210 protein-coding genes, 1 tRNA gene and 2 pseudogenes (2 of these 213 running past the window's edge) are annotated in these 230,686 nt (G+C 57.3%); 87 read left to right on the top strand and 126 right to left on the bottom strand.

Translation table 11 applies throughout. The annotated features are described in order from the left end of the window. A protein-coding gene (locus tag ACN0TA_RS06400) for a sugar ABC transporter ATP-binding protein (protein ID WP_417580948.1) crosses the window boundary here: on the bottom strand, nt 1-14 show its 5' portion. It extends 1,498 nt beyond the left edge of the window; 14 of the gene's 1,512 nt are visible here — the first part of the coding sequence; its start codon is at nt 12-14; the stop codon falls past the left edge of the window. After that, nucleotides 11-862 (bottom strand): sugar phosphate isomerase/epimerase family protein, encoded by an 852-nt coding sequence (locus ACN0TA_RS06395; protein WP_417580946.1) that lies wholly within the window; start codon nt 860-862, stop codon nt 11-13. The genes ACN0TA_RS06400 and ACN0TA_RS06395 overlap by 4 nt, the downstream gene beginning before the upstream one ends. Nucleotides 863-1,150: 288 nt before the next feature. Between ACN0TA_RS06395 and ACN0TA_RS06390 the strand changes: the two genes are divergently transcribed. Together ACN0TA_RS06390 and ACN0TA_RS06385 are read left to right on the top strand one after the other, a co-directional pair. After that, nucleotides 1,151-1,285 (top strand): hypothetical protein, encoded by a 135-nt coding sequence (locus ACN0TA_RS06390; protein ID WP_417580944.1) that lies wholly within the window; start codon nt 1,151-1,153, stop codon nt 1,283-1,285. Next, a complete protein-coding gene (locus tag ACN0TA_RS06385; protein ID WP_417582078.1) occupies nt 1,252-2,184 on the top strand; it encodes an AraC family transcriptional regulator in 933 nt (310 codons plus the stop codon). The genes ACN0TA_RS06390 and ACN0TA_RS06385 overlap by 34 nt, the downstream gene beginning before the upstream one ends. A gap of 13 nt (nt 2,185-2,197) precedes the next feature. On the opposite strand, the gene ACN0TA_RS06380 is transcribed toward ACN0TA_RS06385, so the two are convergent. From ACN0TA_RS06380 to add, 3 genes are read right to left on the bottom strand one after another with little or no spacing between them, the layout of a single operon-like run. Beyond that, entirely contained in the window at nt 2,198-3,259 is a 1,062-nt protein-coding gene (locus ACN0TA_RS06380) for an ABC transporter ATP-binding protein (RefSeq protein ID WP_417580942.1), read from the bottom strand. Nucleotides 3,260-3,262: 3 nt separating this feature from the next. After that, nucleotides 3,263-5,365 carry an ADP-ribosylglycohydrolase family protein gene (locus tag ACN0TA_RS06375; RefSeq protein WP_417580940.1) on the bottom strand — a complete coding sequence of 701 codons (2,103 nt, stop codon included), beginning with the start codon at nt 5,363-5,365 and terminating at the stop codon, nt 3,263-3,265. Further along, nucleotides 5,362-6,375 (bottom strand): adenosine deaminase, encoded by a 1,014-nt coding sequence (gene add / locus ACN0TA_RS06370; protein ID WP_417580938.1) that lies wholly within the window; start codon nt 6,373-6,375, stop codon nt 5,362-5,364. The genes ACN0TA_RS06375 and add overlap by 4 nt, the downstream gene beginning before the upstream one ends. Nucleotides 6,376-6,430: 55 nt before the next feature. Here add and ACN0TA_RS06365 point away from each other — a divergent pair, with 55 nt between their 5' ends. The 4 genes from ACN0TA_RS06365 (at nt 6,431) to ACN0TA_RS06350 (ending at nt 10,591) form a co-directional block, all read left to right on the top strand. Then, nucleotides 6,431-7,546: a LacI family DNA-binding transcriptional regulator gene (locus tag ACN0TA_RS06365; protein WP_417580936.1), complete on the top strand. Its 1,116-nt coding sequence runs from the start codon at nt 6,431-6,433 to the stop codon at nt 7,544-7,546. Next, nucleotides 7,546-8,856, top strand: a complete 1,311-nt coding sequence (locus ACN0TA_RS06360; RefSeq protein ID WP_417580934.1) for an ABC transporter substrate-binding protein — start codon at nt 7,546-7,548, stop codon at nt 8,854-8,856. The genes ACN0TA_RS06365 and ACN0TA_RS06360 overlap by 1 nt, the downstream gene beginning before the upstream one ends. A gap of 63 nt (nt 8,857-8,919) precedes the next feature. Continuing rightward, nucleotides 8,920-9,762 carry a carbohydrate ABC transporter permease gene (locus ACN0TA_RS06355; protein WP_417580932.1) on the top strand — a complete coding sequence of 281 codons (843 nt, stop codon included), beginning with the start codon at nt 8,920-8,922 and terminating at the stop codon, nt 9,760-9,762. 1 nt (nt 9,763) lies between these two features. Further along, complete coding sequence (locus ACN0TA_RS06350) at nt 9,764-10,591, top strand: carbohydrate ABC transporter permease (protein ID WP_417580930.1); 828 nt, start codon at nt 9,764-9,766, stop codon at nt 10,589-10,591. Nucleotides 10,592-10,684: 93 nt separating this feature from the next. Here the strand turns inward: ACN0TA_RS06350 and ACN0TA_RS06345 are convergent, their stop codons facing one another. Continuing rightward, on the bottom strand, nt 10,685-12,205 hold the full coding sequence (locus tag ACN0TA_RS06345; RefSeq protein ID WP_417580928.1) for a leucyl aminopeptidase: 1,521 nt from the start codon (nt 12,203-12,205) through the stop codon (nt 10,685-10,687). Between the two features lie 167 nt (nt 12,206-12,372). Between ACN0TA_RS06345 and ACN0TA_RS06340 the strand changes: the two genes are divergently transcribed. From ACN0TA_RS06340 to rsmA, 6 genes are all read left to right on the top strand, one after another. Beyond that, nucleotides 12,373-13,452 (top strand): LptF/LptG family permease, encoded by a 1,080-nt coding sequence (locus ACN0TA_RS06340; protein ID WP_417580926.1) that lies wholly within the window; start codon nt 12,373-12,375, stop codon nt 13,450-13,452. Then, the gene (locus ACN0TA_RS06335; RefSeq protein ID WP_417580924.1) at nt 13,449-14,528 is read left to right on the top strand and encodes an LptF/LptG family permease; all 1,080 of its coding nucleotides are present in this window, start codon (nt 13,449-13,451) and stop codon (nt 14,526-14,528) included. The genes ACN0TA_RS06340 and ACN0TA_RS06335 overlap by 4 nt, the downstream gene beginning before the upstream one ends. Next, nucleotides 14,528-16,807 (top strand): LPS-assembly protein LptD, encoded by a 2,280-nt coding sequence (locus ACN0TA_RS06330; protein WP_417580921.1) that lies wholly within the window; start codon nt 14,528-14,530, stop codon nt 16,805-16,807. Before ACN0TA_RS06335 ends, ACN0TA_RS06330 begins: the two co-directional genes overlap by 1 nt. A gap of 134 nt (nt 16,808-16,941) precedes the next feature. Then, nucleotides 16,942-17,862: a peptidylprolyl isomerase gene (locus ACN0TA_RS06325; RefSeq protein ID WP_417580919.1), complete on the top strand. Its 921-nt coding sequence runs from the start codon at nt 16,942-16,944 to the stop codon at nt 17,860-17,862. 13 nt (nt 17,863-17,875) lie between these two features. Continuing rightward, the gene (gene pdxA / locus ACN0TA_RS06320) at nt 17,876-18,862 is read left to right on the top strand and encodes a 4-hydroxythreonine-4-phosphate dehydrogenase PdxA (protein WP_417580918.1); all 987 of its coding nucleotides are present in this window, start codon (nt 17,876-17,878) and stop codon (nt 18,860-18,862) included. Further along, nucleotides 18,859-19,704, top strand: coding sequence for a 16S rRNA (adenine(1518)-N(6)/adenine(1519)-N(6))-dimethyltransferase RsmA (rsmA, locus tag ACN0TA_RS06315; RefSeq protein WP_417580917.1), 846 nt, complete (start codon nt 18,859-18,861; stop codon nt 19,702-19,704). The genes pdxA and rsmA overlap by 4 nt, the downstream gene beginning before the upstream one ends. A 22-nt stretch (nt 19,705-19,726) precedes the next feature. Here rsmA and gmk read toward each other — a convergent pair whose 3' ends face one another. The 7 genes from gmk to fabD all read right to left on the bottom strand — a co-directional run bounded on the left by gmk (nt 19,727) and on the right by fabD (nt 26,243). Continuing rightward, nucleotides 19,727-20,371, bottom strand: coding sequence for a guanylate kinase (gmk, locus tag ACN0TA_RS06310; protein ID WP_417580915.1), 645 nt, complete (start codon nt 20,369-20,371; stop codon nt 19,727-19,729). 42 nt (nt 20,372-20,413) lie between these two features. Continuing rightward, entirely contained in the window at nt 20,414-21,286 is an 873-nt protein-coding gene (locus ACN0TA_RS06305) for a YicC/YloC family endoribonuclease (protein WP_417580913.1), read from the bottom strand. A 25-nt stretch (nt 21,287-21,311) separates the two neighbouring features. Continuing rightward, nucleotides 21,312-22,457: an endolytic transglycosylase MltG gene (gene mltG / locus ACN0TA_RS06300; protein ID WP_417580911.1), complete on the bottom strand. Its 1,146-nt coding sequence runs from the start codon at nt 22,455-22,457 to the stop codon at nt 21,312-21,314. Between the two features lie 240 nt (nt 22,458-22,697). After that, nucleotides 22,698-23,960 carry a beta-ketoacyl-ACP synthase II gene (gene fabF / locus ACN0TA_RS06295; protein ID WP_417582076.1) on the bottom strand — a complete coding sequence of 421 codons (1,263 nt, stop codon included), beginning with the start codon at nt 23,958-23,960 and terminating at the stop codon, nt 22,698-22,700. A gap of 32 nt (nt 23,961-23,992) precedes the next feature. Next, nucleotides 23,993-24,229, bottom strand: a complete 237-nt coding sequence (locus tag ACN0TA_RS06290) for an acyl carrier protein (protein ID WP_090595791.1) — start codon at nt 24,227-24,229, stop codon at nt 23,993-23,995. 207 nt (nt 24,230-24,436) lie between these two features. Further along, nucleotides 24,437-25,174: a 3-oxoacyl-[acyl-carrier-protein] reductase gene (fabG, locus tag ACN0TA_RS06285; RefSeq protein WP_417580908.1), complete on the bottom strand. Its 738-nt coding sequence runs from the start codon at nt 25,172-25,174 to the stop codon at nt 24,437-24,439. A 121-nt stretch (nt 25,175-25,295) separates the two neighbouring features. Then, nucleotides 25,296-26,243 (bottom strand): ACP S-malonyltransferase, encoded by a 948-nt coding sequence (gene fabD, locus ACN0TA_RS06280; protein ID WP_417580906.1) that lies wholly within the window; start codon nt 26,241-26,243, stop codon nt 25,296-25,298. A gap of 556 nt (nt 26,244-26,799) precedes the next feature. On the opposite strand from fabD, the gene rpsF reads away from it, so the two are divergent. The 10 genes from rpsF to ACN0TA_RS06230 all read left to right on the top strand — a co-directional run bounded on the left by rpsF (nt 26,800) and on the right by ACN0TA_RS06230 (nt 36,373). Continuing rightward, nucleotides 26,800-27,174, top strand: a complete 375-nt coding sequence (gene rpsF / locus ACN0TA_RS06275; protein WP_417580904.1) for a 30S ribosomal protein S6 — start codon at nt 26,800-26,802, stop codon at nt 27,172-27,174. Nucleotides 27,175-27,188: 14 nt separating this feature from the next. Then, complete coding sequence (rpsR, locus tag ACN0TA_RS06270; protein WP_408636241.1) at nt 27,189-27,443, top strand: 30S ribosomal protein S18; 255 nt, start codon at nt 27,189-27,191, stop codon at nt 27,441-27,443. Between the two features lie 86 nt (nt 27,444-27,529). Continuing rightward, on the top strand, nt 27,530-28,141 hold the full coding sequence (rplI, locus tag ACN0TA_RS06265) for a 50S ribosomal protein L9 (protein ID WP_417580902.1): 612 nt from the start codon (nt 27,530-27,532) through the stop codon (nt 28,139-28,141). 185 nt (nt 28,142-28,326) lie between these two features. Beyond that, nucleotides 28,327-29,817 (top strand): replicative DNA helicase, encoded by a 1,491-nt coding sequence (locus ACN0TA_RS06260; protein ID WP_417580900.1) that lies wholly within the window; start codon nt 28,327-28,329, stop codon nt 29,815-29,817. Nucleotides 29,818-29,886: 69 nt separating this feature from the next. Next, nucleotides 29,887-31,020 (top strand): alanine racemase, encoded by a 1,134-nt coding sequence (gene alr, locus ACN0TA_RS06255; protein WP_417580898.1) that lies wholly within the window; start codon nt 29,887-29,889, stop codon nt 31,018-31,020. Between the two features lie 77 nt (nt 31,021-31,097). After that, nucleotides 31,098-32,492: a DNA repair protein RadA gene (radA, locus tag ACN0TA_RS06250; protein ID WP_417580896.1), complete on the top strand. Its 1,395-nt coding sequence runs from the start codon at nt 31,098-31,100 to the stop codon at nt 32,490-32,492. Then, a complete protein-coding gene (locus ACN0TA_RS06245; RefSeq protein WP_417580894.1) occupies nt 32,485-33,288 on the top strand; it encodes a DUF429 domain-containing protein in 804 nt (267 codons plus the stop codon). The genes radA and ACN0TA_RS06245 overlap by 8 nt, the downstream gene beginning before the upstream one ends. Before the next feature lie 89 nt (nt 33,289-33,377). Continuing rightward, nucleotides 33,378-33,986, top strand: coding sequence for a CvpA family protein (locus ACN0TA_RS06240; RefSeq protein WP_417580892.1), 609 nt, complete (start codon nt 33,378-33,380; stop codon nt 33,984-33,986). 193 nt (nt 33,987-34,179) lie between these two features. After that, nucleotides 34,180-35,640, top strand: a complete 1,461-nt coding sequence (purF, locus tag ACN0TA_RS06235) for an amidophosphoribosyltransferase (RefSeq protein ID WP_417582074.1) — start codon at nt 34,180-34,182, stop codon at nt 35,638-35,640. A 1-nt stretch (nt 35,641) separates the two neighbouring features. Next, on the top strand, nt 35,642-36,373 hold the full coding sequence (locus ACN0TA_RS06230) for an SDR family NAD(P)-dependent oxidoreductase (protein ID WP_417580890.1): 732 nt from the start codon (nt 35,642-35,644) through the stop codon (nt 36,371-36,373). 61 nt (nt 36,374-36,434) lie between these two features. Here ACN0TA_RS06230 and der read toward each other — a convergent pair whose 3' ends face one another. Together der and ACN0TA_RS06220 are read right to left on the bottom strand one after the other, a co-directional pair. Next, entirely contained in the window at nt 36,435-37,889 is a 1,455-nt protein-coding gene (gene der, locus ACN0TA_RS06225; RefSeq protein ID WP_417580888.1) for a ribosome biogenesis GTPase Der, read from the bottom strand. A 109-nt stretch (nt 37,890-37,998) separates the two neighbouring features. Next, nucleotides 37,999-38,784: a tetratricopeptide repeat protein gene (locus tag ACN0TA_RS06220; RefSeq protein WP_417580886.1), complete on the bottom strand. Its 786-nt coding sequence runs from the start codon at nt 38,782-38,784 to the stop codon at nt 37,999-38,001. A gap of 98 nt (nt 38,785-38,882) precedes the next feature. On the opposite strand from ACN0TA_RS06220, the gene ACN0TA_RS06215 reads away from it, so the two are divergent. The 7 genes from ACN0TA_RS06215 to ACN0TA_RS06185 all read left to right on the top strand — a co-directional run bounded on the left by ACN0TA_RS06215 (nt 38,883) and on the right by ACN0TA_RS06185 (nt 48,839). Then, nucleotides 38,883-39,578, top strand: a complete 696-nt coding sequence (locus ACN0TA_RS06215; RefSeq protein WP_417580884.1) for a helix-turn-helix transcriptional regulator — start codon at nt 38,883-38,885, stop codon at nt 39,576-39,578. A gap of 184 nt (nt 39,579-39,762) precedes the next feature. Beyond that, nucleotides 39,763-39,975, top strand: coding sequence for a hypothetical protein (locus ACN0TA_RS06210; protein ID WP_417580882.1), 213 nt, complete (start codon nt 39,763-39,765; stop codon nt 39,973-39,975). A gap of 242 nt (nt 39,976-40,217) precedes the next feature. Continuing rightward, entirely contained in the window at nt 40,218-41,177 is a 960-nt protein-coding gene (gene bcsN / locus ACN0TA_RS06205) for a cellulose biosynthesis protein BcsN (protein ID WP_417580880.1), read from the top strand. Between the two features lie 9 nt (nt 41,178-41,186). After that, complete coding sequence (gene bcsA, locus ACN0TA_RS06200) at nt 41,187-43,370, top strand: UDP-forming cellulose synthase catalytic subunit (RefSeq protein WP_417580878.1); 2,184 nt, start codon at nt 41,187-41,189, stop codon at nt 43,368-43,370. After that, nucleotides 43,367-45,643 (top strand): cellulose biosynthesis cyclic di-GMP-binding regulatory protein BcsB, encoded by a 2,277-nt coding sequence (locus ACN0TA_RS06195; RefSeq protein ID WP_417580876.1) that lies wholly within the window; start codon nt 43,367-43,369, stop codon nt 45,641-45,643. Before bcsA ends, ACN0TA_RS06195 begins: the two co-directional genes overlap by 4 nt. Further along, on the top strand, nt 45,640-46,722 hold the full coding sequence (locus ACN0TA_RS06190; RefSeq protein ID WP_417580874.1) for a glycosyl hydrolase family 8: 1,083 nt from the start codon (nt 45,640-45,642) through the stop codon (nt 46,720-46,722). The genes ACN0TA_RS06195 and ACN0TA_RS06190 overlap by 4 nt, the downstream gene beginning before the upstream one ends. A 5-nt stretch (nt 46,723-46,727) precedes the next feature. Then, nucleotides 46,728-48,839, top strand: coding sequence for a tetratricopeptide repeat protein (locus tag ACN0TA_RS06185; RefSeq protein WP_417582072.1), 2,112 nt, complete (start codon nt 46,728-46,730; stop codon nt 48,837-48,839). A 243-nt stretch (nt 48,840-49,082) separates the two neighbouring features. Here the strand turns inward: ACN0TA_RS06185 and glpD are convergent, their stop codons facing one another. The 6 genes from glpD to ACN0TA_RS06155 all read right to left on the bottom strand — a co-directional run bounded on the left by glpD (nt 49,083) and on the right by ACN0TA_RS06155 (nt 56,918). After that, a complete protein-coding gene (glpD, locus tag ACN0TA_RS06180; RefSeq protein WP_417580872.1) occupies nt 49,083-50,591 on the bottom strand; it encodes a glycerol-3-phosphate dehydrogenase in 1,509 nt (502 codons plus the stop codon). Nucleotides 50,592-50,689: 98 nt separating this feature from the next. After that, nucleotides 50,690-52,699 (bottom strand): aldo/keto reductase, encoded by a 2,010-nt coding sequence (locus tag ACN0TA_RS06175; RefSeq protein ID WP_417580870.1) that lies wholly within the window; start codon nt 52,697-52,699, stop codon nt 50,690-50,692. Nucleotides 52,700-52,730: 31 nt separating this feature from the next. Next, entirely contained in the window at nt 52,731-53,816 is a 1,086-nt protein-coding gene (locus tag ACN0TA_RS06170) for an ABC transporter ATP-binding protein (protein ID WP_417580868.1), read from the bottom strand. Nucleotides 53,817-53,860: 44 nt separating this feature from the next. Continuing rightward, nucleotides 53,861-54,697, bottom strand: a complete 837-nt coding sequence (locus ACN0TA_RS06165) for a carbohydrate ABC transporter permease (protein WP_417580866.1) — start codon at nt 54,695-54,697, stop codon at nt 53,861-53,863. Continuing rightward, on the bottom strand, nt 54,694-55,554 hold the full coding sequence (locus ACN0TA_RS06160) for a carbohydrate ABC transporter permease (protein WP_417580864.1): 861 nt from the start codon (nt 55,552-55,554) through the stop codon (nt 54,694-54,696). The genes ACN0TA_RS06165 and ACN0TA_RS06160 overlap by 4 nt, the downstream gene beginning before the upstream one ends. Nucleotides 55,555-55,640: 86 nt before the next feature. Then, nucleotides 55,641-56,918 carry an ABC transporter substrate-binding protein gene (locus tag ACN0TA_RS06155; protein ID WP_417580862.1) on the bottom strand — a complete coding sequence of 426 codons (1,278 nt, stop codon included), beginning with the start codon at nt 56,916-56,918 and terminating at the stop codon, nt 55,641-55,643. A 94-nt stretch (nt 56,919-57,012) separates the two neighbouring features. Between ACN0TA_RS06155 and ACN0TA_RS06150 the strand changes: the two genes are divergently transcribed. Further along, nucleotides 57,013-57,918 (top strand): helix-turn-helix domain-containing protein, encoded by a 906-nt coding sequence (locus tag ACN0TA_RS06150; protein WP_417580860.1) that lies wholly within the window; start codon nt 57,013-57,015, stop codon nt 57,916-57,918. A 22-nt stretch (nt 57,919-57,940) separates the two neighbouring features. On the opposite strand, the gene ACN0TA_RS06145 is transcribed toward ACN0TA_RS06150, so the two are convergent. Next, nucleotides 57,941-58,822: a LysR family transcriptional regulator gene (locus tag ACN0TA_RS06145; RefSeq protein WP_417580858.1), complete on the bottom strand. Its 882-nt coding sequence runs from the start codon at nt 58,820-58,822 to the stop codon at nt 57,941-57,943. A gap of 89 nt (nt 58,823-58,911) precedes the next feature. Between ACN0TA_RS06145 and ACN0TA_RS06140 the strand changes: the two genes are divergently transcribed. The 5 genes and pseudogenes from ACN0TA_RS06140 to ACN0TA_RS06120 all read left to right on the top strand — a co-directional run. Beyond that, a complete protein-coding gene (locus ACN0TA_RS06140) occupies nt 58,912-59,292 on the top strand; it encodes a VOC family protein (protein ID WP_417580856.1) in 381 nt (126 codons plus the stop codon). Nucleotides 59,293-59,311: 19 nt separating this feature from the next. Further along, nucleotides 59,312-60,415, top strand: a complete 1,104-nt coding sequence (locus tag ACN0TA_RS06135) for an alkene reductase (protein WP_417580854.1) — start codon at nt 59,312-59,314, stop codon at nt 60,413-60,415. Then, nucleotides 60,412-60,756 (top strand): hypothetical protein, encoded by a 345-nt coding sequence (locus ACN0TA_RS06130; RefSeq protein WP_417580852.1) that lies wholly within the window; start codon nt 60,412-60,414, stop codon nt 60,754-60,756. Before ACN0TA_RS06135 ends, ACN0TA_RS06130 begins: the two co-directional genes overlap by 4 nt. 36 nt (nt 60,757-60,792) lie before the next feature. Then, nucleotides 60,793-61,806, top strand: a complete 1,014-nt coding sequence (locus tag ACN0TA_RS06125; RefSeq protein WP_417580850.1) for a zinc-binding alcohol dehydrogenase family protein — start codon at nt 60,793-60,795, stop codon at nt 61,804-61,806. Between the two features lie 158 nt (nt 61,807-61,964). Further along, nucleotides 61,965-62,513 (top strand): annotated as a pseudogene (locus tag ACN0TA_RS06120) (TetR/AcrR family transcriptional regulator); the annotation flags it as partial. Between the two features lie 139 nt (nt 62,514-62,652). Here ACN0TA_RS06120 and ACN0TA_RS06115 read toward each other — a convergent pair. After that, nucleotides 62,653-64,113: an MFS transporter gene (locus ACN0TA_RS06115; RefSeq protein ID WP_417580848.1), complete on the bottom strand. Its 1,461-nt coding sequence runs from the start codon at nt 64,111-64,113 to the stop codon at nt 62,653-62,655. A 120-nt stretch (nt 64,114-64,233) separates the two neighbouring features. Between ACN0TA_RS06115 and ACN0TA_RS06110 the strand changes: the two genes are divergently transcribed. Together ACN0TA_RS06110 and ACN0TA_RS06105 are read left to right on the top strand one after the other, a co-directional pair. Continuing rightward, nucleotides 64,234-65,085, top strand: a complete 852-nt coding sequence (locus tag ACN0TA_RS06110) for a helix-turn-helix transcriptional regulator (protein WP_417580846.1) — start codon at nt 64,234-64,236, stop codon at nt 65,083-65,085. Nucleotides 65,086-65,218: 133 nt separating this feature from the next. Beyond that, a complete protein-coding gene (locus tag ACN0TA_RS06105) occupies nt 65,219-65,515 on the top strand; it encodes a helix-turn-helix transcriptional regulator (RefSeq protein ID WP_417580844.1) in 297 nt (98 codons plus the stop codon). Here the strand turns inward: ACN0TA_RS06105 and ACN0TA_RS06100 are convergent. The 9 genes and pseudogenes from ACN0TA_RS06100 to guaB all read right to left on the bottom strand — a co-directional run bounded on the left by ACN0TA_RS06100 (nt 65,469) and on the right by guaB (nt 75,275). Next, nucleotides 65,469-66,726 (bottom strand): annotated as a pseudogene (locus ACN0TA_RS06100) (tyrosine-type recombinase/integrase). The gene ACN0TA_RS06105 and the pseudogene ACN0TA_RS06100 overlap by 47 nt on opposite strands. Nucleotides 66,727-67,018: 292 nt before the next feature. Next, complete coding sequence (gene guaA / locus ACN0TA_RS06095) at nt 67,019-68,581, bottom strand: glutamine-hydrolyzing GMP synthase (protein WP_417580842.1); 1,563 nt, start codon at nt 68,579-68,581, stop codon at nt 67,019-67,021. A 417-nt stretch (nt 68,582-68,998) separates the two neighbouring features. After that, nucleotides 68,999-69,808, bottom strand: coding sequence for a hypothetical protein (locus tag ACN0TA_RS06090; RefSeq protein WP_417580840.1), 810 nt, complete (start codon nt 69,806-69,808; stop codon nt 68,999-69,001). Between the two features lie 346 nt (nt 69,809-70,154). Then, the gene (locus tag ACN0TA_RS06085; RefSeq protein ID WP_417580838.1) at nt 70,155-70,994 is read right to left on the bottom strand and encodes a helix-turn-helix domain-containing protein; all 840 of its coding nucleotides are present in this window, start codon (nt 70,992-70,994) and stop codon (nt 70,155-70,157) included. 112 nt (nt 70,995-71,106) lie between these two features. Beyond that, on the bottom strand, nt 71,107-71,580 hold the full coding sequence (locus tag ACN0TA_RS06080) for a TspO/MBR family protein (RefSeq protein WP_417580836.1): 474 nt from the start codon (nt 71,578-71,580) through the stop codon (nt 71,107-71,109). Between the two features lie 72 nt (nt 71,581-71,652). Next, nucleotides 71,653-72,042, bottom strand: a complete 390-nt coding sequence (locus ACN0TA_RS06075) for a hypothetical protein (protein ID WP_417580834.1) — start codon at nt 72,040-72,042, stop codon at nt 71,653-71,655. Nucleotides 72,043-72,047: 5 nt separating this feature from the next. Further along, on the bottom strand, nt 72,048-73,337 hold the full coding sequence (locus ACN0TA_RS06070; RefSeq protein WP_417580832.1) for an RsmB/NOP family class I SAM-dependent RNA methyltransferase: 1,290 nt from the start codon (nt 73,335-73,337) through the stop codon (nt 72,048-72,050). Then, nucleotides 73,337-73,771, bottom strand: a complete 435-nt coding sequence (locus ACN0TA_RS06065) for an MAPEG family protein (RefSeq protein ID WP_417580830.1) — start codon at nt 73,769-73,771, stop codon at nt 73,337-73,339. The genes ACN0TA_RS06070 and ACN0TA_RS06065 overlap by 1 nt, the downstream gene beginning before the upstream one ends. Nucleotides 73,772-73,775: 4 nt before the next feature. Further along, complete coding sequence (gene guaB, locus ACN0TA_RS06060) at nt 73,776-75,275, bottom strand: IMP dehydrogenase (protein WP_417580828.1); 1,500 nt, start codon at nt 75,273-75,275, stop codon at nt 73,776-73,778. Between the two features lie 256 nt (nt 75,276-75,531). Between guaB and ACN0TA_RS06055 the strand changes: the two genes are divergently transcribed. Together ACN0TA_RS06055 and ACN0TA_RS06050 are read left to right on the top strand one after the other, a co-directional pair. Continuing rightward, nucleotides 75,532-75,996: a DUF4126 family protein gene (locus tag ACN0TA_RS06055; protein ID WP_417580826.1), complete on the top strand. Its 465-nt coding sequence runs from the start codon at nt 75,532-75,534 to the stop codon at nt 75,994-75,996. Next, complete coding sequence (locus ACN0TA_RS06050; RefSeq protein WP_417580824.1) at nt 75,993-77,369, top strand: FAD-containing oxidoreductase; 1,377 nt, start codon at nt 75,993-75,995, stop codon at nt 77,367-77,369. The genes ACN0TA_RS06055 and ACN0TA_RS06050 overlap by 4 nt, the downstream gene beginning before the upstream one ends. A 34-nt stretch (nt 77,370-77,403) precedes the next feature. On the opposite strand, the gene ACN0TA_RS06045 is transcribed toward ACN0TA_RS06050, so the two are convergent. The 6 genes from ACN0TA_RS06045 to ACN0TA_RS06020 form a co-directional block, all read right to left on the bottom strand. Next, nucleotides 77,404-77,958, bottom strand: a complete 555-nt coding sequence (locus tag ACN0TA_RS06045; protein ID WP_417580822.1) for a GFA family protein — start codon at nt 77,956-77,958, stop codon at nt 77,404-77,406. A gap of 13 nt (nt 77,959-77,971) precedes the next feature. Beyond that, nucleotides 77,972-78,385, bottom strand: a complete 414-nt coding sequence (locus ACN0TA_RS06040; protein ID WP_417580820.1) for a VOC family protein — start codon at nt 78,383-78,385, stop codon at nt 77,972-77,974. A 116-nt stretch (nt 78,386-78,501) separates the two neighbouring features. Then, nucleotides 78,502-79,242, bottom strand: a complete 741-nt coding sequence (locus ACN0TA_RS06035; protein WP_417580818.1) for a glycosyltransferase family 2 protein — start codon at nt 79,240-79,242, stop codon at nt 78,502-78,504. Between the two features lie 143 nt (nt 79,243-79,385). Then, a complete protein-coding gene (locus ACN0TA_RS06030) occupies nt 79,386-80,594 on the bottom strand; it encodes an NAD(P)/FAD-dependent oxidoreductase (protein ID WP_417580816.1) in 1,209 nt (402 codons plus the stop codon). Next, nucleotides 80,591-81,421: a metallophosphoesterase family protein gene (locus ACN0TA_RS06025; RefSeq protein ID WP_417580814.1), complete on the bottom strand. Its 831-nt coding sequence runs from the start codon at nt 81,419-81,421 to the stop codon at nt 80,591-80,593. Before ACN0TA_RS06025 ends, ACN0TA_RS06030 begins: the two co-directional genes overlap by 4 nt. Continuing rightward, a complete protein-coding gene (locus ACN0TA_RS06020; protein WP_417580812.1) occupies nt 81,421-82,392 on the bottom strand; it encodes a diacylglycerol/lipid kinase family protein in 972 nt (323 codons plus the stop codon). Before ACN0TA_RS06020 ends, ACN0TA_RS06025 begins: the two co-directional genes overlap by 1 nt. Nucleotides 82,393-82,546: 154 nt before the next feature. On the opposite strand from ACN0TA_RS06020, the gene ACN0TA_RS06015 reads away from it, so the two are divergent. Next, nucleotides 82,547-83,992, top strand: coding sequence for an MFS transporter (locus ACN0TA_RS06015; protein ID WP_417580810.1), 1,446 nt, complete (start codon nt 82,547-82,549; stop codon nt 83,990-83,992). A 23-nt stretch (nt 83,993-84,015) separates the two neighbouring features. Here the strand turns inward: ACN0TA_RS06015 and ACN0TA_RS06010 are convergent, their stop codons facing one another. Together ACN0TA_RS06010 and ACN0TA_RS06005 are read right to left on the bottom strand one after the other, a co-directional pair. Further along, nucleotides 84,016-84,732 carry an RlmE family RNA methyltransferase gene (locus ACN0TA_RS06010; RefSeq protein WP_417580808.1) on the bottom strand — a complete coding sequence of 239 codons (717 nt, stop codon included), beginning with the start codon at nt 84,730-84,732 and terminating at the stop codon, nt 84,016-84,018. Further along, nucleotides 84,722-85,921 (bottom strand): Ppx/GppA phosphatase family protein, encoded by a 1,200-nt coding sequence (locus ACN0TA_RS06005; protein WP_417580806.1) that lies wholly within the window; start codon nt 85,919-85,921, stop codon nt 84,722-84,724. Before ACN0TA_RS06005 ends, ACN0TA_RS06010 begins: the two co-directional genes overlap by 11 nt. Before the next feature lie 410 nt (nt 85,922-86,331). On the opposite strand from ACN0TA_RS06005, the gene ACN0TA_RS06000 reads away from it, so the two are divergent. Both ACN0TA_RS06000 and ACN0TA_RS05995 read left to right on the top strand, forming a co-directional pair. Beyond that, complete coding sequence (locus ACN0TA_RS06000; protein WP_417580804.1) at nt 86,332-86,748, top strand: hypothetical protein; 417 nt, start codon at nt 86,332-86,334, stop codon at nt 86,746-86,748. A gap of 146 nt (nt 86,749-86,894) precedes the next feature. Further along, nucleotides 86,895-86,968, top strand: a tRNA-Gln gene (locus ACN0TA_RS05995). Nucleotides 86,969-87,089: 121 nt separating this feature from the next. Here the strand turns inward: ACN0TA_RS05995 and ACN0TA_RS05990 are convergent. The 3 genes from ACN0TA_RS05990 to ACN0TA_RS05980 form a co-directional block, all read right to left on the bottom strand. Then, complete coding sequence (locus ACN0TA_RS05990) at nt 87,090-87,428, bottom strand: hypothetical protein (protein ID WP_417580802.1); 339 nt, start codon at nt 87,426-87,428, stop codon at nt 87,090-87,092. 83 nt (nt 87,429-87,511) lie between these two features. Further along, entirely contained in the window at nt 87,512-88,339 is an 828-nt protein-coding gene (locus tag ACN0TA_RS05985; RefSeq protein ID WP_417580800.1) for a hypothetical protein, read from the bottom strand. Nucleotides 88,340-89,373: 1,034 nt separating this feature from the next. Continuing rightward, nucleotides 89,374-90,465, bottom strand: a complete 1,092-nt coding sequence (locus tag ACN0TA_RS05980) for a response regulator (protein WP_417580798.1) — start codon at nt 90,463-90,465, stop codon at nt 89,374-89,376. A gap of 161 nt (nt 90,466-90,626) precedes the next feature. Here ACN0TA_RS05980 and ACN0TA_RS05975 point away from each other — a divergent pair, with 161 nt between their 5' ends. The 3 genes from ACN0TA_RS05975 to ACN0TA_RS05965 all read left to right on the top strand — a co-directional run bounded on the left by ACN0TA_RS05975 (nt 90,627) and on the right by ACN0TA_RS05965 (nt 93,669). Continuing rightward, nucleotides 90,627-91,607, top strand: a complete 981-nt coding sequence (locus tag ACN0TA_RS05975; RefSeq protein WP_417580796.1) for a hypothetical protein — start codon at nt 90,627-90,629, stop codon at nt 91,605-91,607. Nucleotides 91,608-91,717: 110 nt separating this feature from the next. Next, the gene (locus tag ACN0TA_RS05970; protein ID WP_417580794.1) at nt 91,718-92,305 is read left to right on the top strand and encodes a molybdopterin-dependent oxidoreductase; all 588 of its coding nucleotides are present in this window, start codon (nt 91,718-91,720) and stop codon (nt 92,303-92,305) included. Further along, complete coding sequence (locus tag ACN0TA_RS05965; protein ID WP_417580792.1) at nt 92,302-93,669, top strand: sensor histidine kinase; 1,368 nt, start codon at nt 92,302-92,304, stop codon at nt 93,667-93,669. The genes ACN0TA_RS05970 and ACN0TA_RS05965 overlap by 4 nt, the downstream gene beginning before the upstream one ends. A 17-nt stretch (nt 93,670-93,686) precedes the next feature. Here ACN0TA_RS05965 and ACN0TA_RS05960 read toward each other — a convergent pair whose 3' ends face one another. Further along, nucleotides 93,687-94,259, bottom strand: a complete 573-nt coding sequence (locus tag ACN0TA_RS05960) for a hypothetical protein (protein WP_417580790.1) — start codon at nt 94,257-94,259, stop codon at nt 93,687-93,689. A 314-nt stretch (nt 94,260-94,573) separates the two neighbouring features. Between ACN0TA_RS05960 and ACN0TA_RS05955 the strand changes: the two genes are divergently transcribed. Further along, nucleotides 94,574-94,900 carry a hypothetical protein gene (locus ACN0TA_RS05955; protein WP_417580788.1) on the top strand — a complete coding sequence of 109 codons (327 nt, stop codon included), beginning with the start codon at nt 94,574-94,576 and terminating at the stop codon, nt 94,898-94,900. 587 nt (nt 94,901-95,487) lie between these two features. Here ACN0TA_RS05955 and ACN0TA_RS05950 read toward each other — a convergent pair. The 15 genes from ACN0TA_RS05950 to ACN0TA_RS05880 all read right to left on the bottom strand — a co-directional run bounded on the left by ACN0TA_RS05950 (nt 95,488) and on the right by ACN0TA_RS05880 (nt 112,115). Beyond that, entirely contained in the window at nt 95,488-96,018 is a 531-nt protein-coding gene (locus ACN0TA_RS05950; RefSeq protein ID WP_417580786.1) for a peptidylprolyl isomerase, read from the bottom strand. A 56-nt stretch (nt 96,019-96,074) separates the two neighbouring features. Then, entirely contained in the window at nt 96,075-97,655 is a 1,581-nt protein-coding gene (locus ACN0TA_RS05945) for a peptide ABC transporter substrate-binding protein (protein ID WP_417580784.1), read from the bottom strand. A 5-nt stretch (nt 97,656-97,660) separates the two neighbouring features. Beyond that, nucleotides 97,661-98,671 (bottom strand): ABC transporter ATP-binding protein, encoded by a 1,011-nt coding sequence (locus ACN0TA_RS05940; protein ID WP_417580782.1) that lies wholly within the window; start codon nt 98,669-98,671, stop codon nt 97,661-97,663. Beyond that, the gene (locus ACN0TA_RS05935; RefSeq protein ID WP_417580780.1) at nt 98,668-99,672 is read right to left on the bottom strand and encodes an ABC transporter ATP-binding protein; all 1,005 of its coding nucleotides are present in this window, start codon (nt 99,670-99,672) and stop codon (nt 98,668-98,670) included. Before ACN0TA_RS05935 ends, ACN0TA_RS05940 begins: the two co-directional genes overlap by 4 nt. Beyond that, on the bottom strand, nt 99,669-100,841 hold the full coding sequence (locus ACN0TA_RS05930; protein WP_417580778.1) for an ABC transporter permease: 1,173 nt from the start codon (nt 100,839-100,841) through the stop codon (nt 99,669-99,671). Before ACN0TA_RS05930 ends, ACN0TA_RS05935 begins: the two co-directional genes overlap by 4 nt. Continuing rightward, nucleotides 100,838-101,767 carry an ABC transporter permease gene (locus tag ACN0TA_RS05925; protein WP_417580776.1) on the bottom strand — a complete coding sequence of 310 codons (930 nt, stop codon included), beginning with the start codon at nt 101,765-101,767 and terminating at the stop codon, nt 100,838-100,840. The genes ACN0TA_RS05930 and ACN0TA_RS05925 overlap by 4 nt, the downstream gene beginning before the upstream one ends. A 247-nt stretch (nt 101,768-102,014) precedes the next feature. Next, nucleotides 102,015-103,580, bottom strand: coding sequence for an ABC transporter substrate-binding protein (locus ACN0TA_RS05920; RefSeq protein WP_417580774.1), 1,566 nt, complete (start codon nt 103,578-103,580; stop codon nt 102,015-102,017). Between the two features lie 188 nt (nt 103,581-103,768). Beyond that, on the bottom strand, nt 103,769-105,310 hold the full coding sequence (locus ACN0TA_RS05915) for a UxaA family hydrolase (RefSeq protein WP_417580772.1): 1,542 nt from the start codon (nt 105,308-105,310) through the stop codon (nt 103,769-103,771). Next, on the bottom strand, nt 105,307-106,320 hold the full coding sequence (locus ACN0TA_RS05910; protein ID WP_417580769.1) for an aldo/keto reductase: 1,014 nt from the start codon (nt 106,318-106,320) through the stop codon (nt 105,307-105,309). Before ACN0TA_RS05910 ends, ACN0TA_RS05915 begins: the two co-directional genes overlap by 4 nt. After that, nucleotides 106,317-107,159 carry an amidohydrolase family protein gene (locus ACN0TA_RS05905; protein ID WP_417580767.1) on the bottom strand — a complete coding sequence of 281 codons (843 nt, stop codon included), beginning with the start codon at nt 107,157-107,159 and terminating at the stop codon, nt 106,317-106,319. The genes ACN0TA_RS05910 and ACN0TA_RS05905 overlap by 4 nt, the downstream gene beginning before the upstream one ends. An 18-nt stretch (nt 107,160-107,177) precedes the next feature. Beyond that, entirely contained in the window at nt 107,178-108,278 is a 1,101-nt protein-coding gene (locus tag ACN0TA_RS05900; RefSeq protein WP_417580765.1) for a mannitol dehydrogenase family protein, read from the bottom strand. Continuing rightward, a complete protein-coding gene (locus ACN0TA_RS05895; protein ID WP_417580763.1) occupies nt 108,275-109,282 on the bottom strand; it encodes a zinc-binding alcohol dehydrogenase family protein in 1,008 nt (335 codons plus the stop codon). Before ACN0TA_RS05895 ends, ACN0TA_RS05900 begins: the two co-directional genes overlap by 4 nt. 24 nt (nt 109,283-109,306) lie before the next feature. Further along, on the bottom strand, nt 109,307-110,092 hold the full coding sequence (locus tag ACN0TA_RS05890) for an ATP-binding cassette domain-containing protein (protein ID WP_417580761.1): 786 nt from the start codon (nt 110,090-110,092) through the stop codon (nt 109,307-109,309). Nucleotides 110,093-110,162: 70 nt separating this feature from the next. Next, entirely contained in the window at nt 110,163-111,110 is a 948-nt protein-coding gene (locus ACN0TA_RS05885; protein WP_417580759.1) for an ABC transporter substrate-binding protein, read from the bottom strand. A gap of 42 nt (nt 111,111-111,152) precedes the next feature. Continuing rightward, nucleotides 111,153-112,115 (bottom strand): ABC transporter permease, encoded by a 963-nt coding sequence (locus ACN0TA_RS05880; RefSeq protein WP_417582070.1) that lies wholly within the window; start codon nt 112,113-112,115, stop codon nt 111,153-111,155. A 285-nt stretch (nt 112,116-112,400) separates the two neighbouring features. Here ACN0TA_RS05880 and ACN0TA_RS05875 point away from each other — a divergent pair, with 285 nt between their 5' ends. After that, the gene (locus ACN0TA_RS05875; protein WP_417580757.1) at nt 112,401-113,312 is read left to right on the top strand and encodes a GntR family transcriptional regulator; all 912 of its coding nucleotides are present in this window, start codon (nt 112,401-112,403) and stop codon (nt 113,310-113,312) included. A 27-nt stretch (nt 113,313-113,339) separates the two neighbouring features. Here ACN0TA_RS05875 and ACN0TA_RS05870 read toward each other — a convergent pair whose 3' ends face one another. From ACN0TA_RS05870 to ACN0TA_RS05815, 12 genes are all read right to left on the bottom strand, one after another. Further along, entirely contained in the window at nt 113,340-113,891 is a 552-nt protein-coding gene (locus ACN0TA_RS05870; RefSeq protein WP_417580755.1) for a gamma carbonic anhydrase family protein, read from the bottom strand. A 36-nt stretch (nt 113,892-113,927) separates the two neighbouring features. Beyond that, nucleotides 113,928-115,613, bottom strand: a complete 1,686-nt coding sequence (dld, locus tag ACN0TA_RS05865; RefSeq protein ID WP_417580753.1) for a D-lactate dehydrogenase — start codon at nt 115,611-115,613, stop codon at nt 113,928-113,930. A 51-nt stretch (nt 115,614-115,664) separates the two neighbouring features. Then, nucleotides 115,665-116,390 (bottom strand): RraA family protein, encoded by a 726-nt coding sequence (locus ACN0TA_RS05860; RefSeq protein ID WP_417580751.1) that lies wholly within the window; start codon nt 116,388-116,390, stop codon nt 115,665-115,667. Between the two features lie 56 nt (nt 116,391-116,446). Next, nucleotides 116,447-117,622, bottom strand: coding sequence for an ABC transporter ATP-binding protein (locus tag ACN0TA_RS05855; RefSeq protein WP_417580749.1), 1,176 nt, complete (start codon nt 117,620-117,622; stop codon nt 116,447-116,449). Between the two features lie 16 nt (nt 117,623-117,638). Beyond that, on the bottom strand, nt 117,639-118,535 hold the full coding sequence (locus ACN0TA_RS05850) for a carbohydrate ABC transporter permease (RefSeq protein ID WP_417580747.1): 897 nt from the start codon (nt 118,533-118,535) through the stop codon (nt 117,639-117,641). Beyond that, nucleotides 118,522-119,493, bottom strand: a complete 972-nt coding sequence (locus ACN0TA_RS05845) for a carbohydrate ABC transporter permease (RefSeq protein WP_417582068.1) — start codon at nt 119,491-119,493, stop codon at nt 118,522-118,524. The genes ACN0TA_RS05850 and ACN0TA_RS05845 overlap by 14 nt, the downstream gene beginning before the upstream one ends. 120 nt (nt 119,494-119,613) lie before the next feature. Further along, nucleotides 119,614-120,957 (bottom strand): ABC transporter substrate-binding protein, encoded by a 1,344-nt coding sequence (locus ACN0TA_RS05840; RefSeq protein ID WP_417580745.1) that lies wholly within the window; start codon nt 120,955-120,957, stop codon nt 119,614-119,616. A gap of 339 nt (nt 120,958-121,296) precedes the next feature. Next, the gene (locus ACN0TA_RS05835; protein ID WP_417580743.1) at nt 121,297-121,593 is read right to left on the bottom strand and encodes a YciI family protein; all 297 of its coding nucleotides are present in this window, start codon (nt 121,591-121,593) and stop codon (nt 121,297-121,299) included. A gap of 10 nt (nt 121,594-121,603) precedes the next feature. Further along, the gene (locus ACN0TA_RS05830; protein WP_417580741.1) at nt 121,604-122,509 is read right to left on the bottom strand and encodes an NAD(P)-dependent oxidoreductase; all 906 of its coding nucleotides are present in this window, start codon (nt 122,507-122,509) and stop codon (nt 121,604-121,606) included. Between the two features lie 2 nt (nt 122,510-122,511). Beyond that, complete coding sequence (locus ACN0TA_RS05825; RefSeq protein ID WP_417580739.1) at nt 122,512-123,417, bottom strand: amidohydrolase family protein; 906 nt, start codon at nt 123,415-123,417, stop codon at nt 122,512-122,514. A 53-nt stretch (nt 123,418-123,470) separates the two neighbouring features. After that, nucleotides 123,471-124,247: an RraA family protein gene (locus ACN0TA_RS05820; protein WP_417580737.1), complete on the bottom strand. Its 777-nt coding sequence runs from the start codon at nt 124,245-124,247 to the stop codon at nt 123,471-123,473. 208 nt (nt 124,248-124,455) lie between these two features. Beyond that, nucleotides 124,456-125,151, bottom strand: coding sequence for a GntR family transcriptional regulator (locus ACN0TA_RS05815; protein WP_417580735.1), 696 nt, complete (start codon nt 125,149-125,151; stop codon nt 124,456-124,458). 147 nt (nt 125,152-125,298) lie between these two features. Between ACN0TA_RS05815 and ACN0TA_RS05810 the strand changes: the two genes are divergently transcribed. The 3 genes from ACN0TA_RS05810 to ACN0TA_RS05800 are packed head-to-tail and all read left to right on the top strand — an operon-like array spanning nt 125,299 to nt 129,082. Beyond that, the gene (locus tag ACN0TA_RS05810) at nt 125,299-126,519 is read left to right on the top strand and encodes a CaiB/BaiF CoA transferase family protein (RefSeq protein WP_417580733.1); all 1,221 of its coding nucleotides are present in this window, start codon (nt 125,299-125,301) and stop codon (nt 126,517-126,519) included. Continuing rightward, nucleotides 126,519-127,307 (top strand): enoyl-CoA hydratase, encoded by a 789-nt coding sequence (locus ACN0TA_RS05805; protein WP_417580731.1) that lies wholly within the window; start codon nt 126,519-126,521, stop codon nt 127,305-127,307. Before ACN0TA_RS05810 ends, ACN0TA_RS05805 begins: the two co-directional genes overlap by 1 nt. A gap of 17 nt (nt 127,308-127,324) precedes the next feature. Next, nucleotides 127,325-129,082 carry a DUF4038 domain-containing protein gene (locus ACN0TA_RS05800; RefSeq protein ID WP_417580729.1) on the top strand — a complete coding sequence of 586 codons (1,758 nt, stop codon included), beginning with the start codon at nt 127,325-127,327 and terminating at the stop codon, nt 129,080-129,082. 122 nt (nt 129,083-129,204) lie between these two features. On the opposite strand, the gene ACN0TA_RS05795 is transcribed toward ACN0TA_RS05800, so the two are convergent. Together ACN0TA_RS05795 and ACN0TA_RS05790 are read right to left on the bottom strand one after the other, a co-directional pair. Then, entirely contained in the window at nt 129,205-129,981 is a 777-nt protein-coding gene (locus ACN0TA_RS05795; RefSeq protein WP_417580727.1) for an RraA family protein, read from the bottom strand. Nucleotides 129,982-130,002: 21 nt separating this feature from the next. Next, a complete protein-coding gene (locus ACN0TA_RS05790) occupies nt 130,003-130,506 on the bottom strand; it encodes an RpiB/LacA/LacB family sugar-phosphate isomerase (protein WP_417580725.1) in 504 nt (167 codons plus the stop codon). Nucleotides 130,507-130,642: 136 nt separating this feature from the next. Here ACN0TA_RS05790 and ACN0TA_RS05785 point away from each other — a divergent pair, with 136 nt between their 5' ends. Next, nucleotides 130,643-131,377: a FadR/GntR family transcriptional regulator gene (locus tag ACN0TA_RS05785; protein WP_417580723.1), complete on the top strand. Its 735-nt coding sequence runs from the start codon at nt 130,643-130,645 to the stop codon at nt 131,375-131,377. A 7-nt stretch (nt 131,378-131,384) separates the two neighbouring features. Here the strand turns inward: ACN0TA_RS05785 and ACN0TA_RS05780 are convergent, their stop codons facing one another. The 3 genes from ACN0TA_RS05780 to ACN0TA_RS05770 are packed head-to-tail and all read right to left on the bottom strand — an operon-like array spanning nt 131,385 to nt 135,133. Then, a complete protein-coding gene (locus tag ACN0TA_RS05780) occupies nt 131,385-132,863 on the bottom strand; it encodes an NAD-dependent succinate-semialdehyde dehydrogenase (protein ID WP_417580721.1) in 1,479 nt (492 codons plus the stop codon). Nucleotides 132,864-132,865: 2 nt separating this feature from the next. Continuing rightward, on the bottom strand, nt 132,866-134,119 hold the full coding sequence (locus tag ACN0TA_RS05775) for an iron-containing alcohol dehydrogenase (protein WP_417580719.1): 1,254 nt from the start codon (nt 134,117-134,119) through the stop codon (nt 132,866-132,868). Between the two features lie 3 nt (nt 134,120-134,122). Next, nucleotides 134,123-135,133, bottom strand: a complete 1,011-nt coding sequence (locus ACN0TA_RS05770) for an Ldh family oxidoreductase (RefSeq protein WP_417580717.1) — start codon at nt 135,131-135,133, stop codon at nt 134,123-134,125. Between the two features lie 79 nt (nt 135,134-135,212). Between ACN0TA_RS05770 and ACN0TA_RS05765 the strand changes: the two genes are divergently transcribed. The 3 genes from ACN0TA_RS05765 to ACN0TA_RS05755 all read left to right on the top strand — a co-directional run bounded on the left by ACN0TA_RS05765 (nt 135,213) and on the right by ACN0TA_RS05755 (nt 138,335). Then, entirely contained in the window at nt 135,213-135,914 is a 702-nt protein-coding gene (locus tag ACN0TA_RS05765; protein ID WP_417580715.1) for a GntR family transcriptional regulator, read from the top strand. A 524-nt stretch (nt 135,915-136,438) separates the two neighbouring features. Beyond that, nucleotides 136,439-137,416: a helix-turn-helix domain-containing protein gene (locus tag ACN0TA_RS05760; protein ID WP_417580713.1), complete on the top strand. Its 978-nt coding sequence runs from the start codon at nt 136,439-136,441 to the stop codon at nt 137,414-137,416. Nucleotides 137,417-137,624: 208 nt separating this feature from the next. Continuing rightward, nucleotides 137,625-138,335 carry a carbonic anhydrase gene (locus tag ACN0TA_RS05755; RefSeq protein ID WP_417580711.1) on the top strand — a complete coding sequence of 237 codons (711 nt, stop codon included), beginning with the start codon at nt 137,625-137,627 and terminating at the stop codon, nt 138,333-138,335. Between the two features lie 54 nt (nt 138,336-138,389). On the opposite strand, the gene ACN0TA_RS05750 is transcribed toward ACN0TA_RS05755, so the two are convergent. From ACN0TA_RS05750 to rnk, 4 genes are all read right to left on the bottom strand, one after another. Beyond that, a complete protein-coding gene (locus ACN0TA_RS05750) occupies nt 138,390-139,661 on the bottom strand; it encodes an O-acetylhomoserine aminocarboxypropyltransferase/cysteine synthase family protein (protein ID WP_417580709.1) in 1,272 nt (423 codons plus the stop codon). A gap of 70 nt (nt 139,662-139,731) precedes the next feature. After that, the gene (gdhA, locus tag ACN0TA_RS05745) at nt 139,732-141,081 is read right to left on the bottom strand and encodes an NADP-specific glutamate dehydrogenase (protein WP_417580707.1); all 1,350 of its coding nucleotides are present in this window, start codon (nt 141,079-141,081) and stop codon (nt 139,732-139,734) included. Between the two features lie 114 nt (nt 141,082-141,195). Then, entirely contained in the window at nt 141,196-141,711 is a 516-nt protein-coding gene (locus ACN0TA_RS05740) for a hypothetical protein (protein WP_417580705.1), read from the bottom strand. Between the two features lie 119 nt (nt 141,712-141,830). Further along, a complete protein-coding gene (gene rnk / locus ACN0TA_RS05735) occupies nt 141,831-142,238 on the bottom strand; it encodes a nucleoside diphosphate kinase regulator (RefSeq protein WP_417580703.1) in 408 nt (135 codons plus the stop codon). An 874-nt stretch (nt 142,239-143,112) separates the two neighbouring features. Here rnk and ACN0TA_RS05730 point away from each other — a divergent pair. Continuing rightward, nucleotides 143,113-143,601 carry a PTS sugar transporter subunit IIA gene (locus ACN0TA_RS05730; protein ID WP_417580701.1) on the top strand — a complete coding sequence of 163 codons (489 nt, stop codon included), beginning with the start codon at nt 143,113-143,115 and terminating at the stop codon, nt 143,599-143,601. 362 nt (nt 143,602-143,963) lie between these two features. Further along, nucleotides 143,964-145,229: an MFS transporter gene (locus ACN0TA_RS05725; RefSeq protein ID WP_417580699.1), complete on the top strand. Its 1,266-nt coding sequence runs from the start codon at nt 143,964-143,966 to the stop codon at nt 145,227-145,229. A 40-nt stretch (nt 145,230-145,269) separates the two neighbouring features. Here ACN0TA_RS05725 and ACN0TA_RS05720 read toward each other — a convergent pair whose 3' ends face one another. After that, nucleotides 145,270-146,502 carry an ATP-binding protein gene (locus ACN0TA_RS05720; protein ID WP_417580697.1) on the bottom strand — a complete coding sequence of 411 codons (1,233 nt, stop codon included), beginning with the start codon at nt 146,500-146,502 and terminating at the stop codon, nt 145,270-145,272. A gap of 385 nt (nt 146,503-146,887) precedes the next feature. Here ACN0TA_RS05720 and ACN0TA_RS05715 point away from each other — a divergent pair, with 385 nt between their 5' ends. Beyond that, nucleotides 146,888-147,412: a L,D-transpeptidase gene (locus tag ACN0TA_RS05715; RefSeq protein WP_417580695.1), complete on the top strand. Its 525-nt coding sequence runs from the start codon at nt 146,888-146,890 to the stop codon at nt 147,410-147,412. A gap of 34 nt (nt 147,413-147,446) precedes the next feature. On the opposite strand, the gene ACN0TA_RS05710 is transcribed toward ACN0TA_RS05715, so the two are convergent. Genes ACN0TA_RS05710 through ACN0TA_RS05695 form a run of 4 tightly spaced genes read right to left on the bottom strand, consistent with a single transcriptional unit; the run spans nt 147,447 to nt 152,063 of the window. Further along, nucleotides 147,447-148,214, bottom strand: a complete 768-nt coding sequence (locus ACN0TA_RS05710) for a prolipoprotein diacylglyceryl transferase family protein (protein ID WP_417580693.1) — start codon at nt 148,212-148,214, stop codon at nt 147,447-147,449. A gap of 26 nt (nt 148,215-148,240) precedes the next feature. Continuing rightward, nucleotides 148,241-149,998 (bottom strand): protein-disulfide reductase DsbD, encoded by a 1,758-nt coding sequence (gene dsbD, locus ACN0TA_RS05705; protein ID WP_417580691.1) that lies wholly within the window; start codon nt 149,996-149,998, stop codon nt 148,241-148,243. A gap of 59 nt (nt 149,999-150,057) precedes the next feature. Continuing rightward, complete coding sequence (locus ACN0TA_RS05700) at nt 150,058-151,404, bottom strand: ATP-binding protein (RefSeq protein ID WP_417580689.1); 1,347 nt, start codon at nt 151,402-151,404, stop codon at nt 150,058-150,060. Next, nucleotides 151,401-152,063, bottom strand: coding sequence for a response regulator (locus tag ACN0TA_RS05695; protein ID WP_417580687.1), 663 nt, complete (start codon nt 152,061-152,063; stop codon nt 151,401-151,403). Before ACN0TA_RS05695 ends, ACN0TA_RS05700 begins: the two co-directional genes overlap by 4 nt. Nucleotides 152,064-152,168: 105 nt before the next feature. Here ACN0TA_RS05695 and ACN0TA_RS05690 point away from each other — a divergent pair, with 105 nt between their 5' ends. Continuing rightward, nucleotides 152,169-152,816 carry a DsbA family protein gene (locus ACN0TA_RS05690; protein ID WP_417580685.1) on the top strand — a complete coding sequence of 216 codons (648 nt, stop codon included), beginning with the start codon at nt 152,169-152,171 and terminating at the stop codon, nt 152,814-152,816. Nucleotides 152,817-152,897: 81 nt separating this feature from the next. Here ACN0TA_RS05690 and ACN0TA_RS05685 read toward each other — a convergent pair whose 3' ends face one another. The 9 genes from ACN0TA_RS05685 to ACN0TA_RS05645 all read right to left on the bottom strand — a co-directional run bounded on the left by ACN0TA_RS05685 (nt 152,898) and on the right by ACN0TA_RS05645 (nt 162,928). Continuing rightward, nucleotides 152,898-153,248: a c-type cytochrome gene (locus tag ACN0TA_RS05685; protein WP_417580683.1), complete on the bottom strand. Its 351-nt coding sequence runs from the start codon at nt 153,246-153,248 to the stop codon at nt 152,898-152,900. Between the two features lie 19 nt (nt 153,249-153,267). Beyond that, nucleotides 153,268-154,452 carry a sulfite oxidase gene (locus ACN0TA_RS05680; RefSeq protein ID WP_417580681.1) on the bottom strand — a complete coding sequence of 395 codons (1,185 nt, stop codon included), beginning with the start codon at nt 154,450-154,452 and terminating at the stop codon, nt 153,268-153,270. Between the two features lie 104 nt (nt 154,453-154,556). Beyond that, the gene (locus ACN0TA_RS05675) at nt 154,557-155,291 is read right to left on the bottom strand and encodes an anti-sigma factor family protein (RefSeq protein ID WP_417580679.1); all 735 of its coding nucleotides are present in this window, start codon (nt 155,289-155,291) and stop codon (nt 154,557-154,559) included. A gap of 8 nt (nt 155,292-155,299) precedes the next feature. Continuing rightward, complete coding sequence (locus ACN0TA_RS05670) at nt 155,300-155,818, bottom strand: RNA polymerase sigma factor (protein ID WP_417580677.1); 519 nt, start codon at nt 155,816-155,818, stop codon at nt 155,300-155,302. A 406-nt stretch (nt 155,819-156,224) separates the two neighbouring features. Next, nucleotides 156,225-156,398: a hypothetical protein gene (locus tag ACN0TA_RS05665; RefSeq protein WP_417580675.1), complete on the bottom strand. Its 174-nt coding sequence runs from the start codon at nt 156,396-156,398 to the stop codon at nt 156,225-156,227. 73 nt (nt 156,399-156,471) lie between these two features. Next, nucleotides 156,472-158,307, bottom strand: coding sequence for a glycosyltransferase (locus ACN0TA_RS05660; RefSeq protein WP_417580673.1), 1,836 nt, complete (start codon nt 158,305-158,307; stop codon nt 156,472-156,474). A gap of 1 nt (nt 158,308) precedes the next feature. Next, on the bottom strand, nt 158,309-159,964 hold the full coding sequence (locus tag ACN0TA_RS05655) for a hypothetical protein (RefSeq protein WP_417580671.1): 1,656 nt from the start codon (nt 159,962-159,964) through the stop codon (nt 158,309-158,311). Beyond that, the gene (locus ACN0TA_RS05650; RefSeq protein WP_417580669.1) at nt 159,961-161,181 is read right to left on the bottom strand and encodes an NAD-dependent epimerase/dehydratase family protein; all 1,221 of its coding nucleotides are present in this window, start codon (nt 161,179-161,181) and stop codon (nt 159,961-159,963) included. The genes ACN0TA_RS05655 and ACN0TA_RS05650 overlap by 4 nt, the downstream gene beginning before the upstream one ends. A gap of 250 nt (nt 161,182-161,431) precedes the next feature. Next, nucleotides 161,432-162,928: an MDR family MFS transporter gene (locus tag ACN0TA_RS05645; protein ID WP_417580667.1), complete on the bottom strand. Its 1,497-nt coding sequence runs from the start codon at nt 162,926-162,928 to the stop codon at nt 161,432-161,434. A 269-nt stretch (nt 162,929-163,197) separates the two neighbouring features. On the opposite strand from ACN0TA_RS05645, the gene ggt reads away from it, so the two are divergent. Continuing rightward, nucleotides 163,198-164,928 carry a gamma-glutamyltransferase gene (gene ggt / locus ACN0TA_RS05640; RefSeq protein WP_417580665.1) on the top strand — a complete coding sequence of 577 codons (1,731 nt, stop codon included), beginning with the start codon at nt 163,198-163,200 and terminating at the stop codon, nt 164,926-164,928. Between the two features lie 34 nt (nt 164,929-164,962). On the opposite strand, the gene ACN0TA_RS05635 is transcribed toward ggt, so the two are convergent. Both ACN0TA_RS05635 and ACN0TA_RS05630 read right to left on the bottom strand, forming a co-directional pair. Continuing rightward, nucleotides 164,963-165,475: an IclR family transcriptional regulator gene (locus ACN0TA_RS05635; RefSeq protein ID WP_417580663.1), complete on the bottom strand. Its 513-nt coding sequence runs from the start codon at nt 165,473-165,475 to the stop codon at nt 164,963-164,965. Continuing rightward, the gene (locus ACN0TA_RS05630) at nt 165,430-165,693 is read right to left on the bottom strand and encodes a helix-turn-helix domain-containing protein (RefSeq protein ID WP_417580661.1); all 264 of its coding nucleotides are present in this window, start codon (nt 165,691-165,693) and stop codon (nt 165,430-165,432) included. The genes ACN0TA_RS05635 and ACN0TA_RS05630 overlap by 46 nt, the downstream gene beginning before the upstream one ends. Before the next feature lie 171 nt (nt 165,694-165,864). Here ACN0TA_RS05630 and ACN0TA_RS05625 point away from each other — a divergent pair, with 171 nt between their 5' ends. After that, a complete protein-coding gene (locus ACN0TA_RS05625) occupies nt 165,865-166,071 on the top strand; it encodes a hypothetical protein (protein WP_417580659.1) in 207 nt (68 codons plus the stop codon). 120 nt (nt 166,072-166,191) lie between these two features. Here ACN0TA_RS05625 and ACN0TA_RS05620 read toward each other — a convergent pair whose 3' ends face one another. Next, nucleotides 166,192-167,484: a saccharopine dehydrogenase NADP-binding domain-containing protein gene (locus tag ACN0TA_RS05620; RefSeq protein ID WP_417580657.1), complete on the bottom strand. Its 1,293-nt coding sequence runs from the start codon at nt 167,482-167,484 to the stop codon at nt 166,192-166,194. Nucleotides 167,485-167,556: 72 nt separating this feature from the next. Then, nucleotides 167,557-168,663: a carboxynorspermidine decarboxylase gene (locus tag ACN0TA_RS05615; RefSeq protein ID WP_417580655.1), complete on the bottom strand. Its 1,107-nt coding sequence runs from the start codon at nt 168,661-168,663 to the stop codon at nt 167,557-167,559. A 187-nt stretch (nt 168,664-168,850) separates the two neighbouring features. Here ACN0TA_RS05615 and cobF point away from each other — a divergent pair, with 187 nt between their 5' ends. The 7 genes from cobF to cobM all read left to right on the top strand — a co-directional run bounded on the left by cobF (nt 168,851) and on the right by cobM (nt 175,070). Then, nucleotides 168,851-169,600 carry a precorrin-6A synthase (deacetylating) gene (gene cobF / locus ACN0TA_RS05610; RefSeq protein ID WP_417580653.1) on the top strand — a complete coding sequence of 250 codons (750 nt, stop codon included), beginning with the start codon at nt 168,851-168,853 and terminating at the stop codon, nt 169,598-169,600. Nucleotides 169,601-169,730: 130 nt separating this feature from the next. Continuing rightward, nucleotides 169,731-170,993, top strand: coding sequence for a hypothetical protein (locus ACN0TA_RS05605; protein ID WP_417580651.1), 1,263 nt, complete (start codon nt 169,731-169,733; stop codon nt 170,991-170,993). Further along, nucleotides 170,990-171,622: a precorrin-8X methylmutase gene (locus ACN0TA_RS05600; protein WP_417580649.1), complete on the top strand. Its 633-nt coding sequence runs from the start codon at nt 170,990-170,992 to the stop codon at nt 171,620-171,622. The genes ACN0TA_RS05605 and ACN0TA_RS05600 overlap by 4 nt, the downstream gene beginning before the upstream one ends. Beyond that, nucleotides 171,619-172,353: a precorrin-2 C(20)-methyltransferase gene (locus tag ACN0TA_RS05595; protein WP_417580647.1), complete on the top strand. Its 735-nt coding sequence runs from the start codon at nt 171,619-171,621 to the stop codon at nt 172,351-172,353. Before ACN0TA_RS05600 ends, ACN0TA_RS05595 begins: the two co-directional genes overlap by 4 nt. Then, the gene (gene cobJ / locus ACN0TA_RS05590; RefSeq protein WP_417580645.1) at nt 172,350-173,111 is read left to right on the top strand and encodes a precorrin-3B C(17)-methyltransferase; all 762 of its coding nucleotides are present in this window, start codon (nt 172,350-172,352) and stop codon (nt 173,109-173,111) included. The genes ACN0TA_RS05595 and cobJ overlap by 4 nt, the downstream gene beginning before the upstream one ends. Further along, entirely contained in the window at nt 173,104-174,315 is a 1,212-nt protein-coding gene (gene cbiE, locus ACN0TA_RS05585; RefSeq protein WP_417580643.1) for a precorrin-6y C5,15-methyltransferase (decarboxylating) subunit CbiE, read from the top strand. Before cobJ ends, cbiE begins: the two co-directional genes overlap by 8 nt. Then, nucleotides 174,312-175,070 carry a precorrin-4 C(11)-methyltransferase gene (gene cobM, locus ACN0TA_RS05580; RefSeq protein WP_417580641.1) on the top strand — a complete coding sequence of 253 codons (759 nt, stop codon included), beginning with the start codon at nt 174,312-174,314 and terminating at the stop codon, nt 175,068-175,070. The genes cbiE and cobM overlap by 4 nt, the downstream gene beginning before the upstream one ends. Here the strand turns inward: cobM and ACN0TA_RS05575 are convergent. The 7 genes from ACN0TA_RS05575 to ACN0TA_RS05545 form a co-directional block, all read right to left on the bottom strand. Continuing rightward, nucleotides 175,054-176,766: a SulP family inorganic anion transporter gene (locus ACN0TA_RS05575; protein WP_417580639.1), complete on the bottom strand. Its 1,713-nt coding sequence runs from the start codon at nt 176,764-176,766 to the stop codon at nt 175,054-175,056. The two genes, cobM and ACN0TA_RS05575, sit on opposite strands and share 17 nt — an antisense overlap. Before the next feature lie 11 nt (nt 176,767-176,777). Further along, nucleotides 176,778-177,104, bottom strand: a complete 327-nt coding sequence (locus tag ACN0TA_RS05570) for a TIGR01244 family sulfur transferase (RefSeq protein ID WP_417580637.1) — start codon at nt 177,102-177,104, stop codon at nt 176,778-176,780. A gap of 5 nt (nt 177,105-177,109) precedes the next feature. After that, nucleotides 177,110-177,553: a DUF6691 family protein gene (locus ACN0TA_RS05565; protein ID WP_417580635.1), complete on the bottom strand. Its 444-nt coding sequence runs from the start codon at nt 177,551-177,553 to the stop codon at nt 177,110-177,112. Then, the gene (locus tag ACN0TA_RS05560) at nt 177,553-177,981 is read right to left on the bottom strand and encodes a YeeE/YedE family protein (protein ID WP_417580633.1); all 429 of its coding nucleotides are present in this window, start codon (nt 177,979-177,981) and stop codon (nt 177,553-177,555) included. Before ACN0TA_RS05560 ends, ACN0TA_RS05565 begins: the two co-directional genes overlap by 1 nt. Before the next feature lie 39 nt (nt 177,982-178,020). Then, a complete protein-coding gene (locus ACN0TA_RS05555) occupies nt 178,021-178,359 on the bottom strand; it encodes an ArsR/SmtB family transcription factor (protein ID WP_417580631.1) in 339 nt (112 codons plus the stop codon). Then, complete coding sequence (locus tag ACN0TA_RS05550; RefSeq protein ID WP_417580629.1) at nt 178,353-179,231, bottom strand: MBL fold metallo-hydrolase; 879 nt, start codon at nt 179,229-179,231, stop codon at nt 178,353-178,355. The genes ACN0TA_RS05555 and ACN0TA_RS05550 overlap by 7 nt, the downstream gene beginning before the upstream one ends. 119 nt (nt 179,232-179,350) lie before the next feature. Beyond that, nucleotides 179,351-181,216, bottom strand: a complete 1,866-nt coding sequence (locus ACN0TA_RS05545; protein ID WP_417580627.1) for a diguanylate cyclase — start codon at nt 181,214-181,216, stop codon at nt 179,351-179,353. Between the two features lie 193 nt (nt 181,217-181,409). On the opposite strand from ACN0TA_RS05545, the gene ACN0TA_RS05540 reads away from it, so the two are divergent. From ACN0TA_RS05540 to ACN0TA_RS05530, 3 genes are all read left to right on the top strand, one after another. After that, nucleotides 181,410-182,132 (top strand): phosphatase PAP2 family protein, encoded by a 723-nt coding sequence (locus ACN0TA_RS05540; protein WP_417580625.1) that lies wholly within the window; start codon nt 181,410-181,412, stop codon nt 182,130-182,132. A 155-nt stretch (nt 182,133-182,287) separates the two neighbouring features. Further along, nucleotides 182,288-182,857, top strand: a complete 570-nt coding sequence (locus ACN0TA_RS05535; RefSeq protein ID WP_417580623.1) for a TRAP transporter small permease subunit — start codon at nt 182,288-182,290, stop codon at nt 182,855-182,857. Next, complete coding sequence (locus ACN0TA_RS05530) at nt 182,850-184,238, top strand: TRAP transporter large permease (protein WP_417580621.1); 1,389 nt, start codon at nt 182,850-182,852, stop codon at nt 184,236-184,238. The genes ACN0TA_RS05535 and ACN0TA_RS05530 overlap by 8 nt, the downstream gene beginning before the upstream one ends. 157 nt (nt 184,239-184,395) lie before the next feature. On the opposite strand, the gene ACN0TA_RS05525 is transcribed toward ACN0TA_RS05530, so the two are convergent. Next, nucleotides 184,396-185,499, bottom strand: coding sequence for a TRAP transporter substrate-binding protein (locus ACN0TA_RS05525; protein WP_417580619.1), 1,104 nt, complete (start codon nt 185,497-185,499; stop codon nt 184,396-184,398). Nucleotides 185,500-185,768: 269 nt separating this feature from the next. Here ACN0TA_RS05525 and ACN0TA_RS05520 point away from each other — a divergent pair, with 269 nt between their 5' ends. The 7 genes from ACN0TA_RS05520 (at nt 185,769) to ACN0TA_RS05490 (ending at nt 195,024) form a co-directional block, all read left to right on the top strand. Next, nucleotides 185,769-187,145 carry a cache domain-containing protein gene (locus ACN0TA_RS05520; protein WP_417582066.1) on the top strand — a complete coding sequence of 459 codons (1,377 nt, stop codon included), beginning with the start codon at nt 185,769-185,771 and terminating at the stop codon, nt 187,143-187,145. Continuing rightward, nucleotides 187,142-187,783 (top strand): response regulator transcription factor, encoded by a 642-nt coding sequence (locus tag ACN0TA_RS05515; RefSeq protein ID WP_417580617.1) that lies wholly within the window; start codon nt 187,142-187,144, stop codon nt 187,781-187,783. Before ACN0TA_RS05520 ends, ACN0TA_RS05515 begins: the two co-directional genes overlap by 4 nt. A 96-nt stretch (nt 187,784-187,879) precedes the next feature. Next, a complete protein-coding gene (locus ACN0TA_RS05510) occupies nt 187,880-189,004 on the top strand; it encodes a microcin C ABC transporter permease YejB (RefSeq protein WP_417580615.1) in 1,125 nt (374 codons plus the stop codon). A gap of 2 nt (nt 189,005-189,006) precedes the next feature. Then, nucleotides 189,007-190,101 carry an ABC transporter permease gene (locus tag ACN0TA_RS05505; RefSeq protein ID WP_417580613.1) on the top strand — a complete coding sequence of 365 codons (1,095 nt, stop codon included), beginning with the start codon at nt 189,007-189,009 and terminating at the stop codon, nt 190,099-190,101. 4 nt (nt 190,102-190,105) lie between these two features. Continuing rightward, a complete protein-coding gene (locus ACN0TA_RS05500) occupies nt 190,106-191,713 on the top strand; it encodes an ABC transporter ATP-binding protein (RefSeq protein WP_417580611.1) in 1,608 nt (535 codons plus the stop codon). A 140-nt stretch (nt 191,714-191,853) separates the two neighbouring features. Next, on the top strand, nt 191,854-193,707 hold the full coding sequence (locus tag ACN0TA_RS05495) for an extracellular solute-binding protein (RefSeq protein WP_417580609.1): 1,854 nt from the start codon (nt 191,854-191,856) through the stop codon (nt 193,705-193,707). Nucleotides 193,708-193,764: 57 nt separating this feature from the next. Further along, on the top strand, nt 193,765-195,024 hold the full coding sequence (locus ACN0TA_RS05490) for an NAD(P)/FAD-dependent oxidoreductase (protein WP_417580607.1): 1,260 nt from the start codon (nt 193,765-193,767) through the stop codon (nt 195,022-195,024). Nucleotide 195,025: 1 nt separating this feature from the next. On the opposite strand, the gene ACN0TA_RS05485 is transcribed toward ACN0TA_RS05490, so the two are convergent. Then, on the bottom strand, nt 195,026-197,152 hold the full coding sequence (locus tag ACN0TA_RS05485; RefSeq protein ID WP_417580605.1) for a putative bifunctional diguanylate cyclase/phosphodiesterase: 2,127 nt from the start codon (nt 197,150-197,152) through the stop codon (nt 195,026-195,028). A gap of 211 nt (nt 197,153-197,363) precedes the next feature. Here ACN0TA_RS05485 and ACN0TA_RS05480 point away from each other — a divergent pair, with 211 nt between their 5' ends. From ACN0TA_RS05480 to ACN0TA_RS05455, 6 genes are all read left to right on the top strand, one after another. Continuing rightward, a complete protein-coding gene (locus tag ACN0TA_RS05480; RefSeq protein ID WP_417580603.1) occupies nt 197,364-197,510 on the top strand; it encodes a hypothetical protein in 147 nt (48 codons plus the stop codon). 95 nt (nt 197,511-197,605) lie between these two features. Beyond that, nucleotides 197,606-198,766 (top strand): alpha-hydroxy acid oxidase, encoded by a 1,161-nt coding sequence (locus tag ACN0TA_RS05475; protein ID WP_417580601.1) that lies wholly within the window; start codon nt 197,606-197,608, stop codon nt 198,764-198,766. After that, complete coding sequence (nadC, locus tag ACN0TA_RS05470) at nt 198,763-199,626, top strand: carboxylating nicotinate-nucleotide diphosphorylase (RefSeq protein ID WP_417580599.1); 864 nt, start codon at nt 198,763-198,765, stop codon at nt 199,624-199,626. The genes ACN0TA_RS05475 and nadC overlap by 4 nt, the downstream gene beginning before the upstream one ends. Before the next feature lie 141 nt (nt 199,627-199,767). Further along, complete coding sequence (locus ACN0TA_RS05465; protein ID WP_417580597.1) at nt 199,768-200,340, top strand: helix-turn-helix transcriptional regulator; 573 nt, start codon at nt 199,768-199,770, stop codon at nt 200,338-200,340. 13 nt (nt 200,341-200,353) lie between these two features. Then, nucleotides 200,354-201,643 carry an efflux RND transporter periplasmic adaptor subunit gene (locus tag ACN0TA_RS05460; protein WP_417580595.1) on the top strand — a complete coding sequence of 430 codons (1,290 nt, stop codon included), beginning with the start codon at nt 200,354-200,356 and terminating at the stop codon, nt 201,641-201,643. Next, entirely contained in the window at nt 201,640-204,951 is a 3,312-nt protein-coding gene (locus tag ACN0TA_RS05455) for an efflux RND transporter permease subunit (RefSeq protein WP_417580593.1), read from the top strand. The genes ACN0TA_RS05460 and ACN0TA_RS05455 overlap by 4 nt, the downstream gene beginning before the upstream one ends. A gap of 33 nt (nt 204,952-204,984) precedes the next feature. On the opposite strand, the gene ACN0TA_RS05450 is transcribed toward ACN0TA_RS05455, so the two are convergent. The 9 genes from ACN0TA_RS05450 to ACN0TA_RS05410 all read right to left on the bottom strand — a co-directional run bounded on the left by ACN0TA_RS05450 (nt 204,985) and on the right by ACN0TA_RS05410 (nt 215,501). Beyond that, nucleotides 204,985-206,877, bottom strand: a complete 1,893-nt coding sequence (locus ACN0TA_RS05450) for an ABCB family ABC transporter ATP-binding protein/permease (protein WP_417580591.1) — start codon at nt 206,875-206,877, stop codon at nt 204,985-204,987. Between the two features lie 53 nt (nt 206,878-206,930). Further along, nucleotides 206,931-207,257, bottom strand: a complete 327-nt coding sequence (locus ACN0TA_RS05445; RefSeq protein WP_417580589.1) for an ArsR/SmtB family transcription factor — start codon at nt 207,255-207,257, stop codon at nt 206,931-206,933. A 92-nt stretch (nt 207,258-207,349) separates the two neighbouring features. Then, the gene (locus ACN0TA_RS05440; RefSeq protein WP_417580587.1) at nt 207,350-209,431 is read right to left on the bottom strand and encodes a LysM peptidoglycan-binding domain-containing protein; all 2,082 of its coding nucleotides are present in this window, start codon (nt 209,429-209,431) and stop codon (nt 207,350-207,352) included. Between the two features lie 215 nt (nt 209,432-209,646). Continuing rightward, nucleotides 209,647-211,233 carry a citramalate synthase gene (gene cimA, locus ACN0TA_RS05435; protein WP_417580582.1) on the bottom strand — a complete coding sequence of 529 codons (1,587 nt, stop codon included), beginning with the start codon at nt 211,231-211,233 and terminating at the stop codon, nt 209,647-209,649. Between the two features lie 30 nt (nt 211,234-211,263). Next, nucleotides 211,264-211,638 (bottom strand): VOC family protein, encoded by a 375-nt coding sequence (locus ACN0TA_RS05430; protein WP_417582064.1) that lies wholly within the window; start codon nt 211,636-211,638, stop codon nt 211,264-211,266. 84 nt (nt 211,639-211,722) lie between these two features. After that, on the bottom strand, nt 211,723-212,223 hold the full coding sequence (locus ACN0TA_RS05425) for a GFA family protein (RefSeq protein WP_417580580.1): 501 nt from the start codon (nt 212,221-212,223) through the stop codon (nt 211,723-211,725). Continuing rightward, nucleotides 212,220-212,702, bottom strand: coding sequence for a GFA family protein (locus ACN0TA_RS05420; RefSeq protein ID WP_417580578.1), 483 nt, complete (start codon nt 212,700-212,702; stop codon nt 212,220-212,222). The genes ACN0TA_RS05425 and ACN0TA_RS05420 overlap by 4 nt, the downstream gene beginning before the upstream one ends. Beyond that, nucleotides 212,699-214,105 carry a cysteine--tRNA ligase gene (cysS, locus tag ACN0TA_RS05415; RefSeq protein ID WP_417580576.1) on the bottom strand — a complete coding sequence of 469 codons (1,407 nt, stop codon included), beginning with the start codon at nt 214,103-214,105 and terminating at the stop codon, nt 212,699-212,701. The genes ACN0TA_RS05420 and cysS overlap by 4 nt, the downstream gene beginning before the upstream one ends. Nucleotides 214,106-214,487: 382 nt before the next feature. Beyond that, complete coding sequence (locus ACN0TA_RS05410) at nt 214,488-215,501, bottom strand: fumarylacetoacetate hydrolase family protein (RefSeq protein ID WP_417580574.1); 1,014 nt, start codon at nt 215,499-215,501, stop codon at nt 214,488-214,490. 228 nt (nt 215,502-215,729) lie between these two features. Here ACN0TA_RS05410 and ACN0TA_RS05405 point away from each other — a divergent pair, with 228 nt between their 5' ends. After that, the gene (locus ACN0TA_RS05405; RefSeq protein WP_417580572.1) at nt 215,730-216,752 is read left to right on the top strand and encodes a DUF2865 domain-containing protein; all 1,023 of its coding nucleotides are present in this window, start codon (nt 215,730-215,732) and stop codon (nt 216,750-216,752) included. Here the strand turns inward: ACN0TA_RS05405 and gltX are convergent. The 7 genes from gltX to rpiA all read right to left on the bottom strand — a co-directional run bounded on the left by gltX (nt 216,697) and on the right by rpiA (nt 225,146). Continuing rightward, a complete protein-coding gene (gene gltX / locus ACN0TA_RS05400) occupies nt 216,697-218,025 on the bottom strand; it encodes a glutamate--tRNA ligase (RefSeq protein ID WP_417580570.1) in 1,329 nt (442 codons plus the stop codon). The two genes, ACN0TA_RS05405 and gltX, sit on opposite strands and share 56 nt — an antisense overlap. After that, nucleotides 218,022-219,692: an NAD+ synthase gene (locus ACN0TA_RS05395; protein ID WP_417580568.1), complete on the bottom strand. Its 1,671-nt coding sequence runs from the start codon at nt 219,690-219,692 to the stop codon at nt 218,022-218,024. The genes gltX and ACN0TA_RS05395 overlap by 4 nt, the downstream gene beginning before the upstream one ends. A gap of 128 nt (nt 219,693-219,820) precedes the next feature. Beyond that, nucleotides 219,821-220,759 carry a hypothetical protein gene (locus tag ACN0TA_RS05390; RefSeq protein ID WP_417580566.1) on the bottom strand — a complete coding sequence of 313 codons (939 nt, stop codon included), beginning with the start codon at nt 220,757-220,759 and terminating at the stop codon, nt 219,821-219,823. A 135-nt stretch (nt 220,760-220,894) separates the two neighbouring features. Beyond that, complete coding sequence (locus ACN0TA_RS05385; protein ID WP_417580564.1) at nt 220,895-222,271, bottom strand: class II 3-deoxy-7-phosphoheptulonate synthase; 1,377 nt, start codon at nt 222,269-222,271, stop codon at nt 220,895-220,897. A gap of 127 nt (nt 222,272-222,398) precedes the next feature. Next, the gene (gene gor, locus ACN0TA_RS05380; RefSeq protein ID WP_417580562.1) at nt 222,399-223,778 is read right to left on the bottom strand and encodes a glutathione-disulfide reductase; all 1,380 of its coding nucleotides are present in this window, start codon (nt 223,776-223,778) and stop codon (nt 222,399-222,401) included. A 107-nt stretch (nt 223,779-223,885) separates the two neighbouring features. Beyond that, complete coding sequence (locus tag ACN0TA_RS05375; protein WP_417580560.1) at nt 223,886-224,449, bottom strand: DUF2059 domain-containing protein; 564 nt, start codon at nt 224,447-224,449, stop codon at nt 223,886-223,888. 31 nt (nt 224,450-224,480) lie between these two features. Then, a complete protein-coding gene (rpiA, locus tag ACN0TA_RS05370; protein WP_417582062.1) occupies nt 224,481-225,146 on the bottom strand; it encodes a ribose-5-phosphate isomerase RpiA in 666 nt (221 codons plus the stop codon). Between the two features lie 172 nt (nt 225,147-225,318). Here rpiA and moaA point away from each other — a divergent pair, with 172 nt between their 5' ends. Then, nucleotides 225,319-226,332 (top strand): GTP 3',8-cyclase MoaA, encoded by a 1,014-nt coding sequence (moaA, locus tag ACN0TA_RS05365; RefSeq protein WP_417580558.1) that lies wholly within the window; start codon nt 225,319-225,321, stop codon nt 226,330-226,332. A gap of 88 nt (nt 226,333-226,420) precedes the next feature. Here moaA and ACN0TA_RS05360 read toward each other — a convergent pair whose 3' ends face one another. Further along, nucleotides 226,421-226,897 carry an Lrp/AsnC family transcriptional regulator gene (locus tag ACN0TA_RS05360; RefSeq protein WP_417580556.1) on the bottom strand — a complete coding sequence of 159 codons (477 nt, stop codon included), beginning with the start codon at nt 226,895-226,897 and terminating at the stop codon, nt 226,421-226,423. A gap of 325 nt (nt 226,898-227,222) precedes the next feature. On the opposite strand from ACN0TA_RS05360, the gene ACN0TA_RS05355 reads away from it, so the two are divergent. After that, the gene (locus ACN0TA_RS05355; RefSeq protein ID WP_417580554.1) at nt 227,223-228,746 is read left to right on the top strand and encodes a sensor histidine kinase; all 1,524 of its coding nucleotides are present in this window, start codon (nt 227,223-227,225) and stop codon (nt 228,744-228,746) included. 39 nt (nt 228,747-228,785) lie between these two features. Here the strand turns inward: ACN0TA_RS05355 and ACN0TA_RS05350 are convergent, their stop codons facing one another. Further along, nucleotides 228,786-229,469: a glutathione S-transferase family protein gene (locus tag ACN0TA_RS05350; RefSeq protein ID WP_417580552.1), complete on the bottom strand. Its 684-nt coding sequence runs from the start codon at nt 229,467-229,469 to the stop codon at nt 228,786-228,788. Nucleotides 229,470-229,555: 86 nt separating this feature from the next. After that, nucleotides 229,556-230,572 (bottom strand): nicotinate-nucleotide--dimethylbenzimidazole phosphoribosyltransferase, encoded by a 1,017-nt coding sequence (gene cobT / locus ACN0TA_RS05345; RefSeq protein ID WP_417580550.1) that lies wholly within the window; start codon nt 230,570-230,572, stop codon nt 229,556-229,558. 64 nt (nt 230,573-230,636) lie between these two features. Here cobT and ACN0TA_RS05340 point away from each other — a divergent pair, with 64 nt between their 5' ends. Beyond that, nucleotides 230,637-230,686, top strand: the beginning of a protein-coding gene (locus ACN0TA_RS05340) for an adenosylcobinamide-GDP ribazoletransferase (protein WP_417580548.1). It continues 781 nt past the right edge of the window; only the first 50 of its 831 coding nucleotides appear in the window; the start codon lies at nt 230,637-230,639; the stop codon falls past the right edge of the window.

Genomic DNA, 230,686 nt, shown 5'->3' with positions numbered 1-230,686 from the left:
GGGACAGCGCTCATGCGGCGGCCTCCCATTGACCGCGGATAAAGGCGAGAGATTCAGAAAACAGCGTATCGTAATCGGGAAACAGCGGCCGCCAGACGCGGGTTGCAGCTGCGATCTCTGGAAGCCCGCCTCCAAACGCCTCGAGCGTGACCCAACCATCATAGCCGGTAGCGCGCGTTGCCTTGAAGATTTCGGGAAAATCGATATGGCCGCGCCCCGGAATGCCGCGATCGTTTTCCGATATGTGCAGCACGCCCATGTGACCGGCAATCAACTCGATGGCGCGGGGCTGTTTCTGCTCTTCGATGTTGGCGTGGAAGGTATCATACATGATGGAAAAGGCCGAGTGATCGACAGCCGCCACATAAGCCCTGGCCTGTTCCATTGTGTTGAGAAAGTGCGTTTCGAACCGGTTCAGGTGCTCAAGACTGAGCGTGATCCCATTCGCCTTTGCCGTTTCCGCCATCGCGTGATGCGCTTCGGCGCCATAACGGATCTCATCTGGGCTGGGACCGGAGCCGGTGAAGTGCCCGATGGGTGCATGGAACGGACCGCCGATGCTTTCTGAACCCAGTGCCAGCGCGCAATCCATGATCCAGTCGAGATGGGCAACACCGCGCGCACGTATTGCGATATCGGCGCTCAGAGGGTTGGCATCGGGCGAGGGAATAACCGAAGTCGATGTCCGACGGAGCCCGATGGCATCGAGTTCACCCGCCAACCATTCGTAGTGTGCAGGATCGCCGCTCAGTATCGGCACTTCAACGCCGTCATATCCAAGCGCCTTGAGCTGCCGTATCTGCGGCAGATGCGCTTCGGTAATGTACCCCGCAAGGCACAAGAGATTGATGCCGACTTGCATAGTCCTCCCCAAAGACGGCTGCGCCGCCTTCCCCAACCCCAATGTTCAAAATGAACATCGGAAGGCCAGACTTGAATTTTCAACGCACGAGAATGCGCGTTCTCCACCACGAAGCCGGCCGTCTCCAAAGCCTAGCATCGCCCGCATTTATTTGTTTTTATTGACAAAAATACTCAGAACATACTAGATGACCGCGTATTTGTCGTTAGTTCGAGCATCGTTGAAGTTGCACGGCGCTGCGTTCAATTTTGACAAGTGGTAAAAAATGAACATCGATTGGGGCGAGGCATGAGCAGAGATGACAAAGCGAAAGCTGTTGCGCAGCCGACGGTTTTCCGGGAACCGGGCGCTCTGCTGTACGCGGGAAATTGCATTGATCTTCTTGACGCATCGCTGGCCGGCAAGGTCACCCTGAACGCCTGAACGCCTGGACGCGACGGGGCTACCCCGGACGCGATCTGGGCGACGCACTGCCTCAGGTCTGCTCAGTCGGTGGCTGGGATGCCACGCGTCCACAGGATTGGGGGCTAAAGGAACACTGCAACGAAGGCGTCAAGATCGCGTACCTCGCGCGCGGAACCTTGCGCCTCACTCTCGACGGCGACCGCTATGACATCCAGGAAGGACAAATGTTCGTCGTCCGCCCCTGGCAATTGCACGCTTTTGGCGCACCCCATGTCGACCCCAGCCAGATCGTTTGGGTGCTTTTCGACATTGGCGTACGACGCCCGCATGACGAATGGTTGTGGCCCGACTGGCTTGCCTGGCCCGAACGCGATCAGGCGCGGTTGACCGAGCTGCTCTCCAAGAACGAGCAGCCCTGGTATACCGCTTCGCGGGACGTCGCACGCAGCTTCATGGACATCGCCGATGTGGTGGCAACCGACGATATCGAGCGTGGGGAGACCAAGCTGCGTCTGCTGATCTCGATGATGTTGCTGCAATTCAAGAACCAGCTTGAGGACCAGAAGCCGGCGCTCGACCAATCTCTTGCCGCATCGCGGCGCACTGTCGACATTTTTTTGCAACGCCTTCTGCATGCGCTCGACGATAATTGGACGCTCGAGAACATGGCCGCCGAGTGCAACCTTTCGCGCACCCAGTTTTCCAAGCACTGCATTTCGCTGACCAACATGACGCCGTCACGCTACCTGCAATCGGTTAGATTGCAGGCCGCCCGCGCCATGCTGACCACGAGCGACGCCCGCTCGGTAACCGAAGTGGCTTTCGATTGCGGGTTTTCTTCGAGCCAGTACTTTGCGACGTGCTTTAGAAGGCAGTTCGGAGCCTCGCCTTCCAGCATCAGAGAAGCGCAGATCTGAGCCGGTAATACCGTCAGGGGAGTTGTATACGCTCGCCGGCCTTGGCGTCGAAAAAATGCGTCGCGTTGGCTGCCAGCGAAACCCGGCGCGTGTCGCCGATCTGCATCGCTGTGCGTTCCCGAGTGAACATTTCGAGCGTTTGTGTGCCCAATTGCACGCTCACCTGGGTTTCCGAGCCCATCTGCGCCATTGCCTCGATCGTGACGGGAATACCCGATTCGTCAAAGACGATATCTTCGGGGCGCTTACCCAACAGGAGCTGGGTATCTGCGGAGAAGGCTGTCGGCACCGAAATTCCAAGGTCTTGACCGCTATCGAGCTTGAAGCGTCCTTCAACCGCCCGCCCCTTGAGCAAGTTCATCGAGGGTGAGCCAATGAACTGAGCGACAAAGGTGTTGGCGGGACTATCGTAAAGATCGAGCGGTGTGCCGATCTGCTCAACATTACCGGCGCGCATGACGATAATCCGATCGGCCATTGTCATGGCTTCAACCTGATCGTGGGTCACGTAGATCATTGTCGTGCCCAACCGCCTGTGAAGCGACTTGATCTCCGAGCGCATCTGCACGCGCAGCTTGGCATCCAGATTGGATAACGGTTCATCGAACAGGAACACCGATGGATTGCGCACGATGGCACGGCCCATAGCCACGCGCTGGCGTTGGCCGCCGGACAGCGCCTTGGGCTTGCGCTCCAGATAGGGAACAAGGTCGAGAATTTCGGCAGCTTCGCGCACGCGCCTGTCGCGCTCGGCGGTCGGGACGCGGGCCAGCGTCAACGCAAAACCCATATTGTCGGCGACATTCATGTGCGGATAGAGCGCGTAGTTCTGGAACACCATTGCAATGTCGCGCGCCTTTGCCGGCGTCTCGTTGACCCGACGACCGGCGATGGCAATTTCCCCGCCCGAGATTTCTTCCAGCCCGGCAATCATGCGCAACAAGGTGGACTTGCCGCAGCCAGACGGCCCGACCAGCACGACGAATTCGCCATCGGCGATATGGGCACTGACACCGTGAAGTGCCGTTTGCTTGCCGTAATCCTTGCGAACCTGGGAAATGTCAACGCTTGCCATGTCTCACACGCCTTCCGATGGGGTGATGTGAAGTTTGTCGGTCGAAAGGGCGCCCTCAAAGACCGCGAGGCCGACCATGCCGCTGGGATAGGTTGCGTCATCCGCTTCGATACTGACGTCGCCAATTTGTGCGCAAATACGGCTGCCCTGCAGGGAAACGCGCACATTGACAGCGGTTTCAAACTCAATCGGCATTTCTGCCTCGGCCAATACCGTCTCATGCTCATCACGGCGACAAACGATGCGGACCCGACCACTGCGCATCAGCCGGACGGCGTAATAATGGCGCAATCCGTGGGCGCGCACCACCAACGCTCCGTAATCACCGAGGTGAAGATTGAGGCTGGTTTCGACTGTATAGTCGGCCCAGTCGCGCGTACCCGTCAGGATGATGCCTTCGCCACGATTTCCAGCAAGGCGGAAGGATTCGTTGAAGTTCTTTGAGAAGACGCTGGCGCCGTTTATCCAGGCGCTGCGCCACATGCTGCCCTCGGTATGCGGGCGGCGCAGCGTCAGCTCGGGTTCGCCCGACCACCCGAGCCAATCAACGAGCACGCGCCCGACAGTTGCGCTGTCGCGAACCGACATGACCAGACCGACTTCAGCCACCGGGTTGCCGTCGAACTGTGGAATACGCCATGAAAGCTCGGCGCTTTGTCCCGGCGCCAGAGCGACGCTTTCCGGAGCGACGACGCTGACCAGTGCATCGTCCTGTCCGTAGCGGCGCAATGCAAGCGCCACTTCGACGGTTCCGGTCAAGCTTGCATCACCGATAATGCGCGCCTTGAGCGTTTGGCCCGGGGACACGCGCGGGGTGGCGAGCACCTCGTACCAGGAATGGCCGATCATGGAAGGCGGGATAAAAACCGGCGTGCCGACATAGGCAGAACGGCCCGGTGACATGGTGACGAGATCGACTGCGAGCGCCGACCCGGTACCCGAGACGGCAACATCGCCGCAATTGCGCAATGTACCGCCAGCCATGAAACCTTGCACGGATGCCGGCAGCGAAAAATGGAACTGGGCGCCATTCTTGGGCGCCGGCTTTTGAGGCGCGCCGGCCAAACGCAGAGCAAGGCTCTCAAGCCATAGAGTCATCTGGGCAGCATCGCCAAGGCCGCGACCGCCATCGGCAGTCGACAGGTACAGCCTGTCGGCGACGGGCCCGCGCCAATCGGGCCCGGCATCGATGCCCTCAAGCCCGAGCATGATGCCCTGCAGGCAGCCCAGATTGCCCGCATTGCAATCGGTATCCCAGCCGGAGGTGTTAATGATCATCTGGCCATGGCTGAAATCATGGGGCGCGTGAAGAAACGCCATGATCATCAAGGCGAAGTTGGGCACCACATGACAGACGCCGGGATATTTGTCGTAACCGTAATTGTCTTCGATCAACTGTCGCGTAGCCTGCCAATCATCACCATTGGTCGCGACCCAGGTGCGGATATCGGCAATGACGCGCGCGACAAGGCTGTCACCGGGAATGTGGCGCAGACCCGTCTCAATGAGATGGTCGGCATCCTTGCTGACAAAAGCCTCTGCTTCCATGGCCGCCCAAAGCACCGCAGCATTGACGCTTTCGCCATCATGGCTGACGCTTGCCGCCTGACGCGCGAGCTTTGCTGCTTGGGCAGGATTGCCGGGAGAAACCAGTGCCCAGCCGTCGATGAAAATCTGTGCGCCGATCTGCTCGGCGACGGTCTTGCCGTTGGTTTCCATCGCGCCCGACTTCGGAGCGGGAATGCCCTTGGCCAAATTGAGCCAGGCCGTATGCTCTGTCGAGTTTCCAGCACCACCCCACCAGAAGATGGCACGGTTTTCGACGACATAGTTCAGCCACGTGCGGCCGATGTCTTCTGCTCCGAGATCAGGCGTGCAGCCGTAATCTTCAAGCGCGCGCAGAAAGCTGAAAGTGCCCGACACGTCGTCGTCTGTAACGACAAGCTCAGCGCCGAGCTTTTCGTTGACGTAATAGGTGATCGGCCCAAGCTCGCGCATGATGCGTTGATAGGTCCAGTTTTCAAACGGGCGACCGAGATAGACGCCGATGAGCTTGCCCAATACGCCCGCATAAATCCTGTCGCGCATGTCAGCTTGTGGTGTCATTTTTGGCCTGCCTGGAAGTGAGAAATCGAAAATTGGGACATCAGCTTGCTGCGCAACTCATCCCCGATGAACGCATACGCCAATGCGTCGCGATTGCGCGCCGCAAAGTCAGACGCTGTCCAGCCAAAGGTTTGGTTGAGACGCAAGTATTGTTCTGAAAGGGTGAGCGCCGTGACGCCACGCGCATCGGTATTGATGCCAACCGACAGCCCTGCCCTGACGAGTTTTTCGACAGGATGGCTGGCAAGTTCGGGATAGACATCGATCTGAACATTGCACGAAGGACAGACTTCGAGATGGACCTTGCTCTCGGCAAGACGAGCCATCAATGCACTGTCCTCTATAGCGCGGACGCCGTGGCCGACCCGAGAAACGCCAAGGCGGGAAACCACCTCGGATACTTTATCGGCGCCTCCGGCCTCACCCGCATGTGCGGTGAGGCCAAGCCCGACATCGCGCGCACCAGCAAAAGTCGTTACATGGGCATCGAGAGGATAGCCAACCTCATCGCCGGCCAGATCAATACCGGTCACCAGATCGTTGCCGCGCGCAAGGGCGACCAACTGACGGCCCATTTCGGCATCATCGAACCGCAGAACACACAGGATCAACCGGGCGACGACACTATACTTTGCCCTGCCCTCGGATATGGCATCCGAGACCACGGCCACGACATCGGCAACGCTCAGGCCCTGGTTTGTGTGGATCTGCGGCGCAAAACGGATTTCGGCGTAGAGGACGTTATCGGCATCGAACTGTGCCAGCAGGTCGAGGGTCGCGATCCTGAGCGCCTGACGGGATTGCAGCAATGCGATGGCGGGTTCGATGTGACGAAAATAGTCGAGAAGGTCGACGCATTTTTGCGGCGCAAGAAAGCGCTCGTTATAATTTTCAGCGCTGGTGCCGGGCGCTATCGCCTGCACGGCAGCAAGGCTAAGGCTGCAGTCGAGATGTACATGCAGTTCGACTTTCGGCATCGCTGTCACATCTGCAAGCGCCAATTCACGCATCGCCATCGCCCTTATCAGTGCAGCCCCCACGCACACCATTGGTGCTTGACGGGCCTTGCTTGTCTTCTTACTGATACGTATCAGGAGGCGTTTCAAGATAAAACTGACCAAAAAGAAACCGACGCAAAAAGATGTAGCAACGCATGCCGGCGTTTCGCAGGCGGCGGTGTCTTCGGTTTTGCATGGCCAGGGCACTGGCATCAGCGCGGCCGCACAGGCGCGAATCCGCGAAAGCGCCCGCGCCCTGAACTACGTGCCCAATCGCATGGCACAGGCTCTCAAAAACAACCGATCGATGATGATCGCTTGCATCGTTCCCGACATCTCCAATCCGTTCTATCCACCGATGATCCGAGCGGTTCAAAAGATCGTGGAACCTGCACGCTACGACGTCATGGCGCTGAGCACCGACGGCACGAGGGCCGCCGAGCTGCGCATGATCGAATTGTGCGTCGACCGACGCGTGGCGGGAATTGTCGGTGTGTTCTTTCAGGCGACGATCCGCGACCTGGTCAGCGCAGTCGAAGCTGAAATACCCGTAATCCGATACGAATCCGCCCCTAAGCGCGGCGGCCATTTGCCCGTCGACGACTATTTTGTGGACAACCAAACTGCCGCTTCCGACATTGCCGCGCACCTGATCGCGCTCGGCCACACCAATATCGTTTTTCTGGCTTCCCCCGGCGGTCCTGAACGTGCGCGTATCGCGGGCTATAGCGATGCACTTCAGGCGTGCGGCCTCACCCCGCGCATCGTGAGCGCTGAGGCCTATTCCATTGATGGTGGCGCAACAATCACCCAGCGCCTGCTGAACGAAGGCAGCCGGCGCCCCACGGCGATCATGTGCGCCGACGACCTTCTGGCATGTGGCACCATCCGCGCCTGCCAGGCAGCAGGTTTGTCACTGCCCAACGACATGTCGGTGACAGGGTTTAACAACCTGTCGATGACCGACGTCCTCAATCCGTCGCTCACGACGGTGTCCCTGGGACAGGAAACGTTTGGCCAGTTGGCCGGAGAACGGCTCCTGGACAGGATCCGCGGCAAAGCAGAGGGCCCTGGGTCGGCCACCGCTCTGCCCTTCTCGATCATTGCCCGAACCTCAACGGCGCCCGCACTTCACAACGATAACGAAGCGCTGGACGCCGACTTCACAGCAAGGAACGCCTAATGGAACATCTAACCCGCAAAATCTCGGGTGCTGCCTGCGCGGCCATTGCCCTTTTGGCGCCCGGCCAAGCCGCAGCACAGTCCATCGCCTGGTGGTATGAAGCCCTGACGCCGGAACAGCAGCGCCTGCTCGACGACACGCTGGTCGGCGGCTTCAACGCCAGCCATGAAGGCGTTACCCTTGAGCTGGACTATCGCGGCAACGCCATTGAAAACCAGCAGCGCCTGGCGCTGATGTCGGGCGGTGGCCCTGACATCATCAACTCAAATGGTCCTGCGACCGCCATGGCCATGGCACGGGCCGGCCAGTTGCTGCCGCTCGACAGCTATGCAGCAGAATTGGGCTGGAACGACCGTCTCATCGAGATGTTCCTGAGCCTGGGCAAAGTGGACGGCGTTCTCTACTCGATCCCCAAGAACTACGAGGCGATGGGGCTGTTCTACAACGCCGATATCTTTGCCGAAAAGGGCTGGGAAGCGCCCAAGACCATCGTCGAGATGGAAGCGCTGGCCGATGCCATGCTTGAAGACGGCATGACCCCGTTCGTTGCGGGCAATGCCGGCTTCCGGGCTGCCAATGAACAGTTCTTCACAGTTGCGCTGAACCAGCTTGCTGGCCCCGAAGCCGTCCGCGAAGCGCTGGCCGGTGAACGCGACTGGACCGACCCGGTGTTTGTCGATGCCATGACGACCTTCAAAGCCTGGTATGACAAGGGCTATTATGGTCAGAACTACTTCTCGACGTCGACCATCGATGCCTTTGCCGGCATGGTGACCGGCGAGACCGGCATGGCGCCACAGGGCACCTGGGCTTTTTCCTGGGTCGCAGATTACTTCGATCCAGCCGGTGCCAATGCGGCATTCACGTCGATCCCGGTTGCCGAGGGCGTGCCCTACCCGCTGTTCCCGATCGGTGTCGGTTCGGCCCTTTCGATCAACACCAATTCGGCAAACCCCGAAGCCGCCAGCCAGGTGATCGACTATATCTTCAGCGGCGACTTCTACGGTGCGATCGTGCCGCAGTGGCAGGGCGAATGGAACGTGCCGCTGGCCGACCTGTCGGCCGTCGAGCTGCAAGGCGAAGTCACGCCGCTCTATGAAGAAGCGACCACGTTGATCGCCGACGCTATCGATGACGGTAATTACGGCTATACGACATGGACCTTCTGGCCGCCCAAGTCGGAGCAGTACATCATCAACGGTGTTGAAGAGCTCTGGCTCGACCGCGCAACGCCCGAGCAGTTCCTGAGTGGGCTGCAGAACGAGTTCGCTGCCGAATTCACTGCCGGCGCAGTGCCCCCGCTCCCGTAATACTGACAAGAATGCGTGGTGCCGTTTTTGCGACGGCGCCACGCAACCCACGGAAACAAGACAATGTGGTTGTTCGCCCTACCTGCCCTGGCCATTAACGTCGTGATCATCCTGATCCCCGCGCTTTTGACTGTCGCGCTCGCGTTTTGCCGTTGGGACGGCTTTTCGATGCCGGTCTTCGTCGGCCTCGCCAATTTTCAAGCGCTCTATGACGACAGGGTCTTCTGGATCGCGCTGGGCAACAACATCAAATGGACACTGATCTTTCTCACTGTGCCAATTGCGATTGGACTGCTCGCGGCAACGCTGATGCTGATGGTGCGCAGGGGACGGATGCTGTTTCAAATCGCCTATTTTATGCCTGTGGTCGTTGCGACAGCCATCACCGCTCGGGTGTGGCAAGGCATGATCTACAACCCATCGACAGGTGTTTTCGGCCTTGTGTCGCGGTTCGGCATCGAGCTTAGCGACCCGCTCGCCCACACCCAATCAGCGCTGTACGGCATTGCCGTTGTCGATCTGTGGCATTGGTGGGGCTTTATCGCCGTGATCTTTCTGGCAGCGTTGCGCCAGGTGCCGCAGGAAAATGTCGAAGCGGCGCGGCTCGATGGGGCCGGTTTTTTCGATCTCATGCGCTACATCCTGATCCCCGCGATTGCCCCGACGATCAAACTGATGATGGTGATGACGGTGATCTGGTCGTTCCTGGTCTTCGACTTCGTCTATATCCTTACGCAAGGCGGACCGGCCTATTCGAGCGAAGTGCTGTCTACACTGGCCTATCGCAATGCGTTCTTCGAGTTCGAGATCGGACGTGCCGCCGCCGTGTCGCTCGTCATCGCACTGTTCGGGCTGACCGCAACGTTTGCCTATGTGCGCCTGCAGAGCAAAGAAGAGGCGAACTGAGATGATCGAAAGTCGCCTCTCCACCACCATATCCTACATCGTGTTGTCGCTAGCGTTGGTATTTGCACTCGGGCCATTGGCCCTGATGGTGCTCAACGCTTTCAAGACAACGCCGGAAATCATCACAAGCCCGCTCAGCCTGCCTGCCGAGTTGCAATGGTCCAATTTCACGCGCGGGTGGGAAGACGCCCGGCTGGGCGAGACCATGTGGAACAGCGCCAAAGTGACGGGCATGACCATCTTTCTGGTCCTCACCACTGGATCGGGTGCAGCCTATGTACTTGCGCGCCGCAAGATCGGGGCATGGAAGCAGGTGAGCGCCTATATCCTGGCGACCACGACGGCCCCCATACAGCTTTTCCTGTTTCCGCTCTATTTCGGATTTGCCAAGGCTGGCTGGATCAACAATCCCATCGCTGTGTCGTTTGTGTATTGCGCAATGTTCAGCCCCTTTGCCATCATGCTGTTGCGTACTTATTTCATCGCCATTCCCAAAGAGCTCGAAGAGGCGGCCGAACTCGATGGTGCTAATGCCTGGCAGGTGTTCTGGCGCGTCATGCTGCCCATCGTATCGCCGGGACTGCTGACCGTAGCGCTGATCATCGGGCTGTATTGCTGGAATGAGTTCCTCATCGCTTCGACCTTCCTGCAAAGCCGGGACGAAATGACCGCAGTGGTCGCGTTCTCGCTGCTCAGCGGTCAGTACACAAGCGACTGGGGACAGATCATGGCGACGGCAATGATCATTGTTTTGCCAATCCTGATGCTGTTCCTATTGCTGCAGCGCTACTTCATCGACGGGATGGCAGGCGGATCGACAAAGGGGTAACCCGGTCAGGTTTTGCCACTCCTGTCTGCGACGAAGGACTTTTATGAGGACTTCGGCACTTTGGCGGCGCACAATCAGCGCGCCGCCGGATGACTATTTGCCGTTTTCGTAATTGTCCCGGATCAGCCGATCAAACAGCGCAACGCCGAAACCGGTGGCCCAGGACGTGATCGTCTCGCTCGATGCCTTGCCGAAGCCAGTGCCAGCGATATCGACATGGGCCCATGGAACGTCATTGACGAAATGGGCGAGGAACTGACCGGCGATCGAAGCGCCGCCCAGCCGGCCACCCTGGTTCTTGATGTCGGCAAAACGGCTCTCGATCAACTTGTCATAGGCCGGCCCAATGGGCAAATGCCAGACCTTCTCACCCGATGCCCGTCCCGCCTGTTGCAGCGTTGCGGCGAGGGAATCGGTATTGGTGAATACGCCAGCATAATCATCGCCCAATGCTATGCGAATGGCACCGGTCAGCGTGGCAATATCAAACATCGCCCTGGGCTTGAACCGATCCTGACAATACCACAGGGCATCTGCCAGAACGAGGCGGCCTTCGGCATCGGTCGAGATGATTTCTATGGTTTCACCGGACATAGCGGTGACGACGTCGCCAGGCCGATAGGCATTGGCGTCAGGCATGTTTTCGGCCAGAGCAAGAATGCCGACTGCATTGACTTTGGCCTTACGGGTGGCAAGGGCCTGCATGAGTCCCAGCACTGCGGCTGCGCCGCCCATATCGCCTTTCATGTTCTCCATCGACGCAGCAGGCTTTATCGAAATGCCGCCAGTGTCGAAGACAATCCCTTTGCCAACGAATGCCGTTGGTGTTTGGCCCTTTTCGCCGCCGTTCCACTGCATGACGACCATGCGCGGGGGCCGCACCGACCCCTGCCCTACGGCGAGCATGGCACCCATACCGAGCGCGCCCATCTGCTCTTCGTCGAGCACTTCTACCGTCACACCAAGATCGGCCAGAGTGTTGGCAACGTCTGCCATATCGGAAGGGCCAAGCAAGTTGGCTGGCTCGCTGACCAGATCGCGCGCAAGGTTTGTGCCGCCGGCAACGGCGAGCGCATGATCAACAGCGCTTTTCATGGCATCTGGTTTGGCAAGAACGAAGGTCAGCGCCGAGGGGTGGACGGTCTTGGACTTGCGACGCGTGTTGTATTTCTCAAAGCGATAGGCGCGCAATTGGGCGCCGGCGCCCAGCGCACCGACCAGCGCTGGCGTCAATCCCGGCTCATCGAGGACAATTGCCGCGCTGGACACCGCGGCCGCGTCGAGCTTGGCAAAAAGCGAACCGCCACGGTCGGCCCAGGCAGCATCGTTTTCGCCTTCGCCATCCGCTCCACGTCCAAGCAGCAACAAGCGATCGCAGGACATGCCGGACGGCGCGGGAATATCGATCATATGGCCTGGACGGCCAGCGAACCCGGTTGCCTTGGCGATGCGCGCAAAATCAAGACCGGTGCGCTTCCAGATGTCTGCTGCGACGGGGCCCATTGCGCCATCGCCGTTGGCATAGAGCACAATGGCGGCAACCGGGTCGGGGAGATTTGCGGCCAGGGAGATCGAGAGCGTTTGCGGCATGGGTGCGGCAACCTTGAATGGCATAGGGAGGAACCAGCGAAGATTCGCAGGCAAGAGAGCGCTGAGCATTACCGCCGGGGGCCGGTGCGTCAATGCGCAGCTCAATTTTGAAGCCCTGTGTTGCCGCACTGCGCTTTTTGCCGCCACACGAACAGGGTAAAAGCCGGACTGACTCGCCGGCACAGGACCCCATGGACAGACTTTCGCGATATTTGCAGAGCCAGTTCTTTGCGCAGGCGCTCACCATCTTTGTGGCTGGCGGCGCGTTGATCTGGCTCATGCAGCTGTTGCGGCTATTCGATCTGGTATCGGCAAAGGGCCAGAATTTCATTACACTGATGGGCCAGAGCGCATTGACCACGCCCACTTTCGCGCGCTCAATCCTCTATGTCTGCTTTGCGATCGGACTGGTGCGCGGCTTGCGGGCATTGCAGTCCTCACGCGAGTTGCACACGATCCATGCAGGGCAACGCACAGACGCACTTTGGCGCGCCATCATTGCCTTCACGCTGGCCGGTGCCGCCGCGGTGACATTAGTCGCCAACTGGATCGAGCCCCATTCGCGGCGCGTATCGGCAGACTGGTCTGCCGAAATTGCAGCAGACATCGTTGGACGGGCGCTGGTGCCTGGGCAGTTTACAGAGATCGAAGAGGGTCTTGTGTTCTCGATTTCAGCGCGGCAACGCGATGGAACGCTTGTCGATTTCTTCTTCGACGATACCACGAATGAAACCCGGCGAACCTATTTTGCCAATACGGCATCGGTCTTCCAGGACGAAACCGGTTATCAGTTGATATTGAACGACGGCGCCATTCAGTATGAAAGTGTGGCGCGCCAGGGTTTGAGCCAGATACGATTTGCCCAATATCACATAAGCCTGGCCAGCCTGATCGATGCGGCATCGCGTACCACCGATGCTGCCCAGACGGACAGTTTTGGGCTTTTCGCCAAGGTTCTTGATGAAACTGCGACATCGGGCGAGATCAAGATGCTCAATGAGCGCCTTGCAGATACGCTGCGGGCGCTGGCCATCTGCGCCTTGGCGGCGGCGTTCTGCGCATATCCCGACGGCGGACGGGGGCGGCGACGCATTCCGATGGAACTGGTGATTCTTCTTGTCGCTTTCGCAGAACAGGCAATAAGCGCATTTTCCGGCGGCGGCGGACGACACTTCATTGCCCCGACGGTGATCCTTGCCATAGCGCTTGCGGTATTGTGGCTGCGTAGCCGCCGCGCTTTCATCTTCCCACGTTGGAGGCTAGCGCGATGAACCGTATCGGGCGCCTCGTCTGCATTCGCATTGCCAGCCGTATCGGACTGGTGGTTGGCATATTTTTCGGGATCATCCTTCTTGTGGAGTTTCTCGACACCGGACGGTTCAACCAGACAGCGGCGCTGGCGGGGCCGTGGACATCAACGGGCCTGGCTTTCCTTAGCGCATTGCGCTGGAGCCTGCTGGGTCTGCCTGTAACCGTGCTGATCGGAGCTATCGTTGGGCTCATCGACCTGCATTCGCACCGCGAGATGGTGATCATCAGCGCGTCAGGCCGTTCGATCTGGTCGACAATGCGCTGGCCGATTCTGATGATCATTGTCTCGGGCGTCATCGTGACAACTGTCGTCGACAGTTTTGCAATCCGCGTTTACCAGCAGTTCGATGCCGCCCAGATCGGTTGGGGCCGCGCCTATGGGGTTCAGAATCGGGAAACCTGGTTCAGCCAGACCGGCTCGGATGGGGATTATATGCTCTATGCACGCTCGGTGAGCCAGGGCGGCACGAATCTGCGCGACGTTTCAATACTGCGTCTTCAACCACAGGGCGGCACCGGAACACGCATACACGCCCGTCAGGCTCAGCTTGAGCCAGGCCAGTGGCGTATTTCCGACGGGATGATTCTCGATATCGACAGGGCGCCGCGCGCCTTTGCGGAAATGACCATCGCCACGACAGCCGCCGGCTCTGAACTGGGCCTGCAATTGGGCACTGCAGAGGACATGTCGTGGTTCGACCTGCGCCAAGCGCTGCGCAATGGAATCGCCGATCCTTACGCCCGTGCCGCCGCAGAAACACGTTTTCAAAAACTCAATGCCGTACCGTTCGTTCTTGTGGGTGCTTTGCTAATTGCGTTTGCCTTTACCGGCGGTTATCGAAGAACAGGGCATTATGGGTGGACCATCGTCTATGGAATCGTCCTGGGCCTGGTCGTTTTTGTAATCACGGAGATGGCTGACCGGGCTGGTTCGGCTGGCGTTCTCGACCCGATTGCGGCTGCTTGGGGCCCTGCCCTCGTTGCAATTGTGATCGGATTGACCGTGATCCTGCGTAGAGAAGACGGGCGCGTTTGATGAGCAAACCACCCTTGGGGGAAAAATATGTGCGGCGTGGCGCACTCCTGGCCAGCGTCATGGTCATGGCGCTGGCGTTTGCACCAATTGCAAATGCCCAGCAGATCATTCCGGCAGACTTCTTTTCGCGCATTCCGACTGGCAACAGCGGCGACATGGCGGTTTCGGCCGACACACAGATCTTCAATTCGCGCGACAATACAGTTGTGGCACAGGGCCGCGTAGGGATCAGCTTTGAAGGTTTCCGAGCCTCGGCCGACCGCGCAATCTACTACCAGCGCACAGGGCGGGTCGAACTTGTCGGGAACGTCGCCGTTGTCGACCCTGACGGTGTTGAGTACATTGCCGATAGAGTTGAACTCGAAGACGGGTTTCGAGAAGGATTTCTGCGCGCCCTGACAGTGGCGTTTCCTGACGGCAGCCGGTTTACAGCTGCCGAGACCAATTTCGATGATGGCGTAGAACGGATCTATGTCGATGGTAGCTACGCGCCGTGCGGATCGTGTATCGATGCCAACGGCAACCGGATCGGGTGGTCGGTCAAGGCGGCACGTATCGTCACCGATGAGGCCGAACAAGTCATTTATTTTGAGCAACCCTCGCTGCAATTGCTCGGCTTTTCAGTAATCTCGTTGCCATGGCTGTCACTTCCGCAAGGCGATAGCGTCGAGTTCCCTGTCATCCGCTACAGTGAAGATTACGGCGTAGCCGTCTCACTTCCGTTTTTCCGCTACCGGGTGGCCGACGGATCGCTCGCGATTACGCCGACAGCATATTTGAACCAGGGCCCCGGTGTCGACCTGGACTGGAACCAGACAATTGGCAATCTGAGCTATTCCATCAGCGCTTCGGGGGTGTATCAATTCAACCCTGGCGCCTTCAGCGGGTTGGCCAATCGCAATATGCGCGGCGCGGTTCAGACCAGCGGCACGTTCACACCGACAGACGAATGGACGCTGGGCTGGTCCTATACGGCTTTCACCGATCCGGGCTACCTGCCCGACTACGACATCGCCAGCGACACTGCGCGCAATCAGGTCTATGCGCAGTATCTGGATTCCGACACCTACGCAGACATCAGGGTGCAGCAGTTCGTACCGCTCGACAATCAAAGCAGCCTGGCCGTATTTAACCAACGTCTGGACGAACAGGCCATCACGCATCCGAACGTTCTGGCCGATCACATTATCGATCTTGAGAACGGGGCTGGTCGTGTTGAATTGAGCGGCAGGCTTCTAGGACTATCCCGGGGCCGTGACGACGTGAGCCATGGCTTCACACATGGGTATCAGGGGCATTCGGCCCATGCCATGTTGCAGGCAAGCTGGACCAACCAGTATGCGATGTCCGGCGGGTTGCTGGTTTCGCCCTATCTGGGACTACGCGGCGATGCTGCATTCTATGACGGCGCGAGCGCACGGGCCGACGCGCCAATGGAACAAGGCTTGCTCTCGGCCACTCCGATCGCCGCTCTCGACATCCGGTATCCCCTGTTGGCGCGTTCGGTCGGCGCAGCACATGTGATCGAGCCGATCGCCCAACTTGTTTATCGCGATGGCGAACCCATTCCCGGGATCACCAACGATGATTCCCAAGGGTTTGTTTTCAGCGATTCCAATCTGTTCAGCTTCAACCGTTTTTCAGGTGCAGACCGTCAGGAGACCGGTTTGCGTGCCAATGTCGGCGGCCAGTTCCAGACCAGCTTCGAGAATGGCGGTTGGCTGAGCGGGCTTATGGGGCAGTCCTTCCATCTGGCAGGCACGAACGGTTTCAATGCGAATGATGGCAGCTCTGCCGGGGTCACGTCTGGACTCGACGGCGACGCTTCATATGTGGTGGCCGGTGTGCAGGGCGGTTATGGCGGTCTGGCGGGCGGAGCCAAGGCACAATTTGATCCTGCAACGGGCGAGATACCGCGTTTTCAGCTTTCCGCATCGGGCGAAGTCGAAGGCTACAGGGTGACCGGAGACTATGTGTTCATTGGCGAACGGGCAGCGCTTGGAGAGTTCCGCGACCGGCACGAAGTTGCTTTGGGCGCCGCTGTACCGATTGCGGACTACTGGACAGCCAATGCAGGCGTTGCCTGGGATCTTGAAGCGAACCAATGGCTGCAGGCCACCGCCGGGCTGACTTACGATGATGAGTTTCTCGCTTACGGCGTTCAGACACGCTGGACGGGTCCGACGCATCGGACGGCCAATGACTTCCGTGTCGGCGTTACGTTCAGTCTTAGCGGGCCGGAAAACTCTGAAGTCGTCGATCTCGGTGGCGGCTTCTGACCTTCTGGCGCAAAAGCCAATTCCATTCCGAGCCGGAACGCTTTAAACAGAACCCCAATTGCAACTGCCGAATTTGGCCGCATTTGTGCTAGAGGACGGCCTTGGCTAAAAGACGCTTTTAGGGAGCGGAACATATGAGACAATGGCTCGCATTCAGAACCGCTGGCATCTGTCTGGCATTGGGACTGGCTTTGATGGCCGTCGCCGCACAGGCACAAGGCGTTCGGGTGACCGTCAACGGCCAGCCGATTACCGACCAGCAGATCAATGATCGCGCTAATTTGCTGCGCCTCGAAGGACAGGGTTCTTCCAATTCCGCCCGCGTTCAGCTGGCGACGCAGTCGCTGATCGACGATACGATCAAACTGGCCGAGGCATCGCGGCTGGGCATCACCGTGTCGGACGGTCAGGTCGATTCCGCCTTTGCCAATATCGCGAGCAACATGCGGGCGAGCGTGACCAACCTCAACGGCATTCTGACCCAGAACGGGGTCAATCCCGAGAGCCTGCGTGACCGCCTCGAGGCTGCAATAGCCTGGCAGCAGGTGGTCTCTCAGGTTCTGCGTTCGCGCATTCAGCTTTCAGAACTCGATTTGGAACTTCAGGCTGCCGAACAGGTGACGCCGGCTTTGGGCTTCGACTATATTCTCAAGGAAGTGCTGTTCGTCATTCCGCAGGGCTCGGGCATTTCCGCCTCGCGCCGCACCGCTGAGGCCAACCAGTACCGCAGCCGCTATACTGGATGCGATACCGCAGTCGATGTAGCCATTCAGTTCACCGACGCAGCAGTCCGCGATCTTGGTCGCCGCCACGCGACACAGCTTCCTTCAGCCATCGCAAACGAATTGGCCGGCCTGACCGTCGGACAAATTTCCAGCCCGCGCGTTGTTGAAAACGGCGTGTCGATGCTGGCAATTTGCGAAAAGGCCGAAGCTGAAGACCTGACCTTCCTGACTGAGGAACTGCGCCAGGAAGCTGGAACCGACGCCTTGCAGGCAGAAGCAGAAGCCTATCTGGAACGCCTGCGTTCAACCGCTTCGATCGCTCGCCGCTAGGAGGCTACTGGCCGTGACCCCGCTTGCACTGACCATGGGCGAGCCGGCCGGCATCGGTCCTGACCTCATTTTGCAACTTTATGCTGACCGGCAGGCCCTTGGGCTGCCGGTCTTTGCCGTTTATGGGCATGCCGGTTTTCTGGCTGCGCGCGCTGAGCGGTTGGGACTTGCTGTCGAGATAAAGGCAATTGCTCCTGACGAGACAGCCGCTGCATTTGGAACCGGCTTGCCGGTCATCGATATTGAAGGGGATGTCGGCGACACGCCCGGTGAGCCCGACCCCAACACGGCCCCGGTGACTGTCGGGGCCATCGCCCAGGCCGTCGAGGCTGTGCAAGCTGGCCTGTTCGGTGGCGTTGTGACAGCGCCCATCCATAAGGCCTCGCTTTATGGCGCAGGGTTCGAATATCCGGGGCATACCGAGTTTCTCGCCGCACTATGCGCTGAGGGGGACACGCACCCCCTGCCCGTAATGATGCTGGCCCATGACGACCTGCGCACTGTGCCGCTGACCATCCACATCCCGTTGGCCGAGGTTCCAGGTCAGATCACCCACGGGTTGATCCTCGAAACGATCAGAATAATCGCTCGCGATCTTTCTGCGCGGTTTGGCATATCAAACCCGAAAATCGGCGTGGCGGGGCTCAACCCCCATGCTGGTGAAGATGGGATGATCGGACACGAAGAGATCGAGACGATCATTCCGGCGCTGGCGACTTTGCGGCAGCAAGGGATCGACGTGTTCGGCCCGCTTTCGGCCGATACTCTGTTCTATCCGCCCCATTGGCGGAGCTATGATTGTGTCGTGGCGATGTATCACGATCAGGCCCTCATCCCCATCAAAACATTGGCATTCGATGCCGGGGTGAACGTTACCCTGGGGCTGCCGATAGTGCGCACCTCGCCTGATCACGGCACCGCGTTTTCGCTGGCTGGAACCGGCAAAGCCTCTCCAAACTCCATGCTTGCGGCTATACGTCTGGCGGACAGAATTTCATGAGTCAAATCGATAACTTGCCGCCGCTTCGTGAAGTGATTGCGGAGCACGATCTGCGTGCGAAAAAGGAACTGGGGCAGAACTTTCTGCTCGACCTGAACCTGACGTCGCGCATCGCCCGCAGTGCTGGGAATCTCACAGATGTGACGGTGATCGAAGTCGGCCCGGGGCCCGGTGGACTGACCCGTGCGCTACTTGCCGGGGGCGCCAAGCGAGTGATTGCCATCGAACGCGACGAACGTACCCTGCCCGCTCTTGCACAAATTTCAGAAGCCTATCCGGGACGGCTCGATGTCATCTCTGCCGATGCGCTGGAAACCGATTACCGCAAGCTGGCGGATGGGCGGACCAAGATTGTTGCCAATCTCCCCTATAATATTGCCACGCCATTGCTGACCGGCTGGCTGTCGCAGGACCCATGGCCGGCCTGGTTCGAAAGCCTGACACTGATGTTTCAGCGCGAAGTTGCCGAGCGGATCGTCGCGACACCACAGGACAAGGCTTATGGACGGCTGGGTGTTCTGTCGGGATGGCGGACCGAAGCGCGTATCGCCATGAATCTCGACCGCAACGCGTTTACGCCGCCGCCAAAAGTGACTTCGTCGGTGGTCCATATGGTGCCAAAGCCTGTCGAAGTGGACGTTCCGGTACGGGCGCTGGAAGAAATCACACGGCATGCCTTTGGGCAGCGCCGCAAGATGATCCGTCAAAGCCTAAAAGGACTCGGCGTGCCACTGGACGCGTTGTTCGGCGCCGTGGGACTGAAGGGCGAAGAGCGCGCCGAAACTCTGCCGGTTGCGACATACATCGCGATGGCGCGCGAAGTTGCACGCTTGCGGCGCTAGCGTTAAGCGCCAGCCTGGCGCTCTATCCTAAAGTGTCGATCTGGGTCTTGAGTTCGCCAACAAAACTTTCGAGCATTGTTTGGCGGGGGCGTTGCAGACGGGCGCTGGCGAGGATGGAGCGAACCATCTGGACAGATTGTTCAAGATCCTCGTTGACCAGCACATAGTCATATTCCGAAAAGTGCTCCATCTCCTTGCGCGCATTGCGCAAACGCTTTTCGATTGTGCCCTCGCTGTCCTGGGCGCGGCGTTCCAGACGTGCACGCAGTTCGGCTATCGAAGGTGGCAGGATAAAAACAGTGACCATGTCGTCACGGCAGTTCTCATAGAGCTGCAGCGTACCCTGGTAGTCGATATCGAACAGGATATCCTTGCCGGTGGACAGGCGTTCTTCGACCTTTGCACGCGGCGTGGCGTAGAAATTGCCGTGAACTTCGGCCCACTCGAGAAGCTCTCCACCGTCGCGCATCTTCTCAAATGTAGGCACGTCGATGAAGTGATAATGCGTGCCATCGATCTCATCGGTACGGCGGGTTCGCGTGGTGATGGAGACCGACAGCCGGATGTTGGGATCCTGAGCAAACAATTGCCGTGAAATCGAGGACTTGCCGGCCCCCGACGGTGAAGCGATCACCAGCATGACGCCGCGGCGCGCAAAATCCATCATTGTCTTCAAGTCCCTGACGTGGCCCGTCCGTTGCGTTCTGGCTTACTCAAGATTCTGGACCTGTTCACGTAACTGATCGATAGCCGCCTTGAGGTCAAGCCCGATCGCCGTCAGGCTAACATCATTGCTCTTTGAACACAGGGTGTTGGCTTCGCGATTGAATTCCTGGCTCAGAAAATCGAGCTTGCGCCCAACCGGGCCGCCTTTGCCCAATAGATCGCGGGCGGCATTGACGTGGGCGGTAAACCGGTCGAGTTCTTCGGCAATGTCGGCTTTGGTGGCGAGCACAGCCGCTTCCTGATGCAGTCGGTCCTCGGACAGGCCCTTGTCGGCGTCCAAAAGGGTCGCAACCTGATCGCGCAACCGATCGAGGATGGCGTCACGCGAGCGGGACGGATGGGCACGGGCCGCCTCCGAGAGAACAGCGATTTCCTCAATCCGCTGGGCAATAATGGCCCCCATACGCTCGCCCTCGCCGCGACGCGTCTCGACCAGCGCATTGACAGCAACGCCGAGGCAATCGAGCACGGATGCGTGAAGCCGCTCTTCGACATCGGGTGTCAATTGAGGGTCTTCGGCTTCCATGACGCCCTTGAGGGCCAGGATAGCCTCGATTGAAGGCTTCCGGGCGCCCAGACGCTTACCCAGGCTCTCGACAAGGGTCAGGACACGATCAAGCGCACGTTCATTGACCACAAGTTCGGCATCTGCGGCGTGACGCTGGAGATTGACGAAAATCGAAACCGAACCGCGCGCCAGCTTCTCACCGACAATGCGCCTGATATCGCCGTCGAGGACGTCGAGACCGGGCGACAGCCGCGAGCGTATATCGAGCCCGCGTCCGTTGACCGACTTGATTTCCACAAGGATGGAGTAGCCATCGCTCTGGGCAGAGGCGCGCCCAAATCCGGTCATTGATGCAAGGGGCTGTCCCATAGGGTTACTGGCTTTCGGCTGCTGGCTCTTCCGGGGACGCCGCTTCGCCCGCCTCTGCGGCTTCCTCGGCTTCTATGGCATCCATTTCCGCCTGCGCTTCGGCATCGGCGGCATCCTCGGCGGCCTGGCGCTCGATTTCCCGATAGGCGGCAACGTTTTGCTGATGCTCTGCATAGGATTCGGCAAAAACGTGACCATCGGACGGCACTGCACCCTTTGCAACAAAGTAGAGATACTCATGTTCGTCGGGATGGGCGACAGCGCGCAGCGAGTCGATGCCGGGATTGGCGATCGGTCCGGCGGGCAGACCGTCGATCTGGTAGGTATTGTAAGGGGTAACCTGATCAATTTCAGAGCGGCGCAGACCACGCCCGAGCGCACCCTGCCCCAGTGTGATGCCGTAAATGATTGTGGGATCGGATTGCAGGCGCATGCCGATCCGCAAGCGGTTGACGAACACGGCGGCAACCTGAGGCCGCTCACTGGCCAAGCCGGTTTCACGCTCGACAATGGACGCCAGAATAACAAGGTCGGCTGGCGTATCGATCGGCAGGTCTGCCTCGCGTCCCTCCCAGATTTCGGCCAAAGCCTCGTCCATCGCCGCAGTCATCGCGTCGATCACCGACTGGCGGGTATCGCCACGACGATACGAATATGCGCCAGGCAGCAGGCTGCCTTCGGGGGGCAGGACTTCGATATTGCCGGTCAGGTCCGAATCCGCGTTGACCCGCTCGACGACCTGCCACGAGGTAAAGCCCTCAGGCACGACCACCTGATGCTGGACGGGGGTACCCTCGGTCAGTTCCTGGATGATTTCGAGCATCGACGCATTGGCAGCGATGTTGAATTCGCCGGCACGCAGATCGTCGCCACGGCGCAGCAGTCGCGAACCATAATTGAAAACATCGGCGTTGGAGATGAACCCCTGCTCTTCGAGCCGAGTCGCAACCGTGCCAAGGACATTGCCGGACTCGACAACAAAGCTGCGCTCTTCCTCAAACGGTCCATCGGCATTGAAGACCGTCACGCCATAGATGAACACACCGGCGATCCCCAGCAGGGCGAGCAAAATGAGTGTCAGCAGGCCATTGAGGGCTTCAAAAAAGCCATTGGATGAGCGGCGGCGGTTCTTTTTCTTGCGGTCGGCCATGCGGTCGAATTCCGTCCCTTGGGTCTGGCACGGGCCTTTAGCCCGTCATTCTCAGGAAAGTCTGTGCGCGAATCCCCTAACGCTGTCCGTCATATGGGGCAAAAAATCGGGCGAAAACAAGAGTCAAATGCCCCTGCGGACTCCACGTTCGCACTGCGATCTTGCAAGCTTTGCGTCAGCACTTCCGGTCTGCCGCATCAGGACGCCAGACCGATGTCAGGATCAGTGGAAAGGCGCCGGTCAATCGGCGGTGCGGAAAATCAGCGAAGCGTTCGTGCCGCCAAACCCGAAGGAATTGGACAGAGCGACGTTGATTTCCTTTTTCACCGGCTTGTGCGGGGCCAAATTGATGACCGTTTCGACCGACGGTGCATCGAGATTGATTGTCGGCGGCGCGATGTTGTCGCGCATGGCCAGCAACGAGAATATCGCTTCGATCGCCCCGGCTGCACCAAGCAGATGACCGACTGCCGATTTCGTCGAACTCATCACTGCGTTGGCGGCTGCGTCACCAAGCAGGCGCGTTACAGCGCCAAGCTCAATCTCGTCGCCGAGAGGGGTCGAGGTGCCGTGCGCATTGATATAATCGATATCGGCAGCCGAAATCCCCGCGCGCTTGAGCGCTGCAGACATGGAGCGGAAGCCGCCATTGCCGTCCTCGGCAGGGGCTGTGATATGATGGGCATCGCCCGACAGGCCATAGCCGATCACTTCGCCATAGATATGGGCGCCGCGGGCCTTTGCATGTTCATACTCTTCCAGCACAACAATACCGGCGCCCTCGCCCATCACGAACCCATCGCGGTCCTTGTCATAGGGACGAGAGGCTTTCTCGGGGGTATCATTGAACCCCGTCGAAAGGGCACGGCAGGCGGCAAAGCCAGCCAGCGAGAGACGGTTAATCGGTGATTCCGCGCCACCGGCCACCATAACATCAGCGTCGTCGAGAGCGATCAGGCGCGCGGCATCGCCGATGGCATGCGCGCCAGTGGAACATGCGGTCACGACCGAATGATTGGGGCCCTTGAGACCATGCTCAATGGAAACATAGCCCGATGCCAAATTGATCAAACGGCCGGGAATGAAAAAGGGGCTGATGCGGCGCGGGCCTTTTTCGGCGAGCGTGATGGACGCATCGTAGATGCCGCCGACGCCGCCGATCCCGGACCCGATAAGAACGCCTGCACGCTCCTGCTGATCAAGGGTCTTTGCCTCATAGCCGGAGTCGCGGAGCGCCTGGGTGGATGCAGCCATGGCAAAGACGATGAAAGGATCGACCTTGCGCTGCTCCTTTAGCTCCATCCAATCATCGGGATTGAACTTGCCTTCGGCGGTGTCCCCCATGGGGATGCGGCAGGCGATCTGGCATGCCAGATCGCCAACCTCAAAGTCGGTAACACGCTGCGCGCCAGATTTGGACGCTAGTATATTTGACCAGACAGTCTCGTGTCCAACGCCCAGTGGGCTGACGATACCAAGACCGGTGACGACGACGCGGCGCATTTTCATGGGCTCAAGCTAACCGGCAAAGCCGATTATGCAGTTGCCTTGGTGAGGAAGGCAACGGCGTCACCGAAAGTCTGGATGGACTCGGCGGCGTCATCGGGGATTTCCACGCCGAATTCTTCTTCAAAGGCCATCACGAGTTCGACCTGATCGAGCGAATCCGCCCCCAGATCATCCATGAAGCTGGCCTTTTCAGTGACCTTGTCGGCCTCGACGTTGAGATGCTCCACGACGATCTTACGGACGCGATCTTCGATGTCGCTCATAGTGTCTTCCTTTTTTGCAGACTAAAGAGTTCGTTGTTTAACGCTCTACCTCTGGGCAGGGAATGTACCCCTAATGCGCAGCGGCGGATTTTCTAGGCTTTTCGCCTTAATTTTCGACCTTCCGGCCACTGTGTGCCGGCGCAACTATCACACTTTGTTGTGCATGACCATATCGTCAAAGCAAGAGGACGCAAGTCCCTTTACCTATCAGATCATCACCATTCCACCATTGACGTTGAGCGTGTGGCCCGTGATGTAGGCTGCACCTTCGCTGGAGAGGAACACGGCAGCGGCAGCAACCTCCTGGGCGCTCCCCAGCCGACCGGCGGGGACCTTCTGCAGAATGGTATCCTGCTGCTTGTCGTTAAGCTCGTCAGTCATGGCTGAAGCGATAAAGCCCGGCGCTATTGTGTTGACTGTAATGCCGCGGCTAGCCACTTCGTAGGCCAGCGACTTGCTCATTCCAGCAAGACCGGCCTTGGAGGCAGCGTAATTGCCCTGTCCCGGATTACCGACGACCCCCACAACCGAGGTAATCGAGACGATGCGGCCAAAACGGCGCTTCATCATACCCTTGATCGCGGCGCGGGTCAGATGGAAGGGTGCGGTAAGGTTGATCTTGAGCACGTCATCCCACTCTTCATCTTTCATGCGCATGAACAGGTTGTCGCGAGTCATACCCGCATTGTTGATGAGAATATCGATGCCACCCATTGCCTCTTCGGCCTGGGGGACGAGTCGTTCAACCGAATCGAGATCCGACAGATTACATGGCAGGATGTGGGTCGTCCCCGAGATGTCCTTTGCGACATCCTCGAGCGCACCAACACGGGTGCCCGAAAGGGCGACTTCAGCACCCTGGGCAGCAAGCGCCCTGGCGATTGCCGAACCGATACCGCCGCTCGCGCCGGTGACCAGTGCGCGTTTTCCCGAGAGATCGAACATTTGGTGCTCTCCTTATTCTTCCAGAGCTTATTCGCTTCTCTTCGAATCGCGAAAAGGCTCTCAGTTTTTGATTTGTCGCGCAGTCAGCCCGTGAAAGTCTGCAACTTTTTATTGCAGCGCTTTAACTGCGTGCGGCGATGAAGGATTCGATATCGGCCTGAGTTCCAACGGCCTGCGTGGTGACATCCTTATTGATGCGCTTGGCGAGGCCGCTAAGAACCTTACCGGTGCCCAATTCGTACAGTTCGGTAACGCCGCCCTGCGTGGCGAGCCAATCGACCGATTCCGTCCAGCGGACCATTCCGGTGACCTGCTCGACCAGATGGCGGCGAATTTCGGCGGGATCGGTGATTGGCAAGGCCAGAACGTTGGCAACGAGCGGCACAACCGGAGCGCTCATTTCGACCATGGCGAGGGCAGATTCCATAGCTTCCGCAGCAGGCTCCATGAGAGCGCAATGAAACGGAGCGCTGACGGGAAGCGGCAGGGCGCGCTTGGCACCACGCGCCTTGGCCAATTCCATGGCCCGCTCGATTGCGCTCGCGTCGCCTGAAATTACCACCTGCCCTGGCGAGTTGTCGTTGGCGACATCGCAGACCGAACCCTCGGCTGCAGTGGCAGCAATCTCGCGAACAGCGTCCATTTCGAGGCCAAGAATGGCGGCCATGGCGCCCTTACCGACCGGCACTGCCTGCTGCATGGCGCGTCCGCGCGTCTGAAGAAGGCGCGCCGTATCAGAGAGCGAAAATGTACCGGCAGCGCAAAGGGCCGAGTATTCGCCCAGAGAATGCCCGGCGACATAGCTGGCGGCATCGGCGACGGTTACGCCGTTGGCCTCGAGCACGCGAACAACCGCAATGGATGCCGCCATGAGCGCGGGCTGAGCGTTTTCGGTCAGGCGGAGGGTGTCCTCGGGGCCTTCGAACATGATGTTGGAGAGCGCAACGCCGAGCGCATCATCGACTTCTTCGAATACCGCACGGGCCTCGGGATAGACCCGGGCCAGATCGTGCCCCATGCCGACAGCCTGGCTGCCCTGTCCGGGAAAGGTGAAGGCCGGTTTGGTCATGACGTCCTCTCGCACTATTCTTGTTCTCGCGGCAATTTGGAGCTGCTGGCGAACTATAGCAAGCACCCTGCCCGCGGATTGGCGGGCGAGGTGCCCGCAAAACCGGGCCAAGTCAAGGCGAAGTGGGCCTTCCGAGCTCTATTTCTGTGTGAAATCGAGGCCCACTGCCTTGATTGCAGCCTCAATCGGCGGAAGCGAGGTAGGGCCAACGCCGTGCAGAACCCGGCCAATAGAACCATCCTCTCTCTGCACTGTTTAGATAGCGCATAGCACGGTGGCGATCACAGGCCGCACCGAGACAACATGATTGGAGGTCAAGGATAAACCTTGCAATCGCACCCCGTTCGCTATAGATCACGCCAGCATTCGTTTGGCCGGGGGCTGAACGGAGGGTTGTTTATTGTGTCACAAACGCAAGAAACAATGGACCGATAGTTTGCTGGTCCGGCCTCCCGTGTTCCCGCTCTTTAGTAGAACCTTTGTCGCCTTTCCATGGCTACAAGGAGGCTCCGCGCCGACGATGTGAGTTGAACCTAGTTCTCAGGAAAGGCTGTTTATGCCCCTTTACGAACATATCTTTCTGTCGCGGCAGGACGTCTCCGCACAGCAGGTCGAAGACCTGACCAAGACCTATACCGACCTGCTTGCTGAAAACGGCGGCAAGGTTGCCAAGTCGGAATACTGGGGGGTCAAGTCGCTCTCCTACCGCATCAACAAGAACCGCAAGGCGCATTACACGCTGCTCAACATCGAAGCCCCGGCCAATGCCGTTGCCGAGATGGAGCGCCAGATGCGCATCAACGAAGACGTGCTGCGCTTCATGACTATCCGCGTGGATGAGCATGAAGAAGGCCCTTCGGTGATGATGCAGAAGCGTGACCGTGACGACCGCCCCGGTGGCGACCGTCCCCGCGGCCCGCGCCGCTTCTAAGGAGTAGATGAGCTATGGCTATTCGTGATCTTACCCAGTCGCAGACCCGTCGCCCCTTTCAGCGCCGCCGCAAGACCTGCCCGTTCTCGGGCGCTAACGCACCGACCATCGACTACAAGGATGTTCGTCTGCTCCAGCGCTATGTTTCCGAACGCGGCAAGATCGTGCCTTCGCGCATCACTGCCGTTTCGGCGAAGAAGCAGCGTGAACTCGCCCGCGCCATCAAGCGCTCGCGTTTTCTGGGCCTTCTGCCCTACGCGGTAAAATAAGCAGCGTTTGCTGCACACGTTGGGGGCTGGAAATCAGTCCGGCCCTCTAACCGTCCTTTGAGACGGGACAGCATTGGAGAATTAGAATGAAAGTTATCCTTCTCGAGCGCATCGGCCGCATGGGCACCATCGGTGACGAAGTGACCGTCAAGGACGGTTTTGCCCGTAACTTCCTTCTGCCCCAGGGCAAGGCGCTCCGCGCGTCGGAAGCCAACCGCGCCAAGTTCGAAGCCGATCGTCAGACAATCGAAGCCCGCAACGCCGAACGGCGTTCGGAAGCCGAAAAGAACGCTGAATCGCTCGACGGCAAGACCATCGTGATGGTCCGCCAGGCTGGCGAAACCGGTCAGCTCTACGGTTCGGTAACGGCCCGCGATATCGCTGACGCCCTTGTCGCCGATGGCGAAAAGGTCGAACGCAGCCAGGTTGACCTGGAGGGTCCGATCAAAACTGTCGGTCTGCACGAAGTTGCGCTGAACCTGCACGCCGAAGTGGCTGTGAAGGTGACTATCAACGTTGCGCGCTCTTCGGACGAAGCCGAGCGTCAGGCCGCCGGTGAAAACCTGGCCCGCAAGGATTACAACGACGAGGAAGAAGAGTTCGTCTCCCTCGCCGACATGGAAGACGAAGACTACGAAGCTGGCGAAGGCGAAACCGCTGCCGCAGCCGAAGAAGTCGAGCGTCAGCAGGACGCGTAAGCGTCAAAAACAATCGAATCGGAAAGGCCGGGCCCAGCGCCCGGCCTTTTTGTTTGTCGAGGCGCAGCAAAAGTTATCCCCATCCTTAACAGGGAAACGAATCAGGTAAGCTTGGTTCGGCATCTTCCCTTGCCTGCCGACGCAGCCGGGTTAAGAGAAGATAAACACCAATCCAAGAGACCAAGATGGAAGCTGTGAGACGGCTCGCGCCCGTCACGACCGAATCCGAGCCCAAGTACAAGACCGCCCCTCACAACATCGAGGCGGAGCAGGCCCTGCTGGGTGCGCTGCTGGTCAACAACGAAGCCTTCTATCGCGTCTCTGACTTTCTCGAACCTGACCATTTCTACGAGCCCATCCACCGGGAGATTTTCGGTGTGTGCGGCAAGATCATTCGCGCAGGCAAGACGGCAACTCCGGTTACCGCCAAAACCTACCTGCCGGACGATCTGCTCGAAGGCGTCACCATGGCGCAGTATCTGGCGCGACTTGCGGCAGAAGCGACAACGGTTTTGAACGCTGCGGATTATGGGCAGGCCATCTACGATCTGGCCATCCGGCGCAACCTGATCCTGATCGGCGAGGAGGTGATGGATACCGCCTACAATGCCGACGTGGAAAGCTCTGCCCAGATTCAGATCGAAGATGCCGAAAAACGCCTGTTCGATCTTGCTGAAAAAGGGCGGTATGACGGCGGCTTTCAGGGTTTCAACCAGGCACTTATCGAAGCGATCAACATGGCCGGCGAGGCCTATTCGCGCGACGGGTCTCTTTCGGGCACAGCAACAGGGCTGACCGATCTCGATAGGCTGATGGGTGGCCTGCAGCGCTCGGATCTGATCATCCTTGCCGCCCGCCCAGCCATGGGCAAGACTTCGTTGGCCACCAATATCGCCTTTTCCGTCGCCAAGGCATTCAAAGCCGAGCCGACGCCTGACGGGCATATGAAAACCATCAATGGCGGCGTTGTCGGATTCTTTTCGCTCGAAATGAGCGCCGAACAGCTCGCGACACGTGTGTTGGCCGAGCAGTCGGAAATTTCCTCATCCGATATCCGCCGCGGCAATATCCACGAGAGCCAATACACAAAGCTCGTGGACACCTCCAATATCATGGCGCAAGTGCCGCTCTATATCGACGACACCGGCGGCATCTCAATCGCTCAACTCTCGGCGCGTGCGCGTCGTCTGAAGCGCCAGAAGGGCCTCGATCTTCTGATCGTCGACTATTTGCAACTGCTGTCCGGCTCAAAAAAAGCGGGCGAGAACCGCGTGCAGGAGCTGACGGAAATCACGACGGGCCTCAAGGCGCTGGCCAAGGAACTCGAGGTTCCCATCATAGCGCTGTCCCAGCTTTCGCGTCAGGTAGAAAATCGCGAAGACAAGCATCCCCAACTCGCCGATCTTCGCGAATCAGGTTCGATCGAGCAGGACGCCGACGTCGTCCTGTTCGTCTATCGAGAAGAATATTATCTGGGCAACAAGGAGCCCAAGGAAGGCACACAGGAACATCTCGAATGGCAGGCCGAGATGGAAAAGGTGCATGGGCGCGCCGAAGTTATCATCGCCAAGCAGCGTCACGGCCCAACGGGCACCGTGCAGCTGCACTTCCAGGCAAACCTAACGCGCTTTTCCAATCTCGCCCGCGAGGATTATCTGCCAACGCGCGGTGAGTAGTCCCCTCCCCGGCTTGCCGCGCGGCTTGGTTTCGCGCTACGCCAGTTCGGAAGCGAATCGGCGGGAATTATGACCAGCTCAAAGACCATCCTTGGTGGCGGCATCACCATCGACCTGGACGCAATAGTGCGCAACTGGAAGGCGCTCGATACTGTATCGGGCAAATCGCTGACCGGCGCCGTGCTCAAGGCAGATGCGTATGGCACCGGAGCCAAAGCTGTTGGCCGGGCACTCTTTAAAGCCGGGGCGCGGTTTTTCTTCGTTGCCACCCCCGACGAGGGGGTTTTGGTACGCCAGGCAATTCCAAACGCGTTCATCTTCGTGCTGGACGGCCTGATACCCCGGACAGCGGCAGATTACGCTGCGCACGGGCTGATGCCCGTGTTGGCTTCGATGAGCCAACTGACCGAATGGCTTGATTTTTGTCTCAATCGGGGCAATGCGGCGCCTGCGGCACTACATTTCGACACCGGGTTCAATCGGGTCGGCTTTCGCATCAAAGAGGCTGAACTGGTGCGACGTGAACTCGACCAGTCCGGGTTCGAGCCACAGATGATCATGAGCCATTTTGCCTGTGCCGATCAGCCAAGTCACGAAATGACCCGCAAACAGAACGGACTGTTTCAGGGCCTGCTCAACCATTTCCCTGATGTGCCGGCATCGATTGCCAATTCAGCAGCGGTGATGAGCTCCAAGGAATATCACTATCATCTCGTGCGCCCTGGCATTGCCATGTATGGCGGACGGGCCATCAACGGCCGGCCGAACCCCATGGCACCGGTCATCGAGATGAATGTGCCCATTCTGCAGATCAAGGATGCGCGGATTGGGGAAACTGTGGGCTATGGCGCTGCCTACCGGCTGCGCCGGGACACGCGCATCGCCATAATGGCACTCGGCTATGCTGACGGGTATTTCCGCGGCCTATCGGGCATTGGCGGGCAGATGGGCGGGCGAGTTGCGGTAAACGGAACGATCGTACCGGTTCTGGGCCGCGTATCCATGGACATGACGGCCATCGATATCACGGACGTACCGGGCCTGGTGCAGCCAGGCGATCCGGTGGAAATCCTCGGGCCCACGATCACGATCGATGATGTGGCCGATACGGCCCGAACCATCGGCTATGAAGTGCTGACAACTTTGAATGGCCGGTTCCCACGCACATACGTCAATGTTCCCGACGGTGTGTCAGTCGACTGACACACTTTTGTTCCTCTTTTGTTCTTGTTGCTCGCGACAATGCGTTGTAGGATCGCTTCGAGTCCGGAGGATAATATTTGGCCAGATTGAAATCGAGCTTTGTCTGCCAGTCTTGCGGCAACGTCACGCCTCGCTGGGCAGGGCGGTGCGAGGCATGCGGCGAGTGGAACTCAATAGTCGAGGAGGTGGCGACCTCTGGCGTCGGCGCCGGCCCGAAAACGGCGGTTGCATCAGGACGCCCCGTGGAGCTTGTTCCCCTCTCGGGCGACAGCGAAGATGCTATTCGCATCGAAAGCAAGAACGGCGAACTCGACCGCGTGCTTGGCGGCGGCTTTGTCATGGGATCGGCCATTCTCGTGGGTGGCGATCCAGGAATCGGCAAATCGACATTGCTTTTGCAAGCTGCAGCGTCGTTGGCGCGGCAGGGCAAACGGGTGATCTATATTTCGGGTGAAGAAGCGATCGCCCAGGTCCGGTTGCGTGCGGCGCGGCTTGGCGTTGCTGACGCACCAGTCGAACTGGCGAGTGAGACGCATGTCGAGACGATTCTCGCCACCATCGAAAAGGGCAAGGCGCCCGACCTCGTAATCATCGATTCCATCCAGACCTGCTGGACTGAACGCGTGGAAAGCGCGCCGGGGACAGTGACCCAGGTCCGTACCAGCGCACAGGCTTTGACGCGGTTTGCCAAGAAGTCCGGTTCGGCCGTCGTGTTGGTCGGCCATGTCACCAAGGACGGGCAGATCGCCGGGCCTCGCGTCGTCGAGCATATGGTCGATGCCGTGCTTTATTTCGAAGGCGATACGTCGCTGACCTATCGCATTCTGCGGGGGGTGAAGAACCGCTACGGCGCGACCGACGAGATCGGCGTTTTTGAAATGGTTGGCTCGGGTTTGCGCGAAGTGCCCAATCCTTCGGCGCTGTTTCTCGATCAGCGCGATTCAGGGGCGGCGGGATCCGCTGTGTTTGCCGGCGTCGAGGGCACGCGCCCTGTGCTTGTGGAAATCCAGGCGCTTGTCGCGCCCTCTCCACTGGGCACACCGCGACGGGCAGTTGTCGGGTGGGATTCTGCTCGGCTATCGATGGTGCTCGCCGTGCTCGAGACACGATGCGGCGTCCGGATCGGGGCCAATGACATCTATCTCAACGTCGCTGGTGGGCTGAAGGTCAACGAGCCAGCCGCCGATCTGGCGGTCGCTGCCGCGTTGATTTCGTCGGTAACCAATTCTCCCCTGCCCGCCGACGCCGTTTATTTCGGCGAGGTCAGTCTTTCGGGCGGCATTCGCCCTGTGGTCCACGCCAATCTAAGAGTTCGTGAAGCCGCCAAGCTGGGGTTCGGATCGGTCCATACAGCAAAGCTCAATGCCAAGGAGCGCACAGACGGTGTGGCGCTCAACGAGTTTACTGCGCTCGCCGAACTTGTGGGGCGGATCGCGGCGGAAGGCGAAAAGCCCGCGGCGACAGATGACTAGGAGCGTTCTGGGGATCGATGCTGCATGGACGGCAAAGAACCCCAGCGGCGTCGCGGCGATTGCCGATCAAGGCACCGGTTGGCGGCTCATCGCTGCAGCCGCAAGCTATCAGGCCTTTAACATCGCGTGCGGACGATCAGATCATGACCCCGATACGGCGGATGCCCTGCTGGAATCGAGCACGCAGATCGTGGGTGCCCGCCCTGACTTAGTCGCTGTCGATATGCCATTGGCTCGCGGACCGATCACCGGCCGCAGAGTCTCTGACAATCTTATCTCCTCGGCATTTGGCGGACACGGCGCCAGTACGCATTCTCCCAACATGGAGCGACCAGGGGCCGTTGGCGCTGCATTCTCTCGCGGGTTTTCAGAGGCGGGTTATGACTTGGCCGTGGCGCAGCCAGACGGGCCAGCCATGATTGAAGTCTATCCCCACCCCGCTCTTATCGCACTGACCGGCGCCGCCAGACGCCTTCCCTACAAGATGGCGCGCATCCGAAAATACTGGCCGGAGCTAAACCCTGCCGAGCGTCGTGTCCGGCTCGTGGCCGAGTGGGCGGACATTATCAAACATCTGGAGACAGAAATTGGCGGCCTGGCCCTGCTGAACCCTCCTCCACCCGACGCACGGGGCGTTACACTCAAGGCGTTCGAGGACACACTTGACGCGGTGATCTGTTGCTGGATCGGCGCTTGTGTCCTCGATAAGCGGGCGCATGCCTATGGTGACGGCTTTTCCGCTGTGTGGGTGCCGATGCCCATTCGCAACGATAAAGTCGCCAAGAGCTGTGGGTGAAACGGGCTAAATCCCATGCAATCGCTTGGCTTTGCCACATTTAACCGCTAAACGACAGACAAACAGGGCTTGCTGGAGAACCGTCCCCCATGCTGACCGCTTTCGACATCGCCGTCGGAATTCTCGTTCTGATTTCCGCTCTGCTGGCGACGGCGCGCGGGTTGACCCGTGAAGTGCTATCGCTCGTCACATGGGCCGGCGCCGCAGCGTTTGCTGCCTACATGTTCTTTTACCAGCCCCAGATCGCGCAGGAATTCGTTGCCGATCCTCTGTGGGCAAACATTGCCACTGTGGTGGTCAGCTTCATTCTGGCACTGATCGTACTGCATCTGCTGACAATGAAGATCGGGGATTTCATCACCGATTCCAAGCTTGGGCCGCTCGATCGGACACTCGGCTTCGTGTTTGGCGCGCTGCGTGGCATTCTTATTGCCGTGGTTGTTGTTATCTTCGCCGACTGGCTGATCGGCGAAAACCCGCCCAATTTGCCGTGGTACGGAGAAGCACAATCGCTGCCTACACTGCGTTCGCTTGGTGACGGCCTGATCTCGCTTCTCCCTGAAAACCTCGAAGAACAGGTCAATGATCTGCTTCAGGGTGGCGGGCCGATCGAAGATCCGATCATCTCTGACGAAGGCGCAAACGATCCACAGCTTGAGACGACGCCGGAACCACCGGCAACGATCAACGGAGTGTGATATCGCCGCAGGCGTTATCGCGCCGTGTTGACTTGAATGGGTCGGGAGCGTAAGCCCCCGACTGACGGAGCGATTTTTGCGAAGCGCGCAAGGGTTTCCGAACCGCTCCTTTTATGTCCTCGCATCAATGGTGGATAATTTGAGCACGCTCCACGCGACGACAGGCGATCACCTGACAGGTCTTGCCCTTGAGATGGACGGCGACACTCTGCGCGAAGAGTGTGGCGTGTTCGGCATTTTGGGGCATAACGATGCCGCGGCACTGACCGCATTGGGGCTTCATGCGCTTCAGCATCGCGGACAGGAAGCGGCTGGCATCGTCTCTTTTGACGGCAAACGTTTCAGTTCAGAGCGCCATCTTGGCCTGGTAGGCGATCATTTCACCGACGCCGCCACACTTGGCCGACTGCCCGGCAACATCGCCATGGGCCACGTGCGTTACTCGACGACCGGAGAAACCGTGCTGCGCAATGTGCAGCCGCTGTTTGCCGAACTTGAGGTCGGCGGTATTGCCATCGCCCATAACGGCAATCTCACCAACGGGCTCTCGCTGCGCAAGCGGTTGATCGCGCAGGGCGCTATTTGCCAGTCCACCTCAGATACCGAAGTGGTTCTCCATCTGATCGCCCGTTCGCAACGCACCGGGTCTGCCGACCGGTTTATCGACGCGCTTGGCGCGATCGAGGGTGCCTATGCGATGGTTGCTATGACGCGAACCAAGCTGATCGGCGCGCGCGACACCAATGGTATCAGGCCCCTGGTGCTTGGCGATCTTGACGGGAAACCGATTTTTGCATCGGAAAGCTGCGCCCTCGACATCATCGGTGCAAAGTTTGTGCGCGATGTCGAGAATGGCGAAGTGATCGTCTGCGAGATACAAAAAGACGGTTCGATCTCGATCGACAGTTTCAAGCCCTTCAAGGCCCGCCCCGAGCGCGTATGTCTATTCGAGTACGTTTATTTCGCACGGCCTGACTCGGTCGTTTCCGGTCGTTCTGTCTATGCGGCCCGCAAGGCGATGGGCGTCAACCTCGCCAAGGAGAGCCCCATAGAAGCCGACGTTGTCGTGCCGGTTCCCGATGGCGGCACCCCTGCGGCGCTCGGCTATGCCCAGCAGTCCGGAATTCCGTTCGAATACGGCATCATCCGCAATCATTATGTGGGCCGGACCTTTATTGAGCCAACCCAGTCCATTCGGGCGCTCGGGGTCAAGCTCAAGCATTCAGCCAATCGTGCGGTGATTGAAGGCAAGCGCGTCGTGCTCGTCGACGATTCCATAGTACGCGGCACGACGTCGCTTAAAATCGTGCAGATGATCCGCGATGCTGGCGCCAGTGAAGTGCATATTCGCGTGGCCAGCCCAATGATCTATCATTCAGATTATTACGGCATCGACACGCCCGACCCAGACAAGCTGCTGGCCAACCAGTATGCAACGCTGGAGGATATGTGCCGCTATATCGGCGCGGATTCGCTGGCGTTCCTGTCGATTGACGGGCTCTATCTCGCTGTTGGCGGGGAAAAGCGCAATGCCAAGGCTCCGCAGTTCACCGACCACTATTTTACCGGCGATTATCCAACGCCGCTCACCGATCTGGAGGGGCGCGACAAGAATGACCCCAAGCAGATTTCGATGCTGAGAGAAGCCGTATAGCATGACCGATACTCAAGACCTTGCCGGCCGCGTTGTGCTGGTAACCGGTGCCTCGCGTGGGCTGGGCTATGCCGCTGCAAAGAACGCAGCTTCGCGCGGTGCGCATGTAATCGCCGTTGCCCGAACAGTGGGTGGGCTAGAAGATCTCGACGACGACATCCAGGCACTGGGGTCCTCGACCACGCTTGTTCCCATGGATTTGACCGACGGTGAAGCGATCGACCGTCTTGGCGCTGCGATTTTCGAGCGTTGGGGACAACTCGACGGGCTGATCGGCAATGCCGGCGCTCTGGGCGTTCTCAGCCCCCTGCCCCACGTCGCGCCCAAGGACTTCGCCAATGTCTTTGCTGTAAACGTAGAGGCAAATTTCCGGCTGATCAGGTCGCTCGATCTTCTGCTGCGTCAGTCCGATGCCGGACGCGCAGTGTTCATCTCATCAGGCGCGGCGCTTTCCGCGAAACCCTATTGGGGCCTTTATGCAGCATCCAAGGCTGCGCTCGATGCCATGGTCAAAGCCTATGCTGGAGAAATGGCAATCACCGAGGTGAAAGCCAACATCTTCTATCCCGGCCAGGTCCGCACGGCGATGCGCGCCAAGGCTATGCCGGGCGAAGATCCTCAGACGCTGCCTTCGCCTGACGAGGTCGCACCCAGGATCGTCGATCTTGTTTCGCCAGCCTATGACAAGAGCGGCATGCGTGTTGATATCCTGACAGGCGAGGAGCCGCTCTAGGCTAAGCCCAGACATTTCACCGAAAAAAAGGCCGGGCAAATGCCCGGCCTTTTTTTACTTGTCATTTCCCGTCGTCATCGACGTAAGGGTTCTTACCGCCACGGACCCAGAGGCGGATCGGCGTGCCCGGCAGATTAAAGTCCTGCCTAATGCCGTTGACGATGTAGCGCTGATAAGCCTTGGGCAAGGCGTCAGGACGCGAAGCAAAGACAATGAAGCTGGGCGGGCGCGTCTTTGCCTGAGTCATGTAGCGCAGCTTTAGGCGGCGGCCTGAAACAGCCGGGGGCGGATGATGTTCGATCATCGCCGCCAACCAGCGGTTCAGCTTGGCCGTACGAATTTTAATGTTCCAGGTGCGCTCTATCTCGAAGACAGCTTTCATCAGCTTATCGATGTTGCGACCCTGCAGGCCCGACATAGTGACGAGCGGCACGCCGCGTAATTGCGGCAGCAGGCGCTCGCACTGCTCACGCAGTTCAAGGATCTTGGCGTTCTTGTCCTCGATCAGATCCCATTTGTTGACGGCAATGACCAAGGCCCTGCCCTCACGTTCGACAAGATCGGCAAGCGCCAGATCCTGTTTTTCGAATGGGACCGTTGCATCGAGAAGCAGGACCACGACTTCAGCATATTGTATCGAACGCAAACTGTCGGACACGGAGAGCTTTTCGAGCTTTTGCTGCACGCGCGACTTGCGACGAATTCCTGCGGTGTCGACAAGATTGATCACCCGCCCCTCCCACTCCCAGGGGACCATGATCGAGTCGCGGGTTATTCCCGCTTCGGGCCCGGTCAGCAGGCGCTCTTCGCCAACCATGCGATTGATGAGCGTCGACTTGCCTGCGTTGGGACGGCCGACAATGGCGACGTTGAGATAACGGTTGGGGTTCCAACGCATCGGCGCCGTATCGCCGGCCTGATCCTCGCCTTCGTCTTCGTTTACGTCGACGTCAACGGCCGGCTTTTCCACCATGTCATAGTCTCGTTCCGCCTCGGCAGCAGCGGCCTTGACCTCTTCGGCCTTGTCGACGGCCTGAGACACGATCGAGTACAGGTCGGCGAGGCCCAAGCCATGTTCAGCCGACAGCGGGATCGCCTCACCGAAGCCAAGTGCATAGGCTTCAACGAGGCCGGCTTCTGCAGCACGGCCCTCGGCCTTATTGCCGATGACATGGATTTCCTTGTTGGCCTTACGCAACAGACGGGCAAAATGCTCATCGGTCGGGGTCAAACCTGCACGGGCGTCGATCATGAACAGGATAACGTCAGCTTCGACGACGGCCATTTCAGTCTGGCGGCGCATACGCGCTTCGAGGCTGTCGTCATTGGCGTCTTCATACCCGGCGGTATCGACCAGAGTGAAGGTCAGATCACCGATACGGCCCAGCCCCTCCCGGCGGTCGCGCGTGACGCCGGGTGTGTCATCCACAATAGCGATTTTCCTGCCAACCAGACGGTTGAACAAGGTCGACTTTCCCACATTGGGGCGGCCGACGATGGCGACGGTTACGCTCATATCAGTTCACGCTCTTGCTCGTGGTCACCGCCCCAAAATACGCACGATGCCCGGCGGCAGGAGTGAAAACCACTCTTGCCGGCAACGCTAGCGACGGTGAAATCGCACATTATTCGGCTTCGGCTTCAGCTTCCAGCGGCTGACCGACGGTATCCAGGCTCGGCGACTCGGCGGGCACTGTGAGCTGGTTGGGCACCGGCCCGCCCGGCGCAGCCGTACCAAGCAGATCTTCGCTCACGTCCACACCAGTCGACGCAAGCTGTTCGAGATAGATAAAGGCACGCAGCTGAATGTCCTGCCCACCATTGGGGTCTGCCGCCATGGCTTCGAAATTTGCCCGCGCTTCATCAATATTTCCGGCCCGGTAGTGAGCCAGTCCAAGCGCTTCGCGTGCGCTGTTGCGCATGGCGTTGTCATCGCCGGTCAAGCCACCGACGCGTTGCTCCACGGCGCCGACATCAAGATGGTCAACAGCGAGATAGCCGCCAAGAATGTAGGCGAGCTCGCGCAGACGGCGCTGATCGAGACTGGCTGCAAGGGCGTCATACTCGCCAAGCGCCGCATCGATTTCGCCCTGGTCTGCCAAAAGGGCAGCTTCCTGGAAACGCGCCAGGATCGCGTAACCTTCGGGCCCACTGGCTTCAAGCTCGGCAAAGGCGACCTCGGCACTTGAAACATCGCCGCTTTCGACAAGATCAAGCGCGGCATAGTATTGATCGGAGGCATTGGCGGCGGTGCTCGTACGGTACCACTTCCAGACTTCATTAGCAGCAACCAGCAGCACGATCAGCACCGCTCCACCGATGATGAACGGCGCAAAACGCCGCCAGAAGGCTTTCAGCTTGTCGCTGCGCAGTTCTTCTTCAACTTCGCGCAGGAAGGAATCGTCGCTCATCAGGGGTATCCGGGCTATCTAAAATTTGGCCGGACAATAGTGGTCCCTTCCCTATAATGCAATGTCGCAAACGACCGGATTCGCAGGCTAATTCGAGCATGGACAAGACCGAACGCCTATTTGCCATCATGGACGCCCTGCGGCGGCACCGATTGCCGGTGACCGCGGCGCAACTGGCACATGACCAGGGGGTGTCGGTGCGTACGCTCTATAGGGACATCCAAACACTTATCGGTCTGGGGGCGCCGATTGAGGGTGAAGCAGGCGTTGGCTATATGTTGCGTCCCGGCTTTTTTCTGCCGCCGCTCATGTTTTCGTCCGACGAACTCGAGGCGCTGGTCCTGGGCGCGCGTTGGGTTGAGGCGCAACCCGACGTTGAGTTGTCCGCGGCTGCGCGCAACGCCCTAGCCAAAATCGCCACCGCCAGCCCCGAGGATTTGCGCGACCGGATTTCCGATACAGGCCTTTGGCCCGTCAGGGTGACCGCCGTCCGAGCCCCTCTGCCCCTGCTAGCGCTTGTTCGCAAATCCATGCGGGCCGAGCGGGCACTTCTGATCGAGTATGAAGACGAAAAGGGAAACGCATCGGCGCGCGAAATCTGGCCGGTGCAGATCGCCTTTTACGAAAACAAGCAGATCATCGCCGCATGGTGCACGCTTCGCAATGCGTTTCGCCACTTTCGCACAGAGCGGATCGTCGACGCGCAATTGGCCGAGACGCGTTATGGCCGCAGGCGGGTGGCACTCGCCGATGCGTGGCACGCAGCTTGGGACGGCGAGCACTGGGGCCGATAGCCTTTTGCCTGCACTTCACCGGACCTTTCTGGAGCCTTAACGCGGCGACTAAAATCGATGAATACAATTTTAGCTGCAATAGAGCGTGTTTCCAGCCTTCGCTTTACCACTTGTCCCATAGCAAGCATTTTCCAGGCTGCGCACAGAATGGTGCGTTTGACTTCGAACTAGAAAGGTTTGTGTTATGGACGAAGTTGCGCGTTATGAATGGTTTGCCCCCGGCCCTCACGGCCAGCGGGAGGTCGCGGCGTTCTGGATTGCCGGATCATTGAGCAAAATCGAACAGAGAGCCAAACGCGAGCACGGCCCTGACGGCAACAAACCTTCAGGCTTTGAGCTTATTGTGGCGGCTTGCATTGCCATTGCAGCAATCGGCACAACGCTTTTGCTGCTCTAGGCCGACCGTCCGGTTTGGGCCGGCGGAGATATAGCCAATATCTGCTGGGAACAAAGGCGTCGGGAGCATCTGGTCAGGTCGCTCTTTGCGCTATAGTGTCGCAAGAATCGAGATATCGTGGGGCCATGTCAGGCTCGGGGGCGCGGTGATGTCGGAGTGCGTCGGGTAAGGCAGCCGCGGGCAGCGGATTTGCATCCCGATGTGGAAGTAGCGCATTTCAGTAGTATGGCGGATCCCCGACCATGGTGCATTATTTTGCACACGCCCAAGGCCAGGGCATCAAGCTCCCGACGATCAAGGCGCATCCGGCGCAAGCCAAAAGATTTGCGAGCTTTGGCGCCATGATCGCGACTGCAGTGCTCCTTGCAGCCTGTTCGACCACCCAAGTCCAGACACCGCGTACGGCAACGACGGTGCCGCTTCACGAAGCGATGGTCTTTCCACCGCCGGGTGGCCCGGCAATGATATCGGTCGTGGAAACCAATTACGCCAATGCAGTTCGCCAGGAAATTGCCCTGGCGTCGAACGCGCGAACACCAGGTGAAAACCACCTCACAATCACGCGCTTTCTAACGCGCGGCGGTGACGGGAATTTCGGCGAGCTTGGTGATCCCATTGCCGATAATCAGGATCTCTATACGGAAGCATCGGCTGCATTTCCCGAAGTTTCGATGCTGGTCTCGCCGTTTTACGTCCAGAATTATTATGGCCCGTTCGGGTACGCAGTGGGAGGCGCCCCCACCGGGGACAAATGCGTTTATGCACGCCAGCGAATCGAGCCGGCGACCGCCACGACAGGGCGCGTAACCCGCGGCTCTGTGGTCATCCGTATGCAACTCTGCGACCGCACCAGCAGCGAGCGTGCGCTGCTCGACATGATGTTTGCCATGCGGTTACGCGATCCTGTTTTCCAACCATGGCGCGCATCCCCAATCATCGGCACGCCGGGCGCCATCATCCTGCCCCAGACAAGCAGCGGCTTTCAGAATGTGCTGGACCTGCCTGAAGCGCAGCCTCCACGTAGCACGACGCGACCGGCACCTGTGGCGCAAGCTGCGACACCCTCCTCCACTGCAACGACGCCCCCACCACTGCCACAACCGAGCGGACCGATCGTGCCCCTACCGGGCGGCGGGACTGCGGGCAGCGGCGCCAACAGCAACAGCACAGTCGTCGTCCCTGCCCCTCCTGGAAGCAGCTAAAGGCCAGCCATGCGCGCAATCACCTTCCTTTTCTGGGCCGTTGTCACCGTTGGAACGGTGATCGTCATCACAATGCCAATCAGCCTTCAGGTCCACCTGATCACCGCTGTGTTGTTTCTTGGCGTCATGACGATCATCAAGACGCTTCGACTAGGAGGGGTTTGGCGGTTGCTGCTTTTGGCGCTGGGGACCGCCATCGTCCTGCGCTATGCCTACTGGCGGACGACGAGTACATTGCCGCCGATTGAGCAATGGGCCGACTTTATTCCCGGCTTGCTGCTCTATCTTGGTGAGATGTACTGCATCCTGATGCTGGCGCTGAGCCTGTTCGTCATCTCGAATCCAATACCCTCGCGACCGGCACGCAGTCTCAAACCTGGCGATGCCGCACCGAGCGTCGATGTGTTCGTGCCGACTTACAACGAGGATTACGAGCTTCTGGCGGGCACGCTGGCCGCAGCCAAGGCGCTCGATTATCCCGAGGACAAGCTGACCGTATGGCTGCTTGACGACGGCGGTACAGAGCAAAAGCGCAATGACACCGATCCGGCAAAGGCCGAGGAAGCGCTGGAGAGGTACAACGCGCTCCGTGGCCTTTGCGCCGATCTGGGCGTCAACTATCTCACTCGCGCGCGTAACGAGCACGCCAAGGCGGGCAACCTCAACAACGGATTGTCCCATTCGACCGGGGATCTTGTGGCGGTATTCGATGCCGATCACGCCCCAGCGCGCGACTTCCTGCAGGAGACCGTTCCCTATTTCGGCGACGACGACAAACTGTTCCTCGTTCAAACGCCGCATTTCTTTCTCAATCCCGACCCGCTGGAACGCAATTTGCGCACGTTCGAGCGCATGCCGAGCGAGAACGAAATGTTCTATTCAATTCTCCAACGTGGCTTGGATAGCTGGAACGCTTCGTTTTTCTGCGGCTCGGCTGCCCTTTTGCGGCGCGAGGCCCTCGATATCGCAAACGGATTTTCGGGGCGCTCGATCACCGAAGACTGCGAAACGGCTCTCGACCTGCATTCAAAGAAATGGAATTCGATCTATCTAGACAGGCCGCTGATCGCAGGGTTGCAGCCTGCAACGTTTGCCAGTTTTATCGGCCAGCGGACTCGCTGGGCGCAGGGCATGACGCAGATCATGCTGTTCAACTTCCCGCTGTTCAAACGCGGATTGAGCATAGCGCAGCGGCTTTGCTACATGTCCTCGATGATGTTCTGGTTGTTCCCCTTCACACGCATCATCTTCCTGATTGCCCCCTTCTTCTACCTGTTCTTCAACCTTCAGATTTTCACAGCGTCGGGCGGGGAGTTCGTCGCCTATACGATGACGTATCTTGTCGTTAACCTCGTGATGCAGAACTCGCTCTATGGGCGCTGGCGCTGGCCATGGATCTCAGAACTTTACGAGTACATCCAGTCGGTACATCTGTTGCCTGCCATCCTCTCGGTAATCCGCAACCCGACCAAGCCGACCTTCAAGGTGACGGCCAAGGATGAATCCATCGATGAATCGCGGCTGTCGGAATTGGCGCGGCCGTTCTATTTCATATTTCTTCTGCTGTTGATCGGCGTTGCATTTACCGGCTACCGGCTATGGACCGAACCCTATCGTGCCGAGATTACGCTGGTGGTGGGCGGCTGGAACCTGTTCAACCTGATCCTTGCAGGCTGCGCGCTGGGCGTGGTGTCCGAACGCCGCGAGGTTCGCGCCAGTCGACGCGTGCCCATCGAACGCCGCTGCGAAGTGCGTTCGGTCGATGGCTCCTGGGTGCGTGGCACAATCTTGAACGTCTCCTCGGGCGGACTTGCCATTCAGGTGGCGGACGGCAAGACGCGACTGGCCAAGGATCAAGCCACCGCCGTTCGGTTTCAAACGCTTTCTCCAGTACCAGATAATGAACTGGGGATTTTTGTCAGAAATATCTCCAGCGCTGGAAAATCGTCGATGGTCGGGTGCCGGTTCATGGCCGAAAAGCCTAGCGATTACAGGTTGATTGCCGACCTCTTGTACGCCAATTCCAAGCTCTGGCGGGAACGGCAGCAATCACGTCAGGTCAATGTGGGGATCATACTCGGCACGCTGCAGTTTCTCTCTATTGCGCTCTATCAAACTATGCGCGGACTGGGCTATTTGGCGCGGTTCTCGCGTCCCGGTCGTTCCGAAAAGCAACAGGAGGCGCGTTCATGATGCGCCCACTGCTCGCATCCTGCCTTGCCGCATTTGTAGCAACGCCTGCGTTTTCCCAAGTGCCCTTCGACATGTCGCCAGAACTCAATCTGCAAGTTATGCCGAGCGAGCCTGAAGTCGCGCCCCCGACGTCCATAGGCCCTGTTGCGCCCACACCGGATATTCCGACAGGGCTAAATCGTAGAATTCTTCTCCAAACCGGCATTCGTTTTGAGGGTGAAATCGGCACACGCGCATTCGATTTTTACCTAACGGCAGCCCAGGCCGCAGCGCCGGCCAACCTCGACATGTCGGTACTCAACTCGATCGTTGTCGCTCCTGAATATTCAGAATTTACGGTGACCTTGAACGGCACCGATCTGGGCACGATGCCGATCGCGTATGCGATCGGGCCAGCTGATATTAGATTGAGCGTGCCAGAAGGCGTTCTGGCCAGTGGCCGCAACCGCATTGCGTTCACAGCAGACCAGAGACACAGGACCGATTGTTCGGTGGAATCGACCTATGAACTGTGGACTGAAGTGTATTCGGCCGAGACTGTTCTCGAACTGGATGGAGTCGGGTTAGGGCGGCTTGAGAGCCTTGGCGAGTTGCCCGCCATCGGCCTCGGCGAAAATGGCGCGACCCAGATACAATTTTTTATCCCTCAGATCGATACCAAGGAGGCAAGTACTGCAGCCCTGCGCCTCGCCCAATATCTGGCTTTGGCGCTCAAGACGCCGGCTGTCGACATAACACTGACGGATACTCTGGCAGACATTCCGCGCTCGGGTATGCTGACGGTAATGGTCGGCACTGCAGACGCTCTTCCCGCCCAACTGTCTGACATGGCCGAACAGGCGGCCGGAGAGCCAGTAGCCGAGCTCTCCGCGCGGGCCGAACTGCCCAACACGCTTGTCGTGTCCGGACCGGATTGGGCGGCAATCGAAACCGCGACCCGGATGCTGGTACCCGCAGCGCAGGACGGGCGCGCCGATCTCGGTGGCATGCGCAGCGATTTGCCCGATTCAGTTCCGGTTATTAGTGGCCGCACGTCAGTCGCACTCTCCGAGCTTGGCGTCGAAACGCTGGCGTTTAACGGGCGCCGGTATCACACGGCACTACGGTTTGCGCTGCCATCGGACTTTTATGCAAACATGTATAGCGAGGCCGAGCTGGTTCTCGATGCGGCCTATAGCTCATCGGTCCTGCCGGGCAGCCAGCTCGAAATTTACGTGAATGGCCAGATTGCATCGGTGGTGCCGATCTTACGCACCGATGGCGGCGCGTTCCGCATGTCGCGGCTGCGCATTCCGATGACCAATTTCCGTCCTGGCATCAATGAAATGTATATCGAAACCGTTCTGCTTACCGATGAGGATACAATTTGCCCTCCCGGCCTTTCGGGCCGCGCGCCCGCACGGTTTCTGTTTTCCGCAGACAGCCAACTCGCCGTTCCAGATTTCGGGCGGATTGCCAAATACCCTAGTTTGAGCGCCCTCGCAGGCACCGGCGCACCATATGTCGGAGCAAACGGTGTGCCGGTTCTTGTTGCAGAGGGCCCCTCTTCGCTCCAGGCAGCCATGATGCTGATGAGCCGACTGGCGCTTTCCTCTGGCATGGTCATAGAAGCCGATGTGGTATCGGAGGCCGCCCTCGATCCCGGCGCCGCAGCGATCCTCGTTGGTCCAATGGGCAATTTATCGCCCGAGATTCTCAATCGTGGCCGGGTTGTCGAACTCGACGCCTCCGGCAGCCTTCCAGTGATCGGGACGGGTGAGAACGCGCTGGAGCGTTGGCAGGAAGCCACCGGCGTTTCATCTGGCAACATGTTCGAGAATGCCCAGAACTGGATTGCCGAACAACTCAACCTCGCGCCGGAAAATTTCTGGCTGTTCCGCCGCGACGATGGCGCCTATCTGCCCCAGTCGCGCGACGCAGCAGTGCTCTCGCAGGTGGCGCAACCCGAGGGCGGCATCTGGACAATGCTGACAATTCCAAACGACGAAGCTTTTGTTGCGGCAACACGCCGGATGATCTCACCTGCCAATTGGCAACAGGTTGCAGGCCGGGTCAGCGCAATCGGTGTGGAGGATGAAACCATGCTGGTGTTGCAGCCGCGCTCAACCATTCTTGTGCCGACTCAACCGCTTTCGTTCTCCAACCTGCGCCTGGTTGCGGCCAACTGGATGTCCACAAACGTTCTTGGCTATGCACTACTGCTGGCGGGAGCGGTTATTTTTCTAACCATCGCAACCTCGCTGCTCTTGCGCGCGGCAAGGCGGACCAAATGAAACTGACGACTTTTGTTGCTGGCTTTGCCAGCGTCATTTTGAGCTGGTCACCGCTTGCCGCCCAGGACACGCCAATGCCGCTGAGCTTTATCCATGATGACGAGTGGCAAGCCTATCAGGATGCTTATGTCGGCGATGATGGGCGCGTTGTCGACGTGTTCAACGACAATATCAGCCACAGCGAGAGTCAGGGTTATGGCATGTTGTTGGCAGCGCTTGTGCAGGACCGACCCGCATTCGAGCGGATATGGAGCTTTACCCGCACCGAGTTGATGATCCGAGACGACGGGTTGGCAGCCTGGCGCTGGGATCCGGTTGCTGATCCACACATAACCGACGTCAACAATGCAACCGACGGCGATATTCTCATAGCCTATGCGCTGGCTCTGGCCGGCAATGGCTGGGGCGTGCCCGAGTATGTGCAGCGGGCAACCGAAATCACGAGAACGGTGGGCGAGACGCTGCTGGCAGAAGTCGACGGACTCCAGGTGATCCTGCCTGGTACAGAAGGATTTTCTGCGGCTGACCGGTCGGATGGCCCCGTGGTCAATCCTTCATATTGGGTGTTCGAGGCTTTTCCAGTGTTGGCCGAACTGACACCCGAGATCGATTGGATGGACATTCAACAAGACGGACTGGCGCTTCTCGAACGGCTCACCAACGACGGCATGCCTCCGGCGGACTGGGTTTCGCTATCGGACGATACGCCGACGCCTGCTTCGGACTTTCCGCCGGAATTCGGGTATAACAATGTACGCGTGCCACTCTATCTCATCCGCGCGGGATTGGGGAAAACCGAGCTACTGGATCGGCTGGGCGTTATATTCGACGAAACTTATGAAGCTGCGATCATAGACGTTACCACCGGGGAGCGGCTCGAACCGATGGGCGAAGCCGGCTATCGTGCCATTGGCGCTGCACGGGCGTGCATTTTGCACGACACTCCCGTTCCGCCCGAGCTTCAGGTGTATTCTCCACAAAGCTATTATGGCGATACCATGCATCTGCTCACGCTGGCCCATTTACGGCAGCGGCACAACGGATGCCTGGTGCCGGGAAATGCGGAGGGCCAATCGTGATTGAGATGCGAACGCCGCTTGCGGCAATCCTCGTAATGATGCTGGGTAGCACTGCGTTTGGCCAGGACGCATCGGGTACGCCCCCTGAAATGCCCGTGCCCCAGACTCAGGGCATACCATCTACGACAGCGCCAACGGCTCCAGCCTCCCCCACTTCGCCCCAGAGCGTCGATGAAACTGCGTTGCGTTATTTTGCACGGCAAGGCGACCAGCGGCGGGTTGATGCCGAGATCGCGCGGCTGCGCACGCTCTATCCCGATTGGGATCCGCCTGAAAACCTTTTGACCGACGACTATGTCCCCGACGCATCAATCGAGCGGATTTGGGAATTGTACGGCGACGGTGATTTTGCCGGGGCGCGGGCCGCCATCGCCGAGAAACAAAGCAACGATCCCGAATGGCAGCCCACCGAGGATATGCTGCGCAGCCTGCAATTGGGCGAGGCCGCCCAGCGGATGCGCAACGCGTCGGATGCCGACCAGTATGAAACTGTCGTCTCCATCGCAGTTAACATGCCCGAACTCCTCATATGCTCCAATGTGGACCTTTTATGGAGACTGGCAGAAGCATTCGTGAAGACCGACAACGATCAACGTGCAATCGACGCTTACACTTATGTGCTCAATAATTGCGACGATGGCCAGGAGCGGTTGGCGACAGTGCAACAGGCCAGCGAACTGCTAAACTCCGATCAACTCGACGGGTTGCTGGCGCTCGAAAGAATGGCGGGCGACGGCGCTGGCGAATTCGAACCGATCCGCCTCGATCTGGCACGCAATGCGCTCGTGGCCGTGTTGTCGGGGCAATCACCAAGGGCGAGAAACGAGGATGTGCGACGCCTTGAAGCCTCTGTGGCGTCTACCAACAATGCCGAAGATCTTCGTCTCTTGGGGTGGTACGCATTGAACCAGCGTCGGCCGACACAGGCACTATCCTGGTTCGAAACGGCGATGGACGAAGACCCTTCGGTCCTCTCGGCGAACGGGCTTGGGGTTGCATTGCTTGACCTTGATCGACCCGCCGAGGCTGAGGAAATCCTTCTCGATTATGAGGGCGAAAACGAGGAAATGACGCTGTTGTATCTTTCGGCAACGGCGGCGACTCTGGCGAGGACGCCGCGCGTCGAGCTAGATCCCGAAGTTCTCGAACGTATCGTCGCGATTGGATATGACAACCGCCACGTTCAGACCGCCCAAGAGCTCGGATGGTACGCGCTGGATTTTGGCCAGCCCCAGACAGCGATTGCCTGGTTCGAGACGGCTCTTGGCTGGGATACCAGCGATGAAGGCTCGGCGTTTGGGCTGGTGGTGGCCAGCGACCAGCTGGGTGACGACGCGCGGGTTGCCGAGATCAAAGCCGAATGGAGCGGGCGTTCCCAGCGGATCGCCGATTTTGGGACGTCGGCAGCACAAGACGAGTCGCGTTCGACACAATCTCAATCGCAGGCCCCAACCAGCATTATTCCTACGGCTCAGGCACCGGTTGCGGCCGCCCCACAGACCCGCAACATCCCCCCACGCCAGCCCCAACCGGCCGTTGCAGTGACCGCAACCCGTGAGACGGCAAGTGTCGTGACCCCCGCTCCAACATCTATCACGGTCAATGCGCAAGGCTGCTCAAGCTATGTGCCGCCGGGCAATTATTCGCCTGGCCAGGCTCTCAACCGCGCCTGGTGCTTGATGGAGCTGTTGCGCCCTTCCGAAGCCGTGGAGGCATTCCAGCGGGCTCTGCAATCGTCTTCGACCGATACGCGCTCTGATGCTGCCTATGGTCAAGCATTAGCTTATGTTCGCATGGGTTTGCCCGAGCATGCTTCAGTGGCGGCGGCGGCGGCGCCACAATCGCAAGCTCGCAGCGTAGAGTTGCAAACAGCAATCCTGACGCTGACCGCGCTGTCTGCCTACAACACTGGCGATTATCGCCGGGCGCTTGTGGCGCTTGACGAACGCTCGCTTTACGCAGTGGAGCGCAACGACCTGCTGACGTTGCGTGCCTGGTCCTATTTTCATCTGGGCCGTTACGTCGAGGCAGAGCAAATATTCGGCGCCGTCGCCGCCACAGGCTATGGACAGGCGCTTGAGGGTTTTTACGCTGCCCAGGGCCGCATCAGACGCTGAGGAGAAAGCGTCACTTACGCTTTTCAGCTTTTCAGCTTTTCAGCTTTTCAGCTTTTCAGCTTTTCAGCTTTTCAGCTTTTCAGCTTCCCTGACTGCTCAGATCCTCGGCCCTCGCGAGCAACCGGTCTCTAAAAGCACTGATCTGGAACGCAGCCAAGCGGCGCACAAGTCATCGAGTTCAAATCGTGGGCAGTGCCGAAATGGCGAGCGGTATTCGAGAAGCTCAACTTCGTGCCGCCAGGCTCAGCTCAGGGCGCCGACGGCTTGCTGGACGTAGGCATCGAGGGCGACCACATTGATTTCATCACCATGTAGCCCCAGCTTTGAGCGGCGCCAAAGGATGTCTTCCGCGCAGCGCGCCCATTCATGCTCGACCAGATAATGCACTTCTGCGCCGGTCAGACCAAAGCCGAAATCCGGCCCCATATCCTCGACGCTGCTCGCCGCACCCAGAATCGTATGGGCCAGTTTGCCGTACGCCCTGACCAATCGGTGAGCGGTTTGGGGCGTAAGAAAGCTGTACTGCGTCTGCAAACTTGCGACTTCGGCCTCAAAGCCGTCAACGGGAAACGCGCCACCTGGCAGTGTGGAGTTGGCCGTCCATTCCGGCTGGCGACGTCCCAGTGCAGATTCGACGTGCTTAAGCGCGGACTCCGCGAGCCGGCGATAGGTGGTTAGTTTGCCACCGAACACATTGAGAAGTGCTGGGCTATCCTTGCCGCCCGTATGCTTGAGGACATAGTCGCGCGTTGCCTCCTGCGCCTTGGTGGCTCCATCGTCATAGAGTGGACGGACACCCGAATAGGTCCAGACGATGTCGTCCCTCCTTATGGTGTCCTTGAAGTACTGGTTTGAAGCGTCGAGGAGATAGGCGATTTCATCCTCTGATATCGAAACTGACGCAGGATCCCCGTCAAAGTCCTGGTCGGTTGTGCCGATGAGGGTAAATTCGCCCTGGTACGGGATTGAAAAGAAGATACGGCCATCGGCATTCTGGAAGAAGAAACACCGCGGATCGTCATAGAGCTTGCGCACGACAATGTGGCTGCCTTTGACAAGCCGGACATCGTGGTTTTCGTTGCCGCCGATCTGTCCCGAAAGTACGTCCGACACCCAGGGCCCCGCGGCATTGACCAGCATGCGTGCCCTAACCGTTTGAGTTATGCCTGCCTGATCCTCGGTTGTGATGTCCCAATGATTTCCGTTGCGATGGGCCGATCTCAGACGCGTGCGTGTGTGAATTTCGGCGCCTCTGTCCGCAGCGTCCCGAGCGGTGAGTACGACCAGGCGGGCATCGTCAACCCAGCAATCTGAATATTCAAATGCTTTGGCGTTTCCAGGTTTTAGAACGGTGCCGATGGGATCCTCGCGCAGATCGCGCACTGTGGTGGCGGGAAGGCGTTTGCGGCCGCCGATATGATCGTAGAGGAACAGCCCGAGCCGAAGGAGCCATGCGGGACGCAAGCCATTGTGATGAGGGAGAATGAAGCGGAGCGGCCAGATGATGTGCGGCGCCATGGCCCAAAGCACTTCCCGTTCCTGAAGCGCTTCGCGCACAAGCCGAAACTCGTAATGTTCGAGGTAGCGCAGACCGCCGTGGATGAGCTTGGTGGACGCTGACGACGTACCCGAGGCAAGGTCGTTCATTTCGGCAAGGCAGACAGAATAGCCCCGTCCTGCGGCATCGCGTGCGATACCGCAGCCATTGATACCGCCGCCGACAATGAAGATGTCGAATACCTGTTCGCTCACCCATACCTCCAGGATTGGGAATCAGAGTTCGGGGCCGTCATACACCCTTAGATGTGCAAGTTTTGTAACACTACGCGCGGCTGACGTAACCCCGAAGCCTAGCCGTCCCGCAACCACAGAACGTCGGCGTCGCTCAGTGCGAGATCGAGCGCTTCAAGGCTATCGTCGAGCTCCCACAATGTGCGCGGCCCGATGAGCGGAATCATCGGGAACGACTGGTGCAGGCAATAGGCAAGTGCGACATGAATCGGCTGCTTTCCCATCTTGGCGGCGAGTTCGACGGCCCGGTCGCGGCGAGCAAAGTTCGCGTCGGTGTACCACGTCTCGACGAGTTCGGAGTTTCCTGTCTTGTCCCTGCCTGCGCGGTCGGTGAAGAAGCCCCTGCCCTGGCTGGACCATGCAAAGTTCGTGACCTGGCGATCGGAGAGCCAGTCGCGCCATTCATCATCGGATGAAGCGACGCAACCCGGCCAAAGCGGCTTTTGCATTTCGGCCAGGGAAAAATTGTTGGACAATGCGCCCGGCGCGGTTTTGCCCGCGCGCTTTGCGTAAGCTACCGCCTCATCGAAACGCTGGCGCGTCCAGTTGGAGCCGCCGAACGGCCCACGAATGCGTCCACGCTGCACTTCAGCATCCATTGCGTCCACAAATTCATCCACGGGCACTTCGGTATTGTCCCGGTGCATGAAATACACGTCGACATAGTCGGTCTGGAGCTTGTCGAGGCTGACGTCGAGCTGCCTCGCAATAACATCGGGATAGGTCAGGGGCGAGTGCGCACCCTTGCCAATCACGACGCTTTCATCGCGCACGCCGCGCGAGGCCTGCCATTCGCCAAACAGCTTTTCCGTGATGCCATTGCCGTAGATGAAGGCTGTATCAAAAGCGTTGCCGCCCTTTTCATAAAAAGCATCGAGCAGAATAGAAGCACTGGAAAACGTACGGAAATCCTCAAAGCCAAGTGCAACTCGAGAGATGGGCTTTGCGAGACCGGGAATTGCTCCGCGTCCGATCCGATCACTGCGATTGGCCAGCGCCTCACCCTTTAGCGTTCTGGTGCGAAGCGCAGGCTTTTCGATTTCATATTCGAGGCCGACGCTCTTACGCCATTTGTCGAGCACGCGGAGATTGCCCAGGGTGTCCTCCCAGCTCATCCCTGGAGCTTCAAACTCGGTCCTTTCCTCTTGAATTGCCAAGCTCGCCGCTTCTGCTTCAAACGCATAGAGCCAGCCGGATTCCGAAATTTCAACCGGATCGTGCTTGCCGTCGGGACGGATGATGTCGATGATCGCGGTACCGCCCTTATGCCCCGTGGCGAACCAGAAATCGCGCACTTCGATACGACCTTCTGTACCCAGAATGCGCAATACATTGTCCTGCACCAGCGAGACCGAGCAGGACACTTCGGCGATTATGCCGCCGGGGAATTTGAGTACCGCAGCGGCCCATTCGTCGACGCCCGACTCGCCCAGATGAGCTGCACCGCTAACAGTTTCCGGATCGAGGAAGGGCTTGCCGTTCGCTGCGCCAGCAATAAGGCGCGCCATCGAAACCGGATAGCAGCCGACATCAAGGATACCCCCACCGGCAAGATCGTTTGCATAAAGACGATGTTCGGGATCAAAGCGCGGCATCGCAAAGCCGAAGCTTGATTTGATGGCGCGAACCTCGCCAATTTCGCCGCCAGCGATCATATCAATGATCTTTTTGGTCATGGGGTGGACGCGATACATGAACGCTTCGCCCATAAACGTATTGGCCTTGCGCGCAGCGTGAAACATGGCATCGGCTTCGAACGCCGTCAGGCCCATAGGCTTTTCGCATAGGACATGCTTGCCGGCTTCTGCCGCCTTGATCGCCCACTCGGCGTGCTGAGGGTGCGGCGTGGCTATGTAGACAGCGTCTATTTCCGGATCCGCCAGCAGGGCCTGGTAGCCATCGAGCACGCGGGCGCCAGGAAAGTGCTCGGCATAATCTGGCTTGTCAGGATTGCGTGCGCCAAGCGCCACCAATTGGCCAGACTGTGCATGAACAAGGCCGCCGGCAAAGGCGCGTGCGATTGACCCCGGTCCAAGAATTCCCCAGCGAACTTTTTGTTTTTGTGACATGAAAAGCGCCTCTTTTGTAGATTGTGCGACGTTAGCGGATGCGGTGGCCCTGGCTATCGAACAGATAGGCGCGGGCTGGTGGGATGGTGACGGTCAACGTGGTTCGGCCCATCTCGGAACGCGATTGTTCGCGCTCAATGATGAGCTGCTCTCCGGTTTTCATATTGGCATATACAAAACTTGTCGCACCAAGGTGTTCGGCGACATCGACGTCGACGGTTAAGCGCGCGCCCTCAGACTGCTCAGCTCCGAAATGCTCCGGACGGATGCCAAGGGTAACGGCACTGCCGATTTCAGGAGCGTTGCCGACGGGAACTGTCAAACGGATGCCGCCATGCTTTTCGGTCTCGACAGTAACGCCGTCGGACCCGACCGCGATGACCTTGGCTTCCAAAAAATTCATGCGTGGTGAGCCAACGAACCCGGCGACGAACCGGTTAGCCGGATCATCATAGAGATCGAGCGGGGGTCCAACCTGTTCGACGCGGCCATCGCGCAGCACTACGATCTTATCGGCCAAGGTCATGGCTTCTGTCTGGTCGTGCGTGACGTAGATCATCGTGGTGCCCAACTCCTTGTGCAGCCGGGCAATTTCCACACGCATCTGAACACGCAATTCTGCATCGAGATTGGAGAGCGGTTCGTCAAACAGAAACACCTCAGGCTCTCGAACAATGGCGCGCCCGATTGCTACGCGCTGGCGCTGACCGCCTGAAAGCTGTTTGGGGCGACGCGCTAACAAGGGTTCGATCTGTAGAATCGCGGCGGCGCTGGATACACGACGGGTAATATCGTCCTTGGCCCGGCCGTTCATGCGTAGGCCGAAAGACAGGTTTTGCTCCACTGTCATATGAGGATAGAGGGCATAGGACTGAAACACCATGGCGATGCCGCGATCGGCGGGTTCGACATCGTTGACAGTGGCGCCGCCGATGGCAATCTCGCCATCTGAAATGTCTTCGAGACCGGCAATCATGCGCAGTAGCGTGGACTTGCCGCAGCCCGACGGCCCGACGAAAACCACGAACTCGCCATCATCGACCGTGAGGTCGACCCCATGGATCACCTCAACGGCGCCAAAGCGCTTCTTGACAGAATTGAGTGTGACACCAGCCATGAGAGCCTCCCTGTGCGTTGTTGACCGCGCTTCCAAAGAAGCGCTCATTTGATGGCGCCGGCGGCAATGCCGGCGACGAAATGACGTTGAAGCACGACGAAGACGACAAGCATGGGAACGGTGAGCACTACCGCGCCCGTCATGATCCCGCCCCACGAAACACGTGTCAGCCCGATCAGCGAGCCCAGCGCAACGGGCGCCGTCATCATGTCGGGACGGTTATTAATGAGCAGCGGCCAGAGGTAATTGTTCCAACTGGCCAAGAACAAGATGATGCACAGTGCTGCCATGGTCGGACGGGCCATGGGCAATGCAACGCGCAAGAAAATTTGCCACTCCTTGACCCCCTCGACCCGCGCAGCATCGAACAGCTCGGCAGGCATCATGGAAAAGGCCTGACGCATGAACAAAACGCCCAACGAATTGAACAGCGGCGGAACGATCAGTGCGAACCAGGTATTGCCGAGCCCAAAGTCTCTGGCGACCATGATGAACTGGGGGATAACAACAACGAAATACGGCAGGGTCAGCGTGCCCAGAATGATGGCCAGGACAACGCCCTTCCCTACGAAGCTGTAACGGGCAAGAGCCCAACCGGCCATCGACGTCAACATTACCGACAGCACAGTGTAAACGAGCGCAACGACCACCGAGACGAACACTGTGCGCAAAAAACCTGTATCGGCTTCAAGGCGCGAGAAGTTTTCGACGAACTGATCCGACGGCAACAGCGTGAGATTGGCCGAAAATATGGCATTTTCCGGTTGGGTCGAGAACACGACCATCATCCAGATGGGAAACAGCCAGATTAGCGCAAGCGGCACGAGAACTGCATGAAGCCCGACTGTGCGAAGCAGCGTGGTTTGTGATTTTGACCTCATTTGGGGTCCCTCCCCAGCCAGAAATTGAGCGCCGAAATGATCACGGCAATAGCCGCGATCGTGTAGGCCACCGCCGAAGCGTAGCCGAAATTGAGTACAGTGAAGCCTTGGCGATAGAGAAACAGGCCGAGGGTTTCAGTGGCGCCGCCCGGGCCGCCGCGATTGGTGATGAGGAAGGGTTCGGCAAAGAGCTGCATTGTGCCGATGACCGAAAGAACTACGCAGACCAAAATGATCGGGCGCAGCAACGGCAAGGTTATGAAAAAGAACTGCCGCGTCTTGGAAACCCTGTCGAGCGTTGCAGCTTCATAGACATCCTCAGGGATTGATTGCAGACCCGAAAGGATGATGATCGCGTTGTACCCCACCCAACGCCAAGTCACTGCCATGATAATCAAAGCCATGGCTGCTGTCGGGTTCGAACTCCATGAGATCGGGGCAATGCCCACAAGCCCGATCAGCTTGTTGATGACGCCGAAATCGGCCTGAAACATAAGCCTGAACACCGCGGCATAGGCCACCTCCCCGACCACGACCGGGGCAAAAAAAGCAAAGCGCATGATACCGCGCGCCTTGAGCAATTGAGAATTGAGCAACACCGCAAGTAGCGTTGCCAGTGCGACCATCACCGGCACCTGTATGACCAGGATGATGAGCGTGTTTTTGAGCGCATTGGTAAAGGCCGGATCGATGATCAGCCGGCCCCAGTTGAATGTGGGGTTGAAGGTCCAGGGCTGAATGCGCGTGGCCATGAACGAGAGGTAGAAGGAATAAATGATCGGCCAGACCCAAAAGGCGGCGAAGATCAACAAATAGGGCGCTAGAAAGCCATACGCTGTCCGCGTGGTGGCACGCATCGCACATCCTCCTCACTCAAGATCAATCCAGATCAGGCACGGCAAGCGGGCCGAACGCGGTCCGCCTGCCATCGCATTGCACAGTGTTACTGGGAAACCGGCATTCCGGTAACGAGGGCTATCTGGTTGGCGGCATCAGCGAGCGCTGTTTGGGCATCGTCGTAGCCACCGTTTAGGTATTGAGTCTGAACCGCCTGGACGATGGCATCGGCATCGCCAAAGAATGGCGTCCCAAGCGAGGGTTCGACGCTTTCGAGTGTATCGAGGATATCCACCCAAACTGCCTGATCACCCCAGAAAGCAAGGGGTTCGCTGACATAGGGGTCTTCGAGCGCCGACAGGAGCGACGGCACGAGCCCGTATTCTCGCAGCATGGTCACCTGGCCCTCATTGGTGCCCAAGGTGTAATTGACATAGGCCCAGGCAGCGTCCTTGTTCTGCGATGCCGAGGTGATGGCCAAAGCCGAACCGCCAAGATTTGCCGCATGAGCACCGTCGTCGGTCAGGCTCGGCATCAGATAGACACCCCATTTGCCAACCTGATCCTCCGGTGCTGTGGAGCGGATTGTGCCCTCATACCAGCCGCCATAGAGCTGCGATGCGACAGTACCGGCATTGTTGGACTGGATTTTTTCGTCCCAGTTCGCTGCGGTGACCACACCAGCATCGACAAGTTCTTTGACCTTTTCCAGTGCCATTACACATGCGGGCTGAGCGACGGTGATCTCCATTCCGTCCTCGGAGAAATAGCCACATCCTTGCTCATTGGCGAGCATGCGGAACCATTCGGTATCGCCATTAAGATCGGCCTGGGCCATGACAACACCATCATTGGCTTCGGCAACCGCCTGACCTGCGGCGATAAAGTCGTCCCAACTCTCGATAGTTTGGGGGTCGACGCCGGCGTTTTCATAGAAGTCACGGCGGTAGAATACGACCACAGGCCCTGAATCCCAGGGCATTGCATAGGCGACGTCGCCCATTTCGAGCTCAATGCGCTTGAAGTCCGGGAACGTCGATGCGATTTCGTCTGTGTAGCCGAGCTCCTTGAGGTTGGCGAAGCAATCGGGGAACTGGGCCCAGAAGATGCCTGCCTCATGGTTTTCGACGGAAACGATGTCGGGCAGTCCGGCGCCGCCAGCAGCACAACCGGCCAAAGTCCGATCGAAGACCTGCTGATTGCCCAGATCGGAAACTGTCACAGTCACGTCGGGGTATTCGGCATTAAAGCCTTCGATTGTCGCTTCGAGCGAGGAAGCCGCGACGTTCCAGCTCCAGATTGAAATCTCGCCTGACTGGGCAAAGGCGCCACCGGTCATGCCGAGCACGAGCGCAACCGATGCGCATCCTGTCGTTCGACGCATTGATAATCCTCCCATTTGTGTTGCCCGAAATACGGGCTGGATTTAGACTATATGGTTCGCAGCCGGCGTCTCACGAAAAGGGAAGAGGGAGTCGTTGGAAAGTAAGATCGGCCAAAAGCGCTACTGGAACCCGCTCAAGAGCAAAGTCGAGGGCGTGCCCAATCAGCTTGTCATAAGCCACGAGCAGCCAGGCATCATGGCGACTGCGCATTGGCATGCCCAAGTCGAGATCAACTATGTGTTCGCCGGATCTGTCGACTATCAGATGCAGGGCCATTGCGCTCATCTGGATGCTGGCGACCTCTGCCTTTTCTGGGGCGGATTGCCCCATCGGGTCATCGACACAAGCGAGAACGCCATGTTCATCGCCATTCATCTGCCTCTGGTCCATTTTTTCAAGCTCAGGCTACCAGCCGACATCCAGCAACGCCTGATGCGCGGTGCGACCCTGCTGGCCGCCGAACGCGACCAAGGGGATGACAGGTCTTTTGCGCGATGGTCGGATTATCTGCGATCGGACAACGCAGTGAAGGTCAATCATGCCATCGATGAGTTGCTCCTGCGGATTGAGCGCATTCAGTTCGACAGCTACAATCTGCTCGATGCTGCAACGACGGACACAGCGCCTTCGGAGGCACCCGATCGGCAAAGTTTTCAGAACATCGGCGAGATCTGTTTTTACATCGCCGAAAATTTCCGACACGACATCGACTCGAGTGCGATAGCCTCATCGGTCGATATCCATCCCAAATACGCCATGAGCGTCTTCAAGAAATCGACCGGGATGACGCTGAACGAATATGTTAGCCTGCTTCGTCTTTCATATGCACAAGCCCTCTTGTTGCGTGGCGACGTCAACGTCCTTCAGGTCGCAATGGATTCCGGCTTTGGCTCTCTGTCGGCTTTCAATACGAGCTTTCGGAAGCTGGCAGGCATGAGCCCATCGGACTATCGGCGTTCGCTGAGGGATCGAAACGGCGGCTCGGAGACACGAAACTGAGGCGCAAAACGGCCTGCGCTGCCTATTGGAATGCCGCCGCAATCCGGTCGATCAACAAGCGCACGCGTCTCGGTTGCACGGCGCTGGGCGGGTAGACGATCTGCAATCCAGTGGTTCCCGCCGAAAAATCACCGAGCACTTCGACCAGAGTGCCATCAAGGATGTCATCCTCGACATCGCGTACAGATTTCAGCGCCAGCCCGAACCCGTCGCGGCACCACTGGCGAACCATGCCGCCGTCATTTGCGATGCGACGCCCGCGCACCATGACGCTGCGTTGCTCACCATCCACCAGGAATGACCATTCCCGATCGAGATTTTGACCAAACCGCATGACGATGCAATCGTGGGTCGAAAGATCATTGGGATGGCTGGGCGTGCCATGGGCCGCCAGGTAAGATGGCGCCGCACAAACGATCCGCCGATTGGTACCGAGTGAGCGCGCCTTGAGCGAGCTGTCCGCCAACGAGCCATGCCGCACAGCAAGATCGATCCCCTGCCCCACGAGATCTATGTATCCGTCGGTCAGGTTGAGATCGATGACCACTTCTGGATTTTCGGTCAGAAAAGCGTCAACGATCGGGACAATTTTTTGGCGCCCCAGATCTTCGGGCGCGCTGATACGGATCGGCCCGGAAATCTTCTCAGCGCCCAGTCGTACCCGCGACTCGAGTTCGTCGGCCTCGGCCAGGAGCCGGCGGGCACCGGCGACGAGCGCTTTACCCTCCTCCGTCAGGCTGATCGCCCGTGTCGTTCTGTTGAGCAGCGTCGCGCCATAATGATGTTCAAGCGCCGACAGTCGTTCGGACACCGAAGCGGGAGACAGACCAACCTCTCGCCCGGCGGCTGCCAGACCGCCCTTTTCAACTATCCGCAGAAACAGTCTGAGATTGCTCAAGTTCATTTTTCGGCAAATCCGAATTATCTTTTTGAATCCTACTCAATTATCAGGCATTTCCGCAAGGTCTATGTAGGCGGCGGAAGGAAAACACAATGCACCTCGATCATGTGACCATTCGCACCCGCAACATCGCAGCAACACGCGATTTCTTTCGCGATGTATTCAATCTTACGGAAGGCAAGCGGCCCCAGGCAATTCGCCACCTCCCCGGCACCTGGCTGTATAGCGAGGGCCAACCGCTGGTTCATATCATTGGCTCACACGGCGGTGGAGTCGATCGGGCGGCCGAAGCAATCGACCATATCGGGCTTCGGCTCGAAGGCTATGCGGCGTTCCGTGCCAAGCTCGAGCGCTTGGGCATCGCTTACGGGCCGATGGACCTTGCCGACATCGCGGAGCGGCGCCTGTTTCTGCGCGCACCCGGCGGACCGCTGATCGAAGCGGTGTTTTCCGAACCTGTTCCCACGCACTGACCTTGTTATGGAGCCGATAATGAACACTTCGATCTTTTCGCCACTCAATATGGGACCGCTGGACTTGCCGCATCGGATCGCTATGGCACCGATGACTCGATCTCGCTCCACCCAGCCGGGCAATGTGCCCAACGCCATGATGGCGACCTATTATGCCCAGCGCGCGTCCGCAGCGATGATTGTCACCGAAGCCACGCAAGTCTCGCCGCAGGGTCAAGGCTACTCGTTTACGCCCGGAATTCATTCGGACGCCCAAGTTGCCGGCTGGAGACTCGTCACCAATGCCGTTCATGAATCTGGTGGCCGAATCTTTGCCCAGCTCTGGCATGTTGGCCGCATGAGCCACCAGAGCTTTCATGCCGATGGCCAGACAGTTGCACCTTCGGCACTAGCGCCGGATGCCTCAGTATGGGTGGTCGACGCGGTAACCGGCCAGGGTGCGATGACGCCCTGCCCCATACCGCGCGCTTTGGAAACGGACGAAATTGCAGACGTCATAGACCAATTCCGCAAGGCTGCCGCAAATGCGAAAGCCGCAGGATTCGATGGGGTCGAGATCCATGGCGCCAATGGCTATTTGATTGATGAGTTTCTGCGGCGTACGTCCAATCAGCGCACTGACCGCTATGGCGGAAGTCAAGAAAACCGGATCCGGTTTGCCCTGGAGGTTGCACAGGCGGTGGCCGAAGAGATTGGTGCCGACCGCACCGGCATCCGGTTCTCGCCGTTCATCACCCAACGCAACATGAATGACGATGAGGCTCCGGAAACGATCCTGCGGCTTGCCGGCGAGCTTGACCGGATTGGTCTGGCCTATATCCATCTGGCCGAAGCGGACTGGGACGATGCTCCACAAACGCCCCAAACTTTCCGCCAGGCTTTGCGCAAGGCGTTTTCGGGCAAGATCATCGTTGCCGGAAAATACAACAAGGCGCGTGCCGAAAAGATTGTTGCCGACGGATATGCGGACATCGTGGCCTTTGGCCGGCCGTTTATTGCCAACCCCGATCTGCCCCACCGGTATCGTGAAGATCTGGCCCTTGCCGAATTTGATGGGACAAAACTGTTTGGAGGCAGCGAGGATGGCTATTCAAGCTATCCGGCGCTGACAGAATTCGCATGAGTACGGAGCCGACCACCCCGGATGGTGCGCCCGGACGCGAGAACGCGCGGATCGGCACAACGCTCACATTCGCCGGAAACGGCATGCGTATCTGGCATCTGCGATTGCAAGCAGGTGAAACGCTGCCAGCCCACCGCCATGATCGCCCCTATTTCTGGACGGTGCTGACGGATGGGCAAGGTAGATCACGATATTCCGACGGTGACGTCATCGATCACCAGTACACCGCCGGCGAAACCAAGCATTTCAAGGATTTGACCACTGAGAATGGCTTTGTCCACGACCTAACCAACACTGGTTCGACGGAACTGGTCTTCGTCACTGTTGAGTTTGATCGTTAAGCCCAACCACATAGCATTTCAATTCGGAGTAATATTATGAAAGCCATCGGCTATCAGACCCCTCAAGAAATCGAGGCGGAAACAGCGCTTGTCGACATCGAGTTGCCCAAACCTCAGCCGTTGGGCCGCGATATACTGGTCGAGGTCAAGGCGATCTCGGTCAACCCGGTCGATACCAAGGTGCGCGCCTCGCGCCAGCCAAAGGACGGAGCTTGGGAAGTGCTGGGGTATGATGCAGCCGGAGTGGTTGCAGAAGTCGGCCCGGATACGAAGTTCTTCAAACCCGGCGATGCTGTGTTTTACGCTGGCGCAATCAATCGGTCGGGCACCAACGCCCAATTTCACCTCGTTGACGAGCGCATCGTCGGCACAAAGCCGGACACGCTGGATTTCGCGTCCGCTGCCGCGCTGCCACTGACCTCGATCACAGCCTATGAGGCCTTGCTTGAACGACTTGACGTCAAACGGCCAGTTCCAGGCGCAGCCAATGCCATCGTCATCATCGGTGGCGCTGGCGGTGTTGGCTCGATTGCAATCCAGATCGCCCGGGCGCTGACCGACCTTACCGTTATTGCGACAGCCTCAAGGCCGGAAACACAGGCTTGGGTGCAGGATCTTGGCGCGCATCACGTCATCGATCACCGCCAACCGATTGCTCCACAAATCAAAGCCCTGGGCATTGGGCAGCCGGGTTTTGTCTTTTCAACCACCAACACAGACGATCATATTCCCGACATCGTCGAACTTCTGGCACCGCAAGGGCGCTTTGGACTTATCGATGATCCAAAGGAACTGAATGCCGCACCACTGAAGTCCAAATCGATATCCCTGCACTGGGAGCTGATGTTTACACGCTCGCTATTTGGGACTGCCGATATCGAACGCCAGCACGAACTTCTCGACGAGGTCTCCAAACTTGTCGATGCCGGCAAGATCAAGACAACACTGGCGGAGAATTTCGGCGCTATCAACGCCGAAAACCTCAAGCGCGCCCATGCGCTGGTCGAATCCGGCAAATCCAAGGGCAAAGTTGTTCTGAGCGGCTTTTAAGCCCTCTAAAAGCAAAGCCGGCGGCAAACACCTATGCTGTTTGCCGCCGGCTTTATCGATTCTGCCCGTTGAAGGCGTTATGCGTTATTCCCACTCGATTGTCTAAAACCCGGCTAGATTATTGATCTAGATAGGATTTTTCTTGCGCGAGGCACCGGATGCCGACCGTCGGGCCGCCAAAATCATACGCTGTTGATTTTAAAGGGAAATCAGCCAGAAAATTTATTTGTGCGGTTTCGATAATGGCGCCACGTGGCCGTCCCCGCAGCTTTGATCGCGAGAAGGCGCTTGAGCGCTTGATGGAGGTGTTTTGGTCGCAGGGCTACGAGGGCACGCAGCTCAACGACCTCATGGCGGCGATCAAGGTTGGTCCTCCAAGCTTTTACGCGGCCTTCGGATCGAAGGAGGCGGCGTTCCTCGATGCGGTGGAGCTTTACATCGCAACCGTCGGTTTGCTCCCGATGCGCGCCCTCGAAAACGGTCCAACGGCAAAAGACGGGATTCGCGATATGCTTGGGGGCAGCGTCGACGTCGCCCTTTCTACAAAGCCCGGTGGCTGCATGCTGATCCTCGGTGTGGTGAACTGTCTTCCCGAAAGCCAGCGCGCACGCGAATGCCTCGTCAATGCTCGCCGCAAGACCGAGGATTACATCAGGACACGCCTGCGGCGTGGTATAAAGGACGGCGACCTTCCGGAAGACATTGAGGTTGACCGTCTCGTTGCCTTCTATCATGGCATCATGCAGGCCATTTCGTTCCAGGCGCGCGATGGTGCCACCCGCCCAGAACTGGAGGCGCTGATCAGCCGGCCATGGCGGCGCTCAACTGATAGATCCCATTCCGCAATCATTGCGCCAGTCTCTTCCGCGCGATCCAGGCAATCAGCAGGGCGGCAACGGCAGCAGCCGCAAGATTGTAGAACATGGCCCCGGCGAAGGCGGCCACGTAGCGGCTGGCTTCCGGTTCAGTACCGCTCGAATGCCCGGCTAGAATGGACACGAAGAAGATGCCGGCGATGGAAACGCCAAACGCACCGCCGACCTGTTGCATGGTCGAGATGATGCCTGCCGCCATACCGGCATGACGCTCTTCGACGAAACCGATAACGAGGTTGAGCAGCGGCGTCATCGACAGCCCCTGTCCTAAGCCGAACAGGATCAATGCCGGAAGCATCACAAGCACGTCTTCTCGGCCCGCGAGTTCGGACGCCGTGAGGATCAGCCAGCCTATCCCCAAAGCATAGATCAGTGCGCCACCAGCGATCGCTCCATTGCCCCAACGCGCTACCAGCTTTGGTGCGATCAGCGAGGCCACAACAAAGCCCACGCTCGCCGGCGCGAACAACATCCCGGCCTCGAAAGGTGACAAGCCAAGGCCCGTCTGTAGCAAAAGTGCGAAACACAAAAATAATGAGGTCGAGGTCGAGTAGATCAAAAGCACGACGACTGCCCCGGCCGAAAACCCTCGATTGGCAAAAAGGCCCAGATCGACGGCGGGATGAGTTGCCCGACGTTCCCAGGCAAGGAAGCCGACGAGCAATAGCCCCGAAGCCAGAAAGCTGCCCCATGTCCAGGCGGGCCACCCGCTATTCGGACCTTCCAGCAGCGGTAGAAGCAGCAGCAGCAAGCCAACCGTGGCCAAACTAACGCCCGGCCAGTCGACGCCTGCTACATCCGACGCTTTCGATTCCGGGATAGTGCGGGCAAAGATCGCGGCCAGCACGCCGATCGGCAGATTGATAAGAAAGATCACGCGCCAGCCGAGACCGAAGAGATCACTCTCAACGATTAACCCGCCCAGCACCTGTCCGGCGATGGCGGCAAGCCCCAGCGTCATGCCGAGGAGGCCGAAGGCGCGGCGGCGCCCAGCCTCGTCATACATGACGCGCAGCAGCGCGTAGACTTGAGGAAACAGGATTGCTCCCGTTGCTCCCTGCAGCAAGCGTGCAGCGATCAGGCTGGTCGCATCCGGCGCGATTCCGCACAGGAAGGACGCAACCGCAAAGCCCACCATTCCGAGAACAAAGAGTCTGCGACGGCCATGAATGTCGCCCAAACGACCGCCCGCAATCAGCAACACCCCGAAGGCCAACTCATAACCAGCGATGACGAAGCCGATCTCGGCGAAATTCGCGCCAAGGTCGGCCTGCATCGACGGGATTGCGACATTAACGACGAACAGGTCGAAGACCGTGATGAACCCGCCGAGCAACAGGATGGCCAGCGCGAGCGGGGAGGAAGTCGAACCTTCGTCAATACTCGATCGTGATGATGATGTTTTGGTTCCTGAAATGCAGTTGTCAGACATGGCGGCTCCCGAGGTTGAAACCGTCGGATAAGCCGCCTACAATCCTATTACTATGGAGTAATTTATACGGTTACTATGAGCAATATGCTGGACACTCGCCTCGATCGCACACGGACAGAATTGGCGGACTTTCTGCGTCAGCGTAGGGAAAGCCTTTCTCCGCTCGATGTCGGCCTTCCACCCGGCAAGAGGCGGCGCACGCCTGGATTGCGGCGGGAGGAAGTGGCGGCGCTCGCTGGCGTCGGCCTCAGTTGGTACACATGGCTGGAACAGGGCCGCGACATCAATGTCTCGACCGCATTTCTCGACAACGTGTCGAGGGTGCTGAAACTCGATGAGACCGAGCGACGGCATCTGTTCCTTCTGGCGCATCACCGGCCTCCCGCCATCCATGGACGCGCCTGGTGCGCCTTGCCCGCGCTGGTTCGGAGGCTGATCGACGATTTGGCGCTTCGGCCCGCCTATGTATTGAACCTTCGGTGGGATGTGATCGGCTGGAATGCGGCGGCGGAGAGGCTCTTCGGTTTCGAGGCGCGTGATCCATTAGAGCGGAACATGCTGTGGATGCTGTTCGCTGATAACAGCCTGTCCGGCCGAATCTTGGAGTGGAACATCCAGGCTCCTCAGGTTCTCGCAAGCTTCCGGCGCGATTATGCGCAGGCGCCCGACGACGAGGACATGATCGAACTGGTCGAAACTATCGAACAGCGATCACCTGCGTTTCGCGATCTTTGGCGCAGGCATGATGTGCATGGCCGTTGCCAGGGGCGTCGGAGCTTTCATCTAGAAGGCATTGGCGCGGTCACGTTCGACCATTCCACCTTTATCGTGGATGAGGAAAAGCACCTGCGGCTCGTGGCCTATGCCAGCCTTCCCGACGAACCCAGCAGCGAACGGTTCGAGTGCATGCTCGTGTCGGAGGCGCTAAACACTCATCGAGCTACCTTATCGGCATCAGCCCCGCCTGCGTGAATCCGACGAACATTGAACGTCCCATATGCACGCTAGGACGGGTCGAAATTACTACGCCCCTTTTTATCGCCTTCCTCTTTTCAGCATCTATTGCTTTCAATCAGCCAGGAAAAATAGACGAAGGCGAAAGAGAGTGACTCGGACGACTGAGAGTAGGATCACGCGGACGATCGGAAGGAAAGAGCTGCGCGCAATCGTCCCGCTGGCCGACAGCACTATCTACGAGATGGAGCAACGTGGGCAGTTCCCGCGCCGGTTTGCTCTGACGCCGAGATGCGTCGTATGGGATTTGGCAGAGGTGGAGGCGTGGCTAGCGTCACGCAGAGCCACGCCGATCACTCGTGCAAAACATCCTGATGTCAGCCAGCGAAGAACTCGCCCTGTCAAAGAGACGGATCGGGGTCGAAAAGCGGCATCGAAGGTGGAATGAGAGCTGGTACGCGTTTGCGTCCTTCGAGCCACGCATCGATTATATCCGACCACTCCTGCATCATGTGACGGCGCTGCAGCTCGTATTCGGCCTTGTTGTAGACTCCCCGTGACGAGCGGCCGTCTTCATGAGCGAGGCACTTTTCGATCCAATCGCTGTTGAAGCCAAGTTCATTGAGTAGCGCCGATCCTGTCCGTCGAAGGTCATGCACCGTGAACGGTTCGAGGGGCAGTTCTTCCTTCTTGGCCTGTGCCACCACTGAATATGTTACGCGGTTGAAGGTTGCGCGCGACATAGGCGCGTCGGCGTCATAGCGCGACGGAAGAACATATCGCGAATTATCCGAGCACGTCTTCAATGCGATAAAGATGTCCAGGACTTGCCGCGACAGGTAAACATTATGCGCCTTCGAGCGCTTCATCCGTTCCTTTGGGATTGTCTAGACCGCGTTCTCGAAATCGACCTCATCCCAGGTCGCGTCCTGTAACTCGCTCTTACGCACCATGGTCAACAGAAAGAGTCGTAGCCCCAAGCGGATCGTAGGCAAGGTGGCAACGTGTTCCAGTTGCTTCAGCATTACACGTATCTCGGAAGGCGATAACGAACGATCCCGCGGCACGAATGTCGCGATCGAGGTTGGCCCCACTTCATCGGCCGGATTCGACACGTTTTCACCGTGCAGGATCGCGAACCCATATATTTGCTTGAGTATGTCGCGCACATGAATGGCCGTGGCCGGCGCTCCTCGATCAACGATCTTGCCGCAGTGCGCTCGCAAATCATTCGGAGTGATTTCCGTTAACAGGCGATTGCGCCAGACGGGAAGCAGTTCGCGCTCGAAGATGGAGCGACGCATCGCGCGCGATGCTGTCGGCCATCGGCCCAGCCGTCAACCACTTCTCGCCGAATTCACCGAAGCTCTTCGCTTCCTTGATACAACGTTTTTCTCGCTGTTTTTCGTTCGCCGGTTAGCGTCCCTCGCTGACGGCACGCTTCGCGTCGATGCACTTCTCTCGGGCACGGGCAAGCGAGATCCCGTCGCGTCCATACCTGCCCAGATAGACGGTCTCCCGGCGTCCGTTGAGCCGGTAGTCCAAACGAAATGAGACCGTGCCACTGGGCATCACGCGCACATACATGCCGTCGCGGTCTGCGACTTTGTAAATTTTCTCTTTTGGTTTCAATGCCTTGATGGCAGCGTCCGTGAGCATCCCTTCCGCCTCCTGAAAAGTACCGTCAGCACAATTTCGAGGACTAATGACAGGGAATATCTTGTATTTTCAACGGATTATGTTGAAAAAAGTACCGTCACGAGCCTCATTGATCGTGACGGTACTTTGTAAAATTCGCCGGAGCAATATACCGGAGACCCGTCGGGTGGGCCGACAGGGCCAATCTCTACATGCCGATAGCTACTGATTGCTACCGGCATGATTTATATCTCTTTTCAGATACGTAGGTCGTGCTTTAGCGTAAAATCGGCGGCTTACGGATGGGCCTGAATCATTCCCACTCAATGGTCCCTGGGGGCTTTGAGGTTACGTCGTAGACGACGCGATTGATGCCCTTGACCTCGTTGATGATCCGGGTCGCAGCACGGCCAAGAAAATTCATATCAAAGGCATAGAAGTCGGCGGTCATGCCGTCGACCGAGGTTACAGCGCGCAACGCGCATACACTCTCATAAGTGCGTCCATCGCCCATCACGCCCACTGTCTGAACAGGCAACAGGACTGCAAAGGCCTGCCAGATCGTGTCGTAGAGACCTGCTTTGCGAATTTCATCGAGATAGATTGCATCGGCCTGACGCAGGATCTCGAGTTTTTCACGCGTAACGCCGCCCGGCAAACGAATGGCAAGGCCCGGTCCGGGGAAAGGGTGGCGACCTACGAAATGCTCGGGCAAGCCCAGTTCGCGGCCGAGCTTGCGCACTTCGTCCTTGAACAGTTCACGCAGCGGTTCGACGAGCTTCATGTTCATGCGCTCGGGCAGACCGCCAACATTATGGTGGCTTTTGATCGTGACCGAAGGACCGCCAGTAAACGACACGGATTCGATGACATCGGGATAGAGCGTACCCTGTGCCAAGAACTCAACGCCGCCGATCTTGGCAGCTTCTTTTTCGAACGTCTCGATGAACAACCGGCCGATGATCTTACGCTTGGCCTCCGGCTCAACGACCCCCTCCAATTCGCCGATGAATTCCTTCGATGCATCAACGTGTACGAGCGGGATGTTATACTGATGCCTGAACATTGAGACCACTTCGTCGGCCTCGTTCTTGCGCAACAGGCCATGGTCGACGAAAATGCAGGTCAACTGATCGCCGATTGCCTCATGGATGAGGATGGCAGCGACCGAAGAATCGACACCGCCCGAGAGGCCGCAAATAACTTTCTTGTCGCCCACCTGATCGCGGATCGCGGCAACGGCTTGCTCACGATAGGCAGCCATTGTCCAATTGGCGTCGCAACCACAAATGTGATGCACGAAATTGGCATAGAGCTTGGCACCGTCGGGTGTGTGATAAACTTCCGGATGAAACTGTACGCCGAAGAAATTGCGTTCCTGATTGGCGATCATGGCAAAAGGCGCACCGGGCGAGGTGCCGACCACTTCGAAACCTACTGGAATTTCGGAGACCTTGTCGCCGTGGCTCATCCAGACCTGGTAGGAATGATCGAGCTCCCAAACGCCGTCATAAAGGGCGCTGTCCTTCTCGATGCGCACTTCGGCGCGACCGAACTCGCGGACGTAACCGGGCTCGACAACGCCGCCAAGTGCAACGCACATGGCCTGCTGGCCATAGCAGATGCCAAGTACGGGCACGCCGAAATCAAGCAGCTTGGTATCGACCTGAGGCGAGCCCTCCTCAATAACGCTGGCGGGCCCACCGGAGAGGATGATCCCCTTGGGCTGGAGCGTATCGAGCTTGTCAGCGGCGGTGCTGAATGGGTGGATTTCGCAATAGACTCCAGTTTCACGAACCCGCCGCGCAATGAGCTGGGTTACCTGTGAACCGAAATCAACGATGAGGATGGTATCTGTGGGCGCGTCGTTCTGCATGGCGAGCCTTTAATTGGAATCGGACGGTCAGGCAATGGGAGAGCGACCTGAAACGCGACAATCCCGATGAGCGCAAATAATGCAACCCCTTTTGCAACTCACCGCGCGCTTTGGCGTTGTTAGGACAAGCGGAAGCCGAGCGGTCAGTCCACACGGCAACCAAGAGAAAACGGGTTAAGCGCGGTCCCCCAAAGCGTCCCACTTCGCGCGGTCCCGGTCAAAAGGCCAGTTGCGGTCCCATGCCCTCAGGCCTTTTGCAGCCACCCCGGATGTCCCTCGCATCCGGGGTGGTTTCATTTTGCGCACATGGATGAAAGCTGCCACTTTTGCGTATGGGACACGTGAAAATCCGCACATTTGGGGGAAATGCGCGGATTTCGTTCGTCAGCGAGTGGTCTATTTGATCGATCGAATCGACTAGAAGACGAACACCGTCAGGCTCGATGACTGACGGGTTACGCCAAGGACCCGTCCCTCGTCATAATTCGAGCGGCTCAACGACGCTGCAACTAACGGATCGGTCCGTACAAGGGACTGGAGCTGTTGGTATTTGCCACTTGTAGCGAAATAGTTGGCCACGTACCGGCGGATGTCGGGGCAAACGCGCAGTGCCATGATCTGGATGTTGCTGGCGTTGTTCCACCCTGTGAGCGTTGAGGATTCAAAGATGCGGATCAGCTCATTGGGGTTGATACCCATACAGCTTGGATCGGAAGTGGCAAAGCCGTTTCCACCGGACCCGCCGCCGCCGATCACACCGCCATTGCCGCCATTGCCGCCGTTACCACCATTGCCACCATTGCCGCCGTTACCACCATTGCCACCGTTACCGCCGTTACCGCCGTTTCCACCATTGCCGCCATTACCGCCGACATCGACGTCCACATCAACAAGTCGACCGCCCCCGACGCCAACGCTGGCTGTCACATTGTCATTTAGGGCTCCGGCGTCGACAGACAGGCCGGAGCTTCGACTGGCGCTGACATTGGCGTTGACCAGGTTCCTGTCGCCGCTCGGCGCAACATTGGCATCAACCACGTTGCCGCCGCCGCCGCCGACACCAACATTGACCAAGCCACTGTCTCCTGCTCCGCCACTGCCAAGCGTCACCAAGGCACCGCTGTCCTTATCGCCAATAATACCCAAAAGAGATCCGGCGTTTGCCGCAGGGGTTATTGCCAATGCCATTACTACAGATATAGATATTCCAGTAAGCAATTTACGCATATCTTGCCTCCAATAGCTGCTCGACAGCAGTTCCTACGGGCCGAGCTTTCAGAACTGAACCAATAGAGTATTGCTCATTTAAGGATATGCTGTTTGCTCGTATTTGATATGGATCGCCATTTCAGGCCGACGTTAACGTGATCTTAAATTTTACAACTGGTTCAATACACTACACTTGTTGCTGCGAATTGCCCGGCCAGCAGGCGTTCGCAACGTACTGACACCGCCAAACGCGCGGCGGAGTCACAAAATCGCGATTAGTAGTATTGCTGAGGCCAGAGAAAGACTGATCGGGCGACGATCCAAGGCGTCCTGATGGTTTTGGAGGCGGATCTGTGACGCCAACTTATTCGACAGCGTAAAGCAATGTCGTTTCGTGGGCGTCGGGATCGCCAAACATCTCTACTGCGGGATCTTCAGTGAGATGGAGAGAGCGTTCGAAAAACAGGCTGTCGCCTACATTTATGTAACTCTTTCGGCGGTCGTAAACCGGCGACGGAAAACGATAACCTGCGTATTCGCGTTCCCGACTGAGCACGACATGCAGCCCCTCCGGGGGCGATTGCATATCGAATGCGTCCAATTGGTTGATGACAACGCAGCAGTCGTACCTGACGACTCCATCAGGGTCGACGCGCCAATCGTTGTAGATTAGCCCAACACGGCGCAGAGGCATCGAATAGCTTTCAATCGCCGCGCCAAAGCGGTGAAAGAAGTCGATCCAAAAGCGATCGATGTCTTCTGACGAACCACGGTATCGCTTGGCCAGCAGCACAAGCGGCATACCGCCATCGACCTGCACGAACCGAGCCCCCTCGACGCGTGCGGGCGCGCCGTGCTCGTTCTGATAAGAGGCGCGATAGCGACCGGGCAAGATGCCGAAGAATCGTTCAAAAACGCGGGTAAAGGCAGCCTGGCTTGCGTAGCCCACGGCAAACCCAATTCGTCCGATCGGCTCATTGGACCACTGAAGCCGCATTGCTGCGGCGTGCATGCTGACCCGCCTGCGGTAAGCCCCCGGCGTTTCCCCGATTGCCATTGCAAAGGTGCGGTGCAGGTGATGGTGGGAGATATTGAGCTGACGCGCAATGCCGCGAATGTACTCAACGGCGCCGTCATCAATGCCAGACTCGATGGATCTGACGGCCTTTTCTACCAGAAATTGTGTTTGGGTTCCCGGAAGCATACGCCAAAAATACAGCAGTCAAATTTTAATACATTTAAGAACAGAACATCAAGTTGAATTAATATTTATTCAGCACAATACGTTTCATTCACCAGAAATACATCAAAAACACTTACGTATTAAGGAGTAGCAGGGAACCGTTCAATAGTGTCGCAAAGCTGACCCATGCCGCATAGGGAATGAATAACAAGGCCGCAACCCGATCGCGGGGCCATTGATTAACGATGAAGCCAAAAATCGCCGCCAACATGGGCACGATTATTATCATAGCGAGCGTCAAGTTCTCTGCAGCGAAAAACGCAGGCGACCAGACCCAATTGAGCAGCATCTGCACGACCCAAAAGCCCATCCCAAGGCTAACCGGGCCAACCAGAAATGTCCGCCAGCCTGCGATTGCGATCAAGACGTAGAGCGTGAACCAGACTGGCCCAAAAATCCAGTTGGGCGGATTGAAGAACGGCTTTTCCAGACCTGCATACCAAGCACCGGGCGCAGTTTGAGTACCAAGAAATGCCCCAACGCCGATAACCGCAATCAAGAATACGGCAAGCCAGAGCAGCGCGCGGGGTTGTTTGATATCATTCATAGTCGGAGCATGTGTCATGCCCCTTAAACGCAAGCAATTGGGTTTTGGTTCACACTGGGTCAGTCATCGATTTCAAAGATTGCAATCGCGCTCGAAATCGATGGAAATCGAACGCTCTTCACTATTTCTGCCGAAAGAAACGAGCACCGCAGCTTCATTGTCCGCCCACTGCACATCAAGGGAGGTGAATATGGGCTCGGAGGCCTCGATATCGAGGCCGCAGCGCACCTGGATCGGCTCTCCCTGAACGCCTGGCTGCTCGATTACAGCCTGATGGGTGCAGCCTTCATATTCACAGGATTCGATCAGATAGAGATCGACACGGCCCGAAGGCGATACGAAATCATAGCGGACATCATTGGCCGAACTCGAAATCAGGAACAGGCTGGCAATGCCGGCTATGGCAAGAACTGCCAGCAACAGCACGGACCCGAAGACTATCGCGATCCAGCGCCTTGCCATACCCCCTACCCCTTCTTTAGCACCGCGCAGAAAAAGCCGTCGGTATCGGTTGTAGCCGGAGTGAGTGTAACCGTGTTTCCGTTCGCGCTCAAAGGTTTCGCGGCGTCAGGAAACAAGCCATCCCACCGCGCCGACAACGCGATGGGCGCAAAGCCGTCATGCCGGTCGAGGAACGCGGCGATCTGATCGTCGTTTTCCTCGGGCAGCACCGAACAGGTGATGTAGACCAATTCCCCTCCGGATTTGACAAACCGGGCCGCCTCATCGAGCACCTTTACCTGATCAGCGAGACGCGCTTCGAGTTGCGCCTGCGTCAGCTTCCATTTCGTATCGGGACGACGGCGCCAGGTGCCTGTGCCGGTGCAAGGCGCGTCAATGACCACACGATCCATCTTGCCGGCCAGATCATCGAGCGATCCGGCGTCGGGATTACGAACCTGGGCATTGCGAACCCCGTTGCGCTTCATGCGCTCGTGGATGGGCGCGAGCCGCGTACGTTCGGTATCATAAGCAAAGATCTGGCCGGTATTGCCCATCGCAGCAGCCAGAGCCAAGGTTTTGCCACCGGCACCAGCGCACAGGTCAAGCACCTGTTCGCCCATCTTTGCCCCAGCAAGCAGGGTCACGACCTGACTGCCTTCGTCCTGAACCTCGAACCAGCCCTTCTGATAGCCTTCGTCGGCCTGAACATTTGCCGTCCGGGCATCGTTGGGCCCGGAAACCAGTCGCAGCCCATCGGGCGCAATGGCAGTTGGTTGCGGCGCAAAGCGGGAGAGAGATTTTTCCACGCGCGCGCGCTCTGATTTGAGGCGATTGACGCGCATGTCGAGTGGTGGCCGGGCTGTCATGCCCTTGCCCTGATCTACCCATTCAGTTCCGAAATTGCGTGCAAACGAGTCGGCAAGCCATTCAGGCAAATCCGCCTTAACGTGATCAGGCGCGTCGTCAAAAGCTGAATCGGAAGAGAGATTTAGGGCCTCCACTTCAGAGATCGAATCCGGCGCGAACTTGTCGGCGCTGAAGTCCTGATTCAAGGCGTTAATGTCTTGATTCCAGTCGTTTATGGCAACTGAGAGGATAAGGGCGCGCGGCGTATCCTCGCCCATCCGCCATGCGTGGCTGGCCCGCTTACGCAAGGCGTCATAGACCAGATTGCCGATGGCGGCGCGATCGCCCGCACCAGCAAAACGGTGATCGAGAGCCCACCCCTTGAGGGCCTCAGAAGCCGGGCGCTTGCGCGCTTCCATATCGGCCAACACTTCCATGGCGGCCGCCATTCGTCCGGGAAGACGCATCAAATCACCTGAAAAGCAAGGACCAGCCGCCCGAAAATCACACACCAGAGTGCGATGAGCACGGCGAAGCCGAAAACATAGGCGGAAAATCGCCTGTACACATTGTTGGAGGTAACATGGATCGCCGCATGAACGATACGGCTTAGGACAAAAGCCCAAGCCAGAACAGCTTCCGGCCATCCGGCACCAAGATAGAGCGCCATTCCGATACCGATGACGAATAGAACCGGCAGCTGGAACTGATTATCAAAGGCGTTGGACGCCTTTTTTGCGCCCTCCGGCCATGGACTTGCATCAAGCGCGATATCGCGCACGGCGATCGTTCTGGCAGCGACCAGCGGCAAGCGCCGCCGGCCGAGGATGAAAAGCACGATGAGCGTCAGCGCCCCCTGCGTCCACAGTGCAAGCAGGATCAACAGGATGGCCAGGCTCATAGAACTACTTTCCGCGATAGTTTGGGCTCTCGCGCGTGATCGTCACATCGTGAACGTGGCTTTCGCCTAGTGCCGCAGAGCTTATCTTTACGAACGTTGCTTCGCGCCGGAAGGTTTCGAGATCTTTGGCGCCCGTGTAGCCCATAGCAGCGCGAAGACCACCGGCAAGCTGGTGCAGCACGGCACCGGCCTGTCCCTTGTAAGGCACCGCGCCTTCGATCCCTTCGGGCACCAGCTTCATCTGATCGCTGACTTCCTGCTGGAAGTAGCGGTCTGCCGAACCGCGTGCCATGGCGCCGACCGACCCCATGCCACGGTAGGATTTGTACGAGCGCCCTTGATAAAGATAAACCTCACCGGGGCTTTCGTCGGTGCCGGCAAGCAGCGAGCCAACCATGGCAACCGAAGCGCCGCCGGCCAGTGCCTTAGCCAGATCGCCCGAAAACTTGATGCCGCCATCGGCGATGATGGGAACGCCCTGTTTGTCTGCCTCTTCAGCACAGCCCATGACGGCTGCTAATTGGGGCACACCGACACCGGCGACGATACGTGTGGTGCAGATTGAACCCGGGCCAATGCCGACCTTGATGGAATCCGCGCCAGCGTCGATCAGCGCCTTGGTAGCTTCGGCGGTGGCCACGTTGCCAGCAACGATACGGGTCGCGTTGGACTCGCGCTTCACGCGCTCGACAGCCTCGGCAACGCGCACCGAATGGCCATGCGCAGTATCAATAACCAGAAGATCGACTCCCGCCTCGATCAGCGCCATGGAGCGCTCGAAACCCTGGTCGCCAGTGGTAGATGCAGCGGCAACGCGAAGGCGGCCCTGTGCGTCCTTGATGGCGGAGGGATGAAGCTGGGCTTTTTCCATATCCTTGACGGTAATAAGCCCGATGCAATTCTGGTGCTCGTCAACGACGAGGAGCTTTTCGATCCGATGTTGGTGGAGAAGGCGCTTGGCTTCCTCCTGGCTCACGCCTTCGCGCACAGTGATAAGCTGCTCGCGGGTCATGAGATCGGAGATTTTCTGACGATCGTTGGAGGCAAAGCGGACATCTCGGTTGGTCAGGATGCCAACCAGCTTGCCGTTGTTGCGACCGCCAGAACCACCATTGGAGACAACAGGAATGCCGGAAATCTTGTAACGATCCATCAGCGCGTAGGCATCGGCAAGCGTTGCGTCGGGACCAATGGTGATGGGATTGACCACCATGCCGGACTCGAAATGCTTGACCTGCTTGACCTGTTCAGCCTGCTGCTCCGGCGTGAGGTTACGATGGATAACGCCCATGCCGCCGGCCTGCGCCATGGCAATGGCCATGTTAGCCTCGGTTACAGTATCCATTGCCGAAGACAAAATCGGCAGGTTGAGCGCTATGTCTTTGGTGACAAAACTCTTGATGTTGACGTCGGTTGGCAGCACGTCCGAACGGGCGGGCTGAAGCAGCACGTCGTCAAATGTCAGTGCAGCATCACCAGTGATAGAGGAAATAATCTTCGCCAAGGCCAGCCCCTTTCGTGCCCTTCATCGTAGAACGGATGAATGTCGATGGTTTAGCGTGACGTGCAGTCGGCTTTATGACCGATCCACAGCGTCCGCAATGTCCGCTTGGCCGATGCGGGAAGTAGACTCACACCGGCTTTGGGTTGGCGAGGGTCATTAACACCGAGTCAGGTCTTTGGGAAGTGGGTGATGCGCCCTCATCTCGCTTCGGATGCCCGCCAGTGCTAGAATGGAGCTTCCAACTAAGGGCTCGGGCATGGTTTTCATTCTATCTCTCATCTTGGGCATCAGCGCCGGCCTGCGAACGATGACCCCCGCAGCCGCACTGTGTTGGGCGGCTTTTCTGGGATGGATCGATCTTTCAGCGACGCCTTTTTCTTTCCTCGGTCACCCGATCACATTGGCGATCTTGACTGTTGCTGCCTTGGGCGAATTTGTGATTGACCAATTGCCGCAGGCTCCCGGCCGCACCGTTCCGGTCCAGTTCGGTGCACGAATTGTGGCGGGAGCGCTGGGCGGAGGGATTTTGGGCTTGCCCTCGACTACCTGGATCAGCGGAGCGATGGCAGGAGCAGTTGGCGCCGTGCTCGGCACGCTGGGTGGGCATCAAGCCCGCAGGCGTCTTGTGGCATCCAATGGCGGCAACGACCGGCCTATTGCACTGCTTGAAGACGCTGTTGCCATCGGACTCGCGCTGCTTGCCGTCTGGCTGGTGACATGAGCGAGCGGTTTGATGCCATAGTGGTCGGCGCTGGCCAGGCTGGCCCCTCCCTTGCGGCGCGGCTCGCAGGGCAAGGACAGTCGGTTGCGCTGATTGAACGCAAGCTGTTGGGCGGGACCTGCGTCAACACAGGATGCACGCCGACCAAGGCGATGGTGGCCAGCGCGTATGTCGCGCATATGGCGCGTCGGTCTGCCGAGTACGGTGTCCGTCTGACCGGCCCCGTCAATGTCGATATGGCTGCCGTCAAAGCCCGCAAGGATGATGTTGTTCATGCATCTCGGAACGGGCTGAACGATTGGCTAAGCGGAACCGAAAATCTCACGCTCATTCAAGGCCACGCGCGGTTTATCTCCGACCATAGGATTACCGTTGGCGATAGAACCCTGGAGGCACCAAGAATCTTTCTCAACGTCGGCGGACGGGCAGCAATGCCGGACTATCCGGGCATCGACGATATTGAAATTCTGACCAACAGCACCATTCTCGAGCTCACTGCGGCCCCTCGCCATCTTGTCGTCGTCGGCGGAGGGTATATCGGGCTTGAGTTCGCGCAAATGTTTGCGCGCTTTGGTAGCAAGGTTTCGATTGTCGAACGGGGCCCCCGTCTGCTCAAACGCGAGGATGAGGATGCCTCGCAAACCGTTTCCGATATACTGAGCAATGAAGGTATCGATATACGGCTTAATGCCGACTGCATCGCGTTTGCCGCGTCCGATAATGGACCGATCGTTCGGATCGATTGCTCGGATGGCGCAACTGAAATTGCTGGAACGCATGTGCTTGTTGCAATCGGCCGCCAACCCAACACCGATGATCTCGGGCTTGAGGCCACAGGCATCAAGACTGACGATCGGGGCTATATCGTCACCAATGAGCGCCTTGAAACTCTGGTCCAGGGGGTATGGGCGTTGGGCGACTGCAATGGACGGGGCGCCTTCACCCATACAGCGTTCAACGATTTCGAGATCGTCGCGGACAATCTCGAAGGCGGCAACCGCTCGGTCGAAACGCGCGTGGACGCCTACGCCCTGTACACCGACCCGCCCCTTGGCCGCGCGGGGATGAGTTTGGCCAAGGCGCAAGAAAGCGGCCATCGTGTTCTTATCGGCAAGCGGCCAATGACGCGGGTTTCACGCGCCAAGGAAAAGGGCGAGAGCAAGGGCTACATGAAGGTCATTGTCGACGCTGACAGGGGCACAATCCTAGGTGGAGCCATATTCGGGGTCGGCGGTGACGAGGCTATTCACGTGCTGCTCGACGCGATCCAGTCCGGGATGGCGTACACTGACCTCAAGCGCACAATGCACATCCACCCCACAGTCAGCGAACTGATACCGACCATTTTGGCAGAACTCGAAGACGCCGAGTAGCCGCGCCGGTCACCCCGAATACAGCCATTCTTGACTAGGCGGTCATTTCAGAGATCGCCTTATCAGGTCGTGATAGCGCGATGGTGGGGGATTTGAACCCCATGGCGATCCAGGCACCAAGAAGCCGCGCGTAGAACCCGGCAGTTGGAAGTTTGCCGGCGGGAACATCATTGTCGAGATCAGCCATACCCTCGCGGTCGGAAACAACCGTGCGCAGTTCAGGCGCCAGCGAAGCGCCTTCGGGCCAGAAACTGCTATAAACGCTCAGCCAATGACCGTGCTGAAACTCCAGGAATACAGGGGTATTACAGCATGATGCAACGACACGCCGCGTGGGGGACTCTGGTTTGAGCCTAAAGGCGGTCAACACGCTTATGCCCTTGTCGATTGACACCCGATCCTTGCGATAGAGCGCAAACTGGGTCCCCCCGTTCGGGCTGAGCATGGGGCGCGCCAATGGCAAAATTTCAAGTGCCGTCGCCGCAGTGCGGCAACTGGTGCAGTGACACTCGGTTGTTATGAAAGGGTCGGCCTTCAATGTCAGGACAACCTCTCCGCAATCGCAGCTCAACTTGGTGATGCCGGACACTATCAACCTCCCCTTACTGAGCGCTTGCGGCATCGTCCATGTTCATCCAGACCGGCTCGAAGATATTGCCATCGAGGTCTTCAAACGCGCGGCCATACATGAAACCCAAATCCTGGGGAGCGCGGATGTCGGCCTTGCCGCCTGCCTTGCCAGCCGTTTCCGTGATCGCATCAACTGCCTCGCGGCTATCACATGACAGCGCAATAAGTGCTCCCGCTGTAGCGTGTGCGTCGGCAATGGGCTTTGAGGTAAAGGTTGCGAAATGCTCGTGCTTGAGCAGCATGAAAGTGATCGCTTCGGACCACACCATCGACGATGCTTCATCATTTGAAAATTCGGTATTCCTTGTGCAGCCGATCGCTTCGTAAAAGCGCGTAGCTGCTTGGAGGTCCCGGACAGGCAGGTTCAAAAAGATCATTTTTGTCATGTGTCGTCCTCACTTTGTTGAATGGGGGCATAGTCACCCCAACAGCAATAAGACGGACCAGCATCGCCGATCCCGACACTTGGGTACATATATTTCGGTATTGGCTGAAAAACTTCCTATTCGCGGATATCGCGATAATCGACGGTAGCCGGCTTTCCGCGGAACGTCATCGAGAAGAAATTCTTGGCATAGACCATTCCAGTGCGGATGATGCCTTCCTGCTCAATACGGCGACCCGAAGTATTCATGCGCAGCTTATGTGTCCACTTGACCGGGCCGATTTTGGACAGGCGTACGGCAACATCGGTGTCTTCGCCATAAAAAGTGATCGAGCGATCATAGCCACCGGTCTTTTCCCAGGCTTCGCGGCGAAATACGAAGTTTCCACCGTGAATCACCGAACCAACGCGAAGGATGAAGCGACTCAGGATGTATGTGAAATAGGTGAAGGCGTAAAACACTTCAACGAGAGCCAACTGGCTGCGCTTGAGATCGTAATAATGGTATGGACCGGAAACGCAAACCAGTTCGGGGTGTTTCTCGAACTCGTCGAATACGGTCGTCAGCCAGCCTTCCGGCACCATTGTATCGGCATCGATGTTGGCGACCAGATCATACCCCTCAGACGCCACAAAGCCTGCATGACGGGCGTGGACGAGGCCCTTGTTCGTTTCCCTGACCACCCGAACACCCGGATAGCCCGCGGCAATTTCGCCGGTCCGGTCGGTTGAAGCGTTGTCGACGACGACGACATCGGCGGGATGACCGCTGCGCTTGATTTCAGCCATCACCGCATCCAGGCACTGACCGATCATTGCCTCTTCATTATAGGCGGGGATTACGAAAACGAGCCGCATGCAGCCTCTCGGTGTAGTTGTAAGTGTCGTCCGATAAACGGGGAACACTACCAGTTGTCAACGCGATAAAAGCCCTTTTAAGGCGTTTCCACGGAACTGATGGCCCTCATGGCAGCAAAAAACGCACCGATGCGGCCATTCGATCATAGAGCAAAAATGTCAGCATCGGCGTCGACATGACCCGCCAACGCCGTCGTGACAAGCTCGGCAGCGATACGTGAAAAGGTAATACCATTTCCACCGTAGCCCATCAGCGCGAAGATTTTTGGCCGATGCGGGACCGGACCAATCAACGGCAGACCGGTGGTCGTATTTCCAAAACTGCCTGCCCAAGCAAATTCTGGCGTTGGATCGATGGATGGGAGCAGCTTGGCCAGCTTTGCAGTAATACGTGCCGTTTTGTCCGCAATCAAAGCGTCACGTCGGGCCTCGTCCTCGAATTCAGCATCCTCGCCCCCGCAAATGATGCGGCCATCATGGGTGGTGCGAAGGTAAAGGTAGGGGTCTGACGCCTCCCAGATCAAAGGCTCGCCTGGAACCAAATCCGTCCTCTTTTGCCGTCGCGTGGCAATTGCCCAAGTGGATATTATGCGGTGACGGTCTGCCGGTACGATATCGGTCAGTTCATATCCGGTGGCCAGAACAACGTGCCCGGCGGCAATCTGGTGACCGGACTGCGTGGTCACGCGAACGCCCTCGGGTGTGTGAACGAAATCGGTTGCCTGTTCGGGTGCAAAAAACCGGCAGCCTCGATCCAGCGCGCGCTCGAGAAGTCCCGACGTGAGCTTGACGGGATCGAGAGCGAGGTTGTCGCGGCTCAAAATTGCCCCTGCCCTGTCGATCCCGTAGGCATCCGCCAGTTGGCCGGCGGTGAGGTAGTCAGCCGAGAGACCGGCAGCCGCGCGGGCTTCGGCTTCTTCGCGCAGGGCATGACCAGTCAGAATGTTGCCAGCCAGAAAAAGGGTTTCGCGCGGCACCATGTTACACTCGATCTCCAGGGCCTCGATACGTCCCCTGAGATTGAGCACAGCCAGCCTGGCCCGTCGCCAGGCCCGGAGAGCCTTGTCCCTTCCAATGGCCGAAACGAGTTGGCGCAAGGGCACGTCAATTTCGTACTGAACAAGCGCCGTTGTTGCAGGGGTTGAGCCCTCTGCCGGACCGCGCCTATCGATGACAACGACATCATGACCGGCGGCGGTCAGTAAATCTGCCGCCATGGCACCCGATATTCCGGCCCCCACGATCAAGACATCAGTCGTGATATCGCGTTCCAACGGTTTTTCAGGAATTCTGGCGGTGCGGTAGCTCAGCCAGACGGGCTGGCCGGTTCGCAGATCGAGCGTGCGCTTCAAGCTGTTTCCTGCGCCTTTTCGAGTGTCGCCCAGCCCTCGCCAGACCATTGACGAACCCTGATGGTGATTTCCTGCCCCTCGATATCTATGAGGTTGTAAGCATTTGGCTCGCCACGCAGGCGCGTGGATGTGGTCGAAGCAGCCTGAGCGACCAGAATGTGGCCCTCGCTGCTTTCGCGCGGGCCGGAAGGTACAGCTTCGCGCACCTCCCCGGCATGGGCGTGGCGGCGGACGTACGACATGTGAAAATGGCCCGAAAGTACGAGCCGCACCCCGATCCGTGAGAAGACCTCCAGCGCCCTGTCGGCGCGGCGGACCTTCTGCTGGTGGCGGACCATTGGCTCTTCGGGATGCATGAGCGGATGATGGGCGATCACGACTTTGACCGTCTCATCGGGCACTTGCGAAAACCGGTTTTCCAGACGCTCAAGCTGAGCTCTATTGATGGCACCGTCAGACCAGTTGAGGGAATGAAGATTGGCGCGGCGGGACGTCTTGAGCCCGGCAAGCGCAACGCCGTCTTCATGCAGGAACGGTTCGAGTTCGGCGCTGATGTATTTTCGATAATGACCGTAGGGATTGATGAAGCGCTTGACGAGATTGCGTTCGGGCACATCATGATTGCCGGGAACAGCAATATATGGCGCTGGCAATTGATCGAGAAACTCTCGGGCACGGGCAAATTCGGCGGCGCTTCCGATCTGTGTGAAGTCCCCAGAGATCACAACAAGATCGGGGTTCTGAAAAGCGATTTCCGATGCCATTGACGCCACGACGTTGTCGTCGTGCCGACCGAAATGCAAGTCTGAAACATGAACGAGTCGCATCAGGCCAATTGCCCCGCCGCTCCCGGGTGACCGGCCACTTCTGACTGTTCTTCGGCAATTTCTTCCTTCACCGCATGAAGGGGCGCAAGCACCGAAAGGGCACGGGGATAAATCTTGAATTGCAAAGGCGCCTCCATGGACTGGACTTCACCGTCGATCATCAACTGAAGTCGTGGTTTTTTGGTGCGGATGGTGACTGAGCGCGCTGTCGAGATGCTGAGCGCATCATAATCGCGCCAATGGCCCGCCAACATGCCTGTCGCCAGCCTGAATACATCGCCGACGCGCAGGTGGCGGAGAACGTAGATCGTCAACAGCCCGGTATCGAGCTTGTCGCGATGGAAAAACCGCCCCAGCCCCTCGTCATAGGCGTTTGAAGCGACGGCGATGGCCTGCACGCGCTCAACGCGGGACGCTCCATCGCCCGTTGCGATCTCCAACGCCAACCGGCGGGCGCGCGAAATGCGGCGGAAGAAATATCGGATAAAGCCGATCTTGGCGCCAACCCCCTGACCGCGAATATACTCGCGACCGGCCGCCAATTCGGGAATAACCCCGATGACCGCCTTATGCAGAAAGATGGTGCCATTGACTTCGGAAACGTCAATCGAAAGCGGCTCCATATCGCGCAGTGCACCAATCGCATCGTTGAGATCGAGCGGCATGCCCAAATCACGCGCCAGCAGATTGGCAGTGCCCAGCGGCAGAATTGCAAGGTTCTTGTCGGAATGGATAACGGCAGTTGCCAGCGCCGTAACTGTGCCGTCGCCACCCGCAGCGATGATCGTATCTGCATCGCTTTCAATGGCGCGGCGGATGCGATCCGACAGCTCGGTGCCCGGATCCGCATCGATGGTGACCTCCATCCCGTGCTCGGCAAACATCGCCTTGAGGGAGTCTGACGTCACCCCCAGCGCCTGCACGGTGCCGGAGTTGACGTTAAGGACGAGATAGAAGCGGCGTTGCGACATAATGTGTGCCCGATCGGTGAAACCCGTTGCATCAACGCGCGGGAGGGTCGAAAGGTTCGATGGGCCAAATTTATCCCTTCAACTCATTGTCACGCACGACCTAAACGGCAATGATGGGCGCAATAAAAATAACATCTATTTCTGGTTCGGTTCATTGTCCCGCCTTATCCCGCTTATTCTGGCGGTCGCCCTGTTCATGGAGAACATGGACGCGACGGTCATTGCTACATCCCTGCCTTCCATTGCAGCCGACATCGGCACGACGCCAGTGGCGCTCAAACTGGCTTTTACCGCCTATTTCGTTGCGCTTGCGATCTTCATTCCGATCAGCGCGTGGCTGGCCGACAAGTTCGGCGCCAAGACAGTTTTCCGGGCCGCGATTCTCGTTTTCATGCTCGGTTCGATAGCATGCGCGTTTTCCGGCTCACTGTCCGAATTTGTCATGGCGCGTTTTATCAAAGGCATGGGCGGCGCGATGATGAGTCCCCTGGCGCGCCTCATCCTGTTGCGCACGACCGAGCGCAAGGATCTCGTCAACGCCATGGCGTGGCTTACGATTCCGGCACTGATCGGGCCGACACTGGGACCTCCCATAGGCGGATTTCTGACCACATTCCTGTCCTGGCACTGGATATTCATCATCAATGTGCCCATCGGTCTTCTCGGCGTTGTGCTCATCACCAAATACCTTCCCGAGGTCGAATCGGCCACGCCACGCCCTATGGATTTTCCTGGGTTCTTTCTCTCGGCCATTGCCTTTTCCGGGATCGTGTTCGGGCTATCGCTGCTTTCAATGCCGGTCCTGCCTCTTTGGGTCGCCATCGTTTCCACAAGCGTCGGGCTGGTGGCGGCTATCGTGTACGTACCCTACGCCCTGCGCATTGAGCATCCGCTTCTGGACCCACGGCTGTTCCTGCACCCGTCCTACCGCGCTGTAGTGCTCGGGACGTCGCTTTTTCTGATCGGTGCGGGCGCAACCCCGTTTCTGCTGCCGCTCATGCTGCAGGTCGGGTTCGGGTACACCCCGTTCGAATCGGGCATGATCACCTTTGTCGGGGCTCTTGGCGCCTTGTGCATGAAGTTTATCGCCAAGCCGATCTACCAGCGCATAGGCTTTCGTACTGCCCTTATCGCTGCCGGTGTCTTGTCCTCACTGGGACTGGTCATCAAGGGGACTTTCATGCCCCAGACGCCAGTTGTTGTGATGATGCTCGTGATTTTCATTGTTGGGATCGTGCGGTCACTCTACTTCACTGGCCAGAACGCCCTAGCATTTGCAGATATCGATGACAACGAAGCAGGCCCGGCAACGGCGGTGCACGCCGTTATGCGTCCCATAGCGACAGCACTCGCGGTCGCTATGGCTGGCGGCGTGCTGGAGCTTTCGAGCCATGTGCGCGGCCAGCCTTTGGGCATGACCGACTTTCACATAGCTTTCTTCGTTATCGCCGCCGTCTCATTTATGGCGGTCATTCCGTATCTACGGCTGGAAAAAGAAGCCGGGAGCGACATTTCGGGCCAACGCACCGCCGCCCAACGGCAGGCAGCACTGGAGAAAACCCAGCAACACGGCTATCAAGGGCGCTCCCCGCGCTTTTGAGGGCGCCAAGGCCAGAACTAGCTTTAGTCCTGCCGCTGGCCCTTAAATCCGCGCGCGACGAGATAGGTTTCGGCCGATTCCGAGCGGCTCGACGGCGGCTTGGCGTGGAACGTTGTTGTAAAATTGCGCTTGAGCATTGCCAACAGCTCATGCTCGGTGCCGCCCTGGAAAACTTTCGCGACGAACGTGCCGCCCGGGGCCAGAACATCGAGTGCAAAATCGGCAGCGATTTCGACCAGAGCGATGATCCTGATATGGTCGGTCGGCTTATGACCGGTGGTCGGCGCTGCCATGTCCGAGAGAACAATATCGGCCTTGCGGCCACCGAGAAGGTCGATCAGCGCCTGGGGCGCGTCATCTTCGGTGAAGTCCTGCTGTAGCAGCGCAGCCCCTGGCACAGGGTCCATTTCAAGGTAATCGATACCAACAACGCTGGGGTTTTCTGGATCGGAATGAACGGCCTTGGCGGCAACCTGACACCATCCTCCCGGCGCAGCTCCCAGATCAACGACGCGCATCCCCGGTTTGAGCAACCCGTATTTTTCGTCGAGCTCCAACAGTTTGAAAGCCGAACGCGCGCGCCAACCTTCGGCGCGCGCGCGCGCGACATATGGGTCGTTGAGCTGGCGCTGCAGCCAGAGCGTCGAAGAGGTCGTGCGTTTACGCGCTGTCTTGACGCGGGTTTTGAGGTCGCGGTCGCCCCGACGCCCCGCGCCCTTGCCTGTGGGCTTATTTGGCATTGCCGCTACCTCTGCGCCTGCGTCCAGGACGGCCGCGCATCCAGACGCGATCCTCCGACATCATTGAAATCAGAATGCCTTCGCGCAAACCGCGATCGGCGACCCGGATGCGCTGGCAGGGCCATTCACGTCGAATCGCCTCGAAAATAGCGCAGCCCGGTATGACGAGATCGGCGCGCTCCTTGCCGATACACGGGTTGCTTGTACGCTTGTCATAGCTCATTGCCAGCAGAACGCGCATCGTTGCGTCCACATCATCGGCGTGCATCCAAAGGCCATCGACTTTGGAACGCTCATAACGTTCAAGCCCGAGATAGAGACCGGCAAGTGTGGTGACGGTACCGGAGGTCCCGAGAAAATGCACAGGGTGGCTGGCCAACATGCCACGCAGTTTTTCGCGACCGCGGAAATGGCGCAACTGTTCAGTTACGTGATTGACCATCGCCTCGAAAATTTCAGGCGTAACGTCAATACCGCCGAATTTTTCGGCAATCGAGACAACCCCGACAGGCAATGACTGCCATGACCGGATAGAAGCTGAAGTCTTGCCTTGATTGCGCGGACGTCCCCCGCGGAAGTCAAGCCAGGCCAATTCGGAAGATCCACCCCCGATATCAAAAAGTATGGCACCAGGGGCATCGGTTTCGATCAGGTCAGCGCAGCCAGTGACGGCCAGTTCTGCTTCGGTTTTGCGATCGACGACTTCAAACGCCATGCCCAGTTCACGCTTCACACGACTCAGAAACACTGCCGAATTAGACGCCGATCGGCAAGCCTCGGTAGCGATGATCCGCGCCCTGACGCCATCGTGCTGAGCCAGTTTGTTTTTACAGATCCTGAGCGCTTCAATCGTACGATCCATTGCGGCTTCCGACAGCCTGCCGGTCTGGCTCAGTCCTTCTCCCAACCGTACGATGCGCGAAAAGCCGTCCAGGACGCGAAACCCGTTCTCGGTCGGGCGCGCAATCAGCAGGCGACAATTGTTGGTCCCCAGATCCAAGGCCGCATAAGTCGGAGCGCGTTTTTTACGCTGCCCTGCGGATTTGGATTGGGATGTCCACCGCGGCACACGCTTGGCGCCCGGTTGCGCCTTGGCGTCTTCGCGTTCATGCCGGACACGCTCATCTGCGCGCTCGCGCAGAGACGCAGGAGCCGCCGGCAGGGCGGTGGACCGACTTGAATCGGTCAACTCGGTTTCTCCGTACTGCCCGGTCGCCGCTGGAAGCACAAGGCAGGCAAGGTGCCCGCAATGGCTCGAATGGAAGGCGCCCGAGGCAGATCATTTCAGTTTCGGATTGAGGGTAGTGCATCATGACGCGCAACGCAACGATTGCCATATGTCTGCCGTCACATGCACCGTCGCCCAGATATCGCCACAAAACTCCAGTTTATGCCGGCCTCACGGGAGGGGGCCGCAATTGAGCACGGTCCACGCATCGACACGATGCAATGTCCCTGTCCTGTTGCGGAAATAATCCCGCGTTGGCGCGCCCGCTATTCATGCGAATGCTCTGCCGATGACTTAACCACAACACCGACCGGCCATGCCAGTGCGCTGGCAACTACTGGCCGGGATCAGCCAAGGACAAATCTAAAGTGATGCGTATTGTCTTTTCGCTTTTGCTTGCTTTCTGCGCCGCCTCGACCATCGCCACCCCGGCCAATGCCCGGGACCCCCAGACCGTTATAAACGTTATGCTCAGTGAACTCGGTAGCGTTCGACCTTCCGGCTGTCCGGGACGCTGGTGCGCGTGCTATCTCGACACGGTGCTGGCCCGCAGTGGCCTGCTTCCGACCGGCTCGAACAAGGCACGCGACTTTGCCAATTACGGCGAACAGGCCAACGCTGGCGAAATCGGCTCGATCATGGTGATGTCGAACCATGTTGGCGTCGTTGTCGGCGATTGCGGCAACGGCCAGGTCCAAATCGTTTCGGGCAATTACTCCAACAAAGTGGCACTGGGTTGCTACAATCCGAGCCGCGCCATCGCCTGGCGCGCACCTGTGACCCACTAGGCGAATAACGCACCCATCTATTTGGTGGGACCGTTGTGACAAAGAAGTGAAATTGCGGGCTTGAAATCGCCATCGTGTGCCGCTAAACAAGCGCCACTTCCTTCGGCCCTTCGTCGAAGCGATGTAAGCGGCAAGCCCGCCTCTGCTGGGGAATAGGTTAACGGTAGACCCACGGACTCTGACTCCGTTAGTCCTGGTTCGAATCCAGGTTCCCCAGCCAATCCTTCCTAAGTCATTGATATCGCTAAAACTCCAGGGTTTCCAAGGGTTTCGCGGCCTATCACTGATCCACTTTGGTGATCCACTTTCTTGCGAAATGTGCATCTCCATAAGTGGCCTCGCTATAGACTAAGGGAAGGAGAAATTGCATGGCATCCGGCTCTAACCTCAAGCGGCGTGGCGCTACATATTACGCCCGGCAGATCGTCGCTGTTGAGCTTCAGCACCTCATGAGAATTCGTGAGCTTATAGACCACCTTTGCCGGTAGTGTGCCGATGGCCGTGGCGATCAGTTCGACGGCAGCGGCAACAGCGGGAACGCGCATGGCGTTGGCAGCGGTAACGGGAACGCCGCTGGCCGAATGCGTGATGCCGAAAATGCTGAGCGGGAAATCGGGATCGGTAAGCGTGTAGCTTTTGCGCTCGAAGAGACGCTTGAAACGGTCGAGGGGATTCGGCAAACGGGTTCATCTCAGCTATTGCGGTATTATGTTACCGCAATATGCCTGAACGAGAACAGAATGTGAATCCCATAATTGAAGATTTAATCGTCAAGGTCTTCCATAAGACTAGCAGAACTACCCTGTGCCTTTAAAACCTCCAATATTTCCAGTGCTTCCTTATAGCTCGTATCTATCGCCATATAGACGGCCTTTGCCTGCATTGGCTCAGATAAGCCATGATGTTTGTTATCAAGCCCCCCCAATAGCTCGATTGCACGTTCCAAGTGCCCTAAACCTTTATACTCAAATCGATCATGTTTCATGCCAAGAACCACAATGCTAAAATTCAAATAGCTCAGCGCCTCAATGTTCTTTTTTGCCTGTTCGACCCAATCGATTTCTACCGAATGCGTTATGGCTAGCGCTTCTCGGCTCTTCCGCATGGCAGCTTTCGTCTCCCCTATTTGCCATATTTCGAATTTTCCATCACACCACCGAAAGGACCGATTGAAGATGTCGACCATTTCGAGAAATTGCGCATCGTTGGCCCGTGTGTCTTCAAGCCGCCGACCTTCTTCGAGCAAGGTGGTCTGCGCCTCGATGAAACTCACGTTGCGTCGGGCTTCTTCGACTTGTTGTGCGGCCACGGCGCGACTTTCTCGCAGTTCCTGCCGCTGGGCCGCTAACTCATTTCGCTGCAACAGAACAGCGGCAACCAACCAAACAAACGCAACGGGCGCGAACGCACCGGCGAACGTGTCGCCCAGTTCGTTAGGCTCAAGGCAGTTCAGCCGGTGCCAAAACCACCATCCCTCCGGGCAGGTATCGGTGCCGCTGAGTAACCATCCAAACACAAAAAGAAGCACTGCGGTGGTTACGAGCGCAATCCAAATTATCGGGCTGCGCCTATCGTTCGCTTGATCTTTCAAGTTCAACTCCCCCAAGGAATTTGCGAGAAGTTTACTCGATTCCAGTTGGCGCCGCCTAAATGAAAAAAGCCGGGACTAGCCCGGCTCCTGGTCATAAAATGACCGACAAAATCGCTGCGATACCAAATAGGCAGGCCGCGATATTTATCTTCACTTCTATCGTGACTTTGGGTTTCATGTCGAAAGCCCTCAGTCCGTGGCCACGGAACCGTAAGGTTGCGTGAAACGCGCCGTCATAACGGATTAACCTGCCGTTGGACGGATCATCAGTGCGCTTCCGGTGTAAGCCTCCACCATCTGCACGTCCCATCGCCGTCCGGCTACCCGACAAGAAAGGCCGCGGTATCCTCCGCAGGTCTTGAACGGACCGGAATGGGACTCGCGGTTTTCCAATGGGATTGTTCTGCTTTGGCTAGCAAGAATTCCGCAAAGGGCGCGAGTTGACAAGAAAGTAGCCGATTCGTTGCTCTTATAGAATGGCCCAAAAAGGTGATCCACTTTGGTCCACTTTTTTGACCGCCGATCTTGATAACCCTTTGAAATCGTTATATGTATCGATCAATAGGTAGGGTCCAGGTTCCCCAGCCAAACTCTCCGCAAGTTGCTGAATTTGCAACCCAACCTCTGCCCAAGAACGAGCGGATTGTCTGGCCACTATGCTTTTTGCTTGCGCTCGATAGTGTTCGAACGCTTGCAGTAATGGAAGAGGCTGGAATGACACTAGAGCAGTCAGATGTCGTCATCCGGCACAAGTTCGCCGAACATCGGGCCAAGCAACATATTGTCGATGTTTTGGGCCATAAGGCCTGAGCGGCTGGAAGTCCGAGATCGGTGCCAGCAGATCCGCTGCCCTTGCATTCAATGTTCTGGCAATTCGCTGACACACCAGTCAGGTTAAGCCGTCATTTGTCGAACACGATGCTGACGGCACTGGAGATCCGGCATAACCTTATCGCGGCTGCGGCAACTTCCACCGCTATCGACAACGGAGTGACAATCACCACCGCAGTTGCAGCGATGTTGCATTGGCGCCCTTAATATACGGATGCTTTGCCCACCACCGCCTGAGCCGGGCCGATCGAAGCGAGGCCGGTAAGGATCAGTGCAACCAGATCGGCTTGCCGGTGGGTCCCTGTCTTGGCAAACAGGTTCCGCAGATGAAACGCCACAGTGGTCGCAGATATCCCCATGTCCCGCCCTATCTCGTCGGTCCGACGTCCGCCAGCCAGTGCCCGGGCAACTTCCGCCTCGGTTGGCGTCAATCCGAAAAGGTCGGACAGCACTACGTTGGAGACGTCCGGCCGGCGCGTGGGGTCGGAGATGAAGAGGACGGCGAGATGCTCCGACGAGTCGGAAACGAGCGGCTCGGGAAGAGAACAGACCGTCAGCAGAAGGTCCTGCGAACTCGATTGCCTTGAGACACAATGGCTCGAAAGAAAGTCCTTTCCACCCGCTGCGGCAGCGCATGCTTTTTCGACAAGGGCTTTCAGCTCCGTATTGAGCACCGCCGAGCCGGGCCGAAGCGCCCCGCCAACGATGAGGCTATCGTTGGCATCCTCCATCTCCATGGCTGCCCGATTTATGAAGGTGATCCGGGACCGAGATGCGACGACCACCCCGAACGACAACATATCGAGGATACGCTCGATTCCCGACCGCCGCTCCGCTGCCGGACTGCTCAAAGCCTTGCGCAACGCCACAATATCGCGCTCGGCCTTTTGGTCCATGCGTTCGACCTGCCCAAGGCGGGCCTTTATCGTGGCGAGCAAGAGATCATAGTCGATGGGTTTGACCAGATAGTCGTCCGCACCGGCCAGCTTTCCGGCTATGACCGATTGGCGTTCGTCGAGCGCCGTCAGAAAGACCAGCGGTACGTCCGCCAGATCGGGGCGATTGGCACGAACCGTATCAAGAAACGTAAATCCATCGAGGTGCGGCATCGAAATATCGCACAGGATGAGGTCAGGCTTTTTTGAATCGAGCACGGCCAGGGCCGCGCGCCCGTCGGATGCTCCACAAGCAGCATACCCCGCTGCCGACAGCTCCTCGATGAGGTCCTGCCGCAAGTGATCCTCATCTTCGACGCACAAGATGGCTTTTTTCGCCTTGCTCGTGGATTCGATCAATTGCGATAGCCTCTCTTCCGGCACAGGATCATGCCCAAAATCAGTTCACACCAACTCTAGTCCAATTCCAACCCTTGCTCCCCCTGCAAACGAACGGGGACGATCCGTCTTCGTCACACTAGGGTGAGACCTGAATCAAACTGAAAGCGGAGTCAGAGCCCATGTGGGATTTCTCGGTCGGTCGCGCCTTGGGGCTGATGCTCAGGACGCTGCCTTTTGTATTGCTGCGCGTTGCTGTCTATTTCGGCGTGGCGGTCGCTTATGTTCTGGCGACTGGTACCGGGGCTGGCATCGGCTGGGGCATTGGCGGCTTCGGCGACGAAGGGTTCAGGGCCGGCACAACCTTTTGGGGTGGTCTTATCGGCTTCGGCCTCACGGCTGCGGTCATGTACCTGCTGCGCGAATATATCCTCTATATCGTCAAGGCAGGTCACATCGCCGTATTGATCAAGCTTCTTGACGGGGAACAGATGCCAGAAGGCCGCTTACAGATCACCTACGCCCGGCAAGAGGTCTCGCAACGGTTTACACAAGCAAGCGTGCTTTTCGGGGTGGATCAACTCATCAAAGGCGTGCTGCGCGCCATCACCGGACTGGTCCGTGGCATTGTAAGCATCCTGCCCATCCCGGGTGCGCAGCAACTGGTCTCGGTCCTTCAGGCATTTCTGAGGATCGCTGTCGGCTTTATCGATGAAGTCATCCTCGCCTACACCATTCGCACCGGTTCCACCAATGCCTGGGCCTCTGCCCAGACTGGGCTGGTCCTTTATGCCCAGAATTACAAACCCATGCTCAAAAATGCAGCGTGGCTCGCCCTTATCGTCTATGGGCTTTCCTTCCTCGTTTTCCTTGTGATGCTGGCGCCGGCAGCACTGGCCGTTTACCTCATTCCCGGCGCCTGGTCGGCGGGGGGCGTCGTCTTCGCACTGCTGTTTGCATGGGCCGTCAAAGCGGCGCTGCTTGAACCCTTCGCGATCACCTGCATGATGGAGGTCTATTTCAGGACCATCCAAGGACAGGCTCCTGATCCGGCATGGGAAGCAAAGCTCGAAAACCTGTCGCGCAAATTCAGGACGATCAAGGAAAAGGCGCAAAATTATCAGCCGCCTCGAGCGAGTGCCCCGGCAACCGAGCCGGCCTGATCCCATGTAAGGGGCGCATCGAAAGCGCCCCTTCAACACCCTTACGTGGACACAAGGCCATATGTCTGGTTTTCTGATGTAAATTCATTGAGGAAACAGAGCGCGGCTCGATGGTGCACAATACTCTTGCCGATATCTATCACAACAACCGGCCAGCCTTGACAGCACCGGTAAGACAAGCGGCGCTGGCGATACTGCGGGCAGCATGCACTATATGTGTGTTTTCCTTGGCCCCCTCGTCAGCCTGGGCGCAAGACCAAACACTGACCGCACCCGAGGGCGAGATTGTCCTCAAGATGACCGGCAATTTATCCAGAACAAATCGCGATGACATGGCGGTTTTTGACCTGGCCATGCTCGCCGCTCTCCCGCCAGCCGTTCTTCAAACGAGCACTGTAGTGACAGATGGCACAAAACGGTTCGACGGCTTTCTAATGCGCGATCTCCTCAGCAGTGTCGGGGCCAAGGGAGAGGTGGTCCGGGCCACTGCGCTCAACGATTATGTCATCAACATTCCGATGGAAGATTTCGAGCAATTCGACGTTCTCGTCGCAACTCACATGGATGGCGAACGCCTTCTGCCCAGCGACAAGGGGCCACTCTGGATCGTCTATCCGCGCGACGACCATGCCCAGTTGCAGGACATCCGCTATGACTATCGGTGGGTCTGGCAACTTCTTGAGCTGGATGTGAAATGAACCGGCGGCGCGACCGCGTGGCCTATGCAGTGGCCGGGGTTGCTATCGTCGCGTTTGCCATCCTTCTCGCGTTTGCCTTGGTCAGGCTGGCCGAGACCGAAGCGGAAATGCGCGAAAGCCAAGGCGACAACATGCTCTGGGCGATATCAAGAACCCAGTCGGCGGCGCTGCTGCTCGATTCCGCCGTTTCCCGCCAGTCAAGCATCCCTCAAGCCGACGCAGAGGTCGCAAGGCGTTACAATGTGGTGCTGAGCAGGCTAGCCCTGCTCTCGGAGGGGCCCCAACTGCGCTATATGCGAGAGTTGGGTCTTGAAGATGAAATTGGAGCCGCGGTCCGAGAGACAAGGGCGCTTGAACCGTTCATACTTGGGCTGTCCTTGGGCGACACCGAAACGGCTGTCGCCATTCACGAAGCCCTGGCTCCATTGATCGAGGGCCTGGGGCGCGCTGGCAACCAATCCATGGTTCAGCAATGGGAGGCCACCGGCGCACGTATGGACCGCCAGCGCGCTGCCATCAACCAGGTCATCATTTCAATCGTGGCGATTATTGTCCTGGGAATCCTTCTCTCGTTTACATTGCTGCGCGCCATGGCCGAGCGCCAGCGCGTTGGACATTTCCTGTCGATCGAACGCGAGACTACGGAACTTTACCGCGGCTTTGTGGCTCTGGTCTCGCATCAGTTCCGAACGCCCCTCGCGGTGATCGACTCGGCAATGCAGCGTGTGCTGCGCAGCGGCGATGCCATGCCGCGCGATGAGATCGACCAAAGGGCAAACCACGTTCGCGTCGAAATCAAGGGACTGACCAGCCTGCTCGACGCCACGCTCGACGTCGTCAGGCTAGACGCGGGACAGGTCACCGCTATGCCGTCTCGGTGCACGATCGATGAGCTTGTCGAACGGGTCAAAGCGCGCCAGCTGGCGCAAACACCCGGTCGCTCGATACGCGTGAGCATAGGGGAAAACGTCCCGCCATATCTGACCACGGACCCGGTTCTCGCCGAACAGATCCTGGCCAACCTTGTTTCCAACGCCGTCAAATACTCCCCGAAAACCGAGTCCGTATCTGTGAGTGTGACAACCGAAAGTCGGGAGATCCGCTTCGCAGTCGAGGATTATGGGATCGGGGTGCCCCATGACGAGCAGGTCAAGCTCTTCAGGCGCTTTTTCCGCGCCAGCACCGCTCAGGGCGTGCCAGGAACCGGTGTAGGACTCTCGACTTCGCACCAGCTTGCGCAATTGCTGGGCGGCGCACTCGAATTTTCCAGCCAAGCCGGTATCGGATCGATTTTTACCCTCAGGCTTCCCGACGATTGGACAGACCCTAACGCGCAGCGCAAGCGTGCGAGATCCATTGCCTGAGAAACATCGCGCGGCGGTCAGTCACCGATTTTGTCCAGGACGAAGTTCTGTAGCATCGTCATGCCGCCGTAGGTCCAGGTCACCCGCCCGGTCAGCGTCCCCTCGGCCGCAGCAAACAGATAGGCCCGAAAAGGAGCCTGAATACCTTCCTGCGAGGTGAAGAAACCGTCTCCCGCGAGCCTGAGCAGGGTCGTTTCGTCGCAACCGAGGATAATTCCGATATCCTCGGCGGCCAGGACCGGCACACCTCCAAAATCGTCATACATCTCCACGTTCGGATAATCGATGGATATGGGATCCAATTCGAGTTCCCTGCCATCGCCGACCAGAACAAGACTGCCGTCAAGCATGAAAACGGATACCTGGCCGCTCTGCACATCGGGAAGGACGACGCTGCCATCGCGTGACACCAGAGTACTCGGCCCAGCCCTGAACGCATATTCCCCAACGAGTTCTTCCAGATCGGGCTGGTACTCGCAGAAAACCATTTCATCGGCCTCTTGCGCCGAAGCGGGCATGGTCAAAAGGCACGCTGCAAGCGCTGCGCTCAACGCCGATGTTGTGAAATTGGTTGAAAGATAGCCAAGCATGATCTGTTTCCTCTCCGGAACGTGGTCCGAACCACGAATGGTCGGTGCACCGCAGCAGCGGCGCTGGCTGGTGCAGGCGACATCAAGATCACCGGCTCATGGTCACCTGCGGTTTTGCTATCGCGCGCGTCCTGTTCTGGTTGACTTCGAAGATGAGCATTACAGTGCCGAAGTCGGGCTTTGGAACTTGACCAGCAAGGACATCGTCATGTCGCCGCGCCGAGGTAACTTTGCATTCTGCCGCCCACGCGCCAGAAATTCCGGGCTACCGTGATCGAGAAACCGCCTTTCTTACGGGTCTTTTCGGTCGGCGTTTGCAGGTCGACATTGTCATTGGCTTCGCGTCGGTGGCCTTACCAAAAGCCCCAAATTGCGCGATTGCGGCCAGGCTGCAATCAGGTCGGATCTTCGACGCCATTGATCTGACCCACAAGGCGTTCGCCGTCATTCACGATCATCACATCATCGGCGCCAGAGGCAGAGAATGGCGAATGGCCAGACAAGAGAGCCAGTGCAACGGCATTATTCTTTATGTGTATGTTCTCGAAGCAAGTGGCTTGGAGTCGCCGCGATACAATCAGGTTCGCTCTGAACGCTATGCCGGACCGGCTCATCTGTCCCCGTTCGTTCGAAGGGGATGAAGACGCAAAATGAGGGATTTGCCGGTCCCCTACCCCGAAGCCTTGCTGCGCATCGATTTCGCTATAGAGCGGATAGCCAGGAACTCGTTACCTCAATTGTCGCACAGCAGATTGGCAACATTCCAGAAGCGGCTATTCCAGGTCAAACCGCTGGAACTGGGGCGCTGCCAGTCGCATTTTGCCCCGTTAGCCGGAACGAAATTCAATCGCGCCGATACCGCTTGAGCCATTGGATAGCCCCGAGTTTCCTGGACACTGTTGAATTACATTTTCGACACGCTTGAGCAGATTGAATAGGACATCTCCCAAACGGTTGGCACAACCGGGCTCTACCTACTTATGCCGATGGTCATGAAGCCTGACGGCCGCCATAGCCCCTGCCCTATCCTTCCAAGGCATTGCTGATGGACTTGGCCCGTATCTTCCAACGTCCGCCTCTTAGCGAAATCTTCAGCCAGGCTTATAAGCCGCTAGGCCGGAGGCAACGGCACATCGCCCGATGTCAGGATCTGCTGGCGATGTGCGGGTCGGAAATTGCCTATAAACTTCAGTGCTTCTCTGCAGCGATCCGAACCATCGTCGCGAGGTCAAGCAGGTTGTACCCGCGTGCATCGTGAGAACTTGATTGGCGTTGCTGGATACTCGCTCGCCTCGGCCCTTGCGAAGATCGACAAGACAGTGTCTTGGCCCTGCACAACGGTGCCAAATGCGGCGAAGCCCTGGCCGTCGGGGTTGCGCTGGCCACCAAAGTCCAGTTCAGGTTGATCGCCAATACAGATGAAGAACTCTGATCCTGCCGAACCCGGTGCCAGCCGTGCCATGGAAATGGTCATGTGCTTATGACGCAGGCCGGTCTGTTCGGTGGTCTCATGGGCGATGTTGGGAAACGGCGCAGGTTGTTCTTCGGAGCTCTGTATTCCCCACTGGACGACTTCGATCTTATGTACGGTTTCGGCGGGTTGGTTGGCCAGTGTGACGATCCGGTACGCCGATGCACCATCCAGATGTCGCCCATCGACATAGTCCAGGAAGTTCCTGGCAGTGAGTGGGGCACTCGACTCGTCGACATCGACGGTAAAAGAGCCAAGTTCGGTTTCGATCAGGACAGGAACAGTCACTTGCGGCTTTCTTAAACAGGAGGATGCTCCCGCCCGCAGGCGGGAGCCATAGATCTCTATTCGTTGATTTCAGCGTCACGGAAATACGGGACGTTGAGCGGCGAACGCCAGAAGCCGGTCACTTCCGGGCTCATCATCATGTAGTTGTAACGATGATACTGCGGCAGGATGACGTGGTCTTCCATGAGGATTTCTTCCGCCTCACGCATCGCGTCGCGCGACTCCGCCTCGTCCGTGGCCGCCTTGGCAGCAGCAATGGCGGCGTCGTAATCGTCGTTGGACCAATTGTTGAGGTTGTTGGCGCTTCCGGTGACAAAATTGTCGAGGAAGGTCATCGGGTGCGGATAATCGGCCCCCCAACCCATCTGGGCAACCTGGTACTCGACCTTCTGCACTTCAGGGTAGAACACCTGCCACTCAGTCGCCTGAATAGCGACGTCGATGTTGAGGTTTTCCTTCCACATCTGCTGGATGGCTTCGAGCAGCTTCTCGATCGGTGGCGATGAATAGGTCACATAAAGGGTTTCAGGGAAGCCCTCTCCGTTCGGATAGCCGGCTTCCGCCAGCTCGGCCTGGGCACCTTCAACATCGGCTGTTTCCGAAAGGCCGAAACTGGGCCGGCCATCGGTATAGTCCTCGCCGGCAAGGCTCATGCCCGGCGGGACAAGTCCAAGTGCCGGTGTGTCGGCCGACTGCAACACAAACTCAATAATCTCCGAGCGATCGATAGCCATAGAGAGAGCTTTGCGGACATGAAGATTGTCCAAAGGCGCCTGGCCCGGATTGAAGAACGCATAGGTCGTTCCAAGCGCAGGCACGATCATGAAAGCGTCGGATTCAACCGAAAGGCGGGGAATTTCAGGAGCCGGAACAGATTCGATGCCATCGACGTCGCCTGCCTCCATAGCGGCAAGCGCCGTTGCCGGATCGGGGATCAGGCGGAAGGTCAACTTGTCGAGACTGACTTCATCGGCGGCATAATAGTTGGGGTTCTTTTCGAACACTACCGACTCGCCCTGGTTAAACTCGGTAACACGGAAGGGACCGGTACCGATGAACGTGTCGGGGTTGCGGGTCCAGCCATCGGGATCAGCCGAGACGATGTCTTCACGGACCGGGTAAAACGCTGGATAGTTTAGAAGCTGAAGCATATAGGGCACGCGCTGCTTGAGCGTGAAGGTCAGCGTCTTGTCATCGGGGGCCGAAATGGCGATGGCTTCGGGATCCGCACCGCCATATGCTTCTTCAGCACCAACAATGTGGTAAAGCATCTGCGAATTCATGGCGCCGGTCGCAGGGTCGAGAACACGCTGCCAGGCATAGACGAAGTCAGAAGCCTTGACCGGCTCACCATCACTCCAATTCGCATCGCGGAGGGTGAATGTGTAGGTCAGACCGTCCTCGGAGATTTCCCACGCATCGGCCAGAGCCGGCAGGACCTCCCCTTCTGCGCTCAGGCGCACAAGCCCTTCAAACGTGTTGCCAATGATTGGCGCAGCAAAGGTTTCGGCGGTCGTACCCGGATCGTACTGAGCACTTTCGTTGTTGACCACATAGGTCAGTTCTCCTGCTGCCCACGCACCTCCGGTCGAGGCAAGCAGGGCTGCCGTCATAAGCGGCAAGACCAGTTTGTTCATTACGTTCACTCCTGTTGTGGTGCCGTGTTGGGGTTGGCTTGTGCGGCCAACTCTTCGGCAAAATGGCAAGCGGACAGATGTCCGTTGCCAAGCTCTTTTAGCGGCGGCTCCACCCGGGCACACAGTTCGGTAGCAAGCGGGCAGCGGGTACGGAAGCGGCAGCCGGAAGGGATGTTGATCGCCGTCGGGATTTCTCCCTGCATCGGCTCGTTAACGCGCGCGGCTTCGGGATCGGGCACTGGAATGGCCGAGAGCAAAGCGCGCGTGTAGGGGTGCGATGGACGGTGGTAGAGATCAGCACTGGTTGCGAGCTCCACGATCCTGCCCAGATACATCACGCCGATACGATCCGAGATGTGCCGGACCATCGAAAGATCGTGAGTGATAAAAAGATAAGTCAGATTGAGGTCTGCTTGCAAATCCTCAAGCATGTTGACCACCTGGGCCTGAACGGAAACATCGAGCGCCGAGATAGGCTCGTCACAGATGACCAGATCGGGTTCCAGTGCGATAGCACGCGCTATACCGATGCGCTGCCGTTGCCCACCCGAAAACTCATGAGCAAAACGCTGCCCGGAATCCGATGGCAAACCCACGCGATCCAGAAGATCGGCGACCTTCTTGCGGCGATCGGCGGGGGTGCCAACACCAGCAATGACCAGCGGCTCTACGACAAGATCCCCTACACTCATGCGCGGGTTCAGGCTTGCATAGGGATCTTGAAAAATCATCTGCACGCGGCGGCGGAAGCTTCCGAGCCTGCGATCGGCAACCGATCCAACGTCCTGCCCGTCAAAAACAATGCTGCCCGAGGTGGGGTCGTGCAGGCGGATGACCGTACGCGCCAATGTCGACTTGCCGCAGCCGGATTCTCCGACCAGCCCAAGCGTCTCGCCCTTGTGCAGCGTCAAGTCGACACCATCCACCGCACGCAGCACCGGCTTTGTTGCAAAGGGGCCGGCAGGCAGCCGAAAATGTTTGTGCAGGTCGCGAAGCTCAAGCAGGGGTTGGGTCATGCCACCACCTCGTTAATCGCTTCAACTTTAGGCGCTTCGGGATGCTGAAGCCAGCAGCGGGATTGATGTCCTCCTCCAAACAGCGGCGGCAAGGCTTCTGTACATTGCGCCATGGCAAATGGACACCGCGGCGCGAATGGGCATCCCGGCGGCGGGAGAAGCATATTTGGCGGACTTCCGGGAATTGGCGTCAGTCGGCGGTGCGTATCATCGCGCAGGTCAGGCACTGCACCAAGCAAGCCCACTGTGTAGGGATGAGCCGGACGGGCGAAAATATCGCGCACCGGGCCGGTCTCCATGACAAGTCCACCATAAAGGACCAGCACGCGGTCGGTCACTTCAGCAATGACCCCCAAATCATGTGTGATGAGGATGACCGACATGCCGAGACGCCGCTGTAGATCTTTGAGCAGAGAAAGGATTTGTCGCTGGATGGTGACATCGAGCGCCGTGGTCGGCTCGTCGGCAATCAGCAATTGTGGGTCGCAAGCGAGCGCCATGGCAATCATAACGCGTTGCCGCATTCCGCCGGAAAATTCGTGCGGATACGAATTGAGCCGCTCGGCAGCCGAAGGTATGCGCACCAGTTCAAACAGCTCAATGGCACGGGCGCGGGCCTGCGCTCGGCTGGCCTTGCGATGACGGCGAATGCTTTCCATAACCTGCTCGCCCACTGTCAGCGTGGGATTGAGCGAGGTCATGGGGTCCTGAAAAATGACGCCAATGCGATTGCCGCGCAGATCGGAAAGCGCGGCTTCGTCAAGCGCAAGAAGATCGGTCCCCTCAAAGCTTGCAGAACCGGACTTAATGCGACCGCCGGCCTTGAGCAGGCGAAGCACCGACATGCAGGTTATGGACTTGCCAGAGCCACTTTCGCCGACCAGGCCCAGAATTTCTCCGGGGTGCACGTCAAAGCTGACACCACGAACCGCTTGCACTTCGCCGCGGCGGGTAAAGAAGGATGTGGCGAGATCGCGCACTGAAAGAATGGGTTGGGTCATCCGCGCATCTTTGGATCAAGCGCATCGCGCAGACCGTCGCCCAGAAAGTTAAAGGCGAACATGGTGAGCGAGATAGCAGCCGCGGGGAAAAATAGCTGGTGCGGGTAGGCCCGCAAGGTTTCCACCGCTTCGGATGTGAGCGACCCCCATGAGGCGAGAGGCGGCGTCACACCAAGCCCGATGAAGCTCATGAAGCTTTCGATGAAGATAGCGGAAGGGATCAGCATGGTGAGGGTGACGATTATGGGGCCAATGGAGTTTGGCAGTAGATGTTTGGTGAGAATACGGGCTGGCGAAGCGCCCATTGTTCGCGCTGCAGCAACATAATCTTGCGATTTCAGGCCCAGGATTTGTCCACGAACGATACGGGCCATGTCGACCCAAAACACCGAACCGATGGCGATGATGATGGACAGCAGGCCGGAATCGAAGACCACCATCAACAAGACGACGTAAAGCGTCAGCGGAATTGTGGAGATGATCTCGACGAAACGCATCATGACGGCATCTACCCTGCCGCCAATATAGCCGGCAATTCCGCCGTAAAAGACCCCAATGAAGAAGTTCACTAACGTCGCGACAAAGGCAACAGTAAGGGAAATCTGAGCGCCATAGAGCTGTCGCACAAGAATGTCGCGCCCGAGCTGATCAGTGCCGAAAAGATAAGTGCGGTTCCATTTCCAGCCCGAAGGACGCAGCTCGGTTCCATCTTCAAGCATGACCCGAGCCGGCAAGCTGGAGTAGTCCAGGGTCAGCGCCTGATCTCCAAATTCGTAAGGCTGGCTCTTCTTGAGAATATCCTTTCGCCCGCCGCGGAGCAGGCCGAGCACCTGACCGTCGTCGTCGACCTGATAGAGATTGAAATTGGAAGCGTTGAGGAAAAAACGCGTCGTATCGCCAGCACTATCGGTGACCGAGTAGGTCTCGAAAAACGGTGGGATGTTGGCGAGTTTAAGCTCTTGCTTGAAATAGGTGTGCGGCGAAAACATCGGGCCGAAAAAGGCAGCGATCACCAAGGCGATGATGAAGACAATACTCACCACGGCCGGTTTATTGGCCCACAAGCGGCGGCGCACCTCCTGGCCATAGGTTGGCGCTGGCGGTGGCGGTGCAGAGGTCGTGGCACCGGGTGGGAGTTTGTCCCACATCTGAGGCGGTATATTGGTCATGCCGGGGCCTTGGTAAGCTTGATACGCGGGTCCAGCCAGACATAAAGGAGATCGACGATCAGGATCATCACCATGAGGATCGCGGCATAGAAAATGGTTATGCCCATAATGGCTGTGTAGTCACGATTGGTTATTGAGAGCACGAACTGTCGACCGATCCCGGGCAGAGCAAATATTTGCTCGATGACAAACGAGCCGGTGACGAGGTTGGCAACGACCGGACCGAGGACAGTGACCACCGGCAAGAGCGAGTTGCGCAAGCCGTGCTTGAATAGGATCTGGCCCGGGCGAAGGCCCTTTGCACGGGCAGTCGTCATGAAATCCTGATCCAGGGTTTCGAGCAGTGACGACCGCGTAAGGCGCGAAACGAACGAGATCCAGAATCCAGAGAGGGCAAATACCGGCAAAAAATAGCCACGCCAATCATCGAGTCCGAATGTCGGCACCCAACCCAACCGCAATGCAAAGACATAAAGCGAGACTGTCGCAATGACATAGGACGGAATAGCGACCCCAAGAGTCGCAATAAACATAACCGTCGTATCCGGCCAGCGGTTACGGTTGAGCGCCGCGACAATGCCAAGAGGCACGCCGAGAGCGACAACGCAAATCACTGCCAACAGCCCAGTTCGCAACGTAACCGGAAGGCCAGCTGCGATCATTGAGTTGATCGAGACACCGGGATATTTGAACGATGGGCCAAGATCAAAGGTGAGAATACGACCGAGATAATTGAAATATTGCTGCCAGATCGGAAGGTCTAGGCCGTATTTGGCATTGAGTGCCGCGGCGATTTCGGGCGCAAGCATGCGCTCTGAGACAAACGGCCCTCCAGGGACCGCATGCATCAGAAAAAAGGTCAGCGTGATGATGGCGAAGAGCGTGACCGCCATCATGCTGAGGCGGCGGAAAAAATATGAATACATCAGGGGCGCATACTAAAAATCGGATTGCTGAGGGAAAATGGACTCTCGCGCATTTCCCTTTGCACCAGCAAAGGATGCTAAATCAACTCTATAAATTCTACCTGCAGAGTTATCACACGTTGTTCGCTAGTTTCTTGCGAATCCGCCACGCTTTACGGCCCGAAACGCGCTTGAGTGCCATGAACGTCGGTCTGCGATCAGAGCCGTTTTGAAACAACACGTGATTCCGCGAGCCGCACTGGCCGCTCTACTGGTCTACCGTCACCCAACGCAGCATAAAGAAGTTGTCCGGACGCTGGACGAGGTCGATACCCTCGCGCGCCGCCCAGACCAGGGGTTCTTCATAGAGCGGCACATAGGCGACTTCGTCCTGCAAAATGCCGGCGACTTCATCGAGCATCGACTGACGGATTGCGGGATCTAGCTCAGATTGAATTTGAGGTAGAAGCTCATCGACGCGCGCATTGGAATATCCGCCAAAATTCCAGGTTCCCAACGTGTCGGTGGGCGTATGCGCGAGAAACCGGATCGGGTGCTCGGCATCAAATGTACCTGGAGACCATCCGAGCAAAAACATATCGTAATTGCCTTCGCGCAGCTCAGGCCAATAGTTCGCAACGGGAATAGTCTCCAATTGTGCTTCGAGTCCGATTTGGGCCAGCATCGAAACAATGGCCTGGCAAACCTCTGCATCGTTGAGGTATCGATCGTTCGTGCATTTGAGGTTGAAGCTAAAGCCATCGGCGTATCCAGCATCTTCCAGCAACTGCATGGCCAGTTCAGGATCGTAAGCTGGCCGCTCGGCGTGAGATTGGCTGTATCCAGAGAGCCCCGCAGGTTGAAGCTGACTTGCAGGTTCGGCCAATCCGTTCATGAGCACTTGATCGATGGCGTCGACGTCGATGGCGTGTGCGACGGCTTCACGCACAGCGATGTCCTGGAACGGGTTGCCTTCCAAAGTACCGTCGCCCCCATACAGTTCGTTCTGGTTGTGGCCGAACCCCATCATGATCACTCTGGCTTCAAGGCCTTCGAAAACGGTGATTTGACCACTCTCACGCAACCGCTCGACGTCCCGAACCGGGACAGAGGCGAGCATGTCGATTTCACCCGATACCAAGGCAGCGATTGCTGTGGCCGATGACGTAATCGGGTTGAGTATCGCTTCGGTTACGTTGTGTTCTGCGGTGTCCCACCAATCAGGGTTGTCAACGAGGCGCGTCTGGACGCCGGGCTCGCGCGACGACAGGATAAAGGGACCGGTGCCGTTGGTTTCAAGTGTTGCTGCCGTCTGCTCGTCTCGCGCTGGCGCTGTGGAGCCATTGGCCTCCGCCCAACCACGATCCATGATCATCCAGTTGGCGATGGAGTCGGGGAATATGGGATTTGGCGCGCTGAGGACGATGTCGATTGTATAATCATCGATCACGCGCACTTCGGCGACCGGCGCGAACCATGAACGGACGTCCGATTGCTCGGAGATGCCGCGTTGATAAGAAAACAACACATCATCTGCAGTAAAATCGGCTCCGTCGTGAAATTTCACGCCTTCACGCAGATAAAAGCGCCATCCATCTTCTCCTTCAAGCGGCTCCCAGCTTGTCGCAAGCGAAGGCTCGATGGCCATGTTTTCGCCGCGACGGACAAGTCCTTCGTAGATGTTGTTCAGGAATGAAGTGACGGGAGCGAGGTTGGCAGCGTGGGGATCCATGGTTTGTGGATCGGTGGTCGCGGACCAGCGAAACGTTTCAGCGTGAACCGCTCCAACCATGACTGTCGTCGCCAACATGGCGGTTGCAATAAACCTCAGCATCTTCGCAGTCCTCACCGTTCTAGCTCCTCAAACCCTCGACCGGCCCAGACTGGCCGGTTCCGACCAAGCTGGCAAGTGCTCCAAATGTTGAGCCGAGATCAGGAGCAGCAGCAAGAACGCCTATTCTCTGTGCGCCGGAGCGAAACTCGAACCAATTGCCAAGTCTTCCAGCAGGAATTGACGTTGCATCACATGACCGCACCGACCTGCCAGGGGGCAAATTCGTTGTCGCCATACCCCAAATCCTCTGACTTTGTCGTATTGCCCGAAGCGACATCAAGAATGTGCCGGAAAATTTCAGCGCCCTTGTGCTCCAGCGTCGTGCCTTCGAGGATGTCGCCGCAGTTGATGTCCATGTCCTCTTCCATGCGGGCATAGAGTTCCGAGTTCGTCGCCAGCTTGATCGACGGGACAGGCTTGCAGCCGAAGGCCGAACCACGGCCAGTGGTAAAGCACAGAACATTGGCGCCACCAGCGACCTGGCCCGTTGCAGAGACCGGATCGAAGCCAGGTGTGTCCATAAAGACGAAGCCCCGGTTGGTCACTGGTTCGGCATATTCGTACACGGCGGTGAGTGGCGTAGTACCTGCCTTAGCTGCAGCACCCAGTGACTTTTCCAGGATTGTGGTCAGCCCACCAGCCTTGTTGCCTGGCGAAGGATTGTTGTTCATCTCCCCACCATTGCGTTCGCAATAATCTTCCCACCAGTGGATACGGTCGATGAGCTTTTCGCCTATAGCGCGGTCGGCTGCACGGCGCGTGAGCAGGTGTTCCGCACCATAAATCTCGGATGTCTCGGAAAGAATTGCGGTTCCGCCCTGACGGACGAGCATGTCTACGGCCACGCCCAGCGCAGGATTTGCCGTTATGCCCGAATATCCATCTGATCCGCCGCACTGGAGCGCAAGGATCAGTTCAGAGGCAGGAATGGTTTCGCGCCGGGCGCTAGCGGCGATGGGCAACATTGCCCGTACGCGTTCAATTCCCTGCTCGATCGCCTTTCGGGTTCCGCCCTCGCCTTGGATCGTAAGCGTCTGAAAGGTTTCGTCCTCGGCGATGTTATACATCCGCTTCATGCGCCCAATCTGGAAAACCTCGCAGCCCAGCCCGACCATCAGTACCGCACCGAGGTTGGGATTGGCGGCATACCCCCACTGGGTGCGCGAAAGAATATCGAACCCCTCCCCTTTTCCCGACATTCCGCAGCCCGTGGAATGAACAAAGGACACAATCCCATCAATGGTCGGATAGTCATCGAGCATGCCAGTCTTCTCGACAGCCTCGGCGATGTAACGGGCCACTGTGGCCGAACAGTTTACCGAGGTAAGGATGCCGATGTAGTTGCGGGTACCGACTTTGCCGTTCGAGCGACGAAAGCCCTGAAACGTCGCTCGCTCGGCTTGCGGGACAAAATCGACTGGTGTCACGGCGGCCCCGAAATCATAGTCCCGCGCGAACGCACCGGCCTCTGCCCCCATGCCGCAATTGTGCTCATGAACCCATTCGCCAGCGGCAATAGGCTTTGTCGCAAAGCCGATAATCTGTCCGAACTTGCGGACAGGCTCGCCTTCAGCAATTGGCGCTAAAGAAACCTTATGGCCCCGGGAAATGCGCTGAGTGCAAACAAGGCCCGGCTGAACTTCAGATTTGGCCGGCACGTTGTCGAGCATAACCGCGACATTGTCATCAGCACTCAACACCAGTGCGGGATGGTTTTGGGGGTCAGTCATGTAAGGGCTTTCGAAGTGTTTGATCCGCCCGGCAAGGGCACAGCGGCGTCGACGATGCCGGCATCCACGAGTCCCTGCCAGAAGGCCGTTGGTATGTCTTCGCCAAGATAGCCGAGCGTTTGCTTGACTGTGTGGGGCCGCGTCATTCCAAATACTACGGATGCAATTGCTGGATGTCCCAGCGAAAACTGGGCTGCCGCGGCCGGCAGGCTGACTCCGAAGCTGTCGCAAATCGACTGGACCGCTCTAACCTTGTCGATCACATGCTGAGGCACCACGCCATAATCATAAGTTGCGCCGGACACACCCTTGGCCAGCACTCCCGAGTTGAACACGCCAACATTGACGATTCCAACTCCCTTTTTTTCCGCCAATGGCAGGCAATCGGCGAGTGCTGGCTGTTCTATGAGAGTATAGCGCCCAGCGAGCATGACGAGATCAAGGTCGGCCTCGGCCATGAAGTCGGCAGCCACATCGGATTCATTGACCCCGATACCAATTGCCTTGACAACCCCCTCACTGCGCAACTGGTCCAGCGCTTTGTAAGCGCCCTCGATTGCGGAGCGGTAATGGCGGGCGAAATCAACTCCAAGGTTGCGCCTATCGACGTCGTGAATATAGACGATGTCGATGTCGGCCAGACCAAGGCGGGCGTGAGACTGCTCAAGCGAGCGCATCGTAGCGTCATAAGAATAGTCGAGCACCGGCATCAATTCGAGCGGCGCCGTCCACATGCCGCGATCATAGTCCTGGCCGCGCGGCGGGATCATGTAACGCCCGACCTTGGTGGACAGCACATAGTCCGCGCGGGGCTGATTGCGCAGAAACTGGCCCGTGCGCAGTTCGCTCAGGCCGAAACCATAGAGGGGCGAGGTATCGTAGTAGCGCAGGCCGTTGTCCCAGGCCGCCCGCAGCGTTTCTTGCGCTTCGGCATCGCTGACCTCGCGCGAAAGGTTTCCAAGGCCGGCGCCACCGAACCCGAAGCGTGGCAAGTCGAAAGACGTTTTCATGGGTGTTCGATCCGATAAAAGCTCTGGCAGGTGCGCCCCAGTATGGCTTCCGCCTCGTGGGACGACAGTTTGCTCGCCCATTCAATGACGATGTTCATCGCGGCATGATAGTCGGCCGCGCACAAAGCCACCGGCCAATCGGATCCGATCATCAAGCGCTCGGCGCCAAATTTCTCGATAACGAAATCGAGGTAGTTTGTGTACGGCACGTCCCGCCAGCGATCCCAATGGGCCTCGGTAACCATGCCTGAAAGCTTGCAGCAAACATGGTCCCGCTCGGCAATTGCCGAGATCCCTGCAGCCCACTCTTCGTCCCAACCCTGGGCAAGACGCGGTTTGGCGATGTGATCGACGACAAATCGTGTATCGGGAAGCGTGTCAACGAGCCTTGTCGCTGCTGTCAAATGCGGCGGCTTGAGCAGGAGGTCGTAACTCAACCCATATTTGTTCAACAAACCAACCCCGCGTCTATGCGGCTCTGAGTTGGCAAATTCTGGATCGGGGTGATCATGGATGAGCATGCGAACGCCCTTGAAAGCCTGATGCTCGGCATAGTGCTCAATCCGGGCCTCCACCGCCGGATCGCAAAGATCGAGCCAACCGACCACGGCTTTTACAATTTCATGATCGTCGGAGAGTTGCAAAAGCGCGTCGTTTTCAGCTTCGCGCGCACGCGCTTGTACGGCCACGGAACCGGAAAAATCTATTTCAGACAGCAACGGCGCAAGTTCAGGGGGGCCAAAGTCACTATGCAAGACGCTCATCTCCGGCCCCATCCAACCGTAATCGCTGGCGTCGCGGGAATAGTTCCAAAAGTGCTGATGTGCATCTATCCGCATAGCGTCACTCCCCATCGATCACAGGTACTTACCAAATGCCGCACGAAGTTTAGGGCAAATAGCTTGGCTGGCGTTTTGGGCTTCAACCCATTGGAGAAATCCGTCCACACGCCGTTCAATCTTGGCGGAATGGTTCTGGGCAATATCGGCAAGCCGGTGATCGAGATAGGGGTTTGCAAAACGGTCGCGGCACAGTTCCCAATAGGCCGGAGCATCATAATTGTCCGGAAAGGCTGGCAGTACATCATCGACCAAGATTGCATCGAGCCAGTCGCGGGTTTGAGGTTCATTGATTGCCTGTCGCACAGTGAGATCGGTTGGCGCACCGCTGTCCAGCCAGCGCTGCGCCAAGAGTGTATGGGCAAGGTTTAGAATGAAGAGCTTCTTGCGTTCGAGAGGCGCAAGATCGGGCACGACGAGAATGTGCTCGTGGGTGCAAGGCGGCGTGAAGCCGGGCTGGCTCTCGAGCGCCCAAAGTGCGTACGGTTCCGCGATAGCGCCGACAGGTTCGATGGGTTCGGATACAATACGATCAACAAGTGTGTTGATGAACAGGCAGTGCGCCTCGATCCACGCGACAAATGGCGCGCTCATTTCGCCGGCAGATGCCAGATCGACAACAATGTTGCGCAATAGCTCACCATTGCTCGAGACAAGTTCGCACGGAAGTATCGTGATTGGCTCACCACCAGCTTCAAAGCGTTCGCGCAACAATGCCGTGAGCAATTCGGGGAAAGTCGTCCATCCCTCCAGCGTCGGCTTTGGCGCGTCAGCCACGACAAAACCTTTATCGCCCGTGTTGCTGATAACGGTGCCCGCATCAAGAAACGCAGCCCGCAGGTCGTTCGAGTTCTGACGCGCGGACAGACCGGACACAACGCCCCCAACCTGAATGGTGACATCAACCGGGCTACCGTTGTCCAGCCCGCGAATACGAACCGGAAACCGCTTGTTCGTCGCGAACGCTTCGACGCGGGCACGGCTGGCTGGCGAACCGGTTGTCTCCACGATCGTGATCGAACCGACATCCTGCCCGGCGTCTCGCGCCTGCGACAGCATGAGGTCCACATGGGCTTGAAGGAAGCGACTGGTTCCGAACTGGACGATTGGCTGGCTCATCCGACCTCCACGATCGCCTTGATGACCGCGTCCCGATTATTGAGCAGGTTTTCGAACTGTCCGGTCAAGGTATCGAGCGTTGCAGTGTGTGTTCGCAGCGCGCCGGTATCGATATCGCCATGGGCAATTGCATCAACCACCGTATCGAAATCTTCTCGAGTCGCGTTGCGGCTGCCCACCAGTCTCATTTCGCGTTTGTGAAATTCGGGATCGGCAAAAGTGATTGTGTCGGTCACGACGCTGACAAGGACATAGGTACCACCATGGGCGACATAGGCAAAACCCGCTTCGATAGCAGTCGCATTTCCGGTGGCGTCGAACACAACATCATAGCCCTCGCCTTCGCTGGCTGCCATCACGGCCTCAGCTCCGTCTTCAACCGCCATCGCGTGATCGAAGCCAAACTTTTCAGCAATCATGCCCAGCCGTTTGGAACTGGCATCGAGCAAATGAACTTGTGCACCTCGCAGGCGTGTAAAAAGTGCAACGCCTAGGCCGATGGGGCCAACGCCGACCACCAGAACACGATCGTCATTGGTAACGTTGGAGCGCCGAACAGCATGGGCACCGATAGCGAGAAACTCGACCATCGCGGCCTCGAACGACTCAAGACCCTGGGCAGGGTAAAGATTTTCGAGGGGGACGTTGATCCTCTCGCACATTCCGCCGTCGCGATGCACGCCGAGCACGCCGATGTTATAGCAGCAATTGGGTTTGCCGCGACGGCATGCGCGGCATTTGCCGCAGGCAATGTAGGGGTTGACGATGACCAGGTCACCTGCCGCGAACGAACCGGCAGCCTCAACCATTCGGCCGGAAAGTTCGTGCCCCATAACCCTTGGGTACGCGAGAAAAGGATGCTTGCCCTCGTAGATATGATAGTCTGTCCCGCAAATGCCCACGTGACAGATATCGACGGCCGCCCAGCCCGCCTCTGGACTTGAGGGTGCATCTCGCTCCTCAAGGCTGAACGTGCCGGGCCGCTCACAAACAAGAGCTTTCATGATCGTGGATCCTAACCGGTAGTATCAGGCTGCAGCGCCGCGCGGGCGCCAGCCGTCTGGAAGTGCACCCTTGATGATCAGGCTCAGCACATCGTCCTGAGTCACATCGGAAATGGGGTACGAGCCGACATTGCTGCCGTTGTTCATCACCATGACCCGATCGCACAGCCGGAAGACGTCGTGCATGTCATGGCTGACGAGGAAAATGCCGATACCTTCGTCACGTAGCTTTTGAACGAGACCGGCCACCATTTCGGTTTCGGAAGGACCAAGGGCAGCGGTAGGCTCGTCCATGATCAGGGCGCGCACATTGAAATGAATGGCGCGCGCAATTGCGATGACCTGGCGTTGACCGCCGGACATCTGGACGACAGGGTCACTCAAGTTCTTGAAGTTGGGATTGAGGCGCTGAAGCACCTCTTTTGCTTCGCGATTCATCCGCTTGTCATCGAGATTGCCGAAGCGGGTTTTGATTTCACGGCCAAGAAACAGATTGGCCGGTCCATCGAGATGATTGGCCAGCGCGAGATTTTGATAGATGGTTTCGATGCCGTGTTTACGCGCCGCTGTGGGCGTTGCGATCTCGATTTTCTCCCCGTCGAGATAGATTTCACCCGAACTTGGCACCATTGCGCCCGACAGCATCCGCATCAGACATGATTTGCCCGCGCCATTGTGCCCCAGAATGCCGACAACCTCTCCTGGGTAGAGGTTGATCGAAACATCGCGGACGGCCTCGATGCCACCGAAATGCTTGCAGATATTGCGCATTTCAACGAGGGGCGTTTTGCTTTGGGTAGGTTCGGTCATGCTGGTCATGCCTTATCGATCAGATGATATGCAGGGAGCTGCTTGAAGCTAGCCCCCTGCACTATTGAGCTTAGTAGAGAACGTTCTGAGCTTCGTCGTCGTCGATGTTGTCTGCTGTGACGACCACAACGCCTGTGTTGATGAACGCTTCGACTTCTTCGCCGGCCAGAAGGTCGGCAACAGCCTGTACGCCAAGTTCACCCATCTGGAACGAGCCCTGAACAGCGATGGCTTCAAGCACGCCGTCACGGACGAACTGCTGCAGATCCTCGTTGCCATCGAAGCCGAGCGCCGTCAGCGAGCCTTCACGGCCCGCCTGAACGATAGCGCGGCCCATGCCGACAGCTGTCGGCTCGTTGGCGCCAAAGATGCCATCGAGCTCTGGATAAGCGGAGAGGATGTCAGTCGTCTGGTTGAGCGCAGTCGCCATTTGGGACTGCGAGTACAGCGTATTGACGATCTCGATTTCGGAATTGGCCGCAATGTAGTCGGTGAAGCCACCGACCCGGCCGATTTCCGAACCGACGCCCGGCACATAGGACATGATGGCGATCTGACCTTCAGTCCCGATGGACTCGATCATCGTCTGAGCCATCAGCTCACCGGCGGCCTTGTTGTCCGTCGAAAGGAAGGCTTGATAGTATTCTTCAGCGCCCTCGGCGAGCATTGAATCGATGATCACAACCGGAATTCCGCTTTCGTAAGCGCGTTGTACTGAAGGCACCAGTGCCTCTGGATCTGAAGGCGCAAGAACAATGCCGGCAACGCCACGGTTGATAGCGTTGTCGACCATGTTGACCTGTGCAGCGATATCGGATTCCGAAGCCGGCCCGTCAAAGCTCATCGAGTAAGAGCCAAGCCCCTCCATACCGGCCTGAGCACCCCGATTGACGTTCTGCCAGAAATTCGAGCTGGTCGTTTTTACGATTACAGCAATTTCCTGTGCCATGGCCGCGGCAGGCATGGCGGTAAGCGTTACGGCACCGACGAGTGCCAAAGAGCGAAATACGGACTTCATTGTTTCCTCCTGATAAAAGTCCTTGGCGAAGTTTGGCGCGCCTCAGCGCCGATTGCGCAACTGGTCGATATAGACAGCCCCAATCACCACGCAGCCGATAACAATCTGCTGCACGAAGGCGGAGACCCCTGCCATGTTCAGTCCATTACGCAATATTCCGATGATGAACGCGCCGATCATGGTGCCCGAGATCGACCCCACGCCCCCCATGAGTGAAGCGCCGCCGATGACGGCGGCAGCGATGGCGTCAAGCTCATACATGACACCTTCATTTGGCTGCGCTGTAACGAGACGGGACATCAGCACGATACCAGCGAGGCCGGCCAGAAACCCTGAAAGGGCATAGGCGGCAAGCTTGGTCTGCTCGACATTGACGCCAGAAAGGCGTGCCGCCTCTTCATTTGATCCGACAGCGTAGACATGCCTGCCGAACTGTCGGCGTCTGAGCACGTAAGCGGCCACAAGCGCTACAAACAGCAGCAGGATGGCCGGGAACGGGATGCCCGGGAAAACCAAACGCGGCAAGCCGTTAGCCTGGGTTTCCATGACGCGGAAAAGAGCTCCATTGCCCAGCACTCCAAAAGCCTGACCGAGTTGGGACACGGGAGACGCGCCGGTCAGCTGCAAGGCCAATCCGCGCGCAATCATCATCATCCCAAGCGTTGCGATGAAGGGCGCAATGCGCAGCCGCGTGACCACCAGCCCGTTGAATACCCCGCACAACGTACCGACCAGCAGGCCACCTCCCATTCCCAAAGGCACAGGCAGACCCGCTTTGACCAGCAGCCCCGCTGCAGTACCTGAAAGCGCGAGCACCGAACCCACGCTGAGATCAATGCCGCCAGTGAGAATAACGATCGTCAGTCCGATACCCAGGAGACCGATGACCGCCGTCTGGAGCAAAACCGTCATGGCGTTGTTGATGCTCAGAAACGAGCTGTTGAGAAAGCCAAATGCAATGATGAGAGCAATAAGGGTCACCAACGCCGAAATGCGGTGCAACATCTCCGCTCTGATCGGCAGCCCAAAGCCATTTGCGAGAGTTGCGCGAGCCGAGCCGCCGCCTGCACCGAATGCCTGCATGATGTGTCCTCTCAATCCTTCAACGGGATCAGCTGCGCAGCGCAGCGCCTCCTCCCGCACCAAGCGACGCTCTATCGGCGCACCTTCCCTTGATCGGCGCAATCAAGCCACGCCACAATCATCGCGGTCAACTGTTTTTAATTTTTTATATACATTTTTTGTTTTTTGCGTTTTTATGCAGATACTTGAACGCGAACGGTATCTTTCATGGCACGCACAAACGACCGCTACAAATTGGCTTACAACCAATTGCTCGACAATCTTGCAGTCGCGGAGCCGAGTTTCGAGCTGCCTTCCGAAACCCAGTTGGCAGTACAACTCGGTGTCAGCCGCACGATCGTTCGATCCGTACTCGAGCATTTAAACAAGGCGCGCATCATTTCCTGGCGCGGCCGCCGCAAGCGTCTTTTGCGCACTCCTGTCGCTGACGATCACTTCCCCGATAGCGAAGTTGAAAGCATCGCCGAGCGGCTTGAAGACAAGTTTCTGGAGTGGATTTTGCGAACTGACGTCGCACCGGACACTCGGCTCAACATTTCATCTCTATCACGGCAGTTCGGCACGACGCCCCATGCCCTGCAGGAGTTTCTTGTGCGTTTTTCACGCTTCGGGATTGTTGAGCGCTTGCAAACAGGCGGCTGGGTATTGCGTGGTTTCACGGCGCAATACGCAATCGAGCTTTCCGAGTTTCGCGAAATGATTGAGCTGGCGTCCGTCAAAAAGCTTGTTGCACTCCCTGCCGATCACCCAGTCTGGAGCCAGCTCGACAATCTCGAGCGCGATCATTTGCTGCTACTAGAGAATGTCGACAGTCGATATCGCGACTTCTCCGCTCTCGATGACAGACTGCACACGACGATCAACAGCATTCAGGACAACCGTTTCGCACGGGAATTCCAGGCCCTAATTTCCATGATCTTTCACTACCATTATCAGTGGAACAAGCGCTGGGAAAAGCAACGCAATACGGTCGCGATCAGCGAACATCTGAACTATATCGAAGCGCTGCGCAGCCGCGATTGGGACATTGCCAGCGCTGCGGCGCTTGCTCATCTTGCCACTGCACGCCAGACCCTTCTTGCCTCGACAGGGGTCCAAGTATCATCACCCGATGACTGAGATAACTTCCTCAATTCCTTGTAAATACTAACGTAGACCGTCACCATCGAGAGTTGGGCCAATAGCCAGACCCGTCGCAAATCGTTTCGCATTTTCGACGTATCCCTCGGCAGATCGCCTCAAGCCTGCAACAGCCGCATCATCGAGCGCCCTAATGACCCTGCCGGGTGCGCCAACCACAAGCGAGCCGTCTGGAATGACGGCATTTTCAGTAATCAATGTGCCAGCACCAATCAGGCAATTTCTGCCAATGCGCGCGCCGTTCAGCACTGTGGCACCCATACCAATGAGCGTATTATCGCCAATGATGCATCCGTGCAGCATCGCCTTGTGGCCGATGGTGCACCCCACGCCTATGGACAAGGGAAACCCCATATCGGTGTGAAGAACCGTGTTCTCCTGAACATTGCTGCGAGCGCCGATTGTAATTGTTTCATTGTCCCCGCGCGCAATGACACCGAACCATATGCCAACCTCAGCATGTATCTCTATCTTTCCGATCAAAATTGCTGTGGGTGCGATCCAGCCAACGTTGGCATCAATTTCAGGTGCGATCCCATCCAAGGCGTATGCAGGCATCTCAGACCTCCACCATTTCGGTCATCGTCAGGTTGTTTATCCGACCCAGTTCTTTTTTCGCGCCGTCTTGCCGATGCCTGGATTGAAACTATTGGTCGGGTCAAGCTGGCGATAGAAGTGCTCCAACGCCGGCTTGGCTCGATAAAGGTGTCCCACATTGTGCTCGGCTGGATACTCAGCGCCACGTGCGTCCAACAGCAACAGCATCTGGTCCTCCAGCGCATTCAAGTCTCCGCCACGTTTCACTAGATATTCCTGGTGCAGAACGTGACAGAAGAAATGTCCGCAATACATTTTGCGCACAAACTGCTGTTCGATCTCAGGCGGCAACGTTTCAAACCATTCGACCGTGTTGCGGGGCAGCGCGATGTCGAGCGCCACTATGCCTTCCACTTCACCGGGATGAACGTCGCGAAACCGAACAACGGCTCCGCCCACCGCAAAACGGTTGAGATAGGCGCACTTCCCTTCTTGTTCAGTACATTCGAAAAAGTCTCCGGCAGCGCTGGGAAAATGCCGCGATAGATAAGTACGGGCTTCTTCAACTCCGTCTCCACCCATTTTGAGCAGCAAATGATGCTCAAATCGATCACGGTAAGCGTTGAGCCGGTCAGGAAGGTGTTCAGGCAGCAGTGCGACCACTCCCTGCAACAACCAATCGGTAACGTGCCCCCCAAGACCAACCATCTCAGTCAATCCATCGAACCAGCTCTTGATGGCGTAGGCCTTCGGCACGTAGTCGGTGCCAAGGTGTTTCACAAACAGGAACAGGTCTTTGCCGTAGCGCTGGGAAAGCTCGTAGGCGCCGCGGTGCATGTATTCGCCAGCGATTGGCATGTTGGCAAAGTTTGACAGAATTTCACGTCGCACTTTGCCTAGATCAGCCTGATCGTTGCTGCCGATATAGAAGACAACGACATCTTTGTCGGCCTCGAACGTGTCGAGACGGAGGGCGAAGACCGCAACCTTGCCTGCCGAGCCAGATGCTTCGTAGTGGCGCCGTGGATCGGCGTTAAAACGCGCCGGTGTCGATGCTTCGACATCGCGAACATGGTCGTGATAGCCACGATCCGACGCCCATTGGTTGCGATCCTCGCGGACATCAGCGACCGTATAATCGCCTTTGTCCAGTCGTGTCAGAATTGTTTCGGGAGCCGCGCCAAGCTCGACACCCAAATGATTGACCAGGTGCAGCCGGCCCGCCGCATCGACCTGAGCAAAAAGAGCAAGCTGGGTATAGGCAGGGCCGCGACGAATAAGCGATCCGCCCGAATTGTTACACACTCCCCCTGTTACCGATGCGCCGATGCACGAGGATCCAATAACCGAGTGCGGCTCGCGCCCAACGGGACGCAGTCGCTTTTCCAGCTTGTCCAGTGTTGCGCCGGGCAAACAAATGACCTGCCTGCCTTCGTCCAGGAGATCGATGCGGTCAATCCTGAGCGTGTTTACGATAACAATCGGCCTGTAGTAACCGCCGCCGTCAGGCGTGGAACCGCCAGTGAGCCCAGTATTGGCTGCCTGACAGATGACGATCACATCAGCTTTGATGCATGCTTTGAGTATCTGCCATTGTTGCAGCAAAGTGCCGGGGCGCACCACTGCCAGAACCTTGCCGTCTCCGAAACGGTAGCCTTTGCGGAAGCGACGGGTCTGCCGCTCTCCCACAAGAACGTGGCGGGACCCGACAGATCTCCGAAACTGGTTGAGAAGCTCTTGCATTTGCGCACGCATAATTGCGGCAGGCACATCGGGTGCCTGCCGCCGTAAAAATTACCAGGGGCGTTCTTCGAGTTCGACCGTCTTGTCGAGAGGCATGCCCAGCTTCTCATAGAACGCCAGACGCATGCGACGATCCTTGTCCTGCACCAACCATGCACGCTTGGCGACTTCCTCTCCGTCCTCCTGGGGGATAACGACGATACCATCGTCATCGGCAATCACGCCGTCTCCTGGACGTACATATACGCCGCCACATGTAATCGGCTTGCCCATCGAAGACAGTTCGAGGCGACCGGCCATGTGACGCATTGAGCGTACGGAACAAAACACCGGGTCTTTCTGCATGATACATTCACCGGAATCGCGGCAAGCACCATCGATCACGAAGCCGACCGAACCCTTGACCCGTGCATCAAGCAAATTGTTGGAGCCAAGCAGACCGCAGCGGGACTGTTTTGTATCGATGACATGCACTTCGTCCGGCGCGCCAAAACTATGACCAGCGGGCCAGAGGGCATCCGGGTGGCTGGAGCGGTCGGGATTACGCTTGTACTGCCGATCATCAAATTCATCATAGCTCATCGCCGGAATCGTGCGATTGATGATGTTGAATTCCGCAGTGGTGGCGACGCCGGCAAAGAAGATGCCGGGGAACATCGGACGCAGACGCGGATCCATTTCGTAGGTATTCATGTAACCTAAGGAATCCAGCGCATCAGTAACGTCTGAGGTACGTACCTTACGAAGGATTTCAAGTGTGCTGGCGCTTATTGCCATTTCATTCTTCCTTTTCAGTGGGAGTTTTTGCACGGTCCGTATGGCCGCGTCGAAAATCATTCGAGAATGGACAAACCCGTCTCACCATCGAAATAGTGCATGCGCGTGGTATCGAGATGGGCGGTCACGGTCTGTCCGAGACGCACATTGCTCTTGGCGTTGAAGCGAGCGACACAGCGGGATTTTCCGGCCTCAACCTTGATCTCATCGAGACTGTCGGAGCTCCGGATATCGGCAGCCTGAGCGTCGATCCCCAGGTGAACAATTACGTCGGATCCGAGCGATTCAACCAGGCTGACTTCGGCTGTTATGCAGTCGGCATTGCCCGCTTGGTCAGCATCGGCCTCAGCAATGTCTTCGGGACGAATACCGACAATAAGGCGCTTACCGGCATAGGCTTGCAGAGCCTGATATTGCGCTTGGTTTTCGTTTGGCACTCGCAACGACTGACTGCCCAGCCTCACTGCAAGATTGTCTCCCTGCCCCTCCAGCGTTCCCCAGTAAAGGTTCATTGTCGGCGAGCCGATAAACGCAGCCACGAATGTATTGCGGGGTTTGTTGTAGATGTTAGTCGGCGTATCGACCTGCTGCAGAACGCCATCCTTGAGCAGGGCCACGCGGTGTCCCATGGTCATCGCTTCGACCTGGTCATGTGTGACGTACACAGTGGTCACACCCAACCGATGCTGTAGAGAAGCAATCTCCGCGCGCATTTGTACGCGCAGTTTGGCGTCGAGGTTGGACAATGGCTCGTCCATCAGGAACACAGAAGGTTTGCGCACGATGGCGCGGCCCATAGCGACACGCTGACGTTGTCCGCCTGACAACTGACCTGGCCGCCGCTTGAGATAGGATTCGAGTTCGAGAATGCGGGCGGCCTCCTGAACCCGCCTATCGATCTCATCCTTGGGCATTTTTGCGATCTGCAGCGGGAACGCTATGTTGTCGTACACCGTCATATGGGGATAGAGCGCATATGACTGGAACACCATAGCGATGTCGCGATCCTTGGGATGGGTATCGTTGACGAAGTCATCGCCAATCCACACTGCACCATCTGAAATTTCTTCGAGCCCAGCGATCATACGAAGCGCTGTAGACTTGCCGCAGCCCGATGGCCCGACAAGAACGAGGAACTCCCCATCCTCGATGTCCAGAGAGATACCATTGACCGCCTTGAGCTGTCCGCCTGCGTAGGTCTTGGTCAGATTTTGAAGGGTTACACTTGCCATTGTTTGCTCCGACCGATCACTTGAAGCCCTGGGTAGCGATGCCCTTGGTGAGCAGCCGCTGCGAGGCGAGGAAAAAACCAAGAACCGGACCGATGGACACCAGCACCATGGCGAAGAGACCGCCAAAGGAGGATGAGCCGCTGCTCGGATCCAGAAACAGCCGCAGGGCCACAGGAACCGTCATGCGATCGGTATCGGTCAGGTAAATGAGCTGACTGAAAAAGTCATTGTAGGTATTGATGAATGTAAAAACCGCAGTCGTGGCGAGAGCCGGCATCGAAAGCGGCAAGATGATCCGCCAATAGCGCTGCCAATACGAGGCACCATCGACGACGGCGGCCTGTTCCAGTTCGCTTGGAAGCGAACGCATGAACTGCACCATCAGAAAGATGAAGAACGCATCGTGGGCTAGGAACTTCGGCACGACCAGCGGAAGGATCGTGTTCACCCAACCGATATTGAGAAAAAAGATATACTGCGGAATAAGCTGAACATGGACCGGCAGCATCATCGTGCCCAGCATGATCCCAAACAGCAGCCATTTGCCCCTGAATTCTAGCCTCGCGAACGCATAGGCTGCCATGGAACAAGCCAGCAGGTTGCCGACGATGGCAAAAGCGCAGATGATGAATGAGTTGATATAGAACTGCGTGAATGTCAGGTCGCCATACAGGTTCCAGCCCCGAACGAAGTTTTCAAGTGTCCAGTGCGTTGGAATGAAGCCCATATCGCCAAAGATTTCGGCTTCAGGACGTAGGGCGCTGAATATCATCCAGATCACTGGATAGAGCATGATGCCCAGGAGGGCGATCAGCAGCGCGTGCATGCCGAGACCTTTGAGCCGGGTCAAATTCTTGCGGCGACGCCGCTCGGCCCGAAGCAGTTCGGGATCGTATGTCTTAACGGTCGCCATAGAACACCCAAAAACGAGAGGACCAGAACATCAGCGCCGTAGCGATGCCGATAGCGAGCAACAGTATCCAGGCCATGGCGGATGCGTAGCCCATCTGCAATTGCTGGAATGCCTGCTGGTAGAGATAGAGGGAATAGAGAAGCGTGGAATCCACCGGCCCGCCCCTGCCGCCCGAGACAACGAAGGCCTGAGTGAAAGACTGGAACGAGTTAATCAGCAGCAGCACGGTATTGAAGAAAATGACCGGAGTGATCAAAGGCAGCGTTATGCGGCGGAAGCGCTGCCAGGAATTGGCGCCGTCGATGGATGCAGCCTCATAATAAGAGTCGGGTATCTGGCGAAGAGCCGCAAGAAAGATGACCATGGAGGCCCCAAAGGTCCACACATTGAGTGTGATCACCGATGGCAGCGCGAAAGTTGGATTATTGATCCACCCCCGGCCAGCAATGCCAAACCAACCCAGAATATCGTTGATTACGCCGCGCTCGCCGAAGACTTCCTTCCAGAGCAGGCCGATGCCGACACTGGCGCCAATCAGAGACGGCACATAAAAGAGAGAACGGTAAATGGCCAACCCGCGCAACCCGCGATTGAGAAACGCCGCGACAGCCAATGAAAACACAAGAACCAGCGGTACCGAAAACCCGACATACTTGAGCGTGACCCAAATCGAGGTAACAAACCTGCGGTCAGCCGTGAAGAGCCGGACATAATTGTCGAAACCGATCCAGGTCGGCAGACCGATCACTGCATAATTAGTGAAGCTCAGATAGAGCGAAGCTAACATTGGCAGCGCGGTGATCAGAACGATGCCGGCGAGCCATGGCATCAGAAACAGGTACGCTGCGCGATTTTCCGCCCGCTTAAACGCTGAACCCGGACGATTTTCCGGAATCTTCCGGATCGGTCGCCCTGCCTCTGCAGCTGGCAGCACCGGATTGTTGGTGGCATCCGTCATGCTCATAGTGAAATCACCTCGCGTCGGAGTCGAAGCTGACATATAAGCGCGACGGCGTGCCTTGCTTAAATGACATCGGCGTGCGGGCTGCGTCGGCAGCCCGCGCCACTATTTTAGGGGTCAGCGCGCGGCCTGGTCGAGTTGCTGCTGCAACTCAGACATCAGCTGATCGACGCCCTGCTCCACGCTCAACTGGCCAAAAGCCACGGCGTCGTAAGAGCGGTTAAGGACGTCAGTCATTGCCTGATATCCTCCGGCAGGCCAGAAGACCGGCTTTGCGGAGTCCACAACCTCATTGTAGAGTTCGATATGGCGGACCTGCGTTGGCTGGGTATCGGAATCCTCTGCCTGAGCGTTGGCAAGTTCGGGAATAGCAACCACGCCATTGTCCGATTCATAGATTCCGGCAGCTTCGGGGTCCTGTGTCCAGTAATTGATCCAGGCGGTAGTCGCCGGAATATTCTCGGCTGAGCAGCTTGCGCCGATAGCAAGGCCGTTGGAGCCCAGATCCATACCCACCGTCCCATCTTCACCCGTCGGGTATGGCCGAGTATTGATAGTTGCACCTGCGTTGACCGTATCGGTCACCGTCTGGACCGACCCGAGCTGGTTGGGCGGACGGTTCGTAGCGTATCCCCGGCCGTTTGCGAGATTGGACTCTTCAACCAGCGCGCTGTTTTCGCTGATCATTCCTTCGGGGGACTCGGTTACGCCCTCGTTGCGCAGCTCTTCCCAATACTCGAACCACTCGATGGCCACCTCACGTGAGAAGGCAATTTGTGATCCGTCGAACACCTGTTCGCCATGTGACTGTACCCAGGGCACAAACGCATCGGGTTCGCGACCCATATTATGTGTTGCGACTGCACCTTCTGGCAGCGTCGGCTGGATCGCCCGAAGATGATCGGCATACTCGCTCCAGCTATAGGGCCACTCGATCGGCTCCACACCAGCCTCTACAGCGTTTTCCAGCATCTGCTCATTATACATGAGCGCGAAATAGAACACGCCGTGCGGGATCATGTAGAGGTTGCCATCAGGTCCTCGAGCGGCGTTTAGAACCGACTCTGGAAGGCCGGAAACATCAAGCGTACCGTTAGCGACCAGATCATCGAGCGGCATAAGAATATCGGGCCGGGCATAAGTGGCCATCCAACGCGATTGCATCGTAATGGCGCAAGGCTGATTGTTACCGGTCGACTGAATTGTCAAACGTTCCCAATAAGGAACGAAATCTGCGTTCTCGCGAATAATCGAGACACCAGGGTTCTTCTCTTCGAAGAGCCGGATAATCTGGTCGGTCTTGTCGTTGCGAACCTGACCGCCCCACCAGCTGAAGCGAATTTCGCCCTGCAGATCACTGCTCTGAGCGCTTACGCCAACCGGCACGGCAGCCATTGCCAGCGCCAACAACGAGGTAGCGATCACAGGACGGACCGCTCGGGTCAAAAATCTATTCGGCATACTTTCCTCCCTTTACATCAGGTTCCGCAGGCGCGCCCGGAGCAATGACGCCCAGGACCCGTACGGCCGAACTTCCGGAGAAGGGTGCCCTCCTCAGAACACCACCTTCTCACGATATAGCTATTCTTGTATGCAAGAAACACTGGTGTCAACAACCATTAACCACCAATTTAAACTCCCCCACCCCCATTTCGATCAACTTTTATCTTTATATACCAATAGTATACGCGGCAATCGGGCCTAAATTACCCCAACAAATGACGAAATGAAGTGTCGTTTAGCTTTTACTGAACCAGGTCGATAGTTGCAGAATTGCAATTTTTGTATGCAATATCTGTGTCACGATAATAGCGCATCCGGTCGCTTCATGAACCAGTCCCATCTCGAAACATCCAAGCTTTCGAACACGCCCTCTGTCCAATACGGATCGGCGCGCGCAAATTTATCGGCAGCTTGCTGGTCGACAGCGCGTATGACAATCATGCTGCCAATGGGCTCCCCATCGGCGCCGAGATAAGGGCCAGCGAGAACCAGATCATCGCCCAGCGAAGCATAATGGGCGCGATGACGCGCCCTGAATTCGAGCCGGGCTCCAATGCCGGCGGGCTTGTCTCTACCGCTTACAATAAATAGCACTGGCTTGACCTCAACTCTCCTCGCCCCTGTTCTGATAGAGGCGCGAAACTGATGCCCCGTCCTCCATGTCATTGCCCGCTTCGGCGTAGCGCCGGTACTGGGCCACGGCGATATCGATCAAAGGCAAATCCAGCGCCAAATCATCGACAAGGCCCACGACCGATTTGAGGTCCTTGTAGACCTGGCGGACATAACTGCGTGGCGGATCGAAGTCCTCAGCGGTCATTTGTGTGTAGATGCGCTGCAAGATCGCGCTGTCCGCCAGCCCGCCCTTCAAACAAACCGGCAAAAGATCGGGGTCGATTCCGGCCGCCTTACAGGTCGCCAGTATCTCAGCCATCAATATGTAGTTTGCACCGACAATAGCCTGGTTGAGAATTTTGGTTTTCTGACCCGAACCGAGCTCCCCCATACGTGTGACGTTCTGCCCGATCTCGTGCAGCACGCTCTCCACTTTCCCAAAAGCGCCTGCGTTACCGCCGGCCATCACTGTCAGTTCGCCATCACGGGCTGGCTTTGGGCCGCCTGAAATTGGAGCATCTACCCAATCAGCACCGAGTTTATCATTGAGACGCTTGGCAAACCTGACTGTCGCTTCAGGCGAGGTCGTCGAAAGATCGACGAGAAGATTGGCCCCATTGCCGGCAGAGACAAACCCATCCTTGCCAAAACAGATGCTATCGATGGCGTCATCGCCAAGCACACAAACCAAAACGATGTCTGAAGCCTTCCAGACTTCAGCTGGCGTTTCAGCCCACTTGGCGCCGGATTCCCTCACCCTATCGAAGTATTCAGGCTCAAGATTCCAGACGCTCAGGTCGTACCCCCGCTCACACAGACGCTGTGCTATCGGCGCACCCATGATACCGAGGCCGACCAACCCGAGACGGGGTTCGTTCGAAGCGCTTTCGGGCATGCTCAGTTCCCTTCAGGCAAATCTATGCGATATAGACGAGCGGCGTTGTCGCAAAACAAGGCCCCCTGATCCGCGACAGGCAAATCTTGGACGCACTGCCGGAAACCCTCGAAAATGGTCGAGAACCCTGCGACTAGGCTATCCACCGGGAAGTTGGACGCAAACATTGCCCGATCAGAGCCAAAAATCTCGATAGTTTCGCGAACAATCGGGCCGTTTGCATCGACGGTCCACGGCTCACCCTTTTGTCCCAATCCTGAAATCTTTACTGCTATGTTGGGACATTGCGCAGCACGCCGCATTGCCATCCGCCACCCATGCAGCCCTGCATCGCTGCGATCAGAAGGCAAACCGGTGTGGTTGATAATTATCTGAGTTTCAGGGAAGGCTTCGGCCAAATCTGCAGCCTCGGCAAGGTGCCACCACGGGGTCTGAAGATCAAAACTCAGGCCATTTGGCTGCAACATTCCAAAACCGCGACGAAATGCTGGATCGCCCATGGAACCAGGCCCACCGATCACCACATTGTCCGGCCTCGCTGCTGCCTTGGGCTTGTGCCTCACCCCGCGCACGAATGGCTTTTGCCCATGTGCTGCGAGCACTTGCTCGACATCGTCCCGATCAAGCCAAGCCTGGGCGACCATCACGCTGGGAAGCGCCTCTTTAGCGCGTAAAGCCTCGACCCAAGCAACCTCGCCTGAAGGATCGGCCGGATTCCATTCGGCTTCGATGAACACACTGCCCACCAACGCATAATTGCCGGCATCTTCCCGATAATCGCTCGGCAGGTAGTTGCGCTTGAGCGCATCATAGTTTCCATATCGGAAGTTCACCGGCTTGTCGGTGAGCCATGGTAGATAGTTGGCCTCCAGGTCCCAGAAGTGCTGGTGTGCGTCGATAATCCGCATGGCATATCTCCCCAGGGAGCCGAGCGACCGAACGACCCCTCGGCTTTTAAATTTCAGGCACCAAGTTCTGCGTACAGACGCTCGATCGCGTCGGTATCAACGCTCTCGTCGTACTCGCGACCAAGCGCATCGTAGCGCTGGCGCCGCGCTTTCATGTCCGTGAGCAAGACAGCCTTGGCATGCAGGGCGACCTCTTTGGCGATCTCGATGGGAACCACGATCAACCCGTCATCGTCACAGCCCACGATGTCGCCCGGACGAACTTGAGCACCGCCGATTCCGACAACTGAATTGAGCTCGACGACCTCAATCCGACCCGGAATAATGGTCCGGCCCCGTTCACGACAGACCATCGGCGTTTTCTGCATGGTAACTTCGCCGGTGTCGCGGCAATGGCCGTTTGTAACAATACCGACGGCACCGTGCGCCTGTAGCGCCAGCACATTTTCCGACCCGAAATAACCGACTTCACCGGAGCTTCCGACGTCGTTCACCACCACGCTGCCAGGCTGAACCAAATCGTTCAGACCGCGACCATTGTGGCCATGGCGGTCAAACCAGATACCATGTGCACCAACGATCTCCTCTGTGGTGTTCAATTGCCACATTGGCTTGTTGGCAGGCACGCACCGCTGAGTGACGGCCGGCCCCCAGAACTTCATGCCCAACCACAATGGTCGGATTTCCTGCGACACTAGCCCAATATTGAAATAGCCCATACCATCCATGGCGTCGGCAACGTCTACCACGCGAAGCGGCTCGAAATACTTGCGGATATGATAGGGATCCACAACGTTACCTTTAGAATCCTTGGGCTGATAGCTCGACATAGCAAATCCTTGCTGGCGCACCTTTGCGCTGCACAAAATATAGAATGATCTGGCAGGGCTCCTCCCCGTCCATGCTCAATCTTGTATGCAAGAGTTAATCGAGTCAACGCCTGTTTTCACAATTTTGAATCCAGGAAAACACGTCTGCGCATACGCAGCAGCACGCAGTCGCATGGCGCCGGCAATGCTCCGAAATCTTAAGCCGATGCTATTCGGAGGACACTTCGAGGAAGGGAAGACTGTTCAGAAAGTGCTCGCGCGTCAGCTGGGCGAGCTGCTTGCCGTCACGCGCAGCCAGAACGGTAAACATCTTGGTATGCTCGAACAGCGCCCCAGTCCAACGGCCCGTATCGAGATTGGCGAGCGCCCTTGCCCGTTCAACCCGAGGCACAAGGGACTGCCATACCGAAAACAGGACAGGATTGGCGGCGATTTCCACAGTACGCCGATGAATCTGCTGGTTGATCCGCATATAGGGCGCACGTTCCTTTCGCGCATGGTAATCGACCATTTCGGATAAAAGTCGCCCAATTTCAGCGATTTCATCCTCTGTAATGCGCTGACAAGCCAGCTCGGCAGCAAGCCCTTCGACCGCGCCAAACACCACAAACAAGTGCTCCAGATCAGGAGCATGCAATTGCGAAACAACCACGCTTCGATTGGGCAATAGGTCGACCAGCCCCTCCGCGGCCAATGTCCGCAAGGCTTCGCGAACCGGCGTGCGCGAAACGCCGAGCTGCTCGCAAAGCTGTAACTCACGCAGGCGAGACCCCGGCGGCAGCTCCCCTGAAAGTATCATGTCGCGCAGCCGACCAGCAGCTTCTGTATGCAGTTGCCCCTTCCGCCGTCCGCCATGCGTTGCGGCATTGTCAGCAAATTCAGCAATCTCGGCTTTCTTGTCCATGCTTGCTGGTATGCCCTCTGCGTAAAAAAAGCAAGAACGGGCAATTGACCCCTTGATTTCCCTCAGATCCCAGTCTTGTATGCAAGATTAGAAGGTGCGGTCGAAACTGACGAGCGGTTCTGCCATGCCGATCCAAGGGAGGAATTCATGTCACAAGGCGCCGGACCGGGCCATTCAACCGATGCTTCAGCAAAGATGCCGCCGCTTTCCGGACTGCGCGTTCTGGATCTAAGCCAAGTCATGGCTGGCCCATTTTGTTGCATGCTGCTCGGTGACATGGGTGCTGACGTCATCAAGGTCGAACCTCCGGGCGTGGGTGACCAGACGCGCAAGTCAATGGGCTTCCGGATGAAAGGCGAAGACAGTCCGGGGTTTCTGGCGCTCAACCGCAACAAGCGCAGCATCACCCTCGACCTTAAGAGCGAGGAAGGCCGTCGCATCCTCTATAAATTAGTCGAAACCGCCGACATTCTGGTCGAGAACAGTCGCCCTGGCGTCGCCAAAAGGCTTGGCGCCGACTATGATACGCTCTCGAAGATCAATCCGCGTTTGATCTACGCCAGTATTTCCGGCTTCGGGCAGACGGGCCCATGGTCTCAACGACCCGGCTTCGATCTCATTGCGCAAGCGATGGGCGGAGTCATCAGCGCCACGGGCATCCCTGGCGCGGAACCTGTTAAATCGGGCATACCGGTAGGCGATCTCGGCGCCGGTATGTTTGCCTGCTATGGCATATTGTCCGCAGTGATAGGCCGGGAACGTACAGGGCGTGGGCAATATGTGGACAGTTCGCTGTTGGACGCGGCGTTGTCTCTATCTGTTTGGGAAAGCACTGAATACTGGGCCACCGGCATTTCGCCGGGCCCCTTGGGCACCGCCAATCGCATGAGTGCGCCCTATCAGGCATTTGCGGCTTCGGATGGCAACTTCGTGGTTGGCGCAGCAAACCAAAAGCTCTGGCTGATCTTTTGCGATGTAATCGGTCGCCCTGAACTCAAAGACGACCCCCGCTACGCTGGCGCGGTTGACCGCGTGAAACTGCGCAGCGAACTGGCCGAGGAATTGCGCCCAACATTCAGAACACGAAGCGCTGAAGAATGGGTGGACATGTTTTTAGCGGCAGGTGTGCCGGCAGGACCAATCAACGATTATAGCGCCGCTCTCGATAATGAGCATGTGCGCCATCGCCAAGCGGTCATCGAGATCGACCACCCCATTGAGGGAAGATTCAAGGCACTGGGTTTTCCTGCCAAGCTGTCCGACACTCCTGCCAGTGTCAGGCGACCTCCCCCACTACTGGGTCAGCACAATGAAGAAATTCTTGCAGAGCTGGGACTAAACGAGACCAATTCGGGGGCAGTTTCGTGATGAGCGAAGATAATCAACGCGGCCGCGTCCGACTGGCGCGCAAAGGCCCTGTCGCCCATATACGTTTTGACCGTCCCGCCGCGCACAATGCTTTCACATGGGAAATGTGGGAGGAACTGGACACAGTTTTGGCTGACGTTAGCGCAGATCCCGATTTGCGGGCAGTGACCCTGCGCGGGCTAGGCGGGAAGGCATTCGTTGCCGGATCGGACATTTCCCAATTCCGCGAATTTAAAGGTGGGCAGGACGGCATCGCCTACGAAGCCAAGATGAATGGCTATTTCCAGCGACTTTTGGCCGTTCCCGTTCCCACTGTAGCAGTCATCGACGGCTGGGCAGCGGGTGGCGGGCTCAACATCGCTGCATGCTGCGATATTCGCGTGGCAAGCCGAAAGGCAAAGTTTGGCAGCCCCATTGCCCGCACGATTGGCAATTGCGTGTCGATGCAAACCTACGCGCGCGTACTTGGCGGGTTCGGCGAAGCGCGCGCCAAGAGAATGATGCTGCTCGCAGAGTTCATCGAGGCTGAGGAAGCCTATAGTTGCGGCTTTCTTGCACGACTGGCAGAGCCCGAGACCATTGATGCCGTCGCCGATGAAGTCGTCACGCGGCTATTGGAAAATGCACCGATAACACTGCGCGTGAGCAAGGCAGCAATGGGACGCATACTTTCACGCGATATCGACCCGGCTGACGACCTGATTTCGCTGACCTATGGCAGCGAAGATTTCAAAAGAGGCGTCGAAGCATTCGTCAACAAGACTAAGCCGGAATGGCAGGGGCGCTGAGCCCATTGGAGGATATCGTGAGCAGTGCACACAGCACGATAAAGGTCTGGACAAAGCTTGACCTCGTATTCACCGCGACCAAAACGTTCGAGAACGCCTATGCTGATGTTCTCGTGTGGGTGGACCTTGAGGGGCCGGGATTTTCGCGCCGCGTCTATGGCTTCTGGGATGGCGGCGATAAATGGATTGTGCGCGTCTTGGCCACCGCACCGGGCGAATGGCGCTGGACCAGTGGCAGCGCTCCTAACGATACAGGACTTTCGGGGCGAACCGGCAGTTTTGAGGCGGAGAGCTGGAGCGAAGCAGCGCTTAACGACAATCCCAACCGACGCGGAATGATCGGCGTAACACCCGATGGGCGCGGCCTCCAATATGCGGACGGAACTCCATATTTTCTGATCGGCGACACCTGGTGGTCCTTACCCAGCTACCGCTTTCCCCTAGGTGACGGCGACGGGCGCACTGGCCCACTTGGCGCCGATGCAACGCTCAATGATTATATCGCTGTACGTAAAGCTCAGGGGTTCAATTGTGTCGGCTTGATCGCTGCCCAACCGGCCTGGGCGAATGACGGTGCCCCCAACAGTTTGCAGATGGAAGATGGCACTTGGGTCCGAGCCGCCTGGAAGCAGCCTGGCACGCAATCCGCCAAGGATATGCACAACGAGGGCGGGCGCCCCTTCGCATTTCCGGGAAAAGTGCCCGATTTCGAAGACATCTTCCCCGATATGGACCGCATAAATCCGGACTACTTCAGGGCGCTGGACCACAAGATCGATTATCTCAATGATCAAGGCATAGTACCCTTTATCGAATTCTCACGTCGCGATGCAGGTCAGTGCTGGCAGAAATTCCACGACTGGCCCGCATCCTATGCGCGTTACGTGCAATACATGATCGCCCGCTATGGGGCCCACATCGCCCTGCTAAGCCCAATTCACTACGACTATTTCGAGCAAACGATTCCTGCCGCAGACTACAATGTGCCCATCAATTTGGCCGTCGAACGGTATGGAAAACCACCTTTTGGAAGCTTGCTTACCGCAAACCCGAACCCGTCCACGCTCGTCAATTTCGGGCCGGACAGCTGGGTGGATCTGCACCAATCGGGCAATGTGCGGGAGCATTACACCTATTGGTATCTGACGGAGATCTTTCAAGCCGAACGCAAGCCCGCCATTAACGGTGAACCCTATTATGCAGGCTTGCATCAGCTTGGTGAGCCCTACCCATTGCGCGTACCGCCCGACAGCGAAGACGATCGCATTTATGTGCGGTCAGGCCTTTATGGCAGTTTCCTGTCGGGCGGCCTTGCGGGCTTCATTTACGGTGCCGAGGGTATCTGGCAATCCGATATCGAGCCTGAAGCTCTTTATAAGATGTGGGATAGCTTTGGCTGGAAGTCGGGGGCAGAAGTCCAGCACATCAAGAGCTTTGCATTGGTACAAGGACAGCGCTATCTCGAGCTTGAGCCTGACGCGGAACTCGTGGTGCCGAATAAGACTGGGCGAGAATTTTCATTCAAGGGCTGGAATTATTGCGCTCGGACAGCCGACCGTTCGTGGTTCATGCTTTATTTTGAGGCCGATGCTCCGATGGAAGCCAAGCTTCGCGGCGTCACCGCCGGCGATCGTTATCGCCCGCGCTTTTTCGATCCGCGCAGCGGCCTGTGGAGCGAACCGGGCGATGCCATTTCAGTTCCATTCAGTTCAGTATTGCCGCTTCCCGAACGGCCTGACGCCGGTGACTGGGGCATGATGCTCGAACGCATCTAGGCCATTCCCTTTCCTCCCAAGGGAAAAGAGTGCCGAACCTTTAGGGGCTCGGCACTCTACTTTTTTATGCCAACCCGAAAAGTGGCGCCCGAAGGCGCCTCTAAAGATTGAACGATTGACCACTATTTGTTGGCGAAACGCTTCATGAAGTCTTCCCGACTCTTTTTGTACGGATGTGGGGGCATATCGGGAAACATTGGTTGGGTCGATTCGTCTGGTGCGATGCCAAGCGCTTCGAACAGCATGCCACGGTCGTACCGGTCGTTCTCGGATTCCTGCTTGGCATAGTAGAGAACATCATCAATCACATCCTGCGGTACGACAATGGCCCCGTCGCCGTCGGCCACCACCAAGTCACCAGGCCTGACAGTCGCACCACCGATTTCGACAATGGAATTGGGCTCGCCGAATTCAACCCTGCCCTGATACATGGGCTGAACCACCCAGCGATGCCAGCACGGCATCGCTTTCTGATAGAGCTGTTCGTCGGTGTCACGAGCCCCGCCATTGGTTAGCACGCCCTTTACACCGCGCGCGGCCCAAACCATCGAATCCATGGATCCGATTGCTGGCGTCATTTGCCCTAGCGTATCAATAACGAGAAAGTCACCCTCGCCGACCTGTTCGCGGAAATCGCCCATGTTCCAGAGCTGGCCATACCAATACTCGTATGCCCATTTCGTGTAATCTTCCGGCGAAAGCTCCGGCACACGAATTTGGGTTGGAATGTGCTTGTAGGTCTGCGCGAAACCGGCCGCTTTTGTGCGGTATAATGGCCGGATCTCGGGGTCGACCGTTCCCACGTGGTGTAGCCCTACCCAGTCCATGCCATCCCGGATATCGGTCACCCGGAGTTTGGCTACGGTATCTAACACTTCCTTGCGCTTTTTGGCGTCCATAAGACCCTCCTTTCTGTTGCGCTACGAATTCGAACCGCGTTCGTGGTCCATCTGAGCCAGTTTTTCGACACGGCGGCGGAATTGCGGTTCAGTGCTGAATTCGGCGGCGAGGAACGCACGCGTCACATCGGCTGCGATTTGCGGCCCAACGATCCAGGCGCCAATACACAGAACATTGACGTCATCGTGCTCAACACACTGGCGCGCCACATAGGTGTCGTGAGCCACGGCCGCGCGGATACCTGCAATTTTGTTGGCGGCAATGCAGGCCCCTGCTCCAGTGCCACATACCAGCACCACGCGCTCGACCCTACCCGTCAGGATCAGATCGATGGCAGTCCGTGTCACGTCGGGAAAGTCGACGGGCTCCTCGGACGTTGCGCCGAGGGTGATAACCTCATCGCAATGCTGGGCAAGTAACGCGCGCATAAACGCTTTCATCGGAAAGCCCGCGTGATCGGAAGCAAGACCGATGGCATTGCGATGCGGTATGGCCGGGCCGGCCGCTGAAAGGGTTTCGCCCACTTGCACTCCTCCTCTTTGTCCAAGTGTTCATACCGTGGTATTACCAATTTAACAAGCGTGAATTGACGGCCCCTCTCTGTGGCTTGACAGTGCAGGCGACAACGGCCATTCCGGTGTGGAAATTTTGGGGTATCTTATGAAGGCAGGGCTGATCCGAGCGGACAAGTCTGAAGCGAAAGGCTATGAAAAAGTCTTTGCTTTTGTGCGCGAACAGCTGCTGTCCGGCGAACTCAAGGTTGGCGACCGCTTGTTACCTGAGAGGGAACTGGCAACTCGTCTCGGCGTCAGCCGACCAGTCATTCGCGAAGTGCTGCGGGGGCTAGCAGCCATTGGCGTAATCGAAATCCGTCATGGATCAGGCAGTATGGTGCGGCGCCCCGGATTTGCTGAGCTTGGCGATCTCTTCACAATGATGCTCGTCCAACAAGCGGAAGTCGTCGAGGATGTAATGGAGGCGCGCATCGCCATCGAACGCCAAGCCATTCGGCTGGCGTGCTCGCGCGCCACACCTGCCGATCTCCAGGCACTCAGGCTAGCGCTGCAGCGGGTTGAAGATACTGTCGACGACCCGGAAAATGGCGGCGACGCTGACTTCGCATTTCATGCCGCGCTGATCGCGGCAGCACATGCGCCGACGCTTGCGAGCCTTCATGCAGCGATCGCCGTATTGCTCCAACGATCGCACTTCGAACGTCGCGCGCGCATTACCAGTATGGACGGCATCGATGCTTATCTCATCGAACACCATCGCCAGCTGCTCGACGCAGTGGTGGCTAGGGATGCTGACGTCGCTGACAGATTGTTGATGCAGCATTTCGAGATCGGCTCCGAGTATCAGCGGCGAGCCGCTGCCGAGGGCGGCCGCCCCTAAGGTGCGCCTACCAATCTACCGCAATATACTTGGTCTCACAGAATTCAAGAATGCCGTGGTGTGCGCCTTCGCGACCCAACCCACTTTGCTTGGTTCCGCCAAAGGGCGCGGCCGGATCCGATGCGAGACCGCGATTTAGACCAACCATGCCACTATCGATCTTTTCGGATACCCGCAAACCACGTGCCAGATCGCTGGTGAATACATAAGCGATCAAGCCATATTCGGTATCGTTGGCGAGAGCGATGGCTTCGTCCTCGGTCTTGAATGTCGAAATGGGCGCCACTGGCCCAAAGATTTCCTCATGCATAAGCTTTGCGTCGGCCGGGACGTTCGAGATAACGGTGGGTGGCTGAAAAAAACCTTCTCCGCCCCCAATGCCGCCGCTTGCCAGTATTTTGGCCCCACCCTCGACCGCCTCGTCGATCCATGACGATATGCGGTCAACGGCGTCTTTGTTGATGAGCGGGCCACACTGGGTCGACGGGTCGTAGCCCGGACCGACCTTGAGATCTTGCATGCGTTTGACGAGGCCAGCTGAAAAGGCTTCGGCAATTCCCTCCTGCACATAAAAGCGGTTGGCCGCAGTACAGGCCTCGCCGCCATTGCGCATCTTGGCGACCATGGCGCCGTCCAGAGCACTTTGCAGGTCCGCATCGTCAAAAACGATGAACGGCGCATTGCCGCCAAGTTCCATCGAACATGAAATGATCGTATCGGAAGCTTCACGCAAGAGGCGGCGTCCAACTTCGGTCGACCCGGTAAACGACAGTTTGCGGACACGCGGGTCGTGGAGCATGGCGCTGACCGTCGCACCTGCCTTTGCTGTGGTTATGACGTTGACCACCCCGTCGGGCACGCCTGCCTCTTTATAGATTTCGGCCAGCGCGAGGGCCGTGAGCGGCGTTTCTGTAGCCGGCTTCAGCACGCACGTACATCCCGCAGCTAAAGCGGGTGCAATTTTGCGCGTCGCCATTGCCGCAGGAAAATTCCATGGCGTAACCAACACTGCGACACCGATAGGTTGATGTTGGACTAGAATCCGATTTGTTCCGCTCGGCGCCACTGAAACATCGCCGTTGAGCCGTACTGCTTCCTCCGAGAACCACCGGAAAAATTCTGCTGCGTAGGCAACTTCACCCTGGGCATCGTCGAGAGCCTTGCCATTTTCGAGCGAGATGAGTTCGGCAAGCATCTGCTTGCGCTCGATCATGAGCTCGAAACAGCGTCGAAGAATTTCACTGCGCTGCCTTGGCGCTGTGGCGGCCCAACCGGGCAGGGCCTCGTGTGCCGCAGCAACAGCCGATAAGGCATCGTCAGGACTGGCGTTGGCCACCTGAGAAATTACCTGGCCGGATGCTGGATCAAACACATCAATACTGTCGCCACCGTTGCCGGGTTGCCATTTTCCACCAACGAAAAGCTCGGTGGGAACACTGTCAGGATCAAAGCTTAATTGGGCCCGAATTTGCGCATCCACTGACATTTTCAGATCACCTCTTTTTGGGGATGGGCGTTCCGCAAGGTTTTGCGGTCTCCGTTAAACGCTGCGACGACGAGCATCGACATGGACTGAATATCGAGCGGTCGCGGATTGTTTTTGACCAGGCGCGCTGCCGAAAGGGCCTGCTCGGCGGTCCAAGCCAGCTTGTCTTCGGTCATTCCTAGCGCCTTGATGTCGGATGGGATGCCAATCTCAGCGAATAGCGCAGCAACGCCATCAACGGCTACCGTTGCGCGTTGCGCCTGGTCAATACCATCAATCGGCAACCCCATTTCTGTCGCGATTTCGGCCATCGCAGCAATGCTCACGGGTAAGTTGAATTCCATGACGTACGGCATCATCGCCGCCACGCCCAAGCCGTGTGCTGTATTGGTGAGCGCGCCTACGGGATATTGGATCGCGTGGGCGGCCGCCGTACCCGCCGTGCCAAAAGCAAGACCCGCCAGCGTTGCGCCCAGCATCATATCGGCGCGTGCTTCACGATCATCGCCGTTTCGCACCGCCCTACCAAGGCTGCGACCAATCAGCCGGATGGCTTTTAGCGCATATAGGTCGCTCATGGCGTTCTTGCCCAAAAACACATGCTGATGAGCAATTGTTGGGCTAGGCATCTGACGCCGTGTAGTGAATGCCTCGATGGAATGGGTGAGCGCATCTGCGCCGGAAACGGCGGTCAAGGCAGGTGGGCAGCCATAGGTCAGTTCAGGGTCACAAATGGCGGTGTGCGGAATAAGGTGCGGACTGGCAATCCCGACTTTGACCGCCCTGCCCTTGTCCGAAACCACCGCGACCGGCGTTACTTCCGAACCGGTACCAGCCGTGGTTGGCAACGCGATCAGTGGCAACACAGGCCCAGGCACCTTGAACTCGCCGTAGTAATCAGAGATTTCACCGCCATGGGCCAGCAGCAAAGCAATGATCTTGGCGGCATCCATGCAGCTACCGCCGCCGATACCGATAACAAGATCGGCATTAAATGCCCGGCCTTGCGCAACCCCAGCAGCGATACAATCAGCCGGCAGCTCAGGCAACGTACCGCTGAAAACCGATACAGACACGCCCGCCTTGCTGAGGCCATCGTGCAAATGCCCGAATGCCATGTCCCCAGACATCCTGTCATCTGTAACGATCAGCGCTTTCTCGCCCATAGCCATGGCGTAAGCTGGCAATGCGGCGCGCTGGCCGGCACCGAACACAATATTGCGCGGAGTCCTCACGACGCCAAACTCTCCATCCATGTCCTACCCTTTCATAATTCCGGCGTCGTCCGCCATGTGCTGCAAATCGGCCCATACGCTATCGGTCAAGGACACGCCGTTGCGAAGTTGATCAGCACGCTGAGACCTGCCACGTTCACCCGGTATGAGAACTTTTTCAAAGCCAGCCGCAGGCTCGGCATCGCGCAGTTGTTCGAGATAATCGGCAAGCATGGCGTTGGGGCCGTCGATGACGATAAACAGGTCGCCCTTGTTGCAGATCGCGTTTGAGTCCAGCGTCCCGCGCACATCGCGCCCCAGTGCGGCCCCCGCCAGGCTGGAAACAAGCAGTCCGAAAGCAAGCCCGAGAGCATAACCTTTCGCTCCACCAAACGGCGCAAGCGCCCCCGACCTGGCAGCTTGCGCGTTCGTTGTCGCCTCTCCGTGTGCATCAAGCGCCCAGCCTGCCGGCAGTGGCGCGCCACGGTTCACATGGTCATGCACCTCGCCCATGGAAACGATGCTTGTGGCGGTATCCATGACAAAGGGATCACCTTCAGTCGGCATTCCGATAGCAACAGGATTGGTACCCAACAGAGCCTTGCGGCCACCCCAAGGATGCACGACAGCTTCACTTGTCGAGAATGCCAGTGCTGTCTGGCCGCCCTTTGCTATCCGTTCGGCGTAAAAGCCCAACATCCCGATATGATTTGAATTATTCACAGTCGCCACAGCGATGCCGGTCTGGCGCGCGCGTTCTGATATGCGCGCCAGAGCAGCCTCAGCCACCACCGGCCCCAATCCCATCTTGCCATCCACCGCGAGAAAGGAGTCGCGCCGCCAGTGGTGACTTCCCACAGTGACAGGATCAGCAACACCGTTGCCAATGCGCTCGATAACGCGTCGGAGCCGCAACAGCCCGTGCGAAGAGACACCCCGCAATTCCGCTTCAAGCAAAAGGTCTGTCTGTAATCGGGCATGTTCCAATGGGACGCCAGCATGCTGGAGAATGCCTAAACTCGTCCGACGTAGAACTTCTTCTCTCAGAACAGGCACGGGAGATCCTATAGGATATTTGATATAGGCTCATATTGGTGCTAAGCTCAATCGACTGTCAAGGTGAGGTTCAAGCTGAATGACCATGCTAACTGGCGGGATAAAGCGCCCTGGCGCATTGGCCGAAGAAGTCTATTTGCGCCTGTACGATCACCTGATGGCGGACGGCTTGGCGCCAGGCGCGCGACTGTCGGTGGACGGGTTGGCTCGTACGCTCGACGTCTCACAAACTCCAATCCGCGAGGCGTTAACGCGCCTCGAAGCACAAGGTTTGGTCGTAAAAGTTCATCTTGTGGGCTATCGCGTGGCCGAGCCAATGGGGCGAGACCAACTTGACCAGATATATGAACTGCGCCAGCTTACCGAACCACGCTTGGCGTCACTTGCGGCAGAGCGGATCGACATCGAAGGTCGGACTGCACTGATTTCAATCGCAGACGCCATGGAAGCGGAGGGCGCTTCTGACAGGCCCGAAAGTTATGCCCGGTTCTCCAGACTCGATGAGTCTTTTCACAGTGCAATTGCCAGAATGAGCGGCAATGACGTAATTGCCGACGCCTTGGCGGCCCAGCATGTTCATGTCCACCTGTTCCGGCTTTCTCAACCGCCCGCTGTTATCTCAGAAGCGCGGCTCGAACATGGCACACTTCTCGAGGCCATTGTCGCCGGCAACGCAAAGGCGGCCGAAGAGGCAATGCTTCATCACATTCTCTGCTCGCGCAGCAGATTTGCCGGTGAAAACGCGAAACTGGCGCAGCCCCTAGTCAATACCAATTTCTGATTTCGGATCCGTCTAGCGTTGGCGGCGGGACCTGCCACAAGCCATCTGAAGCACTTTCTTGGTCGGCGCTTGTGTGTTTCAGGGGCTGAAAACCGACCGGCGTTTGAAAAAGGCCTGCAATGGGCAACGACAACATCGTTCGCTGCATCGAATACCGATCAATCGACGGCCTAAGCTGGCTGCACGGGCTTGGCTGTCAGTCAATCGGTCGGCGTCTAAGAACCTCAGCGTTCCGCCAGAGTGGCCGCAATCTCGTCGGCGCAGCTCAACAAAATGGGTCGACCGGCGCAAATCCGAGCCAGATCACTTGGTCATACTGGCTGAGTGACGATGCGGCGTTTTCAGATTGGCGGTTTGATCCTTCAAAAAACCTTGCACGCCTTTTTGGCGCATGAGGCACCTAGCGCGCTGACACTATCGCATCGCAACTGGTGTTGGGCTAGAATAGCGTCGGGATTGTGGGGGCATTTATGTTGGGCAGACATCAAACAAGTGGCCCTTTCAAAAAACGCGCACATAGCGGCGTGCCTGAAACACCGACCGAACACGCTGGGTTGCGCTCGGCGGTGGTAGAGAACGCTTCGGGTCAGGCGGCGATGCAGCCGTGGATTTCGATGGAGTGTTTTCAGCTCAGCACCGGCAAGCGTTTGGCACAGATTGACTGCCTTGATCTGGGCCATTTGCAGGTTGTGCGGGAGCGCCAATGCTCAACCGTCCAAAAATTGGGCGCAACCCCTGCCGATCTTTGCACAATTTCCTATTGTACATCGGACCCGGCCTTTCGGTTTTCCGACCACGCGGGCAGCGTAAATGACTCAATCTTCTTCATGCCCGAGCGTACCGAATTCGATATTCATGTGCCCGCAGGTGCTCAGACAACCTATATCAGTTTTTCACAAGCTCAGTTCATCGGCGCCGCGCGGACACTGAATCCCAGGGTATGGGATCAGCCAACCGCGCAGATAATGCTGCTTCGAGCCTCCCAGCTTTCTGAATTGAGAGCATGCCTCGCATACTGGCTCGCAGCGTCCCAAGCTGTTCAAGTGCGAGGCGATTTTCTGAACTCCGGCGTTTTGGAGTCCGTCATATTGCAGTCTGTGCTGAGTATGACGACAGCCGTCTCGCAGGATACTCAGACGACACTGACGACGGCTTCGAAGTCGCGTGCCTACCGCCTCTGCAGAAGGGCGCGAGAGCACGTAGCTGAGTGCATGGCGGCACATAACCTGCCGACCATAGTTGATATCTGCGCCTCACTGGCAGTTTCGCAGCGCACACTCGTGTACGCCTTCCAAGAGTATGCCGGCATGTCGCCACAAACCTATCTGCGACTGTGCCGTTTGAACCGGGTCAGGGCCACCCTGCTCGAAAAGTGCGCCAAAGATATCTCAGTGACGCAAGTGGCCATGCAATTTGGATTTCTTCATTTGAGCCGCTTCGCTGGCGACTACAAGCGGTTGTTTGAGGAAAGCCCGGCGACAACTTTAGCCAGATCCGCCTAGCTGCCAAAGAACAGATCGTTTTTGCGGATTTCGGATAGCCGCCACGATCCTGCAGCCCTAGCGTTAGCATTTCGAAATCATGGAAGATCTCTATGTGCAGCGTGCTGCAGAGATTAATCCAACCCGCTTCCGTCCTTCGGCCGCGCGATTTCATTCTTCAACATCAATAATTTAGCGTTTTATAAGAGCACAATTGAGGACAACAATCATGTGCAAGGATTGCAATAACGGGACAGTCAGCCGACGGGGACTGATTACCGGAGGGCTGGCGCTATCGCTGGCAGTTCCGTTGGCCGGCCAGGCCCTCGCGCAAGAGGAGGCGAACCCAGCTCCAGCCTCGCCCGATGAGGCACTGCAGCGGCTGATTGAAGGCAATGCGCGTTATGTCGCCAATGCCGCAATCAATACCGACCATTCGGTTACGCGGGCGAGCCGGGCCGAGGGTCAGCAGCCATTTGCAGCTATCGTGAGTTGCTCGGATTCCCGCGTTGCGCCCGAACTGATCTTCGATCAAGGGCCGGGTGAGCTCTTCGTGGTGCGCGTGGCTGGAAATTTCATCAGCGAAGAAGGTCTGGCAACGCTGGAGTATGGCGTTGCAGTACTTGGCATCAAGACAATCGTTGTCCTCGGACACACTGCATGCGGCGCGGTTGAAGCCACAATCCAGTCGATCTCCGATAACGAATTGCCTGGCGGCCACCTACCCAGTCTTGTCAATGCAATCCGCCCGGCCGTCTACGACGTCCTGGACAGCGCGCCCAGTGATCTCATGGCTGCAGCAACTGCACAAAATGCCAAGCTCAATGCGGAACGAGCCTTGAACGAAGGCCCGATCCTGTCTGAAGCCCATGCCAATGGTATGCTCAATTCAGCGGCCGGCATCTATGACATTGCTACAGGCAAGGTTACGCTTCTTTGACCGGGGCGGGGTTCTCAGTTGCGCAAGCTGCAAAGAGAACCCCACCCTGCCCTATTACAGCGTAGCCAGCGCCTGATCGACATCGGCAATGATGTCAGCAATGTTTTCAATACCCACTGAAATACGAACCAGATCTTCGGACACGCCAGCCCTTGCCAACTCATCGGCGTCGAGTTGTCGGTGCGTGGTGGTCGCGGGGTGGCAGGCAAGCGTTTTGGCGTCACCGATGTTGACCAGACGATAGATCATCTTGAGCGCATCGATGAATTTCCCGCCGGCTTCGCGTCCACCTTGAACACCAAAGCTGACGATGCCGGAAGCCCTGCCGCCGGTGATCCGGTCGCAAACAGGTTTGTAGCGGCTAGTCTCGAGGGCAGCGTAATTTACCCATTTGACCTTGGGGTGATCCTGAAGGTACTGGGCAAACTTAAGGGCGTTCTCGCAGTGGCGCTCCATGCGCAACCCAAGCGTTTCAAGCCCCATGAGGATCAGAAATGCGCTGTGTGGGGATAGCGCAGCTCCGGTGTTGCGCAGTGGCGCGACGCGGCAGCGACCGATATAGGCTGCGGCACCAAGCACTTCTGTATAGACCACGCTGTGATAAGAGGGATCGGGCTGGTTCAGGATCGCGAAACGCTTTTTGTTTGCCACCCAATCGAATTTTCCCGAATCCACGATCATGCCGCCAATCGCATTGCCGTGCCCCCCAATGTACTTGGTGAGCGAATGCACGATGATATCGGCACCGAAATCAAACGGCCGGCAAAGAAATGGCGTTGCGACCGTATTGTCGACGATAAGTGGTACACCGTGGCGATGTGCAATCTGGGCGAGCTTTTCGATGTCGACGACATTGCCGGCTGGATTGCCGATCGATTCACAAAACACCGCCTTTGTGTTCTCATCGATCAGAGCATCGAACGCATCGAGGTCGTCCCCAGCGCCCATCCGAACTTCGACCCCCTGCCTTGGCAGGGCATGCATGAACAGATTGTAGGTGCCGCCATACAGTTGGCTGACTGACACGACATTGTCGCCGACGCCAGCAATCGCCTGAATTGCGTAGGTGATTGCTGCCATGCCTGAAGCGACCGCAAGCGCGCCGATTCCGCCCTCAAGTGCCGCCACACGCTGTTCAAGCACAGCCGAGGTCGGATTCATGATGCGTGTGTAGATGTTCCCTTCGACCTTGAGATCGAACAGATCAGCACCGTGCTGGGTATCATCGAACGTGTAGGAGGTGGTTTGATAAATCGGCACCGCTGCCGAACGCGTCGTTGGTTCAGGGCTGTAGCCGTGATGAAGTGCAAGTGTTTCGAGCTTCATGGAATCTCCTCCGTGCGGGTGTGGCACCACAAGCGCGGGTGCTCCTGGATGCCACAGTACCTGATGATTGTCAGATGACTCCGAGCGCCGACATCGCATCGGCCACCCTGACGAACCCCCCGATATTGGCGCCAGCGACATAATTGCCCGGAAGACCGTATTCATCGGCGGTTTGCGCGCAAAGATCATGAATATCCTTCATGATTTCGGCCAGCCGCTCCTCGGTCTGCTCGAACGTCCATGAATCGCGGGATGCGTTCTGCTGCATTTCAAGCGCGCTGGTGGCAACCCCACCCGCATTTGTCGCCTTTCCGGGACCAAAGAGTATCCCAGCCTCTTCAAACATGCGCACAGCTTCGGGCGTACAGGGCATATTAGCGCCTTCGGCGACGGCAATGACCCCGTTTTCAATCAACGAGCGCGCGTCGCGACCGGTCAACTCGTTTTGGGTGGCCGCCGGAATTGCAATATCGCACGGCACCTGCCAGATCGAGCCAGTGTGGCTGAAATATACGCCAGCACCTTTACGCTCGGCATATTTTTCAATGCGGCCACGGCGGTTCTCCTTGATCTCCTTCAGAAGCGCCAGATCGATCCCCGCCTCATCAACGACATGACCGCCGGAGTCGGAACAGGCAATGACCTTTCCGCCAAGCTCCATGACCTTCTCGATGGTGTAGATAGCGACGTTGCCGGAGCCCGAAACCACAATGTTGCGGCCTTCCAGATCCTTGCCCTGGGTCCGCAGCATTTCGGCCACAAAATAGACTGCGCCATAACCCGTTGCCTCCCGGCGGACACGTGAACCGCCCCAATTCAGGCCCTTGCCGGTCAGCACCCCGGATTCATAGCGGTTGGTCATCCGCTTATATTGGCCAAACATATACCCGATTTCACGCTGACCAACGCCGATATCTCCGGCGGGAACATCGGTGTATTCACCGATATGGCGGGAAAGTTCGGTCATGTAGGACTGACAGAACCGCATGATCTCCAGCTCGGAGCGGCCCTTGGGATCGAAATCAGAACCACCTTTGCCGCCGCCAATAGGCATACCGGTCAGAGCGTTTTTGAACACCTGTTCAAACCCGAGAAATTTGACGATGCCGAGATTGACGCTGGAATGGAAGCGCAAGCCGCCCTTGTAAGGTCCAAGTGCGGAGTTGAACTGTACTCTGAAGCCCCGATTGATCTGGACGTTGCCCTGATCGTCCACCCACGGCACGCGAAAGATGATCTGGCGCTCAGGTTCGCACAGCCGCTCAATGAGCCCTGAATCGGCATAGTAAGGGTGCTTTGCGACAACCCGCCCAAGACTGTCGAGAACCTCGCGAACGGCCTGGTGAAATTCGATTTCGCCCGGGTTGCGGCGAAGGACCTGCGAAAAAACAGGGCCGAGAACGTTGTCGGCAGCACTCATAGTAAAAAGCCTTCTTTTGGAAATGAGGCGCAAGGGCATTTCTGCTCTTGCGCGCAAATTGCCGTCGCGCGACGTCGGTGCAAACGGCGCGATAGCAATGCCGTAAGTCAGGATCTACGCAGCTGAAGGTCCTGGGTCGTCATCTGGATGGGGCATCTTGAGGCGATGGGGCCCGACGGATTGCTTGTCATCGCGACTCGATACCAGGTGAATGGGACTTTGCTTTTTGCGCGCCTTGATTTCCGATTCCGGCTGATAGAGTACCCGGTGCAGCTCGAGCTGTTCGAGGCGCCCACCACAATCGATTGCGATCCGCTCGCCCGCGCTTAATCCCAGCAAAGCCACACCGCGAAGGCTGGCCAATGTCTGGTGGCCCTGTCCCGGAACGTAGTGCTCTACTGAAACGAGCGTGCGCTCCTGGGGAACGCCATCATCGATTGAGAACACAATGCGCGAGCCGATAGTGGCGACATCTTTGGCCAAATCATCAGCAAAAACGAGTTGCGCAAGCCTCAACTTCTTACGGACGGCAGCAATGAGCTGATCGCCGCCTCCGAGATGGTCGGCCAATATCGTTTCAAGGATCGCAAAATCACGCGGCGTAAGTCTGGGAAGAATGGCGGAACTCATGAGAACGTCCTGCTGTTGGAGCCAAATGCGAACATGGGCCAGACCGACGGAGTTCGATCTGGCCCCATGATCCAATCTTGAGGACCTGAAGACTGAGGATCGTTGTTGCTTCACTCATCTCAGTCACCTGGACGGACGTTGACGACGGTTAGCGTCAGCTTGCGTCCATCACGTGAAGTCCACGGGATGCTCTGCCCCTCGCGTAGCCCAATCAGGGCAGCACCGATCGGCGTCAGAACCGACACTTTGCCGGAGCTGATGTCGGCTTCGCCGGGAAACACGAGCTGAAATGTGCGATCGAAGCCATCGGTAGTTGTAAATGAAACCACAGACCCCATACGAACAGCGTCATCAGGCAGTTTTCCTTGAGCCACGACGCGTGCACGGTCCAACTCTGTCATGAGTTGATCGGCCACGGCGGCCATCGGCCCGCTGATACCGTTCGCCATGGTCGTCAATTTTCCATGGTCTTCCGCGCCGAGCACGAGCCGCGGCAGGGCCGGCGTTTTCATTGCAGTTTGGGACATAATCGCACACGATCTCCGTCAGCCTCAAAGCGCTGGCGGTCAAAAATTCTAATCTATGGTGAAGGCACCGAAGGCGCTAATCGTGCTGAGCGAAAAGCGCACCTCCCGAAGCTCGGAAGGCGCAAATGGCCGAGCTTCGGGCTACAGTCCTGTTACGGGCTGTCCCTTGAGACTCTGCAACAATGCAAGACGTGCTCGGATCGACATGGAACAATAGCTAGTCCTTTGCGCCATGAAGTCAAGCCGCGGCACACCCATTGCGACCAATGGCCACCAAGAATGTTCATCGCACCGTGCGCAACGGCTCGCCTGAACTCGATGTCACGTATCGCGGAAACCGAACCGGCCAATGTTCGGGGAGAGGCTTCAAGCACCACGGGCAACGCATAGCAGCCCGAGGTATAGACTCTTTGCAATGAAGACATGTGAAAGGATTATCTGAAGAACGCACAACTGACTCCGCCCGCATTCGCGAATTACACCACACAAACCACCAAACCCGGGTCGGCACGCCAGCTCTAGCGCAGCGCGTTCACCTCCGCCCGGGGGGCAGGTCGCGCGCCTATAGGCGCCAGTGGGCCGGCAATATCGATCAAAGTGCAAAGCATGGCGAGAACATAACTTCGAAAGTTTCTTTTGCAAGGCGGGACAATGCATCATGGGCGCGACAAAATAGTTCAGTTGACTTTATATAATTCAACGTTACGTTTCATCCGCCATGACCTATTATAGATTTAAATATTTCCGTCACGCTGCAACCCGCACCCGAGATGAATAACCCGGGAGAGCGAATAGTCTTCGCGTTCTCGGGATAATACTCACGATAGTTTTATTGCTTTGGTTGGTATCATCGGATGCCAGACGGGGGTTCGTGATGACACTCGCGGGTGTTTCCTTCGAAATAGACTTCACAGTCGACAAGACATCAAAGTCACGCAAAGCAGCGCTGAGTTCGCTTGCCCAACGCATTGGCGCGCTTCGACCTGAGCTTTCCACTCAGGACATCAGCAGCTGTTTTCTGACTCGCGAACGTCTGGGTTCGACCGCTATCGGTTCGGGGGTGGCCGCGCCGCATACGATCTTCAACGAGGCCTGCCCACCACTTATTCAAGTCACAGTGCTCAAGAGTGCCGTGGACTTTGATGCAAGCGATGAAGCTCCGGTGGATTTACTGCTCTCGGTCGTTGGCAATCGGCACGATCTGCGCTGGCTACATCTGGCGCTTCCGCGCTTCGGCAAAGTGGCCAACGCGCCTGACAAGGCTGCCAAGATACGCTGCGCCAAAGATATTCCAGACGTCGAAGATGTCATGGCTTCCGTGGGCATATACACGCGTCGAACGCAGCCTGAAAAGCCTCTGTAACGCCGAGTTACTCCTGTCAATATGCAGGGGACTCAAAAAAGGAAACAACTCACGGTCGGCGAAAAACGTCCGGCTGGGGTGAGTGTGCCAAACGCGGTGATCAAGCACCCTGCCCTAAGGTTCGTGGCCGTCACAAACACGTTGCGGCACTTGGCGAGATTGTCCAAGATGGCTAAACGCGAAGGCGATCAAGAGCGCAAACAATCCAAAAAGAAAAAGCGAATACAAAGCCTAGCGCCGGATTCGATTAGTGGTCTGCTTTCTGGACCCACAGCGCCGAAACTGGCAAGTGCAGAGGCAGATGGACATTCGTGAGCAGAGCCAATCTCTGCCCAAATGAATTCGGCAGGCAAAAAACCTTAATGACGTCCCACATCGTTCCGCCCCGAGCCGCCAACACCAATCGCCCAGCTTCAGTTTTCTGGCTTACCGCGTTTCCTTTAGTCATACTCGCGCTCGGGCACATGATTTCCAACATGGTGCGCACACTTCCAGCAATATCGGCGGATGTGCTTGCCGGCGATCTGGCGGTATCGGCCGGCGATATCGCTGCAATGACCGGTTTTTACCACTTGGCGTTTGCTGCTGGGCAAATTCCAGTGGGGGTCGCTCTCGATCGTTTCAGCGTCAAGACGGTGGTGAGCGCACTGTTGAGTGTGGTTGCCATCGGGTCTGCGTTTGCAGCGCTTATCCAAGGGCCGACGGGATTTGCAATCACCCAGATTATACTTGGGATCGGGTGTTGCGGAATGCTGCTTTGTCCACTCACTTATGCCGCGCGAACGGTCAGTTCGGGGCAGTTTGCTTTATGGTCAGCAGTCATTCTCGGCGTCGGGAACAGCGGAATGGTGCTTTCAGCCAGCCCCATCGCCTGGATTATCGAGTCATATGGCTGGCGGCTCGCCTATGGACTGCCCGCCGTTTTTGCGTTGGCTGTTCTGGCGATCGTACAAGTAGCGATCCGCCCGATACCGCCGACAAGCGAAACACCCGCCAGCGTGCGATCCGAAGTTGTCGAAGTCCTGAAAATCGGGGCATCGCCGGCACTTCGGGGCGTCGTCGTTCTGGCCTTTGTGTCTTTTGCCATAATGATAGGGGTTCGTGGCATGTGGGGCGGCCCTTGGCTCATGGAAGCCAAGGATATGTCCCGGGTGTCAGCCGGCAACGTTTTGCTTGCGCTGACCATGATGTTGATCGCAATGCCCATGATCGTTGGCATTCTTGAAAAGCGCTTTGGTCATTCCAACACGATATTGACCACGGGCCATATCCTTGCGGGAATTGCTTTGATACTACTGCCCGCCGGCGCTCAGGGTGGGTTTTTGGCAACTATCTCGGGGGTCGACGTGCTTCCGAAGAGTTTTGACATTGCGCTGATTGTTGCCTTCGGGGCGCTAATCTCGGTTCAGCCATTGCTCTTTGCGCTCGGGCGCGCGTCGGTGGGATCGCAACATGCCGGAAAGGCGCTATCGGCAGTCAACCTTGCATTTTTTGCGGGCGCTGCGGCTATTCAGGCGGTTTCGGCACCAGTCAACGCCACTTTCGGGCTACCTGGCGTCCTTACGTTTCTTGGTATTCTGAGTGTTAGCGGCGGTCTGCTCTTCCTGGGATTGAGCAAACGTACGTAGTTCGGCCCAACAAGCCGCCGGAGTGGAGCGAGCAAGCGTCCTACCCGTTGGCGGGCAGCACCCCATTTTGAGCATCCAAATTATCGCCCGTCTTCTGCGGATCAGACACCGGCATTGTAAAAATGAAAGCAGTTTCCTCGGCAGTGGATGTGACGTCGAGCTTGCCTCCATGCGCCTTAGCGATCTGTGAAGCGATGTAAAGTCCCAAGCCCAGCCCCTCGCGGTTATTATCTTGTCCGCGATAAAACGGCTCGAACAATTGGTCCATTGCTGTGCTTGATATCGGTCCGCCCTGATTAACCACCGACAGCTCGAACATGGCTTCGCTCGAACTGGCCACGACCTTAATGGGTTGTGAAATCGATCCGTGGGTAACTGCATTGCCTAGAAGGTTCGAGACCAATTGACCGATGCGGGTGTGATCGACATCAACGCGATTATCGAGTTTGAAATGCGTCTCTATGGTACATTCGGGATGGCTCGACCGCATCTCATCCACAATATCGGATAGGGTTGTTTCGAGATCGCGTTCGGGCTCGAACAGAAGATCTATCCCGCTACCAAGCCGTGAACGCGCAAAGTCCATAACGTTTGCAACAAGTGCATGCGAGCGTGCGACGCTGGTCTTCATCAATTGCAGGATCAACGGAGATCGTTCTGTCCACCCATCACGCAGGAGCCGGTCTATGCCCGCACCCAGCGCCGTGAGAGGGTTGCGCAGATCGTGCCCCAACACCGCGATAAACTGTTCGCGGAACTCCGCCGACTTGCGCTCATTCGCCAGGTCGATCTGGCTGGCATAGAGCTTTTCATCTGCGTCCAAGTGATAGGCGATCAACTCGGCAAAGAGCTTCATTGTGCCAACGATTTCTGGCGTGCTGACATTATGGGGGTGAGGATCTATGGCGCACAACGTTCCAAAGAACTGCCCATCGGGCAGTACTATGGGGACGGAAATATAGCTTTGCAGATCATAGATCCTAGGTGTGTGATGATCGCGGAAGCGGTCATCCTCGCTCGCGTTGTCAAAAACGATGACTTCGTTGAGCTGCCGGACCTCATGGCAAAGCGTGGATTCGACCTTCAGCTCGCCACCGACGGCGAGGCCGAAATGGATGTTGTCGAGGACCTGACAAGCTATCCAGCGCTCCTCGGTAACCCGAGCAACGGCGGCAAAGCCCATCCCAGTGGAACGGCACACGATATCGAGGATATTTGGGACCGCAGCAATCCGCTGAATGGCACTGATATCGTCGGCGAATTCTCGTAACAAGTTGGTCTCTCAAGCTGCCCGTAAACCGGCTTCCGGAGGCGCAAGTGGCGCATGGAACCGCTTTGAGACAATAGGCCAACTCAAGGGCCACGAAAAGGGGCCGAACGCTCCCAGGCCCGTTGCTGCCAAGCTTGCCGATCGAGCAAACACAACAGTTCTGAAGCATGCCGTTGCCATAAGTCACCCTTAAGGGACAAGCCGGAAGCAGCTTCATCAATCTGATGGAGCACTTATGACAAAATATGCATCAAATATCAGTCGCCGACTCTTCCTCATAGGATCTGCTGGTGGGTTGGCGCTTGCGGCCGCTGGCTGTAGCACAACGGCGCCGCGGGTCGTTGCCCGGCCAGCGCCGCCACCACAGCCACCGGCAGATGTGGTTTACATGTATCGGGCGTTACCGGACGAGGAGTTCCCCGTACCTGCCGTCGATGTTTCGCAAATCGACCCAAAATACTGGCGCCAAGAAGTGCCCTACCCCACAAGCGAAAAGGCTGGAACTGTGGTGGTCGATACTGCCAACAGGTTTCTCTACCACGTCCATGATGATGGAACGGCCATGCGCTATGGGATAGGTATTGGGCGGCAGGGGTTCGAATGGTCCGGCCGCGCCCACGTAGCTTACAAACGTGAATGGCCGGTGTGGACACCTCCAGCAGAAATGATCGCGCGGCAGCCAGAGTTGGAGAGGTGGCGCCACGGCCAACCACCGGGGCTCGACAACCCATTGGGGGCGCGGTCCCTCTACATCCACAAGGGTAATACCGATACCCTTTATCGACTGCATGGGACCGGTGAAGTCTGGTCAATTGGCCAAGCGGTGTCGTCGGGCTGCGTTCGCCTGCTCCACCAGGATGTCATCGACCTCGCCAAGCGCGTCAGGGACGGATCACCGATCCTCGTTGCCTGAGGTCGGGGTCCCGCCCAATATGGGCGGGACCGCATCATTGCAATGCAGAAACACGGTCTTCCATCAATTCCGGAGAGACTTCACCGGCGTAGACCGCCGATACAATGCCATCGGAGTTTATAAACAGTGTGGCCGGCAAACCGCGTGCATCATAATTGCGCGACACGGCCCAGGTTGGGTCAAGAATCACGTGCTCTAGAGACAGGTTTTGATATGCCAGAAACGCTTCTATGTCGTCGGCACCTTCGCCCTGATTGACGAATACGAAATTCACACCAGGATTTTCCCGTGCAGCCTCGGCAAACATTGGCATTTCGCGCACACATGGGGGACACCAACTTGCCCACAGGTTGATGACCATCGGTTCACCTCTGAACTGGGCGAGGTTTATTCTTTCACCTTCGATGGTCATAAGTGCCGTACGTGGCAGTGGCGCGCCCGTGGTCTGCTGCACGAGAAGTAGCGCTCCACCCCAGATGCCAAATCCGACAATGGTGGCCGCAATCGTACTTGCAAGTAGCGGTAGCTTGCGGACCTGCAAGGCGAGGGCCAAAGCGATGCCGAGTATGCCTCCCCAGACATTGAAGCCGCCTTGCCATACGTAGAACACGCGCAACGGCTCAGCCATGAAGCTCTCAGCGTGCACAAGGATGTGCACGAGGCGCGCGCCGACGATCCCGCTCAGTATGACCGATATCGCGAGATCGCTGGCCGGGCGCTTGAGGAGGCGCCCCACCACAAGCATGGCTATAAAAAAACCTGCGATGCCGAGGATGGCTGCAAACCGGTCTGCAGTGAACATCAACGGTCCTATAGTGACGGCGTTCACTAAAGTAGCCCTGCCGTCGCCGCCATTTCACGAAAATCGCTAACGCTGGTTTCCCCAATCAGCCGCGTGCCTTCGACCTCAGTGGCCTGTCGGTCGACATAGAGCATGGTTGGCGGCCCGAAAACGTCGAGAACCTGCATAACTATCTGATCGTTCGGCGAATTCTCTGTGACATCAACTTTGATGATTGCGGTTTCGGAAAGTCCGGCAAGTGCTGTCGGATTGTCCCAGATTTCACGTTCGATTACGGCGCAGGAAATGCACCAATCGGCGGTAAAATAGACGATCCTGTGCTGCCCATTCGTGCTCGCGATAGCATCGGACAGTCCATCTAACCCTGCAACGTTCAAAGTCTGAGTGTCGCTCGCTAGCGGTGCCGGAGCAATGCCATGCAGCGGATCGAGCGGGCTCCTGGCGCCAGTCGCGGCGCCAAATCCCAGAACACCGCCATAGGCAAGAGCCGCAATGCCCAAAACGCCGCCAGCCACGCGCCAGCCTGACCGCATGTCGGGCACCGTCCATAGCAGATAAACTGCGATTGCGAACGCAAGGCCAGCCCAGAGCGCAAGAGAGATGGAACCAGGCAATGCACGTTCAAGCATCCATATGGAGGCTGCGATGAAGACAAAGCCGAAGGCATGCTTTACCCGTTCCATCCACGCCCCAGCACGTGGCAACGCCTTGCCCCCAACTGTGCCGAAAACAATGAGCGGGATCCCCTTGCCCAACCCCAGAGCGAAGAGTGCCGACGCACCCAGGGCCGCATCGCCAGTCTGAGCGATATAAATCAGCGCTGCCGCAAGCGGGGCGGTCACACACGGCCCGACGATCAAAGCTGATAGAAAGCCCATCACTCCTGCCCCGGCATGACCGCCGCCACCAGAATGGCGTGAAATGAAAGTCATCCAGGAACTTGGAAGCTGCAACTCGAAGGCGCCAAACATTGACGTTGCGAGCACCGCAAACAAGATCGCAACACCCCATACCGCCCAAGGCGATTGCAATGCCATTTGAAGGTTCTGTCCGGACCATGCCGCTGCGAGACCAAGGAGCCCGAAAGCCATGGCCATACCCAGCACATAGGTCAACGATATCGTGAATGCCCTTGGCGTGGACAGCGTCCGGCCCGACTGGGTCAATGTGCCAGCAAGGATCGGGTACATTGGGAACACACAGGGGGTGAAGGCCAAGGCTACACCAAACACCAAGAAACCACCGACAACGAACAGCACCCCGCCCTGTTCCACAAGATCAGAGAGCAACGATCCACCTGTATCTTGGGCTATCTTGATCGGCGAGACTACGGCATTCGCGTCTTCGGCCCCCAGCATGGCGAAGCCAAGATTGTCCGACAGTGAGAGTGAAGCGACGTCCAGCGAGCGATTGACGGGGGGATAACAGATACTGCCGTCCTTGCACCCCTGATAACTGATCGACAGCGTCTTGGCGTCAGTGGCCGGCAAGGTGACTGAGAAATCATCCCAGAGCGTTTCAGTGGTGCCGAACGTCGGGTCCTCATAGATCTGACCGGTGGGCAGTTCGAGAGCAAGCTCCTCGCCACCTTCTCCGCTGACAGCAATCCTGTCATTGTAGAGATAGTAGCCCTGTTCGATTGAAAAACTGAGCGAGATTGTGTCGCCGACATCGGAAACGTCCAGGCCAAATGCCTCCTCGACGCGCAAAGGAGCATCCTGGGCGGAAGCAAAGCCGGCTAGAAGAAGCAAAGGCAGTAAGAGGACGAACCGCAACACGGACATAAACAAGAACTCCGGACTGTTATTTGCGCGCTGATTGGGCAAGCGAGCTTAAGCCGAACTTAAGAGTCGGACAGCGGCAACATGACACGAACCAACAGCCCGTGGGGCGCGACATTTTCGATCTTGAGACTGCCACGGGCCCGCTGGGCCGCCGCGTCTGCGATCGAAAGGCCAAGACCGCTGCCTGAAGGGGTCTTGTTGCGACCGCGGAAAAACCGATCCTTTGCCTGGGCGATTTCCTTTTCCGGCATGCCTGGCCCCTCATCTCTCACTTCGATAACGCCCATGCCTTGGCTGACTGCAAACGCGAGAGTGATGGTGCCGCATTGTGGTGAGTGCGCAATGGCATTTTCCATAACGTTGCGAAAGATGAGATCGAAATCGACTGGTGAAATCGAAAATCTGGCGTCTTTGAGCGCGTCCAGTCCTCTAAAATGCAGATGTGGCGAGACCTGAAGCGTCGAAAGCAGCGATGTAACTGCCTTGCCGGCATCGACCACCTCACCGGTCTCAGCCTCGGCCGGTGCTTCCACCGAAGCAATGGCTAGGAGCTGGCCCACCATACGCGCCGTGCGATCGACACCAGATACGATCTGTTCGAGCGCCTTGCGCTGGACCTGGGGATCGTCGCTCCGAATAGCAATTTGGGCCTGGGTCTTGAGCCCTGTCAGCGGCGTTCGCAATTCGTGCGCCGCGAAGGCGGTGAAATTGCGCTCACGCTCGCGCGCCTGGTCGACACGGGAAAACAATGCATTGAGCGCAGTAATCATGGGCCGGATTTCATCCGGCCCCTCACTTTCAATTGGGTCGAGTTCATCAGCTCGGCGCATTGCGAGATTGCCGGCGACTCGGTCCAGCGGCAATAGCCCGCGATTTACGCTAACCAGGATCAGCACGGCCATCAACGGAAGCACGAGGCCAGCCGGAACGATCAACCCGGTAATGACATCCCCCACCAACCGCTCACGCAGGTCGATGCTGTCGCCAACCAAAACTCTTATCCCCGTTTCCGGATCTGAAACTGCGAACACGCGCCAGCGTTCGCCGTCAATTTCCGTGTCGGCAAATCCATTCTCATGGCCCGACAGGGCTGTTGCCGGAGCGCCGTCGGAGCGTCCGACTAGATTTCCGTCAAACGACCAAAGCTGACACGACAGCTGGTGGTCATAGGAAATTTCAGATGGCACTGGCTTCATGCCGTCAATCATATCCTGCGTGTCGGCTACCGTGATTTCCCGGCTTGAGACAAGAGAGGAGACCATGCGGCCGGCTTCACTCAAACGCGCGTCCAGAACGCGCTCGACCTCGCTCCGCGTACTCATGTAGATCCAGCCCGCAGCCGTGAGCCAGACCAAACCGGTCGCGACCATGAGGATGACAACGAGGCGACCACGGATCGTGCTCATGAGCAGCGTCCCATGCGGTAACCGACACCCCTTACCGTCTCTATGGCGGACCGACCTATTTTTTGTCGCAAGTGGTGGATATGGACCTCAATCGCGTTGCTTTCGACGTCCTCTTGCCAGCCATATAGCTTTTCCTCCAAGCCGGACTTCGACTGAATGATTTCGGGCGACTGCATTAGCGCGTGCAGCACCGAAAACTCCCGCCGAGAAAGCGCCACCAGCTCGTCGCCGACGGCGACTTGCATGCTGGCAGGGTCCAGCGTGATGGCCCGCCAGACCAGATGGGCGCTGGCATGCCCATTTGAACGACGCACCAACGCGCGCAAGCGCGCTGCCAATTCATCGAGATCAAAAGGCTTGCCCAGATAGTCATCGGCGCCAGCATCTAGCCCCGAGATGCGATCCGACACACTGTCGCGCGCTGTCAACAGGAGCACTGCCTGTCGATCACCGTTTGCGCGCAGCTCCGCCAGCAGGTCTGTCCCCATGCCGTCAGGCAACATGACATCTAGCACCACGGCGGAAAAGCCACCGGCAGCAAGCGCGGCACGCGCTTCATCGAGTGTCGCAGCGCTTTCGACGGAAAACCCGGCCAGACTCAATCCGGTGACCAGGCCGTCATTGAGGATTACATCGTCTTCAACCACCAGTATGCGCAAATTTGTCTCCTGTCTGCGCGTCTCGATCCGCTTTGAGAATGGCAGTCTTAAGGCTGGCTTAAGGTACCCGCTTAGGCTGCAGCGCTAAATTGACTGGAGACCCCAATGCCAAAGCCCATGACCCGACGCGATGCTGCAAAACTTGCCCTCATTGCCCCATTCGCGGCAGTCACCGCATATGCCACGCCAGCCACCAGTCAGGAGCAGGATCTACCGCCCGACCTGGAAGCCATGTTTGGCTCCCCTGATACGCCGACGTTTGGCGCTACGGATGCTAATCTGACCATTGTCGCCTTCCTCGATTACAATTGCCCTTTCTGCAAGCAGAGCGCTCCGCATCTCAAGGCGCTTCGGGAAAGCGATTCCAATCTCACGGTGATGTACAAGGATTGGCCCATTCTCTCGGCGGCTTCAGTCTATGGCGGTCAGGCCGCCCTGGCTGCCCACCGGAACGGCCAGTATCTTGAGGCGCATGAAGCGCTCATGTCCATTCCGGGCGGCCGGATCACTGAAGCTGAAATGCGAGAGGCGCTGGAAGGATCTCCTGTGGACATGCGAAAAGTGGATACGATCATCGAAAACGAAGGCGACGCTCTGCTCGACCAATTGCGGCGCAATCTCGCCGAAGCTGACCAAGTTGGCATTACAGGTACACCTGCCTATTTTATCGGACCATATTTCGTCGGCGGTGCACTCGATCTCGGCCAGTTTCGCGAAATTGTAGCGTCCGCTCGGTTCGAATTGGGGATGTAGCTCCCTGCGCTCAGCCCAGAGCCTTTACCCAATACAAAAGGGCCGCAGTCGCGGCCCTTTCAAGTACGTTGACTATCAGAGCTACTGATCGGCTGCTTCGCCGCCCGTGACGCTCGACACATAATAGGCCAGTGCAGCAACCTCATCGTCCGATAACGCTGTGTAGGGCTGCATCGGGCCTACACCCAGCGTTACCGCAAGCCGCACCTGATCGACTGACGGCTTGAGATCATCCAGTATCGGACCGATGCCACCGTCTGTCCCGGCATCAGCCAGGGTGTGACACAGGCCGCAGGCCGGCTCCGCACTTTCGAGAAAGACCGTACGGCCAAGCTCAAGCATTTCATCGTCGGACTGAGCGAACGCGGTCGGTGCAGCAAGCGAGAGGAGGATTGCCGCACATGCACCGACGCGCGAAATTGTGTTGAACATCTAGGTTGTCTTTCGTTTTCTAGCTGATAGTGACGTCAATGCCCGGCGCGCGCCAGCCGTTGTGATTATAGCCGGATTGGTTGGGTTCAGGCGCTTCGGGCTGCTGATTGCCCTGGTTATCGGTTGCTCGGCTGACAATGCGGTAAGTGCCTGGCGCAAGTTCTTTGGGCAGCACGAAGGGACGCCAAGCGTACTGTCCAAGATCCGGGCCGACAAACTGCGCAGCTTCCCAGGTTTCCCCGCCATCGAGCGAAACTTCAACGCTGTCTACGGCATTGACTCCACCGAATGCGAGGCCAGTAATCTGGTGCATACCTGATGTCGAATGTTCAAGGGGACCGGTAATCCAGGATTTAACTTCCATCTGCCAAACCGAAGGATACTCGGGCGAACCGCTCTCCCCTAACGGGACCAAGCGGTAGCGCTGGCGCTGGATCAAGGCATCGGTTTCGACCTCCGTCATCGCAACGCGCTTGATGTACTTGACGTTGTTCACCCCGGTGAAGCCTGGCACGATCATGCGCAGTGGGCCGCCGTGAGCGAGCGAAATCGGCTCACCATTCATGTCCCAGGCAAGCAGAATGTTGTCGAGAGCGTCGAGCGGAACCGAACGCTCAACGATCACGTCCGCAGCATTGAGACCTTCGGGAATTTCCTCGCCGCCGGTACCGGTAACGAACTGCGCGCCATCAACAACGCCGCCCATGTTTTCTACGACCGTACGCAACGGCACACCAGTCCACATCACGCAGCCTGCGGCGCCAGTCTGCCATTGTGTGCCACTGGTTTCATGCTCATAGAACGCACGACCGTTGCCGGAGCACTGTAGAACCATGGCAACTGTTTCAACGCCCATCTTCTTGAGTTCACCCACAGTCAGGGTGCCGGGTGTGCTCACACCCTCGATCGAAACTTCCCACGCGTCGCGGTCCGCCACGATGCTCTCGTCGGGTGAAGTAACGTTGTTGCGCACATAAAGCTGATGTTCAGTGGTGATTGGCTGTACACCGAACACTTCACGCTTGGTTTCGATTGTATTGTTGGAATGAATTATGAGCGCGTCGGCGTCCTTGAAGTCCACATATTGCGGCAAAGGGCTGGCGTCAGCCTCTTGAGCCGAAACATTGAAGCCCGTGGCCATTACTGCAGCAGCGCCGGCGCTGCCTGCCAAAAGATGGCGACGGCGCAGATCGATTTTTTCCATGTCCGGGATCCTCCCTCAAATTCGGCGCACGATTGCGCACTTGTGAGAGAAGAGACGAGCAGCGGCTGCGCTTTATTCCATCATCGACGAAATAAACTTGCCTGCTACCCCACGCAGCTGGTGCGTGGAAATTCAACACCGGCGACGAGAGGTGCAAAGTCAGGCTTTGTAATGCTTTCGAGTGCATCAGCGATGGCTGCGAACCGTTCTGGATCCATTGCGCGCGCCACCACCACAGAGACACCATCAGCGATATCCCAGTGTGCAGACAGCAAGCCAGCCTCTTCTGACACAAACGGGACGGCCTCACGAGCTTCAAAAGGGATAGTGAAAACGCTGACACGGCAACCGTTGGGACCGGCATATCCGTGATGTCGGATATCGATACTGCCAGGCATGACGCGGACTTCATCCACAATCAGTTGCAACCCGGCCCGTCGAAACAATTCGGTCTCAGGTGCGGACGCTGGGAGAAACGGACCATTGAGTCCAGACTCTGCAAAGCCATCATGAACGGCCACCATCTGGCTGGCCAAACCTGTTCCGGGCGCCCGAGCAACGCCGAGCCAGGCCGCTGCTAGCGTTGCTGAAACAACGATAACGATAAGCGCAGCCGCAATTGCCGCGCCAAAGGGCAACACGCTGCGCCGTCGTACGGCCAGATCTTCTTGTGCCCAGTCACCCCGCATTGCCGCGACGTCGCGCTTGAGGTCACGCAAGTCGGATACCTGGCGATGCAGATTAGGGTCGTCGGCGAGCGCGGCTTGAACGAATTTCTGAGTTTCGGTATCGAGTTCGCCGTCAACATAGGCGCTCAGCGTATCAAAATTGATGGACATGTCAGCGCTCACAGCGACCTTCTGGGACGGGACAGTGGAACCACCGCATCGCCGGATAACAATTGGAACAGGCTCTGTCTCGCCCGCGAGACACGACTCATTACTGTGCCTCTTGGGATGGACAAAAGTTCGCCGGTTTCCTCGTAGCTAAAACCAGCAATGTCAACCAGAGCGAGCACTTCCTGGTGCTCAACAGAAAGAAAGGCAAATGCCTCCCGCACTGCATAATTGCGTTCGGTCGTCGCTTCACCCGCTTCACCGGCCTCGCCATTGGCGAATTGGTCGTAAAGACGGACACGCCTGGCATGGGAACGAGAGCGGTCGATCCAGAGGTTGCGAATGATTTTGAAGAGCCAAGCGCGGAATGCAGGATCGGCCGCGGGAACATCGCCTGCTGACATGGCACGGACCATTGTTTCCTGAAACAAGTCTCTGGCCTCATCGCGGTCGCGAGTCAGCGCAAAAGCGTAGCGCATCAGACGCTCGCGCACTGGATAAAGGCGTTGCTCGAACGGTAAGCTTGTCACCCTGAAATCCTGCACAAAAACGATGCTCCTCCGCACCTCAATGGGAGGGTAATCAATCGGCCAAATAAAATCGAGTTCTTCTGCACTGACCCTTCACATTGTCGCTTTGGCAAATGTATGCCCACCGCAGAGGCGGCGATCTCTACGAGCATACGAACTGCTCACACATCGGTTTTCCGAGCTGCTAATACCGCAATTGCAATGGATGTGAACCTGGTATCTCAACAATTGCGCAAGCGTCGTGCTTCATGCAAAAAGACACGCTGGGTCGACTTGTCGTCCCGAAAACACGGGGATCTACAAATGATTACGTTTATACCGGTTATATTGCCCATCTTGCCTTCGGCGATCGCTCATCCGTGGCTGAGAGCGCTCGTTCAGGCCAGCTTCTGGTTGCACTGACGCACTAGAAGGCGTGAAGTGTGACCGGTATGGTTTCGAGCGGTGCGCTCAGCGCAGTCTCTAAACGCTCGGCTTTTGGCCCCTGCCCTTCAATGCCTGCCTTGCCGGCCAACGCAGCGTGCAGCGCAAAAGGCGGCAGCAGGAAGACGAACAAAAAAGCCCAAAGAGGGTAACGCATAACCCGAGTTCTCCAACCCCAGCGAAAGCGATGAGGTGGGGCTACCAATACGCCCAATGAACCAACGGGCGTTTTAGGAAATAGGTTGCATTTTATCTTGCGATGCAGGCGGAGCGAGCAACAGCTGCGTTTCGCGTAGAGCTGTTTCCCCAAAAGCTATCGAGAGCACTGACTCCAGAGTCAGGTAGGATCGAACAAGTCTGAAGAGAATGTACTCAGGCAGTCCGATCAATGCACCGACACGCCCGTTGGCCAAGGCGGCAAAGCCAGCCATCAGCGCTGGCGCGCCCATGACCACGGCAAATACCGCCTGTACGGTAAGAGGACTTTGCGGATTGAATCCAGCAAAAAAGTAAAGGGCGCCAAAGATCACCAAAGGCACGGTCATTGCCCGTCGGCCGGAGTTTAGCAGCATGAACGGCAATATGATTTTACCGCGCACTGACGGCATCCAGCCGTCAAGATAGTCGCGATTGCGCGATGAGACATGATAGACCGAACGGAACCATCGCATCCGCTGTTCGCGCAAGTGTTTCCAACTTGCAGGCACCTCTGAAACGTATGTTATCGTCGGATCGCCAACGACGCGATAGCCCATCTCGCCGATACGCAGCGACATGTCGGTATCTTCCCCGTTCATACCGCCGGTAAAACCGCCAACGTCCCGGACTGCCTGGGTGCGATAAACTGCCAGCATGCCCGGAACGCCCACCACTGCATTCACAGCGCTATAGGCAACCTGATAATAGCCATGTTTGAGCAAGGTTTCGAGATTTCGGGCCCTATCGAACTTGCCAGTGCCGGGTGCTATTGGCAGTCCGCCCACCACACCGACGTCGTGACGCCAAAAATGCCGCACTGCCCGCCGAACCGATGTAGGCGACACCTGTGTATCCGCATCGATGCGAATGACGATCTCAGTCTGGGTCTGCGCGATGCCCTCATTGAGCGCGTTAGATTTGCCGGGCACTGGGACATCGACCACACGACCGCGCAAGTTCGGCATTTGCGCAAAACTCTCGGCTGCAATTTGAGCTGTGTTATCGGTGGAACAGTTGTCAAGCACCAGTACGTGGACATCGCCTTGATACTGGGCTGCCGCCTCCTCAAGTGCGGCCAGGGTACGAGGCAGTATATGCGCCTCATTATGGGCCGGTATAATCACAGTGACTTGCGGCGCATAATCTGGCTTGCGCCGAAGCATGGCGCCAACCGTACCAACTACATAGAGTATGAAAAACAGCACGGGAAGAAACAAGAACACGCCCGGCCCTGTGCCGCCAAGCAGAGCGACAGAGCGCAAATCTCCAACCAATGGAAGCTCAAGAGTATCGATCCATAGCGACAGGCCGATCGCCACGCCCACAGCCAACACGATCATAACAAATGAGGTAGCCTTGAAGCGCACGCTAAATGGCGCAAACGCAGCACGCCGCGGCATTGTGCCCTGGTCGAGCAGGCGGATCGAAAAAATATAGAAACCGAACAGGCCCGACAGGATCTCAACAACGTGAATCGAATAGACAAAGCCTGTCAGCCGGTAGGCAGCGATGTTTACAAGGTCGAACGCTGCGCAGATCACCAGGTAGTAAAGCGTGACCTCAAGAAAAAAGCGCAATCGCTGGGGCGCCCTGGCCCCGACGACTGCCGAAAACGCTACGAAGAACGAGACCATGAAAATCCGCAGCGGAATTGAGTGAACACCGAGATAAGGTGAAAACACAACATCGCCATTTGGGAAGATCGATGCCATTGGCTCGGCATTGATCAGGGCCAGAAGTGTCGAAGCGACGGCTGTAAAAATTGCCAGCAGCGCCGGCGCGGCCCAGACCGAAAGTGGCCGCGTCAGCTTGGCCGGTGAGCTATCCACCGACCAGTAATTGTGATCACTTGATGTACGATGGAGCATGCTATCGGTCGATCAGCATAACCGCGGCGTCGTCATCCAGATGTTCGATGAGTCCGCTGGTTCGCGGGTCCGAAAGGGCAATCAAGGTCGGATCGACATCTTGATTTGGCACGACGAGCCAGATTGTCTGCGTATCGGCACTAAACGCGCCGGCAAGACGCAGGGCGGATTTCAGGGCTGCTACGGTGGTCAGTTCAATGCGCGCAGAGGCTTCCTCAGCCTCAGTTCCGAAAACCACTTCGCTCTCGACTGGCAAAAACGCGCCGAGCACGCTGGCAGCCGTGCGACCCGCACCTTGCGATAGCGGCGTCATGACATTGAGGCCGATTATCTTGTCATCGGCCAGCGCCCGCACCATCTGGGGCCAACCTTCGCTTGGTTGAGCACCCTGCGGCGTCAATCGCGATGTCGGCAACAATTGTGCCTGTGCATCGGGTCCGACCCGGCAGATGGACTCATTGGGGCTGGTATCAATCAGCTCAAGAAGGACTGCGTTGGACAGTGCCTGGATATCGGCTGGCAATGCAACCGACAACGAAATCGTGTCCCCCTGCCCATCGAAACGCCTGGTTTCTAGCAGGTGACCATTGAGTGATACGCGCACTACCCACTCGTTGCCCGGCGCAAGCGTCGAGGTTTTGAGGTCAATGGCAAAACGGCGCGGCATCAAGCCATCGGGCAGATCGGCAAGGCTGTAAGGGACCGTCCAGCGTCGGGAGCCTCGGAAATTCTTGAGCAAAGTTTCGGCGTTCAGCTGGTCGACCGTAATGGGCCAAGCTCGCGGCGCGGGCGCTGCCGTACCAGACATCCTTGCGGCGCGCAGCGCGTCAGTACCGTTTGCGGCTGCGACGACTATTCTGCCTGCTGCATCAAGGGTCAGCGACGAGCCTGCCGATTGAGCCATAACCAGATCGGGCGCCTTATCGTCGGTCGCGAAGCGGACCGCCATACCTTTGCGGGCAAGATCCTGCCTCGCCCAAATGGCAAGCGCCTGGGACTCGGTATCGCTTCCGAATGCCATCCGAGCAGGATCGGCCATTGTGGCGATACGAACTGCGCGGGTATCAATCGGATCATCTGTAAACAGCGACAGGCCGCTATCTGCGCTCAGGGTGATGGCAGCGCCCGAGTTCGTCGCATCGGCGGGGCATATCTGGCCGCCACTCGTCGTGCCGCGGCCCTCAAGGGTGACGATCAATGCATCCGAGAGCAAATCATCCTCACGCAACGCAATTTCGATTTCATGGCGCGAGCGGCCCGGATCAAGCACGACTTCGCCGCGACGAATACCGTCGAGGCTCACAGTGACGCGCCCGTCACCATCCTCGCTCAATTGCGAATCGAGCGCGATCTTGAGTGTCCCCGAGGAGAGTTTGACTCCCGAAGGCAAAGCAAATCTCAGTTCGGCGGAATCAGGAAATCCAGCAAGCCCGACCCACTGATCGACATTTGGACGCGCGATCCAGATTTCCGTTCCAGATCCGCTTTCGACTGGATCCGGAGCGGGCTTGGAAAACTTCAGGCTCGGGAGATCGGAGGTGTCTACGGCCGATGTCAAGCGCGTCAGCACGTCGCTATCACGAGTATAGGCGATAGCCACACCTACGATAACAAAGCTCAGGATCGCTATAAACAGCAGCCGCAGGAAGTCCTTCATTCCGCAGCAACCCTTGAAGCAACAAGAAGCGGATCATCCCCCTGAACCGGGCCTTTCCAAAGCGCCGTTGCGGGAACGGTGGCCAGATTTGCACGATCAAGAAAACGCAGCGCAATATCGACGGTTTCGGTCAGCAGGGCATCGCGTAGCATTATCGGCTGCAACCCCAGGTTTTTGAAAGTTGCATTAGAAACGGCGAGGTCGTTCTCGGCAGCTTCGACGCGCGGGTTATCGACGAAGTCGATTTCTGCACCGGTCAGTTCAGCCACCAAGCGGGCCAAATCGCGGACGCGATGAGTCTCTGCTACCTGATTGATGATCCGCACGGCGTCGCCCGAAGCGGGCGGGCTGCCCAGTGCCAGTGCGATGCACCGAACGGTATCCTGAATGTTGATGAAGGCTCGCGTCTGGCCGCCAGTCCCGTGAACGGTCAAGGGATGCCCAGCCGCAGCCTGCATCAAGAACCGATTGAGGACGGTACCGTAGTCTCCGTCATAATCAAAACGGTTGATGAGGGCAGGATCAAGGCGCGTCTCTTCAGTTTGCGTACCCCACACAATGCCCTGATGAAGGTCAGTGATCTTGAGGCCATCGTTGCGAGCGTAGAACTGGAACATCAACTGATCCATGGACTTGGTCAGATGATAAATGCTGCCGGGTTTTGTTGGATAAAGGATCGAGCGTGGATAACGGGTGCCGTCCGGCCCTTCGACGGTTACGTCGAGATAGCCTTCGGGAATCTCCAGCCCGTCGCCATCATAACCGTAGACCCCCATGGTCCCGAGGTGAACGAGATGGGTATCGAGTCGAAGTTCAGCGATCGCCGCAAGGACGTTGTGTGTGCCGTTGATATTGTTATCGACGGTGTACGTCTTGCGTGCAGCGTCACGCATGGAATATGGAGCGGCGCGCTGTTCGGCGAAGTGAACGATCGCATCGGGCTTAACCGTTGCCAGGAGGCGGCGTAACTCCGTGTAGTTCTGCGCAACATCGAGTTCTACTACGTCGATGTCATGCCCACTCACCTTCTTCCAGCTGTCCAGACGCTTATCGATATTGGCGATTGGCGTCAGGCTGGGCGCACCTAAGTCTTCAGCAATGCGTCGACGCACGAAATTGTCGACGATAACAACATGGTACCCCTTGGCGGAAAGATGAAGGGAAGTGGGCCAGCCGCAAAAGCCATCGCCACCGAGAACAAGTACCGTTTTAGACATAGATGGGCCTTCCATCGCCAAGCCTTCCGACTCCGCGAATTACAATTCTTCTATCGGTTTTTTGCTGCCCCCCAAGACCCGTCGACATCCATCGACGGCACGCTTTTAACCGCAACCAACCCGGTACATACGAAATGTGCGATTTAACTCAAGTTAGCTTTTTGTGAACGGTACGTTCTCATACGCGATCAAATCGTCAAATAATTGCGAACAAAAAAAAAGGCGCTACCGGATGGTAGCGCCTTCTCAATCAGTGGCCCGGCACCGGTTCGGCACCCATCGGTTGGGGTGGTGGCCGGCGAATAAAGAACGCCGCCACGATCGCAAACATGGAGATGACGGCGCCAAACAGGAAGGCGAGCTGGATACCCTGCGACATCGCCGGTATTACCTCCACGCCTTCTGCGACCAAATCGGCCGCGCGTAGGGTCATCAACGAAACGAACAAGGCGATACCTGCTGCCCCGGCGACCTGCTGAATGGTGCCGATCACTGCGCTGCCATGCGAATAGAGATGGCGAGGCAGCGAGCCGAGACTGGACGTAAACAGCGGGGTAAACATGAGTGCCAGCCCCAGGCTGAGTGTGACGTGGAGCGCCAGTATAAAATAGATCGAGGTCGATTGGTCCAACGTGGTCATGCCCCACAAGACGCCACTGACCAGTACTGTACCCGGTACAATCAACACCGTGGGTCCTAGCTTGTCGAATAGCCGCCCCACAATTGGGGCCATCATGCCCATGACCAGCCCACCCGGCAAAAGCATCAGCCCCGACTGCGAAGCATCAAGGCCCAATACATTCTGCATATAGATCGGCAGCAGGATGAGCGAACCAAACATTGCCATCATGGAAATGCCCATCATGACGACACTGACCGCGAATACCGGCGTTTTGAACGTCCGCAGATCTAGCAAAGCCGCGTCGCGCTTCTGAAGAGAAAATTGGCGCGCAACGAACATACCAAGACCTACAAGGCCAACCAGCACCGGCGCCCATGCGGGGAAGATTGAAGCACCGCCGCCATGGGATGCATCGCCACCGAGACTGCTCAAGCCATACACCAATCCGCCAAAGCCAAGCGCTGCAAGGACCACCGAGATGAAGTCAAGCGGTGCCTTGGATGGAGTTGTAACGTTCTGAATCTTGGCGGCACCAAGCGCCAGAGAGGCAAGCGCGATGGGCAGCACAAGATAGAACATCCAGCGCCATTCCAAATGCTCCAGAATGAACCCGCCGATGGTCGGCCCGAGCGCCGGCGCCACCGAAATGACAATCGAGATGTTGCCCATGGTCCGCCCCCGGGATTCTGGCGGGACCAGGTTCATTATCGTGGTCATCAACAACGGCATCATGATTGCCGTGCCGCACGCTTGAACGATGCGACCTACCAACAAGAGTTCAAAGCCCGGCGCTATACCCGAAAGCAAAGTGCCGGCACTGAACGCCGACATCGCCAGGACAAACACTGGGCGCGTGTTCAGTCGCTGCAACAAATAGCCAGTGATCGGAATAACGACGGCCATGGTCAACATGAAAGCAGAAGTGAGCCATTGCGCAGCACTGGCGCTGATCTGAAGATCCTCCATCAAATGAGGGATCGCTACGCTCATGATGGTTTCATTGAGGATCACCACAAAGGCCGAGACCAGAAGCAGGCCAATAACCAAGCGGTTTCGAGCCGTGTTGTCGGGTTCTTCCATTGGCGATTGAGGCGCAGATGCGCCGTTCACATCAGTCGGTGACATTGGATATCTCTTAGTCTGGCGGACCCGCCGCTCCAGCGCGCACGCAAATTTGGGCCGTGTTCATTCTGCCTGTTGAAAACGAAAGTCAAGGCAACGCGAAGCAATCCTTTCATGACTGGAGCGCATGACGGTCGAATAATACTTGCCCCGCAGACCTTATGGGCCTTCACTGTGAAGGCTGGCCACTGGTTCAGCCAAACAAGGAGACCGGGGCTGCATCGCGTGTTCGAGGGAAGCGGGGCCGCACCAATCAAAGGATGAGGATCAACATGTATTTTCTACGTAACGGCGGCATTTTGCTTTCCGCCGCACTCCTTTCATCAGTGCCTGTGTGGGCTCAGGACGTTCCGCAGCCTGAAGATACGACAGCCATTGCCGATAACGAATCCGTGATGGCACAGGATTTCATGATAGCGTCGGCACACCCACTGGCCACACAAGCTGGCTATGACGTGCTGGCTGCGGGCGGCTCCGCGGCCGATGCGGCTGTGGCGGTTCAAACGATGCTTGGGCTTGTCGAGCCGCAAAGCTCGGGGTTGGGAGGAGGCGCGTTCCTTCTCTATTGGGACGCTGCGAACAGTGAGCTGTCCACCTATGATGCGCGGGAAAAGGCTCCGCTGGCCGCGGATGGCGACTACTGGCTCACCGATAGCGGCGAGACCATGGAGTTTATGGACGCTGTGATCGGCGGCCGCTCGGCCGGCGTCCCAGGCACGCCGATGCTCCTCGAAACTCTTCACGACGATCATGGAACAATGGATTGGGCCGAACTGCTTCAACCGGCGATCGATACAGCCGAAAGCGGCTTTACCGTCACCCAGCGTATGGCGGATTCCATTGCCGGTGCCACGGGTCTGGATCAATTCGTAGCGACGTCTGAGTATTTTCTCCCGGGCGGAGAACCGATCGCACAGGGCTCAACCCTAACCAACCAAGCCTATGCCGACACGCTCAAGCTCTTTGCCTCCGAAGGAGCTGCTCCCTTTTATACTGGCCAGATCGCCGAGGACATTGTTGCGGCGCTCAATACCAATATCAATCCGGGCATTCTCACTATGGAGGATTTCGAAGCCTATGACGTCGTCATGCGCGCCCCTGTCTGCATGGATTATCGCGGCTATGAAGTGTGCGGCATGGGTCCCCCCTCATCAGGGGCATTGGCTGTGGGCCAGATTATGGGGGTACTTGAGCCATTCGATATTCCCTCAATGGAAGACGGGGTCGAATTCCGGCATCTGTTCGCTGAGGCGTCTCGCCTGGCCTTTGCCGATCGCGGGCTCTACCTAGGCGATAGCGATTTCGTCGAGATCCCCGAAGGATATCTTGATGACGCATATCTGGCAGAGCGCAGCGCACTGATCGACCAGGGAGCGACCATGGGAACAGCGTCCCCCGGTGTACCGCCAGGATGGGACGAGGCACGTCTCGCATCCGATATCGAAAGGCCGCGGGCCGGAACATCCCACTTCGTTATCGTCGATGGAGAGGGCAACGCTATTTCGGCAACGACAACTATTGAGAGCGGCTTTGGCAGCCGTGTCATGACACGCGGCTATCTGCTCAACAATGAGTTGACGGACTTCTCATTTTCGCCGGAAGCCGATGGCGCCCCCATCGCCAATCGCGTCGAGCCGGGTAAACGCCCCCGCTCCTCCATGGCGCCGACAATCGTTTTCGAAAACGATAGCCCAGTATTGCTGACCGGCAGCCCAGGTGGCGCAGCGATCATTCACTATACCGCGCTTTCATTGGTTTCGATGCTCGATTGGGGCATGGACCCGCAAGACGCCATCGACCTGCCCCACGTGACCAATTTCAATGGCCGCACAAACATCGAGGAAGGCGACGGGTCTGCCGAACTGGCGTCAGGTCTGGAAGCTCTTGGCCATGAGGTCAATGTCACCAACCTCAATTCGGGCCTTCACGTCATCGCCATTACCGATGACGGTCTGATCGGTGCTGCCGACAAGCGCCGCGAAGGCGTCGTAATGGGCGAGTGAGACTTAGCGCGGCGCACTGTTTGGTGCGCCGCGTTCACTTGGCCGGCGATTGTCCGCCCAGCATTACCGTCAGCTCCTCGGCCGCACCGGCGATCAAACGACCAAGGACATGCAGGCGTTCATCGCTTACCCGCATAGCAAGACCAGAAATCGATATCGCACAAAGCGCTTCGGACTGTGTATTGTAAACGACCGCAGCAGCGCATCTTAGACCGATCACGAATTCCTCATCGTCGAGCGCATATCCGCGCTTGCGAATGGCAGCGATGTCCGCAAGCATCCCTGAAATGCTAGTTATCGATTTCTCGGTTACCTTGCGCAGTTCGCTGCGGCCAATCGCGGCTGCAACATCAGCATCGGGATAACTTGCAAGGATCGCTTTTCCCATTCCCGAATTCACCATGGGCGCCCTGCCACCAACCTTGGTGATCGCTCTCATGATTTCGCGGCTTTCGACCTGGGTCAAAACCACGACTTCCGCGTTATCGACAATGCCAAGGTTTACAGTTTCTCGCGTCTGGTCGCGCAGTCTGCGCAGAAGCGGCAAAGCCGGTGCAACAAAGTTCCGCTGACGAACGAATGCAGACCCAACCGAAAACGCGCTTCGCCCCACATGCCATCGGATCGGTCGAACTGAACAAATCGCCGCTGTTCGAGGGTCGTAAGCAGCCGGTGAACTGTCGAGACTGAAAGGCCGGTGCGCCGCGCGAGGTCGGTCAAGCGGCTCCCCTCTTCGTCCTGGCCGAGAACTTCAAGTATTGCCATGGGCCCTGTCGACCGATTGCACAATGCCCGAACGAGGCTGCGGACTGCTCAACATTTCACTCATGGCATCGTTCCCCCGGCACTTCTTTACCATGATCCCATTCGTCATGCTGCATGCCCCACAATAGGAGTGTTTTGCCGGTCAACCAGTCAAGAGCGATGGCATCCCAAATGCCCAATCCACTACTCGGCGATCTGCTCGAAAGCCAGTACAGCAGCTTCGACGCCGCACGGCTGACTGCAGCCGCAGCCGTATTCATCTATAATAGCTTTTTCTTGCTGGCTTTTGGCGCGTACCTTGAATCGCCCGACGCTATGGCGTGGCGCATCTGGCTGCCGAGACATCATTGGCCACCGGCTCGTTGTTATCGACCTTGATCGAGCGGTCCTGTCTGTCGCTTGAAAGCAAACGACGTGTTCTGATCCCGGCAGTTTGGTTCAGTCCAAAAAGAAGGGCCCGCCGTAGCGAGCCCTTCCCTAATCGTGCTGTTGGCGCATTCAGCGCTTGCCGGCAATTTTTCCGGCGACAGCTGCTGCAGATGGCGCCCAACCTTCAAATGAAAGGTCGCGTTCGCCATCATTGTCGCGAATAGACGTGGTCAGTCCCATTTCATTGAGCAAGCCCAAAAAGGGCTGTGGCGGCAGTTCTTCCACATTGACCATCTTGTGGCAGTCCCAAATGCCCTTGGCGACAAGGATCGCCGCGGCAACGGGGGGGACGCCGGCAGTGTAGGAGATGCCCTGGCTGCCAACCTCATTGTAGGCTTGCTTGTGGTCGGCAACGTTATAAATGAAGATCTCACGATCTTCGCCGTCCTTCTTACCCTTGACCAGATCACCGATGCAGGTCTTGCCCTCATAGTTGGGCGCAAGTGATGACGGATCGGGCAATACGGCCTTGACCACCTTGAGCGGCACCACTTCAAGACCTTCGGCAGTCGTGACTGGCTGCTCAGAGAGCAGGCCCAGAGAATTGAGAACCGTAAAGACATTGATGTAGTGTTCGCCGAACCCCATCCAAAAACGGATATCGGGAACGTCGAGATTGCGCGACAGCGAATGCAGTTCGTCGTGGCCGGATAGATATGAAGTGTGCGACCCCACGACCGGCAGGTCGTCGGTGCGCGAGACTTCAAACATCTTGTTGGTCTGCCACTGACTGTCCTGCCAGGAATAAACCACGCCGGTAAATTCGCGGAAATTGATCTCGGGATCAAAATTCGTAGCGAAGTACTTGCCGTGCGAACCGGCATTGATATCGATGATATCGATGCTGTCTACAGTGTCGAAATACTCGTCGACGGCCAACGCTGCATAGGCATTGACGACACCAGGATCGAACCCGGCGCCCAGGATTGCCGTAACACCGGCCTTCTCGCACCGCTCACGCCGCTTCCATTCGTAATTGCCGTACCAGGGCGGCGTCTCACAAATCTTGTTTGGCTCTTCATGGATGGCTGTGTCGATATAGGCCACACCCGCCTGGATGCACGCTTCGAGCACGCTCATGTTTATGAAGGCGGAGCCAACATTGATGACGATCTGCGACCGTGTCTTGGCGATCAGCGCCTTGGTCGCGTCGATATCGAGCGCATCTAGGTGATGGGCTTCGATAACACCGGGCTTTTTGAGGGACTTCTTTTCGAGCACGCTCGAAACGATGGCCTGGCATTTATCGAGCGTGCGCGATGCGATGTGAATATCGCCAAGCACGTCGTTCGCCATTGCAGCCTTATGGGCGACGACTTGCGCCACACCTCCAGCACCGATAATCAGCACGTTTTTTTTCAATTTTCACGAAACACCTTTTCAGAGGTTGAACCAAGCTACGCACGCTGTCGGAAATCGGGATCTCACCCCTGGTTACGACAGGCTCTGCGCGTAGTCCTCAAACGTGAACTCTTTGACGAGTTCCACTTGCCCGTCCAGGTGACGTACCGCGATTGACGGCATCTGGACCCCGTTGAACCAGTTTTTCTTGACCATTGTGTAGCCGCCGGCATCGAGGAACGAAATACGGTCCCCGGCCTTGAGCTCATGGGGGAACTGGAACTCTCCAAAAATGTCTCCGGCAAGGCAAGTTTTGCCGCAGACAATATACGTGTAGGGGCCTTCATTGGGCTCTACATTCGTGTATTCGCTATAAGTCAACAGATCGAGCATATGCGCTTCGGTCGATGAGTCAACGACAGCGACGTGCTTGCCGTTATAGACGACATCCAGCACGGAAACTTCCAAAGTGGTCGACTTTGTAACAGAGGCTTCGCCAGGCTCAAGATAGAGCTGGATGCCGTAGCGCTCGCTCATTTCCCTAAGCCGCGCGGCGAGCTTGTCGATCGGATAATTATCGTTTGTGAAACGGATTCCGCCGCCAAGGCTAACCCATTCCAGACCATGCATAATATCGCCGTAGCGATCTTCAATCGTTTTGAGCAGAGCATCGAGGCTGTCAAACTCGTCATTTTCACAGTTGAAGTGAAACATGACGCCCGAGATCGTATCGAGCACGGGTTTGACGCGCTCCATGTCCCATTCGCCCAACCGCGAAAATGGCCGCGCCGGATCAGCAAGAATGAAATGTGAGTGAGATACACCAGGGTTCAGACGCAGTCCGATCATCTTTCCCTGCGCACGTGCTTTATCAGCATAGCGCTCGAGTTGGTTGACCGAATTGAAGATGATCTTGTCGCACTCTTCTATAGCTTCATCGATCTCGTGGTCGGCCCAGGCCACCGAATAAGCATGGGTTTCGCCGCCGAACTTTGCCCGGCCAAGCTTCACTTCATTCAGCGATGACGACGTGGTGCCATCCATGTGCTTGGACATGATGTCGAAAACCGACCATGTCGCGAAGGCCTTGAGCGCAAGTACGCATTTGACGCCGGAAGCCTGACGCAAATACGATATTTTTTCCAGATTTCGGAGAAGTACCGATTTGTCGAGCAGATAATAAGGTGTCTGTAGCGTCAATTCTTGCGTTCGAACCTCCTTGGTTCCCGACGGGGAAACTGAGCATAAAAAAAATCCGCGCCGGATGAAACGCGGAAGACACCCCATCTAACGATTGGCCGGGGCAGACACAAGACCTTGCCTACAAAATTTTGGGCTGGGCCAAGCCTCACTTTGCCGCAGCCAAAACACATGCTCTAAAGCACCCATGAAAAAATTGTTCGTCATTGGCATCGGCACTGGAAACCCGGAGCATCTTAGCGTGCAGGCTGTGTCTGCGCTCAACCAGACCGATGTGATTTTCATCCCCACCAAGGGAGAGGAGAAATCAACGCTGGCCGCCATTCGCAAATCGATTTGCGAGCGCTACATTTCGCGCCCGTTCCGACTTGTCGAATACCCAATATCGTCTCGAAACGAGGCCATCGGCGATTACACGCAGCGTGTTCACGATTGGCACGAACTCATCGCCAACAACTATGTGGAGATGTTCCAGCAAGCGCCAGATGATGCGACGGGCGCGCTGCTGGTTTGGGGCGATCCGGGTCTTTACGACAGCACTTTGCGCATACTCGATAGCGCCAGGTCCAAATCCAGCCTCCAGTTCGACATTAAAGTCATTCCTGGCATAACGGCCATTGCCGCTTTGACAGCGGCCTTTGCAATTCCGCTGAACACCATTGGTAACCCAGTGACAATAACCACTGGCCGGAAGCTAAGAGCAGGCTGGCCGGAAGGGGCGGATACCGTTGTGGTCATGCTTGACGGAGAAAAGACATTTGCCGACATCGTACCCGACGGGCTCCATATCTATTGGGCGGGCTATGTGGGCATGGAAGAGCAGATCCTTATCGAAGGCCCGCTTTCCGTTGTCCGCGGTAGAATTTCGACTGCCCGGGATGCTGCACGCGCCCGCCATGGCTGGATCATGGATATCTATTTGCTGCGACGCCGATAGATTTCACTTTCCTTTGAATCGATAAACGCGACTAAGCCATTGTTTCCTTGAAGTTCCCAACCAATGTACGGCGCTCACAATATGTTCGCGCGCACTAGGCCAGCGCCGCGGTGCTTGCTAAGAGACCCAGATGACATCATCCCAAACTCCCCGTGGCGCCTGCCCTACCCTCGACAGCCCTATGGCCGTTGCAGATGGATTGCTTGCCCGGTTTCGCCCCCAGGCAGGACTAAGATCAAATCAGCTCTCAGCGCTCGCAGACGCGGCAGAGGCAAACGGCAACGGCTTGATCGAGATCACTGCTCGCGGCAATCTTCAAGTGCGCGGCCTTAAACAATCTTCTGCGGAGGCGTTTCGTAAAGCGCTCGCGGAGTCAGGCATCTTCGCTCAGCCGGCGCCGGCCATTGAGATTTCACCATTGGCCGGCGACGACCCCAAAGCCATCACTGACCCGCGCCCCCTAGCGAGAGCAATACGCGCCGTATGTAACGAGGCGCTGGAACGCGATATCTTATCACCAAAGCTTTCAATTGTGCTCGTTACCGGTGGGCAGATTCTTCTGGATGGGCTCAAGGCCGATATACGCCTCATCGCGCGTCCCGACGGCTGGGCACTCGAACTGGGCAGCGACACTATTGGAGAGTTGGACCAGAGCGAGGTTCCTGCGGCCGTTGGAATAATACTTTCTGCGCTTCAGTCCGAGGGCCCACGCTCCCGGGCCAGCGACCTTTCCGCTCCGCAGATCGCTGCGCAGATCGAGAATCTTCGCCCCCTCGCCCACTCAAGCGTGCGCCCGGCCAGCTATATGGTCGGACCCTTGAGCCTTTCGGGACAAGCTCCGGCCCTACGCGTGGGTTTGCCGTTCGGCCAGGTCAAGGCACGTCAAGTGCGAGATCTGGCGCAAATCATGTCAGAACTGGGCGTCGAAGAGGCCCGCACTGCACCCGACCGCTCACTCGTACTGCTGGGCTTTGATGCATCGGTTCTGCGAGATCTTGCACCGGCACTGTCCCGGGTCGGCTACTGGACAAGGCCGGATGCAACTGGGGTAAAACTCTCGATATGCTCTGGCGCTGAAGACACCGACGCTGGCGTCATTCAGGCTGCCGAACTAGCGCAGGCGTTTTATTCCGCCGCGCCCGAATTGATTGATGGCTCATTTCACGTTCACGTTTCCACATGCGCAAAGGGCTGCCCTCATGCGGGCCGTCCCGGAATCGTGCTCGATGGCAGTCAACTGACGCTTTACCGCGCACCCGACGCCAAACCGCTTGCAACGCTTGATCCTGCCGCTATTGAAACCGGCATCGTTTCTTTGGCCAATCGAATCCGCGATACTCGTCAACCGGACGAGACGACGCTTTCGGTGCTTGGCCGGCTGGGGCATCAATGATTCAATATGACTACATTCGTGAAGGGCAGGAAATTTACCGCCAGTCCTTCGCTACGATCCGCGCCGAAGCTGACCTATCACGCTTCGCGTCGGATGAGGCTGAGCTTGCCGTTCGGATGATTCATGCATGTGGCATGGTAGAGGCGGCAAAGCACTTTCATTTCAGCTCAGGGTTTGTTCAAGCTGCTCGCGATGCGCTCGAGCGTGGAAAGCCGATCTTTGCAGACGCAGAGATGGTAGCCCGCGGGGTCACCCGGTCGCGCCTGCCTTCCGAAAACGAAGTTGTCTGCGAGATCAACAACATCGAAACCCCGTTCCTGGCGCAAGACCACGGCAACACCCGATCTGCCGCAGCAATACATATCTGGCTGCCGCGCCTGGAAGGCTCGGTGGTGGCTATAGGAAATGCTCCAACGGCTCTGTTCCACCTACTTGAACTGTTGCGCGATGGCGCGCCAAAGCCTGCGGCCATCATAGGCATGCCCGTAGGGTTCGTGGGAGCAGCGGAGTCAAAACAAGCACTTATGGAAAATTCCTATGGTGTACCCTTCGCCATAGTCGAGGGTCGACTAGGCGGTAGCGCAATGACTGCGGCTGCTCTCAATGCACTTGCGAGGCCCGGCATATGAGCCCGATCAAAGGCAAGCTGATTGGTGTAGGCACTGGTCCGGGCGATCCAGAACTTTTAACGCTGAAGGCCGTCCGCGCCATCCTCGATGCCGATGTTGTCGCGCATTTCCTCAAGCGCGGCAGACCGGGAAATGCCCGCGCCATTGTCGCGCCACACTGGCCGGACGATGCAATCGAATTGCCGCTGGAATACCCGGTGACAACCGAGGTCCATCGCCATGACCAAAGCTACAAGAGCCAGATTGCTTCGTTTTTCGACGATGCGGCGCTGCACATCGCCCACCATCTCGATCAGGGCAAGACAGTCGCCGTGCTTTCGGAAGGCGATCCGTTCTTTTATGGCTCTTACATGCACATCCATGTGCGATTGGCGCCCGCCTATCCTACCGAAGTGGTTGCTGGGGTCACATCGCTTTCGGGCTGCTGGTCGCAGGCTGGTGTCCCCTTGATGCAGGGAGACGACACTTTCACCGTCTTGCCAGGCACGCTCGATCTTGCCGATCTACAAGTCCGTCTTGGCGCGACTGACAGTGCCGTCATCATGAAAGTGGGGCGCAATCTGCCAAAGATTCGTGAAGCGCTTCAAGCTGCCGGAAAATTCGAAACCGCGATCTATGTCGAGCGCGGAACGATGGATAACGCCGTGGTCATTCCGCTCAAGCATCGTGACGACAGCCCTGCCCCCTATTTCAGCCAGGTTCTCGTGCCCGGCTGGAGGGCCAGACCATGACCGGCACGTTGTACGTTATCGGGACAGGGCCAGGCAGCCCCGAGCAAATCACGCTTGAAGCACAGGCTGCCATCGCCGCCTCAAGTCATTTTTTCGGCTACAAACCCTACATCGAGAGGCTTAACCTGGGACCGGCTCAGATTGCCGTGCCATCAGACAATCGTGAGGAATTGGACAGGGCACGCTCTGCGCTCGTTCTTGCGGCAGAGGGCAAGTCCGTAGCAATGGTCTCAGGAGGCGATCCTGGAGTATTTGCGATGGCATCGGCCGTTTGCGAGGCCATCGACACTGGCGAGCCCGACTGGCGCGGCATCGAGCTTGTCATCGTTCCGGGTGTGACGGCCATGCTCGCAACAGCAGCGCGGATCGGCGCTCCGCTGGGTAATGATTTTTGCGCGATGTCCCTTTCGGATAACCTCAAGCCATGGGAAGTGATCGAACAACGCCTGCGCGCTGCGGCTGGAGCGGGATTTGCCATCGCCTTTTACAACCCGATATCGAAATCGCGCCCATGGCAGTTGGGAAAGGCTCTGGAGATACTGCGTGAAATTCTGCCGCCAGACACCGTGGTATCGGTTGGCCGAGGCGTGGGCCCGAACCGGGGCACCATAGGGCACCGATCGCTCTCTGAGCTGGAAGCCGAGACTATCGATATGTCGACATGCATAATCGTCGGCAATCGATTCACGCGTGCCATCGCGCGGCCCGACAAACCCGATCTTGTCTACACACCGCGCTGGGTGCCCGATAATGACTGACCGCTGGCTTACTGTTGTCGGCATCGGTGAGGATGGGCTGGATGGCCTTACGGACCTCACGAAATCCTTGATAGCCAACGCTGAAGTCGTATTCGGTGGGGAACGGCACCTGCGCCTTGTGCGCGGTATGAACCTCGCCGAGCAACGACGCTGGCAAAGTCCGATCGAGACCTCAATCGAGGAGGTCGCGCGACTGCGCGGCCGCAAGCGCGTCTGCGTATTGGCGAGTGGTGATCCTTTTCACTACGGAATCGGCGCGACACTGGCACGGCGAATACCTGCCGTTGAAATGCTGGTGATTACCAGCCCTTCATCATTCTCTCTGGCAGCTGCGCGGATGGGGTGGCCATTGCAGGACGTCACCACTGTATCCTTGCATGGGCGCCCTGTCGCCCTTGTGTTGCCACACCTGCATCCAGGTCGCAAAATTCTTGCGCTGACATCCGATGAGAGTGGGCCAGGCGAGATTGCCGCACTTCTGACTGGCGCTGGCTTTGGTCGCAGCGCCATGACGGTTCTCGATGCGCTGGGAGGGCCGCGCGAGAAGGTCCGCACGAGCATCGCCCAATCCTTCAACATCGAAGATTCCAGTGCGCTCAACGTATTGGCGATCGACGTCCTTGCTGACGAGAATGCCCGTATACTACCGCTCGCGCCGGGCTTGCCCGATAATTTGTTCGACCATGACGGGCAGATCACGAAGCGCGAAATTCGAGCGCTCACCTTGTCCGCCCTGGCACCACGGCGCGGAGAAGTGTTGTGGGATATCGGTGCGGGGTCGGGTTCGGTAGGCATCGAGTGGATGCTGTCGGACCCCTCGCTTTCAGCGATTGCCATAGAAGCAGACCCAAATCGAGGCGCGCGCATCGCCGAGAACGCAGCTTTGATGGGTGTGCCCGGCTTAACAATCAGAGTCGGACGTGCGCCCAAAGTCCTTGAAAAGCTTGAACAACCCAATGCGATCTTTATAGGCGGCGGAGGCACTGAAGAGGGCGTGGTTGATGCTGCAATCGCTGCCTTGCAACCCGGGGGACGCCTCGTGGCCAACGCCGTCACGCTTGAGATGGAAGCACTTCTCGCACTGCTGCACCAGCAGATGGGAGGCACATTAACCCGTATTCAGATAGCGTGGGCCGAACCTTTGGGTGCAATGAGCGGCTGGCGGCCAGCCATGCCAATCACCCAATGGGTTTGGGTCAAATGAGCGTCCATTTTATTGGCGCCGGCCCAGGCGCTGCCGACCTGATAACCGTGCGCGGGCGCGACTTGCTGGCCAAATGTCCGGTCTGTCTTTACGCAGGCTCTATCGTACCAAAGGAACTGTTGGACTGGTGCCCCAAAGGCGCGCGTCTTGTCGACACAGCCCCTCTGTCGCTCGATGAAATAGAAGCCGAGTATATTGCGGCGCACGCCCAGGGACTCGATATCGCTCGACTTCATTCTGGCGACTTGTCCATGTGGAGCGCAGTGGCCGAGCAAATCAGACGTCTTGATGCCAGAGCGATCCCTTACACACTGACGCCCGGCGTGCCGGCTTTCGCTGCCGCGGCGGCAGCGATGGGGCAAGAGTTGACCAAACCTGCGCTCGCCCAGAGCCTTGTGCTGACACGCGTATCGGGGCGGGCTTCAGCGATGCCTGAAAACGAAACACTTGGCAATTTTGCGTCCAGCGGGGCGACGTTGGCAATCCATCTGGCCATTCACACCCTCGATACGGTCGCAGCCGAGTTAACGCCGTTCTATGGCGCGGACTGCCCCGTCGCAATCGTTGCCTGGGCAAGCTGGGAACAAGAGAAAATCATACGCGGAACCCTGGGTGACATTGCCAGCAAAGTCGCAGTCGACCCTATCGAGCGCACTGCGATCATCTTCGTAGGACGAACCCTTGCCGCTGAAGGATTTTCGGATAGCGCGCTTTACGATCCCAACTATCAGCGTCGCTTCAGGGGCCGTGACTAGTCAGTGCCGCCACGGCATCGTGATGGCTGAGAAACACTCGACCAGTGAGATGATCAAGAAAGTCGGTGCGTTTGAGCCGATCCATCACCGGTCCTTTCACCTCTGAGAGATTAAGCCCAATCCCTTGTTCCCGCAGGCGAATGTTGATCGCTTCAAGACTTTCGAGCGCCGACATGTCGATTGCGTTGATCGCGGGACACATCAAAATGACCTGCGTTATATCCTGCCGTCCGGAAATCTCATTGGCGATGCGTTCTTCCAGATAGCGCGCATTGGCAAAATAGAGACTTTCATCTACGCGAAGAGCCAATATGTGAGGGTCGGTACGGACCTCGTGGCGTTTGATATTGCGGAAGTGCTCGGTACCTGGCACACGACCGACAATGGCCATGTGAGGACGGGAACTGCGATAAAAGAACACGAGTATGGACGCAGCGACGCCGAGCGAGATTCCGACTTCCACACCAAAGACCAGAGTACCGGCAAGGGTCGACATGACGGCGACAAAGTCGGCTCTTGAATAATTCCAGGACTTCCTGAGGATCGAGAAGTCGACGAGCGCCAGGACCGCAACCACGATTGTGGCAGCCAATGTGGCTTTTGGCAGGAGCGCGAGGAACGGCGTCAACAACAGTGTCGCCACAGCAATGCCGACCGCAGTGAACATGCCCGCTGCCGGTGTAGCAGCGCCGGCATCATGGTTGACGACAGAACGCGCAAAGCCGCCCGTAACTGGAAAGCCAGAGCCAATTGCGGACGCGATATTGGCAGCGCCAAGTCCCATGAGTTCGCGATCCGGATCGATCCGCTCTCTTTTCTTGGCGGCCAGGGTCTGAGCCACCGATATCGACTCGACGAAACCGACGATTGAAATAATGAGCGCCGGCACGATCAAGGCGCCTATGATATCGAAGTCCAGACTGGGCACTGATAGCAGCGGGATGCCCTGCGGCACATCGCCGACCAGCGCCACCCCGAGGCCACCAAGGTCGAAAATGTAAGAAGCACCGATGGCCAGCAGCACTACAACAACAGGCGCAGCGCGAACTGCAAGAGTTGCCGTAGCGGCCGGCATGCCCAGTTGAACAAGTGTCTGCTTCATACCAAGCCTGACCCAGATCAGGGCCGCAAGGGACGACGCGCCAACCGCCAATGTATAGGGATTGATCTGACCCAGTCCTTGGGTAAGAGACGCCAGCAATTCCGGCATGGCATGGCCATGGCTTGAAATGCCGAACAAACCGCCAAGCTGGCTCGTCGCAATGATCAGACCCGACGCTGTGATGAAACCCGAGATAACTGGGTGAGACAGAAAATTGGCTATAAAGCCGAGCCTGAACAGCCCCATAAGGGCGAGAATACCACCTGAGAGCAACGCCAATATGATGGCCGCGCTTGCATAGTCGGCAGTACCTTCCTGCGCGACCCGACCAACCGCCGCCGCTGTCATCAGCGAGACGACCGCGACCGGACCGACGGCCAACGAAGTTGACGAGCCGAAAATCCCATAGACCACGAGCGGCAGGATTGATGCGTAAAGTCCCACCTCCGGCGGCAATCCAGCAAGAAGCGCGTAAGCCAGCGATTGCGGGATCAGCATGATCGTGACGATCACCGCAGCGAGAAAATCCCGACCGAACTTGTCCCGCGAATAGTGCCTGCCCCAATTGAGAATGGGGACATATTTTTCCAACATGGCGTTCTGACCTACCGGGCTAAGGTGGCGTAGAGGCTGCCTGCGCGGCCACCAGAGCGACAATAGCCAAGTACTGGACCATCGACATCGGCCATCGCTTCATGAAATCGAATGATTTGCCCTTCGGTCAACTGACCGGACACTGGCACATGAAATGCCGACAGACCGTGCCCGCGCGCAGCGGTTTCGATCTGGGCAAAGGTGGGCTGGCCCGCCTCTTCATTGTCGGGTCGCGCGCAAACGATGCCAACAAAGCCCATTGCTTTGAGACTTGCGATATCGGCCACTGCAATCTGTCCCGTGGTAGAAAAACGGTCGTCGATCTTGTTGATATTCATCTGGTTCACCTTGAAGTCTGGAGAGTTTTTGCCGAAGCGAACTGGCGCACGCCACGAGCAAGCACGATGCCGCCTATCATTGCTAAGACGAAGACGAAGGCATCGGGCTCGCCAAGTCCGAGCGCCGGAATAGAGCCGCCTGGACAAAAGCCGGTAATCCCCCACCCGATGCCAAAGATTGCAGAACCTGCAACGATCGGAATGTCGACGGCTCTGGATGCCGGCAAATGAAATTTGGCGTCGAAAATCGGAGCCGGACGTTTGAGCACGAAAAGATAGCCGATCGCGGTCACGGCCAGCGCACCGCCCATGACCAGAGCCAAGGATGGATCCCAAGTGCCCGCGAAGTCAAAGAAGTTGAGGACTTTTGCAGGATTGGCCATACCCGAGACGGATATGCCTGCGCCAAAAATCAAACCGATCAGTCCGGCAAAAATGACTTTTTGCATTAGAAACCTCCCAGAAGATGGCGCACAACGAACACTGTAGCGGCAGTGGATGCCATGAAGACGAGCGTAGCCACAATTGAACGCGGCGAGAGACGGGCAATGCCGCAAACGCCGTGGCCGGATGTGCAGCCCGAGCCGAAATAGACTCCAACGCCCACCACAATCCCACCAGCGACCAGCCATGGCATCGGCACCGGGCTTTCAAAACTGATGACATCGCCAAACATGGCAGCAATCAGCATCGGTGCAATGATTGCGCCAGCCAGAAATGCCGCGCGCCATGCCCAGTCTGACTGTACTGGAGGGATCACTGCGGTCAGAATGCCCGTCATTCCAGCAATCCGTCCATGGAGCGCCATGAGGAGGACAGCAGCCAGCCCAATCAAGCCCCCGCCGAAAAGGGAGAGCAAAGGTGTAAATTCAGTCATTGATTTACCTTGATGTCTTGGAAGCAGATGGAAGGAGGGTCACTGGGCATCAGGGCCGCAAAACAGGTCATACATTGTGGACACCATGGCCCTCACCTTCGGATCGGAAAGACTGTAGAAAACAGCCTTTCCTTCCTTGCGACCTTCGATCATCCCGGCACTGCGCAACTCGGCGAGTTGTTGCGACAAGCCGGGCTGTCGTATGTCGAGAAGGTCTTCGAGCTCACGCACGCTGCGCTCGCCTTCCACAAGCGCGCAGACGACAAGCAGCCTGTCCCGATTTGCAAGCTTTTTAAGAAAACCTGTCGCCTCATCGACCTTGCCTTTGATGACGCGGGTCTGGGCGGGCAGGTCCTGGGATTGGCTCTCCGTTACCATGGTGCCCCTTCCAGCGCATCAAGCGGAATCTTGAGATAGCGCGTGCCATTCGACTCAGGCTCGGGCAGCCGGCCACCATTTGTGTTGATCTGCAAGGCATGTAGGATCAGCTTGGGCATAGGCAACGTTTTATCGCGAGCATCACGCACCGCCTGGAACGCGTCCTTAGTCGTGTATTTCGCCATATGGATATTGGTCGCCTTCTGTTCGGCGACAGTCGACTCCCACTGCGGTTCGCGACCGCCTGGCTGGTAGTCATGGCCCGTAAAGACGCGTGTCTGATCGGGCAGCGCCAGTATTGTCTGAATAGAGTTCCAGAGAACTTCCGAGCTTCCACCCGGAAAATCGGCGCGGGCCGTACCGCTATCGGGCATGAACAGCGTATCGTGGACGAAAGCAGCGTCTCCGATCAGATAGGTGATCGATGCGAGCGTGTGTCCGGGCGAGAAAATGACGCGAGCTGGAATGTTGCCGACTTTGAAGACTTCGCCATCAGCAAACAATCTATCCCATTGGCTACCGTCGGCTCTGAACTCAGGCCAATTGTAGATTCCCTTCCAGAGCTTCTGAACCTCAACGACCTTTTCGCCGATCGCCGTCGGCGCACCTGTCTTGCCCTTAAGATATTGCGCTGCCGAAAAGTGATCGGCATGAGGATGGGTATCGAGGATCCACTCCAGTTCATAGCCCTCGTCCTTTATGAACGCGAGCAATGTGTCGGCCTGCATGGTTCCAGTACGGCCCGACTTTTCATCGTAGTCGAGAACCGGGTCGATAATGGCGCACTTTTTTGTCTCCGGGTCGACCACCACGTACTGAATGGATGAGGTCCGAGGTTCGTAAAAACCGGTGACTTCTGGATTTGCGGACATATGAGCGTCTTTCTAGGCAATACGATATTGATCTGATCGCCTAGATAGCAATGATTGCATTTAATTGCAATAATAAAATCGCAATATTCTAACACAATCATCCGCACGCATCATGATACCTATTCGGCTGTCGCGGCCATGACGCGATTGCGCCCCGCAGCCTTGGCCGAATAGAGCGCTCCATCGGCCCTTCGAATGAGACTTTCGGGGGTACTCGGCGACTTGCCCAAATCATACTCTGCAATCCCGAGACTGACTGTAACCTCGGTTCCAAGCTCACACTTGCTGGTTTCCGCTATCGACATTCTAATACGCTCGGCTACAGCCTTGGCGCCCTGCAGCCCCGTATCGGGCAGGATCACTGCAAACTCTTCGCCACCGTAACGCGCTGGCAAATCGGCCGGGCGCAAAAGGCTGGACTTGAGTACGTTTGCAATCATGATCAAGCAGACGTCACCAGCTTGATGTCCGTGGAAGTCATTGTAGTGCTTGAAATGATCTACATCGAGCAGCACCAGGCATAACGGTGTCCCTGCGCGCCCACATCTGGCCATATCGCGCTGTAGCGTCTCGTCAAACACGCGGCGATTGGCAAGGCCCGTAAGAGCATCGGTGGAGGCTTGGCGCGAAAGATCGGCATTGGCTTCGATCAAGGCGCGTTCGGCAAGCTTGAGGTCGGTTACGTCGGTAACGATGACAACAGCAGCATCGTTTCGGGCTGTCTGGTTGCGTAGTTGCAGATAGCTTCCGTTGAACAATTCGACGGTGACCACATTGGGAACCCGTAGCAAGCTGCCGACCCGTTCGGCCCAACCCTCAGGGTCGTTTTCCGGGATACCCAATTGTTCGCCGGTCCGCGCGCATTCAAGAAGAATATCACTGATGTGTGCACCGGGTACGCGCACATGAGCCGAGCGGGGAAATGCATCTCTGTACTGGTCATTGCAAAAGACCAGGTATCCATCGCGATCGAACAACGCGAGACCGTCGCTCATCTCCGACATGGCAAGCGAGAGGCGATCGCGGCTCTCGATGACCTGTCGTTCAAGCTGCTTGACCGTTGTGGTGTCGACAGTCATCCCTGCCAGGCCAACTATACGACCGTCTTTTCCAGTGAGCGGAACCTTGGATGTGCGATATGAGCGCCGCCGACCCTGGCTATCAACAAGGTCTTCTTCAAGATCTAGAATAGGCGTCCTGCTCTCCATGATTCCGCGTTCTTGGTCGTAAAGAGCCCGAGCGCGATCGGCATCCGTCAGTTCGAAATCGGTGAGCCCGATCATCTCGGAAGGTTCAGTGTATCCGTGGTGACGCGCTACCGCTTCATTGACCGTCAAAAAACGCCCATCAATGTCTTTGACGTAAAGAAACTCGGGCGCCTGAGCGAGAGCCGCCCGCAGGATGGCACGATCGCGTCCTGCCTGCCGCGTAGCTAACATGGTAAAACCCATCATTAGCGTCGCCAGCAGGCTCAAAACCGTACCGGGCACCACAAGGTTTCCCGTTTCCTCGATATTTGCGATGCGGGTGAGGATAAAAACGATGGTGAGCAGCAGCACTGCCATCGCTGCCCCAAGCACGACAATCCACAATGGGTGCGGCAGTGGGGACCGCGCAGCGGACCGAACTCCCAGCCCCACAAGGCCAGCTGCAGCCAGGTGCGCAAGGCCGATTGCGACGCCCGAACCGCCTTCAATGAACCGGAATGTCCCTGCCATGATTATGGCAATGACAGCAACGAGCGGACCACTGAAGAACGCACCTACCGCCACCACACATGTTCTCAGATCATAGACGACGCCGGGCACAATCTCGACGCTGAGCAGCATTGTTGACACAGCAGCAGTGCCGACAAGAATGCCAATGACGGACTTGCGCACAATCCAGAGTTGCTTGTCCAGCCAATCAGATGCCAGAGACCAGATGGAAGAAAACAGTGCCACTACTGCAAGGTTGGCAATCAGGGTTTGCCAGATATCGGACACGCTGTGCACTAACCTCTTTGGCCTTTGTCTAAACCCCCGCTGTGATTATGCCCTACCCCGCCCTTCATGCAAACAGCGTTATGAAAAATAGCTGGAATGCTGCTTTTCTCTGGGCTGAGACATCATAATTGGATACCCATTTCGGAAGCGCCGCACGTTTCGGCGATCCATTCAGTTGCCCCTCGGAGGTCCCATGTTTCCTGGCTTTCTCAAGCAGCATCTCTCGTCCAAACAGCTAAGTCGGGTACGCGATTTCGTATTCGCCGAACAGGCGGTCCTTCTCGCAATTGGACTGGCAGCAGCGCTTGTCTTTGCGTTTCTTGAAATCGCCGACGAAGTCAGCGAAGGCGAGACTCATGAGAATGACATTGCCATCCTGGAAATGTTCAGGGCACCGGGCGATGCCAACCAGATGATCGGACCATTCTGGTTTCAGGAGTCTGTTCGAGACATCACTGCTTTAGGCAGTTTTTCCATCCTCACCCTCGTTGTATCGATTGTGGTAATCTATCTTTTGCTTACCCGCCGCGCGGGAGCTGCTCTTCTTGTCGCTGGCGCCGTTATCAGCGGCGCCCTGCTTTCGGATCTGCTCAAGGAAGTCTTCGATCGCCCGCGCCCCGAATTCTCGGCCGTAGCGGGCGAACTCTCCGCAAGCTTCCCTAGCGGACACTCGATGATTTCGGCCGTCACATACCTGACACTTGGCGCTCTACTGGCCCGGCTCACCGACCTAAGGCGGGAAAAGGTCTTCTTTTTCGGCGTCGCCATCGTCTTGACCGCACTCGTCGGCATGTCGCGCGTGTTGCTCGGGGTTCACTACCCAAGCGACGTGATTGCAGGCTGGGCGCTTGGTGCTGCGTGGGCACTCGCGGCGACGTCGCTGGCATCAATTCTGCGCGGACGTGGGAAGATCTGACTACATTCGCTTTCCGCTCGCTGTGGCGGCTACCCAGTTTTACGGGCAAATGGACCGATTTGCGGAAACTGTAGCCGTGATCGCTTGCGGTTTGCCAGCGCGCAAACTAGCGGTACTATCGATAAAAAACCAATTATCCGTGGGAGGAGGAGCGAATGCGCGCGCTCGCTTTAGCTGTTCAGGCCATTGGCGGCCTGAACCGGCTGATCGGCAACTTTTTTTCTTGGTTGGCGGTTGGCGTTGTCGCCGTCTGCTTCGCAGTTGTCGTCCAGCGATACATCTTCCACACGACCTTCTTGTGGATGCAGGATCTCTATATCTGGCTGAGCGGAGCGATGTTTACCGCAATTGCCGGATTCGCCCTGTTCAGGGATGACCATGTGCGAGTGGATATCTTTTATCGACCCGCATCCACCAAGCGAAAAGCGATTGCCGACATCATCGGCGTCGTCATCTTCCTGATGCCATTCATGTTTGTCGTCTGGACTTGGGGTCTGCCTTATGTACAGCGCGCATGGAGCTTTTATGAAGCGTCCCAGAACATCGGGGGCATGCCGGGGCTGTTTGTGCTCAAGACCTTCATTCTGGTTTTCGCTGTCCTGCTTGGCCTTCAGGGCCTTGCAATGATTGCCCGCGCCATCCTGGTCCTGAACAATAAGGAAGATCTGCTCCCCGAGATCTATCGCTACAAGGTCGAAGGCGAAGAGGAGACGCATCTTGTCTAATATTCTTATCGGCGAAATCCTCTCTGGGCTGCTGTTCTTCGGCGTCATAGGCGCTTTGCTGCTGGGGTTTCCGGTTGCCTTCACATTGGCCGGCACATCCCTGATCTTCGGAACAATTGGCTATTTTCTCGGCGTTTTCGACTTTTCCAACATGGGCAACCTCATGGGGCGGTACATCGGCTACATGACCAATGAGGTTCTGGTCGCGGTCCCGCTTTTCATCTTCATGGGCGTGATGCTCGAAAAGTCCAAGATTGCCGAGCAATTGCTGCTCACCATGGGCAAGCTTTTCGGACGACTGCGCGGCGGTCTCGGCATCTCGGTGATCATTGTGGGCGCGCTTCTTGCCGCTTCGACTGGTGTTGTGGGCGCAACCGTTGTGACCATGGGTTTGATCTCCCTGCCCGCAATGTTGCGCGCAAAGTATGACCCAGGCCTTGCCTCCGGGGTCATCTGTGCGTCGGGCACCCTGGGACAGATCATACCGCCATCGACAGTGCTGATCTTCATGGGAGACATGCTCTCCTCGATCAACGCACAGGTGCAAATGGCACAGGGCAATTTCGCCCCCACACCCGTAACCGTAGGCGATCTTTTCGCGGGGGCGTTCATCCCCGGACTGATGCTGGTCGGGCTGTACATTTGCTACATGATTTACAAGGCGATTACGCAACCGGAAAGTTGTCCTGCGACACCTATGACGGAAGAAGAACGTAAGGGAATCGTCAAGGACGTCGTCGTCGCGCTCATCCCGCCGCTATTGCTCATTCTGCTGGTTCTGGGCTCAATCCTGACAGGCATTGCAACTCCGACGGAAGCCGGTTCGGTCGGCGCTGTCGGCGCTACGGTGCTGGCTGCGTTGCGCTGGAGGCTCTCGTTCAAGGTTCTGCGTGACGCGGCAATGACTACGGCGACCATCACCTCGATGATCTTCGTCATTCTGTTCGGCGCTTCGGTATTCTCGATCGTGTTCCGCGTCATGGGCGGCGACAATTTAGTGCATGAGTTCCTGACCGGACTGCCCGGCGGCGCAATCGGCGCCATGATCGTGGTCATGCTCATCATGTTCGTGCTCGGGTTCATTCTCGATACGTTCGAGATCATCTTCATCATCATCCCGATCACCGCTCCCATTCTGCTCGCACTCGGAGTCGATCCGATTTGGCTGGGTGTGATGGTTGGCGTCAATCTGCAGACGAGCTTCATGACCCCGCCATTCGGCTTCTCTCTTTTCTACCTTCGAGGGGTGGCGCCCAGTCGGGTGACAACGGGGATGATCTACCGCGGGGCGATTCCCTTCGTGGCCATCCAGATCGTCGCGATAGCCCTGTTGTTCATGTTCCCGCAGCTCATCACCTGGCTGCCATCACTGAGCAACTAAGCCGGTCACAGCGCCGACAAGCAAGAAAGCCCGCCAATTGTTGGCGGGCTTTCGTCATATTGATTGCGATTGCGTATAGGGTTCTCGACATAGCGCCGAAAAAGAAAGGCCCAGGAGAATCCCGGGCCCTTCCAATTTTGTTGTAGCGTCGCTTCGCTTAGTCGAGCGTGAAGTACTGCTCACGGGCCCGCAAGAACAGCGAATCCGTGCCGTCGGTCTTCTGGCGCACGATCTTGAACGCCTCGACATAGCTTTCTGCAACGCGCTTGGTCAGTTCATCGCCATTGTCGCGGATGTTGGTGAGAACTTCCTTGGCGGCAACCGCACCGGCTTCCAAAATTTCATCAGGAAACTGGCGAACGGTAACACCGTGATCATTGACAAGCGTCTGAAGGGCCCGGGGGTCGTTAGCGGCGAAGTCGGACGCCACTTCGTCATATTCTGCCTGGCAGACGAATTTGACGAGCTCCTGAAGGTCCTGTGGCAGTTCCTGGTACTTTGCTTTGTCGACCACAAGCTCAGTTGCCAGACCCGGCTCGATGAAGCTGGGGAAGTAGTAGTTCTTGGCGATCTGGTAGAAGCCCAGAGCAAGATCGTTGTACGGGCCAACGAATTCAGCAGCGTCGAGCGTGCCGTTCTGGAGGGCGGCAAAGATATCGCCAGCAGCGAGATTGGTCACCGATGCGCCAAGCTTCTCCCAAACTTGACCACCAAGGCCTGGCGTACGGAAGCGAAGGCCCTGAACGTCAGCAACGCCGGTCAACTCATTGCGGAACCAGCCGCCAGCCTGCGTGCCGGTATCGCCCGAGAGGAAACCCTGAACGCCGAACTGGTCGTAAATATCGTCCCAAATTTCCTGGCCGCCCATGTGGCGCACCCAAGCCGCAAGTTCGCGGTTGGTCATGCCGTAGGGAACGCCAGTATAGAACGACAGGCCCTGGCTCTTGTTCTGCCAGTAATAGGCAGCACCGTGGCTCATTTCAGCAGATCCGTCGATAACCGCGTCCAGCGCCTGAAGGCCAGGGACCATTTCACCGGCAGCAAAGACCTGCACCGAAAGACGACCGCCTGAAGCAGCGGTGATGCGGTCGGCAAGGCGCTGCGCACCGACACCGAGACCGGGGAAATTCTTTGGCCAGGTGGTGACCATACGCCAGGTGATGTTGCCCTGCGCAATGGCCGGGGCGGCCAAAGTGGTGGCTGCCGCTGCGACACCTGCGGTCGCGGCACCTGCCTTCTTGAAGAAGTCACGTCTTTTCATAAAATCCTCCCAAATGGTGCTTTTGCACCGGCTAGAAACGGGTTTAGGCCGCGCTACGAGAGCCGCCACCGTTTTCGAGCGCATCTTCGAAGCGCAGGGCAAAAAAGACTGCATTTGCCTGCTTCCGTCGAGGTCTCGGTTCCTCAGGTTACCTGCTTTATTCGCAAAGGCTACCCAGTATTACGCAGTAAGTGATAATGGACGGCGGTACTATCGGCTACAATCGCCCGCGACCGGCCGACACTCCGGTTGGAGGAGAACTTTACGTCATGCAGTTCCGGCATCAGATTCTGGCGCTCGCCATCGTTCCACTGATCCTTGCGATCGTCGCCATCACCTGGCTGGTCACATGGCAATCGGCCAGCCTGGCGCGGGCAAGTATCGACACTTTCGAGCGCAACATGGTCCAGGCCAAGCAGGATGAGTTGCTCAACCTGACAAATATGGCACTGTCGGCCATCGATGGCATTTACAGCGAGGCATCGACCGATGACGACGCGGCCAAAGAGGAAGTAAAAGCAATTCTAAATGCCCTCGACTATGGCGAGGACGGCTACTTTTTCGTGTACGATTACGATGGCGTCAACATCGTCCATCCACGACAAACATACAGGCCGGGCCAGAACTGGCTGGCCCTGACCGATCCAAATGGCGATCGCGTGATCTACAATCTTGTCGAAAAGGCGAAAGAAGGCGGCGGCCTTCACTCCTACCTCTGGGAAAAGCCTTCTGCGGGAACGATGGCCGAGAAGGTCTCATTCGCAGTCGGGCTGGACAAATGGGAGTGGATGTTGGGAACCGGGGTCTATCTCGATGACGTCTTTGCGCAAACTGCTGCCGCCCATGAAGACCTCCGCAATACGATCAACTCGACATTCTTCACGATCGTTTTGATCGCTGTACCGGCAGTGTTGCTGGTTTTCGGGAGCTGGATGGTGCTCAATCTCCATGAACGTCGACTGGCCGACAGCAAGCTCAAAGAGTTGACCCAGCGGATTATCGACACTCAGGAAGAAGAACGAACACGTATTGCGCGCGAGCTTCACGATGGCATATCCCAGATCCTGATTGGCGTGCGCTATGCCATCGATCTGGCGCGACGAAAGGTCGAGCACGGATCCGATGGCGCATCGGAAGCCATCGGGAAAGGCGCAGACGCGCTCAATGGCGCCATCAAGGAAGTGCGAAGGCTCAGCCATGATCTGCGTCCCGGGGCTCTGGACGATCTTGGTCTTTCGGCAGCTCTTGAAGCGCTGACGCACAATTTTGAAGAGCGGACGGGGATCAAGGTTGCGCTTGAGGCCGTGGCCTTCAAGAACATGCTGTTGCCTGAAGCTCGGACCGCGCTGTACCGCGTCGCTCAGGAGGCTCTTAACAACATCGATCGGCACGCCAGTGCCAGCGAAGTGACCATTGCACTGTCAAGCCCGCATGGAAGGGTACAAATGGTCATTACCGACAATGGAAAAGGTTTTTCCCGCGAGGTGGGCGTTCAGCGCGGTCTCGGCCTTCGCAACATGTCCGAAAGAATGGCGCATTTCGGCGGCACAATGATGGTTGAGCCCTCCCCCAACGGCACAACGCTTCGCGCCACGCTCCCAAAATCGGTTTTCATCCGCCAGTCAAAGCTAGCCGAGGTCGCATGAGCGTTCCAAATCCAATCAAGGTTCTGCTGGTCGACAACCATCCGCTGGTGCTCGACGGGCTCAAGGCCATACTGGAAACCTACGATCATATCGATGTTGTCGGTGCCGCACCGAGCGCGCGTGCCGCGCTCGATATTGCCCGCAGATCCGAACCCGATGTTGTCCTCATGGACATCAACATGCCCGAGCTCAACGGTCTGGACGCCATCGAGCTGTTCAAGGAAGAGACACCAACAACCAAACTGTTAATGCTCTCGATGCACGACAGCCGCGAGTATATTTCGACATCGGTGATGTACGGAGCGTCGGGCTACATTCTCAAGGATGTCTCGACCGAAGAGATCATCAAGGCCATTGAGACTGTTGCCGCGGGCGGCACGTTCTTTTCAACCGGCGTATCCGACGTATTGCTTGAGCGCGGTGAGAAAGCACAAAAAAGCAAGGCCCTGACGACTCGCGAACAAGCAATCCTGCTGCTGATCGCTGCGGGAAAATCGAACAAAGACGTGGCAGCGACCCTCGACATTTCGGCGCGGACAGTTGAAACCCACCGCAAGAACATCAAGAAAAAGCTTGGCATCGCCACCACCGCCGGGCTTACGCGCTATGCCATCGAGAACGGGCTTGTCGGTGGATGACCGCAAAATCGTGAGCATGTCGCGATCACAAAGCGCTTGGCCATTTGTGGCAAAACCGACATGGTTGCCACAGTGACTCGCTGACCAGGATCGCCTATGGCCGCTTATATTCTGCGACGCCTGCTATTGATGGTTCCCACGGTGTTCGGGATCATGGTGGTGTCGTTCCTTGTCGTCCAGTTTGCACCGGGCGGCCCAGTGGAGCAGGCAATAGCGCGTTATTCTGGAACAGAAGTTTCTGCGCTCTCGCGCATTACAGGCAGTGCACAAGGCGATTTTTCAAGCCAAAGCGGTATCGACAACAGCGCTGCCAGCAGTTCCAGCAGCGAACCGCAAGGTGCATATCGCGGTGCCCGCGGATTGCCGCCAGCATTCATCGCGCAACTGGAAGCCCAGTACGGTTTCGATAAACCACCGGTCGAACGGTTTTTTTCGATGCTGTGGGATTACCTGCGGTTTGATTTTGGAGAGTCTTACTACCGGGACATATCGGTCATCGATCTCGTGCTTGAGAAGATGCCGGTGTCGATTTCCCTAGGGTTCTGGATGATGCTCATTTCATATGGGGTCTCCATTCCGCTTGGCATCGCTAAAGCGGTACGCGATGGTTCGCGGTTTGACGTCTGGACATCGGGAGTGGTGATCATTGGCTACGCCATACCGGGTTTCCTATTCGCCATACTACTGATTATCCTGTTCGCGGGAGGCAGCTTCTGGTCGTTCTTTCCCTTACGCGGACTGACATCGTCTGGCTTTGATTCAATGCCGTGGTATCGGCAGATTCTCGACTATGCCTGGCATCTTGCCTTGCCGATCACAGCAATGGCTGTGGGCGCCTTTGCAACCTCGACATTGCTGGTGAAAAACTCTTTTCTCGATGAAATCCGCAAGCAGTACGTCGTTACCGCTCGCGCCAAGGGCCTGACCGAGAACCGGGTTCTTTACGGTCACGTTTTTCGCAACGCCATGCTGATCGTGATCGCCGGATTTCCGGGGGCTTTTGTCGGCGCATTCTTCGGTGGGTCACTTCTGATCGAAACGATCTTTTCGCTCGATGGCCTGGGTCTGCTCGGCTTTCAATCGGTCTTGACGCGTGACTATCCGGTGATATTTGCCACGCTGTACATCTTTTCGCTCGTTGGGCTTGTTCTCGGGCTGATCTCCGACCTCACCTATATGTGGATCGATCCGCGCATCGATTTCGAGTCGCGAGAGGTCTGAGCTTGGCAGTTTCTTCGATAAACCAGCGCAGGCTCGCCAATTTCCGCCGCAATAGGCGGGGCCATATATCGTTCTGGATTTTCGTGGTTCTGGTTGTCGTGACTTTGTTTGCCGAAGTCATAAGCAACGATAGACCGCTGCTCGTTTCCTACAAGGGCGAAATTCTGGCTCCTGTGGTTATCGATTATCCGGAGAGCAAATTCGGCGGCTTCCTTGCGGTCACCCAATACCGATCCTCAGTGATCCAACGCGAAATTGAAGACAACGGCTGGGCGCTTTGGCCGGTGTTCCGCTACTCGCACCGAACAGTGGATACCGCCCTGCCCCGGCCCGCACCGACGCCGCCAAGCTGGTTGATGAGCCGGGAAGAAAACTGCGCACGCTATCGCGACGGCGTAGACGATCCTGGCTGTATATTGGGAAACATGCACATTCTGGGCACTGACGATCAAGGGCGAGATGTCCTTGCGCGGCTCATTTACGGATTCCGCATTTCGGTGCTGTTCGGGTTGACCCTAACCATCCTGTCATCGGTGGTCGGCATCGTCGCTGGCGCGGTTCAGGGCTATTTCGGCGGCTGGACGGACCTTTTGTTTCAGCGCTTCATCGAGATATGGACCTCGATCCCCTCCCTCTATCTGCTGCTCATCATTTCAAGCGTGATAGCGCCGAGCTTTTGGATCCTGCTCGCGATCCTCTTGCTATTTTCATGGGTCGCACTCGTTGGCGTGGTGCGCGCGGAGTTCCTGCGGGGGAGAAACTTCGAATATGTGAATGCGGCCAGGGCCTTGGGAGTGGGGAGCGGAACCATCATGTTCAGGCACCTTTTGCCCAACGCCATGGTTGCAACCGTAACCTTCGTGCCCTTCATCCTTGGGGGATCGATCACGACGCTGACCGCGCTCGATTTCCTAGGGTTCGGATTGCCGCCCGGCTCTCCTTCGCTTGGAGAACTGCTGGCCCAAGGCAAAAACAACCTTCAGGCGCCCTGGCTGGGGCTTACCGGCTTCACTGTCATTTCGGTCATGCTCAGTCTTTTGGTCTTTGCCGGCGAAGCTGTGCGCGACGCATTTGATCCTCGCAAGACGTTCGGATGAAGACATGACAGATACGCTGCTTTCCATCCGCAATCTTGATGTTTCATTTCAGCTCGGAGAGCGACAGCTCAAAGCAGTGCGGGATGTAAGCTTTGATATTGCACCGGGCGAGACAATGGCACTGGTGGGTGAATCCGGCTCTGGAAAGTCGGTTACCGCGTTATCGATACTGCGCCTCCTCCCCTACCCTTCAGCCTCGCATCCTGCCGGCGAAATCTCGTTCAAAGGCGCCAACCTGCTGACAGCCGACGACAAATCGCTCCGAAAGGTCCGAGGCAATAAAATCTCGATGATCTATCAGGAGCCGATGAGTTCGCTTAATCCGCTGCACAGCATTGAGAAGCAGGTGAGCGAAGTGCTGTCGCTTCATCAGGGACTCGGCCGTAGCGCAGCACGAAATCGCGTATTGGAACTGCTCGATGCTGTCGGCATTGCCGACCCCGCCTCGCGACTTGCCTCCTATCCACACCAACTCTCGGGCGGCCAGCGTCAAAGAGTGATGATAGCCATGGCGTTGGCGTGCGAACCGGATCTGTTAATTGCCGACGAGCCGACTACCGCACTTGATGTAACTGTGCAGGCCCAAATTCTCGATCTGTTGAAATCGGTACAACAGCGCATGGGTATGGCCATGCTCTTTATAACTCACGATCTGGGTATTGTGCGGCGTATGGCAGATAACGTCTGCGTCATGCAGAATGGAGAGATTGTTGAGCGCGGCGAAACCGCGGCGCTGTTTGCCAATCCTCAACACGCCTATACCCAGCACCTCCTGTCCTCGGAATTGTCTCAGCTGGAGCCGGTTTCCACCAGGGATGGAGAGCCGGTTGTGGCCGTTGAAGATCTCAAAGTCTGGTTTCCAATCAAACGTGGTGTGTTCAAGCGGACCATAGGGCATATCAAGGCAGTAGATGGCGTCGATCTGGTTGTCAGGCGCGGCGAAACGCTGGGAATCGTCGGAGAGTCTGGCTCGGGGAAGACCACACTTGGTTTGGCGATGCTAAGGCTGATTTCGTCCCAGGGCCGGATCGCATTCCTCGGCGAAAACATAGAGTCCAAAAATTCACGCGCAATGCGGTCCTATCGTGCCGACATGCAGGTGGTTTTTCAGGACCCGTACGGCTCGCTCTCCCCTCGCATGAGCATCGACGACATAATTGCCGAGGGCCTGACTGTTCATTTTCCTGCTTTGAGGCATGAGCAACGCGATGAGAAGGTCAATTCAGTACTCATCGAGGTCGGGCTCGATCCAGACACGCGCCATCGTTATCCGCACGAGTTCTCTGGCGGTCAGCGCCAGAGAATTGCCATAGCAAGGGCGCTAATCCTCGAACCGCAATTTATCGTTCTCGACGAGCCAACCTCGGCGCTAGACATGAGTGTGCAGACCCAAATCGTGAAGCTTCTCAGAGATTTGCAGGCGCGACGTGGCTTGACCTACGTCTTTATATCTCACAACCTCCAGGTCGTGCGCGCCATCGCCAGCGAGATCATTGTCATGCAAAATGGCAAGATCATCGAACGGGCGACAACCGAGACATTGTTCGATGCTCCCCAGCACCCTTACAGCCGTGCGCTACTGGCCGCGGCCATCGATGTGACCATCAAATGAGATATTATCGCGCACGCAGGGGGCGCGACGCATGAAACTTGCGCCATGCACGAGCCGGTCGCGCAAAAGTGGTACCCGCTCTTGTCCAAAGCGCTCTATGATCGACTGAACCACCTTCGCCTTGAGAGGGGATCAAAGCCATGAAGACCTTCGCATTTACAGCCGCATTGCTGACCACGCTATCGCTTCCAAATGCTGCAACAGCTCAAGATGATGCCGATTGGGTGCATGCAATGGCATTGAACGGCACTCCTAAATACGCGGCCGGCTTTGAGATGTTCGACTACGTCAATCCCGATGCGCCAAAAGGCGGAACGGTGCGTCTGCCAGCCCTTGGTGGGTTCGATACGTTCAACCCGATACTACCGCAGGGTGAGCCAGCGACGGGGATGGGCCTGGTTTATGAGACATTGACCACGCGCAGTGCCGACGAAAACTCAGTTTCCTACGGTCTCCTGGCGGAAGCTTTTCACTACCCCGATGACTTTTCTTCAGTGACTTTTCGGCTCAACCCTGACGCACGATGGCAGGACGGCGAACCGGTTACCGTCCAAGACGTGCTCTGGAGTTTTGAGCAGGTGATCGAGATTTCCCCCACTTATTCGGAATACTATGCGTCCGTCGAAGACGCCGAGATTACCGGCGAACGGGAAATCTCATTCTATTTCAGCGAAACAGGCAATCGCGAGTTGCCAGCAATCATGGGCGAGCTTCTGGTGCTGCCGAAGCATTGGTGGGAAGGCACAAATGCCCGCGGCGAACAGCGCGACATTGGGGCTTCGACGCTGGAGCTGCCGATGGGTTCAGGGCCTTACACGCTGACCAGCTTCGATGCCGGGCGGACTCTGGAGTTCACGCGTGATCCCGATTACTGGGGCATTGATGAGCCAGTTAATGTCGGCACAGCCAATTTCGATGAGTATCGCGTTGAGTATTTTCGCGACACGACGGTCATGTTCGAAGCGTTCAAGGCCGACGAGTTTGATTGGTGGACCGAAAATATCGCGCGGCGTTGGGCAACTGGCTATGACATCGCCGCGGTAGCAGACGAGCGCATCGTGCTTGAGACCTTCGAGAACGGCTATAACGCTTCGGGCGTTATGTGGGGCTTCGTGCCCAATCAACGCAGAGAAAAATTCCAGGACCCGCGCGTCCGTGAAGCGCTCAATTACGCTTTCGATTTCGAGGAGTTGAACCGCACCCTGTTCTACGAGCAGTACCAGCGCATCGACTCCTATTTCTTCGGGACCGAGCTTGCCGCACCCGAGGGACCACCAACCGGCCTTGAGCTTGAAATTCTTGAGGAGGTCCGCGACCTGGTCCCGGCCTCGGTATTCGACGATCGGTTCGCCAACCCAACAGGTGGCAGCGAAGATGCATTGCGCGACAATCTTCGTGAGGCCCTGAGGCTGTTTAATGAGGCTGGTTACACGCTGGACGGCACCCGACTTGTCGATGCGAATGGCGATCAGTTCGGTTTTGAAATCCTGTCTTACGATAATACGATAGAGCCAGTGGCGTTGCATTTGGCTCAAAACCTCAATGCAATCGGCGCAAATGTGACGCTGAGGGTTGTCGATACCCCGCAATACACAAACCTTGTTCGATCTTTCGATTACGACGTGATTTACACCCGCTGGGCACAATCGCTCTCGCCAGGCAACGAACAGCGCTACTATTGGGGCACGTCATCGGCAAATGAACAAGGATCGCGGAATTATGCAGGTATTTCTGATCCAGGCGTCGATGCCTTGATCGAAAAGATCGTTCTTGCGCCCGATCGTGAAACGCTTGTGGCCGCGACGCATGCGCTCGACCGAGTATTGCTTGAATTGAGCAACGTCGTGCCCAGCTACACGATTACCTACGCAAGAACGGCGCGTTGGGACCGGTTCAGCCACCCAGAAATCCTCCCCGAATTCTCCGTCGGCTTTCCCGATGTGTGGTGGTGGGATGAAGAAAAGGCCGCTGTAACAGGCGGCAACTCGCAATAATTGAAATGTCCCTCGGTCCTCGCGGGTCATCAACCACAAGCTCTGGAAAGTGTGACCATGGCTCAGGACGTCATCGTCATCGGCGCCGGCATCGTCGGCGTATCGACCGCAATTCATCTACTTCGGCGCGGGCGGAGCGTCTTGCTCATCGATAAGAACGCACCGGGGCGGGAGACCTCTTTCGGTAACGCCGGCATCATCCAACGTGAGGGGGTTCGCCCTCACGCCTTTCCGCGCGACCTTGCTACCTTGATGCAAGTGGGCTTGCATCTTTCGACGGCGGCGCGCTACGACCCGTTCGCGCTGCCAAGAGTGACACCAGCGCTTATGCGGTATTGGTGGAAGTCCTCCCCGAACCACTACAGTCACGTCGTGCGTAGTTACGCGCCGCTGATCGCCAGATCGATCGACGAGCATTCAGATCTGATTTCGGCGTCTGGCGCAGAAGACCTTGTCATTAAAAAAGGTTGGTTTCTGGCGTTCCGAACCTCCGAGAAGCTCAAGGCCGAAGCTGCAAAAGCAAAAAAAGATCTCGAGCTGTATGGGATCAACCACAAGGTGATCGATGGCGCCGAGATGGCTCGGATCGAGCCCGATTTTACCGAACGACTTGCCGGCGCTATCCATTGGACAGACCCATGGACGATCCGCAACCCCGGGGCACTGGTTGCCAAATATTTCGAACTTTACAAGTCGATGGGCGGCCAATTTCTGGGCGGCGAAGCGTCCAGGCTCGAGCAGGACAGCCAAACGTGGACAATCACCGTCGATGGGGCACGACATAGCGCCAGCGAAGTGGTTATGACGCTCGGCCCATGGGCACCAGAGGTTCTCGAACCGCTTGGGTATCGGCTGCCGCTGTTCGTCAAGCGTGGATATCACATGCACTATGGCAAGAATAAAGAAGCCACGCTCAACAACTGGATGATTGATGCTGAGGTCGGTTATTGCCTGGCACCTATGGAAAACGGCGTTCGGCTGACGACTGGCGCTGAGTTCGCACTGCGCGATGCCGCTCCGACCCCAATCCAACTCGGCAGGGCCGAGGCCAAGGCGCGTGCTCTGTTTCCGCTAGGGGAGCGACTTGATCCGCAACCTTGGAAGGGCGCACGTCCCTGCACGCCCGACATGATGCCTATCATTGGCCCCGCGCCTAAACATCGGGGTCTGTGGGTGGGGATCGGCCACGCCCATCACGGCTTCACCCTCGGTCCGGCGACCGGCCATTTGCTGGCACAAGCCATGACAGGAGAAAAGCCGGCAATCGATATCGCGCCATTCGCTATGGATCGGTTTGCAGGAACCTACCCTCGTTAGCCTAACCGATCCTGCTGAGGCGGACTTCCGCCTCGGCAGATGGCATCAGGCGCGTTATCAACTCCAGAGCATCTCTGGCAGGCAAGGGCCGTGAGAACAGGAAACCCTGTATCTCGTCGCACCCGTGCTGACGCACTGCATCAAGCTGGGCTTCGGTCTCTACGCCTTCTGCAGTCGTCGACATTCCAAGACTGCGTCCCAAGGCAATGACGGCCTTGATGATCTCGAAATTAGCGTCTTTGGACCCCACGTCCTCAATGAACGAGCGATCAATCTTGATCTTGTCGAACGGAAATGCTCGGAGATAAGAAAGAGATGAATAGCCAGTCCCGAAATCGTCCATCGAAATATGGATCCCCATGGCGCGCAGGGCATGAAGTGTTTCCAATGTCTGCTCTGAATCACTGAGCAAAACGGATTCCGTGATCTCCAACTCGAGACGGCTTGCCGGGAGGCCAGCATCATCAAGCGCCTGCTTTACACTATCCAGCAGTCTCCGGCTCTTGAACTGCACCGGGGAAAGGTTGACGGCGACGCGGATATTGCTGGGCCATGTTGCTGCCGTGAGGCATGCCTGTTTGAGCACCCATTCGCCCAACTGCACGATAAAGCCGATTTCTTCAGCGACGGGAATAAATTCTACTGGTGAGATGGGACCCATCTCGGAATGTTCCCAGCGCAAGAGAGCTTCCATGCAGGAGATGCGGTTGCTTTCCAAATCCATGAGCGGCTGGAAGACCAATTTGAATTCGTCACGCGTCAATCCCAGCTTCAAACCACTTTCAATGGTACGCCGATGCTGCATTGCAGCGTCCATGCCCTTCTCAAAGAAACGGTAGTTGCCACGTCCGTCGCTCTTTGCGCGATAGAGCGCGAGATCGGCATTTTTCATCAAGGTCTCGCCATCGATGCCATCGGTCGGTGCCACGGCGATCCCGATCGATGTGCCGATGATGACCCTGTGTCCCTCAATTTCCATCGGCTGGCTTATCGCTTCAATCAAGCGCTCGGCCAGTGCGGCAGCATCGTTGGGACTTTTCAGCGGTCCGGCCAGTATGGAGAATTCGTCACCGCCGAGCCTTGCAGCACATTCATGCTCACGCTTGGCATGATTGATGCGACCGGCGACTGTCCTGAGCACCGCGTCGCCGACGCCATGCCCCAATGTGTCGTTTATCACCTTGAAGTGGTCGAGGTCGAAGCACAGGATTGCCATATTTTCCCCGCGCCGTATCCGCGACTCTGCCATAACCATTTCCTCACCGAACAGCGTCCGGTTGGGCAAATCGGTCAGCGCATCATGACGTGCGAGGTGATGAATGCGCGCCTCTGACCGCCGCTGCTCGGTAATATCCTGATGGGTTTCGACCCACCCACCATCTTCCATTGGCTGATGGACTAACGAGATGATCTGGCCGTTTTCGAACTCGCAGATATCAGCACTGCGCTTCCTATCTGTGATGGTCTGTACCCGACGCTGGAGAAAGGCCATTGGACCTTCCTTCGGCCGCATCCCGTTTTCAAACCGATAGTCGAGAATGTCGGTCAACAAAGTGCCTGGTTGCCGAAGGCTTTCAGGGAGGTCATAAAGCAAGGCGTAGTTCGCATTGCAGATCACCAGCCTGTGATCTGCATCGATCATGCAAAGACCATGTGCCATGTTGTCAACGGCAGTTTCGAATCTCACCGCCTGACGCGCCAAATCGGCCTCGCGCTTCGACAAGGCGGTAAGATGATCGCTGGCGTCGGTAATATCTTCGTGCGTCACGAGCCAACCGGTACCCGGCCGCCCCGTATACGTCGTGCGTATCGAGCGATCGCGCAGAACCTGCTCATACTGCGTTGGAACTTCGCGACGTTTTTGCCGTTCGAAACGGCCCAGCATCGCAATGTGGAGTTCATCGACGCTGTATCCGAAATAATTGCCTGCATCGATCACCGCACAACAGCAATCGCGCAAGCTCATGCCTGCGGTCAGGGCTTCAGGCGCAAGGCCGAACGTCCATGCATATCGCGCATTGAACAGTTCAAGTTTTAGATCCTCGCTCCAAACGCATAACCCGTAGGGCATTGCCTCCAGCGCGGCATCCACCGCGTGCGTATTTCCCATCCCCTTGCCGTCCGGCATTCCTCGTCCCCAACACACGCTAATCAATTGATGAGCATCATGGGATGCCAGCCCTGAAACAACAGTGAATCCAATTGCCGGATTTTCTGATTTCGCGGTGAACACTAATAGCGGGTTAATCGATTACGAGGGAACTGATTTACTTGTCCCGCGTTTAGGGCCTGCATTTGATGCTCAGTCTTTGATTTATAGTACTTTCTTGGAGAATTTCATGAGCCGAAATACGCTTTATCTTCTGCTTGGCGCTTTGATCGTGGTCGTTATCGGGTTTGCGATCTATGCGTACCAGCAAGAATCTCAACCCGAGGGCGTGCAAATCGAGCTCAACGAACAGGGCATTTCTGTAGAAGGCAATTAACCGGCACCTCTTTGAATGCCATAAAGACGCTTTCCCCGCGCTCCACTGCCCGCTATTGAGTGCTCAAAGTTGCACTAGAGTGGGAGGCGGAGCGTATGGGTCTTCCAGCGCAAACAATCAGCGATCTCAAACAAAGGGCCAAGCGCCGCGTTCCGCGGATGTTTTTCGACTATGCCGACTCCGGTTCATGGACTGAAGGCACCTACCACGCCAATGAGACCGACTTCTCCAAAGTGAAGTTTCGTCAGCGCGTCGCTGTCGACATGACCAATAGATCTCTTGCAGCAACGATGGTTGGTCAGGATGTGGCCATGCCCGTTGCTATAGCGCCAACTGGCCTAAGTGGCATGCAGCATCCAGATGGAGAAATGCTCGGAGCGAAAGCCGCGCGCGACTTCGGCATCCCCTTCACACTTTCGACAATGAGCATCTGTTCCATCGAGGATGTATCGGAAGCCACCGGGGGAGCCCCTTTTTGGTTCCAGCTCTATGTCATGCGTGACCGAAAGTTCATGCATAATCTCATAGACAGGGCCAAGGCCGCCAATTGCTCGGCACTTGTCCTGACGCTTGATCTGCAAATTCTCGGCCAGAGGCACAAAGACGCGCGCAATGGCCTTTCAGCGCCGCCTCGGATCAACCTGAACACTATCGGACAGCTGGCATCACGTCCGCAATGGTGCTTGTCTATGCTCAAGACAAGACGGCACACCTTCCGCAATATCGTCGGCCACGCCGAGAATGTCGCCGACATCTCCTCGCTATCGGCGTGGACAGCCGAACAGTTTGATCCTCAGCTCAACTGGTCTGACATTGAATGGATCAAAGAGCGCTGGGGCGGAAAGCTCATTCTAAAAGGCATTATGGACACCGAAGACGCGCACATGGCGACAGCGTCTGGTGCCGATGCCATAATCGTCTCAAATCATGGGGGGCGGCAACTCGATGGCGCCCCGTCCTCGATCGAGACGTTGCCCGCAATAGTGGATGCTGTGGGAGACAAGATCGAAGTTCACATGGACGGCGGCATCCGGTCTGGCCAGGATGTCATGCGGGCTATCGCTCTTGGCGCAAAAGGCGTCTATATCGGCCGCCCATGGCTCTATGGGCTGGGGTCTGGCGGTGAGGCCGGTGTCAGACAAGCTCTCCAAATCATCCACAAAGAACTCGATATCACGATGGCGTTTTGCGGCGAGCGCGATATCTCCAATGTCGGACGGCATAACCTTGTTAATCCGGATGTCTTTTCATCATGACGATTTCCAATCTCCCCACGCTTCCACGCCATGTCGTTGAGCGCGCAGTTCGAACAGCATTCGCAGAAGATCTCGGAGAAGCCGGAGATATCACTTCGCAGGCAACGATATCCCCCGATGCGACAGCAATCGCTCGAATAAGTGCTCGCACGGCAGGGATCATCAGTGGACTCGATTGTGCGCTTGCCGCCTTCTCTCTGATTGGTGATGGCCTTGTGACCGAGCCCTTTGTGGCAGACGGCGCAAAGATAGAAGTGGGAGCTTCTATTCTTCAAGTGCGCGGCAATGCACGCAATCTCTTGGCGGCCGAACGCACGGCGCTCAACTTTCTGACGCATTTGAGCGGCATCGCGACCTTGACGCACAGTTTTGTGCTTCAAACCGAAGGAACGACTGCCCACATATGCTGCACCCGCAAGACGACTCCCGGACTGCGTGCACTCGAGAAATATGCTGTTCGGTGTGGCGGTGGGCACAACCATCGGTTTGGGCTGAACGATGCCATCCTTATCAAGGACAACCACATTGCCGTTTCCGGTGGCGTGCGTCAGGCAGTTGAGGCTGCAAGGGCTTTTGCAGGGCACCTCGTTGCAATCGAGGTTGAAGTGGATACGCTCAATCAACTCGAAGAAGCACTTGTGACTGATGTCAACGCCATCCTTCTCGACAATATGGATGAAGATACGCTTGCCAGGGCCGTAGCTATCACCGCAGGACGAGCAAAACTGGAAGCGTCCGGCAACGTCACGCTTGAGCGGGTCGCTGCAATTGCACGAACCGGGGTGGACTATATTTCGACGAGCCGGATTACTGCTGCGTCTATGCCGCTGGACCTAGGTCTCGACATAGAAATTGATTAAGGGCGTTTTCTCACGCCATCGTAACACCTTCTATCGTACGCGAAGAGATCCAAGTTCGACTTGCCGTCGTACTTCTTGGCAAGTGCTGCGCCTTCATATATAGGGCCATCATATTCTCGTTCAGCATATGATCGTTGAAACATGAACGTACGGACATTGTGCCTCTCCATCCTCTACACGCAGGATGCGAGCGGATATGAAATTCGCAAGCTATGCACCGAAGGCAATGGCGCCTATTTTGCCGAGGCCAGTTTCGGCTCGATCTATCCGGCTCTCTCCAAGCTGGAAGACGAGGGGCTACTGACCTCGACGATCCAACACCAGAATGGCAAGCCGTCCAAAAAAATCTATTCGATAACCGAAGCGGGACGGGCTGCATTTTGCGACGCCCTGCATGAACCCCTGGGAGAAGATGTATACCGCAGTCCATTCCTGCTGTTTGCCCGTTTCGCGCATCTGCTCGACCAAGATCTAGTCAAGTCTCGTATCCAAGACAGACTGGCGGAGCTGGAAGCCGAAATTGCTGAACTCAGGGCTTTGGAGCACAAGATAAATATCGGCAACGTTGAGAGCCATGCCAATGACGCATGGGTGCTCAGCCATGGCATCGCGTGCCTTGAAGTTGCACATCAACATCTGCATACCCACATGAATTCCTTAATTGCCTCCGCGCGACGGGACCAATTGCGCGTCCGGCAACAAGCAGCTGAATAGAGGGCGCTGTTTAATGCAATTTCTTAAGTCTTTCGGTTTGTCACTATTTATTCTCCTCGCCGCCGGCATATGGTTCGGCACGGGATCACTTGTCATGGGCGGTCAAGGGCCAGGAAACGGCGAAAAGTCGATTATCGGCTTGATCGAAGGTGATGACCATGGCCCGATCTCGACATCATTGGCCGAAGCCGGCGTATTGACTGAACACTCGACTGAAGAAGTCGAGCAGGCGCGCCTGACAATTGCCCAGCGTATTGCCCAAGACAATGGCGCAGCGGACGCTGCGGTATCGGTACGCACCGAAACATTCGACCGTCAGGCCATGCCAATCGAAGTGACCCTGCGCGGAAGAACAACAGCCGCTGCCAACGTCTCCGCAGTTGCCGAGACGGCAGCCGTCGTTGAGACTGTGCATGTCAACAAAGGCGATCAGGTAGAGGCAGGCGATTTGTTGTGCTCGCTCGCTCCCGGCACACGGGCAGCAGCAGTAGCCCAGGCTGAAGCCGGCCTTGCGCAAGCCGAAGCCGGACTGGCCCAGGCGCAGCTTGACCTTGAAACGAACACATCCCTGCGTGAGCGGGGCCTTGCCCCAGCCAATACGGCAAATTCGGTGCAGGTCGCCTTGGCAAGCGCAGAAGCCCAAGTTTCTTCGGCACAAGCCGCCCTCGACAACGCAAGAGCAGAGCTCGACCGCACGGAAATCATAGCAGAAGTTTCCGGACTGGTTCAGGCGCCGATAGCAACCCGCGGCGCGATGCTCTCGCAGGGTGGCGTCTGTGCGACCATCGTTCAGCTCGACCCCATAGTGTTTGCCGGGTCAGTCGCCGAGGCCAACATCACACTGGCTCGGACCGGACTTGCAGCGACTCTGCACACAGTGACCAATCAGGACGCAACCGGTGAAGTGACATACGTGGCGGCCAGCGCCGATGATGCGACCCGGTCTTTCCCGGTCGAAATCGAGTTCGACAATGCTGACTTCGCGATCCGAGAGGGCGTTACCGCGACAGCAACCGTCAATATGGGTTCGATGCCTGGCCATTTGCTGCCTCAATCGGTGCTGACACTCAACGATGAAGGCGTGCTGGGTGTACGGTCAGTCGAGGAAGGCGTCGTCGCCTTCACACCGATTACCATCGTCTCGGACACGCGCGACGGCGTATGGGTGACCGGGCTCCCGCAGTCGATCGACATCATCACCATTGGCCAGGAATTTGTAGTCGATGGGCAAACCGTGCAGACCGGGCACAATGGCGTCCCCGACGATGCAACGGAGACTTCTGAAGAAGGCGCACCTGCATGACCAGCTTCATCGAACGCATACTGCGCATGCCGCGCGTCGTGATGACAATCATGGCGCTGCTTCTGCTCGCTGGTGGCTTCTCCTATTCGGCTTTGCCCAAGGAAAGCTTTCCGGCTATCGACGTTCCGTATCTTTACGTGTCGATCAGTCAGACCGGGGTTTCGCCACGGGACGCTGAAAATCTGTTAGCCAAACCAGCCGAGGAAGAACTCAACGGGCTGGATGGCCTGGTGAACATTACCTCAACTTCAACCACCGGGCACGCCGCGGTGGTTCTCGAGTTTGGTGCCAACGTCGAGACCGACCAGGCCCTAGCCGACACCCGTGCGCGCATGGACGCGGTCAAGGCCAACCTGCCTGACGACGCCAACGATCCGACAGTGAGCGAGATCGACATGGTGGGTTTCCCCATCATCTCCGTTGCCGTCTACGGCGACGTTCCCGAACGTGAGTTGGTGCGCCGCGCCGAAGAACTGCAAACCGCCCTGGAAGGGATTGGATCCGTACGCGAAGTCACTCTTTCCGGCGCACGCGACGAAGTTGTCGAGGTCACAATCGACCTGATGCGGCTTGAGGCATACAATTTGACCGCCAACCAGCTGTTCGACGCCTTGGCGCGCAACAATCTGGTCGTGGCTGGCGGTACCATCAACACCGGCCAAGGCTCATTTAGTGTCGAAGTGCCAGGACTGATTACCAGCGCTCAAGACGTGTTCGAGCTTCCAATCAAGACAGACGGGAACAATGTCGTAACATTTGGCGACATTGCCAACGTTACCCGTACGCTTGAGGACGCGACTGAGTACACCAACGTAAACGGCTCCCCTGCCCTGATCCTCGGCGTTAGCAAGAAGGCCGGCACCAACATCATCGAAGTGTCGGACACTGTGCGGGCGCTGACCGAAGAAACCGCCGCGAACTGGCCGCAAGGCGTCGGGCACAGCTTCTTCCTCGATCAGGCCGAAACGACCCTTGGACTGTTCCGTTCGCTCGAAGCAGCGGTGCTCACGGCTGTGGCCCTGGTGCTGATCACTTGTGTCGCCGTGCTCGGTGTGCGCGCCGCGTTCATGATCGGCATGTCGATTCCTCTCTCGTTCATGATCGCCTTTCTCTACATGCAGATGACCGGCATGACGATCAACATGATGGTCATGTTCGGCTTGGTGATTGCTGTGGGGGTTCTGGTGGACGACCCTGTCGTGGTCGTCGAGTACGCTGAGCGAAAGCTTCAGGAGGGAGTCTCCAAGAAGGAAGCCTTCATCCAGGCGATGCACAAGATGTTCATCCCGGTGATCGGTGCAACTGCTACGACACTTGCCGCTTTCGTACCTCTGCTGTTCTGGCCGGGCATCATCGGGAAGTTCATGACCGATTTGCCCACGATCGTAATCGTGGTGATGTCCGCGTCGTTCATTTCTGCACTGATCTTCATGCCGGTTATCGGCGCTGTCATTGCATCAAGCCATGTGGACCCCGAGCGCAAGGAACAGGCCGATATCGTAATGTATCCCGAGAAGTTCCACCCCAAAAAGGTAAAGGGACCGACCGGGGTTTATGTGCGATTGATGGCAGTGCTTTTGCGCTGGCCGATTCCGACGTTGCTCGTTGGTTTCGGCATCGTCTTCGGCGTGTTCTTCACGTACGCCGCCAACCCTACCGGGGTTGAGGCCTTCCCTGCGTCTGAGCCGGAATATGCGACAGTGGCAGTTGTCGCGCGCGGCAATTACTCGCCCGAGGAAGTCCGTGACATGCTCGTCGAAGTCGAAGATGAACTGATGCAGGTTCACGGCATTCGCGACATCATCATGCAGTTCGGCACGACCGGCGCTATGGGCACAATGCCGCCCGATACGATCGGCAACTTCCAGCTCCAGCTGATCGACTACAACAACCGGGTGAAGGCTGAGGAGATCTTTACCGATATCCGTGAGCGCGTTGCAGACATTTCCGGACTGCAGGTACAGGTTCTTGCTACTGAGAGCGGTCCACCGGCCGGCAAAGATATCAACATGCGCGTGGAAAGCACCAATTACGATGCTTTGGCACCTACTGTAGCACGCATACGCGACTACCTAGAAAACGAATTGCCCAATACTACCGATATCGAGGACGGTCGCCCGTCACCCGGCATCGATTGGCAAGTCACAGTGGATCGTCTTGAAGCCGCTCGCTATGGCATAGGCGTGCGAGAGCTGGCCCCCTATGTCCAACTCGTCACTTCGGGTGTCAATTTGGGCACCTATCGCGATCAGGACACTGGAGACGAACTTGATATCAAGGTCAGGCTTCCCCAGGATGAGCGTACGCTGGATGCCTTGGACTCAATGCGTATTGCGACGTCGCAAGGCATGGTGCCCGTCTCGAACTTTATTGCCAGACAGGCAGTGCCTAAAGTGGCCAATATCGAGCGGCGCAATCAGGTGTACGTGATGCCGATCGCTGCGAGCCTGGTGGCCTTGCCGGAAGGCGTCTATCCCGCGACCCGCGTGGCTGAACTACAGGCTTGGCTCGATGAACAGGAATGGCCCGACGGTGTAACCTTCGCTTTTGGCGGCGCCGAAGAGCAGATGGGTGATGCCAATGCCTTCATCGCTCAGGCATTCGGTGCTGCAGTGTTCCTGATCTTCCTGATCCTGCTGCTTGAATACAACAGCTTCTATCAGGTGTTCGTAACACTATCGACAGTGTTCATGTCGGTCGCTGGCGTCCTTCTGGGCATGTTGGCCACGGGCATGAGTTTTTCGGCCATCATGACAGGGCTTGGCGTGGTTGCACTCGCGGGTATCGTTGTGAAGAACGGAATTGTTCTGATCGACACCTACAATGAGTACAACCGCGAGCAGAAGGTCGAGCCGGTCACTGCCATGCTGCTCACCGCCGCACAACGCGTACGTCCGGTATTGCTAACAGCATTTCTGACAGCGCTTGGCGTGATTCCAATGTGGGCGAACGTCGAGTTTGACTTCCTGCGGCGTGAAATCGTTGTGGGCGGCATTGCCGGGTCGTGGTTCATCCACCTTTCGGCGGCCTTGGTCAGCGGATTGTTCTTCTCGACTGCCCTTACGCTGATCATGGTTCCCGTCATGATCACGGCTCCAAAGGTGATCAAGGGACAAGTCGGCAGCGCGTTCAACTGGATCCGCGGTCGCAGGGAAGAACAATCCATGCCGTCCGGGTTTGATGGCATGGCTGTTGCCGTGGCGGGCGAAGATGCCGCCCAGCGTCATGTTGTGACAAAGGATACCGAACTCATTGAGCGCAATGAAAACGGCGTCACCGTTATTTCTCGACGTCCTGCAGCTGAGTGAAGCTAGGGCCCCGCAATTTGCGGGGCCTTTTTTTCATTCCACATCCTGGTCGACCGGCTTGCGCAGCACGAAGCCGTCGGGATCTTCCTGCGCCGCCCTCAAGCGTTCGCTGGCTTCAGCAGCCTCGCGCTGCCGGTTCCACATCTGTGCATAAAGGCCCTCGCTGGCCAGCAGATCATGATGCTTGCCACGCTCGGCAATCACACCATCACGGAGCACGATGATTTCGTCAGCATCGACCACTGTCGAAAGGCGGTGTGCGATCACCAATGTAGTGCGATCTCGCGCAACGGTATCCAGAGCAGACTGAATCTCGCGTTCAGTATGTGTATCGAGCGCTGATGTCGCCTCATCAAGTATCAGAATTGGCGGGGCCTTGAGGATCGTACGCGCAATCGCAACGCGCTGTTTCTCTCCGCCCGAAAGTTTGAGGCCCCGCTCACCGACCTGGGTGGCGTAACCATGGGGCAAGCTGTCGATGAAGTCGCCAATCTGTGCCATGCGGGCTGCCTCCCTCACCTCCTCATCAGTGGCATCTGGACGGCCATAGCGAATGTTGTAGGCAATCGTATCGTTAAACAGAACAGTGTCTTGAGGCACCATTCCGATTGCCGCTCGCAGCGACGCTTGCGTTACGTCACTGACATCCTGCCCATCGACACTGACCGTGCCCGAGATCGAATCATAGAAGCGATAGATTAGGCGCGAAATCGTCGATTTGCCGGCACCTGAAGGACCAACGACAGCGATTGTCTGGCCCGCGGGAACCGTAAAGCTCACACCCTTGAGGATTGGGCGATCCGGATCATAATGGAAATGCACACCCTGGAACGAAAGCTCGGGGCCGGTGATCGCCAACGGGCGCGCATCGGGCTTGTCTTCGATTTCGGGATCCTGATCCAGCAGGCTGAACATGGCTTCAATATCAGCGAGCCCCTGCCGTATTTCACGATAGACAAACCCGATTTGGTTGAGGGGCCTGTAGATCTGCATCATGAAGGCGTTGAGCAGCACAAAATCCCCGACAGTCAAATCGCCACGCATCACGCCGAGCGCTGACATTACCGAAAGGGTAATCATGCCGATCCAGAAGATGACACCCTGGCCGAAATTGAGCCAACCCAGCGAGGTCCAGATGCGTATGGCCGCTCGCTCATAGCCGGACATGGCCTTATCGAAGCGCTTGGCTTCAAGCTCTTCGTTGCCAAAATATTTGACCGTCTCAAAATTGAGCAGACTGTCGATAGCCTTTGCGTTGGCGTCGGTATCACTCTCGTTCATGTCGCGGCGGATTGCGATGCGCCAGTTCGAGGCACGGACTGTGAACACCATGTAGCAAATGACCACGGCAGCCAGGACCAACACATAAGCGGCGCCAAACAACCAGCCAAAAATCACACCAACAATCACAAACTCGACAAGGGTTGGTGCTGTATTGAGCATTGTGAAACGCACTATAGTTTCAATGCCCTTGGTGCCGCGTTCTATGACACGACTAAGCCCACCCGTTTTGCGTTGAAGATGGAACCGCAGCGACAACCGATGCACGTGGGTAAAGGTGCGATAGGCAAGCTGACGGACCGCATTTTGCCCAACCGACGCGAACAGGATATCGCGCAATTGCTGGAACCCGGTATCGACAATCTGGCCGATGCCATAGGCCATAACCAGAATGATCGGCACTGAAAGGCCCAAGACAACGGCAGCCTCCGAGCCAGAGGTACCAAGCGCGTCGACAATGCCCTTGTAGGCAAAGGGCACCAGAGTACTGGCAACTTTGGCCAACAATAGAGCGCCGATGGCGAGCACGGCACGCATGCGCAAGTCCGGCCGATCAGCTGGCCACATATAGCTCCACAAATTGCGTACAGTGGAAAGCAAAGCGCCTTCGTCGGCGCTGACGGTTGATCTGGGCGCCTTTGCCATCAATAAACTCCGGTGCGGGATGGGGACGGTAGCAAATGTCCCTGAAGGTAGATTCAGCTCGCCTTGTTGGACATGCGTTCGCAATACAATGGCGAGGCGTCAAGGCCGGAAACATAATCCCCGACCGCCCGGTTGAAGGCTGCAAGCCTGTCGGTTCGCACGCAATAATTGTTGCGCGTGCCTTGAGCTCGGCGCTCGATAACGCCAGCGTCAAGCAGAACCTTTAGATGCTGGGAAACAGTGCTTTGGGCGAGCGAGAGAGAGTCGGTCACATCGTTGCAGCAGCAGTTCTCGGCCCTTTTTGCGAGGATGCGCAGGATTTCCAGCCGAACAGGATGGCCAAGAGCCCGCATTAAAACAGCGATATCGTCTTCATGCATGCGCGCGTCTTCCATCGTGAATTAACGATAGAGGAAAATATCGACCGACACAAGGCAGCGCCAGCCGGCCGAAAGGAGCAATCGATGCCCCCCTACTGCCTTGCGATATCGCCACTGTCGGATTCGCCGATCACTTCGTCAGTTCCGGGCAGGTCGAAAACCTGGCCGGGATAGATGAGATCAGGATTGCGGATCTGATCGGTATTGGCCTCGAAGATCTGAGTATAGCGAATCCCTTCGCCATAGACGCGGCGCGCGATGGTCCACAAATTGTCACCTTGGCGAATTATCGCCATCCCGGCGGCCGTACGGTTACCATCGCTCACGCCAACCAAAGTCGGGACCACCGACTCCTCAGTTGCATCCGGCGTGGCCGCGGTTTGAGGCGACTGTTGCGGTCCTGCGGCTTCCGCCATCTCGGTCGGTTCAGGGACGTCGGCTGGCTGCGTTTGTGCAACCGGGCTCTCGGAAACTGACGGTGCAGCTGGCTGATCCGGCGTGGATGGCGCGACCGCCTCCGGCATGGCCGGTTCGGGTACTGCGACTGTGGCTTCATCTTCGACTCCGGCCAGGTCGACCGTGGAGCTCGTGCTCTCTTCGTCGAGTTGTGACTGCTCGGCCACGACGATATCGTCAGGAAGATCGAGAATGAAATCTACTTCGGCGCGACCGACCACCGATCCGTCTGCAGCCAACATGTCAATGCGAATGCGCTGACTCTCCTGATCGAGTGTATCATTCGATTCAACTAGCCACCGCCCATCACCAACCTGGGTCGAGCCGACAAGTTGGTTGTCGACATAAAGCCTGACCATCAGGCCATCTTCGCCAGCACCAGCGAAGAAGTTGAGATCACCATCAATTTCAATTGCGTCGATCGTGGGCGCAACAATTGGTTCTTGAGTAGCAACCGACGTCGCAGGCCGAGTGGGCACCGCCGCCTCTTCGAAAACTGGCTGCGATTCAGAGCCGGACTGTTCAGGCGCCGCAGTGCTACCGTCAGGTGAGGAGGACATGATCTCTTCTTCCGAAACCGCGGCGGTCTCAGCGCTTTCGGATTCACCGGAAAGCGAGGCATCGTCAGCGGGAGCCGCAACTGGCACATCTGCCCAATTCGCCTCGTCCGCCGAAGCATCAAGCTCGACGTCCGCAGCAGGCACGGCAGGCTGTTCGGCTTGTGGTCGAGATAGATCTTCTTCGGCTTCAAGTTCTGTTGCCGCAGCGACATCGAACGCATCAGCAGAGAACGGCTCGGCACTTTCGGCTATAGCTGGCGCTTCTTCCTCAGCGGCATCGGAATCATCAGCACCATCGGCAGGCTCAGGCGCATCACTATTTGAGGTGACCGGCTCGGGAGAGACCGCTGGAGCGCTGACAGGTGCATCCGAAGGCGCAACCTCTGGCTGCGATGCTGTCGGCGCAGGCGTCGCCTCTTCCAAACTTGCAACGGCTGCGGGTTCCTCAGAGCCATCTACTGAAGCTGGTTCTGGTTCAACCTCCTGGGCGCCCTCCTGGTCATTTTCGGTAATGTCGTCTTGACCACCAGCGTCGTCCTGAAGCGTTTGCACTGGTTGGTCTGTCTCAGGCTCTGCAGTCTCGGCTTCCGCGACAGAGATCGCGCCCTGATCCAGCTCGATCGCTGCCTGTTCCGAGGGGGGCTGATCTGTCGGAAGCATAGCGATCGGGCTATCAAGCCCCTGCAAAAACTCGCTTGCCTCGCCTGGTGCAGAGGCGATTACCAGCGGCTCGCTAGTGCGGTCGTCCTGAACCACCACGATGACCGATGTGCCGGCGAACTGATCGGTCTCGACATCCAGGATGCGCAATTCCACTCCACCGGTCGGCAAAGGCGCATCGGTTACGAAGGCGAAATCGCCTGACCCTTGCGCGGTCTCCGTGCCGATCTGGTCGTCATTGGCGAAGATATGAACCTGTCCCGAAGGTGTGGCGCTGCCAGCGATCACGGCTGACCCGTCCGGCTCAACGCGTACCAGCCCGAACGCGGGCATAACTGCCTGCGAAACGCTGGTTGCCGTTTCCCCGCTCCCCACGGTTTCGGCCGTTTCCAATACTGCGGTGTCCGACGCAGAATCCTGCGACGCCACATTGGCAGGCTCCTGGGCAGAGTCGGCATCGGCAGTCGCTGACGAGCCTCCCCAAAAAGTCTCGCTCATACATGTGGGGAAGTCGCCGCGCTGCACACAAGACACAATGCCCGGCCCTGCAATCACACCGACTGTGACGATTACGGTCGCCGCGGCGGCGCCGACTGCGAGAACGATGGGAGAAAGGGGACCGGCCAGTGGAGCCTCCGTAAGTGTTTCCCGGCCGCCGCATCGGCCATTGCCTGCGATTCGCGTATGCGAAACAGTCTTGTGAACTATAACGGCTAGGCCGTCTTCATCAACTTATAGGTGAACGATTCATACAGGGCCTCGAAGGAGGCATCAATGATATTGGGCGATACGCCAACCGTGAACCAGCGTTCGCCAGAATGATCACGGCTTTCGATCAGCACACGGGTGACCGCGCCCGTGCCGCCGTCCAGGATACGGACCTTGAAATCGACAAGCTCTAGATCGTCGATCCGGTTTGAATACTTCCCAAGATCTTTGCGCATTGCCAGATCAAGCGCGTTGATTGGCCCGTTTCCTTCGGCAACAGACATGAAGATTTCCCCCTCCACGTCTATTTTCACCACAGCCTCGCAGACGGTAACCATTTCGCCTTTGGCGTTGTGGCGTCGCTCGATCGCTGTGCGATAATTGGTAACATCGAAGAATTTCGGCAACGTTCCCAACATCTTGCGAGCCAGCATGAAAAATGATGCCTCCGCACCATCGTAAGAATAGCCACGCGCTTCCCGCTCCTTGACCTGCCGCAGCAACTTATCGAGCCGGGGGTCGTCCTTAGCCATATCAATGCCAAAGCGTTTGAGGGTTGTCAGCAAATTGGATTTCCCGGCCTGTTGGGAGACCATGATTAACCGCTCATTGCCGACAATTTCAGGAGCGACATGCTCATAGGTCGCCGGGTCCTTGGCAATTGCAGACGCGTGAATGCCCGCCTTGGTCGCAAAAGCCGACGCGCCGACATAAGGCGCCTGCCTGTTCGGGCCGCGATTGAGAATTTCATCAAAAGCGCGTGAAACGCGGGTCAACGTTTCGAGCTTTTCAGGGGTCACACCTGTCTCAAAATGGTCCGAGAACACCGATTTCAGCACTAGCGTAGGGATCAACGTCACCAGATTGGCGTTTCCGCACCGCTCACCAAGGCCGTTTAGCGTTCCCTGGATTTGGCGCACACCGGCCCGCACCGCGGCAAGCGTATTGGCGACGGCCTGCCCTGTGTCATCATGGGCATGAATACCAAGCCGATCACCCGGCGCGACAGAGAGAACGTCCGCTACAATCTCTTCGATTTCAGACGGCATGGTTCCGCCATTGGTATCACAGAGCACAATCCAACGCGCCCCGGCCTCCTGAGCGGTTCGCACGCAATCGAGCGCGTAGGCCCGATTGGCCTTGTATCCATCAAAGAAGTGCTCACAGTCTACAAAAGCCTCCTTGCCTGCTGCGATGGCGGCTTTTACGCTTTCCGCAAGGCTCTTGAGGTTTTCCTTTGTCGATATTCCGAGCGCAAGCTTGACCTGATGGTCCCAGGCTTTTGAGACGTAACACACTGCATCAGCGCTGGAACTGATCAGATCGGCAACGCCGGGGTCGTTTTGCACCGAACGCCCCGCCCGCTTGGTCATACCGAAGGCGACGAACTGAGCCGACTGTGTCCGCTTCTGTGCAAAAAACGCAGTGTCGACGACATTTGCCCCCGGATACCCGCCCTCGACATAGTCAACACCCAGCTTGTCGAGCAGGTGCGCGATAGCAATCTTGTCCTCAAGCGAGAATTCTATACCGGTCGTCTGAGCACCGTCGCGCAGGGTGGTGTCGAAGAGATAAAGGCGTTCTTTGGTCATGAGACTGGCTTGTCGCTTTTCGGAGAAATGTCAGGCCGGCGCGTGGCAAACGGCTTCGATATTGTGGCCTTCCGGGTCGAATACGAAAGCGCCATAATAATTTGGGTGGTAAATTTCACGAACTCCGGGCGCTCCGTTGTCACGTCCGCCAGCAGCGATTGCGGCCTGATAAAAGGCGTCGACATCGGCCCTCGATTTCGCAGCAAATGCAATATGAAGCTTGCCAGTGCAACGGCCACCGGTCTGCACCCAGAAGTCGGGTTTTCCATCGCCATAGCCGGCAACCATCCCGCCTGGAATTTCAAACTCTTGCATACGGACGTAACCAAGAGTTTCAAGCACAACGTCGTAGAAATTACGGGACGTTTCGTAATCAGCAACTGTAAGTCCGAAATGGTCGATCATGCTCATTTGGCGCCTCCCTTACGGCCAATGTTCAATATCGCAGCAGTGGTGCTGCATACGCGAAGCAGCATTCCAAGCCTGTTCCTACTGTAGCTTCGGGGCGGCCAGCCAGTCGGGTGTATCGTGATCTGGGTGCTGATTATTTGTCGCTTTGATCGCCGAAGCCCAGTCTTCATGATCGGTTTCGGTTGCGCCGCCATCCTCGATCGAAGTAATGGTGCCAAACCATGACACTGTGCCCTCAGTGCCCGTGTTTGCCCCCGGCGGGAAGGCGCCTGGATCATCGAGGGAGCCGATCATCAGATTGGTACGGCCATTGTGAACATCGCGATAGAATAAGGGCGTCCCGCAATTGGCACAAAAACCGCGCTCCACGTGTTCAGAACTGCGCCAGATGGACGGCCGTCCACGCGTCCAGACCAGTGTATCGTCAGGGGCAGCGACCAACCCGGCAAAAATGCTGCCCGACGCCTTCTGGCACATGCGGCAATGGCACAGGTGCGAATTGTCGAGCATCTGTGTCGATTGATAGCGAACGGCACCGCATTGGCACCCGCCGCTGACGTCAATATCGATACGGTTCACAGCCCCTCCTCTCTTGGCGGCCAGGATTCAGTGTCGTGGTCTGGATGTTGATTGGAATGAATGCCCGACATGAAGTTTCGCCACTCATCGGTCGATTCAAGAACCGGCAGCGTCGAGATATCTGAAAAAAACGCCACACGGTCGGTCAGATTGACCTGGATTTCCGGTGGCACCTTTTCAGGTTCATCGAACGTCCCGATGGCGAGCTCCAGACCAAACTTGGTTTCATAAGCCAGCGGCGTTCCGCACGCCCCGCAAAAAGCGCGACGGGCAGCATCCGATGACTGAAACCATTTGGGCTCGCCACGCGTCCAATGCCCGTCATGTGAGGAGACCAGGGGGCCGAAGAAGCTACCGAACGCTTTTTGACACATGCGGCAATGGCAGATCGAGCCGCGTCCGACCAACTTTGTCGCAAACCGGATCGCACCGCACTGGCAACCACCGGTGAGTGTTTCGCGGGCTTCGATCGCGCTCATCGCTTGTTCTCCCATCTGGTGCGGCGTTCGCCGGTTTCATTATCCTTGTAGTCCATCAACTGAATGCCCTGCTCGAGAAGCTCATCGCGTATTGTATCGGCCTTGGCAAAGTCCTTGGCGTTGAGGGCATTCAGCCGGGCATTGATCAGATCTTGAACTTCTGAAGCGTCACCGTTTTCGCGCCTGATCAAGCTATCGATGGGCAGTCCCAAAAAATGGAGGGTGGCAGCCAGGCAATGGGCCGCTGCGGTCGTCCCACGATTGGCCGAACGCGCCATTGCATCCAGAACTGTCGACGCACGGGCAAATCCGAGGTCATCGGACAATTCGGCAATCGCTGAGGCGTCAGGGGTTGCCTCCCCTCCTGCCTGAGCTGCCCTTTGCCAGCCAACAAGCTTGTTTTCCGCTTCTTCCAGCCGCGCGACCGAGAAGTCTATAGGCTCGCGATAGTGCGTCATCAACATTGCCAGACGAAGCACTTCGCCCGGCCATTTCCGCCGTCCAAATTTCTTTGTCTCAAGGAGATCTTCGATAGTGACGAAATTGCCTTCAGACTTGCTCATCTTGCGGCCTTCAAGCTGCAGATAGCCATTGTGCATCCAGTAGTTGGCCATCACTTCGGTGCCGTGCGCGCAGCGCGACTGGGCGATCTCATTTTCATGGTGGGGGAAGATCAAATCCAGCCCGCCACCGTGGATATCGAATGTCTGGCCGAGAAGCGCCTCGCTCATCGCAGAGCATTCGATATGCCAGCCTGGACGGCCGCGGCCCCACGGACTGTCCCAACCTGGTTCGCTCTCGCTCGAAGCCTTCCACAAAACAAAATCGGCCGCGTTCTCTTTGTGGGTCTCCACGGCAACGCGAGCCCCGGCGATGTTGTCGTCAAGATTACGGCCCGAGAGCCGGCCATAGTCGGCCATGGACGAAACGCGGAACAGCACCTCCCCGCCCGCTTGATAAGCGTGGTCCATTGTTACCAACCGCTCGATGATTGTGATCATGCCGTCGATATGTTCGGTCGCGCGCGGTTCAACGGAAGGCGGCAGGCATCCAAGCGCTGCAACGTCTTTTTCAAACTGGGTCGCCGTCTTCTCGGTCACCTTGCGGATAGCGGCATTCAGTGCAAGATCGGGATAATCGCGCAAGGCCCGTGCGTTTATCTTATCGTCGACATCGGTGATATTGCGCACATAGGTCACATGATCGTCGCCGTAGAGGTGACGCAGCAGTCGGAACAGCACATCAAATACAATGACGGGACGCGCATTACCGATATGAGCAAAATCATAGACCGTCGGCCCGCACACATACATACGCACGTTGTCCGCATCGATTGGGACAAAGTCCTGTTTTGTGCGGGTTAGCGTATTTTGAAGTTTTAGAGTCGGCAGGTGCGACGGCATAGAGCGATGTCCCCAGGCGCAAGAGTTTACGCTGCTGGCAGCGGGTCCACTCCTTTGTGCCGGGAAAATGAAAACCGCGCCGCCAACTTGCGTTAGCGAATAATGGTGCAGCCGGTAATACAGGTCAGGCCATTGGTTTTCATGGCGCGCACCATGGACGGGAACAAAATCCAAATCAAGCAAGAAAATAGGGGCGGCGCCGACACGCCACCCCAGAATGGAGACCTTGGAGTTTAGTCAAATGCGTCTTCCACCCGTGGCCGGATGGCCAGAACTAGAGCCCGTGTTCTGAGCATCCAGACTTGCACGCCAAGATCGCCGCGACCATCCCCATCACGGAAAGTTTTTTGATCCTCGTGCCCGCGTGTGTCCGGGAGCGAACCTAGTTCTTTGGTGCCAGCAGTTTCACTGTCTGCTCGATCGAGCCGAAGACCGACCGGTTCTCGGCATCCACCGCATTGATGCGCACAACATCGCCCAGTGCTAGAAACGGCGTACGCGCCTTGCCAATCTTGCCCTTTTCGGCTGTTCTGGCTTCGGCGATGCAGCCGAATCCAATGCCATCTTGCTTGATCGGCAATATTTCATCATGGGCATTGGCGACTGTTCCCGAACCGATAATCGTGCCTACGCCCAATTCCCTCGTCTGTGCTGCGGTGACAATCAGATCGGCGAAGTCGAACCGCATATCCTTGCCCGCATTGGGCTGGCCATAGAGGCTATTATTGACGTGGGCGCGCACCTTTAGGTGAAGCCGGTTGTTCTTCCAGCCTTCCCCAAGTTCGTCAGGCGTCACAAAAATCGGTCCAAAGCTGGTGGCCGGCTTTGCGTGGAAAAATCCAAATCCATTCTGGAGATCGTTGAGAACCAGGCGGCGCAACGAAACGTCATTGCATATTCCCACGAGACGTATGGCAGCACTGGCTTCGTCTCGACTGGGGCGCATTGAGACGTGCCCGGTCACGACAACCACCTCAGCCTCGAAATCGACGGCAAGACCATCCTCAGGCACGACAATGGGCGCCATGGGCGCGACGAAACTGTCCGAACCGCCTTGATACATTAACGGCCGTTCGTCTTGCAGTTCCTCGTCCCGGCTGCCCTTGAGCGAACGCACCCTATCGAGGTGAACCATGTAGCCTGAGCCATCTATCCATTGATAGGCGCGTGGCAGCGGGGCCAGCGCCTCACGGGGATCGAACGGCATACCCGCAATCTCACCATTATCAAGCTGGTCACTGACAGCGCGCAAGATGGGGGCGCAGCGATCCCACTCGTCGAGCGCGTCCTGCATATTGGGGGCTATGCGTCCCGCCGATGCGAAACGGCCAAGATCTTTTGAGACGATAACGAGATGTCCGTCAGGACGACCATTGCGCAGCGTGGCGAGTTTCATAAGTGGATAAGACCGGAAGTGATTGGCATTGATTGCTAAGATGGCTCATACCATTGCACAGTTAAAGCCTTGCGTTGAGACAAAAGCCTGTTAAGCGGATCCAATCGTCGCGGCGGGCACCACATGGATGGTATGATTTCAGTTCGTTGTTCCTTTGCCCCGTCAGCGCGTTGGCTAGTTGCGCTTTTGGCATCCCTTACGTTTGTTTTTGCCGACATGTCCCCCGCTATGGCGCAGAATCAGAATTGCGGCCAGATCACAGCCATATTGCGGGGCATAGAACGCAACCAGATATTTCAAAGCTTCAACGGCATTGCCAGGGAACTTCAGAACCGCCAGGTCGAAGTGCGTCAGGCCGAAAGCCAATGGGTTGGATCTGGCTGCCAGCAGGTTCTCAACTCCGGACAGACGCTCTCGGCCCAGTGCCAATCCATCGCCCGTGCCATCACGCTTGGCCGCAGCCAGGTCGAGCAGCTAACCTCGATGGCCCAGGAAGGCCAGACCCTCGCGCAGAACTACCAGCAAGTCATGGCCGACTATCAGCGCTATGGATGCAACACCGGTCAGTCGGGCGCTAACTTCGGCAATGAAGGCACGCGTGGCGGTCTGCTCGACGATATTTTTGGCGGCGGCTATGACTATGTCGACGGTGCTTACAACCCCTGGAGCACACAGCAGACACGTCGCACTGTTTGCGTGCGCACATGTGATGGTTTTTATTGGCCGATCAGTTTTTCGACCACTGACGACTATGTCGCCCAGGATGCCATAAGCTGTCATGAAATGTGCCCTGGAACTGAAGTTGCACTGTTTTCATACCGGAACCCGGGCGAAGAGCCCGAAGACATGATATCGTTGTCAGGCACACCATATCGCTCGATGTCGTATGCGTTCCGGTTCCGTGAGGAGATCGACACGAGCTGTTCGTGCCAGACGCGCGAAGCTGTTGGAACGATTGCGATCAACGACCAAGGCGAACAATCCCGAGCCGTCATAGCGTTCGGAGATCTCGAGTTTCCCCTGCCTCAACCTGACCCGCGTGCACCACAACAGGTCGCCACGGTCGTGGCTGACCTGGTCTATGTTCCCCTGCCTCGCCCCCGCCCGCGGGCGGACGGGACCGCGGCGCCGTCCCTGGATCAGCCCTCAGTCGAAGGACCGGACCTGCGCGTCGTGGAATTTGGCGAAAAGTCGGTCAGGATAGTCGGGCCAGAGACACCGTACGGCCCAGAACCGGAAGAAGAGCTTTAAGCTCGGGGCCCTCGCTTTTACCGGTCAGTGCGAGACGCAGGGGCAGGAACAGGCGCTTGCCCTTCCGATCTGACTTTTCCTTGAGCACCGAAGTCCAATGGCCCCACGTCGTCTCGTCCCACGGCTCGGGCGGCAATGTTTCGCGGGCAATCGCGATAAAGTCCTTGTCTTCGTCAGCTACGACGGCCCTAGCGTTCAAGACCACGTCTTCATAAAGCGGAACAAGCTGAGAAAGCCTGGAGATGTTATCACGCAAAGCGAGCCAGGCTGCTTCCGTCAATCCGCCGAGACTTCCCAACCTCTCCCTCACCGTGGCGAAATCCATAGCATGGACGATACGCGCGTTGAGCGTTTCAAGCTCAGCGGGGTCAAATCGTGCGGAGCCGTGCGAAATCATCGAGAATTCGAGCTTTTCGGCGATTGCATCAAGGCTTCCATAGGGCTCGACCGGCAAGGAGGTTCCGGTGATTGCGGCCATGATGGCAACGGCCAATGGTTCAAAGCCGTCCTCACGCAACTGAGCGAGCGAGAGCGAGCCGAGACGCTTTGAGAACCCCTGCCCTTCGGAGTCAGTCAACAAATTGTGGTGACCGAACACTGGCGCGGGCGTTCCGAGCGCTTCGAAAATCTCAATCTGCGTGCCCGTATTGGAGACGTGATCTTCTCCGCGCAGGATATGGGTAACGTCCATATCGATGTCGTCGACAACAGATGTGAAGGTATAAAGATAGCTACCGTCTTCGCGGATCACGACCGGGTCCGACATCGAACTTGTGTTGACGGTTTGACTGCCTTTAATGAGATCGTCAAAGTTTACAGCGCGGCCATCAAGCCTGAAGCGCCAGTGCGGCTTTCGGCCCTCCGCTTCCAACCTCACCCTGTCCTCTTGGGTCAATTCGAGCGCAGCACGATCGTAAATCGGCGGGCGCCCGAGTGCGCGCGCGCGCTTGCGCTTTCTGTCGAGTTCGTCCGCTGTCTCATAGGCCGCATAGAGTCGGCCCTCCGCAATCAACCGGTCGCGCGCAGCGTCATAGAGCGGCAGCCGATCAGACTGCCGCATCTTGGTATCGGGCACGATGCCCAGCCAGTCGAGATCGTCTTCGATGCCCTGCGCAAACTGTGCGGTCGAACGGGCAGTATCGGTATCGTCAAAGCGCAGGATAAACTTCCCGGCATTTTTGCGCGCGAACAACCAGTTGAGGATCAGCGGCCGTGCATTTCCGAGGTGCAGACGGCCAGTTGGCGAAGGCGCATAGCGAACAACAACATTCATCGGGCGATACTCCGGTCACGATAGCCCGAAGTGATCGGGTATTTGCGGCCAATGCCGAAAGCTTTCGGCGTCAACTTTGGTCCTGGCGCCGCCTGGCGACGTTTAAATTCAGCTATGTAGATCAGGTGTTCGATCCTCTTGACGAGTTCGGCATCGAAGCCCTTGGCAACGACCTCAGCGAGAGACAACTCATCTTCTACGAGCGCCTCAATGATGGCATCGAGCACAGGGTATGGCGGCAGTGAATCCTGGTCTGTCTGATCGGGGCGAAGTTCGGCGCTTGGGGCCTTCGATATGATCTCCGGTGGAATGACCACACCAGCCGGGCCACGCACGTCGGTAGGATAATAGCCATTGCGCCATTCAGCCAACCCATAAACCTGCATCTTGAGCATGTCCTTGATCGGGTTGTAAGCGCCGTTCATGTCGCCATAGATGGTCGCGTAGCCAACTGCCATTTCGGACTTGTTGCCTGTTGTAATGAGCAACGCACCCAGCTTGTTGGAAACGGCCATAAGGATGGTGCCACGCATTCGTGACTGCAGGTTTTCCTCTGTAATATCAACTGCGCGTCCTTCAAAGACCGGAGCGAGATTTTCGTTGACCGCGTCAACCGCGGTCCCGATCGAAACTACATCATAGCGTACGCCCAGAGCATCGGCGCATGCCTTGGCGTCTCTTAGGCTCTCTTGCGACGTATAGCGATAGGGGAGCATGAGGCAGTGGACATTGTCGGCGCCCAAGGCGTCCACAGCCAAAGCGGCCACCACTGCGGAGTCTATGCCGCCCGACAATCCGAGCACCACCGATTTGAAGCCGTTCTTGTGAACGTAGTCACGCAGACCAAGCATCGCGGCATGCCAGGGCGCCTCATTTACCGGCACCAGATCAGTCACATGGCCCTTGACGCAGTGCCAACCCGCCTTGCCCTTACGCCAATCGGAAAGCACCATATCTGGTACGAAACTCTTGCCCTGAAAAGCGAGCGAGCCGTCAACATTGAGACCAAAGCTCGCGCCATCGAAGACCAGCTCGTCCTGCCCACCAATCTGATTGGAATAGAGGATGGGCAGACCGGTTTCCTTGACGCGCTGGCGAACAAGCTCCAGACGCAGCCGTTGCTTATTCCGCCAATAGGGCGATCCATTTGGGCACAGCAGGATTTCCGCGCCAGCCTCAGCGAGAGCCTTTGATACCGGCTCGTGCCAAACATCTTCACAGATAGGCACGCCGACCGACAGCCCTTTGATCGTCATGGGAGCAGGCAGCTCTCCGGGCGTGAAATAACGCTTCTCATAGAATACGTCATCATTGGGCAATTCGACCTTGTTACGGCGGTCGATAATGGCCCCGTCTTCAGCAAGCACGACACTGTTATAGAGTTTTCCATCAGCGCCCCAGATGGTCGGCAGCAGGACCGAAACGTTAAGCCCCTTGGTGTCCCGCGCAAGCGCCCGCGCAGCGTCCATCGCCTCGGTGACGAACTGCCGTTTGAACAACAAATCCTCGGGGAAGTACCCAGTCAGATACAACTCGGTGAACATGAGGATGTCCGCGCCGGCGGCTTCGGCTTCGGCAAGCGCCTTGCGCGCCTGGCCGAGATTTTCAGCTATTGCGCCAACCTTGGGGTTCAGTTGAGCGAGGGCAATGCGGAGCGTATCGTTCACGAATTCAATGTCCGGCAGTCATGAGAAGCGCGCCAGACTTATAATGCACCGCCCCTTAGAGCAAGGCGGCACACGACAAAGCCGGCCTGCGAAAACAGACCGGCTTTGTCGTAGTCTGTTAGGGGGGACTAGAATGTACCGGTCAACTCAATAACCGGCCCCCAACGAAACAGTTCGGTAGTGCCCTGCACCTTGTATCCCTGCGCCTGCGTCGGATCAGATGGGTCGCGGGCTTCGACATATGTCTCTGTTGGACCAGTCAGATAATACCCGCGCACTCCCGCTCTGATTGCGAAGTTCTCGTTCGGTTTGAAACCAACCATGGCCTCGAGCGCGCCGCCATACAAATTGCCAGAAATCTGGGGAGCGTTGCCTTGCGACACTGTAGAATCGATCGAGGTCAGATCGAAGGCGCCATAAGTACCGCTCAACGAGGCATAGGGAATGGCAGCTGCATCGACGCGGATGTCGAAGACATCGTTTATATCGGCTCGCGCTGTCGCACCTAGGCGCAATCCGTGAACTTCAAGAGAATTGGGTTCACTACTGCCACCACCGGATTCCATAAGGTACGACGACCGCCCCATGTATGCCGATTCATTGAGATACTGGTATCCGACAAACCCGCCTAGTGCGAAACTCTCGGTGCTGACCGGCAAGTAGCCGAAATCGGCACCACCGTAAGCTATTGTACCCACTGTTGAACTCTGGGTCCCCAGGCTAGTGGGGGTCTCGTAGGTCCCGTCAATCGCGGCCGCGTAACCAACGTTACCTTGAACGTAGGTATTGGTAGAACTATCGTCGATCTTGCCGTGGATCTCGCCAAAATGGCCGGAATTGTCGCCACTGTAGCTCTGTCCGAAGATCGTGGCGCGCTGCCCACCCATTCCATAAAAGTACCGAATGCCTGCCTCGAAATCGAGGCTGTCTTCATAAGGCATCATGTCGACTGGGTAGGCGGGTTTGAACATCGGTTCTTGCTGAACGGCCCAATCGGCAGCAATAGCCTGCCCGCTTGCGGCAGCAGACAAAAGACCCACGGCTAGGCCTGTGAGAAGACGCGACATGGAGCCCTCCGAACGACGCGATACAATTTCATTCGTCTTGGTTATGGGCCCATTAGGGTTAATGTTGGTTAAATGGAAAAATGAAAGGCGCCGCCCGAGGGCAGCGCCTTTGTTGATTGAACAGAATTGGTTGAATTAATACCCTACGGCTTTAGCGGCACCATTTGTACGCTGCCCATGCATTTCTTCGGCGATCAGAAACGCAAGCTCGAGCGCCTGGCTTGCGTTGAGACGTGGATCGCAATGCGTGTGATAGCGATCGGACAAGGACGCTTCAGTGACTGCAGAAACGCCGCCGGTGCACTCGGTTACATCTCGACCTGTCATTTCGACGTGCACACCACCAGCGACAGTGTCCATCTGACGATGAATATCAAAAAACGACTTCACCTCGGAAAGAATACGATCGAACGGCCGGGTCTTGTAACCCGAAGATGCCTTGACGACATTGCCGTGCATCGGATCACAGCACCAGACAACTGTGCGCCCTTCGGACTTAACAGTTTCGACCAGGCGCGGCAGGTGCTCTTCAACCTTGTCAGAACCAAATCGCGCGATCAGCGTCAGGCGACCGGCCTCATCATCCGGGTTGAGCACATCCATCAGGCGCTTTAGGTCATCGGAGGACATCGAAGGACCGCATTTTACACCGATCGGGTTTTTGATGCCGCGGAAGTACTCCGCGTGCGCATGATCAGGATTGCGGGTGCGATCACCGATCCAGATCATATGGCCCGATGTGGCATACCAGTCGTTGGTGATCGAATCCCGGCGCGTCATTGCCTGCTCGTATCCAAGCAGCAGTGCTTCATGGGAGGTGAAGAACTTTGTTTCCCGCATCACCGGTGTGTTGTCCGGGTTCAGCCCAAGCGCACTCAAGAACTCGATTGCGTCATCGATCTTCTGCGCAACTTCCTCATACCGTGGATACCAATTGGAATCTTTGACGAACCCCATTGTCCATTCATGAACACGCGACAAATTGGCGAAGCCACCCGCGGAAAACGCACGCAGCAGATTGAGTGTCGCGGCTGACTGCCTGTACGCTTCTAGCTGACGATTGGGATCGGGGATACGCGCTTCGGGCGTAAAGTCGATTCCATTGATGATGTCGCCCCTGTAGGAAGGCAGTTCAACGCCGTCAATAGTCTCGGTGTCAGCGGAACGCGGCTTGGCGAACTGACCGGCAATCCGCCCGACCTTGACCACAGGCTTGGAGGCGCCGTGGGTCAGGACCACCGCCATCTGCAGGAAAACACGAAAGAAATCGCGGATATGATCGGCGTGATGTTCAGCGAAGCTCTCTGCGCAATCACCACCCTGCAACAAAAACGCGCGGCCCGCTGCAACCTCGGCCAGGTTAGCCTTAAGGTCGCGCGCCTCGCCTGCAAAAACCAAGGGGGGAAACGAAGCAAGCCGGGCCTCGACCGATTCAAGCTCTGTCTGGCTCGGATAGGTTGGGACCTGCAGGATCGGTTTCGTCCTCCAACTGTCAGGTGTCCACGTGCTCATCGTTTCACTCACTTAAAAAGGTGGTTCTCCTCCCCGAGAAGCCGAGGAGGTCCGGCGGTTTACCAACTACGGCCTGCAATGCCAAGTAGCCTATGGTCGAACACCGAATATTGGCCGGCTTGCAGACCTAAGGGTTACACTTCGCTCCATCGACAACGCGATAACTGGGCGACTTGAAAGTTACCAGTTCCTCAGCTGCCGTCGGGTGGACAGCAATAGTATGGTTGAAATCAGCCATTGTGCCGCCCATCCCGAGCGGAATTGCAACCAATTGAATCATCTCGCCTGCGCCCGGTCCGAGTATATGGCAGCCCAATATCCTGCCGCTATCGGTTTCGGTGATCAGCTTAAGCAGCATCTTTTCCTGTCGATCCGACAGTGTGTTCATCATCGGACGGAATCGAGCAACATAGACATCGATCGAGCGGTAACGTTCGGCGGCATCCTCTTCACTCATACCGACGGTTCCGATCTCAGGCTCGGAAAACACTGCAGTGGGTATCAGGTGATAGGGTACTGTCGTCGGTGTGTTGTTGTAGACGGTCTGGGCAAAAGCAGCCCCTTCGCGGATCGCCACGGGTGTAAGGGCCGCCCGGCCTGTGACATCGCCAACTGCATAGATCGAAGGCACCGACGAGCGCGAATATTCATCCACAACGACTGCGCCAGTCTGGTCGAGTTGAACGCCGGCGGCGTCGAGTCCAAGTTCGTTGGTGTTGGGATGTCGACCCGTCGCAAACATGACTTCGTCGAACGTGGCTTCTTCTCCGTGAGAGAATGAAACGCAGACCCCCTCCCCGTCTTTGCGCAATTTCGAAATATGGTATCCATAACGAAGGCGCACACCGCGTTCGCGTAGCGCATCTTCAAGTCCGTCGCGCACGTCATGGTCGAACCCGCGCAAGATTTTATCCCGGCGGTAAACAAGCGTCGTATCCACTCCCAGCCCGGAAAAGATCGTCGCGAATTCGACAGCGATATACCCTCCGCCCTCGATCAGAATGGTCTTTGGTAATGTTTCGAGATGGAAGGCTTCGTTGGACGTGATTCCGAGCTCACTGCCTTCGATATCGGGCTTGAACGGCGTTCCACCGGTTGCAATCAGGATTCTCTCGGCTTCGATTTCCTCACCGGTCGAGAGCTTGACTGCGTTGGGTCCGGCAATAGTGGCACGCGCCTTGAAGACGGACACGCCCGACCCATCCAGCATTGTCTCATAAATCTTTTCGAGCCTGCCTATTTCCTTGTCCTTGTTGGCCAGGAGCGTTGGCCAGTCGAACGAGGCATCCACTGTCCAGCCAAAACTCGGCGCAACATCGAAAAGGTCCCCGAAGCGAGACGCGTAAACGAAGAGCTTTTTGGGAACACAGCCACGAATGACGCAGGTGCCGCCATAGCGGAATTCTTCAACAATAGCGACCTTGGCCCCGAGCTGAGCAGAAACTCGGGCCGCGCGCACGCCGCCGGAGCCCCCACCGATGACGACCAAATCAAACTTCTCGCTCATGGCGACCCCGCGCTATTGTGTTCAGATCGAACGATATAGGCGTGCAGAGCGCACAAAAAAACCCCCGTCCGGCTGGACGGGGGTCAAAGAAATGTTTGCAACCAATCTTATTGCGGCGCAGCTTCTTCATCCTCGGCGGCGGGTGCTTCGACGGCCGGGGCGTTGTAGCCCTGATTGCGCAGCTCCTGGCGTACGCGCGACAGGAATTCGTTGCCGGTGTTGCGGCTCCAGACTCCGAGGGCCAGCTGGAGATCCTCATTAATACCGGCATTCTCGCCCAAAAGCTTTTCGCCCACCGGCGTGCTGTAGAACCCCACGATCTCTTCAAGCTCCTCGAGCGAAAAGCGCACTGCATAGATACGTGCAAACTGATCGTAGAGTGAACCACGATCTTCAAGATAGCTGTCATACACCGTCTGTAGCGCATTGATCAGCGGGTCGCGCAAGGATGGATCTTCCTGGATCATCAAGCGCATGACCCTCAATCCCATTTCCACCAGCGTCCGCTCATAGAGCTGCGCGGAATCAGTCATATCCACATACTCTCGCGCCTTGGCGAGATGCTCGGGAGAGATTTCCTGTTGTGCATTTGCTGGAGCTGTCGCCAGCAGTGCAGCGCCGGACAGAACGAGCGCCGCAGCGAGCCGGCGCAGAGTGGGCAGGAAAGTCATTTGGCGTACGGTCCCTTACGAAATGAACGGGTTATGATTTGATGTGCTCGGAAAGCTTGATCGTCCCTCTGGACGTAGCAAGATAGGCGTCGGAACACAAATCGATGAACAGGCCATGTTGAACGACGCCAGGTATTTCGAGCAGTGCGAGCGAAAGTGCTTTTGCGTCGGAAATACGGCCAAAAGATGCGTCCACAATGTAGTGTCCTCCATCCGTCAGAAACGTCCCACCGTTGGCATTCTGGCGCAAACTCTTTCCACCCTGGGCGCCAAACCGAGCCATTACAACAGCAATCGCCCGCTCTGTTGCAGCCAGACCAAATGGATTGACCTCTATCGGCAGCGGAAAATTGCCAAGAGCGTCAACCAGCTTGGATTCATCGGCAATCACGATCATGCGCGCCGAGGACGCAGCAACTATCTTTTCGCGCAGGAGTGCACCGCCCCCGCCTTTTATGAGTTGAAAGTCCCTGTCGATCTCGTCAGCACCATCGATCGTCACGTCAAGACTATCGATATCGTCTAGTGTGGTCAGGGGAATATCAAGTCCGCGCGCCTGATTGGCGGTGGCCTCCGATGTGGGCACACAGATGCACTCAAATCCCTTGGCTACCTCTGCACCAAGCAGGTCGACAAAGTGTTTGGCAGTCGATCCGGTGCCAAGGCCGATGCGCATGCCTGAACTGATCTCCGACATGGCCGCCTCGGCCGCCTTGCGCTTGAGGTCTTCGCTCACGTTGTCAAATCTCCGGTTTTTGCTTCTAGAACGGCAGTTCGGAGCCTCTGTCAACGCTACCAACGTCGAAGCTGACCACGTTGCAGCAAAGTCCGCGCTTTTCGCACCGATCAATCATGACTATATTGGCCTGATGACAAATCAATCTGCCCAACGCCCACTTGTCGACAGCTATGGACGACACGTCACCTATCTTCGGGTTTCTGTTACTGACAGGTGCGATTTTCGCTGCTCATATTGCATGGCGGAAGACATGGTCTTCCTGCCCAAGAGCGAAGTGCTCAGCTTCGAGGAAATCCAGGCGGTTATTGACGCTTTCGTAAGACGCGGTGTTCGCAAAGTGCGGCTGACCGGCGGAGAACCGCTGGTACGGCGTGACATTATCAAGCTTATCGAAGCGTTGTCGGAGCGCCATCTGGCGCCCGGCGAACTCGATGAATTGACACTGACCACCAATGGTAGCCAACTTGCAAAACATGCACCGCGGCTCGCAGAATTGGGGTTGCGACGCGTCAACGTTTCGCTCGACACTCTAGACAATGAGAAGTTTGCCGAAATCACCCGGCGCGGGAGACTATCCCAGGTGCTAGATGGCATCTATGCAGCACGTGACGCTGGTCTTGCCGTCAAGCTCAACATGGTTGCAATCAAGGATGTCAACGAGCACGAAATCGTGCCGATGCTCGAATGGGCGCACTCTGAGGGTTTTGAGCTAACTCTGATCGAAGAGATGCCGCTTGGCGATGTCAACTTCGATCGCGTTGATACTCACCTTTCCCTACGCACAGTGCGCGACCGCCTTGCCGAACGCTATACGCTTTCGCCGATTGCAAAACGAACCGGTGGGCCGGCCCGTTACATGCGCGTAGAGCAGACCGGCGGTACGATCGGATTTATCACTCCACTAAGCCACAATTTCTGCGAAAGCTGCAATCGGGTTCGTCTGACGTGTACCGGGCAGCTCTACATGTGCCTTGGACAGGAAGACAGCGTCGATCTGCGCGCAGCTTTGCGTGAAAGCGGCCCTGAAGGTCTCGACGCTGCCTTGGATCGGGCCATGATCCTCAAGCCGAAGGGGCATGACTTTGTTATCGAGCGTCGGTCCGAGCCTGCGGTTGGGCGGCACATGTCGGTAACAGGCGGCTGAAAGCAGAGCCAGATTTCATAACGTTGTGGCTAGAGGCGCGATTCAGCGTCTCAAAGCGATTGCAACAGTCCGGAAGCTTGCCGACGCTTTAATCGCCCACGACTGCAAATTCGAGTGGAAGTGCCGTTGTGTATTTGATCTGCTCCATCGCAAAAGACGAGCTCACATCCGACAATGCGATTTTGGAGATCAGCTTCTTGTAGAACACGTCATAGGCTTGGATGGATGGAACAACCACCCGCAACAGATAGTCGACATCGCCGCTCATGCGATAAAATTCGACGACTTCTGTGAAATCTTCGACAACTGCTGCGAATTTGCGCAGCCAGGCATCGTTGTGCTCATTGGTTTTCACCGCGACAAACACAGTGACGCCGGCGTTGACTTTTTCGGGATCGAGCACGGCAACGCGGCGCCGGATGACCCCTTCTTCCTCCATCTTTTGTATGCGACGCCAGCACGGCGTGGTGGATAGACCGACCTTACGGCCGATTTCCGCCACCGGCATTGTGGCGTCTTTTTGCAAAAGCTGGAGAATTTTGCGGTCGAGTTTGTCGAGCGCCATAGAAGCCCCTGAAATAGAATTCTTAAAATCGGTGGAAAATTCCAATATTCTGGAAAATCGTCCGCCTCAGCCCGGCATTTGACGTTTCGGCATTGCCCGTGTCAAGGCAAAGCACACAAGCTTTGCTCACAGTATTTTCCAATGTCCGGCAGCCTCGAACCGACCGACCAGCGAGCATCGCGCCAATTATGGTGAAAATTGCGTCTAACTGCGCACCATGGTTCAACGTCCTGTTAACCACGCGTGGCTTAGCTTTGGTATTCGCGTACGGGTGAGCATGAGTTTGCTGGCCTGATGAGTAGTATAGTAGCGTAACGAGAGTTCGATGGCGCCCAGCCAGCCAAACCGTGCAGCCGAAGCGCCGCGACGAGGAGAATCGCGTCGTACGGTTCAACGTGCCGTTCTCGACGCGCGCCAGAAATTGACATCCAGCTCAGGCACCCGAGCTACATTCGATTATGAACTGCTTGCCGAGTATGCAGGGGCCCGCTTGACGAGCCTCGTGCCGACACTTGTTCTCCTGAGCATTCTGTCGCTTGCCGCCGTTCTCTGGATCGACCCCGCAATTGCTGTTTTATGGGCATGCGTCGTTGGCGTCGCGAATCTTGGCGTCGCAATGATCTGCCGTCGGTTCCGAGCACTGGGCCCGGCCAAATTCGATGCTCGTCGCTGTACGCAGACTTTCATCATCGCCGAAGCGTTCACCGGCCTGTCGTGGGCAACACTTCCTGTTCTCACCATCAGTGGTGGCGGTCAGGACATTCAGATCATCATCTTTGCGATGCTGCTGGTTGGTGTTGCCGCCAACGCGGTTGCAACTCGCACTCTGCCGAGCGCCACGTTGGTCACCACGTTTCCCGGGACGCTGACTGTGGCCGCAATGCTGATCTGGAGCGGCGGTACGCTCAACTATGCAATGTCAGTGGTTACCATCGGCGCATTCTTCTTCTTCCTGTTTTTGACACGCCAGCTCTACAAGTCAGAGATCGGCAACCTCGGGCATCAATGGGAAAAGGACGCATTGATCCTGGAGCTCGAAGAAGCGCGGACGATGTCGGACGAAGCTCGCCGCCATGCCGAGCAGGCCAACATCGCCAAATCGCGCTTTCTTGCGACAATGAGCCATGAATTGCGGACCCCGCTCAATGCCATCATCGGCTTTTCCGAAGTGCTGAAATCGGAACTGTTGGGGGCCCACGCAGTGCCCCAGTACAAAGAATATGCTGGCGACATCCATGCCAGCGGCCAACACTTACTGACCCTCATCAATGAGCTTCTCGATCTCTCTCGAATCGAAGCGGGCAAGTATGACCTCAACGAAGAGGGCATTTCACTCGTCGATATTTCGGACGATTGCCGCCGGATGCTCGAAATCCGCGCTCGCTCGAAAAACATCGACCTTCAATTCGATGCGGGCGAAACTCTGCCCAAAATCTGGGGTGACGAGCGTGCCGTCCGCCAGGTCGTTCTCAACCTGCTCTCGAATGCCATAAAATTCACGCCACAGTCTGGAAAGATCACTCTTACCGTAGGGCGCTCAATTGACGGCGGACAGTTCATTTCCGTTGTCGATAATGGTCCAGGCATTCCCGAAGAAGAGATCGAAACGGTCTTATCATCATTCGGTCAGGGATCGCTCGCACAGAAAACCGCCGAGCAAGGCGCCGGTCTCGGACTCCCTATCGTTCAGAAGATCATGGATCTTCATCAGGGCAGGTTCGACCTGTTCTCCAAACTGCGCTTTGGTACTGAAGTGATCGCGACCTTCCCGCGAGCGCGCGTCATGGAAGGCATCGCGCCCGTAGTCGAACAGCGCAACAGGCTCGAGATTTACTCCGAAGCCTCTTGATCATTTTGGCGGCGAGCTGATTGTTGCGCTGGAACAGTGCTAAACAGCCCGCAGATCTTCAGTCAGCGTTCCAGCCAGCGCAATTTCTTCGTCATGGGGTTCGTCGCGAATGGTTTCGGCCAAGCCCGCTTCGTACCATTCTTTCATAGCAGGCAGCGCAAGCAGCCGCTCACAATAGGCTTTGGATGAATCGCTGAGCTGGAGGCCATAAGTTTGGACTCGGAACGCGACCGGACAGAAGAACGCGTCGACCGCTGTGAAATGTTCGCCAGCGAGGAATGGTCCGCCAAATCGCGAAAGCCCTTCGTTCCACAGCTCGTCGAGTCGATCGATGTTGGTCTGGAGACCGGCACTGATTTCATGCATGCGAACGCGTACACCGATGTTCATGCCACATATGTTACGCAGCGCTGAAAAGCCCGAATGCATTTCAGCGGTGGCCGAGCGTGCCCATGCGCGCGCGACTTGGTCTGCCGGCCAGACTTGAGGATGTTCTTCAGCCACAAATTCGGTGATTGCGAGAGAGTCCCAGACCGTCAAACCTCGATCCACCAGACAAGGGACAAGGCCGGTTGGGGAGAATTTGCGAAATTCCTCATAACTCGAGCCTTGAAGGAAGGGCACGAAGCGCTCATCGAATGCAATGCCAAGGGTCTTGAGCAAGACCCAGGGCCGCAACGACCACGAAGAATAGTTCTTATTGGCGATATAGAGCGCATACATGGCGTTTCTCCGTCAAAGACCAGTCCAGTTTGCTGCCAAGATACAGGCGCAGGAAGCACCAGTTGCAAGCTTTTTCGCAGTTCCGGTCAGGTTGATTTTTCGTCTACCTCGGCTTCAGAGAATGTCGCCATGTTCTTGTGCAGATGCAGAGCAGTCTTGCACATAACTGCTGCCAACGCCGCGCCGCTGGCTTCTCCCAACCGCATCCCCATGGCGAGCAAGGGGGTCGCATCGAGTTTTTCCAACGCCTTTACGTGTCCAACCTCTGCCGAAACATGACCAAACAGGCAATGATCGATCGAGGCGGGATTGACAGCGTGAGCGATGGCCGCAGCAGACGTGGCAACGAACCCATCGACGATGACCGGCACCTTCTGGTGGCGCGTAGCGATAATGGCGCCGACCATGGCTGCAATTTCACGTCCCCCTAGATTGGCAAGAATTTCAAAGGGGGTGTTCAGGCGCCCGGCATGGCGGCCCAATGCGCGATCGACGGCATCGGCCTTGCGTTGAAGGCCAGCGTCATCAACACCCGTGCCGCGCCCGACCCAGTCGGCACCCGTTCCGCCGTAGAGCCCAGCATAGATCGCTGCAGCAACAGTGGTGTTACCGATTCCCATTTCGCCAATGCACAGCAGATCGACATCGCCCGCTATAGCCTCCATGCCGTAGGCTATTGTTGCAGCGCAGGTGCGCTCGTCCATAGCCGGAACGACGGTAATATCGCCAGTTGGCACGTCTAGTGCTAGTTCGAAGACCCGCAGATTGATTTCGTGCAGCGCGCAAATCTGGGAAACGGCAGCGCCGCCCTTAGTGAAATTGTTGACCATCTGTTGGGTCACTTCACGCGGAAATGCCGAAACTCCCTGGTCAGTCACGCCGTGATTGGCTGCAAAAATCGCAACCATCGGATCTTCGAATGTCGGCTCTGACTTACCTTGCCAACGCGCCAGATGCTCCACCAGGTATTCCATTTCCCCGAGTGATCCAGCAGGCTTGGTCAGCATAGCATCGCGGGCCCGCACCGCTGCAACCGCAGCTTCATCTCCGTCCGGACCCAGCATCAAAAGATCATGGAAATCGGTGAAGGCTTGGGCGGACATGGCAGCTCCGGGTTTCGAATGATAAGAGGGGGCTCCTTTTGGGACGAAAACAGGAAAAACGCAATTGAGGGATGCCGACAACCGCAACGGTTCCAACAGTGAACCTGCTCCTGC

This window comes from Pelagibacterium sp. (genome assembly GCF_048264985.1).
In the GTDB taxonomy this organism is placed as follows: domain Bacteria; phylum Pseudomonadota; class Alphaproteobacteria; order Rhizobiales; family Devosiaceae; genus Pelagibacterium.
This window is presented reverse-complemented; position numbering and strand designations above follow the sequence as displayed.

What these genes read in the sequence shown, in the direction of transcription:
- ACN0TA_RS06395 (WP_417580946.1), bottom strand. Translation starts at nt 862, where the DNA reads ATGCAAGTCGGCATCAATCTCTTGTGCCTTGCGGGGTACATTACCGAA.
- ACN0TA_RS06390 (WP_417580944.1), top strand. Translation starts at nt 1,151, where the DNA reads ATGAGCAGAGATGACAAAGCGAAAGCTGTTGCGCAGCCGACGGTTTTC.
- ACN0TA_RS06380 (WP_417580942.1), bottom strand. Translation starts at nt 3,259, where the DNA reads ATGGCAAGCGTTGACATTTCCCAGGTTCGCAAGGATTACGGCAAGCAA.
- ACN0TA_RS06375 (WP_417580940.1), bottom strand. Translation starts at nt 5,365, where the DNA reads ATGACACCACAAGCTGACATGCGCGACAGGATTTATGCGGGCGTATTG.
- add (WP_417580938.1), bottom strand. Translation starts at nt 6,375, where the DNA reads ATGCGTGAATTGGCGCTTGCAGATGTGACAGCGATGCCGAAAGTCGAA.
- ACN0TA_RS06360 (WP_417580934.1), top strand. Translation starts at nt 7,546, where the DNA reads ATGGAACATCTAACCCGCAAAATCTCGGGTGCTGCCTGCGCGGCCATT.
- ACN0TA_RS06355 (WP_417580932.1), top strand. Translation starts at nt 8,920, where the DNA reads ATGTGGTTGTTCGCCCTACCTGCCCTGGCCATTAACGTCGTGATCATC.
- ACN0TA_RS06350 (WP_417580930.1), top strand. Translation starts at nt 9,764, where the DNA reads ATGATCGAAAGTCGCCTCTCCACCACCATATCCTACATCGTGTTGTCG.
- ACN0TA_RS06345 (WP_417580928.1), bottom strand. Translation starts at nt 12,205, where the DNA reads ATGCCATTCAAGGTTGCCGCACCCATGCCGCAAACGCTCTCGATCTCC.
- ACN0TA_RS06340 (WP_417580926.1), top strand. Translation starts at nt 12,373, where the DNA reads ATGGACAGACTTTCGCGATATTTGCAGAGCCAGTTCTTTGCGCAGGCG.
- ACN0TA_RS06335 (WP_417580924.1), top strand. Translation starts at nt 13,449, where the DNA reads ATGAACCGTATCGGGCGCCTCGTCTGCATTCGCATTGCCAGCCGTATC.
- ACN0TA_RS06330 (WP_417580921.1), top strand. Translation starts at nt 14,528, where the DNA reads ATGAGCAAACCACCCTTGGGGGAAAAATATGTGCGGCGTGGCGCACTC.
- ACN0TA_RS06325 (WP_417580919.1), top strand. Translation starts at nt 16,942, where the DNA reads ATGAGACAATGGCTCGCATTCAGAACCGCTGGCATCTGTCTGGCATTG.
- rsmA (WP_417580917.1), top strand. Translation starts at nt 18,859, where the DNA reads ATGAGTCAAATCGATAACTTGCCGCCGCTTCGTGAAGTGATTGCGGAG.
- gmk (WP_417580915.1), bottom strand. Translation starts at nt 20,371, where the DNA reads ATGATGGATTTTGCGCGCCGCGGCGTCATGCTGGTGATCGCTTCACCG.
- ACN0TA_RS06305 (WP_417580913.1), bottom strand. Translation starts at nt 21,286, where the DNA reads ATGACCGGATTTGGGCGCGCCTCTGCCCAGAGCGATGGCTACTCCATC.
- mltG (WP_417580911.1), bottom strand. Translation starts at nt 22,457, where the DNA reads ATGGCCGACCGCAAGAAAAAGAACCGCCGCCGCTCATCCAATGGCTTT.
- fabF (WP_417582076.1), bottom strand. Translation starts at nt 23,960, where the DNA reads ATGCGCCGCGTCGTCGTCACCGGTCTTGGTATCGTCAGCCCACTGGGC.
- ACN0TA_RS06290 (WP_090595791.1), bottom strand. Translation starts at nt 24,229, where the DNA reads ATGAGCGACATCGAAGATCGCGTCCGTAAGATCGTCGTGGAGCATCTC.
- fabG (WP_417580908.1), bottom strand. Translation starts at nt 25,174, where the DNA reads ATGTTCGATCTCTCGGGAAAACGCGCACTGGTCACCGGCGCGAGCGGC.
- fabD (WP_417580906.1), bottom strand. Translation starts at nt 26,243, where the DNA reads ATGACCAAACCGGCCTTCACCTTTCCCGGACAGGGCAGCCAGGCTGTC.
- rpsF (WP_417580904.1), top strand. Translation starts at nt 26,800, where the DNA reads ATGCCCCTTTACGAACATATCTTTCTGTCGCGGCAGGACGTCTCCGCA.
- rpsR (WP_408636241.1), top strand. Translation starts at nt 27,189, where the DNA reads ATGGCTATTCGTGATCTTACCCAGTCGCAGACCCGTCGCCCCTTTCAG.
- rplI (WP_417580902.1), top strand. Translation starts at nt 27,530, where the DNA reads ATGAAAGTTATCCTTCTCGAGCGCATCGGCCGCATGGGCACCATCGGT.
- ACN0TA_RS06260 (WP_417580900.1), top strand. Translation starts at nt 28,327, where the DNA reads ATGGAAGCTGTGAGACGGCTCGCGCCCGTCACGACCGAATCCGAGCCC.
- alr (WP_417580898.1), top strand. Translation starts at nt 29,887, where the DNA reads ATGACCAGCTCAAAGACCATCCTTGGTGGCGGCATCACCATCGACCTG.
- ACN0TA_RS06245 (WP_417580894.1), top strand. Translation starts at nt 32,485, where the DNA reads ATGACTAGGAGCGTTCTGGGGATCGATGCTGCATGGACGGCAAAGAAC.
- ACN0TA_RS06240 (WP_417580892.1), top strand. Translation starts at nt 33,378, where the DNA reads ATGCTGACCGCTTTCGACATCGCCGTCGGAATTCTCGTTCTGATTTCC.
- purF (WP_417582074.1), top strand. Translation starts at nt 34,180, where the DNA reads ATGGACGGCGACACTCTGCGCGAAGAGTGTGGCGTGTTCGGCATTTTG.
- ACN0TA_RS06230 (WP_417580890.1), top strand. Translation starts at nt 35,642, where the DNA reads ATGACCGATACTCAAGACCTTGCCGGCCGCGTTGTGCTGGTAACCGGT.
- der (WP_417580888.1), bottom strand. Translation starts at nt 37,889, where the DNA reads ATGAGCGTAACCGTCGCCATCGTCGGCCGCCCCAATGTGGGAAAGTCG.
- ACN0TA_RS06220 (WP_417580886.1), bottom strand. Translation starts at nt 38,784, where the DNA reads ATGAGCGACGATTCCTTCCTGCGCGAAGTTGAAGAAGAACTGCGCAGC.
- ACN0TA_RS06215 (WP_417580884.1), top strand. Translation starts at nt 38,883, where the DNA reads ATGGACAAGACCGAACGCCTATTTGCCATCATGGACGCCCTGCGGCGG.
- ACN0TA_RS06210 (WP_417580882.1), top strand. Translation starts at nt 39,763, where the DNA reads ATGGACGAAGTTGCGCGTTATGAATGGTTTGCCCCCGGCCCTCACGGC.
- bcsN (WP_417580880.1), top strand. Translation starts at nt 40,218, where the DNA reads ATGGTGCATTATTTTGCACACGCCCAAGGCCAGGGCATCAAGCTCCCG.
- bcsA (WP_417580878.1), top strand. Translation starts at nt 41,187, where the DNA reads ATGCGCGCAATCACCTTCCTTTTCTGGGCCGTTGTCACCGTTGGAACG.
- ACN0TA_RS06195 (WP_417580876.1), top strand. Translation starts at nt 43,367, where the DNA reads ATGATGCGCCCACTGCTCGCATCCTGCCTTGCCGCATTTGTAGCAACG.
- ACN0TA_RS06190 (WP_417580874.1), top strand. Translation starts at nt 45,640, where the DNA reads ATGAAACTGACGACTTTTGTTGCTGGCTTTGCCAGCGTCATTTTGAGC.
- ACN0TA_RS06185 (WP_417582072.1), top strand. Translation starts at nt 46,728, where the DNA reads ATGCGAACGCCGCTTGCGGCAATCCTCGTAATGATGCTGGGTAGCACT.
- ACN0TA_RS06175 (WP_417580870.1), bottom strand. Translation starts at nt 52,699, where the DNA reads ATGTCACAAAAACAAAAAGTTCGCTGGGGAATTCTTGGACCGGGGTCA.
- ACN0TA_RS06170 (WP_417580868.1), bottom strand. Translation starts at nt 53,816, where the DNA reads ATGGCTGGTGTCACACTCAATTCTGTCAAGAAGCGCTTTGGCGCCGTT.
- ACN0TA_RS06165 (WP_417580866.1), bottom strand. Translation starts at nt 54,697, where the DNA reads ATGAGGTCAAAATCACAAACCACGCTGCTTCGCACAGTCGGGCTTCAT.
- ACN0TA_RS06160 (WP_417580864.1), bottom strand. Translation starts at nt 55,554, where the DNA reads ATGCGTGCCACCACGCGGACAGCGTATGGCTTTCTAGCGCCCTATTTG.
- ACN0TA_RS06155 (WP_417580862.1), bottom strand. Translation starts at nt 56,918, where the DNA reads ATGCGTCGAACGACAGGATGCGCATCGGTTGCGCTCGTGCTCGGCATG.
- ACN0TA_RS06145 (WP_417580858.1), bottom strand. Translation starts at nt 58,822, where the DNA reads ATGAACTTGAGCAATCTCAGACTGTTTCTGCGGATAGTTGAAAAGGGC.
- ACN0TA_RS06140 (WP_417580856.1), top strand. Translation starts at nt 58,912, where the DNA reads ATGCACCTCGATCATGTGACCATTCGCACCCGCAACATCGCAGCAACA.
- ACN0TA_RS06135 (WP_417580854.1), top strand. Translation starts at nt 59,312, where the DNA reads ATGAACACTTCGATCTTTTCGCCACTCAATATGGGACCGCTGGACTTG.
- ACN0TA_RS06130 (WP_417580852.1), top strand. Translation starts at nt 60,412, where the DNA reads ATGAGTACGGAGCCGACCACCCCGGATGGTGCGCCCGGACGCGAGAAC.
- ACN0TA_RS06125 (WP_417580850.1), top strand. Translation starts at nt 60,793, where the DNA reads ATGAAAGCCATCGGCTATCAGACCCCTCAAGAAATCGAGGCGGAAACA.
- ACN0TA_RS06115 (WP_417580848.1), bottom strand. Translation starts at nt 64,113, where the DNA reads ATGTCTGACAACTGCATTTCAGGAACCAAAACATCATCATCACGATCG.
- guaA (WP_417580842.1), bottom strand. Translation starts at nt 68,581, where the DNA reads ATGCAGAACGACGCGCCCACAGATACCATCCTCATCGTTGATTTCGGT.
- ACN0TA_RS06090 (WP_417580840.1), bottom strand. Translation starts at nt 69,808, where the DNA reads ATGCGTAAATTGCTTACTGGAATATCTATATCTGTAGTAATGGCATTG.
- ACN0TA_RS06085 (WP_417580838.1), bottom strand. Translation starts at nt 70,994, where the DNA reads ATGCTTCCGGGAACCCAAACACAATTTCTGGTAGAAAAGGCCGTCAGA.
- ACN0TA_RS06080 (WP_417580836.1), bottom strand. Translation starts at nt 71,580, where the DNA reads ATGAATGATATCAAACAACCCCGCGCGCTGCTCTGGCTTGCCGTATTC.
- ACN0TA_RS06075 (WP_417580834.1), bottom strand. Translation starts at nt 72,042, where the DNA reads ATGGCAAGGCGCTGGATCGCGATAGTCTTCGGGTCCGTGCTGTTGCTG.
- ACN0TA_RS06070 (WP_417580832.1), bottom strand. Translation starts at nt 73,337, where the DNA reads ATGCGTCTTCCCGGACGAATGGCGGCCGCCATGGAAGTGTTGGCCGAT.
- ACN0TA_RS06065 (WP_417580830.1), bottom strand. Translation starts at nt 73,771, where the DNA reads ATGAGCCTGGCCATCCTGTTGATCCTGCTTGCACTGTGGACGCAGGGG.
- ACN0TA_RS06055 (WP_417580826.1), top strand. Translation starts at nt 75,532, where the DNA reads ATGGTTTTCATTCTATCTCTCATCTTGGGCATCAGCGCCGGCCTGCGA.
- ACN0TA_RS06050 (WP_417580824.1), top strand. Translation starts at nt 75,993, where the DNA reads ATGAGCGAGCGGTTTGATGCCATAGTGGTCGGCGCTGGCCAGGCTGGC.
- ACN0TA_RS06040 (WP_417580820.1), bottom strand. Translation starts at nt 78,385, where the DNA reads ATGACAAAAATGATCTTTTTGAACCTGCCTGTCCGGGACCTCCAAGCA.
- ACN0TA_RS06035 (WP_417580818.1), bottom strand. Translation starts at nt 79,242, where the DNA reads ATGCGGCTCGTTTTCGTAATCCCCGCCTATAATGAAGAGGCAATGATC.
- ACN0TA_RS06025 (WP_417580814.1), bottom strand. Translation starts at nt 81,421, where the DNA reads ATGCGACTCGTTCATGTTTCAGACTTGCATTTCGGTCGGCACGACGAC.
- ACN0TA_RS06020 (WP_417580812.1), bottom strand. Translation starts at nt 82,392, where the DNA reads ATGTCGCAACGCCGCTTCTATCTCGTCCTTAACGTCAACTCCGGCACC.
- ACN0TA_RS06010 (WP_417580808.1), bottom strand. Translation starts at nt 84,732, where the DNA reads ATGCCAAATAAGCCCACAGGCAAGGGCGCGGGGCGTCGGGGCGACCGC.
- ACN0TA_RS06000 (WP_417580804.1), top strand. Translation starts at nt 86,332, where the DNA reads ATGCGTATTGTCTTTTCGCTTTTGCTTGCTTTCTGCGCCGCCTCGACC.
- ACN0TA_RS05975 (WP_417580796.1), top strand. Translation starts at nt 90,627, where the DNA reads ATGTGGGATTTCTCGGTCGGTCGCGCCTTGGGGCTGATGCTCAGGACG.
- ACN0TA_RS05970 (WP_417580794.1), top strand. Translation starts at nt 91,718, where the DNA reads ATGGTGCACAATACTCTTGCCGATATCTATCACAACAACCGGCCAGCC.
- ACN0TA_RS05965 (WP_417580792.1), top strand. Translation starts at nt 92,302, where the DNA reads ATGAACCGGCGGCGCGACCGCGTGGCCTATGCAGTGGCCGGGGTTGCT.
- ACN0TA_RS05960 (WP_417580790.1), bottom strand. Translation starts at nt 94,259, where the DNA reads ATGCTTGGCTATCTTTCAACCAATTTCACAACATCGGCGTTGAGCGCA.
- ACN0TA_RS05945 (WP_417580784.1), bottom strand. Translation starts at nt 97,655, where the DNA reads ATGAACAAACTGGTCTTGCCGCTTATGACGGCAGCCCTGCTTGCCTCG.
- ACN0TA_RS05940 (WP_417580782.1), bottom strand. Translation starts at nt 98,671, where the DNA reads ATGACCCAACCCCTGCTTGAGCTTCGCGACCTGCACAAACATTTTCGG.
- ACN0TA_RS05935 (WP_417580780.1), bottom strand. Translation starts at nt 99,672, where the DNA reads ATGACCCAACCCATTCTTTCAGTGCGCGATCTCGCCACATCCTTCTTT.
- ACN0TA_RS05930 (WP_417580778.1), bottom strand. Translation starts at nt 100,841, where the DNA reads ATGACCAATATACCGCCTCAGATGTGGGACAAACTCCCACCCGGTGCC.
- ACN0TA_RS05925 (WP_417580776.1), bottom strand. Translation starts at nt 101,767, where the DNA reads ATGTATTCATATTTTTTCCGCCGCCTCAGCATGATGGCGGTCACGCTC.
- ACN0TA_RS05920 (WP_417580774.1), bottom strand. Translation starts at nt 103,580, where the DNA reads ATGCTGAGGTTTATTGCAACCGCCATGTTGGCGACGACAGTCATGGTT.
- ACN0TA_RS05915 (WP_417580772.1), bottom strand. Translation starts at nt 105,310, where the DNA reads ATGACTGACCCCCAAAACCATCCCGCACTGGTGTTGAGTGCTGATGAC.
- ACN0TA_RS05910 (WP_417580769.1), bottom strand. Translation starts at nt 106,320, where the DNA reads ATGAAAACGTCTTTCGACTTGCCACGCTTCGGGTTCGGTGGCGCCGGC.
- ACN0TA_RS05905 (WP_417580767.1), bottom strand. Translation starts at nt 107,159, where the DNA reads ATGCGGATAGATGCACATCAGCACTTTTGGAACTATTCCCGCGACGCC.
- ACN0TA_RS05900 (WP_417580765.1), bottom strand. Translation starts at nt 108,278, where the DNA reads ATGAGCCAGCCAATCGTCCAGTTCGGAACCAGTCGCTTCCTTCAAGCC.
- ACN0TA_RS05895 (WP_417580763.1), bottom strand. Translation starts at nt 109,282, where the DNA reads ATGAAAGCTCTTGTTTGTGAGCGGCCCGGCACGTTCAGCCTTGAGGAG.
- ACN0TA_RS05890 (WP_417580761.1), bottom strand. Translation starts at nt 110,092, where the DNA reads ATGACCGAACCTACCCAAAGCAAAACGCCCCTCGTTGAAATGCGCAAT.
- ACN0TA_RS05885 (WP_417580759.1), bottom strand. Translation starts at nt 111,110, where the DNA reads ATGAAGTCCGTATTTCGCTCTTTGGCACTCGTCGGTGCCGTAACGCTT.
- ACN0TA_RS05880 (WP_417582070.1), bottom strand. Translation starts at nt 112,115, where the DNA reads ATGTTGCACCGCATTTCGGCGTTGGTGACCCTTATTGCTCTCATCATT.
- ACN0TA_RS05875 (WP_417580757.1), top strand. Translation starts at nt 112,401, where the DNA reads ATGGCACGCACAAACGACCGCTACAAATTGGCTTACAACCAATTGCTC.
- ACN0TA_RS05870 (WP_417580755.1), bottom strand. Translation starts at nt 113,891, where the DNA reads ATGCCTGCATACGCCTTGGATGGGATCGCACCTGAAATTGATGCCAAC.
- dld (WP_417580753.1), bottom strand. Translation starts at nt 115,613, where the DNA reads ATGCAAGAGCTTCTCAACCAGTTTCGGAGATCTGTCGGGTCCCGCCAC.
- ACN0TA_RS05860 (WP_417580751.1), bottom strand. Translation starts at nt 116,390, where the DNA reads ATGGCAATAAGCGCCAGCACACTTGAAATCCTTCGTAAGGTACGTACC.
- ACN0TA_RS05855 (WP_417580749.1), bottom strand. Translation starts at nt 117,622, where the DNA reads ATGGCAAGTGTAACCCTTCAAAATCTGACCAAGACCTACGCAGGCGGA.
- ACN0TA_RS05850 (WP_417580747.1), bottom strand. Translation starts at nt 118,535, where the DNA reads ATGGCGACCGTTAAGACATACGATCCCGAACTGCTTCGGGCCGAGCGG.
- ACN0TA_RS05845 (WP_417582068.1), bottom strand. Translation starts at nt 119,493, where the DNA reads ATGACGGATGCCACCAACAATCCGGTGCTGCCAGCTGCAGAGGCAGGG.
- ACN0TA_RS05840 (WP_417580745.1), bottom strand. Translation starts at nt 120,957, where the DNA reads ATGCCGAATAGATTTTTGACCCGAGCGGTCCGTCCTGTGATCGCTACC.
- ACN0TA_RS05830 (WP_417580741.1), bottom strand. Translation starts at nt 122,509, where the DNA reads ATGCCCGAAAGCGCTTCGAACGAACCCCGTCTCGGGTTGGTCGGCCTC.
- ACN0TA_RS05825 (WP_417580739.1), bottom strand. Translation starts at nt 123,417, where the DNA reads ATGCGGATTATCGACGCACACCAGCACTTCTGGGACCTGGAGGCCAAC.
- ACN0TA_RS05820 (WP_417580737.1), bottom strand. Translation starts at nt 124,247, where the DNA reads ATGTCGAGCTATCAGCCCAAGGATTCTAAAGGTAACGTTGTGGATCCC.
- ACN0TA_RS05815 (WP_417580735.1), bottom strand. Translation starts at nt 125,151, where the DNA reads ATGGACAAGAAAGCCGAGATTGCTGAATTTGCTGACAATGCCGCAACG.
- ACN0TA_RS05810 (WP_417580733.1), top strand. Translation starts at nt 125,299, where the DNA reads ATGTCACAAGGCGCCGGACCGGGCCATTCAACCGATGCTTCAGCAAAG.
- ACN0TA_RS05805 (WP_417580731.1), top strand. Translation starts at nt 126,519, where the DNA reads ATGAGCGAAGATAATCAACGCGGCCGCGTCCGACTGGCGCGCAAAGGC.
- ACN0TA_RS05795 (WP_417580727.1), bottom strand. Translation starts at nt 129,981, where the DNA reads ATGGACGCCAAAAAGCGCAAGGAAGTGTTAGATACCGTAGCCAAACTC.
- ACN0TA_RS05785 (WP_417580723.1), top strand. Translation starts at nt 130,643, where the DNA reads ATGAAGGCAGGGCTGATCCGAGCGGACAAGTCTGAAGCGAAAGGCTAT.
- ACN0TA_RS05780 (WP_417580721.1), bottom strand. Translation starts at nt 132,863, where the DNA reads ATGTCAGTGGATGCGCAAATTCGGGCCCAATTAAGCTTTGATCCTGAC.
- ACN0TA_RS05775 (WP_417580719.1), bottom strand. Translation starts at nt 134,119, where the DNA reads ATGGATGGAGAGTTTGGCGTCGTGAGGACTCCGCGCAATATTGTGTTC.
- ACN0TA_RS05765 (WP_417580715.1), top strand. Translation starts at nt 135,213, where the DNA reads ATGACCATGCTAACTGGCGGGATAAAGCGCCCTGGCGCATTGGCCGAA.
- ACN0TA_RS05755 (WP_417580711.1), top strand. Translation starts at nt 137,625, where the DNA reads ATGTGCAAGGATTGCAATAACGGGACAGTCAGCCGACGGGGACTGATT.
- ACN0TA_RS05750 (WP_417580709.1), bottom strand. Translation starts at nt 139,661, where the DNA reads ATGAAGCTCGAAACACTTGCACTTCATCACGGCTACAGCCCTGAACCA.
- gdhA (WP_417580707.1), bottom strand. Translation starts at nt 141,081, where the DNA reads ATGAGTGCTGCCGACAACGTTCTCGGCCCTGTTTTTTCGCAGGTCCTT.
- ACN0TA_RS05740 (WP_417580705.1), bottom strand. Translation starts at nt 141,711, where the DNA reads ATGAGTTCCGCCATTCTTCCCAGACTTACGCCGCGTGATTTTGCGATC.
- rnk (WP_417580703.1), bottom strand. Translation starts at nt 142,238, where the DNA reads ATGTCCCAAACTGCAATGAAAACGCCGGCCCTGCCGCGGCTCGTGCTC.
- ACN0TA_RS05730 (WP_417580701.1), top strand. Translation starts at nt 143,113, where the DNA reads ATGACACTCGCGGGTGTTTCCTTCGAAATAGACTTCACAGTCGACAAG.
- ACN0TA_RS05725 (WP_417580699.1), top strand. Translation starts at nt 143,964, where the DNA reads ATGACGTCCCACATCGTTCCGCCCCGAGCCGCCAACACCAATCGCCCA.
- ACN0TA_RS05715 (WP_417580695.1), top strand. Translation starts at nt 146,888, where the DNA reads ATGTATCGGGCGTTACCGGACGAGGAGTTCCCCGTACCTGCCGTCGAT.
- ACN0TA_RS05710 (WP_417580693.1), bottom strand. Translation starts at nt 148,214, where the DNA reads ATGTTCACTGCAGACCGGTTTGCAGCCATCCTCGGCATCGCAGGTTTT.
- dsbD (WP_417580691.1), bottom strand. Translation starts at nt 149,998, where the DNA reads ATGTCCGTGTTGCGGTTCGTCCTCTTACTGCCTTTGCTTCTTCTAGCC.
- ACN0TA_RS05700 (WP_417580689.1), bottom strand. Translation starts at nt 151,404, where the DNA reads ATGAGCACGATCCGTGGTCGCCTCGTTGTCATCCTCATGGTCGCGACC.
- ACN0TA_RS05690 (WP_417580685.1), top strand. Translation starts at nt 152,169, where the DNA reads ATGCCAAAGCCCATGACCCGACGCGATGCTGCAAAACTTGCCCTCATT.
- ACN0TA_RS05685 (WP_417580683.1), bottom strand. Translation starts at nt 153,248, where the DNA reads ATGTTCAACACAATTTCGCGCGTCGGTGCATGTGCGGCAATCCTCCTC.
- ACN0TA_RS05680 (WP_417580681.1), bottom strand. Translation starts at nt 154,452, where the DNA reads ATGGAAAAAATCGATCTGCGCCGTCGCCATCTTTTGGCAGGCAGCGCC.
- ACN0TA_RS05675 (WP_417580679.1), bottom strand. Translation starts at nt 155,291, where the DNA reads ATGTCCATCAATTTTGATACGCTGAGCGCCTATGTTGACGGCGAACTC.
- ACN0TA_RS05665 (WP_417580675.1), bottom strand. Translation starts at nt 156,398, where the DNA reads ATGCGTTACCCTCTTTGGGCTTTTTTGTTCGTCTTCCTGCTGCCGCCT.
- ACN0TA_RS05660 (WP_417580673.1), bottom strand. Translation starts at nt 158,307, where the DNA reads ATGCTCCATCGTACATCAAGTGATCACAATTACTGGTCGGTGGATAGC.
- ACN0TA_RS05655 (WP_417580671.1), bottom strand. Translation starts at nt 159,964, where the DNA reads ATGAAGGACTTCCTGCGGCTGCTGTTTATAGCGATCCTGAGCTTTGTT.
- ACN0TA_RS05650 (WP_417580669.1), bottom strand. Translation starts at nt 161,181, where the DNA reads ATGTCTAAAACGGTACTTGTTCTCGGTGGCGATGGCTTTTGCGGCTGG.
- ACN0TA_RS05645 (WP_417580667.1), bottom strand. Translation starts at nt 162,928, where the DNA reads ATGTCACCGACTGATGTGAACGGCGCATCTGCGCCTCAATCGCCAATG.
- ggt (WP_417580665.1), top strand. Translation starts at nt 163,198, where the DNA reads ATGTATTTTCTACGTAACGGCGGCATTTTGCTTTCCGCCGCACTCCTT.
- ACN0TA_RS05630 (WP_417580661.1), bottom strand. Translation starts at nt 165,693, where the DNA reads ATGGCAATACTTGAAGTTCTCGGCCAGGACGAAGAGGGGAGCCGCTTG.
- ACN0TA_RS05625 (WP_417580659.1), top strand. Translation starts at nt 165,865, where the DNA reads ATGCCCAATCCACTACTCGGCGATCTGCTCGAAAGCCAGTACAGCAGC.
- cobF (WP_417580653.1), top strand. Translation starts at nt 168,851, where the DNA reads ATGAAAAAATTGTTCGTCATTGGCATCGGCACTGGAAACCCGGAGCAT.
- ACN0TA_RS05605 (WP_417580651.1), top strand. Translation starts at nt 169,731, where the DNA reads ATGACATCATCCCAAACTCCCCGTGGCGCCTGCCCTACCCTCGACAGC.
- ACN0TA_RS05600 (WP_417580649.1), top strand. Translation starts at nt 170,990, where the DNA reads ATGATTCAATATGACTACATTCGTGAAGGGCAGGAAATTTACCGCCAG.
- ACN0TA_RS05595 (WP_417580647.1), top strand. Translation starts at nt 171,619, where the DNA reads ATGAGCCCGATCAAAGGCAAGCTGATTGGTGTAGGCACTGGTCCGGGC.
- cobJ (WP_417580645.1), top strand. Translation starts at nt 172,350, where the DNA reads ATGACCGGCACGTTGTACGTTATCGGGACAGGGCCAGGCAGCCCCGAG.
- cbiE (WP_417580643.1), top strand. Translation starts at nt 173,104, where the DNA reads ATGACTGACCGCTGGCTTACTGTTGTCGGCATCGGTGAGGATGGGCTG.
- cobM (WP_417580641.1), top strand. Translation starts at nt 174,312, where the DNA reads ATGAGCGTCCATTTTATTGGCGCCGGCCCAGGCGCTGCCGACCTGATA.
- ACN0TA_RS05575 (WP_417580639.1), bottom strand. Translation starts at nt 176,766, where the DNA reads ATGTTGGAAAAATATGTCCCCATTCTCAATTGGGGCAGGCACTATTCG.
- ACN0TA_RS05570 (WP_417580637.1), bottom strand. Translation starts at nt 177,104, where the DNA reads ATGAATATCAACAAGATCGACGACCGTTTTTCTACCACGGGACAGATT.
- ACN0TA_RS05565 (WP_417580635.1), bottom strand. Translation starts at nt 177,553, where the DNA reads ATGCAAAAAGTCATTTTTGCCGGACTGATCGGTTTGATTTTTGGCGCA.
- ACN0TA_RS05560 (WP_417580633.1), bottom strand. Translation starts at nt 177,981, where the DNA reads ATGACTGAATTTACACCTTTGCTCTCCCTTTTCGGCGGGGGCTTGATT.
- ACN0TA_RS05555 (WP_417580631.1), bottom strand. Translation starts at nt 178,359, where the DNA reads ATGGTAACGGAGAGCCAATCCCAGGACCTGCCCGCCCAGACCCGCGTC.
- ACN0TA_RS05550 (WP_417580629.1), bottom strand. Translation starts at nt 179,231, where the DNA reads ATGTCCGCAAATCCAGAAGTCACCGGTTTTTACGAACCTCGGACCTCA.
- ACN0TA_RS05540 (WP_417580625.1), top strand. Translation starts at nt 181,410, where the DNA reads ATGTTTCCTGGCTTTCTCAAGCAGCATCTCTCGTCCAAACAGCTAAGT.
- ACN0TA_RS05535 (WP_417580623.1), top strand. Translation starts at nt 182,288, where the DNA reads ATGCGCGCGCTCGCTTTAGCTGTTCAGGCCATTGGCGGCCTGAACCGG.
- ACN0TA_RS05525 (WP_417580619.1), bottom strand. Translation starts at nt 185,499, where the DNA reads ATGAAAAGACGTGACTTCTTCAAGAAGGCAGGTGCCGCGACCGCAGGT.
- ACN0TA_RS05520 (WP_417582066.1), top strand. Translation starts at nt 185,769, where the DNA reads ATGCAGTTCCGGCATCAGATTCTGGCGCTCGCCATCGTTCCACTGATC.
- ACN0TA_RS05515 (WP_417580617.1), top strand. Translation starts at nt 187,142, where the DNA reads ATGAGCGTTCCAAATCCAATCAAGGTTCTGCTGGTCGACAACCATCCG.
- ACN0TA_RS05510 (WP_417580615.1), top strand. Translation starts at nt 187,880, where the DNA reads ATGGCCGCTTATATTCTGCGACGCCTGCTATTGATGGTTCCCACGGTG.
- ACN0TA_RS05500 (WP_417580611.1), top strand. Translation starts at nt 190,106, where the DNA reads ATGACAGATACGCTGCTTTCCATCCGCAATCTTGATGTTTCATTTCAG.
- ACN0TA_RS05495 (WP_417580609.1), top strand. Translation starts at nt 191,854, where the DNA reads ATGAAGACCTTCGCATTTACAGCCGCATTGCTGACCACGCTATCGCTT.
- ACN0TA_RS05490 (WP_417580607.1), top strand. Translation starts at nt 193,765, where the DNA reads ATGGCTCAGGACGTCATCGTCATCGGCGCCGGCATCGTCGGCGTATCG.
- ACN0TA_RS05485 (WP_417580605.1), bottom strand. Translation starts at nt 197,152, where the DNA reads ATGCCGGACGGCAAGGGGATGGGAAATACGCACGCGGTGGATGCCGCG.
- ACN0TA_RS05480 (WP_417580603.1), top strand. Translation starts at nt 197,364, where the DNA reads ATGAGCCGAAATACGCTTTATCTTCTGCTTGGCGCTTTGATCGTGGTC.
- ACN0TA_RS05475 (WP_417580601.1), top strand. Translation starts at nt 197,606, where the DNA reads ATGGGTCTTCCAGCGCAAACAATCAGCGATCTCAAACAAAGGGCCAAG.
- nadC (WP_417580599.1), top strand. Translation starts at nt 198,763, where the DNA reads ATGACGATTTCCAATCTCCCCACGCTTCCACGCCATGTCGTTGAGCGC.
- ACN0TA_RS05465 (WP_417580597.1), top strand. Translation starts at nt 199,768, where the DNA reads ATGAACGTACGGACATTGTGCCTCTCCATCCTCTACACGCAGGATGCG.
- ACN0TA_RS05460 (WP_417580595.1), top strand. Translation starts at nt 200,354, where the DNA reads ATGCAATTTCTTAAGTCTTTCGGTTTGTCACTATTTATTCTCCTCGCC.
- ACN0TA_RS05455 (WP_417580593.1), top strand. Translation starts at nt 201,640, where the DNA reads ATGACCAGCTTCATCGAACGCATACTGCGCATGCCGCGCGTCGTGATG.
- ACN0TA_RS05450 (WP_417580591.1), bottom strand. Translation starts at nt 206,877, where the DNA reads ATGGCAAAGGCGCCCAGATCAACCGTCAGCGCCGACGAAGGCGCTTTG.
- ACN0TA_RS05445 (WP_417580589.1), bottom strand. Translation starts at nt 207,257, where the DNA reads ATGCATGAAGACGATATCGCTGTTTTAATGCGGGCTCTTGGCCATCCT.
- ACN0TA_RS05440 (WP_417580587.1), bottom strand. Translation starts at nt 209,431, where the DNA reads ATGAGCGAGACTTTTTGGGGAGGCTCGTCAGCGACTGCCGATGCCGAC.
- cimA (WP_417580582.1), bottom strand. Translation starts at nt 211,233, where the DNA reads ATGACCAAAGAACGCCTTTATCTCTTCGACACCACCCTGCGCGACGGT.
- ACN0TA_RS05430 (WP_417582064.1), bottom strand. Translation starts at nt 211,638, where the DNA reads ATGATCGACCATTTCGGACTTACAGTTGCTGATTACGAAACGTCCCGT.
- ACN0TA_RS05420 (WP_417580578.1), bottom strand. Translation starts at nt 212,702, where the DNA reads ATGAGCGCGATCGAAGCCCGCGAAACACTCACCGGTGGTTGCCAGTGC.
- cysS (WP_417580576.1), bottom strand. Translation starts at nt 214,105, where the DNA reads ATGCCGTCGCACCTGCCGACTCTAAAACTTCAAAATACGCTAACCCGC.
- ACN0TA_RS05410 (WP_417580574.1), bottom strand. Translation starts at nt 215,501, where the DNA reads ATGAAACTCGCCACGCTGCGCAATGGTCGTCCTGACGGACATCTCGTT.
- ACN0TA_RS05405 (WP_417580572.1), top strand. Translation starts at nt 215,730, where the DNA reads ATGGCGCAGAATCAGAATTGCGGCCAGATCACAGCCATATTGCGGGGC.
- gltX (WP_417580570.1), bottom strand. Translation starts at nt 218,025, where the DNA reads ATGAATGTTGTTGTTCGCTATGCGCCTTCGCCAACTGGCCGTCTGCAC.
- ACN0TA_RS05390 (WP_417580566.1), bottom strand. Translation starts at nt 220,759, where the DNA reads ATGTCGCGTCTTCTCACAGGCCTAGCCGTGGGTCTTTTGTCTGCTGCC.
- ACN0TA_RS05385 (WP_417580564.1), bottom strand. Translation starts at nt 222,271, where the DNA reads ATGAGCACGTGGACACCTGACAGTTGGAGGACGAAACCGATCCTGCAG.
- gor (WP_417580562.1), bottom strand. Translation starts at nt 223,778, where the DNA reads ATGAGCGAGAAGTTTGATTTGGTCGTCATCGGTGGGGGCTCCGGCGGC.
- ACN0TA_RS05375 (WP_417580560.1), bottom strand. Translation starts at nt 224,449, where the DNA reads ATGACTTTCCTGCCCACTCTGCGCCGGCTCGCTGCGGCGCTCGTTCTG.
- rpiA (WP_417582062.1), bottom strand. Translation starts at nt 225,146, where the DNA reads ATGTCGGAGATCAGTTCAGGCATGCGCATCGGCCTTGGCACCGGATCG.
- moaA (WP_417580558.1), top strand. Translation starts at nt 225,319, where the DNA reads ATGACAAATCAATCTGCCCAACGCCCACTTGTCGACAGCTATGGACGA.
- ACN0TA_RS05360 (WP_417580556.1), bottom strand. Translation starts at nt 226,897, where the DNA reads ATGGCGCTCGACAAACTCGACCGCAAAATTCTCCAGCTTTTGCAAAAA.
- ACN0TA_RS05355 (WP_417580554.1), top strand. Translation starts at nt 227,223, where the DNA reads ATGGCGCCCAGCCAGCCAAACCGTGCAGCCGAAGCGCCGCGACGAGGA.
- ACN0TA_RS05350 (WP_417580552.1), bottom strand. Translation starts at nt 229,469, where the DNA reads ATGTATGCGCTCTATATCGCCAATAAGAACTATTCTTCGTGGTCGTTG.
- cobT (WP_417580550.1), bottom strand. Translation starts at nt 230,572, where the DNA reads ATGTCCGCCCAAGCCTTCACCGATTTCCATGATCTTTTGATGCTGGGT.